At 73.7% G+C, this 226,882-nt stretch carries 209 protein-coding genes and 1 tRNA gene (2 of these 210 cut by a window edge); 121 read left to right on the forward strand and 89 right to left on the reverse strand.

What is annotated here, in order from left to right; genetic code table 11:
• From trpS to ACZ6PY_RS03695, 5 genes are all read left to right on the forward strand, one after another.
• Positions 1-449 carry the 3' portion of a tryptophan--tRNA ligase gene (gene trpS, locus ACZ6PY_RS03675; RefSeq protein WP_466068882.1) on the forward strand. 577 nt of this gene lie to the left of the window's left edge, so the window shows 449 of its 1,026 coding nt (coding positions 578-1,026); its start codon lies beyond the left edge, outside the window; it ends in the stop codon at positions 447-449.
• Positions 450-490: 41 nt separating this feature from the next.
• Positions 491-1,048 (forward strand): 2'-5' RNA ligase family protein, encoded by a 558-nt coding sequence (locus ACZ6PY_RS03680; protein WP_466068884.1) that lies wholly within the window; start codon positions 491-493, stop codon positions 1,046-1,048.
• A gap of 57 nt (positions 1,049-1,105) precedes the next feature.
• Positions 1,106-2,041, forward strand: coding sequence for a YihY/virulence factor BrkB family protein (locus ACZ6PY_RS03685; RefSeq protein ID WP_466068886.1), 936 nt, complete (start codon positions 1,106-1,108; stop codon positions 2,039-2,041).
• Complete coding sequence (locus ACZ6PY_RS03690; protein ID WP_262287154.1) at positions 2,038-2,412, forward strand: GntR family transcriptional regulator; 375 nt, start codon at positions 2,038-2,040, stop codon at positions 2,410-2,412. Before ACZ6PY_RS03685 ends, ACZ6PY_RS03690 begins: the two co-directional genes overlap by 4 nt.
• Positions 2,413-2,486: 74 nt before the next feature.
• Positions 2,487-2,924, forward strand: a complete 438-nt coding sequence (locus ACZ6PY_RS03695) for a hypothetical protein (protein ID WP_466069392.1) — start codon at positions 2,487-2,489, stop codon at positions 2,922-2,924.
• A gap of 4 nt (positions 2,925-2,928) precedes the next feature.
• On the opposite strand, the gene ACZ6PY_RS03700 is transcribed toward ACZ6PY_RS03695, so the two are convergent.
• The 3 genes from ACZ6PY_RS03700 to ACZ6PY_RS03710 all read right to left on the reverse strand — a co-directional run bounded on the left by ACZ6PY_RS03700 (position 2,929) and on the right by ACZ6PY_RS03710 (position 6,274).
• On the reverse strand, positions 2,929-3,291 hold the full coding sequence (locus ACZ6PY_RS03700) for a VOC family protein (protein ID WP_466068888.1): 363 nt from the start codon (positions 3,289-3,291) through the stop codon (positions 2,929-2,931).
• 163 nt (positions 3,292-3,454) lie between these two features.
• Positions 3,455-5,089, reverse strand: coding sequence for a glycoside hydrolase family 13 protein (locus ACZ6PY_RS03705; RefSeq protein ID WP_466068889.1), 1,635 nt, complete (start codon positions 5,087-5,089; stop codon positions 3,455-3,457).
• Positions 5,090-5,197: 108 nt separating this feature from the next.
• Positions 5,198-6,274 (reverse strand): LacI family DNA-binding transcriptional regulator, encoded by a 1,077-nt coding sequence (locus ACZ6PY_RS03710; protein WP_466068891.1) that lies wholly within the window; start codon positions 6,272-6,274, stop codon positions 5,198-5,200.
• A gap of 198 nt (positions 6,275-6,472) precedes the next feature.
• On the opposite strand from ACZ6PY_RS03710, the gene ACZ6PY_RS03715 reads away from it, so the two are divergent.
• The 4 genes from ACZ6PY_RS03715 (at position 6,473) to ACZ6PY_RS03730 (ending at position 12,212) form a co-directional block, all read left to right on the forward strand.
• On the forward strand, positions 6,473-7,723 hold the full coding sequence (locus tag ACZ6PY_RS03715) for a sugar ABC transporter substrate-binding protein (protein ID WP_466068893.1): 1,251 nt from the start codon (positions 6,473-6,475) through the stop codon (positions 7,721-7,723).
• Complete coding sequence (locus tag ACZ6PY_RS03720) at positions 7,723-9,363, forward strand: ABC transporter permease subunit (RefSeq protein WP_466068896.1); 1,641 nt, start codon at positions 7,723-7,725, stop codon at positions 9,361-9,363. Before ACZ6PY_RS03715 ends, ACZ6PY_RS03720 begins: the two co-directional genes overlap by 1 nt.
• Positions 9,360-10,259 carry a sugar ABC transporter permease gene (locus ACZ6PY_RS03725; protein WP_466068898.1) on the forward strand — a complete coding sequence of 300 codons (900 nt, stop codon included), beginning with the start codon at positions 9,360-9,362 and terminating at the stop codon, positions 10,257-10,259. Before ACZ6PY_RS03720 ends, ACZ6PY_RS03725 begins: the two co-directional genes overlap by 4 nt.
• 141 nt (positions 10,260-10,400) lie before the next feature.
• Complete coding sequence (locus ACZ6PY_RS03730; protein ID WP_466068899.1) at positions 10,401-12,212, forward strand: glycoside hydrolase family 13 protein; 1,812 nt, start codon at positions 10,401-10,403, stop codon at positions 12,210-12,212.
• 94 nt (positions 12,213-12,306) lie between these two features.
• Here ACZ6PY_RS03730 and ACZ6PY_RS03735 read toward each other — a convergent pair whose 3' ends face one another.
• Positions 12,307-12,903, reverse strand: a complete 597-nt coding sequence (locus ACZ6PY_RS03735; protein WP_466068901.1) for a TetR/AcrR family transcriptional regulator — start codon at positions 12,901-12,903, stop codon at positions 12,307-12,309.
• A 98-nt stretch (positions 12,904-13,001) separates the two neighbouring features.
• On the opposite strand from ACZ6PY_RS03735, the gene ACZ6PY_RS03740 reads away from it, so the two are divergent.
• The 9 genes from ACZ6PY_RS03740 (at position 13,002) to ACZ6PY_RS03780 (ending at position 23,074) form a co-directional block, all read left to right on the forward strand.
• Positions 13,002-14,009 carry a hypothetical protein gene (locus tag ACZ6PY_RS03740; RefSeq protein ID WP_466068903.1) on the forward strand — a complete coding sequence of 336 codons (1,008 nt, stop codon included), beginning with the start codon at positions 13,002-13,004 and terminating at the stop codon, positions 14,007-14,009.
• A 57-nt stretch (positions 14,010-14,066) separates the two neighbouring features.
• The gene (locus ACZ6PY_RS03745; RefSeq protein WP_466068904.1) at positions 14,067-14,408 is read left to right on the forward strand and encodes a hypothetical protein; all 342 of its coding nucleotides are present in this window, start codon (positions 14,067-14,069) and stop codon (positions 14,406-14,408) included.
• A 277-nt stretch (positions 14,409-14,685) separates the two neighbouring features.
• Positions 14,686-15,756 (forward strand): BMP family lipoprotein, encoded by a 1,071-nt coding sequence (locus ACZ6PY_RS03750; protein WP_466069394.1) that lies wholly within the window; start codon positions 14,686-14,688, stop codon positions 15,754-15,756.
• A 267-nt stretch (positions 15,757-16,023) separates the two neighbouring features.
• Complete coding sequence (locus tag ACZ6PY_RS03755) at positions 16,024-17,517, forward strand: ABC transporter ATP-binding protein (protein WP_466069396.1); 1,494 nt, start codon at positions 16,024-16,026, stop codon at positions 17,515-17,517.
• Positions 17,514-18,872 carry an ABC transporter permease gene (locus tag ACZ6PY_RS03760; RefSeq protein WP_466068905.1) on the forward strand — a complete coding sequence of 453 codons (1,359 nt, stop codon included), beginning with the start codon at positions 17,514-17,516 and terminating at the stop codon, positions 18,870-18,872. The genes ACZ6PY_RS03755 and ACZ6PY_RS03760 overlap by 4 nt, the downstream gene beginning before the upstream one ends.
• Before the next feature lie 2 nt (positions 18,873-18,874).
• On the forward strand, positions 18,875-20,155 hold the full coding sequence (locus tag ACZ6PY_RS03765) for an ABC transporter permease (RefSeq protein ID WP_466068906.1): 1,281 nt from the start codon (positions 18,875-18,877) through the stop codon (positions 20,153-20,155).
• Positions 20,156-20,248: 93 nt separating this feature from the next.
• Complete coding sequence (locus ACZ6PY_RS03770; protein WP_466068908.1) at positions 20,249-20,968, forward strand: cytidine deaminase; 720 nt, start codon at positions 20,249-20,251, stop codon at positions 20,966-20,968.
• Between the two features lie 42 nt (positions 20,969-21,010).
• Entirely contained in the window at positions 21,011-22,291 is a 1,281-nt protein-coding gene (locus ACZ6PY_RS03775) for a thymidine phosphorylase (protein WP_466068909.1), read from the forward strand.
• 102 nt (positions 22,292-22,393) lie between these two features.
• On the forward strand, positions 22,394-23,074 hold the full coding sequence (locus ACZ6PY_RS03780) for a DUF4272 domain-containing protein (RefSeq protein WP_262287139.1): 681 nt from the start codon (positions 22,394-22,396) through the stop codon (positions 23,072-23,074).
• Between the two features lie 7 nt (positions 23,075-23,081).
• On the opposite strand, the gene ACZ6PY_RS03785 is transcribed toward ACZ6PY_RS03780, so the two are convergent.
• Positions 23,082-23,969: a putative RNA methyltransferase gene (locus ACZ6PY_RS03785; protein WP_466068911.1), complete on the reverse strand. Its 888-nt coding sequence runs from the start codon at positions 23,967-23,969 to the stop codon at positions 23,082-23,084.
• A gap of 2 nt (positions 23,970-23,971) precedes the next feature.
• On the reverse strand, positions 23,972-24,445 hold the full coding sequence (locus ACZ6PY_RS03790; protein ID WP_466068913.1) for a MarR family winged helix-turn-helix transcriptional regulator: 474 nt from the start codon (positions 24,443-24,445) through the stop codon (positions 23,972-23,974).
• A 144-nt stretch (positions 24,446-24,589) separates the two neighbouring features.
• On the opposite strand from ACZ6PY_RS03790, the gene ACZ6PY_RS03795 reads away from it, so the two are divergent.
• Together ACZ6PY_RS03795 and ACZ6PY_RS03800 are read left to right on the forward strand one after the other, a co-directional pair.
• Positions 24,590-25,003, forward strand: a complete 414-nt coding sequence (locus ACZ6PY_RS03795) for a PPOX class F420-dependent oxidoreductase (RefSeq protein WP_466068915.1) — start codon at positions 24,590-24,592, stop codon at positions 25,001-25,003.
• Between the two features lie 51 nt (positions 25,004-25,054).
• The gene (locus ACZ6PY_RS03800; protein WP_262287134.1) at positions 25,055-26,128 is read left to right on the forward strand and encodes an adenosine deaminase; all 1,074 of its coding nucleotides are present in this window, start codon (positions 25,055-25,057) and stop codon (positions 26,126-26,128) included.
• Here ACZ6PY_RS03800 and ACZ6PY_RS03805 read toward each other — a convergent pair whose 3' ends face one another.
• On the reverse strand, positions 26,129-26,542 hold the full coding sequence (locus ACZ6PY_RS03805; protein WP_466068916.1) for a hypothetical protein: 414 nt from the start codon (positions 26,540-26,542) through the stop codon (positions 26,129-26,131).
• A gap of 384 nt (positions 26,543-26,926) precedes the next feature.
• Between ACZ6PY_RS03805 and ACZ6PY_RS03810 the strand changes: the two genes are divergently transcribed.
• From ACZ6PY_RS03810 to ACZ6PY_RS03825, 4 genes are all read left to right on the forward strand, one after another.
• Entirely contained in the window at positions 26,927-30,535 is a 3,609-nt protein-coding gene (locus ACZ6PY_RS03810) for a sensor histidine kinase (protein WP_466068917.1), read from the forward strand.
• Entirely contained in the window at positions 30,532-30,936 is a 405-nt protein-coding gene (locus ACZ6PY_RS03815; RefSeq protein WP_013283992.1) for a roadblock/LC7 domain-containing protein, read from the forward strand. Before ACZ6PY_RS03810 ends, ACZ6PY_RS03815 begins: the two co-directional genes overlap by 4 nt.
• A 100-nt stretch (positions 30,937-31,036) precedes the next feature.
• Complete coding sequence (locus tag ACZ6PY_RS03820) at positions 31,037-31,414, forward strand: DUF742 domain-containing protein (RefSeq protein WP_091261430.1); 378 nt, start codon at positions 31,037-31,039, stop codon at positions 31,412-31,414.
• A 1-nt stretch (position 31,415) separates the two neighbouring features.
• Positions 31,416-32,009: a GTP-binding protein gene (locus ACZ6PY_RS03825; protein WP_091260490.1), complete on the forward strand. Its 594-nt coding sequence runs from the start codon at positions 31,416-31,418 to the stop codon at positions 32,007-32,009.
• Between the two features lie 116 nt (positions 32,010-32,125).
• Here ACZ6PY_RS03825 and ACZ6PY_RS03830 read toward each other — a convergent pair whose 3' ends face one another.
• The 3 genes from ACZ6PY_RS03830 to ACZ6PY_RS03840 form a co-directional block, all read right to left on the reverse strand.
• Entirely contained in the window at positions 32,126-33,349 is a 1,224-nt protein-coding gene (locus tag ACZ6PY_RS03830) for an ABC transporter substrate-binding protein (RefSeq protein WP_466068919.1), read from the reverse strand.
• A 135-nt stretch (positions 33,350-33,484) separates the two neighbouring features.
• The gene (locus ACZ6PY_RS03835; protein ID WP_466069398.1) at positions 33,485-35,881 is read right to left on the reverse strand and encodes a transposase; all 2,397 of its coding nucleotides are present in this window, start codon (positions 35,879-35,881) and stop codon (positions 33,485-33,487) included.
• A 15-nt stretch (positions 35,882-35,896) separates the two neighbouring features.
• Complete coding sequence (locus tag ACZ6PY_RS03840) at positions 35,897-36,883, reverse strand: DNA primase (protein WP_466068920.1); 987 nt, start codon at positions 36,881-36,883, stop codon at positions 35,897-35,899.
• A gap of 147 nt (positions 36,884-37,030) precedes the next feature.
• On the opposite strand from ACZ6PY_RS03840, the gene ACZ6PY_RS03845 reads away from it, so the two are divergent.
• Positions 37,031-37,372 (forward strand): PadR family transcriptional regulator, encoded by a 342-nt coding sequence (locus ACZ6PY_RS03845; RefSeq protein WP_466068921.1) that lies wholly within the window; start codon positions 37,031-37,033, stop codon positions 37,370-37,372.
• Between the two features lie 56 nt (positions 37,373-37,428).
• On the opposite strand, the gene ACZ6PY_RS03850 is transcribed toward ACZ6PY_RS03845, so the two are convergent.
• The 10 genes from ACZ6PY_RS03850 to deoC form a co-directional block, all read right to left on the reverse strand.
• Positions 37,429-38,118, reverse strand: a complete 690-nt coding sequence (locus ACZ6PY_RS03850; protein WP_466068922.1) for a permease prefix domain 1-containing protein — start codon at positions 38,116-38,118, stop codon at positions 37,429-37,431.
• 58 nt (positions 38,119-38,176) lie between these two features.
• Entirely contained in the window at positions 38,177-39,919 is a 1,743-nt protein-coding gene (gene cydC / locus ACZ6PY_RS03855) for a thiol reductant ABC exporter subunit CydC (protein ID WP_466068924.1), read from the reverse strand.
• Entirely contained in the window at positions 39,916-41,592 is a 1,677-nt protein-coding gene (cydD, locus tag ACZ6PY_RS03860) for a thiol reductant ABC exporter subunit CydD (protein ID WP_466068926.1), read from the reverse strand. The genes cydC and cydD overlap by 4 nt, the downstream gene beginning before the upstream one ends.
• Positions 41,589-42,596, reverse strand: coding sequence for a cytochrome d ubiquinol oxidase subunit II (locus ACZ6PY_RS03865; RefSeq protein ID WP_466068928.1), 1,008 nt, complete (start codon positions 42,594-42,596; stop codon positions 41,589-41,591). Before ACZ6PY_RS03865 ends, cydD begins: the two co-directional genes overlap by 4 nt.
• 10 nt (positions 42,597-42,606) lie before the next feature.
• Positions 42,607-43,854: a cytochrome ubiquinol oxidase subunit I gene (locus ACZ6PY_RS03870; protein ID WP_466068930.1), complete on the reverse strand. Its 1,248-nt coding sequence runs from the start codon at positions 43,852-43,854 to the stop codon at positions 42,607-42,609.
• 101 nt (positions 43,855-43,955) lie between these two features.
• On the reverse strand, positions 43,956-44,861 hold the full coding sequence (locus ACZ6PY_RS03875) for a M56 family metallopeptidase (protein ID WP_466068932.1): 906 nt from the start codon (positions 44,859-44,861) through the stop codon (positions 43,956-43,958).
• Between the two features lie 10 nt (positions 44,862-44,871).
• The gene (locus ACZ6PY_RS03880) at positions 44,872-45,300 is read right to left on the reverse strand and encodes a BlaI/MecI/CopY family transcriptional regulator (protein ID WP_091260462.1); all 429 of its coding nucleotides are present in this window, start codon (positions 45,298-45,300) and stop codon (positions 44,872-44,874) included.
• Between the two features lie 33 nt (positions 45,301-45,333).
• A complete protein-coding gene (locus tag ACZ6PY_RS03885) occupies positions 45,334-46,158 on the reverse strand; it encodes an aldehyde dehydrogenase family protein (protein ID WP_466068934.1) in 825 nt (274 codons plus the stop codon).
• Entirely contained in the window at positions 46,151-47,581 is a 1,431-nt protein-coding gene (locus ACZ6PY_RS03890; protein WP_466068935.1) for an aldehyde dehydrogenase family protein, read from the reverse strand. Before ACZ6PY_RS03890 ends, ACZ6PY_RS03885 begins: the two co-directional genes overlap by 8 nt.
• A gap of 5 nt (positions 47,582-47,586) precedes the next feature.
• A complete protein-coding gene (gene deoC / locus ACZ6PY_RS03895) occupies positions 47,587-48,546 on the reverse strand; it encodes a deoxyribose-phosphate aldolase (RefSeq protein WP_466068936.1) in 960 nt (319 codons plus the stop codon).
• 136 nt (positions 48,547-48,682) lie between these two features.
• On the opposite strand from deoC, the gene upp reads away from it, so the two are divergent.
• Together upp and ACZ6PY_RS03905 are read left to right on the forward strand one after the other, a co-directional pair.
• Positions 48,683-49,315, forward strand: coding sequence for a uracil phosphoribosyltransferase (gene upp, locus ACZ6PY_RS03900; RefSeq protein WP_466068938.1), 633 nt, complete (start codon positions 48,683-48,685; stop codon positions 49,313-49,315).
• 98 nt (positions 49,316-49,413) lie between these two features.
• The gene (locus ACZ6PY_RS03905; RefSeq protein WP_466068940.1) at positions 49,414-50,091 is read left to right on the forward strand and encodes a GOLPH3/VPS74 family protein; all 678 of its coding nucleotides are present in this window, start codon (positions 49,414-49,416) and stop codon (positions 50,089-50,091) included.
• Between the two features lie 128 nt (positions 50,092-50,219).
• Here ACZ6PY_RS03905 and ACZ6PY_RS03910 read toward each other — a convergent pair whose 3' ends face one another.
• Positions 50,220-51,884, reverse strand: a complete 1,665-nt coding sequence (locus ACZ6PY_RS03910) for a phospho-sugar mutase (RefSeq protein ID WP_466068942.1) — start codon at positions 51,882-51,884, stop codon at positions 50,220-50,222.
• Positions 51,885-51,933: 49 nt separating this feature from the next.
• Positions 51,934-53,970 carry a serine/threonine-protein kinase gene (locus ACZ6PY_RS03915; protein WP_466068944.1) on the reverse strand — a complete coding sequence of 679 codons (2,037 nt, stop codon included), beginning with the start codon at positions 53,968-53,970 and terminating at the stop codon, positions 51,934-51,936.
• A 204-nt stretch (positions 53,971-54,174) separates the two neighbouring features.
• Here ACZ6PY_RS03915 and ACZ6PY_RS03920 point away from each other — a divergent pair, with 204 nt between their 5' ends.
• Positions 54,175-55,758, forward strand: a complete 1,584-nt coding sequence (locus tag ACZ6PY_RS03920; RefSeq protein ID WP_466068945.1) for an acyl-CoA mutase large subunit family protein — start codon at positions 54,175-54,177, stop codon at positions 55,756-55,758.
• 638 nt (positions 55,759-56,396) lie between these two features.
• Positions 56,397-57,656 carry an amidohydrolase gene (locus tag ACZ6PY_RS03925; RefSeq protein ID WP_262287361.1) on the forward strand — a complete coding sequence of 420 codons (1,260 nt, stop codon included), beginning with the start codon at positions 56,397-56,399 and terminating at the stop codon, positions 57,654-57,656.
• On the opposite strand, the gene ACZ6PY_RS03930 is transcribed toward ACZ6PY_RS03925, so the two are convergent.
• Positions 57,613-58,572 (reverse strand): DUF4349 domain-containing protein, encoded by a 960-nt coding sequence (locus ACZ6PY_RS03930; RefSeq protein WP_466068948.1) that lies wholly within the window; start codon positions 58,570-58,572, stop codon positions 57,613-57,615. The two genes, ACZ6PY_RS03925 and ACZ6PY_RS03930, sit on opposite strands and share 44 nt — an antisense overlap.
• A gap of 122 nt (positions 58,573-58,694) precedes the next feature.
• Between ACZ6PY_RS03930 and ACZ6PY_RS03935 the strand changes: the two genes are divergently transcribed.
• From ACZ6PY_RS03935 to ACZ6PY_RS03950, 4 genes are read left to right on the forward strand one after another with little or no spacing between them, the layout of a single operon-like run.
• The gene (locus ACZ6PY_RS03935) at positions 58,695-59,324 is read left to right on the forward strand and encodes an MBL fold metallo-hydrolase (protein WP_466068949.1); all 630 of its coding nucleotides are present in this window, start codon (positions 58,695-58,697) and stop codon (positions 59,322-59,324) included.
• A 6-nt stretch (positions 59,325-59,330) separates the two neighbouring features.
• Entirely contained in the window at positions 59,331-60,272 is a 942-nt protein-coding gene (locus ACZ6PY_RS03940; protein WP_466068951.1) for a hypothetical protein, read from the forward strand.
• 43 nt (positions 60,273-60,315) lie between these two features.
• Positions 60,316-61,056, forward strand: coding sequence for an SCO6745 family protein (locus ACZ6PY_RS03945; protein ID WP_466068952.1), 741 nt, complete (start codon positions 60,316-60,318; stop codon positions 61,054-61,056).
• A 42-nt stretch (positions 61,057-61,098) separates the two neighbouring features.
• Entirely contained in the window at positions 61,099-62,175 is a 1,077-nt protein-coding gene (locus ACZ6PY_RS03950; protein ID WP_466068955.1) for a GNAT family N-acetyltransferase, read from the forward strand.
• On the opposite strand, the gene ACZ6PY_RS03955 is transcribed toward ACZ6PY_RS03950, so the two are convergent.
• Complete coding sequence (locus ACZ6PY_RS03955) at positions 62,132-62,587, reverse strand: gamma-glutamylcyclotransferase (RefSeq protein ID WP_091260426.1); 456 nt, start codon at positions 62,585-62,587, stop codon at positions 62,132-62,134. The two genes, ACZ6PY_RS03950 and ACZ6PY_RS03955, sit on opposite strands and share 44 nt — an antisense overlap.
• A gap of 165 nt (positions 62,588-62,752) precedes the next feature.
• Between ACZ6PY_RS03955 and ACZ6PY_RS03960 the strand changes: the two genes are divergently transcribed.
• Positions 62,753-64,156, forward strand: coding sequence for an NAD(P)H-quinone dehydrogenase (locus tag ACZ6PY_RS03960; protein ID WP_466068956.1), 1,404 nt, complete (start codon positions 62,753-62,755; stop codon positions 64,154-64,156).
• Here the strand turns inward: ACZ6PY_RS03960 and ACZ6PY_RS03965 are convergent.
• The 3 genes from ACZ6PY_RS03965 to ACZ6PY_RS03975 all read right to left on the reverse strand — a co-directional run bounded on the left by ACZ6PY_RS03965 (position 64,134) and on the right by ACZ6PY_RS03975 (position 65,737).
• Positions 64,134-64,817, reverse strand: coding sequence for a DUF998 domain-containing protein (locus tag ACZ6PY_RS03965; RefSeq protein ID WP_466068958.1), 684 nt, complete (start codon positions 64,815-64,817; stop codon positions 64,134-64,136). The genes ACZ6PY_RS03960 and ACZ6PY_RS03965 overlap by 23 nt on opposite strands.
• Before the next feature lie 72 nt (positions 64,818-64,889).
• Complete coding sequence (locus ACZ6PY_RS03970) at positions 64,890-65,069, reverse strand: hypothetical protein (RefSeq protein ID WP_466068959.1); 180 nt, start codon at positions 65,067-65,069, stop codon at positions 64,890-64,892.
• Positions 65,066-65,737 carry a DedA family protein gene (locus ACZ6PY_RS03975; RefSeq protein ID WP_466068961.1) on the reverse strand — a complete coding sequence of 224 codons (672 nt, stop codon included), beginning with the start codon at positions 65,735-65,737 and terminating at the stop codon, positions 65,066-65,068. The genes ACZ6PY_RS03970 and ACZ6PY_RS03975 overlap by 4 nt, the downstream gene beginning before the upstream one ends.
• A gap of 508 nt (positions 65,738-66,245) precedes the next feature.
• Here ACZ6PY_RS03975 and thrS point away from each other — a divergent pair.
• A complete protein-coding gene (thrS, locus tag ACZ6PY_RS03980) occupies positions 66,246-67,478 on the forward strand; it encodes a threonine--tRNA ligase (RefSeq protein WP_466069400.1) in 1,233 nt (410 codons plus the stop codon).
• A gap of 46 nt (positions 67,479-67,524) precedes the next feature.
• On the opposite strand, the gene ACZ6PY_RS03985 is transcribed toward thrS, so the two are convergent.
• From ACZ6PY_RS03985 to ACZ6PY_RS04000, 4 genes are all read right to left on the reverse strand, one after another.
• Positions 67,525-69,639 carry an ABC transporter ATP-binding protein gene (locus tag ACZ6PY_RS03985; protein WP_466068962.1) on the reverse strand — a complete coding sequence of 705 codons (2,115 nt, stop codon included), beginning with the start codon at positions 69,637-69,639 and terminating at the stop codon, positions 67,525-67,527.
• The gene (locus tag ACZ6PY_RS03990) at positions 69,636-71,369 is read right to left on the reverse strand and encodes an ABC transporter ATP-binding protein (protein ID WP_466068964.1); all 1,734 of its coding nucleotides are present in this window, start codon (positions 71,367-71,369) and stop codon (positions 69,636-69,638) included. The genes ACZ6PY_RS03985 and ACZ6PY_RS03990 overlap by 4 nt, the downstream gene beginning before the upstream one ends.
• Positions 71,363-71,884: a MarR family winged helix-turn-helix transcriptional regulator gene (locus tag ACZ6PY_RS03995; protein WP_466069402.1), complete on the reverse strand. Its 522-nt coding sequence runs from the start codon at positions 71,882-71,884 to the stop codon at positions 71,363-71,365. The genes ACZ6PY_RS03990 and ACZ6PY_RS03995 overlap by 7 nt, the downstream gene beginning before the upstream one ends.
• Positions 71,885-72,015: 131 nt before the next feature.
• A complete protein-coding gene (locus ACZ6PY_RS04000) occupies positions 72,016-72,459 on the reverse strand; it encodes a DoxX family protein (RefSeq protein WP_466068966.1) in 444 nt (147 codons plus the stop codon).
• 90 nt (positions 72,460-72,549) lie between these two features.
• Between ACZ6PY_RS04000 and ACZ6PY_RS04005 the strand changes: the two genes are divergently transcribed.
• Positions 72,550-73,098: a TetR/AcrR family transcriptional regulator gene (locus tag ACZ6PY_RS04005; RefSeq protein WP_466068968.1), complete on the forward strand. Its 549-nt coding sequence runs from the start codon at positions 72,550-72,552 to the stop codon at positions 73,096-73,098.
• A 45-nt stretch (positions 73,099-73,143) separates the two neighbouring features.
• Here ACZ6PY_RS04005 and ACZ6PY_RS04010 read toward each other — a convergent pair whose 3' ends face one another.
• Together ACZ6PY_RS04010 and ACZ6PY_RS04015 are read right to left on the reverse strand one after the other, a co-directional pair.
• Positions 73,144-74,583 (reverse strand): GuaB1 family IMP dehydrogenase-related protein, encoded by a 1,440-nt coding sequence (locus ACZ6PY_RS04010; protein WP_466068970.1) that lies wholly within the window; start codon positions 74,581-74,583, stop codon positions 73,144-73,146.
• A gap of 82 nt (positions 74,584-74,665) precedes the next feature.
• The gene (locus ACZ6PY_RS04015) at positions 74,666-76,417 is read right to left on the reverse strand and encodes an acetyl/propionyl/methylcrotonyl-CoA carboxylase subunit alpha (protein WP_466068972.1); all 1,752 of its coding nucleotides are present in this window, start codon (positions 76,415-76,417) and stop codon (positions 74,666-74,668) included.
• Positions 76,418-76,548: 131 nt separating this feature from the next.
• Between ACZ6PY_RS04015 and ACZ6PY_RS04020 the strand changes: the two genes are divergently transcribed.
• The 4 genes from ACZ6PY_RS04020 (at position 76,549) to ACZ6PY_RS04035 (ending at position 80,370) form a co-directional block, all read left to right on the forward strand.
• The gene (locus ACZ6PY_RS04020; RefSeq protein ID WP_466069404.1) at positions 76,549-77,148 is read left to right on the forward strand and encodes a PadR family transcriptional regulator; all 600 of its coding nucleotides are present in this window, start codon (positions 76,549-76,551) and stop codon (positions 77,146-77,148) included.
• Positions 77,149-77,269: 121 nt separating this feature from the next.
• Entirely contained in the window at positions 77,270-78,229 is a 960-nt protein-coding gene (locus ACZ6PY_RS04025) for an ATP-binding cassette domain-containing protein (RefSeq protein WP_466068974.1), read from the forward strand.
• Positions 78,230-78,246: 17 nt separating this feature from the next.
• Entirely contained in the window at positions 78,247-79,002 is a 756-nt protein-coding gene (locus tag ACZ6PY_RS04030) for an ABC transporter permease (protein ID WP_262287345.1), read from the forward strand.
• A 63-nt stretch (positions 79,003-79,065) separates the two neighbouring features.
• Positions 79,066-80,370: an MFS transporter gene (locus tag ACZ6PY_RS04035; protein WP_466068977.1), complete on the forward strand. Its 1,305-nt coding sequence runs from the start codon at positions 79,066-79,068 to the stop codon at positions 80,368-80,370.
• Positions 80,371-80,392: 22 nt separating this feature from the next.
• Here the strand turns inward: ACZ6PY_RS04035 and ACZ6PY_RS04040 are convergent, their stop codons facing one another.
• Genes ACZ6PY_RS04040 through ACZ6PY_RS04050 form a run of 3 tightly spaced genes read right to left on the reverse strand, consistent with a single transcriptional unit; the run spans position 80,393 to position 82,844 of the window.
• A complete protein-coding gene (locus tag ACZ6PY_RS04040; protein ID WP_466068978.1) occupies positions 80,393-81,046 on the reverse strand; it encodes an O-methyltransferase in 654 nt (217 codons plus the stop codon).
• A 9-nt stretch (positions 81,047-81,055) separates the two neighbouring features.
• Positions 81,056-81,712, reverse strand: coding sequence for a Maf family protein (locus ACZ6PY_RS04045; protein ID WP_466068980.1), 657 nt, complete (start codon positions 81,710-81,712; stop codon positions 81,056-81,058).
• A 10-nt stretch (positions 81,713-81,722) separates the two neighbouring features.
• Positions 81,723-82,844: a S8 family serine peptidase gene (locus tag ACZ6PY_RS04050; RefSeq protein ID WP_466068982.1), complete on the reverse strand. Its 1,122-nt coding sequence runs from the start codon at positions 82,842-82,844 to the stop codon at positions 81,723-81,725.
• 840 nt (positions 82,845-83,684) lie between these two features.
• Here ACZ6PY_RS04050 and ACZ6PY_RS04055 point away from each other — a divergent pair.
• On the forward strand, positions 83,685-83,939 hold the full coding sequence (locus tag ACZ6PY_RS04055) for a hypothetical protein (RefSeq protein ID WP_466068983.1): 255 nt from the start codon (positions 83,685-83,687) through the stop codon (positions 83,937-83,939).
• Positions 83,940-84,231: 292 nt separating this feature from the next.
• Here the strand turns inward: ACZ6PY_RS04055 and ACZ6PY_RS04060 are convergent, their stop codons facing one another.
• Positions 84,232-84,684 (reverse strand): hypothetical protein, encoded by a 453-nt coding sequence (locus tag ACZ6PY_RS04060; RefSeq protein WP_466068985.1) that lies wholly within the window; start codon positions 84,682-84,684, stop codon positions 84,232-84,234.
• 100 nt (positions 84,685-84,784) lie between these two features.
• Positions 84,785-84,997 (reverse strand): acyl-CoA carboxylase epsilon subunit, encoded by a 213-nt coding sequence (locus ACZ6PY_RS04065; RefSeq protein WP_262287339.1) that lies wholly within the window; start codon positions 84,995-84,997, stop codon positions 84,785-84,787.
• 91 nt (positions 84,998-85,088) lie between these two features.
• Here ACZ6PY_RS04065 and ACZ6PY_RS04070 point away from each other — a divergent pair, with 91 nt between their 5' ends.
• Together ACZ6PY_RS04070 and ACZ6PY_RS04075 are read left to right on the forward strand one after the other, a co-directional pair.
• Complete coding sequence (locus tag ACZ6PY_RS04070; protein ID WP_466068988.1) at positions 85,089-87,083, forward strand: serine/threonine-protein kinase; 1,995 nt, start codon at positions 85,089-85,091, stop codon at positions 87,081-87,083.
• An 88-nt stretch (positions 87,084-87,171) separates the two neighbouring features.
• Positions 87,172-87,402, forward strand: a complete 231-nt coding sequence (locus tag ACZ6PY_RS04075; RefSeq protein WP_466068990.1) for a hypothetical protein — start codon at positions 87,172-87,174, stop codon at positions 87,400-87,402.
• 96 nt (positions 87,403-87,498) lie between these two features.
• Here the strand turns inward: ACZ6PY_RS04075 and ACZ6PY_RS04080 are convergent, their stop codons facing one another.
• Positions 87,499-88,251 carry a GH25 family lysozyme gene (locus tag ACZ6PY_RS04080; protein ID WP_262287336.1) on the reverse strand — a complete coding sequence of 251 codons (753 nt, stop codon included), beginning with the start codon at positions 88,249-88,251 and terminating at the stop codon, positions 87,499-87,501.
• A 165-nt stretch (positions 88,252-88,416) separates the two neighbouring features.
• Here ACZ6PY_RS04080 and ACZ6PY_RS04085 point away from each other — a divergent pair, with 165 nt between their 5' ends.
• From ACZ6PY_RS04085 to ACZ6PY_RS04100, 4 genes are all read left to right on the forward strand, one after another.
• Positions 88,417-89,160, forward strand: a complete 744-nt coding sequence (locus ACZ6PY_RS04085; protein ID WP_466068992.1) for a M50 family metallopeptidase — start codon at positions 88,417-88,419, stop codon at positions 89,158-89,160.
• Between the two features lie 133 nt (positions 89,161-89,293).
• Entirely contained in the window at positions 89,294-90,277 is a 984-nt protein-coding gene (locus ACZ6PY_RS04090) for a ketopantoate reductase family protein (protein ID WP_466068994.1), read from the forward strand.
• Between the two features lie 63 nt (positions 90,278-90,340).
• Entirely contained in the window at positions 90,341-90,841 is a 501-nt protein-coding gene (locus ACZ6PY_RS04095; RefSeq protein WP_262287334.1) for a SigE family RNA polymerase sigma factor, read from the forward strand.
• The gene (locus ACZ6PY_RS04100) at positions 90,834-91,718 is read left to right on the forward strand and encodes a hypothetical protein (protein ID WP_466068996.1); all 885 of its coding nucleotides are present in this window, start codon (positions 90,834-90,836) and stop codon (positions 91,716-91,718) included. Before ACZ6PY_RS04095 ends, ACZ6PY_RS04100 begins: the two co-directional genes overlap by 8 nt.
• A 49-nt stretch (positions 91,719-91,767) precedes the next feature.
• Here the strand turns inward: ACZ6PY_RS04100 and ACZ6PY_RS04105 are convergent, their stop codons facing one another.
• Entirely contained in the window at positions 91,768-93,351 is a 1,584-nt protein-coding gene (locus tag ACZ6PY_RS04105; RefSeq protein WP_466068998.1) for an acyl-CoA carboxylase subunit beta, read from the reverse strand.
• Positions 93,352-93,447: 96 nt separating this feature from the next.
• Between ACZ6PY_RS04105 and ACZ6PY_RS04110 the strand changes: the two genes are divergently transcribed.
• Complete coding sequence (locus ACZ6PY_RS04110; RefSeq protein WP_466068999.1) at positions 93,448-94,323, forward strand: biotin--[acetyl-CoA-carboxylase] ligase; 876 nt, start codon at positions 93,448-93,450, stop codon at positions 94,321-94,323.
• Between the two features lie 96 nt (positions 94,324-94,419).
• Complete coding sequence (locus ACZ6PY_RS04115; RefSeq protein WP_262287330.1) at positions 94,420-94,992, forward strand: PH domain-containing protein; 573 nt, start codon at positions 94,420-94,422, stop codon at positions 94,990-94,992.
• A 52-nt stretch (positions 94,993-95,044) separates the two neighbouring features.
• Here the strand turns inward: ACZ6PY_RS04115 and ACZ6PY_RS04120 are convergent, their stop codons facing one another.
• Together ACZ6PY_RS04120 and ACZ6PY_RS04125 are read right to left on the reverse strand one after the other, a co-directional pair.
• A complete protein-coding gene (locus ACZ6PY_RS04120) occupies positions 95,045-95,749 on the reverse strand; it encodes a GtrA family protein (protein WP_466069001.1) in 705 nt (234 codons plus the stop codon).
• 63 nt (positions 95,750-95,812) lie between these two features.
• On the reverse strand, positions 95,813-96,349 hold the full coding sequence (locus ACZ6PY_RS04125; protein ID WP_466069405.1) for a GtrA family protein: 537 nt from the start codon (positions 96,347-96,349) through the stop codon (positions 95,813-95,815).
• 504 nt (positions 96,350-96,853) lie between these two features.
• On the opposite strand from ACZ6PY_RS04125, the gene ACZ6PY_RS04130 reads away from it, so the two are divergent.
• The 4 genes from ACZ6PY_RS04130 to ACZ6PY_RS04145 all read left to right on the forward strand — a co-directional run bounded on the left by ACZ6PY_RS04130 (position 96,854) and on the right by ACZ6PY_RS04145 (position 101,757).
• Positions 96,854-98,695: a phosphoenolpyruvate carboxykinase (GTP) gene (locus ACZ6PY_RS04130; protein WP_466069003.1), complete on the forward strand. Its 1,842-nt coding sequence runs from the start codon at positions 96,854-96,856 to the stop codon at positions 98,693-98,695.
• Positions 98,696-98,734: 39 nt separating this feature from the next.
• On the forward strand, positions 98,735-99,586 hold the full coding sequence (locus ACZ6PY_RS04135) for a hypothetical protein (RefSeq protein WP_466069005.1): 852 nt from the start codon (positions 98,735-98,737) through the stop codon (positions 99,584-99,586).
• Positions 99,587-99,670: 84 nt separating this feature from the next.
• Positions 99,671-100,873 carry a geranylgeranyl reductase family protein gene (locus ACZ6PY_RS04140; RefSeq protein ID WP_466069007.1) on the forward strand — a complete coding sequence of 401 codons (1,203 nt, stop codon included), beginning with the start codon at positions 99,671-99,673 and terminating at the stop codon, positions 100,871-100,873.
• A 113-nt stretch (positions 100,874-100,986) separates the two neighbouring features.
• Positions 100,987-101,757 (forward strand): isoprenyl transferase, encoded by a 771-nt coding sequence (locus ACZ6PY_RS04145; protein ID WP_466069009.1) that lies wholly within the window; start codon positions 100,987-100,989, stop codon positions 101,755-101,757.
• A gap of 56 nt (positions 101,758-101,813) precedes the next feature.
• Here ACZ6PY_RS04145 and otsB read toward each other — a convergent pair whose 3' ends face one another.
• The 3 genes from otsB to ACZ6PY_RS04160 form a co-directional block, all read right to left on the reverse strand.
• Complete coding sequence (gene otsB, locus ACZ6PY_RS04150) at positions 101,814-102,638, reverse strand: trehalose-phosphatase (RefSeq protein WP_466069011.1); 825 nt, start codon at positions 102,636-102,638, stop codon at positions 101,814-101,816.
• A gap of 70 nt (positions 102,639-102,708) precedes the next feature.
• The gene (locus ACZ6PY_RS04155; RefSeq protein ID WP_091314007.1) at positions 102,709-103,062 is read right to left on the reverse strand and encodes a hypothetical protein; all 354 of its coding nucleotides are present in this window, start codon (positions 103,060-103,062) and stop codon (positions 102,709-102,711) included.
• Positions 103,063-103,225: 163 nt separating this feature from the next.
• Positions 103,226-103,666 (reverse strand): helix-turn-helix domain-containing protein, encoded by a 441-nt coding sequence (locus ACZ6PY_RS04160; protein WP_151464580.1) that lies wholly within the window; start codon positions 103,664-103,666, stop codon positions 103,226-103,228.
• 264 nt (positions 103,667-103,930) lie between these two features.
• Here ACZ6PY_RS04160 and ACZ6PY_RS04165 point away from each other — a divergent pair, with 264 nt between their 5' ends.
• The 6 genes from ACZ6PY_RS04165 to ACZ6PY_RS04190 all read left to right on the forward strand — a co-directional run bounded on the left by ACZ6PY_RS04165 (position 103,931) and on the right by ACZ6PY_RS04190 (position 109,304).
• Positions 103,931-104,272: a hypothetical protein gene (locus ACZ6PY_RS04165; RefSeq protein WP_091260344.1), complete on the forward strand. Its 342-nt coding sequence runs from the start codon at positions 103,931-103,933 to the stop codon at positions 104,270-104,272.
• Complete coding sequence (locus tag ACZ6PY_RS04170; RefSeq protein ID WP_466069014.1) at positions 104,269-104,703, forward strand: hypothetical protein; 435 nt, start codon at positions 104,269-104,271, stop codon at positions 104,701-104,703. Before ACZ6PY_RS04165 ends, ACZ6PY_RS04170 begins: the two co-directional genes overlap by 4 nt.
• Positions 104,704-105,045: 342 nt before the next feature.
• A complete protein-coding gene (locus ACZ6PY_RS04175; protein ID WP_466069016.1) occupies positions 105,046-106,458 on the forward strand; it encodes a PhoH family protein in 1,413 nt (470 codons plus the stop codon).
• Positions 106,459-106,792: 334 nt separating this feature from the next.
• Positions 106,793-107,473: an aggregation-promoting factor C-terminal-like domain-containing protein gene (locus ACZ6PY_RS04180; RefSeq protein WP_466069018.1), complete on the forward strand. Its 681-nt coding sequence runs from the start codon at positions 106,793-106,795 to the stop codon at positions 107,471-107,473.
• 99 nt (positions 107,474-107,572) lie between these two features.
• Entirely contained in the window at positions 107,573-108,232 is a 660-nt protein-coding gene (locus ACZ6PY_RS04185; protein WP_466069020.1) for a rhomboid family intramembrane serine protease, read from the forward strand.
• Positions 108,233-108,335: 103 nt separating this feature from the next.
• Positions 108,336-109,304, forward strand: coding sequence for an NAD(P)/FAD-dependent oxidoreductase (locus ACZ6PY_RS04190; protein ID WP_466069022.1), 969 nt, complete (start codon positions 108,336-108,338; stop codon positions 109,302-109,304).
• Positions 109,305-109,323: 19 nt separating this feature from the next.
• On the opposite strand, the gene ACZ6PY_RS04195 is transcribed toward ACZ6PY_RS04190, so the two are convergent.
• Positions 109,324-110,016 carry a TetR/AcrR family transcriptional regulator gene (locus ACZ6PY_RS04195; protein WP_466069024.1) on the reverse strand — a complete coding sequence of 231 codons (693 nt, stop codon included), beginning with the start codon at positions 110,014-110,016 and terminating at the stop codon, positions 109,324-109,326.
• Between the two features lie 136 nt (positions 110,017-110,152).
• Between ACZ6PY_RS04195 and ACZ6PY_RS04200 the strand changes: the two genes are divergently transcribed.
• On the forward strand, positions 110,153-111,070 hold the full coding sequence (locus ACZ6PY_RS04200) for an NAD-dependent epimerase/dehydratase family protein (protein ID WP_466069026.1): 918 nt from the start codon (positions 110,153-110,155) through the stop codon (positions 111,068-111,070).
• Here ACZ6PY_RS04200 and ACZ6PY_RS04205 read toward each other — a convergent pair.
• Positions 111,039-112,040 (reverse strand): DMT family transporter, encoded by a 1,002-nt coding sequence (locus ACZ6PY_RS04205; RefSeq protein ID WP_466069028.1) that lies wholly within the window; start codon positions 112,038-112,040, stop codon positions 111,039-111,041. The two genes, ACZ6PY_RS04200 and ACZ6PY_RS04205, sit on opposite strands and share 32 nt — an antisense overlap.
• On the reverse strand, positions 112,037-113,068 hold the full coding sequence (glpX, locus tag ACZ6PY_RS04210; protein ID WP_189192910.1) for a class II fructose-bisphosphatase: 1,032 nt from the start codon (positions 113,066-113,068) through the stop codon (positions 112,037-112,039). The genes ACZ6PY_RS04205 and glpX overlap by 4 nt, the downstream gene beginning before the upstream one ends.
• A 159-nt stretch (positions 113,069-113,227) precedes the next feature.
• Between glpX and ACZ6PY_RS04215 the strand changes: the two genes are divergently transcribed.
• Both ACZ6PY_RS04215 and ACZ6PY_RS04220 read left to right on the forward strand, forming a co-directional pair.
• Positions 113,228-113,923, forward strand: coding sequence for a DUF4245 domain-containing protein (locus ACZ6PY_RS04215; RefSeq protein ID WP_466069031.1), 696 nt, complete (start codon positions 113,228-113,230; stop codon positions 113,921-113,923).
• A 205-nt stretch (positions 113,924-114,128) separates the two neighbouring features.
• Positions 114,129-114,968, forward strand: coding sequence for a hypothetical protein (locus ACZ6PY_RS04220; protein ID WP_466069033.1), 840 nt, complete (start codon positions 114,129-114,131; stop codon positions 114,966-114,968).
• Positions 114,969-115,004: 36 nt separating this feature from the next.
• Here ACZ6PY_RS04220 and ACZ6PY_RS04225 read toward each other — a convergent pair whose 3' ends face one another.
• Both ACZ6PY_RS04225 and xseA read right to left on the reverse strand, forming a co-directional pair.
• Positions 115,005-115,217, reverse strand: a complete 213-nt coding sequence (locus ACZ6PY_RS04225; protein WP_262287098.1) for an exodeoxyribonuclease VII small subunit — start codon at positions 115,215-115,217, stop codon at positions 115,005-115,007.
• Between the two features lie 14 nt (positions 115,218-115,231).
• Positions 115,232-116,446, reverse strand: coding sequence for an exodeoxyribonuclease VII large subunit (gene xseA, locus ACZ6PY_RS04230; protein WP_466069035.1), 1,215 nt, complete (start codon positions 116,444-116,446; stop codon positions 115,232-115,234).
• Between the two features lie 131 nt (positions 116,447-116,577).
• On the opposite strand from xseA, the gene ACZ6PY_RS04235 reads away from it, so the two are divergent.
• Positions 116,578-117,564, forward strand: coding sequence for a 4-hydroxy-3-methylbut-2-enyl diphosphate reductase (locus tag ACZ6PY_RS04235; protein WP_466069037.1), 987 nt, complete (start codon positions 116,578-116,580; stop codon positions 117,562-117,564).
• Between the two features lie 230 nt (positions 117,565-117,794).
• Entirely contained in the window at positions 117,795-118,076 is a 282-nt protein-coding gene (locus ACZ6PY_RS04240; protein WP_466069039.1) for a hypothetical protein, read from the forward strand.
• A 67-nt stretch (positions 118,077-118,143) separates the two neighbouring features.
• Here ACZ6PY_RS04240 and ACZ6PY_RS04245 read toward each other — a convergent pair whose 3' ends face one another.
• Positions 118,144-121,452 carry a S8 family serine peptidase gene (locus ACZ6PY_RS04245; protein WP_466069041.1) on the reverse strand — a complete coding sequence of 1,103 codons (3,309 nt, stop codon included), beginning with the start codon at positions 121,450-121,452 and terminating at the stop codon, positions 118,144-118,146.
• A 144-nt stretch (positions 121,453-121,596) separates the two neighbouring features.
• Positions 121,597-122,775: a DNA recombination protein RmuC gene (gene rmuC / locus ACZ6PY_RS04250; protein WP_466069407.1), complete on the reverse strand. Its 1,179-nt coding sequence runs from the start codon at positions 122,773-122,775 to the stop codon at positions 121,597-121,599.
• A 55-nt stretch (positions 122,776-122,830) separates the two neighbouring features.
• Between rmuC and ACZ6PY_RS04255 the strand changes: the two genes are divergently transcribed.
• Positions 122,831-123,649, forward strand: coding sequence for a hypothetical protein (locus ACZ6PY_RS04255; RefSeq protein ID WP_466069043.1), 819 nt, complete (start codon positions 122,831-122,833; stop codon positions 123,647-123,649).
• A gap of 60 nt (positions 123,650-123,709) precedes the next feature.
• On the opposite strand, the gene ppc is transcribed toward ACZ6PY_RS04255, so the two are convergent.
• Positions 123,710-126,496 carry a phosphoenolpyruvate carboxylase gene (gene ppc / locus ACZ6PY_RS04260; RefSeq protein ID WP_466069045.1) on the reverse strand — a complete coding sequence of 929 codons (2,787 nt, stop codon included), beginning with the start codon at positions 126,494-126,496 and terminating at the stop codon, positions 123,710-123,712.
• A gap of 123 nt (positions 126,497-126,619) precedes the next feature.
• The gene (locus ACZ6PY_RS04265) at positions 126,620-127,669 is read right to left on the reverse strand and encodes a hypothetical protein (RefSeq protein ID WP_466069047.1); all 1,050 of its coding nucleotides are present in this window, start codon (positions 127,667-127,669) and stop codon (positions 126,620-126,622) included.
• A gap of 85 nt (positions 127,670-127,754) precedes the next feature.
• Between ACZ6PY_RS04265 and ACZ6PY_RS04270 the strand changes: the two genes are divergently transcribed.
• Positions 127,755-128,795, forward strand: a complete 1,041-nt coding sequence (locus ACZ6PY_RS04270; RefSeq protein WP_466069049.1) for a S66 family peptidase — start codon at positions 127,755-127,757, stop codon at positions 128,793-128,795.
• A complete protein-coding gene (locus tag ACZ6PY_RS04275) occupies positions 128,795-128,929 on the forward strand; it encodes a hypothetical protein (RefSeq protein WP_466069050.1) in 135 nt (44 codons plus the stop codon). Before ACZ6PY_RS04270 ends, ACZ6PY_RS04275 begins: the two co-directional genes overlap by 1 nt.
• A gap of 83 nt (positions 128,930-129,012) precedes the next feature.
• Here ACZ6PY_RS04275 and ACZ6PY_RS04280 read toward each other — a convergent pair whose 3' ends face one another.
• Positions 129,013-129,921, reverse strand: a complete 909-nt coding sequence (locus tag ACZ6PY_RS04280; protein WP_466069052.1) for a cyclase family protein — start codon at positions 129,919-129,921, stop codon at positions 129,013-129,015.
• Between the two features lie 164 nt (positions 129,922-130,085).
• Here ACZ6PY_RS04280 and mfd point away from each other — a divergent pair, with 164 nt between their 5' ends.
• The 4 genes from mfd to ACZ6PY_RS04300 all read left to right on the forward strand — a co-directional run bounded on the left by mfd (position 130,086) and on the right by ACZ6PY_RS04300 (position 137,334).
• Positions 130,086-133,742, forward strand: coding sequence for a transcription-repair coupling factor (mfd, locus tag ACZ6PY_RS04285; protein ID WP_466069055.1), 3,657 nt, complete (start codon positions 130,086-130,088; stop codon positions 133,740-133,742).
• 80 nt (positions 133,743-133,822) lie between these two features.
• Positions 133,823-134,623, forward strand: a complete 801-nt coding sequence (locus tag ACZ6PY_RS04290) for a hypothetical protein (RefSeq protein WP_466069057.1) — start codon at positions 133,823-133,825, stop codon at positions 134,621-134,623.
• 2 nt (positions 134,624-134,625) lie between these two features.
• Positions 134,626-135,621 carry a nucleoside triphosphate pyrophosphohydrolase gene (locus ACZ6PY_RS04295; protein WP_466069059.1) on the forward strand — a complete coding sequence of 332 codons (996 nt, stop codon included), beginning with the start codon at positions 134,626-134,628 and terminating at the stop codon, positions 135,619-135,621.
• Positions 135,622-135,714: 93 nt separating this feature from the next.
• Complete coding sequence (locus ACZ6PY_RS04300) at positions 135,715-137,334, forward strand: DUF885 domain-containing protein (protein ID WP_466069061.1); 1,620 nt, start codon at positions 135,715-135,717, stop codon at positions 137,332-137,334.
• 3 nt (positions 137,335-137,337) lie between these two features.
• Here ACZ6PY_RS04300 and ACZ6PY_RS04305 read toward each other — a convergent pair whose 3' ends face one another.
• Together ACZ6PY_RS04305 and ACZ6PY_RS04310 are read right to left on the reverse strand one after the other, a co-directional pair.
• A complete protein-coding gene (locus tag ACZ6PY_RS04305) occupies positions 137,338-138,216 on the reverse strand; it encodes an NAD(+) diphosphatase (protein WP_466069062.1) in 879 nt (292 codons plus the stop codon).
• A complete protein-coding gene (locus tag ACZ6PY_RS04310) occupies positions 138,213-138,905 on the reverse strand; it encodes a hypothetical protein (RefSeq protein WP_466069063.1) in 693 nt (230 codons plus the stop codon). The genes ACZ6PY_RS04305 and ACZ6PY_RS04310 overlap by 4 nt, the downstream gene beginning before the upstream one ends.
• A gap of 267 nt (positions 138,906-139,172) precedes the next feature.
• Here ACZ6PY_RS04310 and eno point away from each other — a divergent pair, with 267 nt between their 5' ends.
• The 4 genes from eno to ACZ6PY_RS04330 are packed head-to-tail and all read left to right on the forward strand — an operon-like array spanning position 139,173 to position 142,216.
• Complete coding sequence (gene eno, locus ACZ6PY_RS04315; protein ID WP_466069064.1) at positions 139,173-140,456, forward strand: phosphopyruvate hydratase; 1,284 nt, start codon at positions 139,173-139,175, stop codon at positions 140,454-140,456.
• Between the two features lie 29 nt (positions 140,457-140,485).
• Complete coding sequence (locus tag ACZ6PY_RS04320; protein ID WP_466069066.1) at positions 140,486-141,121, forward strand: FtsB family cell division protein; 636 nt, start codon at positions 140,486-140,488, stop codon at positions 141,119-141,121.
• A gap of 23 nt (positions 141,122-141,144) precedes the next feature.
• Entirely contained in the window at positions 141,145-141,702 is a 558-nt protein-coding gene (locus tag ACZ6PY_RS04325; protein WP_466069068.1) for a DUF501 domain-containing protein, read from the forward strand.
• 1 nt (position 141,703) lies between these two features.
• On the forward strand, positions 141,704-142,216 hold the full coding sequence (locus ACZ6PY_RS04330) for an amino-acid N-acetyltransferase (RefSeq protein WP_466069070.1): 513 nt from the start codon (positions 141,704-141,706) through the stop codon (positions 142,214-142,216).
• Positions 142,217-142,222: 6 nt separating this feature from the next.
• On the opposite strand, the gene ACZ6PY_RS04335 is transcribed toward ACZ6PY_RS04330, so the two are convergent.
• Positions 142,223-143,134, reverse strand: coding sequence for a CE1 family esterase (locus tag ACZ6PY_RS04335; RefSeq protein WP_466069072.1), 912 nt, complete (start codon positions 143,132-143,134; stop codon positions 142,223-142,225).
• A 99-nt stretch (positions 143,135-143,233) separates the two neighbouring features.
• On the opposite strand from ACZ6PY_RS04335, the gene ACZ6PY_RS04340 reads away from it, so the two are divergent.
• The 12 genes from ACZ6PY_RS04340 (at position 143,234) to ACZ6PY_RS04395 (ending at position 153,997) form a co-directional block, all read left to right on the forward strand.
• Positions 143,234-144,220, forward strand: coding sequence for an ArsR/SmtB family transcription factor (locus ACZ6PY_RS04340; RefSeq protein ID WP_466069074.1), 987 nt, complete (start codon positions 143,234-143,236; stop codon positions 144,218-144,220).
• Between the two features lie 52 nt (positions 144,221-144,272).
• Positions 144,273-145,202, forward strand: a complete 930-nt coding sequence (locus ACZ6PY_RS04345) for a Ppx/GppA phosphatase family protein (RefSeq protein ID WP_466069409.1) — start codon at positions 144,273-144,275, stop codon at positions 145,200-145,202.
• Between the two features lie 95 nt (positions 145,203-145,297).
• Complete coding sequence (locus ACZ6PY_RS04350; RefSeq protein WP_151461256.1) at positions 145,298-145,630, forward strand: PadR family transcriptional regulator; 333 nt, start codon at positions 145,298-145,300, stop codon at positions 145,628-145,630.
• Entirely contained in the window at positions 145,627-146,619 is a 993-nt protein-coding gene (locus ACZ6PY_RS04355; protein WP_466069077.1) for an HAAS signaling domain-containing protein, read from the forward strand. Before ACZ6PY_RS04350 ends, ACZ6PY_RS04355 begins: the two co-directional genes overlap by 4 nt.
• Positions 146,620-146,867: 248 nt before the next feature.
• The gene (locus ACZ6PY_RS04360) at positions 146,868-147,554 is read left to right on the forward strand and encodes a dienelactone hydrolase family protein (protein WP_466069079.1); all 687 of its coding nucleotides are present in this window, start codon (positions 146,868-146,870) and stop codon (positions 147,552-147,554) included.
• Positions 147,547-148,287: a uracil-DNA glycosylase gene (locus ACZ6PY_RS04365; protein WP_466069080.1), complete on the forward strand. Its 741-nt coding sequence runs from the start codon at positions 147,547-147,549 to the stop codon at positions 148,285-148,287. Before ACZ6PY_RS04360 ends, ACZ6PY_RS04365 begins: the two co-directional genes overlap by 8 nt.
• A 20-nt stretch (positions 148,288-148,307) precedes the next feature.
• Positions 148,308-149,045, forward strand: coding sequence for a DUF4129 domain-containing protein (locus ACZ6PY_RS04370; RefSeq protein ID WP_466069082.1), 738 nt, complete (start codon positions 148,308-148,310; stop codon positions 149,043-149,045).
• Complete coding sequence (locus ACZ6PY_RS04375; protein ID WP_466069083.1) at positions 149,042-149,623, forward strand: hypothetical protein; 582 nt, start codon at positions 149,042-149,044, stop codon at positions 149,621-149,623. Before ACZ6PY_RS04370 ends, ACZ6PY_RS04375 begins: the two co-directional genes overlap by 4 nt.
• The gene (locus ACZ6PY_RS04380) at positions 149,623-150,630 is read left to right on the forward strand and encodes an AAA family ATPase (protein WP_262287070.1); all 1,008 of its coding nucleotides are present in this window, start codon (positions 149,623-149,625) and stop codon (positions 150,628-150,630) included. Before ACZ6PY_RS04375 ends, ACZ6PY_RS04380 begins: the two co-directional genes overlap by 1 nt.
• Positions 150,630-151,994, forward strand: a complete 1,365-nt coding sequence (locus ACZ6PY_RS04385; protein ID WP_466069085.1) for a DUF58 domain-containing protein — start codon at positions 150,630-150,632, stop codon at positions 151,992-151,994. The genes ACZ6PY_RS04380 and ACZ6PY_RS04385 overlap by 1 nt, the downstream gene beginning before the upstream one ends.
• Positions 151,991-152,563 (forward strand): hypothetical protein, encoded by a 573-nt coding sequence (locus tag ACZ6PY_RS04390; protein ID WP_466069087.1) that lies wholly within the window; start codon positions 151,991-151,993, stop codon positions 152,561-152,563. The genes ACZ6PY_RS04385 and ACZ6PY_RS04390 overlap by 4 nt, the downstream gene beginning before the upstream one ends.
• Before the next feature lie 102 nt (positions 152,564-152,665).
• Positions 152,666-153,997 carry an NAD(P)/FAD-dependent oxidoreductase gene (locus ACZ6PY_RS04395; RefSeq protein ID WP_466069088.1) on the forward strand — a complete coding sequence of 444 codons (1,332 nt, stop codon included), beginning with the start codon at positions 152,666-152,668 and terminating at the stop codon, positions 153,995-153,997.
• Positions 153,998-154,051: 54 nt separating this feature from the next.
• Here ACZ6PY_RS04395 and ACZ6PY_RS04400 read toward each other — a convergent pair whose 3' ends face one another.
• Positions 154,052-155,893: a DUF6311 domain-containing protein gene (locus ACZ6PY_RS04400; protein ID WP_466069090.1), complete on the reverse strand. Its 1,842-nt coding sequence runs from the start codon at positions 155,891-155,893 to the stop codon at positions 154,052-154,054.
• Positions 155,894-155,983: 90 nt separating this feature from the next.
• Between ACZ6PY_RS04400 and ACZ6PY_RS04405 the strand changes: the two genes are divergently transcribed.
• The 4 genes from ACZ6PY_RS04405 to ACZ6PY_RS04420 all read left to right on the forward strand — a co-directional run bounded on the left by ACZ6PY_RS04405 (position 155,984) and on the right by ACZ6PY_RS04420 (position 158,275).
• Positions 155,984-156,067: transfer RNA gene (locus tag ACZ6PY_RS04405), tRNA-Leu, on the forward strand.
• Between the two features lie 105 nt (positions 156,068-156,172).
• Positions 156,173-157,015, forward strand: a complete 843-nt coding sequence (locus ACZ6PY_RS04410; protein ID WP_466069092.1) for a Bax inhibitor-1/YccA family protein — start codon at positions 156,173-156,175, stop codon at positions 157,013-157,015.
• 128 nt (positions 157,016-157,143) lie between these two features.
• Positions 157,144-157,902 (forward strand): Bax inhibitor-1/YccA family protein, encoded by a 759-nt coding sequence (locus ACZ6PY_RS04415; RefSeq protein WP_466069093.1) that lies wholly within the window; start codon positions 157,144-157,146, stop codon positions 157,900-157,902.
• A 52-nt stretch (positions 157,903-157,954) separates the two neighbouring features.
• The gene (locus ACZ6PY_RS04420) at positions 157,955-158,275 is read left to right on the forward strand and encodes a hypothetical protein (RefSeq protein ID WP_466069095.1); all 321 of its coding nucleotides are present in this window, start codon (positions 157,955-157,957) and stop codon (positions 158,273-158,275) included.
• Positions 158,276-158,282: 7 nt separating this feature from the next.
• Here the strand turns inward: ACZ6PY_RS04420 and ACZ6PY_RS04425 are convergent, their stop codons facing one another.
• From ACZ6PY_RS04425 to ACZ6PY_RS04440, 4 genes are all read right to left on the reverse strand, one after another.
• Positions 158,283-159,746: a CYTH and CHAD domain-containing protein gene (locus tag ACZ6PY_RS04425; RefSeq protein WP_466069097.1), complete on the reverse strand. Its 1,464-nt coding sequence runs from the start codon at positions 159,744-159,746 to the stop codon at positions 158,283-158,285.
• A 40-nt stretch (positions 159,747-159,786) separates the two neighbouring features.
• Positions 159,787-161,049, reverse strand: a complete 1,263-nt coding sequence (locus ACZ6PY_RS04430) for an acetyl-CoA C-acetyltransferase (RefSeq protein ID WP_313723032.1) — start codon at positions 161,047-161,049, stop codon at positions 159,787-159,789.
• 72 nt (positions 161,050-161,121) lie between these two features.
• Positions 161,122-161,922, reverse strand: coding sequence for an SGNH/GDSL hydrolase family protein (locus tag ACZ6PY_RS04435; protein WP_262287059.1), 801 nt, complete (start codon positions 161,920-161,922; stop codon positions 161,122-161,124).
• A 111-nt stretch (positions 161,923-162,033) separates the two neighbouring features.
• On the reverse strand, positions 162,034-163,080 hold the full coding sequence (locus ACZ6PY_RS04440) for an SGNH/GDSL hydrolase family protein (protein ID WP_466069100.1): 1,047 nt from the start codon (positions 163,078-163,080) through the stop codon (positions 162,034-162,036).
• Between the two features lie 140 nt (positions 163,081-163,220).
• Here ACZ6PY_RS04440 and ACZ6PY_RS04445 point away from each other — a divergent pair, with 140 nt between their 5' ends.
• Both ACZ6PY_RS04445 and ACZ6PY_RS04450 read left to right on the forward strand, forming a co-directional pair.
• Complete coding sequence (locus tag ACZ6PY_RS04445) at positions 163,221-163,577, forward strand: YkvA family protein (RefSeq protein ID WP_466069102.1); 357 nt, start codon at positions 163,221-163,223, stop codon at positions 163,575-163,577.
• 76 nt (positions 163,578-163,653) lie between these two features.
• Positions 163,654-165,024, forward strand: coding sequence for a cystathionine beta-synthase (locus ACZ6PY_RS04450; protein ID WP_466069104.1), 1,371 nt, complete (start codon positions 163,654-163,656; stop codon positions 165,022-165,024).
• A 48-nt stretch (positions 165,025-165,072) separates the two neighbouring features.
• On the opposite strand, the gene ACZ6PY_RS04455 is transcribed toward ACZ6PY_RS04450, so the two are convergent.
• From ACZ6PY_RS04455 to ACZ6PY_RS04495, 9 genes are all read right to left on the reverse strand, one after another.
• Positions 165,073-166,023, reverse strand: coding sequence for a S1C family serine protease (locus ACZ6PY_RS04455; protein WP_466069106.1), 951 nt, complete (start codon positions 166,021-166,023; stop codon positions 165,073-165,075).
• Between the two features lie 44 nt (positions 166,024-166,067).
• A complete protein-coding gene (locus ACZ6PY_RS04460) occupies positions 166,068-166,577 on the reverse strand; it encodes a GNAT family N-acetyltransferase (RefSeq protein ID WP_466069108.1) in 510 nt (169 codons plus the stop codon).
• Positions 166,574-167,500: a ribonuclease Z gene (locus tag ACZ6PY_RS04465; protein WP_466069110.1), complete on the reverse strand. Its 927-nt coding sequence runs from the start codon at positions 167,498-167,500 to the stop codon at positions 166,574-166,576. The genes ACZ6PY_RS04460 and ACZ6PY_RS04465 overlap by 4 nt, the downstream gene beginning before the upstream one ends.
• Positions 167,501-167,839: 339 nt before the next feature.
• A complete protein-coding gene (locus tag ACZ6PY_RS04470; RefSeq protein ID WP_466069111.1) occupies positions 167,840-169,015 on the reverse strand; it encodes an osmoprotectant NAGGN system M42 family peptidase in 1,176 nt (391 codons plus the stop codon).
• On the reverse strand, positions 169,012-170,838 hold the full coding sequence (gene ngg, locus ACZ6PY_RS04475) for an N-acetylglutaminylglutamine synthetase (RefSeq protein WP_466069113.1): 1,827 nt from the start codon (positions 170,836-170,838) through the stop codon (positions 169,012-169,014). Before ngg ends, ACZ6PY_RS04470 begins: the two co-directional genes overlap by 4 nt.
• A 2-nt stretch (positions 170,839-170,840) precedes the next feature.
• A complete protein-coding gene (locus tag ACZ6PY_RS04480) occupies positions 170,841-172,625 on the reverse strand; it encodes an N-acetylglutaminylglutamine amidotransferase (protein WP_466069115.1) in 1,785 nt (594 codons plus the stop codon).
• 204 nt (positions 172,626-172,829) lie between these two features.
• Positions 172,830-173,492, reverse strand: a complete 663-nt coding sequence (msrA, locus tag ACZ6PY_RS04485; protein ID WP_466069117.1) for a peptide-methionine (S)-S-oxide reductase MsrA — start codon at positions 173,490-173,492, stop codon at positions 172,830-172,832.
• 57 nt (positions 173,493-173,549) lie between these two features.
• Entirely contained in the window at positions 173,550-174,527 is a 978-nt protein-coding gene (locus tag ACZ6PY_RS04490; RefSeq protein ID WP_466069119.1) for a Fic family protein, read from the reverse strand.
• 143 nt (positions 174,528-174,670) lie between these two features.
• Positions 174,671-175,084: an HIT family protein gene (locus ACZ6PY_RS04495; protein ID WP_466069121.1), complete on the reverse strand. Its 414-nt coding sequence runs from the start codon at positions 175,082-175,084 to the stop codon at positions 174,671-174,673.
• Between the two features lie 166 nt (positions 175,085-175,250).
• Here ACZ6PY_RS04495 and ACZ6PY_RS04500 point away from each other — a divergent pair, with 166 nt between their 5' ends.
• Genes ACZ6PY_RS04500 through ilvA form a run of 4 tightly spaced genes read left to right on the forward strand, consistent with a single transcriptional unit; the run spans position 175,251 to position 180,006 of the window.
• Positions 175,251-176,393, forward strand: a complete 1,143-nt coding sequence (locus ACZ6PY_RS04500; RefSeq protein ID WP_466069123.1) for a cystathionine gamma-synthase — start codon at positions 175,251-175,253, stop codon at positions 176,391-176,393.
• A 16-nt stretch (positions 176,394-176,409) separates the two neighbouring features.
• Positions 176,410-177,822 carry an amidase gene (locus ACZ6PY_RS04505; RefSeq protein ID WP_466069125.1) on the forward strand — a complete coding sequence of 471 codons (1,413 nt, stop codon included), beginning with the start codon at positions 176,410-176,412 and terminating at the stop codon, positions 177,820-177,822.
• 43 nt (positions 177,823-177,865) lie between these two features.
• The gene (locus ACZ6PY_RS04510) at positions 177,866-178,789 is read left to right on the forward strand and encodes a DUF4328 domain-containing protein (protein ID WP_466069127.1); all 924 of its coding nucleotides are present in this window, start codon (positions 177,866-177,868) and stop codon (positions 178,787-178,789) included.
• Complete coding sequence (gene ilvA, locus ACZ6PY_RS04515) at positions 178,786-180,006, forward strand: threonine ammonia-lyase (RefSeq protein ID WP_466069129.1); 1,221 nt, start codon at positions 178,786-178,788, stop codon at positions 180,004-180,006. The genes ACZ6PY_RS04510 and ilvA overlap by 4 nt, the downstream gene beginning before the upstream one ends.
• Before the next feature lie 130 nt (positions 180,007-180,136).
• On the opposite strand, the gene greA is transcribed toward ilvA, so the two are convergent.
• Both greA and ACZ6PY_RS04525 read right to left on the reverse strand, forming a co-directional pair.
• Positions 180,137-180,637, reverse strand: a complete 501-nt coding sequence (gene greA, locus ACZ6PY_RS04520) for a transcription elongation factor GreA (RefSeq protein ID WP_466069131.1) — start codon at positions 180,635-180,637, stop codon at positions 180,137-180,139.
• 145 nt (positions 180,638-180,782) lie between these two features.
• Positions 180,783-181,217 (reverse strand): DUF4307 domain-containing protein, encoded by a 435-nt coding sequence (locus ACZ6PY_RS04525; RefSeq protein WP_466069132.1) that lies wholly within the window; start codon positions 181,215-181,217, stop codon positions 180,783-180,785.
• Positions 181,218-181,430: 213 nt separating this feature from the next.
• Here ACZ6PY_RS04525 and mca point away from each other — a divergent pair, with 213 nt between their 5' ends.
• The 3 genes from mca to ACZ6PY_RS04540 all read left to right on the forward strand — a co-directional run bounded on the left by mca (position 181,431) and on the right by ACZ6PY_RS04540 (position 185,366).
• Entirely contained in the window at positions 181,431-182,312 is an 882-nt protein-coding gene (gene mca / locus ACZ6PY_RS04530) for a mycothiol conjugate amidase Mca (protein WP_466069133.1), read from the forward strand.
• A 48-nt stretch (positions 182,313-182,360) separates the two neighbouring features.
• The gene (locus ACZ6PY_RS04535) at positions 182,361-182,654 is read left to right on the forward strand and encodes a hypothetical protein (protein ID WP_466069135.1); all 294 of its coding nucleotides are present in this window, start codon (positions 182,361-182,363) and stop codon (positions 182,652-182,654) included.
• Positions 182,655-182,870: 216 nt separating this feature from the next.
• Positions 182,871-185,366, forward strand: a complete 2,496-nt coding sequence (locus tag ACZ6PY_RS04540; protein WP_466069411.1) for a putative bifunctional diguanylate cyclase/phosphodiesterase — start codon at positions 182,871-182,873, stop codon at positions 185,364-185,366.
• Between the two features lie 58 nt (positions 185,367-185,424).
• Here ACZ6PY_RS04540 and ACZ6PY_RS04545 read toward each other — a convergent pair whose 3' ends face one another.
• Positions 185,425-186,459, reverse strand: a complete 1,035-nt coding sequence (locus ACZ6PY_RS04545; protein WP_466069137.1) for a phosphatidylinositol-specific phospholipase C domain-containing protein — start codon at positions 186,457-186,459, stop codon at positions 185,425-185,427.
• Between the two features lie 205 nt (positions 186,460-186,664).
• Here ACZ6PY_RS04545 and ACZ6PY_RS04550 point away from each other — a divergent pair, with 205 nt between their 5' ends.
• Both ACZ6PY_RS04550 and ACZ6PY_RS04555 read left to right on the forward strand, forming a co-directional pair.
• A complete protein-coding gene (locus tag ACZ6PY_RS04550) occupies positions 186,665-187,552 on the forward strand; it encodes a hypothetical protein (protein ID WP_466069139.1) in 888 nt (295 codons plus the stop codon).
• 99 nt (positions 187,553-187,651) lie between these two features.
• Positions 187,652-189,688, forward strand: a complete 2,037-nt coding sequence (locus ACZ6PY_RS04555; protein ID WP_466069141.1) for a thioredoxin domain-containing protein — start codon at positions 187,652-187,654, stop codon at positions 189,686-189,688.
• Here the strand turns inward: ACZ6PY_RS04555 and ACZ6PY_RS04560 are convergent.
• Positions 189,681-190,241, reverse strand: coding sequence for a PadR family transcriptional regulator (locus ACZ6PY_RS04560; protein ID WP_466069142.1), 561 nt, complete (start codon positions 190,239-190,241; stop codon positions 189,681-189,683). The two genes, ACZ6PY_RS04555 and ACZ6PY_RS04560, sit on opposite strands and share 8 nt — an antisense overlap.
• Positions 190,242-190,344: 103 nt before the next feature.
• Here ACZ6PY_RS04560 and ACZ6PY_RS04565 point away from each other — a divergent pair, with 103 nt between their 5' ends.
• The gene (locus tag ACZ6PY_RS04565) at positions 190,345-190,827 is read left to right on the forward strand and encodes a hypothetical protein (protein ID WP_466069144.1); all 483 of its coding nucleotides are present in this window, start codon (positions 190,345-190,347) and stop codon (positions 190,825-190,827) included.
• Between the two features lie 3 nt (positions 190,828-190,830).
• Here ACZ6PY_RS04565 and ACZ6PY_RS04570 read toward each other — a convergent pair whose 3' ends face one another.
• Positions 190,831-191,481, reverse strand: a complete 651-nt coding sequence (locus ACZ6PY_RS04570; protein ID WP_466069146.1) for a pyridoxine/pyridoxamine 5'-phosphate oxidase — start codon at positions 191,479-191,481, stop codon at positions 190,831-190,833.
• A 103-nt stretch (positions 191,482-191,584) separates the two neighbouring features.
• Here ACZ6PY_RS04570 and ACZ6PY_RS04575 point away from each other — a divergent pair, with 103 nt between their 5' ends.
• Positions 191,585-192,745: a 5-(carboxyamino)imidazole ribonucleotide synthase gene (locus ACZ6PY_RS04575; protein WP_466069148.1), complete on the forward strand. Its 1,161-nt coding sequence runs from the start codon at positions 191,585-191,587 to the stop codon at positions 192,743-192,745.
• 52 nt (positions 192,746-192,797) lie between these two features.
• The gene (gene purE, locus ACZ6PY_RS04580; protein ID WP_466069150.1) at positions 192,798-193,289 is read left to right on the forward strand and encodes a 5-(carboxyamino)imidazole ribonucleotide mutase; all 492 of its coding nucleotides are present in this window, start codon (positions 192,798-192,800) and stop codon (positions 193,287-193,289) included.
• 58 nt (positions 193,290-193,347) lie between these two features.
• Here purE and ACZ6PY_RS04585 read toward each other — a convergent pair whose 3' ends face one another.
• Together ACZ6PY_RS04585 and ACZ6PY_RS04590 are read right to left on the reverse strand one after the other, a co-directional pair.
• A complete protein-coding gene (locus tag ACZ6PY_RS04585) occupies positions 193,348-198,258 on the reverse strand; it encodes an SCO7613 C-terminal domain-containing membrane protein (protein WP_466069152.1) in 4,911 nt (1,636 codons plus the stop codon).
• A 162-nt stretch (positions 198,259-198,420) separates the two neighbouring features.
• On the reverse strand, positions 198,421-199,848 hold the full coding sequence (locus ACZ6PY_RS04590; protein ID WP_466069154.1) for a UDP-glucose dehydrogenase family protein: 1,428 nt from the start codon (positions 199,846-199,848) through the stop codon (positions 198,421-198,423).
• 249 nt (positions 199,849-200,097) lie between these two features.
• On the opposite strand from ACZ6PY_RS04590, the gene ACZ6PY_RS04595 reads away from it, so the two are divergent.
• Positions 200,098-201,261 carry an acyl-CoA dehydrogenase family protein gene (locus ACZ6PY_RS04595; protein WP_355638516.1) on the forward strand — a complete coding sequence of 388 codons (1,164 nt, stop codon included), beginning with the start codon at positions 200,098-200,100 and terminating at the stop codon, positions 201,259-201,261.
• Positions 201,262-201,316: 55 nt separating this feature from the next.
• On the opposite strand, the gene ACZ6PY_RS04600 is transcribed toward ACZ6PY_RS04595, so the two are convergent.
• Positions 201,317-201,985 (reverse strand): hypothetical protein, encoded by a 669-nt coding sequence (locus ACZ6PY_RS04600; protein ID WP_466069157.1) that lies wholly within the window; start codon positions 201,983-201,985, stop codon positions 201,317-201,319.
• Positions 201,986-202,008: 23 nt separating this feature from the next.
• Between ACZ6PY_RS04600 and ACZ6PY_RS04605 the strand changes: the two genes are divergently transcribed.
• Both ACZ6PY_RS04605 and ACZ6PY_RS04610 read left to right on the forward strand, forming a co-directional pair.
• Positions 202,009-202,524, forward strand: coding sequence for an acyl-CoA thioesterase (locus ACZ6PY_RS04605; RefSeq protein WP_466069159.1), 516 nt, complete (start codon positions 202,009-202,011; stop codon positions 202,522-202,524).
• A gap of 153 nt (positions 202,525-202,677) precedes the next feature.
• Positions 202,678-204,666, forward strand: a complete 1,989-nt coding sequence (locus tag ACZ6PY_RS04610; protein WP_466069161.1) for an acetoacetate--CoA ligase — start codon at positions 202,678-202,680, stop codon at positions 204,664-204,666.
• Between the two features lie 7 nt (positions 204,667-204,673).
• Here the strand turns inward: ACZ6PY_RS04610 and ACZ6PY_RS04615 are convergent, their stop codons facing one another.
• Positions 204,674-205,363 (reverse strand): TIGR03089 family protein, encoded by a 690-nt coding sequence (locus ACZ6PY_RS04615; RefSeq protein WP_466069163.1) that lies wholly within the window; start codon positions 205,361-205,363, stop codon positions 204,674-204,676.
• 151 nt (positions 205,364-205,514) lie between these two features.
• On the opposite strand from ACZ6PY_RS04615, the gene ACZ6PY_RS04620 reads away from it, so the two are divergent.
• Both ACZ6PY_RS04620 and ACZ6PY_RS04625 read left to right on the forward strand, forming a co-directional pair.
• Complete coding sequence (locus tag ACZ6PY_RS04620) at positions 205,515-206,660, forward strand: glycosyltransferase family 4 protein (protein WP_466069165.1); 1,146 nt, start codon at positions 205,515-205,517, stop codon at positions 206,658-206,660.
• Between the two features lie 63 nt (positions 206,661-206,723).
• Complete coding sequence (locus ACZ6PY_RS04625) at positions 206,724-207,815, forward strand: mannose-1-phosphate guanylyltransferase (RefSeq protein ID WP_466069167.1); 1,092 nt, start codon at positions 206,724-206,726, stop codon at positions 207,813-207,815.
• A gap of 12 nt (positions 207,816-207,827) precedes the next feature.
• Here ACZ6PY_RS04625 and ACZ6PY_RS04630 read toward each other — a convergent pair whose 3' ends face one another.
• Positions 207,828-208,400 (reverse strand): NUDIX hydrolase, encoded by a 573-nt coding sequence (locus ACZ6PY_RS04630; protein ID WP_466069169.1) that lies wholly within the window; start codon positions 208,398-208,400, stop codon positions 207,828-207,830.
• Between the two features lie 39 nt (positions 208,401-208,439).
• On the opposite strand from ACZ6PY_RS04630, the gene ACZ6PY_RS04635 reads away from it, so the two are divergent.
• On the forward strand, positions 208,440-209,513 hold the full coding sequence (locus ACZ6PY_RS04635; protein WP_466069171.1) for a hypothetical protein: 1,074 nt from the start codon (positions 208,440-208,442) through the stop codon (positions 209,511-209,513).
• Positions 209,514-209,765: 252 nt separating this feature from the next.
• The gene (locus ACZ6PY_RS04640; RefSeq protein WP_466069172.1) at positions 209,766-210,764 is read left to right on the forward strand and encodes an ArsR/SmtB family transcription factor; all 999 of its coding nucleotides are present in this window, start codon (positions 209,766-209,768) and stop codon (positions 210,762-210,764) included.
• Positions 210,765-210,781: 17 nt separating this feature from the next.
• On the opposite strand, the gene ACZ6PY_RS04645 is transcribed toward ACZ6PY_RS04640, so the two are convergent.
• Positions 210,782-211,867, reverse strand: coding sequence for a coenzyme F420-0:L-glutamate ligase (locus tag ACZ6PY_RS04645; protein WP_466069174.1), 1,086 nt, complete (start codon positions 211,865-211,867; stop codon positions 210,782-210,784).
• Positions 211,864-212,811 (reverse strand): 2-phospho-L-lactate transferase, encoded by a 948-nt coding sequence (gene cofD, locus ACZ6PY_RS04650; RefSeq protein ID WP_466069176.1) that lies wholly within the window; start codon positions 212,809-212,811, stop codon positions 211,864-211,866. Before cofD ends, ACZ6PY_RS04645 begins: the two co-directional genes overlap by 4 nt.
• A 99-nt stretch (positions 212,812-212,910) precedes the next feature.
• Here cofD and ACZ6PY_RS04655 point away from each other — a divergent pair, with 99 nt between their 5' ends.
• The 6 genes from ACZ6PY_RS04655 to ACZ6PY_RS04680 all read left to right on the forward strand — a co-directional run bounded on the left by ACZ6PY_RS04655 (position 212,911) and on the right by ACZ6PY_RS04680 (position 219,468).
• Positions 212,911-213,849, forward strand: a complete 939-nt coding sequence (locus tag ACZ6PY_RS04655; protein WP_466069178.1) for a hypothetical protein — start codon at positions 212,911-212,913, stop codon at positions 213,847-213,849.
• Between the two features lie 80 nt (positions 213,850-213,929).
• Complete coding sequence (locus tag ACZ6PY_RS04660; protein WP_466069180.1) at positions 213,930-216,437, forward strand: bifunctional FO biosynthesis protein CofGH; 2,508 nt, start codon at positions 213,930-213,932, stop codon at positions 216,435-216,437.
• 153 nt (positions 216,438-216,590) lie between these two features.
• Entirely contained in the window at positions 216,591-216,872 is a 282-nt protein-coding gene (locus ACZ6PY_RS04665) for a hypothetical protein (RefSeq protein ID WP_466069182.1), read from the forward strand.
• A gap of 90 nt (positions 216,873-216,962) precedes the next feature.
• Positions 216,963-218,360 (forward strand): DUF4331 domain-containing protein, encoded by a 1,398-nt coding sequence (locus ACZ6PY_RS04670; protein WP_466069183.1) that lies wholly within the window; start codon positions 216,963-216,965, stop codon positions 218,358-218,360.
• Positions 218,361-218,373: 13 nt separating this feature from the next.
• Positions 218,374-218,715, forward strand: coding sequence for a phospholipase (locus ACZ6PY_RS04675; RefSeq protein WP_466069185.1), 342 nt, complete (start codon positions 218,374-218,376; stop codon positions 218,713-218,715).
• Positions 218,716-219,207: 492 nt separating this feature from the next.
• Positions 219,208-219,468 (forward strand): WhiB family transcriptional regulator, encoded by a 261-nt coding sequence (locus tag ACZ6PY_RS04680; protein WP_013284161.1) that lies wholly within the window; start codon positions 219,208-219,210, stop codon positions 219,466-219,468.
• A gap of 102 nt (positions 219,469-219,570) precedes the next feature.
• On the opposite strand, the gene ACZ6PY_RS04685 is transcribed toward ACZ6PY_RS04680, so the two are convergent.
• On the reverse strand, positions 219,571-220,020 hold the full coding sequence (locus tag ACZ6PY_RS04685; RefSeq protein ID WP_466069187.1) for a metallopeptidase family protein: 450 nt from the start codon (positions 220,018-220,020) through the stop codon (positions 219,571-219,573).
• Positions 220,021-220,173: 153 nt separating this feature from the next.
• Between ACZ6PY_RS04685 and ACZ6PY_RS04690 the strand changes: the two genes are divergently transcribed.
• On the forward strand, positions 220,174-220,545 hold the full coding sequence (locus tag ACZ6PY_RS04690; RefSeq protein WP_466069189.1) for a DUF3499 domain-containing protein: 372 nt from the start codon (positions 220,174-220,176) through the stop codon (positions 220,543-220,545).
• Between the two features lie 424 nt (positions 220,546-220,969).
• Here ACZ6PY_RS04690 and ACZ6PY_RS04695 read toward each other — a convergent pair whose 3' ends face one another.
• The 4 genes from ACZ6PY_RS04695 to ACZ6PY_RS04710 all read right to left on the reverse strand — a co-directional run bounded on the left by ACZ6PY_RS04695 (position 220,970) and on the right by ACZ6PY_RS04710 (position 225,075).
• Complete coding sequence (locus tag ACZ6PY_RS04695) at positions 220,970-222,346, reverse strand: NAD(P)/FAD-dependent oxidoreductase (protein WP_466069191.1); 1,377 nt, start codon at positions 222,344-222,346, stop codon at positions 220,970-220,972.
• A complete protein-coding gene (locus ACZ6PY_RS04700) occupies positions 222,346-223,083 on the reverse strand; it encodes a pyridoxamine 5'-phosphate oxidase family protein (RefSeq protein WP_466069193.1) in 738 nt (245 codons plus the stop codon). Before ACZ6PY_RS04700 ends, ACZ6PY_RS04695 begins: the two co-directional genes overlap by 1 nt.
• Positions 223,068-224,414 carry an aspartate aminotransferase family protein gene (locus tag ACZ6PY_RS04705; protein ID WP_262286614.1) on the reverse strand — a complete coding sequence of 449 codons (1,347 nt, stop codon included), beginning with the start codon at positions 224,412-224,414 and terminating at the stop codon, positions 223,068-223,070. The genes ACZ6PY_RS04700 and ACZ6PY_RS04705 overlap by 16 nt, the downstream gene beginning before the upstream one ends.
• A gap of 148 nt (positions 224,415-224,562) precedes the next feature.
• Positions 224,563-225,075 (reverse strand): Lrp/AsnC family transcriptional regulator, encoded by a 513-nt coding sequence (locus ACZ6PY_RS04710; RefSeq protein ID WP_151464013.1) that lies wholly within the window; start codon positions 225,073-225,075, stop codon positions 224,563-224,565.
• Between the two features lie 207 nt (positions 225,076-225,282).
• Between ACZ6PY_RS04710 and ACZ6PY_RS04715 the strand changes: the two genes are divergently transcribed.
• Together ACZ6PY_RS04715 and ACZ6PY_RS04720 are read left to right on the forward strand one after the other, a co-directional pair.
• A complete protein-coding gene (locus ACZ6PY_RS04715) occupies positions 225,283-226,467 on the forward strand; it encodes an ABC transporter substrate-binding protein (RefSeq protein ID WP_466069195.1) in 1,185 nt (394 codons plus the stop codon).
• Positions 226,468-226,472: 5 nt separating this feature from the next.
• Positions 226,473-226,882, forward strand: partial view of an ABC transporter ATP-binding protein gene (locus ACZ6PY_RS04720; protein WP_466069196.1) — the 5' portion only. Its footprint extends 760 nt past the window's final position; only the first 410 of its 1,170 coding nucleotides appear in the window; the start codon lies at positions 226,473-226,475; its stop codon lies off the right edge, out of view.

Consider the following 226,882-nt stretch of genomic DNA (forward strand, 5'->3'; position numbering starts at 1 on the left):
CCGACCTGCAGGACCCGACGGCCAAGATGTCGAAGTCGTCCTCCTCCCCGGCCGGCATCATCGACCTGCTGGAGGACCCGGCCCGCTCGGCCAAGAAGATCCGCTCGGCGGTCACCGACACCGGCCGCGAGATCGTCTTCGACGCCGAGGGCAAGCCCGGCATCTCCAACCTGCTGACCATCTACTCGGCGCTCTCCGGGCGCGGCATCGACGACCTCGTCGCCGCGTACGACGGCAAGGGCTACGGCGACCTCAAGAAGGACCTCGCCGAGGTGGTGCGGGAGTTCGTCACCCCGATCCAGGAGCGCACCCGCGCCTACCTGGACGACCCGGCGCAGCTCGACAAGCTGCTCGCGCAGGGCGCGGAGAAGGCCCGCGCGGTCGCCGCCGCGACGCTGCGCACGGCGTACGAGCGGATCGGCTTCTTCCCGCCGGTCCGGTTCGAGTAGCGGCCCGGCGGGAACGGGTGTCGCAGTCGGTGGCCGGAGGGATGGCGCACAGCGTGGACGGCAGCGACGGGTCGCCGGACGCCGGTGACACCATCCAGATCGGGATCGCGGTCGACATCCCGGAGCCGTGGGGCGGGCTGCTCACCCGCCGGCGGGTCGAAGCCGGTGACCCGCAGGCCGTCCCGGCGCACGTCACCCTGCTCGGGCCCACCGAGATCCCGGTGCGCGCCCTGCCGGCCGTCGAGGAGCACCTGGCCCGGGTGGCGGCCACCCACCTGCCGTTCACCCTGCACCTGCGGGGCACCGGCACGTTCCGGCCGGTCACCCAGGTGGTCTTCGTGGCGGTGGCCGCGGGGATCAGCGAGTGCGAGCTGCTGGCCGCCGCCATCAACGCCGCTCCCGAGCTGCACCGCGAGGCGCGCTTCCCGTACCACCCGCACGTCACCGTGGCCCAGGACGTGCCGCCCGAGGTGCTCGACAAGGCGTACGAGGACCTGGCCGACTTCTCCGCCCTCTTCGAGGTCGAGGCGTTCACCCTGTTCTCGCACAGCGGGGCCACCCGGTGGCAGCCCCGCCGCGACTTCCGCCTCGGCGGCTGAGCTGAGCGCGCGGCCGGCCTGCCTCCGGGGGGCGGGCGGATCGGCGAGGATGTCGGGGTGAACGTCATCGGCCGGATCGAGGCGGCGCTCGGCCGCCGCGTCGACGCGGCCCGGGCCCGGTCGTCGGCCTTCGACCACGTGTGGCGCGCCGGCACGCTCTACGCCAACCTGCTCGCCGGCCGGCTGGCCGCCGCGATCGCCTACTACGGCTTCTTCGCCGTGTTCGCGCTGGCCCTGGTCGGCTACTGGATCTTCGGCACGATCCTTCAGGACAACCGCGAGGTGAGCCGGGCGGCGGCCGACTTCCTGGACGAGAACCTGCCCTTCCTCGACGCCAAGCAGATCGCCGAGAGCAGCAACACCGTCGGCGTGATCGGCCTGGTCATCCTGGTCTTCACCGGGATCGGCTGGGTCGAGGCGATCCGCTCCTCGCAGCGGCTCATGTACGGCTTCAACCAGCAGCCCGGCAACCTGGTGATCCGCCGCCTGGTCGACCTGGGCGTGCTGGTGGCGGTCTTCGTGCTGCTCGGCATCTCGGTGGCCGCCGTGGACGCGCTGGAGTCGCTGCTGCGCTTCCTGCTGCGCAGCACCGGGTCGGTCGGGTTGACCACGGTCAGCGCGGTGCTCAGCGTGGTGATCAACGCGGTGCTGGCCACCGCGCTGCTGGTGGCGGTGCCCCGGCTGCGGATGAGCCGCCGCCGGCTGCGCCCCGCCGTGCTGGCGGTCGCCGTCGGCATCACGCTGCTCAACACCGTGGGGCGCTACTACGTGGTGCGCACCGAGCGGAACCCGGCCTACACCGTGGTGGCCACGGCGGTGGGGCTGCTGCTCTACCTCTACCTGCTCAACCAGATGGTGCTCTTCGGCGCGGCGCTGGCCGCCACGAGCCGCTACGGCCGGGTGGTGGACCTGGCCGAGGGCGGCGGCGGGCGGGACGTGGACGTCGAGGTCGACGAGGACACCGACCCGGGCACGCCGGGAGGGGCGGGATGAGCACCCGGATCCGGATCGAGCAGGACTCGGCGGTGCCCCCGTACGAGCAGGTGCGCGGGCAGCTCGCCGCGATGATCGGCGACGGCCGGCTGCCGGTCGGCACCCGCCTCCCCGCGGTCCGGCAGCTCGCCGCCGACCTGGGCCTGGCCGTGAACACCGTGGCGCGGGCGTACCGGGAGCTGGAGTCGGCCGGGCTGGTGCAGACCCGCGGGCGGCACGGCACGGTGGTGGCCCCCGGGCGCGACGACGCCACCGACCGCCTGCACCGCGCCGCCACCGCGTACGCCGCCGAGGCGCTCCGCCTGGGCGTCCCGCCGGACCGCGCCGTCGCCCTGGTCCGTGCGGCTCTGGACGCCGGTACGCACGGGTGAGAGCGACCGCCGGAGAGGGGGGAGTTGGCGTGAATGAGGCGCACGTCCGCGCCGCCACCGACCATGATGGGCCGGTGGGCGCACTCGTGACACTGGACCTGCCGGACGACTCGCCGATGCTGGGCCTGCCGTGGATCATCACCTTCGGCCCGCTCGGCGACGACGACGAGTGGGAGCCGGTGGTCTGCGGCCCGTACGAGCGGCCGCACGCGCTCGCCCTGGCCGAGGCGGTGGTGGCCGAGGAGCAGCTCATGGCGGTGGTGGAGCCGCTGCTGCCGGCGCTCACGCCCGAGGAGATCCGCAGCGAGATCGCCGCGGCGCAGATCGCCGCCGAGGACGAGGCGGCCCGGATCGACCAGGCCGACCTCTACGGCGACTTCGAGGACGTGATCGACGAGGAGCTGGAGCTGGCCGCCGAGCGGGAGCCGGAGCCGACGGCCCCGCCCAGCCGGGACGAGGTCCGGGCCGGGCTCGCCCGGATCGCCGCGCTGCTGACCAGCCGGGGAGCCTGAGCGCTCAGCTCGGCGGCCCGTCGAGCACGCAGAACTCGTTGTCCTCCGGGTCGGCGAGCACCACGAAGCCCTCCGTGCCGGTCTGCCCGACGTCGACGCGCCGGGCGCCGAGCCCGATCAGCCGGTCGACCTCGGCCGCCGCGTCCCCGTCGGAGACCAGATCCAGGTGCAGCCGGTTCTTGCCGTGCTTCGGGGTGCCGCTGCCCTGCAACCAGATGGTCGGGCCGGGCCGGCCGGGCGGCGGATAGAGCTTCGCGTTGCCGTCGCCGCCCCGGCGGACGGTGTAGCCGAGTGCGGCCGACCAGAAGTCGATCATCCGGTCGAGGTCGCCGATGTCGAGGGTGTACTGCGCCACGTGTGCGGTCATACGCCCTGAGGTACCCCGACGGTCCCAGATGGACACCGGCCCCTCGGGAACGAGTCCCCGAGGGGCCGGCGCCACCTCACCCCCCACCACAAGGGGTCGGTAGCCCAGCCGCCCGTCGGCGCGGGGCACAACGGACGACCAGGTCAATGGCGGGTTACCCGGCTCAGCGCCGTTCGAACCACGCAGCCGCGTCCACCGGCAGAACGTGCCCGTCGCCCCGCTCGGTGAGCTCGGCGCTGGCGACGACCGGCCGGCCGTGGCCGGCGACCGTCACCTCCGCGCCGCTGAGGTTGACCACGCAGGTCAGCTCGGCGTTCCCGGCGGAGCGGCGGAACGCGAGCACGCCGGGCTCGGTCTCCAGCCAGGTGATGCCGCCGGTGCCGGCCAGGGCCGGGTGCCCGTGCCGGATCCGCAGCGCGGCCCGGTAGAGCTCCAGCGTCGAGCCGGTCACCCCGGCCTGGGCGGCCACCGAGAGGGCCCGCCAGGTCGCCGGGGCCGGCAGCCAGCTCAGCTCGCTGCCCTCCGGGCCGAAGCCGTACGGGGCCAGCTCGCCGCTCCACGGGATGGGCACCCGGCAGCCGTCCCGGCTCTCCCCGGTGCGCAGGAACGCGGGGTCCTGCCGCAGCTCGTCCGGGAGGTCCAGCACCTCGGGCAGGCCCAGCTCCTCGCCCTGGTAGACGTAGGCGCAGCCGGGCAGGGAGAACATCAGCAGGGCGGCGGCCCGGGCGCGGCGCAGGCCGACCTCGCCGTCGCCGTAGCGGGTGACGTGCCGCTGCCGGTCGTGGTTGGAGAGCACCCAGGTGGTCGGGGCGCCCACGATGGTCGACTCGGCGAGCGCGGTGTCGATCACCTTGCGGAACGAGTCGGCCGACCAGGTGGCGTCGAGGAAGTCGAAGCTGAACGCCTGGTGCAGCTCGTCCGGGCCGATGTAGCGGGCCAGCCGCTGCGGGGTCTCCGCCCACGCCTCGGCCACCGCCATCCGGCCGCCCGGGTAGCTGTCCAGGATCGGCCGCCAGGCGCGGTAGATCTCGTGCACCTCGTCCTGGTCGAAGTAGGGCAGCCGGCCCTTGCCCAGCAGCTCGGACTGGCGCTGGCCGGTGGTCATCGAGTTGAAGCCGACGTCCGGCAGCCCCTCGGCCTTGATCATCCCGTGCGCCACGTCGATCCGGAAGCCGTCGACGCCCCGGTCGAGCCAGAACCGCAGGATGTCCTCGAACTCGGTGCGCACCTCCGGGTGGCGCCAGTTGAGGTCGGGCTGGGCCGGGTCGAACAGGTGCAGGTACCACTGGCCGTCGGCCACCCGGGTCCAGGCGGGGCCGCCGAAGATGCTCTCCCAGTCGTTCGGCGGCAGCTCGCCGCGCTCGCCCCGGCCCTCGGCGAAGAGGTAGCGCTCGCGCTCGGGGGAACCGGGGCCGGCGGCGAGGGCCGCGGTGAACCAGGGGTGCGCGCTGGAGGTGTGGTTGGGGACCAGATCCACGATGATCCGCAGGCCCAGGGCGTGCGCGTCGGTGATCATCGCGTCGAAGTCGGTCAGGTTGCCGAAGAGCGGGTCCACGTCCCGGTAGTCGGCCACGTCGTAGCCGGCGTCGACCTGGGGCGAAGTGTAGAAGGGGGTCAGCCAGAGCGCGTCCACCCCGAGGTCGCGCAGGTACGGCAGGCGCTGCCGGATGCCCTGGAGGTCCCCGACGCCGTCCCCGTTCGCGTCCGCGAAGCTGCGGACGTACACCTGGTAGACGACCGCGGACCGCCACCAGTCGTCGTCGGCGGTCAGCGGCGTGGGGTGGGGGGCGGAGGTCATCGGTGTGGATCCCCGTTCTCTGGCGCGGGACGGCAGGGCGTCTGAGCAGGATGCCGCTCAGGCGCTGCAAGAGTCAAGCATTCCTTGCGCAAGAACTGGCGGCAAGGGTCAGGCGGGGATCGCAAGGGTGGGGTCGACGGAGGAGGGGCGCTGGCGCTTCGGGCCGCCGGCCGGTCGGGCCACCGCGGTCGAGCCGCGCACCACCAGTTCGGGGCGGAACAGGTACTCGGAGTTCGGGGCGGCGTGCCCGTTGATCTCGTCGACCAGGGCGCGGACGGCGGCCACCGCCATGGCCGCGACCGGCTGCCGCATGGTGGTCAGCGGCGGGTCGGTGAAGGCCATCAGCGGGGAGTCGTCGTAACCGACCACCGAGACATCGTCGGGAACGCCGAGGCCGCGCTGCCGGGCGGCCCGGATCGCGCCCAGCGCCATCAGGTCCGAGCCGCAGACCAGGCCGGTGACGCCGCGCTCGATGAGCCGGCCCGCGGCGGCCTCGCCGCCCTCGACGCCGAACAGGGACAGCTCGGCCAGCTCGCCGACCTCCGCCTCGGTCGTGCCGACCAGCCGGGTCATCGCGGCGCGGAAGCCGGCCACCCGGCGCTGCACCGGCACGAAGCGGTCCGGCCCGGTGATCAGGCCGATCCGCCGGTGGCCGAGCGCCACCAGGTGCGCGACGGCCAACTCGGTGGCCTCGCCGTCGTCGCACGAGACGAAGGGCGCCGAGATGCCGGGCGCGTACCCGTTGATCATGACGATCGGCAGCGGGCGGGCGATCAGCGCGCGGTACCGGTCGTGGTTGGCGGCGGTGTCGGCGTGCAGGCCGGACACGAAGACGATCCCGGAGACCTGCCGGTCGAGCAGCATCTCGACGTACTCGTCCTCGGTGACACCGCCGGGGGTCTGCGTGCAGAGCACCGGGGTGAAGCCGCTCTGCGCCAGCGTCGACTCGATGACCTGGGCGAAGGCCGGGAAGATCGGGTTGTCCAGCTCGGGCACGACGAGGCCGACCAGCCCGGCGCTGCGCTTGCGCAGCCGGGCGGGGCGCTCGTAGCCGAGCACGTCGAGGGCGGTGAGGACGGCCTGCCGGGTCTCGGGGGCCACTCCGGGGCGGTCGTTGAGCACCCGCGACACCGTGGCCTCGCTGACTTCGGCCTGTTGGGCGATGTCGGACAGTCGAGCGCGCATGGCGGCACTTTAGCTCACGGGCAAGTTCTTGCGTACGCTCCTGCAAGCCCTTCCATTCTCTGCAACCTCTTGCTAACGTCCCCGCAACATGCGAGAGCAGCGGCGCAGCATCCCCGCGCCGGTCAGCAAGAACTTTCCGAGGTTTCCACTGGCGAGCCGCCCTTCCCCCGGCGGGCCGCCATGACGACAGGAGTACCGATGCGCATCCGTACCGCGGGTGTGGTCGCTGTCCTCGGCCTGGCGCTCGCCGCGTCCGGCTGCGGCGGCAGTGACAGCGACAAGCCGGCCGCCAAGGAGTCCGCCAAGGCCGCCGGCGGCAAGCTGGTCATCTGGGCCGACGACAAGCGGACCGCGGCCCTGAAGCCGTTCGCCGAGGAGTTCGGCAAGGAGAACGGCGTGACCGTCGAGGTCCAGGCCGTCTCCAAGGACCTGCAGACCAACTTCGTCACCGCCTCGCAGCAGGGCAGCGGCCCGGACGTCGTGGTCGGCGCGCACGACTGGATCGGCAACATGGTCCAGAACGGCGCCATCGACCCGGTGCAGCTCGCCGCCGAGCAGAAGAACGCGTTCAACGAGACCGCGATCAAGGCGGTCACCTTCAACGGCCAGCTCTACGGCGTCCCCTACGCCACGGAGAACATCGCGCTGATCCGCAACACCGAGCTGGCACCCGAGGCGCCGAAGACGATCGAGGACCTGGTCGCCGCCGGCAAGAAGCTCAAGGCCGAGAAGAAGGCCAGCGAGATCCTCTGCCTCCAGTCCGGCCAGAACGGCGACGCCTACCACATCTACCCGCTGTACACCTCGGGCGGCGGTTACCTGTTCGGCACCACGGCCAACGGCGACTACGACCCGAAGGACCTGGGCGTGGGCAAGCCGGAGTCGATCGCGGCCTTCCAGAAGATCGCGAAGCTCGGTGAGAAGGGCGACGGCGCGCTGAAGCGCTCCATCACCGGCGAGAACTCCATCGCCACCTTCACCGGCAAGAAGTGCGCCTTCCTGGTCTCCGGCCCGTGGGCCATCGCGGACGCGAAGAAGGCCAACATCAAGTACGACATCTCCCCGGTCCCCGGCTTCGCCGGTGGCAAGGAGGCCCAGCCGTTCGTGGGCGTCCAGGCGTTCTACGTCGCCGCCAAGGGCAAGAACAAGGCCCTGGCGCAGGAGTTCGTCACCAACTACGTGACCAAGCCCGAGCTGGCCGTCGCGCTGTACAAGGCCGAGCCGCGCCCGCCGGCGCTGACCGCCGCCTTCGACCAGGTCAAGGGCGAGGACGCGGACCTGGCCAAGTTCTCCGAGGCCGGCAAGAACGGCCAGGTGCTCCCGGCGATCCCGGCCATGGCCGCGATCTGGGACCCGTTCGGCAAGGCGGAGGCCGCGATCATCGGCGGCGCCGACCCGGCCAGGACGATCACCGCCGCGGGCAAGACCATCGCGGGTCAGATCAAGTAATGAGCACGTCGCTGTCCGGCCCGGGGTCTGCTGAGCAGGCCCCGGGCCGGGAGCCCGTCCGCCGCGGGCTCCCGCGCACGCCCCGTACCGCGCGGAACCACGCGCCGATCACCGCGACCGGCCTCGTCGTCAAGGTGGTCCTGCTCGGCCTGGTGGCCGGGATCGCGATCTGGGCGGCGTTCCCGCTCGTCGAGGCCGAGCACTGGGTCGGACTGGCGATCCTCGCCGCGACCACGGCGGGCCTGTTCTACCTCTACCTGAGCCGGCGGCACATCCCGGCCAAGTACCTGGTCCCCGGCACGATCTTCCTGATCGCCTTCCAGGTCTTCCCGGTGCTCTACACCGCGAGCACCGCGTTCACGAACTTCGGCGACGGCCACCGCGGCAGCAAGGACGACGCGATCGTCGCCATCCAGACCTCCTCGGTGCAGCAGGTCCCCGGCTCCACCGAGTACTCCCTCTCCATCGCCACGACGGGCGACCCGGCCACCGGCGCGCTGGTGTTCCTGCTCAGCGACCCGAAGACCAGGGAGGTCTTCGCCGGTGACGCGGGCGGGCTGCGCAAGCTCGACGCCGGGGACGTCACGGTCAGCCCGACCGGCAAGATCACCGAGGCCGCCGGCTACACCGTGCTCAACTTCGGTCAGGCCAGCGGCCGCAGCAAGGACATCACCGACCTGGTGGTGCCGACCGCCGGCGGCGCGGTCCGCTCCAACGGCCTGTCCCGCGCCTACGAGGGCAAGGCCGTGCGGGCGTACGACGCGGGCTGCGACTGCGTCAAGGACAGCGAGACGGGCAAGACCTGGACCGCCGACCCGGAGAACGGGTCCTTCGTCGCCGCCGACGGCGAGCGGCTCGCCCAGGGCTGGAAGGTGAACGTCGGGCTGAGGAACTTCACCCGCGTGCTCACCGACCCGGACATCTCCGGCCCGTTCTTCGGCACCCTGCTGTGGAACTTCGCCTTCGCGATCGGCTCGACCGGCTTCACGTTCCTGCTCGGCATGGCCATCGCGCTCGCGCTGCACTCGCCCCGGATGAGGGGCACCAACCTCTACCGGGTGCTGCTGATCCTCCCGTACGCCATGCCGTCGTTCGCCATGCTGCTGGTCTGGCGGGACATGTTCAACACCGACTTCGGCCTGGTCAACGACCTGTTCGGGCTGGACATCGACTGGTTCGGCGGCACCTGGTCGGCCCGGATCGCGGTGCTGCTCGTGCAGCTCTGGCTGGGCTACCCGTACATGTTCCTGGTGGCCACCGGCGCGCTCCAGGCGATCCCGCGCGAGCTGACCGAGGCGACCTCCGTCGACGGGGCGTCGCCGTGGCAGTCGTTCCGGGCGGTGACCCTGCCGCTGCTGCTGGTCGCGCTCTCGCCGCTGCTGATCGCGTCGTTCGCCTACAACTTCAACAACGTCAACGCGATCCTGTTCACCACCGAGGGCGGCCCGTTCGCGCCGGACAACCCGACCAACGGCGCCACCGACCTGCTCATCACCTACACCTACCGGCTGGCCTTCGGGGCGCAGGGCGCCGAGTACGGACTGGCCACCACGGTCTCGATCTTCATCTTCGCCATCGTGGCGATCGTGGCGGCGATCAGCTTCTCGCGGACCCGCAAGCAGGAGGAGGTCTACTCGTGACCACCTTGTCGGACGCTGCCGTCGCCGACCGGGCCGGGGCGGGGCGGTCGAAGGGCCGCTGGTTCGCCCAGGTGGGCTGGCGGCACCTCGTCGGGGTGCTGGCCGTGGCGTTCAGCCTCTTCCCGATCCTGTTCGTGATCTCCGCGGCGCTCAACCCGCTCGGCACGCTCTCGTCGACGGAGCTGCTGCCGACCGGGGCGTCCCTGGAGAACTTCACCAACCTGTTCCAGAAGACGCCGTTCGCCCACTGGTTCCTCAACTCGCTGCTGCTCGCCGGCGTGGCCAGCTTCGCGTCGATCTTCCTGTCGGCGCTGGCGGCGTACGCGTTCTCCCGGATGCGGTTCGCCGGTCGCCGGGTCGGGCTGCTTGCGCTGCTGCTGATCCAGATGTTCCCGCAGTTCCTGGCCATCGTGGCGATCTTCCTGATCTTCACGACGGTCACCGGTCTGTGGCCGGTGATCGGCTTCAACACGCCGTGGGGGCTGTTCCTGCTCTACATGGGCACCGCGCTCGGCGCGAACACGTGGCTGATGAAGGGCTTCTTCGACACCCTGCCGAAGGAGCTGGACGAGTCGGCGACCATGGACGGCGCCTCGCACGCCCAGGTCTTCTTCCGGATCATGATGCCGCTGGTGGCGCCGATCCTGGCGGTGACCGGGCTGCTCGCCTTCATCGGCTCGATCAACGAGTTCATCATCGCCAACGTGTTCCTCACCGAGCCGAACTCGAAGACCCTGGCGGTCGGGATGTTCGGCATGGTGGCGGGCGAGCGCAACAACAACTTCGGGATGTTCGCGGCGGGCACCCTGCTCACCGCCATCCCGACGGTGCTGGTGTTCCAACTGCTCCAGCGCTACATCGTCTCCGGCCTCACCGCCGGAGCCGTCAAAGGCTGAGCCTCCTCGGCTCACGCTGCGGCAAGGGCGTCCTGTCGACGTACACCGGAGCGGTTTCCGGGCGGACCGCCGCGGTCGGGTGACCGGCCGCGGCGGGTGCCCGCCCCACTCCCCGTCCTCGACGACGCGAAAGGCACCCCCATGTCCCTGCAGCCGCACCACGACGGATCCGCCACCTACGTCCCCGAGCAGGAACCCGCCCTCGGGCAGACCGTCCCGGTCTTCGTCCGGGTGCCGGCCGGCGCCGACGTCCGCCAGGTGCACGTCCGGACCACCGGCGACGGCGAGCCGCGCTTCGCCGAGGCGGTGGTCGACCGCACCGAGGGCGGTGACGTGTGGTGGCGGGCCGACGTCGAGGTCCGCAACCCGGTCAGCAACTACCGCTTCCTGCTCGACGGCGCGGCGGGCGCCCGCTGGCTGAACGCGGCCGGCCTCGTCGGCCACGACGTGCCGGACCACGGCGACTTCAAGCTGGTCAGCTACGCGCCGCCGCCGGCCTGGGCCCGGGACGCGGTGATCTACCAGATCTTCCCGGACCGGTTCGCCCGCTCGGCCGCCGCGGCGGGCCGCACGGCGCCGGACTGGGCGATCCCGTGCGACTGGGACACGCCGGTGATCGGGCGCGGCCCGGAGACGCCGCGCCAGTTCTACGGCGGCGACCTCGACGGGATCACCGAGCGGCTGGACCACCTGGACCGGCTCGGCGTGAACACCGTCTACCTCACGCCGATCTTCCCGGCCCGCTCCAACCACCGGTACGACGCGGCGAGCTTCGACACCGTCGACCCGCTGCTCGGCGGCGACGCCGCGCTGGCCCGGCTGGCCGACGCGGTGCACGCCCGGGGCTGGCGGCTGCTCGGCGACATCACGAGCAACCACACCGGCGACGCCCACCACTGGTTCACGGCCGCCGTGTCCGACGTGCACGCGCCGGAGCGGGAGCTGTACTACTTCGACCTGCCCGGCGGGGACTATGAATCGTGGAACGGGGTCAAGTCGCTGCCGAAGCTCAACTGGGGCAGCGCCGAGCTGCGCCGCCGCTTCGCCACGGCCGGCGACTCGCTGCTGCGCCGCTGGCTGCGGCCCCCGTACGGGCTGGACGGCTGGCGGGTGGACGTGGCGAACATGACCGGCCGGCGGGGTGCGGACGCGTACACGCACGAGGTGGCGCGGCTGCTGCGGGAGGTGGTCGCCGAGACCCGGCCCGACGGGCTGCTGCTCGCCGAGCACGGCCACGACCACACCGGCGACCTGGACCGGGACGGCTGGCACGGCACCATGAACTACGTCGGCTTCACCGACCCGGTCTGGTCCTGGCTGCGCCGGGGCGACGGGGCCCTGCCGAACTTCCTCGGCACACCGGGCGGGGTGCGGCGGCGGGACGGGGGCGCGGTGCTGGCCACCATGAACACCTACCGGTCGCTGATCTCGTGGCGGTCGTACGCGCACTCGTGGCAGCTGCTCGGCTCGCACGACTCGGCCCGGATCCGGACCGTGGTCGGCGACGCGGCCCGGCAGGAGGTGGCCGCCGGCCTGCTCGCCACCATGCCGGGCACGCCGGTGGTCTTCGCGGGCGACGAGCTGGGCCTGACCGGCGCCAACGGGGAGGGCTCGCGTACCCCGATGCCCTGGCACCTGCCGGAGAGCTGGGACGGGCGCACCTTCGACGCGTACCGGTCGCTGCTGGCGCTGCGCCGGGCCGAACCGGCGCTGCGGCACGGCGGCCTGCGCTGGGTGCACGCCGACGCGGACACGCTGGTCTTCCTCCGCGAGGCGCCGGCCGGCGCGCTGCTGGTGCTGGCCCGCCGCGAGGCCGGCACCCCGGTACGCCTGTCCGGCCTCCCGGCCGCCGAAAACGTGTACGGCAACGCCCCCGCCCTGCACCCGAACACCGACGGCACGGTCACCCTGCCGGCCGACGGCCCCACCTTCCAGGTCTGGCGCCTGGCCTGACCCGCACCCCCGGCCCCGCGATCTCGCAGTTCTGGCCCGCGTCCTGCGGCTCCCGCCCGTCTTCGTCGGGGCGCCAACTGCGGGATCGCGGTGGTCAGGGGGTGGGCCGGAGCAGGGCGCGGACGCCCGTGAGGTAGGTGGCGCGGTCCGGGGAGCCGGTCAGGATGCGCTGGGTGAAGTAGCCGGGGATCAGGCCGAACAGCGCGGCGCCGACGGCCTCCGGGTCGGCGTCCGCGGGCAGTTCGCCGGCCCTGCGCGCGCGTCCGGCGGCGGCCACGAAGTGGCCACGCAGCCGGGTGTACGTCGCCCCCACGAACTCGGCCAGCACCGGGTCGCGCTGCGCCTCGCTCCACACCTGGAGCGCCAGCGGCAGCACGCCGTCCGGGCCCAGCTGGGAGTCGACGAAGGTCAGCGCCCGCTCCAGCACCTCGGTCAGGGGCAGCGGCGGGTCGGCCGTGGACAGGTCGGCGAAGGTCGCGTCGGCGGTGCCGATCACCGCCTGGGCGATGGCCGTGATCAGGTCGTTCTTGCTCGGGAAGTAGCGGTAGACCGCGCCGACCGAGAGCCCGGCTTCCTTGATCACGTCCTGCATCGAGGTGTTGTGGAAGCCGTCGCGCACGAAGCAGCGGCGGGCCGCGTCGAGGATCTGCTGGCGGCGGGCCGCGAGGTGTTCGTCCGATACGCGTGGCACGAGCCACAGTATAAAGCGAACGTTCGTTCTTGACTGCGGGGCGTGCGGCGGCGCACTCTCAGCTCAAGAGAACGAACGTTCGTTTTAAGGAGGCGGCGATGCCCGCTCACCCGTACCGGACCCGCTCGCCGTGGCTGCTGGCCGCCCTGCTCGCCAGCCTCGCCGTGGTGGCGCAGGCGCTGCTCGTACCCCTCTTCGCGGCCCCGGCCGCCCACCTGGCGCCGCGCGACCTTCCGATCGCCGTCGCCGGGCCGGCGCCCGCGGCCACCGAGCTGGCCGCCCGGCTCACGGCGGCCCGCCCCGACGGCTTCACCGTCACCACGCTGCCCGACGCGGCGGCCGCCGACCGGGCGCTGCGCGACCGGGAGGCTTACGCCGCCTTCGTGGTCGGCCCGGACGGCGTCGCCCTGCACACCGCCCCGGCCGCGAGCCCGACCGTCGCGGCCCTGCTCACCGAGGCGGCCACGCAGCTCTCCGCCGGCCGCCCGGTGCCGGTGGTGCAGGTCGTGCCGACCGATCCGGACGACCCGCGGGGGGCCGGCTTCGCCGCCGGGTTCCTGCCGCTGGCGCTGGCCGGCCTGCTGGCCGGGGCCCTGCTCACCGTGCTGGTCGCCCGGCGTGCGGCGCGGCTGGCCGGCCTGATCGGCTATGCGGTCCTGGCCGGCCTGGTGGGGGCCGCGGTGCTGCACGGCTGGCTCGGCGTCCTGGACGGCGACCTGTGGCGCGAGGCGAGCGCCATCGGGCTCTTCGCGCTCGCCGCGGCGGGCACCGTGGCGGGACTCGGCGCGCTCCTCGGCGCTCCCGGGATCGGCCTCGGCGCGCTGCTCGTCTTCCTGGTCGGCAACCCGCTCTCCGCGGTGAGCGCGGCGCCCGAGCTGCTGCCGCAGCCCTGGGGGACCGTGGGGCAGTTCCTGCCGGTCGGTGCGGGTGGCACCCTGCTGCGCTCGGCGGCCTTCTTCGACGGTGCGGGAGCCGGCCGGCCGGTGGCCGTGCTGGCCGGGTACGCGCTCGTCGGCCTGGCCCTCGTCCTCGTCGGCCGCCGGTCCGTCCGGACGGGCGCGGGCCGCCCGGAGCCGGCCGGACGGCCGGCCGAGGTCACGGTATGACGGCACCTCGGCGGGCCGGCTACTACAGGGCGTCGTTGATGGGGGAGGATGGCCGGCGTGGAAGCTCTTCGACTGATCCTTCTCTACGTCCATCTGATCGGGTTCGCGCTGCTGCTCGGGGGCGCGATCGCCCAGTACGTCAACGGCCGGCTCCGGATCAACGCGGCCATGCTCTGGGGCTCGGTGATCGGGCTGCTGACCGGAATCGGTCTGTCCGCCCCGCTGCGGGACGGCGACGAGCCGGCACCGGCGAAGCTTGTCACCAAGCTGGTGCTCGCGCTGCTGATCTTTGTCATGGTCTTCTTCTCCCGTAAGCGGGAGTCCGTGAACCGCGGGCACTTCCTGGCGATCATCGGGTTGACGCTTGCCAACGCGGCGGTGGCGGTCTTCTGGCGTTAGCTCTCCGGCGCAGCGGGAAGACCTCGGGAAACGGACGTTCGCGACACCTCTCCGGAGGGCCGTCGGCACGAAAGGTGATGTGCCCCACGCGCGGGTTACGTAGGGGTAACGACCGTTCAACAGTCGTGCACGATTGTCGGCCGGTGGGTGGGCGCGGGCGTACGCTCCCGTCCGTAACGTGGGACGCCGGCGGCACACCGCAGGCCGGCGCAAGGGCTGCCACCGCGCACGACGCGGTGTGCAATGGGAAGGAGACGTCTTGCGCGCTGTGCGTGGGATGCGGATCGCCTCCGCCATCGTGGCGGGTGGCCTCGTGCTGGGCGCCGCCGCTTGTGGTGAGGCTCCCGACGACGACAACAACGCCGGGGGCAACGGCGGCAAGAAGTTCAGCGCCTGCATGGTGACGGACGTCGGCGGCATCGATGACAAGTCCTTCAACACCTCGGCCTGGAAGGGCCTTCAGGAGGCGAAGAAGGAGAACGACAACATCGACATCAAGAACGTCCAGTCGAAGGCCGAGGCGGACTACGAGGTCAACCTGACCGGGTTCGTCAACCAGAAGTGCGACTTCATCCTGGCCGTCGGTGGCCTGATGCAGGACGCCACCAAGAAGATCGCCGCGGCGAACCCGAAGCAGCAGTTCGGCATCGTGGACGCGAACCCGGGCGTGGACAACGTCTACCCGATGCAGTTCGACACCGCCCAGGCCGCCTTCCAGGCCGGTTACCTGGCCGCCGGGCTGAGCAAGTCGGGCAAGGTCGGCACCTACGGTGGTCTGCCGATCCCGCCGGTCACCATCTTCATGGACGGCTTCGCCGACGGCGTGGCGTACTACAACAAGGCCAAGAACAAGAACGTCCAGGTCATCGGCTGGGACAAGGCCACCCAGAAGGGCTCCTTCACCAACGACTTCGTCAAGCAGGACGAGGGCAAGAAGGTCTCCGACGCGCTGGTCGCCCAGGGCGCGGACATCATCATGCCGGTCGCCGGCGGCGCCGGCCTCGGCACCACCGCCGCGGCGCAGGCCTCCAACGGCAAGTACTCGGTCGTCTGGGTGGACGTCGACGGCTGCGAGAGCACCCCGAACTGCCCGGCGCTGGTCACCACGGTCGTCAAGAACATCCCGGACGCCGTCAAGGACGCCGTGCTGAAGGCCGCCAACGGCGAGACGCTGCAGGCCAAGCCGGGCTTCGTCGGCACCCTGGCCAACAACGGCGTCTCGATCGCCCCGTACCACGACTTCGACAGCAAGGTCCCGGCGGACCTGAAGGCCGAGGTCGACAAGATCAAGGCGGACATCGCCGCCGGCACCATCACGGTCACCTCGAAGGCCCAGCCGACCAAGTGACCGCTCCGCCGACCCCCGCGGTGCGATCATCGGCAGCGGGGGCCGGCGGGCACCAGGTTTGACGATCCGGCCGCCTCGGCGTACGCGGGAAGCCCCGCGCGACGTCGGGGCGGCCGGTCACCTTGATCCCCCACGGACCCCCACCCGGCGCGGTGGCGGCGCGGCAGCCGCTACGCTGCACCATCGCTCGCACTCCAGGAGGTTGCGCTGAGACTCGAACTGCGCGGCATCACCAAGCGGTTCGGTGATCTGGTCGCCAACGACCACATCGACCTGACGGTGGAGCCTGGAGAGATCCACGCCCTGCTCGGCGAGAACGGCGCCGGCAAGTCGACCCTGATGAACGTGCTGTACGGGCTGTACCAGCCCGACGAGGGCGAGATCCTGGTCGACGGCAAGCCGCTGAAGCTGAAGGGCCCGTCCGACGCGATCGCCGCCGGGATCGGCATGGTGCACCAGCACTTCATGCTGGTGCCGGTGTTCACCGTGGCCGAGAACGTGATGCTCGGCGCGGAACAGACCAGGGGGAGCTTCACCGGCTTCCTCGACCGGCGGCGGGCCCGGCGCGAGGTCGCCGAGGTCTCCGAGCGGTACAACCTCCGGGTCGACCCGGACGCGGTGATCGAGGACCTGCCGGTCGGCATCCAGCAGCGGGTGGAGATCGTCAAGGCGCTCACCCGCGACGTCGACCTGCTCATCCTCGACGAGCCGACCGCCGTGCTGACCCCGCAGGAGACCGAGGAACTGCTCACGGTCATGCGGTCGCTCAAGGAGGCCGGCAAGTCGATCGTGTTCATCACCCACAAGCTGGGCGAGGTCAAGGCGATCGCCGACCGGATCACGGTGATCCGGCGCGGGAAGACGGTCGGCACCGCCGAGCCGAGCGCCAGCCGCGACGAGTTGGCCGCGCTCATGGTGGGCCGCAGCGTCCGGCTGACCGTGGACAAGAAGCCGGCCCAGCCGGGCAAGCCGATGCTCGAGGTGGCCGGCCTGGTCGTCGACGACGACCGGCAGGTGCGCGCGGTCGACGGCGTGGACCTGACCGTGCACGCCGGTGAGGTGCTCGGCGTCGCGGGCGTGCAGGGTAACGGGCAGACCGAGCTGATCGAGGCGATCATGGGGCTGCGCCCGGTGCTCGCCGGCTCGGTCACCCTCGACGGCCAGGCCATGCACGGCTGGTCGACCAAGAAGGTGCTCCGCGCCGGCGTCGGGTACGTCCCGGAGGACCGCAGCGTCGACGGCCTGGTCAAGGAGTTCTCCGTCGCGGAGAACCTGGTGCTGGACATCTACGACCAGCCGCCCTTCGGCAGGGGCCTCTCACTCAAGCCGGACGCCATCGCCAAGTCGGCGAAGGAGCGGATCGAGCAGTTCGACGTCCGCACCTCCTCGGCCGACGCGGCGGTCGGCACCCTCTCCGGCGGCAACCAGCAGAAGGTGATCGTGGCGCGGGAGCTGTCCCGGCCGCTGAAGCTCTTCATCGCCGCCCAGCCCACCCGGGGCGTGGACGTCGGATCGATCGAGTTCATCCACAGCCGGGTCATCCGCGAACGGGACATCGGCACCGCCGTCATGGTGGTCTCCAGCGAACTGGACGAGGTGATCGGCCTGGCCGACCGGATCGCGGTCATGTACCGCGGCCGGATCATCGGCATCGTCGGCCCGGACACCCCGCGCGAGGAGATCGGCCTGCTGATGGCCGGCATCACGCCGGACACCGCCACCACGACCGCTGACCGCCCTGGCAACGAGGACGAGGCATGACCAACCCAGACCCGGTGTCGGGCTCTCCCGACAAGGAGCCGGCGACCGAGGCGCAGGAGGCGCGGAGCGAGGCCCGCGCGAACCCGCCCGCGCCCGCCGGCGACACCGAGCGGGCGGTGCCCGCCACCGCGACGAAGCAGCCCCCGGCCGGGGAGTCCCGCCCCACGCTGGGCCGGCTCTTCCTGGACAACCTCTGGGCGGCCAACACGGTCACCGTGACGGTGCTCGCGGTGCTGCTCGCCATGCTGGTCGGCGCGGTGCTGATCATCGTCTCCGACCCGGAGGTGCTGGCCACCTACGGCTACATCACGGCACGCCCGGGGGACGCGCTCAACGCCAGCTGGACCGTGGTCAGCGAGGCGTACGCGAACCTGTTCAAGGGCGCGATCTTCGACCCGGACGCGGTCGGCTTCACCGCCGCGATGGGCCCGATCTCGGAGACGCTCACCTACACCGCGCCGCTGGTCTTCACCGGCCTGGCGGTCGCGCTCGCCTTCCGCGGCGGCCTGTTCAACATCGGCGCCCAGGGCCAGGCCACCATCGGCGTCGTCCTGGCCGCCGTGGCCGGCTTCGCGCTGCCGCTGCCGCCCGGTGTGCACCTGCTCGTCGCGCTGCTCGCCGGCGCGCTCGGCGGTGCCCTCTGGGGCTTCGTCCCGGGCATCCTCAAGGCGCGCACCGGCGCCCACGAGGTGATCAACACGATCATGCTGAACTACGTGGCCGTCTACTTCCTGTCCTGGATCATCGTCCAGAGCGGGGTGCAGAACCCGAACCGGTCGGACGCGATCAGCAAGCCGGTCGAGTCCTCCGCCCAGCTGCCCCGGCTGCTCGGCGACAACCTGCGGGTGCACGCCGGCATCCTGGTCGCGGTGCTGGCGACCTGGTTCATCGCCTGGCTGCTGAATCGCTCGACGCTCGGCTTCGAGCTGCGCGCGGTCGGCGAGAACCCGGACGCCGCCCGGACCGCCGGCATCAGCGTGACCAAGACGTACGTGCTGGTCATGGTGATCTCGGGTCTGCTGGCCGGCCTCGGCGGGTCGAACATGGTGCTCGGCTCGACCGCGAACGCGCTGACCCCGCTGGTGATCGCGCAGATCGGCTTCGACGGCATCCTGGTCGCCCTGCTCGGCCGGGTGAAACCGTGGGGCGTGCTGCTGGCGGCGCTGCTCTTCGGGGCGCTCCAGGCCGGCGGCAACCGGATGCAGTCGTACTCCGGGATCTCGCTGGAGCTGGTCACCGTGCTCCAGGCGCTCATCGTCATCTTCATCGCCGCGCCGGCCATGGTGAAGGCGATCTTCCAGCTCCGGGCGGCCCGTGCGGCCCGGCTGCAGACGAGCCTCGCGAAGGGCTGGTGAGCATGTCCACCACCGCTGTCCCCGAGGTCGCCGTGACCGCGGTCGACGAGGGCTTCTGGACGCGCGTCCGCAAGACCGGGGCGGTCCTGCTGGCGCTGGGCGTGCTGGCCACCGTCCTGTTCGGCGCGCTCGCCACCGACCAGCAGGCCCGCTTCACGCTCAGCGAGACCGAGGGCGGAGCCGCCCTGGAGATCAACGGCACGGTCGGCGCGATCCTCTTCGGCATCATCGCCGCCGCGGCCGGCGCCGCCCTGCTCGCCGGGGTGCCGAAGCGCTGGTTCACCCTGGTGCTCGGCGTCGGGCTGGTCGCCTTCGTGCTGAGTTTCCTGTGCTGGCAGGTCTCCGCCGCCCCCGAGGGCCGCAACTTCATGCCGCTGGTCAACATCATCCGGGGCACGTTCATCCTGGCCCTGCCGCTGATCTTCGGTGCGCTGGCCGGCGTGCTCTGCGAGCGCTCCGGGGTCGTGAACGTGGCGATCGAGGGCCAGTTGCTGATGGGTGCCTTCTCCGGCGCCCTGTTCGGCAGCATCTCCGGCAGCGTCTGGGTGGGCCTGGTCGCCGCCGCGATCGGCGGCGCGCTGATCTCGCTGCTGCTGGCTGTCTTCGCCATCCGCTACCTGGTCGACCAGGTCGTCATGGGCATCGTGCTCAACCTGCTGGCGCTCGGCGTCACCGGCTTCCTCTACGAGCGGCTCATGCAGACCGACGCGACGAAGTACAACAGCGCGCCGCGGTTCAGCAACTGGGAGATCCCGCTGCTCAAGGACATCCCGCTGATCGGGCCGGCGCTGTTCCGGGGCAACATCTTCCTCTACGTCGGTCTGCTGCTGGTCCTGGTCATCCACATCGCGCTGTTCCGTACCCGGTGGGGTCTGCGGACCCGGTCGGTGGGCGAGCACCCGACGGCGGCCGACACGCTGGGCGTGAAGGTGCTGCGGCTGCGCTACCGCAACGTGATCATGGCCGGGCTGGTGGCCGGCGTCGGCGGCGCCTCGTACACGCTGGCGCTCTACTCGTTCACCAAGAACATGATCGGCGGTAAGGGCTTCATCGCCCTGGCCGCGCTGATCTTCGGCCGGTGGAGCCCGACCGGCGCGCTGCTCGCGGCGCTCTTCTTCGGGTTCGCCGACCAGCTCGCCACCTACCTGGGCGCGATCGGCAGCAGCATCCCGAGCCAGTTCCTCGCCATGCTGCCCTACCTGGCGACGATCCTGGCGGTGGCCGGGCTGGTCGGCAGGGTCCGGGCGCCGGCCGCCGACGGCAAGCCGTACATCAAGGGCTGACCGCCCGCGACGCAGCGTGCCCGGCGGGGTTGTACCCGCCGGGCACGGCCGTCTCCGGCCGCCGCCGCGACCGATCAGCGTGAATTGGGCAGAATGGGAGTCGTGATGGAGATCGACTGGGAGCGGCTGCGGGCCGCCGCCACCGAGGTCATGCGGCACGCGTACGCGCCCTACTCGAAGTTCCCGGTCGGGGCGGCCGCCCTGGTCGACGACGGCCGGGTGGTGGTCGGCTGCAACGTGGAGAACGCCGCGTACGGCGTGGTCCTCTGCGCCGAGTGCGGGGTGGTCTCCTCCCTGCACGCCACCGGCGGCGGCCGGATCCTGGCGCTGTCCTGCGTGGACGCCACCGGCGAGCCGCTCATGCCCTGCGGCCGCTGCCGGCAGCTGCTGTGGGAGAACGGCGGCCCGGAGTGCCTGATCGAGACCAAGGGCCGGCCGCTGCGGATGGCCGAACTGCTGCCGCACGCGTTCGGCGTGGAGGACCTGGAGGCCGTGGTCGGCGAGACCCCGCTGCCGGTGGTGCCGGAGCGGCTGGCCGCCTGGCGGGGCCGGGGCACGGTCTTCGTGCACCCCGACCTCTCCGCCGGGCAGCAGGTCTGGACGGCGTACTGGGAGCGGTCGGCGGGGGACACCGAGGCCGCCGAGACCGGCGTGCTGGAGGAGGGCCCGACCTGGGCGGACCCGGCCGAGGCGATCACCTGGGGGCTGGCCCGGACGCCGCGCGTGGTCGTGGTGGACGCGTCGGGCACCATCTTCTGGGCCGGCGAGGGCGAACCGCCGCTGGAGATCCCGATCCGCTGGTCCCCCGCCTGAGCGGGGGCACCGGTTCCGGAACGACGAGGAAAGATCATTCTGATGAGTGCATTCACGGCGGTTGACGTCATCCGGGCCAAGCGCGACGGGGGCGTGCTGAGCGACGGCCAGATCGACTGGGTGGTCGACGCGTACACCAGGGGTCTGGTGGCCGACGAGCAGATGTCGGCGCTGGCCATGGCGATCCTGCTGCGCGGCATGACCGCGCCGGAGATCGCCCGGTGGACCGCCGCGATGATCGCCAGCGGCGAGCGGCTGGACCTGTCACCGGTGGCGCGCCCGACCGTGGACAAGCACTCCACCGGCGGCGTCGGCGACAAGATCACCCTGCCGCTGACCCCGCTGGTCGCCGCGTGCGGCGCGGCCGTGCCGCAGCTCAGCGGCCGGGGTCTCGGCCACACCGGCGGCACGCTGGACAAGCTGGAGTCGATCCCCGGCTGGCGGGCCGCGCTGAGCAACGACGAGTTCATCGCCCAGCTGCGCGACGTCGGCGCGGTGATCTGCGCGGCCGGCGAGGGGCTGGCCCCGGCCGACCGCAAGCTGTACGCGCTGCGCGACGTCACCGGCACCGTCGAGGCCATCCCGCTGATCGCCAGCTCCATCATGAGCAAGAAGATCGCCGAGGGGACCGGGGCCCTGGTGCTCGACGTGAAGGTGGGCTCCGGCGCCTTCATGAAGAACGTCGACGACGCCCGCGAGCTGGCCCGGACCATGGTGGAGCTGGGCGGTGCGCACGGGGTGCGCACGGTCGCCCTGCTCACCGACATGTCCACGCCGCTGGGTCGCACCATCGGCAACGCCGTCGAGGTGACCGAGTCGGTCGAGGTGCTGGCCGGCGGCGGCCCGGCCGACGTGGTGGAGCTGACCCTGGCGCTGGCCCGGGAGATGCTGGCCGCGGCGGGCCTGCCGGACGCCGACCCCGAGGCGGCACTGCGCGACGGCCGGGCCATGGACGCCTGGCGCGCGATGATCCGGGCGCAGGGCGGCGACCCGGACGCCCCCATGCCGAAGGCCCCCGAGGTCGAGGTGGTCACCGCGAGCGGCGACGGCTACGTGGCCGGCATCGACGCGTACGCGATGGGCGTGGCCGCCTGGCGGCTCGGCGCCGGCCGGGCCCGCAAGGAGGACCCGGTGAGCATCCCGGCCGGTGTGGTGCTGCACAAGCGGCCGGGCGACCCGGTGCGCGCCGGCGAACCCCTGTACGAGCTGCGCGCCGAGCACGCCGAGCGGATCCCGGCGGCGCTGGCGGAGGCGGAGCGGGCGGTCCGGATCGCGCCCGCGGCCCCCGCCGCGAACCCGCTGGTGATCGAGCGGATCGGCTGATCCTTCCCGGTCATGGTGCGGTGGCGACCGAGCCGCTATTGTCGCAGGCCAAGGGGGGACCGACCGGCGATGAGCCGTTGCGAGCAGACAGGGACCTGAGCCGTGCGCGTACCCGCCCCCGATCCCCGGGCCGTTCGTGAGGCGAGCCTCGACGAGCTGTCCCGGCTGGGCCTCCCGCTGCCGCCCCCGCAGTTCCCGCTGGTCTGGGAGCCGGGGGACGAGATCGAGTTGCGCCCCACCCCGGAGATCGAGGCGCGGATCGCGGTGCTGCACGTGATCCTGGCCCGCTGTTTCGGGATGCCGGCGCAGGCGGCCATGAGCTGGCTGCTGGAGTCGCACCTGGTCGAGATGGTGACCCCGCCGGAGTGGCAGTTCGTGATGGGGGGCAAGGGCGACCACCGGTCGTTCGTGCTGCACCACGACGCGCTCTTCTCGCTGGCCTGGGTGCTCGGGCTGGCCAAGGAGCTGGACCCGACGGTGCCGGTGGACGAGCGGCTGGTCGAACGGATGCCCAACCTGGTCACCGGGGAGAACTTCGGCCAGTGGCGCGCCCGGATCCTGGCCGCCCCGCAGCACCCGGCCGACGCGGCCGCCCTGCTCGACCTGCACTACTGCCTGGACTGGGCGTACCTGGAGGCGGAGGAGGCCGGCCTGGCGCTGCCGGGGCTGGTGGACGCCAACGCCATCGGGCAGCGCCGGTGGGCGCTGGAGTGGGCGGTGATGCTGCGCGGGCCGTACCACGACGAGCCGCCGGGCTGGGAAGAGGTGGACCTGTCCACCTGAGCGGTGGTCAGCGCGGGCGGTGCACGCCGAGCCGCACGGCCAGGGTGACCGGCACCGGCTCGGGCAGCGCCGCGATCCGCTCGGCGAGCCGGGCCGGGTCGGCGTGCCAGGCGCTCGGGCCCATCCCGACCAGGGTGGCCACCTCGGTGCGGCCGAGCCTCAGCTCGGCCCGGTGCTCGGTGGCCGACTCCTCGGTGAAGTGGGCGCTCAGGCTGCCGGCCACCCGGTCGGCCTTGGCCGGGTCCACCCGGAGCAGGTCGAGCGCGTCGACCAGCTCGGCGAGGTGGTCCGCGGCCGGGGTGACCACCAGCAGCGCGCCGGCCGGGTCGAGCACCCGGTGGAACTCGGCGCCGTTGCGCGGCGCGAAGACGTTCAGCAGCACCGTCGCGGCGCGGTCGGCGAGGGGCAGCCGCTGCCAGGTGTCGGCCAGCGCCGCGGCGGCGCGGGGGTGGGTGCGGGCCGCCCGGCGCAGCGCCGGCTTGGCGACGTCGAGGGCCAGGCCGACCGCGTCCGGCAGCGCCGCCAGCACCGCCGCGAGGTACCAGCCCGTGCCGGCTCCGGCGTCGACCACCAGGGGGTACGCCCTGTCGCCGCCGGCCGGGTTCGCGGCGGGCGGACCTCCGCCGTGGACGATCCGCCGGGCCGCGTCGGCGAGCGCGGCGGCGACGGCGGCGTAGTGGCCGGCGGCCAGGAAGTCGGCGCGGGCCGCGACCATCTCGGCGCTGTCCCCGGTGTGCGGTGTGCGGCCGGCGAGCAGGTTGACGTACCCCTGGCGGGCGATGTCGAAGCTGTGCCGGCGCGGGCAGCGCAGCGCCCGGGCGGTGCCGGCGGTGGCCTCGGCCAGCGGTTCGCCGCAGACCGGGCAGCGCAGCCGGGTCAGGATGCGGGCGTCCACCGTCACGCCTCCGGGGCCGCGCGGTCGGTGAGGTGGTCGACCACCCGGTGGGTCAGCGCGCCCAGCGCCGCGATCTCCTCGGCGGTGAGCAGGTCGATGAGGTGCCGGCGGACGGCGGCCACGTGCCCCGGGGCGGCCGCCTCGATGGCCCGCCGGCCGGCCGGGGTGAGGGCGACGACCGACCCCCGGCCGTCGGTGGCGCACTCCTCCCGGGTGACCAGGCCGCGCTGCTGCATCCGGGAGATGTGGTGGGAGAGCCGGCTGCGTGACCAGAGCATCCGGTCGGCCAGTTCGCTGAGCCGCAGCCGCTGGTCGGGCGTCTCGGAGAGGTCGGACAGGACGTCGTAGTCCGGCTCGGAGAGGCCGGCGTCCTGCGTCAGCTCCCGGGCCAGCTCCAGGTCGAGCAGGCGGCGCATCCGGCGGTAGCCCCGCCAGGCCCGGTCCTCCCGCTCGTCCAACCACCGTGGTTCGCCCATGCGCCGAGCCTAGCCCAATGGTTGACATGTCATCGACGAGGACCTAGGTTGGTGACATGTCAACAATCAGCTGGTGGTGACCACGTTGAACATGGTGCCGGTCAACGAGGCGGTGACCATCTTCCTGCGGCGGGCGGTGGCGGCGTGACCGCCCGGCTCTGGGAGCTGTTCGGCGAGCGGGGGCGCGGGGTGCTCGTCACCCTGCGCCGGGACGGCCGGCCGCAGCTCTCCAACCTCGACTACCTGGCCGAGCCGGGGCTCATCCGCTGCTCCACGACCGGCGACCGGGCCAAGGTACGCAACCTGCGGCGCGACCCCCGGGCCAGCTTCCACGTGAGCACCCCCGACGGCGGGGCGTACGCGGTGGCCGAGGGGCGGGTGACCCTCACCCCGCCGGCCGCGGCGACCGACGACGCCACGGTCGACGAACTGGTCGAGGTCTACCGGCGGATCCGGGGCGAGCACCCGGACTGGGCGGACTACCGGGCGGCCATGGTGGCCGACGGCCGGCTGGTGCTCCGCCTCACGGTCGAGCGGGTGTACGGCTGGCGGCCCTGAGCCGGCCCGGTCCGGTGCCGCTCCCCGACGCTCGGTGACTAGGGTCGGTGCATGGCAATCTCGTACGAGGACATCGTCAAGGTCCCGAAGGCGCTGCTGCACGACCACCTCGACGGCGGTCTGCGGCCCGCGACGATCGTCGAGCTGGCCGCCGACGCCGGCCACGAGCTGCCCACCACCGACCCCGAGGCGCTGGGCCGCTGGTTCGCCGAGGCGGCGAACTCGGGTTCGCTGGAGCGCTACCTGGAGACGTTCGCGCACACCGTGGCGGTCATGCAGACCGGGCCCGCGCTGCGCCGGGTGGCCCGCGAGTGCGCGCTCGACCTGGCCGCCGACGGGGTGGTCTACGCCGAGGTCCGGTTCGCCCCCGAACAGCACCTGGAGCAGAACCTCACCCTGGACGAGGTGGTCGACGCGGTGGTCACCGGCTTCCGGGAGGGCAGCGCCCTGGCCGCCGAGGCGGGCACCCCGATCCGGGTCGGCACGCTGCTCACCGCGATGCGGCACGCCGCCCGGTCCCAGGAGATCGCCGAACTGGCCGTACGGCACCGGGACACCGGGGTGGTCGGCTTCGACATCGCCGGCGCGGAGGCGGGTTTCCCGCCCACCCGGCACCTGGACGCCTTCGAGTACCTCCAGCGGGAGAACTTCCACTTCACCATCCACGCCGGTGAGGCGTTCGGGCTGCCGTCGATCTGGCAGGCGATCCAGTGGTGCGGCGCGGACCGGCTCGGGCACGGCGTCCGGATCGTCGACGACATCACGCCGGGGAACCCGCCGGTGCTGGGCCGGCTGGCCGCGTACGTCCGGGACAAGCGGATCCCGCTGGAGCTGTGCCCCTCCTCCAACGTGCAGACCGGGGCGGCCGCGTCGATCGCCGACCACCCGATCGGGCTGCTGCGGGACCTGCGCTTCCGGGTGACGGTCAACACCGACAACCGGCTGATGAGCGGCACCTCGATGTCCCGGGAGATGGCCCTGCTGGTGGACGCCTTCGGCTACGGCTGGAAGGAACTCCAGTGGTTCACCATCAACGCGATGAAGAGCGCCTTCATCCCGTTCGACGAGCGGTTGAAGATCATCGACGAGGTGATCAAGCCGGCGTACGCCAAGCTGATCGGCTGATCACGGCCGGCGCGGGTGGCCGGCGAGCAGGGCGGCCACCCGGCGCAGCACCTGACCCGCCCGGGCCGCCTCGGCGCCCAGCCCGGTCTGCCGGCGCAGCACCGCCGGCTCCGCCCGCAGCAGCGCCACCCCGCGCCGGATCAGCACGCGGGGCGCCTTGCGCTGCTCGGCCAGGTCGCGGGCGAGCCGGCGCACGAAGGTCGCGCCGCGGGGGCGGCGCAGCGCGTACGCCCCGGCGAGCAGCCCCCGGCGGCGGCACTCCGCCACGATCTCGGCGGCGAAGATCCCTTCGGCGACGAAAAGTGGCGATCCGTCGACATCGAATGGCCGGGTGGCCACCCGGCGGTCCGCGCCGATCGCATAAACCGGCACTTCGGCCTTGCCGTCCCGGGCCAGTCGGGCGATTGTTTCCACCGCCGTGTCCGCATCCCAGGACAGCGGGGACTCCCAGTCCACCTCTCCGTTCCGGCGCGGCAACGTAGGGTCATCGCCGTCCTTGTAGAAGTCGTCGAGGCAGAGGACAGGAAGTCCGGTTCGTTGGGCTATATACGACTTTCCGGAGCCGGAAGGGCCAGCGAGCAGGACGACGCGGTGCGGGTGTTCCATTACCTTCAGTGACTCCGGCCAGACGGATTGCTATCAAATTGCATCAACATCTCATCACACCTCCGGCGAGGAACAACCTGGGCTTTCTTCTTGCGGGGCGGCGTGATGGAATCTCGGAGGTCCGACCCGCCGGGTCGGTCGCTCGGCGTTGCCCACAGGCAACGCCGGACGCGGTAATGCGAGGGCGGTGACGTGAGCAAACGGCCAACGACGGCGGGCTCCTTCCTGTCGCGTCTGAGCCGGCCGGCCAGCCGGCTCCGCGACATGCCGATCTGGTCCAAGCTCGGCCTGATCATGATCGTGCCGACCATCGCGACAGTTGTGGTCGGCACCAGCGGTCTGGTCGACCACCTGGAGACGCTCAACAATGCCAATCGAGCCGGTGACCTGGCCAACCTGATCTCCTACTCGGGTGACCTGGCCGACACCCTGCAGGACGAGCGGGTCGCCTCGGTGCTCTTCCTCGGCTCGTCGGAAGTGCAGACGCGGGCGCAGTACCAGGAGTCCTACAACCGGGCCAATCAGCGGGTCGACCAGGCGAAGAGCCCCTACTCGCGGCAGCGCCTGGAGATCGACGACCTGCCGCGCACGTTCGAGAGCCGGCTGAAGGACGTCGACCAGGGGCTGGCCGATCTGCCGGGCACGCGCAGCCAGGTCTTCAACGGCAAGCTCACCAGTGCCGAGGCCCAGAGGTCGTACGAGGCGCTGATCAGCGACCTGCTCACGATCCGCGACTCGGCCATCCAGCTCGCCGGCGACAACGACCTGAGCGACCGGATGCGAGCCGCGGCCGCGGTCGCGCGGCAGAAGGAATACCTCGCCCAGCGCCGGGTGGTCGTCCACGAGGCGCTGAACGGCAAGCGCCTCACCCCGAACCTGCGCGAGCAGTTCACCGCCAGCGGCACCGGCCAGACGCAGGCCCTGGAGAGCTTCAAGGCGGTCGCCAACCAGGCCGACTCCGAGTTCTTCGACCAGACCGTCTCCGGCTCCGACCTGCGCAAGGCGGACCGCTACACCAGCCTCATCCGGGCCAACACCTCCGGTGACCTGTCGAAGGCGCCCTTCAGCACGGACGAGTGGGACGCCACCATGGTGGCCAACGCCAAGCTCATCCGCACGGTCGAGGACCGGCTGGACGACAACGTGGTGCGCCAGGCCGGCGAGCTGCGGTCGGACACCCAGCGCCAGGTGTTCCTGGAGACCGGCCTGCTGCTCAGCATGCTGCTGCTGGCCATCCTCTTCGCGTACCTGGTCGCCCGCTCCATGGCCCGCTCCCTGCGCGACCTGCGCCAGGGTGCCCTCTCGGTCGCCCAGTACGGCCTGCCGCAGGCGGTGGCCCGGCTGCGCGACCCGCAGGTCACCGGCCAGCTCTCCCCGGTGCAGCTGGCCAACCAGATCGCCGAGCCGCTGCCGGTGCGCAGCAAGGACGAGTTCGGCCAGGTGACCGAGGCGTTCAACGCCGTCCACCTGGAGGCCGTCCGCACCGCCGCCGAGCAGGCCGCCCTGCGGGCCTCCGTCGCGACCATGTTCGTCAACCTCGCCCGCCGGTCGCAGATCCTGGTCGACCGGCTGATCGGTCACCTCGACCGGCTGGAGCGCGGCGAGGAGGACCCGGACCGGCTGGCCGAGCTGTTCCAGCTCGACCACCTGGCCACCCGGATGCGCCGCAACGACGAGAACCTGCTGGTCCTCGCCGGTGCGGACTCCACCCGTGTGCAGCGCGAGCCGGCCGCCCTGATCGACGTGCTCCGTGCCGCGCAGTCCGAGGTCGAGCACTACACCCGGATCGAGTTCGGCGTCATCGACCGGGACATCGAGGTCGCCGCGCACGCGGTCAACGACCTGGTGCACCTGGTCGCCGAGCTGTTCGACAACGCCACCGCCTTCTCCCCGCCGGACTCGCAGGTCATGGTGGAGGCCCGCCGCGTGGGTGACCGTGCCTCCCTGTACGTCGAGGACCGGGGCATCGGCATCAGCCACGAGCAGCTCCGCGACCTGAACGAGCGGCTGGCCACGCCACCGCAGGTGGACGTGGCGGTCTCCCGGATGATGGGCCTGGTCGTGGTCGCCCGGCTGGCCTCCCGGCACGGCGTCAAGGTCGAGCTGCGGCCCGGCGCCGACCGGGGCACCGTCGCCGACGTCACGCTGCCCACCTCCGTCCTGGTGCCGCGGGCCCTCGCCGGTCGCGGCCAGTCCGCGCCGGCCCTCCCGGCCGCCGGCGGCCCGCAGCACGGCGGTCCCGTCCCGGCGTTCGGCCAGAGCGGACCCGCTCCGGCCTTCGGTGCCCTGGCCGCCCTCGGCAACGGCCCGCACACCCCGCCGCCGGTCCCGCACCCCGGTGCGTCCGGCAACCAGGTCACCCTGGGCGGGCGGTCCTTCGACCCGGCGTCGCGCAACGGCTCCGGCGCCCCGGCCAACGCGGGTGGGGCCCGGTCCATGCCGGCCTGGTCCGACCTGACCGGCGCCGGCCCGCTGGCCGGCGGTGACGGCTTCACGCCGCGCAACCCGAACGGCCAGCCGATCGACCCGCTGCCGCAGCGGCGCAACCCGGCCGAGGCCGACCCGGCCTCCACCGGTCAGCAGCCGGCCATCCCGCGGCAGCTGCCGAGCAGCCCGGAGGCCCGGCCGTACAACCCGCCGCCGGTCTCCGCCCCGCCGGTCCCGCCGGTGTCGGCGCCCCCGCTGCCGCCGGTCTCCGGTGCCCCGGTCTCGGGCTACCCGACCTCCGGCTACCCGACCTCCGGCTACCCCGTGTCCGCGTCGCCGGTCTCCGGTTACCCCGTGTCGGCGTCGCCGGTCTCCGGTTACCCCGTGTCGGGAGCGCCGGTCTCCGGTCAGCCCGTGTCGGCAGCGCCGGCCGCGGGTCACCCGGTCTCGGTGCCGCCGGCGAACCAGATGCCGCCGCGTTCCGCCCCGTCGGCCCCGGCGCCGCACGTCGGCGCGCCGCCGGTCTGGCCGCCGGTCGCCACGCCCGAGCAGGCCGCGGCACCGGCGGTGCCGGAGCGACTCGCCGCCGGCCTGGACATGACCACCGAGCTGCCCCGGGTCGCGCGCCCGGAGACGGCACCCGCCGCCAACCGGCCGGCACCGGCCCCGGCGCCGCGGCCGGCAACCCCGCAGCAGCCGGGCAACCGCCAGCGGTACGCGGACGAGACGATGGAGCTGCCGATCTTCCGGGAGCTCGAGTCGGCCTGGTTCCGCACCCGCCGGCCGGGGCCCAACGAGGAGGCGGCCGCAGCGCAGCCGGCGGCGACCAACGGCGCCGCGACCCAGCAGTTCGCCAAGGTCGATGCCGCCGGTCGGGCCGTGCGGCAGACACCACCCGGGACGACAGGTAACACACCGATGGCACAGACTCCGACGGCCGGCGGAGCGCCGCAGGACAACGGCTCGACCAACGGGGGTGCCCGTCCCGGTTACGCCGGTGCGCTGCCGACCCGGCAGCCCGCCGCCCCGCCGCAGCCCGGCTGGCAGACCGCCGCCGACGACGGATGGCGGGCCGCCTCGGCGGCCACCGAGGTCCCGGTCGAGGAGACCACCCAGAAGGGCCTGCCGAAGCGGACGCCGATGGCGCAGCTCGTGCCCGGTGGCATCGAGAAGCCGTCCACCTCGGTGCAGCGCCGGACGCCGGAAGGCGTACGGGGTCTGCTCTCGGCCTACCATCGGGGCGTGCAGCGGGGGCGTAACAACCCGACCGACAGCAACTCCACCGGCCCGGAGGGGACTCCGGGCGGGCAGCAGTCCTCGCAGTCTGGCTCAGGCCCAGTGGCCGGGAGCGGGCAGAAGGAGCAACAAGGATGACTACTACGCAGGATCTCGGATGGCTGTTGGCCAACTTCGCCGACCGGGTGCCCGGTGTGGCGCACGCGGTCGCCGTCTCCGCCGACGGCCTGCTCCTCGCTTCGTCCCGTGATCTCCCGCGGGACCGCGCGGACCAGTTGGCGGCGATCGCGTCCGGCCTGGTCAGCCTGACCCAGGGCGCGGCCCGCTGCTTCGAGGGCGGGGCGGTGCTGCAGACCGTCGTCGAGATGGACAACGGCTTCCTGTTCCTGATGTCCATCTCGGACGGCTCGTCCTTCGCCGTGCTCGCCGCGCGCAGCTGCGACGTCGGGCAGGTCGGTTACGAGATGGCCCTGCTCGTCGACCGGGTGGGCGACGCGCTGACCCCGCAGCCGCGCACGGCTGTCGGGATGATGGGCTGAACGACGCGCTGACCGGTGGGTCAGAGGCGGCAACAACTACGACAAGGACGGATGCCACCGGGGCGAGCCGGTGCCGGGTACGAAGGAGGTGAGCGGCGACATGGTTGATCGTGACGAACCGACCGGAGCGTTGGTCCGTCCATACGCCGTGACCCGCGGTCGTACCCGCCCCCGGCTCGAGATCGCCCTGGAGGCGCTCGTCGAGACGACGGTGCGCGGCCGGTCGGTTGCCACTGGCAACGGTGGCCAGGGCCGGGAGCACCAGTACATCGCCGCGCTGTGTGACGGACGTGTGCAGTCGCTCGCCGAAATCGCGGCGCGCATGCAGCTTCCGCTCGGCGTGGCCCGGGTGCTCATCGCCGACATGGCGACGGACGGCCTGGTCGCGGTCCACGAGCCGACCATTTTGGACGACTCCGACGACGCGGTGGGCACTGAACTGCTGGAGAGGGTGCTGAGTGGACTTCGCAGGCTCTGACATGTCGCACCGGCCGCCTGCCCCGAGCGGGCGCGTGACGTCGGCGAAGATCGTTATCGCCGGTGGATTCGGCGTCGGCAAGACGACGCTGGTCGGCTCGGTCTCGGAGATCACGCCGCTGACCACCGAGGCGATCATGACCTCCGCCGGCGTGGGCGTCGACGACACCCGGCAGGTGCCGGGCAAGACGACGACCACGGTGGCCATGGACTTCGGTCGTATCTCGATCGACCGGGATCTGATCCTGTACCTGTTCGGTACGCCGGGTCAGACGCGGTTCTGGTTCATGTGGGACGAACTGGTCCGGGGTGCGATCGGCGCCGTCGTACTGGTCGACACCCGTCGGCTGGCCGACTGCTTCGCCGCCATCGACTTCTTCGAGCATCGGCGGCTGCCGTACCTGGTGGCCATCAACTGCTTCGACGGGATGCAGTACCACGACCCGCAGGACGTCCGGGACGCGCTCGCGATCTCCTCGGACGTGCCGGTGGTGGCCTGCGACGCCCGTAACCGGGAGTCGACGAAGCACGTGCTGATCTCGCTGGTCGAGTACGTGCTCACCATGCGGCGCTCGCGGGCCGTCGCCCCCGCCTGACCCGGTGACGAAGCGCCCGGCGGCCATCGGCCACCGGGCGCTTCTCGCTGTCCGCCGTCCGGCACGCTGCGCCTCCGGCCGGTGACCGTCCGGGCGGGACGGTCCGGCTCGGACGGTCAGGCGTACAGGCGCCAGGCTCCCTGCGTCACCACATAGACGGACAGCGAGTCGGACTCCATGCCACCGTGCCGGGTGGGCGTGAAGGCGTACCCGCCGGCGATGCCCTCGGCCACCTGGCTCTGCAGGAACGCCCGGATCCGTCCACGGTCGAGGCTCGTGGCCATCCGCGCCGACGCGGCGAGGAGCTGGAGCGCGTCCGAGGCGTACGGGGCGAAGCTGGTGGAGGTGCCGTACCGCTGGGTGTAGCGGTAGTTGAAGTCCCGTCGATCCAGCTCGGCCCTCGTGGTGGCGGTCAGCGTGGAGGTGGACAGGCAGGCCGGGTGCACGGCGTACGCCCCCTCGACCGCGGCGGCGTTGGCGGCGCTGAGCGTGGCCTCGGCGACCGCGCCGGTGTCGAAGAAGAGCGGCCCGTGGTAGTCGGCCCGGCGCAGCTCCCGGGCGGCCACGCCGGAGTCCGGTGCGGCACCCCAGACGATCACCCCGTCCGGCTCGGCGGCGGCGATCCGCTCGGCCGCGCCGGCGAAGCTCCGTCCGGTGTCGGGCAGCCGGACCGTGCGGACCAGGTCGGCGTCGCCTCCCCGCAGCGCGGCGCGCACCGCCCGCACCCCGGAGTCGCCGTGCAGCCCGTCGGCCGCCAGCAGGGCCACCCGCCGGAGGCGCTGCGTCTCGACCAGGTCGGCCAGCCGGCGGGCCACGTCCACGGCGTCCGGGGTGAGCTGGAAGCTGAAGGTCCGTTCGGCGAGCGGCAGCACGACGCCGTCACCGAGGCCCAGCGAGAGGAAAGGGGTCTTGACCTTCTGGGCCGCCTCCGCGAGGGCCACCGAGGTCTCCGCCAGGGTGCCGCCGACCAGGGCCTGCGCGCCCGCGCGGGTCAGCTCGGCCGCGTGCCGGGCCGCCTCCCGGGGGTTGCTGCGGTTGTCCCGGATCTCCAGGCGGATGGACCGCCGCAGGTTGCCCACCGGGATGCCGGCCTTGTTCAGCGCGTCGGCGCCGATCTCGAGGGCCCGCTGCTGGGGAACGCCGAGCGCGGCGCCTCGGCCGGTCAGTTCCAGGCTGGCGCCGACGACCAGGTCCTGGCCGCTGGGGGCGGTGCTGGCCGAGGACTCCTCCTCCGGCCGCTCGCCCTGCTGCCCGCAGCCGGCGAGCAGCAGGCTGCCGGCTGCCGCGGCGAGGACGCCCCGACGGGTGAGCACGGAGGAGTCGAATGCCGGTGTCGCCATTGGAGTCGCCTTCCCACCCCCGGCGAACACCCGCCGCCGGCTGGTCCGCCGGGTATGCTCCCGGCCGGCCGCGTCCGGCGTCAAATTATCCGGGTGTGGGCAGGAACACGCAGGTGGGGTGGGACGGGACTCCGGTCAGGACCGGTAGCCCGCGGACCGGTACTCGTACTCCCGGTCGTCGTCGCGGTCGCCGGTGTCCCGGCTGAAGTCCCAGCCGCCGGCCGCCTCCCGGCCGGGGCGACCGCCCACGGCGAAGCCGCCGATCTCCTGACCGCGCCGCCACCCCCGGAAGTAGCCGGTGGTGTTCTCGGCGAGGCTGGCCGCGTTGCGGACGATCCGGAGTGGACGCTCCTCGCGCAGCGGCGAGCCCGGCACCAGGTTGGCCTGCGGGACCCGCTTGGGCAGGCCGGCCTTGGTCTCGGCGCCCACCGACGGGCGGGCCGCCTGCTCGGCCGCCTGCCAGCCGGTGTCCGCGGTGGTCGCCCAGTCCAGGTCGGCCTCGTCGCCGTGCCCGACGAACCAGGCCGACTTCGCCTGCGCGAAGATCAGCAGGTCACCGTCGCCCTCGTCGGAGACCGGTGGCGGCCGGTGCTCCTTCGGCGCGGGTCGCCGCTCGAGCGGGGCGGAGGCCTCGGCGCGGGGAGCCGGGCGGCCGGGCCGGTTGGCCTCCGGCCGGTCGACCAGCCGCAGCGGCGGAGTGTCCAGCCCGGGGTCGGTCGGCGGGTTCAGCTCGTTGCGCAGCGCGCGGTCGGCCAGCGGCGGCGGCTCCACGAGCCGCAGCATCGGGGGCTCCTGCGGGAGGTCGTCGGCGAGCCACGGCGGGGTGACCCGTCCCGGGTCGCTCGGCGCGTCCACACCCCGCCCGTAGGGATAGGCCGGTGCCTCCTTGGCCCGGTCGTCCTGGTCCTCGCCGGTGTTGACCAGCGGCCAGTTGGCCCGGGAGCCCGGGGGAGCGGCTTCCTGGCCCGGGCGGGGCGTCGGCACCGGGATGGTCAGGTCGGTGGCGCTGAAACCGCCGGTCGGCGGCTCCTGGTTGGTCTTGGGCCGCGGCGGGATGACCGTGCGCTGCCGCTCGGCCCGGGCCTTGTTGATCGCCGCGGTGGTCAGCGTCGGGCGGAACGGCTCCCCGGCCTCGGCCGGCGGCACGGTGCCGCGCTGCGCCGGGGCGATCGGGGTGATCCCGGGCGGCGGCGGGGGCGGGGCGGAGATCGGCCGGTTGGTCGGCCCGTCCACACGCGACGGCAGCGGGGCGGTCGGCTCGGGGCGGGCGGGCGCGGAGGCCGGCCGGCCCAGGGAGGCGGCCGGGGCGACCGGCGCCGGGGCGACGGGCGGGGGCGCGACCGGCGGCGGGGCCACCGGCGGCGGGCCGAGCGGGCGCGGCGAGGGCGGGGCGGCCGGACCGGCCGGCTCGGGACGGCTGCGCCGACCCCCCAGCCCGGGGACCGGCTCGGGACGGCCGCGTCGCGCGGCCGGCTCGGCGACGGGCTCGGGTTCGGCCGGGCGCACCGGACGCAGCCCGGCGGCGGCCGACGGGACCAGCTCCTCGACCTGCTCGCCGCGGCGGGCGGCGGCCCGGCGGCCCGGCGCCGGAGCGGGCGTGGTGACCCGGGCGCTGAGCGCGCCGACCAGCGCGTCGCAGCCTGCGTCGCAGGCCCGGACGGAGGCGACCGCCTGTCGCACGGTCTCGGCGACGGCGGCGGTGAGCGCCCGGTTGACGGTGGCCCGCCGGGGTGTCTCGGAGATGGCGACCCGCAGCGCGGTCACCGCGTCGTTGATGGTGTCCGCGTCCGCGACACCCTCGGCGGCCAGGTGGGCGGCGACGGCGTCCGCCGCCACCGCGACCTCACGGCCCCGGGCCACCGTGCCGGCGAGCATGCCCGGTTCGGGCAGCGCGTCGAGGATGGCCAGGGAGACCGGCTCGGCCGGGTCGGGGTACGCGCGCAGCGCGGCCGGGTAGAGCTCGCGGAGCACCTCGCGCAGCGCGACCGCGGCGGAGTGCCGGCCACTGGCCAGTGCCGCGTGCGCGGCGAGGACCTGCTTGTAGTTGGCGAGGTCGCGCGGCGCCGGGAGGGTCACCGCGGAGAGCGCGCCGGCCTGGAGCGCGCGGGCCAGCCCGACCGCACGACGCTCGGCCGGCGGGGACTGCATCTCCTCCAGCGAGTCGTCGTCGGCGAAGCGCTCGGCGAAGTCGTCGACCGAGTCGTCGTCCGCGATGGCCAGCGGCCGACCCGCCGCGCTGAGCAGCGAGGTGACGGTGTGGTCGTCGCTGTCGGCCGCGATGGCCGCACCGCTCGGCCCGCCCGACCGCTCCACGAGCAGCGCGACAAGCTGGGCGTAGCCAGCCGGGTCGTCACCGATCTCGCAGACGTGCAGCAGACGGCCTGCGTCGTCGACCACAGCGGACGTCAGCGTCGATTCGACCGAAGCCGACCGGTCGGCGGAATCCGCCGAGGCCAGACCGCAGTACACGCGCACGAGCGCCACGGCGTCGTCCTCCTCCCGGACACAGGTCTTGCTCTGCCAGAGACTGATGCTCCCCGCTCCGGGTCAGTCGCGCCAGTCCACAACAGCAGAGATCTTGCCGACAATGGTGCGCCAACCCAAACTTGCGGTTTGTGCCCCGATTTTCTTCAGCCGGCGCCGGCCGAGGAATCCACCGATTCCGCCGTTGACAGATGCGCGCAGCGCCTCGTCCAGGTCGTCCAGGCTGGAGCCCGCGGAGAGCATGTCGAGCACCGCCGGTAGCCGCAGGGCGTACGCCAGGTCACGGGCGACCTCGCCGGCCTCGATCAGCAGCGTCGGGTCCCACGCGTCGTGGCCGCCGCGGAGATTCTCCACTACCAGGTCGAGCTCGTAGGTGTCCTCGTCCAGCGGGGCGATGTCGGCGGGTTCCACCCGTTCGGACAGTTCATTCCAGCTGTCCAGTTGAGACAGGTCGTTGGGCGCACCGGAACGGATGAAACTGACCAGCGACTCCGGGGTCTTGAACAGCAGCAGCTTGCCGCGGTGGGTGAGGAAGACGGGGACCTCCTCGTCGCCCGCGGCGGCGTCCTCGGCGTCCTCGTCCTCATCCTCGTCGGCCTCGTCGTCGGCCTCGGCCTCGTCCTCGGCGGCGTCCGCGGCGTCCTCGTCCGCGGCCGTCTCGGCCTTGCCGCGCCGGCGACGCCCGGGCCGCTTCTCGTCGTCGGCGTCCTCGTCCTCCTCGGCGGCGAGGGCGGCGAACTCCTCGTCGAGGATCACCACCTCCTCGTCGTCCTCGGACACGACGACCTGGCGACGGGCCAGGAAGGGGTCGTCCTCGTCGCGCTCGGCGACGTCGGTCGGGGTCAGCTCCCGCGCCGGCCGGTACGCCCGCAGCGTGAAGCCGGTGCCGGCGGGCAGGGCGATCTCCACCGGGTCGATCCGCAGCTCGTCCCAGAGCGCGCGGTCCGCCGCCGGGCGGTCGACCTCGACCTCGTCTGCTGCGGCCGACGCGGTGGTGTCGTCGAGCTCGGGCTCGTCGGCGTCGGGCCGTTGGGGCGACTGGCGGGCCACGCTGACCTCCGTGTGCTTTCGGGTTGCCCACCCGGCGGCGGTCGGCCGCCGAGTGACTCTGCGCACATACCCTAGTGGGCGTCCCGCCGTCACCGGGAGCCGCACCCCGGTGGCGTCCCGACCCGCGGACAAGTAGGCTTCCTACGCATGAAGGCCCAGGCGCTGCACGGACACCTGGATGCGCTGCTGCTCGCGGTGCTGGAGCAGGGCGCCCTGCACGGCTACGCGATCATCGAGGCGCTCCGGGCCCGCAGCGGCGGCACTCTGGACCTGCCCACCGGCACCATCTACCCGGCGCTGCGCCGCCTGGAGCGGGCGGGCTACGTGGCCAGCGCCTGGAGCACCGTCAACGGCCGGGAGCGGCGCACCTACGAGCTCACCGACGCCGGCCGGGGGGCCCTCGCCGGGGAGCGCGCCGGATGGCGCGAGTTCAGCGCCACGGTCGGCCGCTTCCTCGGCACCGACGAACCTCCGGCCACCCCGGCCTGAGCCGGGGCGCCGAGGGCCAACCGACGCGCCGAGAGCCAGCCGGCTCCCCGGGAGGGTCAGCCGGCGACCCGCGGGCCGCGGGCGCTCAGCAGCCAGTAGCGGGCGGCCCGGGCCAGCGCGAACCAGGCGGCGCCGACGAGCACCGCTCCGATGATCATCGGGGGCCAGGTGAGCGCGGCGTCCCAGAGCTGGACCGACCAGCCGAACAGCGCCACCCCGGCCGCCGCGCCGACCGCCAGCCCGCCGGTCAGCCCGAAGCCCACCGCGCGGGCCAGCCGCGGTAGCAGCGAGGTGGCGTACCGGGCGGCGAGCAGGTCGAGCAGCAGCCCGATCAGCGCCAGCCCGGCGACCACCGCCCAGATGCCGTTGACCGAGGAGGAGAGGAGCAGGTAGCCCTCCGGCGGGCGCGGGCCGTCGCTCCAGCTCGCTCCCCGCCAGGTCAGGTCGCCGAAGGCCATGAGCACCGCGGCCACCACCAGCGCCCGCAGCGCCAGCCCGCGCAGCGCGCCGGCGGACAGCTCGGCCTGGAAGCCGGGAGCCAGCTGGGCCGGAGCGCCGAACTCGGCCACCGCCCGCCGCTCGGCCTCCGCGACCGGCAGGCCACCCGCCCGGTACGCCTCGACGGCGTCCTCCAGCGCGTGCCGCGCCTCGGTCAACAGGTCCGCCTTGAGCCGGGCCGGCCCGTGCAGCTGCCCGGCCAGCTCGCGCAGCCGCTCGTCGACGCGGATCTCCTCATACCCCCGCATGGGACCACCCTGCCACCGCGCCGGGCCGGCCGCGTCGGGGAAAACCCCGGAAAGCGGTTCAGGGGGCCAGGGCCAGGTAGCCGCGCTCGGCCGCCTCCTGGAGCAGCCACTGCTCCCGGTACCAGCCCGGCCGGGCCACCAGCTCCTCGTGCCGGCCGCGCTGCACCACCCGGCCGGCGTCGAGCACCACGATCTCGTCCAGGCCGGCGAGGCCGCTGAGCCGGTGGCTGATCAGCAGCACGGAGTGCCCGGCCGGCGTGGCGGCGAGCGCCGAGGCGAGCACGGCGTCCGCGGCCGCCGGGTCGAGCCCCTCGGTCGGCTCGTCGAGCACCAGCACCGGCGGGGCGGCCAGCAGCGCCCGGGCCAGCGCGAGCCGCTGCCGCTGCCCGCCGGAGAGCTGCCCGCCCTGCTCGCCGACCACGGTCTCCCAGCCCTCCGGCTGGTCGCGTACCCAGTCCAGCAGGCCGGCCGCCCGGGTGGCGGCGGTCAGCTCCGCCTCGTCGGCGCGGGGCCGCCCGAGCAGCAGGTTCTCCCGGACCGTGGCGTGGAAGACGTACGCCTCGGCGAGCAGGCCGCCGACCACGCGGGGGAGTTCCTCGTCCGCCAGGTCGGACACGTCCACGCCGTCCACGGTGACCCGGCCGGCGTCGGGGCGTACCGCGCCGGTGAGCGCGGCGGCCAGGGTGCTCTTGCCGGCGCCGCTCGGCCCCACCACGGCCACCCGGCGGCCGGCGGGCAGGTCCAGGTCGACCCCGGCCAGGGCGGGCGCGCCCCCCTCCCGGTAGCGGACGGTCACGCCGGCGAACCGGACGTCGTGCCCGCCCGCCGCCGGGCCGGCGGGTGGGGTCGGCGCCGGTTCCCCGGTCTCGGTGAGCAGGTCGGCCACCCGGGCCAGGCCGGTGCGGAGCTGGGTGCGCTGCCGGGCCGCCCCGACCAGCGCGAGGGACACCTCGACGGCGGCCAGCGTGCCCACCGCCAGGACACCGACCAGCACCCCGCCGACGCCCGCGCGCAGCGCCACGACCACCACGGCGGCGGCGGTGAGGCCGCCGACCAGCACCCCGGCCGCGTCCACCGCGAAGCCGGTCGCGGCGAGCCGGCGTTCCAGCCGGGCCAGGCGGCCGGCCCGGGTCTCGGCGGCGGCCAGCGCCGTGCCGGTCGCGCCGAAGGCGGCCAGGTCGGCGGCGCCGTGGGTCAGGTCGACGGCGTCCACCGCGAGCGCGCCGCGCAGCGGGGCCACCTGGTCGGCGGCCCGCCGGGTCAGCCCGGCGGCCAGCACGGGCAGCGCCACCCCGGCCACCAGCAGCCCGACGGCGAGCACGCCCGCGGCCGGCAGCGAGATCAGCGCGGCGCTCCCGACGGCCAGCACGCTCACCAGCGCGGCCGCCGCGCCCGGCACCAGCACCCGCAGCAGCAGGTCCTGCACCGCCTCCACGTCGGAGACCAGCCGGCTCAGCGCGTCGCCGGTGCGCTGGGCGGTGGCGTCGCGCCGGGCCACCAGGGTGGCGAAGACCCGGGCCCGGACGTCGGTGATCATGCGCAGCACCGCGTCGTGCCCGGCCAGCCGCTCGGTGTACCGGAGCACGCCCCGGCTGACCGCGAGGGCGCGCACGGCGACGATCGCCACGGTCAGCCGGTCCAGCGGCGGCCGGCCGGCGGCGCTCATGAGCAGCCACGTGGCGGTGGCCATCAGGGCCAGCCCGGCGAACTCGGTGGCCGCGGCGAGCAGCCCGGCGCCCAGCAGGCGGCCCAGGTACGGCCGGGCCAGCCGGAGCACCGCCCGCTCGGGTCCGTCGGTCACGGCGTCACCTTCCCGGCCGGTACGCGGCTCAGCTCGGTGACCCGGCCGTCCTCGACGCGGAGGATCCGGTCGGCGTCCTCCAGCAGCGCGGGCCGGTGCGCGACAAGCAGCGCGGTACGCCCGGCGACCAGCCGCCGGGTGGCCGCGAGCACGACGGCCTCGCTGGCGCTGTCCAGCCGGGCGGTCGGTTCGTCGAGGAGCACGAGCGGGGCGTCCCGGAGGAAGGCCCGGGCCAGCGCGACCCGCTGCCGCTGCCCGCTGGACAGGCCGTGCCCGCGCTCGCCCAGCGTGGTGCCGAGCCCGTCGGGCAGGGCGGCGACCACCTCGTCCAGCGCGGCGTCGGTGACCGCGCCGGCCAGCCTGGCGTCCGGGGTGTCGGGGGCGCCCAGGCGGATGTTGTCGGCCAGCGAGCCGGCGAAGAGGTGGGCCCGCTGCGGCACCCACGCCAGCTCGCGCCGCCAGGCGTCGAGGTCGACCCCGGCGAGGTCCACGCCGTCGACGGTGACCCGGCCGGCGGTCGGGGTGACGAAGCCGAGCAGCAGGTTGAGCAGTGTGGTCTTGCCCGCCCCGCTGGGCCCGATGACGGCGACCCGCTCGCCGGGGCGGATGGTCAGCGTGACGTCCCGCAGGGCCGGGGTGCGCTCGTACGCGACGGTCACGCCCTCGAAGCGGATCTCGCCCCGGCCGTCCGGCGAGGGCCGTGCGGCTTCCGGCGCGGCCCCCTCCGGCGTCGCGGAGAGGGTCAGCGCCTCGTCCAGCGCGGTCAGCCCTTCCATGCTGGCGTGGAACCGGCTGCCCGCGGCCCGCAGCGGCAGGTACGCCTCCGGGGTGAGCAGCAGCACCAGCAGCGCGGTGGAGAGGGTGATCCCGCCGCCGAGCAGCCGGATGCCGACCGGCACGGCGACCAGCGCCACCGAGAGGGTGGCGACCAGTTCGAGGACCAGCGCCGACAGGAAGGCGATCCGCAGGGTCCTCATGGTGGCCTGGCGGTGCCCGTCGGCCATCCGGCGCACGACGCCGACCTGGGCCCGGGCGCGGCCGAACGCGCGCAGCGTGGGCAGCCCGGCCACCATGTCGAGGAAATGGCCGCCGAGCAGCGACAGCCGCCGCCACTGCCGCTCGGTGGCGGCCTGCGCCTGCCAGCCGAGCAGTGCCCCGAAGACGGGAATGAGCGGGATGGTCAGCGCGATGATCAGCGCCGAGCTCCAGTCGGCGAGCACGATCCGGGCCAGTACGGCCAGCGGCACGGTCACGCTCAGGACGAGCTGCGGCAGGTAGCCGGTGAAGTACGGGTCGAGCGCGTCCAGGCCGCGCCCGGCGAGGGTGGCGAGCTGCCCGGCCCGCCGGCCGGCGACCCAGGTGGGGCCGTGCTGTCCGACCGCGCGCAGCAGGTCGGCCCGGAGCGCCGCCTTGACCGTCGCCGCCGCCCGGGCCGCCACGGTGCCCTGCGCCCAGCTCACCAGCGCCCGGGCCGCGACGGCCGCCACGAGACCGGCCAGCGCGGGCCGGTGCAGCCGCCCGTCGATCGCGGTGGCCAGCAGGGTGGCCAGCGCGGTGGCCTGCGCGACCACCAGCAGCGCGGTCAGCCCGCCGAGCACCGCGAGCACGGCGAGGTCGCGCCGGGCCGCGGGGACCCGGCGCAGCAGCCGCGGGTCGAACGGGCGGCGGTTCACCAGTACACCGGTGCCCTGCCGTCGGTCCGTCCCCGGAACACCCACCAGCTCATCGCCTGAAAGCCTAGTAGGGCCGGCACGAGCGGCAGCGCCAGCCAGCCGAGCAGCGCCAGCGTCGGCCCGCTCGCGGCCGCGTCGGCCACGGTCAGCGAGGCGGACGGGTCGGCGGTGGAGACCAGCACCCGGGGCCAGAGCGCCGCGCCGACCAGCGGTACCGGCAGGGCCAGCGCCGCGCTGGTCGCCGCGAAGGCCAGCCCGGCCCGGCCCCGAAGCAGCGCCGCGCGGGCCGCCAGCAGCGCCGCCACCAGCGCCAACGGCAGGAGTACAGCGACCGCCGGGTGGGCCACCGCGGCGCGTACCCGATCGGAGAGCAGGCCCAGGACGGTGGCGGCGGCGACCGCGGTGAGCGCGGCCGGCACCAGGCCCCGGGCCAGGCGGGCGACCGACGGCAGGTCGGCGGCCGGCAGCCGCAGCGTGAGGAAGGTCGCACCGTGCACGGCGACCAGCGCGAGCAGCGCCAGCGCGGCGGCGGCCACGAACGGGGTGGACAGGTGGCCGACCCCGGCGGGGTGCCCGTGGTCGGCCGGCGGCACGCCCTGGAGCAGCGCGCCGAGCAGCGCGCCCCAGCCCAGCGCGGCGAGCACGCTGCCGGCCACCACCACCCGGTCCCAGAAGGCGCGGGCCGCCCGGCCGCTCGGCCGGCTGCGGAGTTGCACCCCGGCCGTGACCAGCACCACCCCGGCGAGCGCGCCGAGCACCGCCGGGTAGAGGCCGGAGAGCAACTCGCCCTCCAGGGTGGGGAAGGCGCCGAACAGGATGCCGACCGCGGCCACCAGCCAGACCTCGTTGCCGAGGAAGAACGGCCCCACCGCGTTCAGCGCGGCCCGGCGGGCCTCGGGCGTGGCGCCCCGGGCCAGCAGCAGCCCGACGCCGTAGTCGTAGCCGCCGAGCACGAGGTAGGCGGCGAAGAAGAGGCCGAGCAGGGCGTACCAGACGAGTTCCACGGCGGGCTCCTCAGGCGAACACGGGGTGGGGGTGGTGGTCGGTGTCCGGCGCGGGCGGCCGGCCGAGCGCGGGGTCGTGTGCGCCCCGGGCGGCGTGCCGGACCAGCAACACCCAGTTGGTGACGGCGAGGGTGCCGAGCAGCAGGGTGAACCCGATGAGCGAGGCGAGCATCAGCCCGGCGCCCACCGGCGAGACGGCCTGCCCGGTCGGCAGCAGCCCGTACGCCACCCAGGGCTGGCGCCCCACCTCGCGGGCGATCCAGCCGAGGATCACCGCGACGAACGGCAGCGGCACGGCGAGCAGCACCAGCCAGAGCGGGAACTTCAGCCGGATGATCCAGTCGCGCCAGAGCAGCGGCAGCAGGAACCAGACGCAGCCCAGCGTGAAGCCGATGAGGATCATGAAGCCGAGCCCGACGTTGGACAGCACCGGCGGGGTGTAGTCGCCCGGGCCGAACCTCGCGGTCCACTCCGCGACCAGCGCGTCGCGGTCGGCCCCGCCGCCGAACTTGGTCGGCTGGAGTTCGCCGACCGGGCCGAACTGCGCGAAACCGAAGCCCTGCAGCGTGGTCACCGCGAGCGCCGCGGTGACCAGGCCGATCCGCAGCGACTTCCGGAAGAGCAGGTGGTCCGGGGTGCGCCGGAGCAGGTGCCCGGCGCTGACCGCGGCCATCAGCATCCCGCCGGTGACCAGGCCGGCCGAGACCACGTGGCCGAACGCGAAGCCGAGGGTGGGGTTGGTGAGCAGCGCGCCGAAGTCGGTGAGGTGGGCGACCCCGTCGCGCACCTCGTAGCCGACCGGGTGCTGGAGCCACGCGTTGGCCACCATGATCCAGAACGCCGAGGCGTACGCGGTGAGCGCGACGCCCCAGAGCAACGCCAGGTGGACGCCGCGCCGCAGCCGGTGCCAGCCGAAGATCCACATGCCGAGGAACGTGGACTCCAGGAAGAAGGCGACAAGCGTCTCGATGGCCAGCGGCGCGCCGAACACGTTGCCCACGTAGCGCGAGAGGCCGCTCCAGTTCAGCCCGAACTGGAACTCCATGACGATGCCGGTGGCGATGCCGAGCACGTAGTTGATCACGTAGAGCTGGCCCCAGAAGCGGGTGAGCCGCTCGTACACCGGCTTGCCGGTGACGAAGCCGGCGGTCTGCAGGCCGACCAGCAGCGTGACCAGGCCGAGGGTGACCACCACGAAGAGGAAGTGGATCGAGGTGGTCGTGGCGAACTGCAGGCGGGCGAGGAGCAGGGGATCCATCGGCCGTCCTCCCACTAGTTGACTCGCTTGTCATAGCGAGCCTACACGTAGCCTCACTACCTATGTGGTCCGGTGACGGCGCCGGGTCGGGTTCCCGTCGGTCAGCTCAGGAAGAGGGAGATCGGCAGGGCGACCAGCAGGGTCGCGACGGACAGCGCGGTGGCGCCGAGCACCCGTGGCGGCCGGTCGGCGACCATGAGCCGCTGCACGCGTACGTCGAGGTCGCGGTCGCCCAGGCCCAGCGTGCCGGCCGGGGTGATGCGGTGCCCGGCGGCGGCGAACCGGCGCAGCGCCCCCGCCAGGGGCGCTCCGGCGTGCAGCTCCCGGGCCTTGTCGTCGGCGCGCATCTCGACCAGCAGCGCCACCCGCTCGTGCGCGTCCCGCACCCAGCCGAACCAGGGCAGCGCCCGGCAGAGCGCGGTGAACGGCAGCAGCACCAGGTCGTGCCGCTCCTGGGCGTGTGCCCGCTCGTGGGTGAGCACCGCCGCCAGCTCGGCGCGGTCGAGCAGGTCGAGCGTGCCGGCGCTGACCACCACCCGCGGCTTCACCCCGGGCAGGCAGTACGCCGCGGCGCTCGGGTGGTCGAGCACCAGCGCACCGGGCACCGTCGGGTCCCGCCGGGCCACCAGGCTGAGCAGTTCCCGGTGCCGGCGCTGGGCGCGCACCGTGCCGTGGATGCTGCGCACGGTCGTGGTCAGCAGCACCGCGCCGATGCCGAAACCGACCCCGACCAGGCCGAGGTGCAGTGCCCCCAGCCCGGCCGGCAGCGTGCCGTGGGCCAGGTCGTCGACGAGCCGGAGCAGCGCGCTCCCGGTCGGCAGCTCGTACGCGCTCAGGCCGAGCGCCATGGGCAGCCCCATGGCGGAGAGGCCGAGCGCCAGCCCGACCGCCTGCCAGCAGACGATCGCCACCCGCGGGGCCTGCCAGGTCCACCGCGCGGCGGCCAGGACCTGCGCGGTCAGCCAGCAGGCCAGGATGGTCGCGGCGAAGTGCAGGGCGTACGCCACGGCGGCCGCCCTACCGGTCCGTCGCCTCGTCGAGCGCCGGGCCGCCGGCCCGCGGGTCCTCGACCCGGTCGGTCAGCCCGGCCTCGGCGCTCAGCGCCGCGCGGAGCACCTCGGCCTCGGTGCCGGTCACCGAGCGGGCGAAGCGCACCAGCGCGGCGTCCCGGCTGCCGCCGAGGTCGAGGGCGTCGAGCATGAGCTGGGCGATGTGCGCCTCGCGGGTGGCGGCGGGCCGGTAACGCCAGGCCCGCCCCTCCCGCTCGCGCTGCACCATGCCCTTGCCGGCGAGCCGGTCGAGCACGGTCATCACCGTCGTGTAGGCCAGCTCCCGCCCGTCGAGGGCGTCGGCGACCTCCCGCACGGTCACGCCGTCCGACGTGGCGGGGACCGAGTCCCACAGCACGTCCATCACCGCACGTTCCAGATCACCGAGCCGAGTCACCCCGTAATCCTACCTCGCGTAGTAGAAGGGGGCTCACACGCCCTTCGGGTGCCAGACGGTCTTCGTCTCCAGGAGCGTGGTCATCCGGGTGATGCCCGGGTCGGCGTACCAGTCGTTGTCGGCCGGGGCCGGCCGGAGCACCCGCTTGAGGTTCTCCGCGGCCTTGACCTCCAGCTCGGCGGCCAGGTCGGCGTCGGCGACCCCGGTCAGGTCGATGGCGTTGACGTCCATGTGCGCGGCCAGCGTCGGCACGGTCTCCGACAGCCGGCCGGTGAGGATGTTCACCACCCCGCCCGGCAGGTCCGAGGTGGCCAGCACCTCGGCCAGGGTCACCGCCGCCAGCGGCGCCGACGGGGAGGCGGCCACCACCACGGTGTTGCCGGTCACGATCGCCGGGGCGATCACGCTGACCAGGCCGAGCAGCGCCGGGGCCTCGGGGGCCACCACGGCCACCACGCCGGTCGGCTCGGGCGCGGAGAGGTTGAAGTACGGCCCGGCCACCGGGTTCGCGCCGCCGTAGACCTGGGGCAGCTTGTCGGACCAGCCGGCGTACCAGACCCAGCGGTCGATGGCCGCGTCGACCTCGTCGGCGGGGGCGCCGAGGGCGACGAACTGGTCGCGCCGGCCCTCCAGCATCTCGGCGACCCGGTAGAGGATCTGACCGCGGTTGTACGCGGTCGCCCCGGCCCAGCCCTTCACGGCGGCCCGGGCGGCCACCACGGCGTCCCGCGCGTCCTTGCGGGAGGCCAGCGACACGTTGGAGTCCTGCACGAGATACGACCGTCCCGACTCGCTGCGCGGGAACTTCCCGCCGATGAAGAGCTTGTACGTCTTGCGTACCGCGACCCGCTCAGACATTGAGGTACGCCTCCAGCCCGTGCCGGCCGCCCTCGCGACCGTAGCCCGACTCCTTGTAGCCGCCGAACGGCGAGGTGGGGTCGAACTTGTTGAACGTGTTGGCCCAGACCACGCCGGCGCGCAGCCGGTCGGCCGTCCACAGGATCCGGGACCCCTTGTCGGTCCAGATCCCGGCCGACAGCCCGTACGGCGTGTTGTTGGCCTTCTCCACGGCCTCGGCCGGGGTGCGGAAGGTCAGCACGGACAGCACCGGACCGAAGATCTCCTCGCGGGCGATCCGGTGCGCCTGGGTGACCCCGGTGAAGATGGTCGGCGCGAACCAGAAGCCGCGGTCCGGCAGCTCGCACGGCGGCGACCAGCGCTCGGCGCCCTCGGCGGCGCCGGCCTCGGACAGCTCCCGGATGCGGGCGAGCTGCGCGGCCGAGTTGATCGCGCCGATGTCGGTGTTCTTGTCCAGCGGGTCGCCGACCCGGAGCTGGGCCATCCGCCGCTTCAGCGACTCCAGCACCCGGTCGGCGACCGACTCCTGGACCAGCAGCCGGGAGCCGGCGCAGCAGACGTGCCCCTGGTTGAAGAAGATGCCGTTGACGATGCCCTCGACGGCCTGGTCGATCGGGGCGTCGTCGAAGACGATGTTGGCGGCCTTGCCGCCCAGCTCCAGGGTGAGCTTCTTGCGGGTGCCGGCGACCGCCCGGGCGATGGCCTTGCCGACCTCGGTGGAGCCGGTGAAGGCGACCTTGTCCACGCCCGGGTGCTCGACCAGGGCCCGGCCGGTCTCGCCGGCGCCGGTGACGATGTTGACCACGCCGGCCGGCAGGTCGGCCTGCTGGCAGATCTCGGCGAAGAGCAGCGCGGTCAGCGGCGTGGTCTCGGCCGGCTTGAGCACCACCGTGTTGCCGGCCGCGAGGGCCGGCGCGATCTTCCAGGCCAGCATCAGCAGCGGGAAGTTCCACGGGATGACCTGCGCGGCCACGCCGAGGGGGCGGGGGCTCGCGCCGAAGCCGGCGTGCTCCAGCTTGTCGGCCCAGCCCGCGTAGTAGAAGAAGTGCGCGGCGACCAGGGGCACGTCGACGTCGCGCGACTCCTTGATCGGCTTGCCGTTGTCCAGCGACTCCAGCACGGCCAGCTCGCGGGACCGCTCCTGGATGATCCGCGCGATCCGGAACAGGTACTTGGCCCGGTCCCGGCCCGGCATCGGACCCCAGACCCGCTCGTACGCCGCCCGCGCGGCGCGGACCGCGCGGTCCACGTCCTGGCTGCCGGCCTCGGCGATCTCGGCCAGCACCTCCTCGGAGGCCGGGTTGATCGACTTGAAGCTGCCGCCGTCGGTCGGGTCGACGAACGTGCCGTCGACGAAGAGCCCGTACGAGGGCTTGATGTCCACCACCGAGCGCGACTCGGGGGCGGGTGCGTATTCGAACATCGCGCTCAGTCCAGGGTGAAGTAGTCGGGGCCGGCGTAGACGCCGGTCGTCAGCTTGGTGCGCTGCATGAGCAGGTCGTTGAGGAGGCTGGACGCCCCGAACCGGAACCAGTCCGGGTCCAGCCAGTCCGGGCCGACGGTCTCGTTGACCATGACCAGGTACTTGATCGCGTCCTTGGTGGTCTTGATGCCGCCGGCCGGCTTCACGCCGACCTGCCGCCCGGTGGCGGCGCGGAAGTCGCGGACCGCCTCCAGCATGACCAGGGTCACCGGCGGGGTGGCCGCGACCGGGACCTTGCCGGTGGAGGTCTTGATGAAGTCGCCGCCGGCCAGCATGGCCAGCCAGGAGGCGCGGCGCACGTTGTCGTAGGTGGCCAGCTCGCCGGTCTCCAGGATCACCTTGAGGTGCGCGTCGCCGCAGGCCTCCTTGGTGGCCACGATCTCGTCGTAGACCTCCTTGTACCGGCCGGACAGGAAGGCACCCCGGTTGATCACCATGTCGATCTCGTCCGCGCCGGCCGCGACGGCCGCCCGGGTGTCGGCGAGCTTGACCTCCAGCGGGGCCTGGCCGGACGGGAAGGCGGTCGCCACGCTGGCCAGGTGCACGCCGCTGCCGGCCAGCACCTCGGCCACGTACGGGACCATGGCGGGGTAGACGCAGACCGCGCCGACGTGCGGGCAGGACGGGTCGGCCGGGTCGGGGTGCAGCGCCTTCGCGGCGAGCGCCCGCACCTTGCCGGGGGTGTCGGCCCCTTCGAGCGTGGTCAGGTCGACCATCCGGATCGCCAGGTCGATGGCCTGGGCCTTGGCGGTGGTCTTGATGGAGCGGGTGCCGAGCTGTGCCGCCCGCTGCTCCGCGCCGACCTGGTCCACGCCGGGCAGGCCGTGCAGGAAGGTCCGCAGAGCGGTCTCGGATCGTCCCAGCTCGGAGAGGTCCGACCGGGCCGACGTCGCTGTCGCCGTCATGCCCCGAATACTACGCACCCGCGCGTCGGGTGATCTTGGTCACGTTGCGCCGGCCGGCGGTGCCGCACGTGAGCGGCGTCGCTGGTCCACCCGCACCCGCGATACGCCCGCCCGGGGACCGGTAGGTTGAGCGATCGTGGACGTACACGTCATTGACCACCCGCTCGCCCAGGCCCGGCTGACCGCCATGCGGGACTCCCGGACCGACTCCGCGTCGTTCCGGGCCGCGCTGCACGAACTCACCACCATGCTGGTGTACGAGGCCGCGCGCTCGTTCCCCGTCGAGAGGTACCCGGTGCAGACCCCGGTCACGGGCACCGAGGGCACCCGGCTGGCGAACCCGCCGCTGCTCGTGCCGGTGCTGCGGGCCGGGCTCGGCATGGCCGACGCCGCGCTCGGCCTGCTGCCCGAGTCGTCGATGGGCTTCGTGGGCCTGGCCCGCGACGAGCAGACGTACGAGCCGCGCGCGTACATGGAGTCGCTGCCCCGGGACCTCGCCGGCCTGCCGGTGCTGGTGCTCGACCCGATGCTGGCCACCGGCGGCTCGCTGGAGCACTGCTGCCGGCTGCTCGCCGACCGCGGCTGCACCGACATCACCGTGCTCTGCGTGCTGGCCGCGCCGGTCGGCATCGAGCGGCTGGAGCGGTCCGGGCTGCCGTTGCGCCTGGTCACCGCGTCGATCGACGAGGGCCTCAACGACCGGATGTTCATCGTCCCGGGCCTCGGCGACGCCGGGGACCGCCAGTTCGGCGGCATGCCCCGCTTCTGACCCGCGGACCGGCCCGCCGGCAGCGCCGGCGGGCCGCCCCGACACCGCACCCGGCGAGTCCGTGCGCGGGGTGCGCCCAGCCGCTACCGTCTCGGGCCATGACTGGTGTTGCGCTCGCCGAAGAGCTGCTGCTCCTCGCCTATGACGACGAAACCGGCAAGGCCACGATGCCGCGGATCAGCCTGGACCTCGGCATGGCCGCCGCGGTGCTGGTCGAGCTGGCCCTGGCCGGCCGGATCGCGTACGCCGACGGGAACCTGGCGGTGCTCGACCCGGCGCCGACCGGGGAGCCCATCGCCGACGAGGTCCTGGCCCGGATCGCCGCCGACACCCCGCACACCCCGTCCTCGTGGGTGCAGCGGCTGCGGCACGGCCTGCGCGACCGGATCCTCGGCGACCTCTGCGGCCGGGGCGTGGTCCGGGACGTCGACGAGACCGAGCTGGGCTTCATCCACGTGCACCGCTACCCGGTCGCGGACGCCTCGGTGGAGGCCGACATCCGGCAGCGGCTGGCCGACGCGCTCGTCGCCGGGCAGCTCCCCGACGAGCGGACCGCCGCGCTCGCCACCCTGGTCGCGGTGCTGCGGATGGAGCCGGCGCTGGGCCTGACCGGCACGGCCGCCGAGGAGGCCGGCAAGCGCCTGGAGGAGATCGCCACGGGGGCCGGCTTCTCCGGCACGGTGAGCCTCGACGACAGCGTCGTCCGCCCCTCGGTGAGCCTGGTCATCGCCGCCCTGGCCGAGGCCGTGGACGCCGCCCTGGGCAAACGCCCCTGACGAGCCGCACCCCCTGCCCCTGCGCTGGCCCGGCTCCCCGCCCGCGCCGCCCGCGCCGGCGATCATGAAGTTAGCGGTGCCGGAAATCGCTCTCTCTGCCGCTAACTTCATGATCACCGCGGTGGGGGTCAGAGGCCCAGGGCTGCGGCGATCTCGTTGCGGAGGGCTGTCACCGCCGTCTGGGCGCGGTGGCGGGCCGACGCGACGTCGCCGTTTGTCACCGGCTCCACCACCTCCAGGTACGCCTTCAGCTTCGGCTCGGTGCCGGAGGGGCGGATCACCACCCGGGCGGCGTCGGTGCGCAGGATCACCACGTCCGCGTCGGGGAGCAGGTCGGTCGCCTCGGTGACGGGGTGCCCGAGCAGGGCGGTCGGCGTGGCCGCCCGGATCCGGGCCATCGCGTCGGCGATCAGCCGCAGGTCCTCCACCCGGGCCGAGAGCTGGTCGGTGTGGTGCACGCCGAACTCGGCGGCCAGCTCGTCCAGCCGGTCGGTGAGCGTCCGGCCCTCGGCCTTGAGGCCGGCGGCCAGCTCGGCGACGGTCAGCGCGGCCGTGATGCCGTCCTTGTCCCGGACGTGCTCCGGCGCCACGCAGTAGCCGAGCGCCTCCTCGTAACCGAAGACCAGCGGCTCCCGGCCGCCCCCGGCCCGGACGATCCACTTGAACCCGGTCAGCGTCTCGTCGTAGGGCAGGCCCCGCGCCGCGGCCATCGCCCGGAGCAGGGTCGAGGAGACGATCGTGGTGGCGTACAGGCCGGTCACGCCGCGCCGCATCAGGTGGTCGGCGAGCAGCGCGCCCACCTCGTCGCCGCGCAGCATCCGCCACGACCCGTCCGCCGGCACGGCCACCGCGCACCGGTCCGCGTCCGGGTCGTTGGCGATGGCGATGTCCGCGCCGGTGCTGCCGGCCAGCGCGACCAACTTGTCCACCGCGCCCGGCTCCTCCGGGTTCGGGAAGTTGACCGTCGGGAAGGCCGGATCCGGCTCGGCCTGCTCGGGCACCACGCCGGGCGTCGCGAAACCGGCGCGCGCGAAGGCGGCGGTCAGCACGGCGGCGCCCACCCCGTGCAGCGGCGTGTACGCCACCTTGAGGTCCCGTGGGCCGGCCGGATCGACCACGGCGGCGGCCCGCTCCACGTACGCGGCGACCAGGTCGTCGCCGAGCACCTGGCCGGCCGGGCCGAGCGGCACCCCGGCCAGCGGGCCGACCGCCCGGATGGCCGCCTCGATGCCGGCGTCGGCCGGCGGCACGATCTGCGCGCCGGCGCCCAGCTCCCCGCCGAGCTGCGCGCCCAGGTAGACCTTGTAGCCGTTGTCCTGGGGCGGGTTGTGGCTGGCCGTGACCATCACGCCGGCCACCGCGCCGAGGTGCCGCACCGCGAAGGCCAGCACCGGGGTGGGCAGCGGTCGGGGCAGCAGCAGCGCGGGGCGACCCGCGCCGGTGGCCACCTGGGCGGTGCGCTCGGCGAAGGCCCGCGAGCCGCGCCGGGCGTCGTACCCGATCACGAGGGGGCCCTCGCCGCCCTGGGCGGCGAGCCAGCCGACCAGCCCGGCGGCGGCCTGGGTGACCACCGCGAGGTTCATCCCGTTCGGGCCGGCCCGCAGCGGGCCGCGCAGCCCGGCGGTGCCGAAGGTCAGCGGGCCGGCGAACCGGTCGGCCAGCTCGGGCGCGCTGCCCGGCAGCCCGTCGAGGACGGCGCGCAGCTCGTCCCGGTCGGCCGGGTCGGGGTCGTCGTCGAGCCAGCGCTCGGCCCGGGCGCGAAGGTCGTCAAGGTCAGTGGTGTCCGCCGCCATTGCCTCATGAAAGCATGGCGGCGGATCACCACCGGTCGTCGGCCTCGACTCAGTTGGCGCCGGTGAGCTGGAACGACCGCGCCATCGCCTCGAAGATCGGCTTGCTCGCGGCGAAGTCGGCCTCGTTGGCGGTCAGGTAGAACGAGTAGACCTTGCCGTCCTGCACCACGCCGCGCCACATGCCGTGTCGCTTCGCGTCGCCGTCGCCGCAGGTGTACTCGAAACCGGCGGCCGGCTTGCCGGCGAGCGTCGACTCGCTCATCTCCAGCTGCTCGTAGGGCTTGGCGCACGACTTGCTCTTGTCGCGCAGGTTGCGGGAGGCGAACTCGGCCCAGCTGACCGAGGTGCCGCTCCAGTCCTCGGCGAGGATCCGCACCTTGCGGCCCGCGGTCCCCGGGTCGACGAAGTCGACGAAGACGCCGCCGGTCTTGCGGTCCCAGCCCTTCGGCACCTGCACGTTGACGCCCTTGACCGACTGCGCCTGCATCTCCACCGGCGGAGCCTCGGCCGTCGCGCTGGGCAGCGCCCCCACGATCGGTGGGGGCGCGTCGTCGCCGCCGCTGGTCAGCGCGATCACGCCGACCAGCAGCAGGACGGCCACGCCGCCGGCGGCGGCGAGCTGGACCTTGCGCGGCCAGCTCCGGACCCGGCCGAGGAGCTGGCCGCCGGCACCCTTGGCCCGGCCGAGCGCGCCTCCGTCGGCCGGCGCGCCGCCCGGGGACGTCGTCCACGGCTGGCCGGTGCCCGGCACCGACCACTGGTTGCCGCCGTACACCGGCTGGGTGGCGTCGGCACCCCGGCCGTAGACCGGCTGGGTGGCGTCCGGGTGGCCGGGCACCCGCTGGGTGGCGTCCGGGCCGGCGGTGTGGCCGAGCCGCTGGGTGGCGTCGGGTGAGATGCGCTGCGTGGCCTCCGGGGCCGCGCCGGACGCGGACATCGCCCCGGTCGGGGTGTGCAGCGGGCCGGCCAGCGCGTCGGCGCTGGTCTCGTCGAGCGCGGCGGAACCGGCCGGCGGGGAGTCCGGGCGCTCGCCCCGGCGCAGGGCGGCGAGCCGGTCGGTCAGCGACTCACCGGGCCCGATCATCGCCCGGCCGCCGATCTGGCCGCCCGGCTTCGGCTCGGGCGTGATGATCGCCGGCGGGGTCGACGGACGCTGCACCGGCACCACGGCGTACGGGTCGGTGACCGAGTTGACCGCCGTGGCGGTGCTGGTCAGTGGGCCGGCGAGCAGCTCGCGCAGCATGCCCCGCGCGGTGTGCACGTCGAGCCGCCGGGCCGGGTCCTTCTCCAGCAGGCCCATCAGCACGCGGGTTAGCGGGCCGCTGCGCTGCGGCGTGGCCGGCGGGTCCTCGACCACCGCGTGCATGGTCTCGATCGGGTCGCCCTTGTCGAACGGGGGACGCCCCTCCACGGCGGTGTAGAGCGTCACACCGAGCGAGAAGAGATCGCTGGGCGGGCCGAACTCCTGGCCCATGGCCCGCTCGGGCGAGATGAAGTGCGGTGAGCCGAGCACCATGCCGGGCGTGGTGAGCTGCACGTCGGTGGGCATCCGGGCCACGCCGAAGTCGGTCAGCACGCACCGGCCGTCGGTGCAGATCAGGACGTTGGCCGGCTTGACGTCGCGGTGCAGCACGCCGATCGCGTGCGCGACCTCCAGCGCGCCGAGCAGAGCGATGCCGATCTTGGCGACCGCGCGGGGCGCGACCGGCCCGTCCTCGATCACCATGTCGGCGAGGCTGCGGGCGTCCAGCAGCTCCATCACGATCCACGGGCGGCCACCCTCGGTGACCACGTCGTAGACCTGGACCACGGCGGGGTGCTGGATCGCGGCGGCCGCGCGGGCCTCGCGGAGGGTCCGCTCGTACAGGGCGTCGCGGTCGCTGGGGGCCAGCCCCGGCGGGAGGACGACCTCCTTCACCGCCACATCGCGGCGCAGCAGGGTGTCTGTCGCGCGCCAGACCGTGCCCATGCCGCCGTTGCCGACCGGCGAGCGCAGCGAGTAGCGGCCACCGATGGTGGTGCCGGGTGCTGCGCGTCCAGTGGGGGGACTGGCGGGTCCGCCGCTCCACGTCGGGATCTGAGTCACAGAAAAGCCACCGGGGGATATCGAGGGGGCTGGGACACAACCCCACTATCTTGCTGGTTCCGACGCCCGATGCGAAACCCGACGCGGCGGACGTTTACCTACTCGACGGTATGTGGCCAGCTACTCACCTCCGGTCGCCGGGCGTCGCCGCGGTGTGCGGTATCCCTCACCCAACGAACGACGACCGCGTCCTACCATCCGGTAATGAGCGAAGCGCGGTCAAGCGAGTCCGGTTTCCCGATCAAGGGCGTCTACACGGCGGCCGACCTTCCGGAGGACCTGGACTCCCGGCTGGGCGGCCCGGGCGAGTTCCCGTACACCCGTGGCGTCTACCCGACGATGTACACGTCGCGACCGTGGACCATGCGGCAGTACGCCGGCTTCGGCACGGCCACGGAGAGCAACGCCCGCTACCACCAGCTGCTGCGCGCCGGCACCATGGGCCTCTCCGTCGCCTTCGACCTGCCCACCCAGATGGGGTACGACTCCGACGACCCGATCGCGCACGGCGAGGTGGGCAAGGTCGGCGTCGCCATCGACTCCATCGAGGACATGCGGACGCTCTTCGACGGCATCCCGCTGGACAAGGTGTCCACCTCGATGACCATCAACGCGCCCGGCTCGGTGCTGCTCCTGCTCTACCAGCTCGTGGCGGAGGAGTCCGGGGTGCCGGGCTCGGCGCTCAACGGCACCATCCAGAACGACATCCTCAAGGAGTACATCGCCCGGGGCACGTACATCTTCCCGCCGAAGCCGTCGCTGCGGCTGGTCGCCGACACCTTCGCCTACTGCCGGGCCGAGGTGCCGAAGTGGAACACCATCTCCATCTCCGGCTACCACATGGCCGAGGCCGGCGCGTCCCCCGCGCAGGAGATCGCGTTCACCCTGGCCAACGGCGTGGAGTACGTCCGGGCGGCGCTCGCCGCCGGGCTGGCCGTGGACGACTTCGCGCCCCGGCTGTCGTTCTTCTTCGTGGCGCGCACCACCCTGCTGGAGGAGGTCGCCAAGTTCCGGGCGGCCCGGCGCATCTGGGCCCGGCTCATGCGCGACGAGTTCGGGGCGAAGAACCCGAAGTCCATGATGCTGCGGTTCCACACCCAGACCGCCGGCGTGCAGCTCACCGCCCAGCAGCCGGAGGTGAACCTGGTCCGGGTGGCGGTCCAGGGCCTCGGCGCGGTGCTCGGCGGCACCCAGTCGCTGCACACCAACAGCTTCGACGAGGCGATCGCGCTGCCCACCGAGAAGGCGGCCCGGCTGGCGCTGCGCACCCAGCAGGTGCTGGCGTACGAGACGGACCTGACCGCCACGGTCGACCCCTTCGCCGGGTCGTACGTGGTGGAGGCCATGACGGCCGAGTTGGAGACGGCCGCCGACGAGCTGATGCAGCGGGTCTTCGACCACGGTTCGGCGGTGGACGCCATCGAGGCGGGCTTCCAAAAGCGGGAGATCGAGCAGTCCGCGTACCGGATCGCCCAGGAGATCGACTCGGGCGAGCGGGTGGTGGTCGGGCTCAACCGGTTCCAGATCGACGAGGAGGAGCCGTACGAGCCGCTGCGGGTGGACCCGACGATCGAGGTCGGCCAGGCGGAGCGGCTGGCCAAGCTGCGCGCCCAGCGGGACTCCGGTGCGGTCGAGCGCGCGCTGGCCGAGCTGCGGGCCGCGGCCGAGGGCGACGCCAACGTGCTCTACCCGATGAAGGAGGCGCTGCGCGCCCGGGCCACCGTCGGTGAGGTGTGCGGGACGCTGCGCGACGTGTGGGGGATCCACCGGCCGAGCGACCGGTTCTGACGACGGCGGCGGCGGCCCGGCCGGCACCCACGCGGTGTCCGGCGCGGGCCGCCGTCGTGTTCCCGACCGCCCTGACCTGGGCGGACGCTGGTGCGGCGGCGTAGAGTCGGTGGTCTCCCCGCATGCGGCGGGGCGGTGACGGCTCGGTGCGGATCCTCCCCGGGCGGCGCCGCCCGGGCGCCGCTCCCGGAGCCGTCGGGCAGCGTGGCCGGAGCCGGCCCGCGTGTGCGGATCGGGATTGCGGGTAACCGGGTCGGGTGAACGGGACGGACAGCCTGTGCGGTCGCACCCGGGGGCGACATGTCACCGTGAGGAGTCGTCCGACAGCCGACCGTTGTCGCGCAATTGTCCGAGCGGCAGTTAATTGTCGCGACTAATGCGACAATTCGGAACGACGGCACGTCTTTTGGTGACCGTTGAATCGGTTACGCGTTGTAGGAGGTGTGGGGCAGATGACGGCGTTCGACCGCGATCTACCTGCTGTCCCGCAGATATTCGAGCCCTCCCACCAGGGCATTCGTGACGCTGCGCGGTCCGACCGCTACGCGAAAGATGTTGCGCAGCGTCACCGCCGGAGGTCTAGGCTGTCTGCTGTTCTCCCCGATGATCCTTCCATCTCTAGTGATCGAGAATTCGACGTGACGAGTGCGTTGACGCTGCCCTCGGGCAGCCCGCTGGCGTCGTCCTGGCCGGAGGCGCCGACCGGGTCCCAGCCCCTGCCCCTGGAGCTCGACCATCTGCTCGCGCTGCGCGTACCGGGCCTCATCGCCACCCGACGTCACATCCACTCCCACCCGGAGCTGTCGGGCGAGGAGTTCGAGACGGCCGCCCTCGTGCACCGGGAGCTCTCCCTCGCCGGGCTGAAGCCGCGCCTGCTGCCGAAGGGCAACGGCGTCATCTGCGACATCGACGGGCGCCCCGACGGCCCGGTGATCGCGCTCCGCGCCGACATCGACGCGCTGCCGCTGAGCGACCCGAAGGACGTGCCGTACCGGTCCACCGTGGACGGCGTCTGCCACGCCTGCGGCCACGACGTGCACACCACCGTGATGCTCGGCGTGGGCATGCTGCTCGCCCAGCTCGCCGACCTCGGCCAGCTCGACGGCCGGGTGCGGCTCATCTTCCAGCCGGCCGAGGAGATCCTGCCCTGCGGCTCGCTGGAGGTCATCGAGGCCGGCGGCCTGGACGACGTGGTGCAGATCTTCGCCGTGCACTGCGACCCGAACCTGCCGGTCGGCAAGGTCGGCCTGCGGGTCGGCCCGATCACCGCCGCCGCCGACAACGTCACCGTCCGGCTCACCGGCCCGGGCGGGCACACCGCCCGCCCGCACCTGACCGTCGACCTGGTCGACGCGCTCGGCCGGCTGGTCACCGAGGTGCCGACCCTGGTCAGCCGCCGGGTGCCGGCCAACAGCGGGCTGCTGCTGGTGTTCGGCCACGCCTCGGCCGGCACCCGCTACAACGTCATCCCCTCCGAGGCCTGCGCCGCCGGCACCCTGCGGGTCATGGACCGGGACACCTGGGACCAGGCCCCGAAGATCGTGGCTCAGGTGGTGCGGGACGTCCTCGCCCCCACCGGCGCCACGGTCGACCTGGAGTACCTGCGCGGCCGGCCGCCGGTCACCAACGACGCCCGGGCCATCGGCGTGTTCACCGCCGCGACCGCGGCCGCGCTCGGGCCGGAGGGCATCGCGGAGACCCCGCAGAGCATGGGCGGCGAGGACTTCTCCTGGTACCTGGAGCACGTGCCCGGCGCGCTCGCCCGCCTCGGCGTCGGCCGGAACGGGCCCAACGTGGACCTGCACCGGGCGTCGTTCGACGTCGACGAGCGCGCCATCCCGGTCGGCGTACGCCTCATGGTCCAGACCGCGCTGCGGGCACTGGCGGCGGCCCGCTAGGCAGCGGACCGTCCGGCAGCGCCGGGCCCCGCGGGGGCGTACGGCGAGCGCGCCGGCGGGCCAGGGCCACCACGAGCGCCACCGGCACGCCGATCGCCACCGCGAACGGCAACACCGCGCCCAGCACGGTGAGCGCCACCCGCAGCGAGCCCAGGAACGCCGACCAGCCGCCGCGCAGCCCGGTCAGGAAGCCGAGCTCCTCCTCGTCCTCGACGGCCGCGGCCTCCGGGCCGAGGAAGGTCACCGTGATGGTGGAGAGGGCGGTCAGGTCGGCGAGCCGCCGCTTCTTCGCCTCCAGCGAGGCGAGGTCCGCCTCCCGGCGACCCACCTCGTTCTCCAGCGTGACGAGGTCGTTGATCGAGGTGGCCCGGGCCAGCAGCCGCCGGGCGCTGTCCACCCGGGCGCGCTGGGTGGCGATCCGGGCGTCCAGGTCGACGGTCTCCTCGGTGACGTCCTCGGTCCGCACCTCGCGCCGTTCCGGCTCGCCGAGCTTGACCAGCGCCTCCAGCACGGCCGTGAACCGGTCCGCCGGCACCCGCAGGGTCAGCTCGGCCCGGGCGTCCGCCGCGTCGCTGTTGCGCTGGTCGCCGCCCACGAAGCCACCGGCGGCCGTCGCCGCCGTGCTCGCCTCGTGGGCCGCCCGCTCCACGTCGTCCACCCGCACCTGGAGCGTTCCGGTGTAGATGATCGCCCGCTGGTCGACCCGCAGGTCCGCGCCGCCCGCACCGGGCTGCGCCTTCTCCGGCGCGGCCTGGTCCCGCGCCGCCGCGTCCCCGCCCGTGGCCGCCTGCGGCTGCGCGGCCGAGCCCGTGTTGTCGGTCCCACCGTCCGCGCTGCACGCTCCGGCGGCCAGCACCACCAGCAGCCCGGCCGCCGCGAGCCCTCGGCCCCGACGGCGGCTGTCCCGTATCCTCATGTCCGCGCTCCGATCCTTCGACGGCCCCGCTGCGGGACCGATACGTCGGACGCGACGCGACACCGCGCCGGTTCCGGCAGACTGCGCTGAGGACGTCACGATTCGATAATCGAGGAGTCACGATGCAGCTCACCAAGTACGCGCACTCCTGCGTGCGACTGGAGCACGACGGGGGAGTGCTGGTCGTGGACCCGGGAATCTTCAGCGATCCGGCGGCGCTGGACGGGGCGGACGCGGTGCTGATCACCCACGAGCACCCGGACCACGTGAACGTCGAGGCGCTGACGCGGGCGCTGGACCGGCGGCCCGCCCGGATCTACGGTCCGGCCTCCCTCACCGGGGTCCTGGGTGACGCCGCCGAGGCGCTGACCGTGGTCACGCCTGGCGAGTCGTTCACCGCGGCCGGGGTGGCGGTCCGCGCCTACGGCGGGCAGCACGCGGTCATCCACCCGGACATCCCCGTCATCCCGAACCTGGGTTACCTCATCAACGATGTCGTCTACCACCCGGGCGACGCTCTCGTGGTTCCCGACGACGTCCAGGTCGACACCCTCTTCGCCCCGATCCACGCGCCCTGGTCGAAGTTCTCCGAGGTGCTCGACTTCATCCGGGCCGTCGCCCCGCGCCGGGCGTTCGCGCTGCACGACGCGCTGCTCAACGACAACGGCTTCGGCGTGCTCGACCGGCAGTACACCGCGATGTCGAAGACCGAGTACCGACGCCTGGAACCGGGCACCCGGATCGACGCCTGAGCGAGCATGGCCGGTCCACCCCCCGACCTGGTCCAGCGGCTCTACGCGACGCCGCCGGACCGGTTCGTCGCGGCCCGGGACGCCGCCGTCGCCGAGGCACGCCAAGCCGGTGACCCGAAGGGCGCCCGGGAGATCGGCAAACTGCGGCGGCCCACCGTCGCCGCCTGGCTGGTCAACCTGCTGGCCATCCGCCGACCGGAACTGGTCGCCGACCTGGCGCAGCTCGCCGAGTCGCTCCGCTCGGCGCAGCGGGACCTGCGCGGCGGCAAGCTCCGCGAACTCTCCGCGCAGCGCCGGGCCGTCGTGGGCGCGCTCGTCGCCGAGGTACGCAAGCTGGCCGCGGCCGAGCCGGGCGCCCCGCCGGCCGGGAAGCTGCCGCTCGGCGAGGTCGAGGCGACGCTGAACGCGGCGCTCTCCGACACCGAGGTGGCCGAGCAGGTACGTGCCGGCCGGCTGCTGCGGCCCAGCCACTACGCCGGGTTCGGCGAGGTGCCCCGGCCGCAACTGCGGCTGGTCACCGGGGGCGGCGAGGAGGAACCCGCCGTACCCGACCGGGCGGCCGAGCGGACCGACACCCGGCGGACGCGCGACCAGCGGGCCGCCGAGCGGGCGGCCCGGGCCGAGCGGGCGAAGCGCCGCCGGGCCGTGGAACGCGAGCTGGCCAAGGCTCGCGACGACCAGGACCGGGCCGAGGCGGAACTGACCGGGGCCGCCGACGCCGAACGGGACGGCGTGGCGACGCTGGACCGGATCGAGACCGAACTGGCCGAGCTGGAACGCCGCCGGGTGGTGGCCGAGCAGGAGCTGAGCCGGGCCAAGCTGGCCCGCCGCGGCGCGGAACGCTCCCTCACCGCCGCCCGCCGGCGCACCGGCGAGGTGGAGGCCGCGTTGGAGGCGCTGGACGCCGAAGAGGGGGATGCCGCGGAGGGTGGCCACGAGGCAGACTGATCGTGATGGATGACCACGGTGGACGGCCGGTGGGGTGCCGCCGATGACCCCGGAGCAGGTCGCCGCCGCCAGCAAGCCGCTGGTGCTGGAGCTCGGGGAGGCGTTCTCCCGCTGCCCGTCGACGCTGCGCCGGGCCCGGCTGCTGGGCATCTCCGGCTGGGCCTTCTACATCACCGGGCGGGCCGGCGCGCTCGGCGACGTGCGCGCCGAGACGGTCGCCGCCGCGCTCGGCTTCATCGCCCCGGACGCGGTCGCCGACGGCTGGGACGCCGCCGTGCGGACCGTCCCACCGATCGAGGTGGCGGGCGCGAACCTGGCCGAGTGCTGCCGCTGGGGCGCCACCCACCTGGGCGACGCCCCGGAGACCTCCCGCCTCGCCGCGCTGCTGTGCCGGGTGGTCGACGCGGCGGACGGCAGCGGCATGCCGCTGTTCGCCGCCTGGCGGGCCATGCCGGTCGACGACCCCACGCCCGGCGCCCGGGCGGCGGTCGCGCTGCTGCTGCTCCGCGAGCACTTCGCCGGGGCGTACCTGCTGGCGGTGCGGGCCGCCGGGATGACACCGCTGGAGGCGGTGCTGGCCGGGCCCGAGGGGGACGCGGGTGCCGCGGCGTGCGGCTGGTCGCCGCCGTACCCGCCAGTGGGGCCGCTGGTGCGGCGGCGGCTCTGGGCCGAGGCGGTGACCGACCGGCTGGTCTCCCCGGCGTTCCGGGCGCTCGGCCCCGGCGAGGGCGCGGAACTGCTCAACCTGCTCACCGCCGCGCGACTGCACGTCCGAGGCGGATAAATGGGAAGCGCGACCGCCGGGGCGGCTGCCAGGATCGGCCGCGTGACGCTCCCCGCCGGCTGGACCGCCCGCCGCCCCACCCTCGACGACGTGCCCGCGATCCTGGCGGTGGTGCACGCCGCCGACACCTTCGCCGTCGGCTATCCCGACTTCGACGCCGAGGACGTCCGGGACGCCCTGACCGCGCCCTTCGTCGACCCGGCCCGCGACTCCTGGCTGGTCACCGACCCGGACGGCACCGCGGTGGCCTGGGCGATCCTGAGCAATCCCACCGGCGTGGGCCGGGAGTGGGTGGACGTCTCGGTGGTCCCGGACCGCGCCGCCGACCTGCGCGCCCCGCTGCTGGCCCGGCTGCTCGACCGGGTCGCCGAGCGGGCCGCCGAGCGCGGCCTGCCGGCCCTCACCGCCCGGACCGGCGTCTTCGCGTCGGAGACCCGCTGGGCCGAGGAGCTGGTCGAGGCCGGCTTCACCCGGATCAAGCGGTACATCCGGATGACCCGCTCGCTGGCCGACCTCCCCGCCGAGCCGGCGCCCCCGGCCGGGGTGACCGTCCGGCCGCTGCGCGCCGACGACGAGGCCGACCTGCGGCTGTTCCACCGGATCTTCGACACCGCGTTCCGGGACACGCCCGACTACGAGCCGGTCGGCTTCGACCAGTGGCGCGAGCAGCTCCCGTCGTACGGCAAGGTGTGGGACGAGTGGTTCCTGGCCGAGGTCGACGGGGAGCCGGCCGGCGCCCTCCAGTCCTCCGACCAGGCACTCGACCAGGGCATGGGCTGGGTGCGGACGCTGTCCGTGCTGCCCGCGTACCGGCGGCGCGGGGTGGGGGCGGCGCTGCTGCGCCGGGCCTTCGCCGTCTACGCGGCCAAGGGCCGGCCGGGGGCCGGTCTCGGCGTCGACCTGGCCAACCCGACCGCCCGGTCACCCTCTACCGCTCGGTCGGGCTGGCCGAGGGGCGCTGGACCGACATGTACGAGCGGAGCGTCCCCGCCGCGGGTGTGTGATACGCGACCCGTCGCGGGGCCGCCGCCCGAGCGGGATCCGCCCGGAGCACACTGGAGAGGTGGGAGACGCGCTACGCGGACGCGGTGCCGGTGGGGCGGGACCGCAGCTCGGTGACGTAGTCGTCCGGCGCGCCCGCCTTCTCCGCCGCGTTTGCGATCTCCGACAGGTACCACGACGTCGGCAGGCCGCCCTCGTAGCCGTCGAAGACGTAGACCCAGGCGGTCACGTCCCCGTCGAGCGTCGAGACGCGCACGGTCAGCTTCCGGTACGTCCCGGAGGTCACACCCTCGATCTCGTCGAGCTGGGCCGCGTCGTACGGGTGGATGTCGTAGAGCGCCACGAAGACCCGGTCGCCCGGCGACTCGACCACGGTGCTGACCGAGCCCTCCCAGCCGATGACGTCCTCGCCGGCGAAGGTGAGCCGCCACCCCTCCAGCCAACCGGTGCCCACCATCGGCGAATGCGGACAGTAGGCACGCATGCGGGCGGGGTCCAGGTTTGAGCCGTAAGCGGCGTAAAGACGCACGGCGATGACGATAGCCCGGCCGACGGGTGGGGGAGAATACGACGGTGCGTGTCGAGCGCGACGGGGAGAAGAAAGTCACTGTGAGCATTGATCGGGGGCGAGCGCGGTGAGCGCGAGGAGCGCAGCGGAGCGGAGCCCGGCAGTCGCGAACGAAAGGATGGCTCCGTGAGCCAGATCGTGATCATCGGCGGGGGGCCGGCCGGCTACGAGGCGGCGCTGGTCGCCGCCCAGCTGGACGCTGATGTCACCGTGGTCGAGGCGGAGGGGGCCGGCGGCGCCTGCGTGCTCTCCGACTGCGTGCCGTCCAAGACCTTCATCGCCAGCTCGGAGGTGGTCACCGGCTACCGCGACACCGAGGAGTTCGGGGTGCACTCCGACGGGTTGGAGGCCGTCACGGTCGACGCCCGGACCGTGCACGAGCGGGTCAAGCGGCTCGCTTTGGCCCAGTCCGCCGACATCCACACCAAGCTGGTCAAGGCCGGTGTCGAGTTCGTCGCCGGCACCGCCCGGCTCGGCGAGGACACCCTCGGTCACACCCACCGGGTGATCGTCACGCCGGCCGGCGGTGGCGAGGAGTACTCGATCGCCGCCACCACCGTGCTGATCGCCACCGGCGCCACCCCGCGCCAGCTCCCCACCGCCCTGCCCGACGGCGAGCGCATCCTGACCTGGCGCCAGGTGTACGACCTGCCCGAGCTGCCCGAGCATCTGATCGTGGTCGGCTCCGGCGTGACGGGCGCCGAGTTCGCCAGCGCCTACCTGGCCATGGGGGTCGACGTCACGCTGGTCTCCAGCCGCGACCGGGTCATGCCGCACGAGGACGCCGACGCCGCCTCCGCGATCGAGCGGGTGTTCCGCAACCGGGGCATGACCATCCTCAACAACTCACGGGCCGAGGCGGTCCGCCGCATCGGCGACGGCGTCGAGGTGGTGCTCGCCGACGGCCGGGTGGTCGCCGGTTCGCACGCGCTGATCGCGGTCGGCTCGATCCCCAACACCGGCGACCTGGGCCTCGCCGAGTACGGCGTCGAGCTGGCCCGGGGCGGCTACGTCACGGTCGACCGGGTCTCCCGGACCAACGTTCCCGGCATCTACGCGGCCGGTGACTGCACGGGGGTGCTGCCGCTGGCCAGCGTCGCCGCCATGCAGGGCCGGATCGCCATGTGGCACGCGCTCGGCGAGGCGGTCCGGCCGCTGCGGCTGCGCACCGTCGCGGCGAACGTCTTCACCGACCCGGAGCTGGCCACCGTCGGCGTCTCGCAGGACGAGGTCGACGCCGGAAAGGTCCCGGCCCGCCAGGTGATGCTGCCGCTCTCCGGCAACGCCCGGGCGAAGATGGCCGACCTGGCCGACGGCTTCGTGAAGCTCTTCTGCCGGCCGGCCAGCGGCCAGGTGATCGGCGGTGTGGTGGTGGCGCCCAAGGCCAGCGAGCTGATCCTGCCGATCACCATGGCGGTGGAGAACAACCTCACGGTCAACGAGCTGGCCCAGACCATCACCATCTACCCGAGCCTGTCCGGCTCGATCACCGAGGCGGCGCGCCAGCTCATGCTCCACGAGCTGGAGTGAGCTCGCGCTCTCGCGCCGGCACCGCCAGCTCGGCGAGGTGGGGGTGTTCCCGGAGTCGGGACGCCCCCACCTCGCCGTTCCCGCGGCGGAGCAGGGTGCCGGCGACCACCGCGAGCAGGGCGACCTCGGCGAGGATGAGCAGGCGCTCGGCGAGGCCGATCAGCACCCGGTCGCCGGGGTAGGCGGACCAGATCATGGCCGCGGCCAGCACCAGGCTGGTCACGGTGAGCCCGCGCAGCCAGCCGCCGGCGCGCCCGCCGAGCCGCGGGGCGAGCAGCCAGCCGGCGACGGGCAGCGCCAGGAAGGCCACCACCGAGGCGTACCGGTGCACGTAGGCGGCGGCGTCCATGGGCAGGCCGGGCTCGTTGGTGGGCACCACGGCGGCGGCCAGCAGGCCGGCCGACCAGGCCACCAGCAGCGCCCCCGCGAACCGGCCCGCGCCGGCCCGGCGCAGCGCCGGCAGGAGGACGAGCGTGGCCGCCGCGAGCACCGCCATGGCCGTGTCGATGACGCCGCCCCGGTCCGAGACGGCGAAGTCGCTGACGGTCAGCGACCAGGGATTCAGGTTGTCGTTCACCTCGAGGTGACCGAGGACGGCGAGCACCGCCGCCAGGACGATCCCGCCGAGGGCCAGCAGACCACTGCTCCGGGTTCCAGGCATGCCTCAGCCTGTCGCCGGAACCGCCCGAAACGGATCCGGGACCACCACCCACTTCGATCCGGGGGTCGCCCCCTACCGGTTGTCCGGGGTGGCCGGCTGCTCGCGGACCTCGGCGGGCTGCTCACCGCCGGCCGAGGCGAGCATCTGCTCCCGCAGCTGGGCACGCCGAGCCACGCGATCGGGCTCGTCCCAGGTGGGGTCGACGTTCGTGGCCCTGGCTCCGGCGTCGGGCGGGTTCACTTCGTGGGTCATGGCTGGTCTTCCTTCAGGCCGATGAGGGGTTCCGGGAGTCGCGCGTCCGCCAGGGGGATGGCCGTCGCCTCGCCGGCCGCGCGGGAGTGGCGGGCGCTGATCACCGTCATGGCCCAGCCCGCCGCCGCGAACCCGGCCGCCGCGGCGCCGCCGATCAGCAGCAGCCGCCACGCCGACTCGGTCAGCGCGGCCCCGCCGAGGTGGCCGACAAGCGTCCCGTACGCGGCCCAGCAGATGGCCGCGGCGGCCTCGTAGAGGACGAAGAGGCGGTAGGGGTAGCGGCTGCGGCCGGCCGAGAAGCAGGCCGCCATCCGGCCCCCGGGCACGAACCGGCAGAGCAGGATCACCAGTGGTCCCGGTTCGCGCAGCCCACGGGTGACCCGGGCGGCGGCCCGCCGGGCCCGTCCCGGGGTGGCGTGTCGTGGCGCGCGGCGGGTCGGGGCGGTCCGCCCCAGCAGGTAGCAGGCGAGATCGCCGGCGAAGACGCCGAGCGCGCCGACCGCGATGGTCAGCGGCAGGCTGAGCCCGCCGTACACGGTCAGTGCCCCGCTGGTGATCATGACGACCTGGGTCGGCACCACCGGCACGAAGGCGTCGGCGACCAGCAGGGTGAGCAGTAGCGCGTACGCCCAGGTGGGCGACGCGACATCAGAGATGAGTTCGGCCACGACCGCCACCTCGCCGGAGTTCCCCGTCAGACCGCACCGAGCCTGACGGCGTGTCCCGCGTCACCGGGAGCGGCCCTGCCCGGCGGTGACGGCCGACACCCGCAGGCCACCGGTATTCGACGGTGTGGCGCCGCCGGATGTGACCGGCCGCCGCGGCCTCGCCGAGCGCCGGGGCGGGCGGCGGATCGCCGATCCCCGGCGTACCGTTGGCGGCGCGCGGCTCCGGAGGCGTCGGGTCCCCCGTTCCCGACGGCCGGGCCGCCGCGGGTCGCCGGCAGGTCCCGTGCCGGCGACCCGCCCCCGCCGCACCGGATCCGGGTGCGTCGCGAAATCGAGGTGCGTCCGCCGCGTCGCCGCGCGTACCGTCGCCGCATGCGTAGCGCGGTGCTGACCACGACGCCGGGTATCCCCGGCGCGCCGCACTGACGTTTCCGTCGACGAGGCCCCGGGGCGATCCGCTCCGGGGCCTCGCGGCGTTCCGGGTCAGCTCGCCTCCGGGTCGTACCCGATCAAGGAGAGCGACATGATCGACCACCGCAGGCTCGGCCGGGACCTGGAGCTGTTCGTCTCGGACCCGCTGGCCGGCGCCGGGCTGCCGATCTGGCTGCCGGCCGGCGCCGCCGCCCGGCACGCCGTCGAGGAGTACGTGCGGGAGTTGGAGCGCCGGGCCGGCTACCGGCACGTCTACTCGCCGCCGCTGGGCAAGCGGGAGCTGTTCGAGCTGTCGGGCCACCTCGGCTACTTCGCCGACGACATGTTCCCGCCCATGCGGCTGAGCGCCGACGACGAGTTCGTGCTGCGCCCCGCGCTCTGCCCGCACCATGCGCTGGTGTTCCGCGCCCGGGGTCGCTCCTACCGGGAGCTGCCGCTGCGGGTCGCGGAGATCGGCGGGATGTACCGGGCGGAGCGCTCGGGCGTGCTGGGCGGGCTGTCCCGGGTGCGCGCCATCTCGCTCAACGACGCGCACAACTTCTGCGCGCTGGAGCAGGTCGGCGACGAGGTGCGCGAGATCCTGCGGCTGATCCGCGAGGCGCACGCCGCGCTGGGCGTCCGGCCGGCCGGGTTCCGGCTGTCGCTGCGCGGGCCGGGGGAGAGGTACGTGGGGGACGACGCCGACTGGGCGCGGGCCGAGGAGCTCCTCCGCGCCGCGCTCGACGGGGTGGACTACCACGAGGGCCCCGGCGAGGCCGCCTTCTACGGCCCGAAGATCGACATCCAGATCGTCGACGCGGCCGGCCGGGAGTCGACCATCTCCACCATTCAGCTCGACTTCGACAAGCCGGAGCGGTTCGACCTGTCGTACACCGACGCGGACGGGCGCCGGAAGCGACCGGTCATGGTGCACCGGAGCCTGGTCGGCAGCATGGAGCGGCTGTTCGCGTACCTCATCGAGGTGCACGCGGGCGCCTTCCCGGCCTGGTACGCCCCGGTGCAGCTGGTGCTGCTCCCGGTCGACGGCGGGCAGGCCGACGCGGCCGTCGAGCTGGCCGGCCGGGCCGAGGCGGCCGGGCTGCGGGCCGAGGTCGACCTGGCCGGCTCGCTGGGGTCCCGGATCCGCGACGCGGCCCGCCGCCGGGTCCCGTACCTCGGGGTGATCGGCCCCCGGGAGGCGGCCGGGGGCGGGGTCTCGCTGCGTCTGCGCGACGGACGGGGGCTCGACCCGATGCCGGTGGCCGACGCGCTGGCGCTGGTCGCCGGCGTGGTGGCCGCCCGCTCGGCCGACCTGCTCCCGCCGGCCTGACGGCACCCGGCCCGCTCCGGCCGGGTCGCCCCTCGTGGCGTCCACGTCAGCGCCCGGCCGGCGCGGCGGCCGGCTTCCCGGGCGGTCCGCCAGGTCCGCCGGACCCGCCGGGCGGTCCGCCGGGCCGTCCGGGCGGCCCGCCGACCGGCAGCGGCGCGGCGGCCTCCTCCTCGACCACCGCCGCGGTGAACTGCGACCGGTAGAGCTCGGCGTAGGCGCCGTTCGCGGCGACCAGTTCGTCGTGCGTGCCCTGCTCGACGATCCGGCCCTGGTCCATCATGAGGATCAGGTCGGCGTCGCGGATGGTGGACAGCCGGTGCGCGATGACGAAGCTGGTCCGCTCGGTGCGCAGCGCCGCCATGGCCCGCTGGAGCAGCACCTCGGTGCGGGTGTCGACCGAGCTGGTCGCCTCGTCGAGGATGAGCAGCGACGGTTCGGCGAGGAACGCCCGGGCGATGGTGATGAGCTGCTTCTCACCGGCGCTGACGTTGCTGCCCTCCTCGTCGATCACCGTGTCGTAGCCGTCGGGCAGGCTGCGCACGAACCGGTCCACGAAGGTGGCCCGGGCCGCGGCCAGGATCTCCTCCTCGGTGGCGGTCGGCCGCCCGTACGCGATGTTGTCCCGGATGGTGCCGCCGAAGAGCCAGGTGTCCTGGAGCACCATGCCGATCCGGCCGCGCAGCTCGTCGCGGCGCAACGAGCTGATGTCCACCCCGTCCAGCGTGATCCGGCCGGCGTCCAGCTCGTAGAAGCGCATGATCAGGTTGACCAGGGTGGTCTTGCCGGCGCCGGTCGGGCCGACGATGGCCACCGTGTGCCCGGGCTCGGCCACCAGCGAGAGGTCGTCGATCAGCGGCTTGTCCGGGTCGTAGCGGAAGCTGACGTGCTCGAACTCGACCCGGCCGGTGACCCGGGGCGGCGCGGGCCGGTCCGGGGCCTGCTCCTCGGCGTCGAGTACCTCGAACACGCGCTCGGCCGAGGCCACCCCGGACTGGAGCAGGTTGGCCATCGAGGCGATCTGGGTGAGCGGCTGGGTGAACTGCCGCGAGTACTGGATGAACGCCTGCACGTCGCCCAGGCTCATCGACCCGGAGGCCACCCGGAGCCCGCCGACCACGGCGATCGCGACGTAGCTGAGGTTCCCCACGAACATCATCGCCGGCATGATGATCCCGGAGATGAACTGGGCCCCGAAGCTGGCGCGGAACAGCTCCTCGTTCTTGGCCGCGAAGGCGGCCTGCACCTCGCGCTGCCGGCCGAAGACCTTGACCAGCTCGTGGCCGGTGTACGTCTCCTCGATGAGGCCGTTCAGCTCACCGGTGTGCCGCCACTGCGCGATGAACCGGCGTTGCGACCGCTTGGCGATCTGCTGGGTGACGACCACCGACAGCGGCACCGCCACCAGGGCGACGAGGGCCAGCAGCGGCGAGATCCACACCATCATGGCCAGCACGCCGACCACGGTGAGCAGCGCGCTGAGCAGTTGGCTGAGCGTCTGCGACAGGGTCTGCGAGATGTTGTCGATGTCGTTGGTGACCCGGCTCAGCAGCTCGCCCCGGGGCTGCTTGTCGAAGTAGGGCAGCGGCAGTCGGTTGAGCTTCTCCTCCACGTCGGCGCGCAGCCGCAGGACGGTGCGCTGCACCACCCCGTTGAGCAGCCAGCCCTGCCACCACATCAGCAGGCTGGCGCCCAGGTAGAGGGCGAGCGCCAGGGTGATGGTGCGGCCCAGCGCCGTGAAGTCGATGCCCGCGCCGGGCACGATGTCCATCCGGGCCAGCATGTCGGCGAAGTTGTCGTTGCCGGCGGCCCGGGCCGCCGCCACCGCCTGCTCCTGGGTGGTGCCGGCGGGGATCTGCCGGCCCACCACTCCCGCGAAGATGAGGTCGGTGGCGTGCCCGAGGATCTTCGGCCCGATCACGCTCGCCCCGACGCTGGCCACCGCCAGGGTGATGATGGCGGCAAGCGAGAACCGGTGCGGCCGAAGGCGGCCCAGCAGCCGGCGGGCGGACGGCCCGAAGTTCATCGACTTCTCCGCCGGCATGGCGGCGCCCATCCACGGCGGCCCGCCGCCGCCGCGCCGCCCGGCCGCGGGCAGCCGCTGCGGCGGCGCCGCGTCGGCCTTCGCCCCCGGCGACGGCTTCTGCCCCGGTACGCCGCTCATGCGGTCACCTCCGCGGTCTGCTGGGACGCCACGATCTCGGCGTACGTCGGGCAGGTCACCAGCAGGTCGTCATGTCGTCCCATTCCGACGACGCCCCCGTCCTCGAGCACGATGATCTGATCGGCGTCGATGATCGTGGAGACCCGCTGCGCCACGATCACCACCACCGCGTCCGCGGTGACCGGCTTCAGCGCGGCCCGCAGCCGGGCGTCCGTGCCGAGGTCGAGCGCGGAGAAGGAATCGTCGAACAGGTAGATCTCCGGCTGGCGGACCAGCGCGCGGGCGATCGCGAGGCGTTGCCGCTGGCCGCCGGAGACGTTCGTGCCGCCCTGCGCGATCGGCGCCTCCAGGCCACCCGGCATCTCCGCCACGAAGTCCCGGGCCTGGGCGATCTCCAGCGCCGCCCACAGCTCGGCGTCTGTCGCGTCCGGGTTGCCGTAGCGGAGGTTGCTGGCGACGGTGCCGGTGAACAGGTACGGCCGCTGCGGCACCAGCCCGATGCGGCGCCACACCTCGTCGGGTTCCAGCAGCCGCACGTCCACGCCGTCGACCAGCACGGCGCCGGCGGTCGGGTCGACCAGCCGGGGGATCAGGGTGAGCAGGGTCGTCTTGCCGGCGCCCGTGGAGCCGATGATGGCGGTGGTCCGGCCGGGGCTGGCCCGGAACGAGATGTCGTGCAGCACCGGCGCGCTCGCCCCGGGGTACTGGAAGGAGACCCGGCGGAACTCCAGCTCCGCGCGGCGGGTCATCGCGATCATCGGCTCGACCGGCGGCACCACCGACGAGTCGGTGTCCAGCACCTCGACGATCCGCTCGGCGCAGACCGCCGCGCGGGGCACCATCATGAGCATGAAGGTCGCCATCATGACCGCCATGAGGATCTGCATCAGGTACTGCAGGAAGGCGGTGAGCGCGCCGACCTGGATCTGACCGGAGTCCACCCGTTCGGCGCCGAACCAGAGCACTGCGACGCTGGAGACGTTGAGGACCAGCATGACGACCGGGAAGATCAGCGCCTGGAGCCGGCCGATCCGCAGGGCGGTCGCGGTCAGGTCGGTGTTCGCCACCCGGAAGCGTTCGGTCTCGTACGGCTCGCGGACGAAGGCCCGGACCACCCGGATGCCGGTGATCTGTTCGCGCAGCACGCGGTTGACCGTGTCGATCCGGGTCTGCATGAGCCGGAAGCCCGGCACCATCCGCCGGGTGATCAGGCCGAGCGTGACCGCCAGGACCGGCACGCAGACCAGCATCAGCCAGGAGAGCCCCACATCCTCCTGGAGCGCCATCACCACGCCGCCGACGCTCATGATCGGCGCGGCGACCAGCATGGTGCAGCTCATCAACACCAGCATCTGCACCTGCTGGACGTCGTTGGTGTTCCGGGTGATCAGCGAGGGCGCCCCGAACCGGGCCACCTCGCGGGCCGAGAAGCTGTTGACGTGCGCGAAGATGCCGGCCCGGACGTCCCGGCCGAAGCCCATCGCGGTCTTCGCGCCCAGGTAGACGGCGATGATCGAGCAGGCGATCTGGAGCAGGCTGACGAGCAGCATCCAGCCGCCCGTACGCATGATCTGGTCGGTGTCGCCGACGGCCACGCCCCGGTCGATGATGTCGGCGTTGAGGCTCGGCAGGTAGAGCGACGCCATCGTGCCGACGAACTGGAAGGCCACCACCGCGGCCAGCAACCGCCGGTACGGGCGCAGGTGGGTACGGAGCAGGCGGATCAGCACGGACGGCTCCCCGTTGGGTCTTCGGTGTGGGACTCGCTGTTCCGGTTCAACCGGCGAAGGTCCCCGTCGGACATGCTCGTGATGATTTCCGTGAGGAACTCCCGGATCACGGCCTGCTTCGCGGGGTCCGCGTCGACCGAGGTCAGCGGCCGGTTGCTGTGGATCAGGTCGATGATGGCGAGGGCGTGCTCCCGACCCTTGTCGGTCAGGCTGAGCTGCACGCTGCGCCGGTCGTGGGGGTCCCGCCGCCGGGCCACGAAGCCGTCGCGCTCCAGGGTGTCGACGATGCCGGTGAGGGTGGCCGGCCGGACGAAGCACCGCTCGGCCATCTCCCGGTGGGTGCTGTCGCCGGCCCGCAGCAGGACGAGCAGCACCCGCATGCCGGCGGAGGTGAGCCCGTGGTGTTCGGCGAGGTAGCGACCCCAGTGCTGCTCCACGATGTGCCCGGCGATCGAGATGAGCCGGCCGAGCGGCGCGTGCTGGAGGGCGTCGGGGAAGCGGACGAGCGGTCCCATGTTCACGGGCATGAGGTTAGCCCCCGGACCGTCAGGCCCCAAACTATTTTCGGGAGACATCACTCTCCCGCGCGATCCGGGCGGCCGTCCGCCGACCGCAGGACGGACGGTCGCCCGGATCCCGGCTCCGGTCAGCCGCCGAACACCACCGCCAGGGCGGCGGCGACGAAGACGACCTGGAGCACCGCGCGGGCGCCGAGTGGGGTCACGGGGCGGCCGGCGAGCGTGAGCCCGCGACGAGCCGCCGAGACGTTGGCCGGGAACATGGCCAGCATCAGCAGCGCCAGGCCGGCGGCCGCCGCCCGCGCGCTGGCGGGCAGCAGCAGCCCGAGCGCCCCGGCCAGTTCGAGCACCCCGGTCAGGGTGACCAGCCGGTCCGGCCGGGGCAGCGACGGCGGCACCATGGCGACCAGGTCGGCGCGACGGGACAGGAAGTGCGCCGAGCCGGTCAGCACGAACATCAGCGCGAGGCCGACCCGCAGGGCGGGGTGCCAGCCGTCGAGGGCGGCCACGCCGAGCACGCCGGCAATCCGGGCCGCTGCGGTGCCGCCGAGCAGGGCGATCAGGGGTGCCATGGGTCATGCCTCCCGGAAGGGGCCAACTTGTCGATGACAAGACTGCGTCGCGAGAGGCTATCTTGTCAATGGCAAGTTAGAGTGGTGTGCATGACCCAGTCCCGCGCGTACCACCACGGCGACCTGCGCCGCGCCCTGCTCGACGCGGCGGTGGAGGTGATGGCCGAGTCCGGCCCGGCCGCGCTGAGCCTCCGCGACCTGGCCCGGCGGGCCGGCGTCTCGCACGCCGCACCCGCCCACCACTTCGGCGACAAGGCCGGGCTGCTCACCGCGCTCGCCGCCCAGGGCTTCGAGCTGCTGGCCGAGGCGCTGCGCGACGCCGGCGACGAACTCGTCGACACCGGGGTGGCGTACGTGGGGTTCGCGGTCCGGCACCGGGCGCACTTCGATGTGATGTTCCGCCCCGACCTCTACCGCGCCGACGACCCGGCGGTGGTGGCCGCCCGGACCCGGGCCGGCGAGCTGCTGCGCACCGGCGTGGCCCGGCGCACCGGGCGGGGGCCGGACGTCGACGCCCTCGCGGCCTGGTCGATCGTGCACGGCTTCGCCACGCTCTGGCTCTCCGGCGCCCTGCCGCCCCGCGTCGGCCCCGACCCGGAGGCCGCCGCCCGCACCGTGATCGGCCGGCTCTTCCCCTGACGGCCGGGTCCCCACGCCGCGCGGCGAGGAGGCCCGGCCGCCGCGTCACCAGCTCGTCGGCAGCGGCATGCCCTCGGTGTAGCCGGCGGTGCTCTGCACGCCGACCAGCGCCCGCTCGTGGAACTCCTCCAGGCTGCGCGCGCCCGCGTAGGTGAACGCGCTGCGCACCCCGGAGATGATCTCGTCGATCAGGTCCTCGACGCCCGGCCGCGTCGGGTCCAGGTACATCCGGGCCGAGGAGATGCCCTCCTCGAAGATCGCCTTCCGGGCCCGGTCGAACGCGCTGTCCTCGGCGGTCCGGGCGCTCACCGCGCGGGCCGAGGCCATGCCGAAGCTCTCCTTGTAGCGCCGGCCGTCGGCATCGGTGTAGAGGTCGCCGGGGGACTCGTAGGTGCCGGCGAACCAGGAGCCGATCATGACGTTCGAGGCGCCCGCCGCGAGCGCCAGCGCCACGTCCCGCGGGTGGCGTACGCCGCCGTCGGCCCACACGTGCCGGCCCAGCGAGCGGGCCGCCGCGGCACAGTCGAGCACCGCGGAGAACTGCGGGCGGCCCACGCCGGTCATCATCCGGGTGGTGCACATGGCGCCCGGCCCGACGCCGACCTTGATGATGTCGGCGCCCGCCTCGACGAGGTCGCGTACGCCGTCCGCGGTGACCACGTTGCCCGCCGCCACCGGAACCCCGGGGTCGAGCTTGCGGACCGCCCGCAGCGCCGAGATCATCCGCTCCTGGTGCCCGTGCGCGGTGTCCACCACGAGGGTGTCCACCCCGGCCTCCAGCAGGGCGGCCGCCTTGCCGGTCACGTCGCCGTTGATGCCGACCGCGGCGGCGACGCGCAGCCGGCCCCGGTCGTCCACGGCCGGCTTGTAGAGCGTGGCGCGCAGCGCGCCCGACCGGGTCAGCACCCCGATCAGGCGACCCTCCGCGTCCACCACCGGGGCGAGCCGCCGCCGGCCCGCCGAGAGCAGGTCGAAGCCGGTACGCGGGTCCGCGTCCGCCGGCACGGTGTGCAGCTCGGTCGACATCACGTGCCGGAGCTGGGCGAAGCGGTCCACCCCGACCGTGTCCGCCTCGGTGACCACGCCGAGCGGGCGGCCGGCCTCGTCCACCACGATCACCGCCCCGTGCGACCGCTTCGGCAGCAGGTGGATGGCGTCGCCCACGGTGTCCGTGGGGCCGAGCGTGATGGGGGTGTCGTGCACCAGGTGCCGCTGCTTGACCCAGGCGACGACGTTCGCCACCACCTCGATCGGGATGTCCTGCGGGATCACCGCGACGGCCCCGCGCCGGGCCACCGTCTCGGCCATCCGCCGGCCGGCCACCGCGGTCATGTTCGACACGACCAGCGGGATGGTGGTGCCGGTGCCGTCGGCCGAGGCGAGGTCGACGTCCAGCCGGGAGCCCACCTCGGAACGGTTGGGCGCCATGAAGACGTCGTTGTAGGTCAGGTCGTGCGCGGGGACCGCGCCATGAAGGAACCGCACCCGGCCATCATTCCTGCTCGCGGCCGGTCCCGCCGCCGCTGGTGGCCCAAACCACCCCCGACCGGCGGGACCGCCGCGGACGTCAGGAGATGGTGCAGATGGCGGCGCCGGCGGTGATCACCGCGCCGACCTCGGCGGACAGGCCGCTGACTGTGCCGGCCTTGTGGGCGTGCAGCGGCTGCTCCATCTTCATCGCCTCCAGGACCACCACGAGGTCGCCCTCGGCGACGGTGTCCCCGTCCGCCACGGCGATCTTGACGATGGTGCCCTGCATGGGCGAGGTGAGCGCGTCGCCGCCGACCGCCGCGCCGGCCTTGGCGCCGCCGCCCCGGCGGGCCGGCTTCTTCCCGGCGGGCGCGGCGACCGCCGTACCCGCGCCGAGACCGGCCGGGAGGGTGACCTCCAGCCGCTTGCCGCCCACCTCGACCACGACGGTCTCGCGCTCGGCCGGGCCCTCGACGGCGCCGGCGGGGGCGGTGAAGGCCGGGACGGTGTTGTTCCACCCGGTCTCGATCCACCGGGTGTGCACGGTGAACGGCTCGGCGGTGAACGCCTCGTCGCGGACCACCAGGCGGTGGAAGGGCAGCGCGGTGGCCATGCCCTCGACCACCATCTCGTCCAGCGCGCGGCGGGCCCGCTCCAGCGCCTCGGTGCGGGTCTCGCCGACGATGATCACCTTGGCCAGCAGCGAGTCGAAGTTGCCGCCGATCACGTCGCCGGCCGAGATGCCGGTGTCCACCCGGACGCCCGGGCCGGTGGGCAGCCGCAGCGCCGTGATGGTGCCCGGGGCGGGCAGGAAGTTGCGGCCCGGGTCCTCGCCGTTGATCCGGAACTCGATCGCGTGCCCGCGCGGCGTCGGGTCCTCGGTGAAGCGCAGCTTCTCGCCGTCGGCGATGCGGAACTGCTCGCGGACCAGGTCGATGCCGGCCGTCTCCTCGGTCACCGGGTGCTCCACCTGGAGCCGGGTGTTGACCTCCAGGAAGGAGATGGTGCCGTCCGCGCCGACCAGGTATTCCACCGTGCCGGCGCCGTGGTAGCCGGCCTCCCGGCAGATCGCCTTGGCGCTGTCGTGGATCTGCCGGCGCTGGGCCTCGGTGAGGAACGGCGCCGGGGCCTCCTCGACCAGCTTCTGGTGCCGGCGCTGGAGCGAGCAGTCGCGGGTGCCCACCACGATCACGTTGCCGTGCTGGTCGGCCAGGACCTGCGCCTCGACGTGGCGGGGCTGGTCCAGGTAGCGCTCGACGAAGCACTCGCCCCGGCCGAACGCGGCGACCGCCTCGCGGGTGGCCGACTCGAACAGGTGCGGGATCTCCTCCATGGTGCGGGCCACCTTGAGGCCGCGCCCGCCGCCGCCGAAGGCCGCCTTGATGGCGACCGGCAGGCCGTGGTCGACGGCGAAGGCCATCACCTCGTCGGCGTTGCCCACCGGGTCCGGGGTGCCGGGGACCAGGGGCGCGCCGGCCCGCTGGGCGATGTGCCGGGCGGTCACCTTGTCGCCGAGGTCGCGGATCGCCTGCGGGGTGGGGCCGATCCAGGTCAGCCCGGCGTCGATGACGGCCTGGGCGAAGTCGGCGTTCTCGGAGAGGAAGCCGTAGCCGGGGTGCACCGCGTCGGCGCCCGCCCTGGCGGCCACGTCGATGAGCTTGTCGATGCGCAGGTAGCTGTCGGCCGCCGTGTCGCCGCCCAGCGCGTACGCCTCGTCGGCGAGGGTGGCGTGCAGGGCGTCCCGATCGGAGTCCGCGTAGACGGCGACGCTCGCCAGGCCGGCGTCGCGGCAGGCGCGGATGACGCGGACGGCGATCTCGCCGCGGTTGGCGATGAGTACCTTGCGCACCTTGGTGGCTCCTCCCGAGGTCGTTGCCGGGAGTGTATCGGCCGGGGATTCGGCCCTAACGATCGCTCAGTGTGGGATGCCGCACTGTAGTCAAATTTGGCTATTACGCTTGTCGGGTGTCGGCAACGCGGATGATGATTCTGGGCCTGGTGCGGTGGATGCAGCCGGTGCACGGCTACGACGTACGCCGTGAGCTGCTGAGCTGGAGCGCGGACAAGTGGGCCAACGTGCAGCCCGGTTCGATCTACCACGCCCTGCGCAAGCTCACCGACGAGGGGCTGCTCCGGACCGTCTCCGTCGAGCAGGTCGGCGCCCGTCCCGCCCGCACCACCTACGAGGTGACGCCGAAGGGGGACGAGGAGTTCGAGACCCTGCTGCGGGCGCAGTGGTGGCAGCTCAACGAGCCGCCGGACCCGTTCGTGGCGGCGTTCTCGTTCCTGCCGGCCATGCCGCGCGACGAGGCCGCGGCGGCGCTGCGCAACCGGGCGAACCTGATCCGCGCCGGCGTCGAGTCGATGCGCGCCTCGCTGGACTCGGACTGGGTGCGCACCCGCAAGCCGGTGCACGTCGGCTGGATGTTCGAGCTCTGGCTGGCGCGGGCCGAGGCCGACATGGCCTGGTGCGAGCGGATCGCCGAGCGGATCGAGTCCGGAGTGTCGTACCTGCCTGCTGGGCTGGAGCAGGCCGAGGGATGGTCGGGCTGGACTGGCGGCGCTCCCAACGCGGAATAATCAACGTTGACCACAAGAGTTATATCGCGTTAGTCTCTGCGCGAGCCGTGGGGAAGCCGTGCGTCCTCCTCGCGGACCATCGGCGGCCGGCCGCGTCCGGCCCGGAGGACCAGGAGCAGACATGATCGAGACCAGGGGGCTGCGGAAGTCGTTCCGCTCCCGCGCGGGTCGCGAGACGAAGACCGTGGACGCGGTCCGTGGCGTCAACCTCGAGGTGGCCGAGGGGGAGATCTTCGGCTTCCTCGGCCCCAACGGCGCCGGCAAGACGACCACCCTGCGGATGCTCGCCACCCTCATCGAGCCGGACGGCGGCGAGGCGACCATCGCCGGCGCCGACCTGCGCAAGGACCCGGCCGAGGTGCGCCGGCGCATCGGCTACGTGGCCCAGGGCGGCAGCACGTGGGACGAGTCCACCGCCCGCGAGGAGCTGGTGCTGCACGCCCGGCTCTACGGCATCGGCAAGGCCGAGGCGAACCGCCGCGCCACCCGCGCGCTGGACGCCTTCCAGCTCAGCGAGTACGCCGACCGCAAGTGCAAGACCTACTCCGGCGGCCAGCGCCGGCGGGTCGAGATCGCGCTCGGCATCATCCACGAGCCGAAGATCGTGTTCCTGGACGAGCCGACCACCGGCCTCGACCCGCAGAGCCGGGCGCACATGTGGGACGAGATCCGCCGGCTGCGCACCGAGGGCATGACCGTCTTCATCACCACGCACTACCTCGACGAGGCGGACGCGCTCTGCGACCGGATCGCGATCATGGATCACGGCGAGGTGGTCGCGGAGGGCACCCCGGCCGAGCTGAAGCGCGAGATCTCCGGCGAGGTGGTGCTGGTCGGCCTCGACGCCGCCACCACGCCACAGGCCGCCGAACTGCTCGACACCGAGGCGTACGTCGGCAAGCTGGAGACCGCCGACGAGGGCGGCCTGCGCCTCTACGTCGACGACGGCGCCACCGCCATCCCGCAGGTGCTGCGCCGCCTCGACCACGCCGGGCTGGAGCTGCGCTCGATCGAGCTGCACCGCCCCAGCCTCGACGACGTCTTCCTCACCAAGACCGGCCGCTCGCTGCGCGAGTCCTGAGCATCGGGAGCACTGTCATGAAACTCGCCCGCGACACCTGGCTGATCTTCCAGCGCCAGATCCAGCTGCTGCTGCGCAACCCCGTGTGGGTCTTCGTCGGCGTCTTCCAGCCGGTGATGTACCTGCTTCTCTTCGCCCCGCTGCTCAAGCCCGCGCTGCGGGTGTCGACACAGGCCGAGGCGTACAAGATCTTCGTCCCCGGCCTGCTCGTGCTGCTGGCCATCTTCGGCGGCCTGTTCCAGGGCTTCGGCCTCATCGCCGAGCTGCGCGCCGGGGTCATCGAGCGGTCCCGGGTCACCCCGGTCAGCCGGCTCGCCCTGCTGCTCGGCCGCTCGCTGCGGGACGTGGTCTCGCTGATCGCGCAGGCGATCATCATCACCCTGCTGGCGCTCCTGTTCGACCTGCGCGTCTTCATCGGCTACCTGCTGCTCGCGTACCTGATGCTGGCCCTCATCGCCCTGATGACCTCGGCCGTCTCCTACGGCGTCGCGCTCAAGGTCAAGAGCGAGGACGCGCTCGCCCCGCTGATGAACACCGTCGCCCAGCCGGTGCTGCTGCTCTCCGGCATCCTGCTGCCGCTCATGTACGCCCCCGGCTGGCTCCAGGGCGTCGCCGACTGGAACCCGTTCTCCTGGGCGGTCGACGGCACCCGGGCGCTCTTCGCCGGTGACCTGGCCAACGACAAGGTCTGGCAGGGGTTGACGATCATCGCGGTGCTCGCCGTCGCCGGCGTGGTCTGGGCCGCGCGGCAGTTCGCCCGCAGCGTCCGCTGACCCGACGAGAGCTGCCTCTCAACCAGGGCGGGGCGCCGGCCGTGCGCAAGTACCGTAAGGCCGGTGCCCCGCCTCACCCGTGACCGGACGACCTGGCTGACCTACGCCCAGCTGGGCATGTGGGGCTTCTTCCTCTACGGGTTCGGCCCCGTCGTCCCGCTGCTCCGCGACGAGCAGGGCACCAGCGCCGCCGTGGCCGGCCTGCACAGCACCGGCATCGCGGTCGGCGCGCTGGCCGGCGGCGCGCTCTTCGCGCCCGCAGCCCGCCGCCTCGGCCGCGGCCCGGCCATCTGGCTCGGCCTCGCCGGCGTGGCCGCCGGCGTCACCGCGCTCGGCCTCCTCCACCCGCTGCCCGCCACCCTCGCCGCCGTCGCGGTGATCGCCACCTTCGGCATGATGGTGATCAGCGGAGTCAGCGTCGTGCTCACCGCCCACCACGGGCCCGCCGCACCGGCCGCGCTCACCGAGGCCAACGCCGCCGGCGCCGGCATGGGCATCCTCGCGCCGCTGGTCATCGGCGCGACCGTGGACGCCGGCCTCGGCTGGCGACCCGCGATGGCCGCCGAGGTCGGCCTGATCACCCTGGTCGCCCTCGCCGCCGTGACCTTCCGGGTACGCCTGCCGAAAACCCACCCCGCTACCGCGGCTGCCGCCGACCGGCCCGCGCCCTCCGCGTCCTCCGCTCGCCCGATCTTGGACACTTCCCGTTCGCCTCGAACGGAAACTGTCCAAGATCGCGCTCGTCCGGCGGCCGGACGCGCCGGTTCGGGGCGGCTGCCGCGGGCGTACTGGATCGCCTGGGTACTCATGTCGGTCACCGGGTCGATCGAGGTCTGCCTGTCGCTCTGGACCGCGGACGTGCTCCGTACCCACGCCGGCCTCAGCGCCGGCGGTGCGTCGGCGGCCGTCGCCGCGATCGTATGCGGCATGTTCGCCGGCCGGCTGGCCGGCGGCCGGCTCGCGCTGCGCTGGCCGCCGGTGCCGCTGCTGCTCGGCGCGCTGACCGTCTCCCTGGCCGGGTTCGCGCTGTTCTGGTCCGCCCCGGTGGGCTGGCTGGCCGTCGCCGGCCTGGTCGTGCTCGGGCTGGGCAACGCCCTGCACTACCCCCTGGCGATCTCCATCGCCCTCGCCGCCGCCGGGCCGGCCGCGGACAGGGCGGCCGGCTGGGCGTCGTACTCCATGGGGGTGGGCTTCGGCATCGCGCCGGTCGCGCTCGGCTGGGTGGCCGACGGCGTCGGCCCCCACCTGGCCTTCCTGCTCCTGCCCGGCTTCATCGCCGCGGCCATCCTGCTCACCGTGCGCCTCGGCCGCGCGTTGCGCCTGCCCGCACCCGGCGACGACCGCACCCCGGTCTCCGCCGCCGCGTGACCGCCGGACCGGCGGTGCCCGGTCAGAGCACCCGGGCCAGGGTCACGCCGTCGGCGATGGGCAGCATGACCACCTCGACGCGGATGTCGGCGAGGATCTCGTCGTTGAAGGCGGCGATCGCCCGGTCGTCCGCGTTCTGCGGGGCGAGCACCCGCCCGCCGCGCAGCGTGTTGTCCACCGCGATCACCGCGCCCGGGCGCATCCGGGGCACCAGCTCGTCCCAGTAGACCGGGTAGCCGACCTTGTCGGCGTCGATGAACGCGAAGTCCAGGTAACGCTCCCGCGGCAACTCGTGGAGGGTGTCCTTCGCCGGGCCGATGCGCAGCTCGATGCGGTCCTCGACGCCCGCGCGGGCCCAGTACCGCCGGGCGACGCCCGTGTACTCCTCGGAGATGTCGAAGCAGGTCAGGCGGCCACCCTCGGTGAGGCCCCGGGCGATGGCCAGCGAGGAGAGCCCGGTGAACGTGCCGACCTCCACCGCCTGCCGGACGCCGAGCAGCCGGGTCAGGAAGGTCAGGAACGCGGCCTGCTCCGGCGCGACCTGCATGTCCGCCTGGGCGGGAAGGGCGGCGCGGGTCTCCTCGGCCAGCTCCCGGACGATCTCGTCGGGAGCGGACCCGTGCGCCACGAGGTACGCGTGCAGTTCCGGGGTCAGCGGCAGCGGCTTCGTGCTCATGACCGGACGTTAGCCGAGATGTTCGATGTCCTGGCCCCCGGGCGCGACCTTCGTCCACAGGTCGGTGATGTTCAGCCCCAACTCGGCGAGGAGACCGCGCAGCAGAGGCAGGGACAGCCCCACCACGGTGCCCGGGTCGCCCTCGATGCCGGTCAGGAACGCCCCGCCCAGCCCGTCGATGGTGAACGCCCCGGCCACCGCAAGCGGCTCACCCGTCGCCACGTACGCGGCGATGTCCGCGTCGCTGATGTCGGCGAAGTGCACGGTGGTCGAGGCCACCGCCTCCGCGCGGGACTCGTGCGTCGCGTCCAGCAGGCAGTGGCCCGTGTGCAGCACCCCGCTGCGCCCGCGCATCCGCTGCCAGCGCCGGGTGGCGTCCGCCGCGTCCGCCGGCTTGCCCAGAATCTCCCCGTCGAACGCCAGCACCGAGTCGCAGCCGAGCACCAGCGTCCGCTCGTCCGGGTGGGGACGCAGCCGGCCCCGCACCGCCTCCGCCTTCAGCCGGGCCAGCTCCAGGCACAACTCCTCGGCGCGGTCGGTGACCACCTGCGACTCGTCGACGCCGCTCACCAGCACGTCGGGTTCGATCCCGGCGGCCTGGAGCAGCTTGCGGCGGGCGGGACTCTGCGAGGCGAGCACGAGGCGCAGCGGCACGGAGGTCGACATCCCACCGACGCTACCGGCTGATCCGCGGCGGCGGGTCGTCGGCGCGTCGGCGTCGCCGCCAGAACAGGTAACCGCCGCCCGCTGCCAGCAGCACGCCCAGCGTCGCGAGGCCACGCACCGTGTCGTTGTCCCCTTCCCCCTCGGCCGCGCTCACCGGAGGCGTCGTGACCGACGGCGTTTCGAAACCGAGAGGGGGGACGTCGGCGGTGAGGGCGGCGACCAGGTCGATGACGCCGTAGCCGTACTCGTCGTCGCGGCCGGGTGGGCCCTTGTCGATCGCCGTGGCGGTCAGGCGGTGGGCGACCTCCTCGGCGGGGAGGTTGGGGTACTTGGACCGAATCAGGGCTGCGGCACCAGCCACGATGGCCGTGGCATCGGAGGTGCCTGTGCCGACGCGATAACCGCCGTTGAGCCCAGTGCTGTAGATCTCCACCGCTGGCGCCACCACGTCAATCTGCGGCCCGGTGACAGAGATCGCTGCATGGTTTCCATGCCTGTCGACACCACCGACGGCAATAACGCCCGGCTCGCTTGCAGGATAACCAACGTAGCTATCCTCAGGTCGATTGCCGGCGGACGCAACGATGACAACATTCGCTGCAAGGGCCGTGTTGATCGCCCTGATCAATCGTTGGCTTGTCCCGCCGACGCTTGAAATGTTGATGATCTCCGCACCATGCGAAAGGGCATATTCGATGCCGTCCGCCAAGGCATCTGCCTCACCAGAGCCACTGGCTGGTGTTACTAGCACCGGAAGAATCTTCGACCGAGGCGCTACACCCATAACTGCACTGCCTTGACCCGATGCCGCGATCAAGCCGGCCATTGCCGTGCCATGTCCGTTCAAATCACGGCGACCGTCGCCTACCCCTCCCGGTATGACGTCGGTGCCGTATAGGAGATTTGGTGACAGATCGTGGTGAGTGTCAACACCCGTGTCCAGTACCGCGACAATCACTCCTTCTCCGAGGCTCGAGCGGTGAGCCTCGACCGCGTGAAGGAATTCCAAGTGCCATTGCTTGGCGTGGGCTGGCTCGTGCCTCGACCCATGAATGACCTCAACCTGTTTTACATGCGGAGACGATAGGGTGATAAGCGCAGTCGCCAGTAATAACGCAACCGGCTTGCTCACCTATCAAGACCAATTGCAGGTCCAGGATCGATGGGGCCTTCGTCTTCCGGCGGCCGCACTACCGGGTCAACGCCGTGATCTGTCTCCCACGGGTCATCCGGATCCCATGCCCGTTTGCCGCCGTGGTCTGTCTCTTGCCAAATGGCCGGCCTTTTAGAGGGATATCCTGCGCTGGATGAGTTACCGAAGGGCGGCATCGCGTGGGCGGCGGATGACCGTGCACCCCCCGGTCGAGACCCTGCTGCACCTGAAGGCGATGTGCCAGCAGCGCCCCCGCCGATTACCCCACCAACTGGATTAATCCTCCGAGGCGACGCCGGTGTCCCCGACTGGCCCATGCCAGCCCCCGGCACGCCGCCGATCAGGCCTCCGGGTTGCATCGGCCGCGACGGCTGCGCCAAGTTGTTTGGTAGTTCTCTCGGGCTGGTCGGCCTGAACTGGCCATCGCCGATTCCGCCCAAGGAAGATCTGGGGCTGCTGCCTCTTCCTGGTGCTGTAATCGGTGGCAACGCAGAAGGCTGCCCAAGGCTCGGAGGCGTAGGGGGGACAAGAGTGTTCGGCAACGTGCCACTAGGGCTAGGGCCAGTGGAACTGGACGCCAGCCCTGACGAGACCCCCCCTAGAACGGGTCCACCCCCAATAACAGGGCGAACACCCGTACCACCACCCGAGAGTGGTTTTGAGGGCTTGGCGCCTCCGGGAACGGAGCGTGCACTGGCTGGGCCCGCCGGAATTGGCACGACCGGCGGGATGATGGGCGCGGGACCGGCAGCGCTACTCGCGGCGTCCACTTCGGGTGAGTCTCGGACTGGTCGAACTGGTGGCGGAGGTTGGCGGAGCATGACTTGGGCTTGTTGGAGTTCGCCGCTCAGCCCCGTCATCAACCTTCGCGCCCGTACGTTCAGCTGCTCAAGGTCCGCGTCCGTCACCGGCGGCTTCTCCGGCAGCCGGCTCCCCGCCACCGCCTTCGGGTCGGCGAGCACCGCCTCGTACGCCTGCTTCTGCCGCACCTTCTCCGCGTACTCGTCGAAGAGCGGTTCGAGTTCGGCCCGGGTGCTGCCGATGGCGCGGGTGGCGGCGGCGAGCGCGTCGTAGTTCGCGGCGGCGGCGTCGTGGGTGCGCTGCACCTGGTCGATGAGCTGGTCGAGTTCACCGAGGTACGCGCGCGCGGCGGCGTTGGTCTCCGGCGGCCACGCCTCGGCGAGCCCGCGCCGGTATTCGCGCAACCGGCTCACGTGGGCCAGGGCGAGGTCGCAGACCTTGCGCCAGCCGGCGACCTGCTTCCACTGGCCGGTGGTGTCCTGGTCCTGGAGACATGCCCACATGCTGAGCACGTCCATGAGGCGCCAGTCGGTGAGCCCGGAGGTGCGTCCGCTGCCCCGTTCGATCACGGCAGGACCACCCGCCCCGGTTCGGATGCGGTGGGATCGGTCAGTGGCGGCACCGGGCGGGCGGCCGCGGCGGACGGCGTGGACAGTGCCCGTTCCACGTCGGCGACCCGGGCCGAGGAGAAGGCGTCGGAGTCGCCGTAGGTCGCCGCGATGTGGCCGGCGGCGCCGGCGAGCCGGCCGGTGGCCGGGGCCAGGTCCCAGACCATGGTGACGGTGGCCTTCTGGGTCTCGTGGTGGGCCTGGAGGAACTGGACCAGCTCGATGAACGCGTCGGCCGGGTTGGGGACCGGGGCCTTCATGTCGTCGGCGATGTACGACAGGTGGGGGGCGTAGTTGCGGCTGACCTCGTCCTGGAGCCGGTCGGCGAACTCGCGCATCCGTCGGATGTCGGCCTCGATGCCGCCGTAGTCACGCAGCCAGCCGGCCGGCTGGTTGTCCTCCGGGATCATCGACCCTCCCTGCCCGTCACCGCACGGTTTCCCTGAGTGAGGTTAATCGCTCGGCGCGGATCCCGGCAGTCCTGATGCGGGGGTGCGTACCCGGGACGGGTCAGCGGGGGAGGCCGGAGGCGCGCCACGCGCCGGGGCCGGCGGCCGGCGCCGCGCCGGCCGGGCGGGCGCTGCGCGCCCACTGCGACACGGCGGCGGGCGGGGTGGCCGCGGCCGGTCGGGTCCGCACCACGATCGCGCCGACCAGGGCGGCCAGCTCGTCGGCGGTGGGCACGCCGCGGACGATCCGGAACAGCGGCTCTTCGGCAGACATGCCGACAGGGTACGCGTCCAGAACTTGACCTTCACCGCACAGTGGCGTGCCGCCGGTGTAGCCGTCCGGGCTGCCGGGTACGGTTTCAGCGATGTCTAGCGCGCTTCCCCAACTCGTCGCCGACCGGTACCGGCTCATCTCGCCGCTCGGCCAGGGCGGCATGGGTCGGGTGTGGAAGGCACGCGACGAGGTGCTGCACCGCGACGTGGCGATCAAGGAACTCGTCCCGCCGCCCAGCCTCACCCCGGAGGAGCGCCGCGAGATGCGGGAACGCTCGTTGCGGGAGGCCCGGGCCATCGCCCGGCTCAACAACGTCAACGTGGTCCGCATCTTCGACGTGCTGCGCACCGACGGCGATCCGTGGATCGTCATGGAGTACGTGCCGTCGAAGTCGTTGCAGGACACCATCGCCGAGGACGGCCCGGTCACGCCGGCGAAGGCCGTGGAGATCGGTCTGGGCGTGCTGGGCGCGCTGAAGGCCGCGCACAAGGCCGGCATCATGCACCGCGACGTCAAGCCGGGCAACGTGCTGCTCGGCGACGACGGGCGCGTGGTGCTCACCGACTTCGGCCTGGCCACCATCCCGGGCGACCCGAACGTCACCCGCACCGGCATGGTGCTGGGCTCGCCCGCGTACATCGCGCCGGAGCGGGCCAAGGACGGCACGGCCGGGCCGGAGGCCGACCTCTGGTCGCTGGGTGCCACGCTCTACGCCGCCGTCGAGGGCAAGTCGCCCTACGCGCGGCCGTCGGCGATCGCCACCCTGGCCGCGCTCGCCACCGAGCCGCTGCCGCCGCCGAGGAACGCCGGGCCGCTGAAGCCGGTGCTTCAGGGCCTGCTCCGCAAGGACCCGGAGGAGCGGATCACCGCCGAGATCGCCGAGCGCCTGCTGCGCAAGGCCGCGGGGCGGCGGGCCAAGGGCATCTCGCTGCTGGACGGCGTACGCCGGCCGGGGCCGAACGGTCCGCGCGTGCCGCGGCCGCCGTTGGTGCCGGCGCCGCGTCCGGCCGACGACGAGGCCGAGCGGCCGGCAACCCCGGCGCCGCGCACGCCCGACGGGGGTACGTCCGCGGCCGCCGTCGCCGGTGGCGCGGCGGTCGCCGACGCCACGGCGAAGGCGCCGGTCGGCGCGGACGCCGCGCCGACCGCCAAGGTGACCCCGCCGGTCGCCGAGCCGACCACCAAGCTCGACGCCGCTCCGGTGGTCGACGAGACCCGGGTGGACGGTGCCGATCCGGCGCTCGACGAGACGCGGCTGGACGGCGAGCCGGTGGTGGAGCCGCCGGCGCCGCCGAAGAACCCGACCTCCGTGCTGGCCGAGCCGGTGAGCCCGGCGCCGTCGACGGGCCGGGCGGCGGTGATCCCGGGGGAGAAGCCGGAGCGCAACCGGCGCAACCTGCTGATCGGCGCGCTGGTGCTGGTGCTGCTGGTCGGTCTCGCGGTGGCCGTGCCGCTGCTGAACAACGGCGACGACGACAGGACGGGCGGGAACGGGGCCACCGCCACCTCGACGGCCCCGGCGCCGGCCCCGCCGGGTCCGGCGACGAGTGACGCGCCCTCCTCGACCGCGCCGACCAGTGCCGCACCCAGCGTGACCCCGTCGGCGTCGGCGACTCCGTCGGCCGCTGCCGGCGCCCTGCCCGCCGGCTGGCACTACTACAAGGGCTCGAACGGCTTCCAGGTGCCGGTCCCCGACGGCTGGCAGGCCCGGGTCCGCTCCGACAACGTCGTGCTCTACGAGGTCGGCGGGGCGCGGCGGGTGCTGTTCATCCAGTGGACCCCCACGCCCAAGAAGGACGCGTACGCCGACTGGCAGGCGCAGGAGCCGAGCCGCCGGAACTACGTCGACAATTACAAGCTGGTCGGGATCACCCGCTGCGACGGCTACTACCGCACGTGCGCCGACTGGGACTGGCTGGAGACGCGCGACGGCGGCGCCCGCTTCCACGTGCGCAACCGGGGCGTGGCCACGGCCAGCAACCGGGGCTTCGCCCTGCGCTGGGAGGTCCCTGCCGACGCCTGGCAGGCCAACCTGGCCAACTGGGAGATCATCACCAAGGGCTTCAAGCCCGACCGGGTGAACTGACCCGGGAAATCCCGCCGTTGCGAAACTGACTCGCATGGCCTTCCGTCCGTGGGGGTATTGAGACCGCGACGACGGAAGGAGGTACGACATGGGTTACCGACGCAAGGACACGGGTCCCCGGCTGGCACTGTGGATGCTCGTCGCGCTCGGGGACGTGGTCCTGCTGCTGATCAGCGCCGGTCTCTCCGCGCCGGTCGCGGTGCTCGGTGTCGTCGCCCTCACCGTCGCGGGGGTGGCGGTGTGGCGGCTGGCCCGCCGGCCCACCCTGGCCGGTCGGGGCGCGGTCCCCGTGCCGGCCGGCTCGCGACGCAGGGCGTGACCCGCGCGGTCAAGGACGGCAGTGGCGGCAGCCGGACCAGCTGTCGACCTCGGTCGTAGCCGATCCCGCTGCCGCCGACTGGCGACCGGGGGGTGGTCAGGTGTTGTTGGCCAGGGCGATCAGGCGGGTCCGGTCACCGTTCCAGTAGTTGCGGTCGACGTTGCCGCTGATCCCGGAGACGGCGCCGCTGCTGGTGTACTGCCAGAAGCTCCAGAACGGGGCGCCGGCCGGCAGCGTGCCCACGGTGCTGGACCAGCGGGCGACCCACAGCGGGTGGTTGGCCCACGGGGCGGTCCAGCTGCCGGTGCACTGGTTCCACCAGCTGGTGGTGGTGTAGATGACCGCGTACCGGCCGGTGCGGGACCGGTAGGTGTTGAGGAAGTCCTGGACCCAGTTGCGCATGCCGGTGGTGGTCAGGCCGTAGCAGTAGCCGCCCGCGTAGGGGTTGCCCTCCAGGTCGAGCGCGGCGGGCAGCGTGCGGCTGTCGGCCGACCAGGCGCCGCCGTTGGAGGCGAGGTAGTTGGCCTGGGTCGAGCCGGCGGAGATGTTCGGCCGGGCGAAGTGGTACGCCCCGCGGATGACCCCGGCGTTGTAGGCGTTGACGTAGTTCGCGTTGAAGTTCGGGTCCTTGTAGCTCGTGCCCTCGGTGGCCTTGATGAAGGCGAACTGGATCCCGGCGTTCCGCACGCTGGTCCAGTTGATGCTGCCCTGGTAGCGCGAGACGTCGATGCCGGGGGTGGTCGCCGCGGCGGCCGGTCCGGCGGTCGCGAACAGGGCCGCTGCCGCGGTGGCGGCGACGGTCAGGCCGGCGGCGAGCAACCGGCGCATGGAGAGTCTGGTACGAGCCATCGATGCCTCCAAGTACGTCAATGATTGACGCCAATCTTTGGAGGTAAGTGCCCTAGATCGCAAGAGGACTTAAAGAATTTTTCATAGACGGCTGTCGTCGCCTGTCCCGGCCCCCACCAGACGGGCCCTCCAACGGGGCGGCTCGGGCCGGTAGGCTCCCCGCCCATGCCTCTGATCGACGGCCTCACCACCCTCTGGGACAAGCTGCTCGGCGCCCAGCCCGACCCGCCGCCGCTGCTGGTGCTGCTCACCGCCGTCGTCGCGGTGGTGGTGGTCGCCACCCGGCTGCCCTGGCGGATCGCCCGCAACGCGGTGACCATCGCGCACGAGGGCGGCCACGCGCTGGTGGCCCTGTTGACCGGCCGGAAGCTGCGCGGCATCCGGCTGCACTCGGACACCTCGGGTCTCACCCTCTCCGCCGGCCGCCCCTCCGGCCCGGGGATGATCCTCACCCTGCTCGCCGGATACGTGGCCCCGTCGCTGATCGGTCTGGCCGGCGCGTGGCTGCTCGCCGGCAACCGGATCACCTTGCTGCTCTGGGTCGCGGTGGTGCTGCTGCTGGCCATGCTCGTGATGATCCGCAACGTCTTCGGCGTGCTGTCGCTGCTGGTCACCGGCGGCGTGGTGCTGGCCGTCTCCTGGTACGCCGCTCCGCAGGTGCAGGCGGCGTTCGCCTGGACGTCGGTCTGGTTCCTGCTCTTCGGCGGCGTCCGCCCGGTGATCGAGCTGCAACGGCTGCGCAGCCGGGGGCGGATGCCCGAGTCGGACGCGGACCAGCTCGCCCGGCTCACCCCGTTCCCGCCGCTGTTCTGGGTGACCGTGTTCCTGCTGGTCAGCCTGGCCGCGCTGGGCGCCGGCGCGCTGCTGCTCGCCGGCCCGATCCTCACCGACGCCGGTTTGACGATCTGAGCGGCGTCAGGCCCGCCCCGCTCCGCCGCAGACTTCGCCGCGCGACCGCCGAGCCCTCGCGCCGGACCGCCACCTCCCGGATGTGCAGTGGATCACCCGGCGGGCCGGCGCGGGGAGGGGCAGAATCGGACGCGTGCGATACGTGATCATCGGGGCGGGCGCGGTCGGCGGCACCATCGGCGTACGGCTGGGGGAGGCCGGGCGCGACGTGACGCTGGTGGCCCGCGGCGCGCACCTGGACGCGCTCCGGGAGCGGGGTCTGACCCTGCGGACGCCAGACGGCACGGTGAGCAGCCGGCTGCCCGCGGTGGCCGGGCCGGACGGCCGCCCGCTGCCGGCGGACACCGTGCTGGTGCTCACGGTCAAATCGCAGGACACCGCGGCGGCCCTGGCAACCTGGGTGGACACCCCGGTCGAGGGCGGCGGCACGGCGGGCGAGCGGCTGCCCATCGTGCTGGCCCAGAACGGCGTCGCCAACGAGCCGGCCGCGCTGCGGCTGTTCGCCCGGGTGCACCCGGTCTGCGTCTGGCTGCCGGCCACCCACCTGGAACCGGGCGTGGTGGTGGCGAACGGGTACCCGCACCCGGGAATGCTGCACTTGGGCCGCTACCCGTCCGGCGCGGACGACACCAGCCGGGCCGTCGCCGCCGACCTGACCGCCGCCGGGTTCGTGGCGCCGGTCCGTGACGACGTGATGCGCTGGAAGTACGGCAAGCTCCTGGCCAACCTGGGCAACGGCCTCCAGGCGCTGCTCGGCCCGGAGGTGCCCGAGCCGCTGACCGCCCGGGTACGCGCCGAGGGGGAGGAAGCGCTGGCCGCCGCCGGCATCGCGCACACCAGCCGCGCCGAGGAGGCCGCCGAGCGGGGCGACCGGGTGGGGCACCGGCCGGTCGACGGCGAGGAGCGGGCCGGCGGCTCCACCTGGCAGAGCCTGGCCCGCGGCGCCGGTTCCGCCGAGGCGGACCACCTCAACGGCGAGATCGTGCTGCTCGGCAGGCTGCACGGGGTGCCCACCCCGACCAACGCCGCCGTCCAGACCGCCGTGCGCCGGGCGGTCCGGGAGCGCATCCCGGCCGGCGGCTTCCCCCTCGCCGAGCTGGAGAAATTGGTCGGCTGACCGGGCAACCGCGGCCCGGGTGCCAGGCGTCTCCCCTGCGACCGCCACGGGGGAGGTAGCAGGGTGCCGGACGTCGACGGGTTCGACGAGTTCTACCGGGGCAGCCGACAACGGCTGCTCGGCTTCGTCTACGTGCTCACCGGCAACCTCGCCGAGGCCCAGGACGCCGTGCAGGAGGCGTACATCCGGGCCTGGCAGCGCTGGTCGACCGTGCGCGGGTACGACGACCCGGAGGCGTGGGTGCGGGTGGTGGCCAGCCGGATCGCGGTGAGCCGCTGGCGCAGCCTGCGCAGCCGGGCCCGGGCCTACCTGCGGCACGGCGCGGAGGAGAGCATCCCGGGGCCGAGCACCGACACGGTCGAGGTGGTGGCCGCGCTGCGCCGGCTCCCCGAGGAGCAGCGCACGGCCATCGCGCTCTACTACCTGTGCGGCATGCCGGTGGCCGAGGTGGCCCGGGAGACCGAGGCGCCGGTGGGCACGGTGAAGGCGCGGCTCTCCCGGGGGCGGGCCGCCCTCGCCGGGCTGCTCGCTGTCGTGGATCTGGAGGAGGCCGCCGATGCGTGACGATGACCCGACCTTCGTCGAGCACGTGCAGCGGGAGCTGCGCGCCGTCCGCTGGCCGGAGCCGGCGGAGCTGCGGGCGCGGGCCCGGCGCCGCAGCCGGCGCACGGCCGTGGCGGCGGCGCTCGCCGTGCTGGCGGTCGCCTCGGGCACCGCGCTGGTGGAGGCCGGGCGGGCCGCTCCGCACACCGCGCTGCCGGCCGACGCGCCGGCCGCGGCGCTGCCCACCGCGACCGCCTGGACCGCCACCGAGGTGCCCGCGGAGGTGCTGTTGGTGCCGGCGGACCTGCGGACGAGGAAGGGGGTCCCGCTCACCGAGGCCGGCGTCCGCGAGGACATCCGGCTCGACGACCTGCTGCTGTACTGCCGGAAGCACCAGAGTCTGTCGACGGACTGGGCGGAGTCCCGATACTCCCGCTCGGTGACGATCCTGCGCGAGCGTCCGGCGGCCGACGACCAGCGGCCGGACCAGGTGCTGGCCATGCAGGACGTCTACCGGGTCGCGCCGGACGTGGCCGACCGGGTCTTCGCCGGGATGGACGAACTGCTCGCGCCGTGTCGCCAGTGGCGGTTCAGCGGGCCGACGCAGTGGCGGGGCAGGACGGTCAACGCCCAGGTCGTCCAGTCCTGGCAGGAGGTCGACCACGACTTCGCCGGGGACGACTCCGTGCTGCTGCGGCACACGGTCGGACCGGCCCGCAACCTGGACACCGGGAAGCCGTTGGGCGATCTGAGCAAGCCGAACAGCCGGGTGGTGCTCCGGGTCGGCGACCTCGTCAGCGTGATCCAGGTCGGGCAGGACGGCACCGAGGCAGACCTGCGGAAACTTGCCGTGGTGGCCGCCGGCCGGATGTGTTCCGCCGCCCACCCGCGCTGCTGACGCGACGGCCCCCCGCCGGGTGAGGTGGGGGGCCGCCGGGGCGTCCGCGTCAGAGCGGGATGTTGCCGTGCTTCTTCGGCGGCAGGGTCTCGCGCTTGGTGCGCAGCACCCGCAGCGCCCGCACGATCTGGGTACGCGTCTCGTGCGGGGGGATCACCCCGTCGACGTACCCGCGTTCGGCGGCGATGTACGGGTTGGCCAGGGTGTCCTCGTACTCGGCGATCTTCTCGGCCCGGACGGCGGCCGGGTCCTCGGCGTTGGCCAGTTCCGAGCGGTAGAGGATGTTCACCGCGCCCTGCGCGCCCATCACCGCGATCTGCGCGGTCGGCCAGGCGAAGTTCAGGTCCGCGCCCAGGTGCTTGGAGCCCATGACGTCGTACGCGCCGCCGTACGCCTTGCGGGTGATGACGGTGACCTTCGGGACGGTGGCCTCGGCGTACGCGTAGATGAGCTTCGCGCCGCGCCGGATGATGCCGTCCCACTCCTGCCCGGTGCCGGGCAGGAAGCCGGGAACGTCCACGAAGGTCAGCACGGGAACGTTGAACGCGTCGCAGGTGCGCACGAACCGGGCCGCCTTCTCCGAGGCGGCGATGTCCAGCGTGCCGGCGAACTGCATCGGCTGGTTGGCCACCACGCCGACCGGGCGCCCCTCGACCCGGCCGAAGCCGACCACGATGTTCTGCGCGTAGAGCGGCTGGACCTCCAGGAACTCGCCGTCGTCGAGGACGTGCTCGATGACCCGGTGCATGTCGTACGGCTGGTTGGCCGAGTCCGGGATCAGCGTGTCCAGCTCCCGGTCCTCATCGGTCACGTCGAGGATCGCCGGTGCGTCGAAGACCGGCGGCTCGTCCAGGTTGTTCGACGGCAGGTACGACAGCAGCGCCTTGACGTACTCGATCGCGTCCTCCTCGTCGGTGCCGAGGTAGTGCGCGTTGCCGCTGCGGGCGTTGTGGGTCCGGGCGCCGCCCAGCTCCTCCATGCCCACGTCCTCGCCGGTGACGGTCTTGATGACGTCCGGGCCGGTGATGAACATGTGCGAGGTCTGGTCGACCATCACGGTGAAGTCGGTGACCGCCGGGGAGTAGACCGCGCCACCCGCGCACGGGCCCATGATCAGCGAGATCTGCGGGATGACGCCGCTGGCCCGCACGTTGCGGAAGAAGATCTCGCCGTAGAGGCCGAGCGAGGCGACGCCCTCCTGGATCCGCGCGCCGCCCGAGTCGTTGATGCCGACGACCGGGCAGCCGATCTTCATGGCGAGGTCCATGAGCTTGACGATCTTCTCGCCGAAGACCTCGCCCAGGGAGCCGCCGAAGACGGTGAAGTCCTGCGCGAAGACGCAGACCTGCCGGCCGTCCACCGTGCCGTAGCCGGTCACCACCCCGTCCCCGTACGGGCGGGTCTTCTCCAGCCCGAAGTTGGTCGAGCGGTGCCGGGCGAATTCGTCCAGCTCGACGAAGGAGCCCTCGTCGAGGAGCATCTCGATCCGCTCCCGAGCGGTCTTCTTGCCCCGCGCGTGCTGCTTCTCGACCGCGCGCGCCGACCCGGCGTGCACCGCCTCGTCGAGCCGTCGCTCCAGGTCCGCCAGCTTGCCGGCGGTCGTGTGGATGTTGATCCCGGTCTCGGTAGTCACCCAGGGAATATAACGATGGTTCAGGTGGGTGACGCTGTGCAGTGCGCCTCACCGCTTCCGGACGACCGGCCGGCGCGCTGGCCGTAGGCTGGCGGGATGCCCGGCTCGCCGTACACCGATCTGGACCGCCCGCCGCTGTCCGCGGCCCGGCTGCAACGCGCGCTGGTCGCCCCGAACGGGCCCTGGCGCCGGTTGGAGCTGCGCGCCGAGACCGGCTCGACCAACGCGGACGTGGCCGATGCCGCCCGGGCCGGCGAACCGGAGGGCCTCGTGGTGGTCGCCGAGCGGCAGAGCGCCGGCCGGGGCCGGCGCGGCCGGGTGTGGCAGTCGCCGCCCCGGGCCGGCCTCGCGACCAGCGTCCTGCTCCGGCCCGGCGAGGCCGACGCGGAGCGCGGCTGGTCGCCCGTGCCACCGCAGGGTTACGGCTGGCTGCCGCTGCTGGCCGGCGTCGCGCTGGTCGAGGCGGTGGCCCTGCTGGCCGAGCTGGACGCCCGGCTCAAGTGGCCGAACGACCTGCTGCTGGACGGCGCGAAGTGCGCCGGCGTGCTCGCCGAGGCGGTGCCCGGCGCGGGACCGGACCAGCCACCCGCCATCGTGGTGGGCATCGGCCTCAACGTGACCCTGCGCGCCGACGAGCTGCCGGAGAACCCGACCGGGCTGCCGGCCACCTCGCTCCAGCTCGCCGGTGCCGCCGCCACCGACCGGGACCCGCTGCTGCGCGCCCTGCTGCGCTCGCTCGCCGACTGGTACGAGCGCTGGCGCGACGCCGGGGGCGACGCGGTCGCCAGCGGCCTGCGGGACGCTTATTTGGCGGCCTGCGCCACGGTCGGCCGGGAGGTCCGGGTGCTGCTCCCCGACGGCCGGGAGGTGCGCGGCAGCGCCACCGGCGTGGACCCGGACGGGCAGCTGCTGGTGGATGGCCCCGACGGCCAACTCCGCCTGGCCGCGGGCGACGTGCTGCACCTGCGGTGAGCGGAGGGGCGCGCTCCAACACCCGCCGCGCGGCTGATCCGGCGACGTGCGCCGACCGGTTACGGTCAGCGCGTCCTGTTCTGCGAGGAGGTTCCCGTGGCGTTCCCCGAAGACGTGCTCACCGAGGACGAGCACGTCGTGCTGCATCTCCACCCGCACTGGAAGGCCCTGATCCGGCCGATCCTGGTGCTGGTGCTCGCCGTCGCGGCGGTGGTCGCGGGCTGGGTCCTTCTGCCCGACGGCGACGGCGGCACCATCGCGCTCTACGTGATCGCCGCGCTCGGCCTGGTGCTGGTGTTCTGGCTGGGGCTGTGGCCGTTCCTGGTCTGGCGCACCACCCACTACCTCTTCACGAACGAGCGGGTGCTGCTCCAGGAGGGGGTGTTCTCCCGCAACCGGCGGGACCTGCCGCTGACCCGGATCAACGACCACGCCATGCACCAGAAGTTCGTGGAGCGGATGCTCGGCTGCGGCACGCTGACCATCGAGTCCGCCGGTGAGCGCGGGCAGTCGGTGCTCACCGACGTGCCGCACGTCGACAAGGTCCAGACCAGGCTCTACGAGCTGGTCGAGGCCCACCACGACCGGCACAGCCTGGGCGACGGCGAGATGCGCGAGATCCTGGCCGACATGACCGAGGGCAAGCCGCTGCGCGACCCCTCCGCCTGACCCCCGCGCGTTCCGGCGCCCGCCCAGCGGGCGCCGGAACGCCGGGTCGGAGTCAGCGGCGCGGGGTCCGGCGCGGGGTGGGCTGGAGTTCGGCGGCCAGCTCCGCGTCCAGGTCGGCGCCGAGGGCGCGGCCCAGGCCGGCGTCGGCCGGTGCCGGGCGGACCTGCTGTGGTGGGTAGTCGCCCACGGGCCGCTCGCCGAGCGGTCGCTCGGTCTCCTCCAGCTCGCTGACCGACTCGGCCATCTCGGCCACCGGGTCCATCTCGGCCACGTTGTCCCACTCGTCACGCGGGATGGCGTGCCAGGTCTTGTCGGCGTGCTTGGGCACCGGCTGGAACACGAACGTCCGGTAGGACCAGAAGCGGAACAGGGTGGCCAGCAGGACGCCGGCGGTCTTCGCCACGTTCAACGCGAGCAGGCTGTGCACGCCGAGGCCGTACTTGGCCAGCGCCAGGACACCCAGTTCGATGACGAGGCCGGCGCCGTTGAAGAGGAAGAACAGGACGTATTCGCGGCGAAGCGCCGATTTCGGCCGATCCCGGTACGTCCAGTGCCGGTTCATCAGATATGACGTGATCGTCGCGACGATGGTCGCGATGACGGTCGCCTTGAGCTGGCCGTTGCGGAAAACCGTGAGTGCCAGCGCATTGAACACCGCGTAATTGATGACGGTGTTGACGCCGCCGACGATGCCGAATTTGAGCGCCTCGTGGATGAACTTCTGCCAGCGCTCGGGCAGCAGACGGACAAGAGGCATGCGGAACACCTTAGGGCAGTGGGCAGGGCCGGCTGGGCCCGGCAGGACGGGATGGGCGGTGGGTCACGCCCCGGACTCTCGGTCGCGGCTCGTCGCCGGAACGGGCGGATTTCCCGCCTCGACGAAAACGAACCGTCGGTACGACCAGAACCGGAACAGCGTCCCCAGGCCGGTGCCGACGATGAAGCTGGCGATGTTGTCGGCCAGCGGGGTCTGGAACACCTCGGGCCACACCGCGCCGAGGCCGTAGCGGCTGATCGCGAGGCAGCCCACCGCGATGCCGAGGCCCACCGCGTTGAAGAAGAAGAACAGCGCGTACTCCCGGGCCGGGTGGGAGCGCTGGCGGTGCCGCCAGGTCCAGAACCGGTTGCCGAGGAAGGCCAGGGTGGCCGCGATCACGGTGGAGACGGTCTTGGCCGCCACCGGCGGCATGTGCCGCACGCTCGCCAGGTAGTTGAAGAGCGCGAGGTCGACGAGGAAGGCGAAGCCACCCACCGTGGCGAACTTGCTCATCTCGCGGACCAGATGACCGAAGCGGTCGATCAGGGTCCCGATCAGACCTCGACGGGTCTGCGGAGCCCCCGGTTGGTCCCCGGTCATCGTCGCGGCCACCCGCCGAGAGTACCGGGTGCGCGCTGCGGGGACGGCCCGCAACGGCGAGTCGGCGCTCCGCCGCGCCGCCGCGCCGCTCCCGGTCGGCCCGACGCGTCCCGCGCCCCCTCCGGCGACCGCCATCCGTTTCCGGTATCTGTGAGCGCAGCGTAACCGCGAGTGGCGGAATTGTGGAGCGGATCACGGAATCGACGTTCGGGTCACGGTGGTCGACTTCCACCCGCCGGGCGTCTCGGCGGGGCCGGTGACGAACCGGCCCGTCGAAGGTTCTCCGCAAGATTTGCGTGAAACTGCGCGCGAAAGCGGGTAAGAGATCGCGATGCCGCAGCGTGGCCGTACCTTGTGCAGTTCTTCACAACCAGTCCCACTGACTGGGGAGGCAGCCCGGTTTACGCTGAGCCCAATCCCAGGTTTCCACGAAGGCGGCGCACCGGCTCGCCAGAACTCGTGCATCCCATACATCGGTCAGCGTCGACCACAAGGAGATGTGACATGGTTGCTCCGGCTACTGTTCGGGGTATCGATCAGGCCCCGACGTCCCACCCCAAACTGCTCGCCTGGGTACGTGAGGTCGCGGAACTGACCACCCCCGACCGGGTGGTCTGGGTGGACGGGTCCGACGAGGAGTGGCGCCGCCTCACCGACGAGCTCGTCGAAAAGGGCACCCTGATCCGGCTGAACCCCGAGAAGAAGCCCAACTCGTTCTACGCGCGGACGGACCCGACGGACGTCGCGCGGGTCGAGGAGCGCACCTTCATCTGCTCCGTCGACGAGGCGGACGCCGGCCCCACCAACAACTGGATGGCGCCGGCCGAGATGAAGCGGACGATGACGGAGCTGTACCGCGGGTGCATGCGCGGTCGCACCATGTACGTCATCCCGTTCTGCATGGGGCCGGTCGAGGCGAAGAGCCCGATGTTCGGCGTCGAGATCACCGACAGCCCGTACGTGGTCGCCTCGATGCGCATCATGACCCGGATGGGCCAGAAGGTCCTCGAGGCGATGGGCGACGACGCCGACTTCGTGCACGCGCTGCACTCGATCGGCGCCCCCCTCGAACCCGGCCAGCAGGACGTGGCCTGGCCGTGCAACGACACCAAGTACATCTCGCACTTCCCGGAGAGCCGGGAGATCTGGTCCTTCGGCTCCGGCTACGGCGGAAACTCGCTGCTCGGCAAGAAGTGCTACTCGCTGCGGATCGCCAGCGTCATGGGCCGCGACGAGGGTTGGCTCGCCGAGCACATGCTGATCCTCAAGATCACCTCGCCGGAGGGTCGCGTCTACCACATCGCGGGCGCCTTCCCGTCCGCCTGCGGCAAGACCAACCTGGCCATGCTGGAGCCGACCATCCCGGGCTGGAAGGTCGAGACCATCGGCGACGACATCGCCTGGATGCGGTTCGGCCCGGACGGCCGCCTCTACGCGATCAACCCGGAGTACGGCCTCTTCGGCGTCGCGCCGGGCACCGACTGGAAGACCAACGCCAACGCCATGCGGACGCTGGACCGCGGCAACTCCGTCTTCACCAACGTCGCCCTCACCGACGACGGCGACATCTGGTGGGAGGGCATGGGTGAGCCGCCGGCGCACCTGATCGACTGGAAGGGCAACGACTGGACGCCGGAGAGCGACAGCCTCTCCTCGCACGCCAACAGCCGGTTCTGCACCCCGATCACGCAGTGCCCGATCCTCGCCGACGACTACTACGACCCGAACGGCGTGCCGATCGACGCGATCCTGTTCGGCGGCCGGCGCCGGGACACCGTCCCGCTGGTCACCGAGGCCCGCGACTGGGTGCACGGCGTCTACATGGGCGCGACGCTGTCCTCGGAGACCACCGCCGCGGCCTCCGGCGCCGTCGGCGTGGTCCGCCGCGACCCGATGGCCATGCTGCCGTTCATCGGTTACCACGCCGGGGACTACTTCCGGCACTGGATCGAGATGGGCAAGGGCGCCGACGGCGACGAGGCCAAGCTGCCGAAGATCTACTACGTCAACTGGTTCCGCAAGGACGCCGAGGGCAACTTCCTCTGGCCCGGCTTCGGCGAGAACTCGCGGGTGCTCAAGTGGGTCATCGAGCGCCTGGAGGGTCGCGCCGAGGCGGTCGAGACCCCGATCGGCATGGTCCCGGCCCAGGACGCGCTCGACGTCGACGGCCTGGACATGACCCCGGAGGACGTGCGGATCGCCCTCAAGGTCGACCCGGAGGAGTGGCGCAACGAGCTGCCGCTGGTCACCGAGTGGTTCGAGAAGTTCGGCGACAAGCTCCCCGGCGTCCTCTGGGCCGAGCTGGACGCGCTGCGCGCCCGGCTCGACGCGGCGCCGCAGAAGTAGGGGTGTGACGCGAGCCCGCACGGGGCAACACGGGATGCCATGAGGACGGCCGCCGAACCTGTCGAGGTCCGGCGGCCGTCCGCCGTCCGGGCGCTGACCGTCCTGCTCGCCGTCACGGCGGCGGCCACCGTCGTGGTCGAGCTGCTCAACTACTGGTACGCCCCGGAGCAGGAGTTCGGGCTCGCCGTCCGCACCGGCTGGGCCATGCTGCGCTCGCTGGGCTTCCTGCTGCTGATCGGGCACGTCAGGCGGGGCCGGGTGGTGGCGAAGCCGTTCGGGCTCATCCTGTCGGTGACCACGGTCTTCGCGGTGGGGCGGTTGGTCGTACCCCGGGCGGGTGTGCCGCCGCTGCCCGGCCTGCTCGGCTTCGCGGTGCTCACCGCGCTCTGCGCCGCGGTGGTGGTGCTGCTCTACCGCTCCGAGGCGGTCGGTGGGCACCTGGTCCGGCACCGCAAAGGCCTGGTCGTCGAGGGCGGCGTCATCTCCTGGCGGGAGGTCGTCCCGAAGCGCCCGCCGGTCACCGGCTGGCTGCTCACCGCCCGGGTCGCCGCGTTCACCTACAGCCCGCTGATGCTGGTCCCGGCCCTGGTCGCGACCGGTTCCATCCTGGACGGGCGGATCAGCGCCGTGCCGGCCGTGCTGTTCTGGTTCGCCGCCGGCATCGCGGTCAGCTACGCGGTGCTCTTCTGCACCGCGTTCCTGCTGCGCGACCGCCGGTGGGCCCGCAGGCTCCTGGTCGTCATCACCCTCACCACCCTCGCCGTGGACCTCCCCCTCTGCTGGTGGCTCCTGGGGACCGACGGCCTCATCCGCGACGGCGCCCCCCTGGCGACCGCAGCCCTGCTGACCCTGTACTCCCTCCACAAGGCCACCCCCACCCCACCTCGGTGATCATGAAGTTGACGGCGATGTGGATCTCCATCACTGCCGCCAACCTCATGATCAACACAGGAAAGCGGGGCGCGGCGGGACCGGATGGGGGGTGGGGCGGGGGAGGATGGTGGGGTGGGGGACGAGTACGACGTGATCGTCGTCGGGGCCGGGCCCGCCGGGGCGGCCGCCGCGCTCGGGGCGCGGCGCGCGGGCGCGGAGCGGGTTCTCCTGCTCGACCGGTACGACTTTCCGCGGGACAAGGCGTGCGGGGACGGCATCGCCGCGCACGCGCTGGACGTCCTCGCCGAGCTGGGCGTGACCGGGGCCGTCGACGGGTACGCTCCACTGCCCGCGCTGCGCCTGGTCGGCCCCGGCGGCGGGACGGTGGCCCGGGCGCTGCCCCGGCCCGCGTACACGGTGCCCCGGCAGGTGTTCGACGCCCGGCTCGTAACGGCGGCGACCGCGGCCGGGGCGGAGCTGCGGCGGCACACCGTACGCACCGTGGAGGTGCGCGAGGACCGGGTGGTGCTCGACGGGGAACTGGCCGCCCGGGCCGTGGTCGGGGCGGACGGCGCCGGCTCGGTGCTGCGCCGGACGCTCGGCCACCCGGTGAACCCGGACCGGCACCTCGCCCTCGCCATCCGGGGCTACGCGCCGGCCCGTCCCGGCCCGCCCGAGCAGCTCATCGTCACCTCGGCGCCGCGCTGGCCGGCGTACGCCTGGTCGTTCCCGATCGGTGACGGCCGGGCGAACGTCGGGTACGGGGAGGTGCTGCGGGGCGAGCCGCTGACCCGCGCCCACCTGCTCGACCGGCTGGCCGCGCTGCTCCCCGGCACCGACCCGGCGGCGGTGACCGACCTGCGCGCCCACCACCTGCCGCTCTCCACGCACCGTCCGGCGCCCGGGCGGGGCCGGGTGGTGCTGGCCGGCGACGCGCTCTCGCTGATCAACCCGTTCACCGGTGAGGGCATCTTCTACGCGCTGCGCTCCGGTGCCCTGGCCGGCGCCGCGGCGGCCGGCGCCCCGGCCGCCGCGGCCCGCCGGTACGCCGACGCGCTGCGCCGCCGGCTCGGCACCCACCTGCGGCACAGTTCGGTGGCGGCCTGGCTGGCCCGGCGGCGGTGGGTGGTGGACGCGGCGGTGGGCGCCGCCCGCCGGGACGAGCGGGTCTACCGGACCGTGGTCGAGCTGGGGCTGGGTGACGGGCGTCTCGACGCCCGCACCCTCGCCATGATCGGTGCGGGCCTCACCGCTTCGGCGGCGTCAGCTCGGCCGGCGGCCACAGTCCGGCCTCCGCGCCGCTGAGCGGCGCTCCGGACCGGATGAGGGCCGGTCTGACGCCGCGCCGCGACCTGAAGCCGTCGACCATGCGCCACCGAGACACTGATCTTCCTCGCGGGTCGCTACCCTGCAAGGTGATGACTCTGCGGAAACTCCTCTACTCCGTGTACGAGCGCCGGCTCACCGCGAAGCTCGCGGGCAAACCGGTGCCCCGGCACGTCGGCGTGATGTGCGACGGCAACCGCAGATGGGCCCGGGAGATGGGCTTCGTCGACCCGAACGACGGCCACCGGATGGGCGCCGAACGGATCAAGGAGCTGCTGCGCTGGTGCGACGCCGCCGGTGTCGGGCACGTCACGCTCTGGCTGCTCTCCACGGACAACCTCTCCCGGCCGGCCGCCGAGCTGGACCCGCTGCTCCAGATCATCGAGGACCTCACCACCGAGCTGGCCGAGGAGGGCAACCCCTGGCGGCTGCGGATGGTCGGCGCCCTCGACGTGCTGCCCGCGCACCACGCCGCCGCGCTCAAGGCCGCCGAGGAGCGCACCCGGCAGCGCAGCGGCGGCGCCCAGGTCAACATCGCCGTCGGCTACGGCGGCCGGCGGGAGATCGCCGACGCGGTCCGCTCGCTGCTGCTGGAGCACGCCGCCACCGGCGGCACGGTGGAGGAACTGGCCAACTCGATCGACGTCGACCACATCTCCGAGCACCTCTACACCAAGGGCCTCCCCGACCCGGATCTGATCATCCGGACCAGCGGCGAGCAGCGGCTCTCCGGCTTCATGCTCTGGCAGAGCGCGCACTCGGAGTTCTACTTCTGCGAACTCAACTGGCCCGACTTCCGCCGGGTCGACTTCCTCCGCGCCCTGCGCTCCTACGCCACCCGGCAGCGCCGCTTCGGCGCCTGAGCCCCGCCCCCGGCGGGCGCACCCGCACAAGCCGGTGCGCCTCCGGCGGCGCGGGCTCAGCGCAGGTGGGGGAGCGCCTCGGTGAGGAAGTCGCCGAGCGCGGCGGGGGAGTCCAGGGTCAGGTCGGCGGCGTCGGCGACCTCGTGACCGGTCTCCGGGTTCGCCACCGCGACGCAGACGCCCATGAACTGCGGGTCGGCGGCGGCCCGGGCGCGCAGCGCCGAGAAGGCCTTGATGTCGGAGACGTCGTCGCCGAAGTACCAGGCGCCGCCGGCGTCCCGGACCGCCTCCCCGATGACCATGCCCTTGTCCCGGTCGACGGGCGGCTTCAGCTCCAGCACCATCCGCCCGGCCTGGCAGCGCAGCCCCAGCCGCTCGGCCTGGGCCCGGCCCCACTCCTGCACGAGGTCGCCGAGCTGCGGCGCGGTGCGCCAGTGCAGGGCGACGGAGAGCCGCTTGAACTCCACCAGGGCGCCGGGCGGCAGCTCGGCGCGGGCCCGCTCGGCCAGCTCGGCCATGGTGGGCACCCAGGGCAGGGCGGCCGGCTCGGTCACGGTCTCGCCGCCCGAGTGGCTGTGCTCCAGGCCGTAGAGGCCGTACAGGTCGATGCCGGCGAGGCCGCCGAGGTGGTCGCGGAGGAAGTCCACCGGGCGCGCGGAGACGATCGCGATCCGGCGTACCCGCGAGGCGAGGGCCTCCAGCGCGGCAAGCACCTTCGGTGCGGGCTGGACCGCGGTCGGGTCGTCGTCGACCGGGGCGAGGGTGCCGTCGAAGTCGAAGAAGAGCACCACGTCGCCCGCGCGGGCGGCGGTGGCGCGCCACGCGTGCGCGGCGTCCAACGGGGTTTTCGGCTGCTGGTTGCCCAGATTCAACGGCGGCACGCGCGACAGCGTACCCCGGTCACAGCGGCGTATTCGTGGCCGAGATGTGACGTCCGGACGACGCGGATGATCAGCGTTCGGCGGCTCCCCGTCCCCGGCGCCCGAACGGCACCACGGCCGCTTCCTGCCCGTGGCTCAGCAGGTAGCCCTCCACGAAGCCGGTGTTCCGGTCGCCGGTGTGCGCCTCGATCTCGTTGAGCCGCGCCACCAGGAACTCGGTGAGCGCGCTGACCCGGTCGTTGAGCCGGTCGTGCAGCTCGGCGACGACGGCCAGGACCACCGCGGTGCCGGCCGTGATGAGCGCGAAGAGGTTGACGACCAGGGGAAGCTGCCCGCCGTCCAGTACGCCGACCACCACGTTGCCGGTCACGCACGATGTCACCGACACCACCGCGACCACGACTGCCAACCATTTCAGGGTCATGGACAGACCCCTCCTTCTGTCCCGCAGGGCTGGGTTCGGCTGTGTCCCGTCCCCCCGCCGATGACGAGCCCTTAGCAGTACAAACGTGGACGCTAGCGTGTCCGATCCGGCCCCGAGGCGAAACGATCGGGTCTGACCTTCCGTTCTTTCGCCATCTGAGGAACTACCCGGCTTGTTTACCTCTATTTCGGACATCGACCGGGAGGGTTGGGCGATAAGCGAGATAACGAATGGTTTCTCGAATGTGGAACTTCTCCGCGTCGGACACGTCCGGGTCGACCAGCCGGCGCAGCAGCGCCTCGACGTCGGGGTCCATGGGCGGCGGGGTCGGGGTGGCGCGGGGGGCGGCCGCGCGGTCCCAGCCGAGGGCGACGAACGCGGCCGCCGGGTTGAGCCCCAACCCCTCGCAGAAGGCGACCACCCGCTCGGCCTCGGGGTCGCTGGCCCAGTCGCCCCGGACCCAGCGGTTGATGGTCTGGCGGGAGACGCCGGTGCGCCGGGAGACCTCCGTGCCGCTCCAGGCCCGCATGGCGCGCGCGTCCTCCAGCGCGCGGCGGACGAAGGTGGCGAAGGCGATCTTCCGTGCGTTCGCGGTCTCGGTCACCCCGTGACGGTACGGCCAGTCGGTCTCCGGGGCACCGCCCGGCACGCTGCTGTCACGCCGACGTGACGATGATCCACCGTTTCCGGTAAACGATCCAGAGCTCTTTCTGAGGGGTGTCACCCGGGCAGAATAGATCGACGCCAGTACGGCGGTAAACAGACGAAAAGCTGATACTGTCACGCTCATGAGACAACTTACGGTGTGTCACGTGCATGAGACGACGAGTGCTCACATGCGTCACTCCGCGGGTGTCGAGGGGGTCTCGTGACCGAGCTCGCGACCCGTGCGCAGGCCTTCGGCCTGATCGCGGAGGGGGTGACCGCAGGCCTCAGCGCCCCCTGGCGCCTCTACCTGGCCCGGGGCTGCCGCTACCTCTCCCTCAGCGTCGGTGACCGAGACGAGTGGGACGCCTGGCGGACCCACCTCGGCTGTCCGGAGCTGAGCGTCCGGGTCTACGAGGCGGGCGGCGAGATCCGCCGGGCCTCGGTGGCCGAGGTGATCGTCGACGGCTGCCGGATCAGCGTCGAGCTGGTTGAGGAGGTCAGCACCGCCGACCTGGAGCGGCTGCTGGTCGTCGACCCGCTGCCCGGGGCGGACGAGCGATGAGCCCCTTTCTCGCCGTCGTGCTGGTCCTCGTGCTCGGCTCGACCTGCTACGCGGCCGGCCGGCTGCACGGCCAGCTCAGCTACCGGATCGGCTACCGGTTCGGCTACCGCCAGGGCTACTTCGACGGCGACCGGGGCGCCTGGAACCGGCGCCGCCGGGACGCCCAGGCCGCGATCGCCTCGGCGCTCGCCGGCCCGGCCCCGGCCGTGGTGACCGCACCGGCCGCGCGTACCGCGCCGTTCGCCGGCACCGCCGTCCCCGCCGCGGTCACCGCCCGCACCGCCACCGGCCCGGCCCGGCGGACCACCGCCACCGCCACCGCCCAGCTCGGCGGCCTGGCCACCCGGCAGGGCACCACGTACACCGGCTCGTCGTTCGGCGCGGCCGGCGGTGGGCCGCGGACCGGGACCCTGGTCCGGCGGCAGGGCTGAGGCCCGCCCAGGGCACGGTGTGCCGTCCGCGGCGGACGCGCACCGTCGGAGCCGCAGTCAGACCGGTGACGGCGGCCCCGCCGGCCGGGATGCGCGCAGGGGGCATGCATCCCGGCCGGTTCCGCCGCGCCGGTCATCCCCCGTACGGGTGATCCACTCGCACCACTAGCCGACCGGGCCCGCGGCCATTAGCGTCTAGGCATGGCACGGGGTTTTCCCGGGCCGGCCGGACAGCCCGGACCTGCGACCTCGCGCACGGGGCCCGCATCCGACCCCGTGTCCCACCGGGCACCGGAAGAGGCGGAACTCGGGTGGCCGGGTGCCCATCCGCGGAGCAGGCCTGTGACCACTCGCCGTACCCCCGCCGGTGCCGACCAGACCCCGGCCGCGACCGCCACGACCCGCCGGACCACCCGCAGCCGCCGCGCGGCCGCACCGGCCGCCGGCACCGAGGAGCCCCGACCAGCGGGCCCGGCCTTCGTCCTCGACACCTCGGTCCTCCTCTCCGACCCGGCGGCGTTCCACCGCTTCGCCGAGCACGAGGTGGTGCTGCCGCTGGTGGTGATCTCCGAGCTGGAGGGCAAGCGCCACCACCCCGAGCTGGGCTGGTTCGCCCGGAAGTCGCTGCGCATGCTGGACGAGCTGCGGGTGCGGCACGGCCGGCTGGACCGGCCGGTGCCCGCCAACGACCAGGGCGGCACCCTCCGGGTGGAGCTGAACCACACCGACGACGGGGTGCTGCCGCCCGGGTTCCGGAACGAGTCGAACGACGCCCGGATCCTCTCGGTGGCGCTCAACCTGGCCGCCGAGGGGCGTGAGGTCACGCTCGTCAGCAAGGACATGCCGCTGCGGGTGAAGGCGGCCTCGGTCGGCCTGCGGGCCGACGAGTACCGGCACGGCCAGGCCAGCGACCCGACCTGGACCGGCATGGCGGAGCTGGAGCTGGCCGAGGAGGAGATCGGCCGGCTGTACGCGGGCGAGACCCTCGACCTCGACGCCGCCGCCGGCCTGCCCTGCCACACCGGCCTGGTGCTGCACTCGGCGCGGGGCTCGGCGCTCGGCCGGGTGCTGCCGGACAAGACCGTCCGGCTGGTGCGTGGCGACCGTGAGGCGTTCGGCGTGCACGGGCGCTCCGCGGAACAGCGGGTGGCGCTCGACCTGCTGCTGGACGAGTCGATCGGCATCGTCTCGCTCGGCGGCCGGGCCGGCACCGGCAAGTCCGCGCTGGCCCTCTGCGCCGGCCTCGAGGCGGTGATGGAGCGCCGGCGGCACAAGAAGGTGGTCGTGTTCCGCCCGCTGTACGCGGTCGGCGGTCAGGAACTGGGCTACCTGCCCGGCTCGGAGTCGGAGAAGATGTCGCCCTGGGCGCAGGCCGTCTTCGACACCCTCGGCGCGGTGGTGCACGAGAACGTGCTGGAGGAGGTCACCTCGCGCGGGCTGCTGGAGGTCCTGCCGCTCACCCACATCCGCGGCCGGAGCCTGCACGACGCCTTCGTCATCGTCGACGAGGCGCAGTCGCTGGAGCGCGGTGTCCTGCTCACCGTCCTGTCCCGCATCGGCCAGGGGTCGCGGGTGGTGCTGACCCACGACGTGGCCCAGCGGGACAATCTCCGGGTCGGCCGGCACGACGGGGTGACCGCGGTGATCGAGGCACTGAAGGGCCATCACCTCTTCGCGCACGTCACGCTCAGCCGTTCGGAGCGTTCGCCCATCGCCGCGATGGTCACCGATCTGCTGGAGGACATCCCGCTCTGAGGCAGGCTTTTGCCCGACTTTGACGGCATTCGTCTTGTGGCGCAGATCACAATCGGTGTCCTTGGTTTCCCAACCGCCTCACTGTGCGCAATGGTGTCCAACGAGCGCTTTCGACACCTCCAGGCTCGGCGCGTCTCGCGACGGGCCGCGACCTGGAGGCGTCGCGCGCACCAGGAAGATCGTCGAGCATCGTTCGCCGGGACACGGCGAAGAGGCGGCGAGCACCGGTGCGTCGGCTGCGACTGCGAGGGTCTCGGGGCGCTCACGGCGCCGGCGCGGCCGCTCCAGGGCCACGCGTCGCGCCGTGTCCTTGCCCCCGACGAAGGGACACTTCGTGAGTCGGCTGTGGAGCCGGTTCGGCGCCCGTACGGCCGCCGTCGCACTGCTCTCCGTGGGCGTTGCCGGCGGCTTCTATCTGGGCGAAGACCGACAGACCCAGCAACAGGGCCTGACCGCGCAGGTCGGCCTGGAGGTCGACCGGGCGGAGTACGCGTACCAGCGCGACCGTCAGGCCGACCACCGCCTGGTGTCGGCCAAGCAGCGGGCCGCCGAGTACCAGGCGAAGCTGCGGGCCGCCGCGGCGGCCAAGGAGGCCGCCGAGCGGGCCAAGGAGGCCGAAGCGGCGGCCGCGTCCCGCAAGAAGGAGCGGGAGGCCGCCGAGAACGCGGTGACCAAGCCCTACGACGGTCCGATCCCGGCGTCCTGCGAGGAGTTCAGCGGCAACCGCAAGATCGGTTGCGCGATCATGCTCGACGAGGGCTTCGGCATCGACCAGTTCCCCTGTCTGGACAAGCTCTGGACCAAGGAGAGCGGCTGGAACCCCAAGGCCAGCAACGAGGGTTCCGGCGCCTACGGCATCCCGCAGGCGGTGCCGGGCAGCAAGATGAGTTCGGTGGCCGACGACTGGAAGACCAACCCGGCCACCCAGATCAAGTGGGGCCTCGGCTACATCGAGGGCCGGTACGACAACCCGTGCGGCGCCTGGCGGCACTCCCAGAACTCCGGCTGGTACTGATCGGACATCGACGGCGGGGGTGCGGAGATTCGCACGCCCCGCCGTCGTCGTGTCGCCCCCGAGTGGCGGTGCGTCCCGATTACTGATAGCACTTGACGGGTGACCTGGCAGGACGGCCGCGCGGGCGGCGACCCCCACCGGTTCGGCACCGAGGCGTTCTACGCCTCCCTCGGCCGGGCCTTCGTCGCCATGTGCGCGGTCGTGCCGGTGCTGTTCCTCATCGAGGCCGTCGACGTCGGCCTGCGCGCCGACCTCGACGTCACCGCCGGCATCATCCCGCACCGCATGCAGGGGCTCGACGGCGTGTTCTTCTCGCCGTTCCTGCACGCCGGCTGGAACCACCTCTACAGCAACAGCATCCCGCTGATCCTGCTCGGCACCTTCGTGCTGGCGGCCGGCACCCGCCGGTTCCTCTGGTCCACGCTGGTGATCATCCTGGTCAGCGGCCTGGGGGTGTGGTTCACGGGCTCGCCCAACTCGGTGGTGGTCGGCGCGAGCGGCGTCATCTTCGGCTACCTCGGCATCCTGCTCACCCGCGGCATCGTCGAGCGGAGCTGGTGGAACTTCGCCGTGGTGCTCCTCGTGGGCCTGCTCTACGGCTGGCAGCTGCTCGGCATCCTGCCCACCGACGAGCGCATCTCCTGGCAGGGGCACCTGTTCGGGCTGCTCGGCGGGGTCGTCGCGGCCGTGCTGTTCCGCCGGCGGGTGGAGGGCGGGACGCGGGACTCCCTCGGGTCACCCCCGGTCACGCTGCCCTGACGGCACGTCCACGCGCCGGCGGGACGTGCTTGCCCGCGGCCACCGCCCCGCCTACCGTCGGGATCAGCACGCGTTGATCCCTTGGCGAAAGTGACGGTACGCCATGCGCGAGGTCGATGTCGCCGTGATCGGGGCGGGCCCCGCCGGGCTGTTCGCCGCCTACTACGCCGGGTTCCGCGGGCTCTCCGTGGCCGTGATCGACGCGCTGCCCGAGCCGGGCGGCCAGGTCACCGCCATGTACCCGGAGAAGCTCATCCTCGACGTCGCCGGGTTCCCCGCCATCAAGGGGCGGGAGCTGGTCGCCAACCTGGTCGCCCAGGCCGCGCCCTTCCGCCCGGAATACCTGCTGGGGGTCCGGGCGGAGAAGCTGTCGTACCTGGACGGGCGGCCGGTGCTCGGGCTGGCCGGCGGCGACCAGCTGCACTGCGGCGCGATACTGGTCACCGGCGGGCTGGGCAGCTTCACGCCCCGGCCGCTTCCGGTGGCGGACAGCTTCGTGGGCACCGGGATCGTCTACTTCGTCCCGCAGCCGACCGAGCTGACCGGGCGGGACGTGCTCATCGTGGGCGGCGGTGACTCGGCGTTCGACTGGGCGGTGACGCTGGCCCCGATCGCCCGGTCGGTGACCCTGGTGCACCGGCGGGACCGGTTCCGCGCGCACGCCTCGACCGTCGACCGGGTACGCGCGCTGCCGGTGCGGGTGGTGGTCAACGCCGAGGTGAGCCGGCTGCACGGGGAGGACCGGGTCACCGGCGCCGAGCTGACCGTGCGCGGCGGCGCCGTGGAGACCCTGCCGGTGGACACCGTGGTGGCCGCGCTCGGATTCACCGCCGACCTGGGTCCGCTCGCCGAGTGGGGCCTGAACCTCGACCGGAGGCACATCGTGGTCGACAGCGCCATGGCCACCAACCTGCCCCGGGTGTTCGCGGCCGGCGACATCACCGACTACCCCGGCAAGGTGCGGCTGATCGCCACCGGCTTCGGCGAGGCGGCCACCGCCGTCAACAACGCGGCGGTCGTCATCGACCCGAGCGCGCACCTCTTCCCCGGCCACTCCTCCGACGGCACCTGACCGGCGGCCGCCGCCGGGCTCAGGAGGCGGGCAGCCCGACGAGGTCGGCCATCAGCCCGATCTGGTGGTCGAAGTACTCGTCGCGGTGCGGCAGCGCCCGGTTGATCCGGCCGAACAGCTCGAAGCTGATCAACCCGAAGAGCTGGGTCCAGCCGGCCATGCCCCGGGCCAGCAGCGCGGGCGGCAGGTCCACGGGGATCAGCGCCGCCAGCGCGGCCACGTCCGACCGCAGCGGCTCGGGCAGCTCCTCGCCGGACGGGTGGAGCCGGCCGGTGGCCACCCCGTCGCGGAGGATGCCGACCAGGATCTCCGGCGGTCGCTGGGCCGGCGCCACCGTGTCGTCCGGGGCCGCGTAGCCGGGAACGGGGCTGCCGTAGAGCAGGGCGTACTCGGCGGGGTGGGCCAGCGCCCAGGCTCGGGCGGCCCGGCACACGGCGTGCCAGCGCCCGCGCAGGTCGGCTTGGTCGACGCCGGCGTCGGCCGCCTCCACGGCGTCGCCGAGCGCCTCGTACGCCTCCAGGATCAGCGCGGTGAGCAGGTCGTCGCGGCTGGGGAAGTAGCGGTAGATCGCCGAGGAGACCATGCCCATGTCCCGGGCGACCGCGCGGAGCGACAGGTTCGCGCCGTCGGTGGCCAGGTGGCGGCGGGCGACCGCCTTGATCTCGTCGATCATGCCGGCGCGGACCCGGGCGCGGAGCGAGTGAGCGACCATGCCTCCACGATGCCACGGATGAGAGCGCCAATCAAAACCGAGAGCACCGCTCTTGACGAGTGGAGGCGATGTCGTGCATGCTCTGCTGCGAGAGCGGTGCTCTCACATCGGATTACTGCTTTGAAGGGTGGCCCTCATGGCCCTGCACGTGATCGTCGGCGCCGGACCCGTCGGCACCGCCACGGCCCGCCTCCTCGCCGACCGCGGCGACCGGGTGCGGGTCGTGACCCGCCGCGGCACCGGGCCCACGCACCCCGCGATCGAGCGGATCGCCGCCGACGCCGCCGACGGGGAGCGGCTCACCGCCGTGACCGAGGGCGCGGCGGCGCTGTACAACTGCGCCAACCCGGCGTACCACCGGTGGCCGCTGGACTGGCCGCCGCTGGCCGCCGCGCTGCTCACCGCCGCCGGGCGGACCGGCGCGGTCCTCGCCACGGTCGGCAACCTCTACGGGTACGGCCCGGTCGACGGCCCGATGACCGAGGCGACCCCGCTCGCCTCGACCGGCACCAAGGGGCGGGTGCGCAACCGGATGTGGGCCGACGCGCTGGCCGCGCACCGGGCCGGCCGGGCCCGGATCACCGAGGTACGCGGCTCCGACTACCTCGGTGCCGGCGGCACCTCGCTGGCCATGATGGTGCTGCCCCGGGTGCTCGCCGGGCAGCGGGTGTTCCTGCCCGTCGACTGGGACGCCCCGCACACCTGGACGTACATCCCCGACGTCGCCCGCACCCTGGTCGCCGCCGCGACCGACGAGCGGGCCTGGGGGCGGCCCTGGCACGTGCCCAGCGCCCCCGCCGTCTCGATGCGGGACCTGGCCACCCGCGCGGCGGCCCTGGTCGGTGCCCCCGCGCCGCGACTGACCCGGATGCCGTACCCGGTGCTCTGGCTCGGCGGGCTGGCCAACCCGATGGCGCGGGAGCTGCGGGAGACCGCCTACCAGTTCGACCGGCCCTTCGTGATGGACTCCGCCCCCGCCACCACCACCCTCGGCGTCGAGGCGACCCCGCTGGACCGGGCGGTCAAGGAGACGGTGGCGGCCCTGCGCGGCTGACCAGCCGCGGGGGCGGCCCGACCGCGGCGACAAGCACCGCGACCAGGGTCAGCGCCGCCCCCAGCAGGGTGGTCGGCGTGGGGTGCGAGGCGGCGGTGGGCAGCAGCAGGTCCAGCACGACGGCGCCGACGACCTGCCCGGCGATGGTGGCCAGGCCGAGCAGCAGCACACCGGTGAACCGGACGATGGCGGCGGCCAGCGCGATGAACACGATGCCGATGGGGCCGCCCAGGTAGAGCCACGGCTCGCTCGGGAAACCGCCGGTCGGGCGCCCCCGGACGGCCACCTCCACCGCGAAGGTGGCGAGCAGCGCCACCGTGCCGACGGTGAAGTTGACAAGCGTGGCGGTCATGGCGCTGCCGGCGGCTCCGCGGACCCGGCCGTTCACCGCCTGCTGCCAGGCGATGCCCACCCCGGCGGCCAGCGGCAGCAGGGCCAGCGCCAGGGCACCCGGATCGCCGAGCCGGTCGCCCACCGCCAGCAGCACGGCCAGCACGGTGAGCGCCGCGCCGACCAGCCGGTTCGGGGTGACCGCCTGCCGCCCGGTGGGGCCGATCCCGGCCCGGTCGACGAGCAGGCTGCTGCCGGACTGGCCGGCCACCACGGCGACCGTGAACACCGCCACGCCGAGGGTGCCGATGGTCAGCCCCTGGGTGGCGACCAGGAAGGCGCCGCAGACCCCGCCGAGGCACTGCCACGGCCGCAGCGAGCCGTCCCCGAGCGCGGCCCGCAGCGCGGCCAGGCCGCGCCGGCCGCCGGGGGTGGCGGGGACCAGCACCAGCAGCACCAGCAGACCGAGGCCGAACGAGACCACCGCGGCGGCGATCCCGTCGGCCAGCCGTACCCCGAGTTCACCGTTGATCCGGGACTGAACGGCCACCGCGAGCCCCGAGGCGGTGGCCAGCCCGGTGCCGGCGATCCGCCGCGTGGCCGGCAGCGTCGGGGGCGCCGCCGTCCCGGTCTCGGTCACTCCTGCTCGGCCAGGGGGCGCCCGTCGAAGTCGACCGCCGAGTAGAGGGCCAGCTTCTCCAGGCGGTGGTAGGAGTCGATCACCCGGATCGTGCCGCTCTTCGAGCGCATCACGATCGACTGGGTGTACGCCCCGCCCGCGCGGTAGCGCACGCCGCGCAGCAGGTCGCCGGAGGTGACGCCGGTGGCCACGAAGAAGCAGTTGTCGCCGGTGACCAGGTCGTCGGTGAAGAGCACCCGGTCCAGGTCGTGCCCGGCGGCCAGCGCCTTCTCCCGCTCCTGCGCGTCCTTGGGCCAGAGCTTGGCCTGCATCATGCCGCCCATGCACTTCAGCGCGCAGGCCGCGGTGATGCCCTCCGGGGTGCCGCCGATGCCCATCAGCACGTCGACGTCGGACTCGCCCCGGGCCGCCGCGATGGCGCCGGCGATGTCGCCGTCGGAGATGAACCGGATGCCCGCCCCGGTCCGCCGGATCTGCTTCACCAGGTCGTCGTGGCGCGACCGGTCCAGCACGCAGACCGTCACCTCGGCGGGGTCGGTGCCCTTGACCTTGGCGATCCGGCGGATGTTCTCGGCCACCCCGGCGTTGATGTCGACCACGTCGGCGTACATCGGGCCGACGGCGAGCTTCTCCATGTAGAAGACGGCGCTCGGGTCGAACATCGCGCCCCGCTCGGCCACCGCGAGCACGGCCAGCGCGTTCGGCATGCCCTTGCTCATCAGCGTGGTGCCGTCGATCGGATCGACCGCCACGTCCACCTCGGGACCGGTACCGTCGCCGACCTCCTCGCCGTTGAAGAGCATCGGGGCGTTGTCCTTCTCGCCCTCGCCGATCACCACGACACCGCGCATCGGGATCGAGTTGATCAGCTTGCGCATGGCGTCGACGGCGGCTCCGTCGCCGCCCTCCTTGTCGCCCCGGCCGACCCAGCGGCCGGCGGCCATGGCCGCGGCCTCGGTCACCCGGACCAGGTCGAGGGCAAGGTTACGGTCGAGATCCTGGGGCGTCCGCGTCCTGGTGGTTGTCATGACGGCTTCCTCCTCGCGACGTTGCGGGGTGGACCGGCGGGATGCGGCCGTCGCCGCCGCCGGTTTTGTCGCTGATCCTCACACGATCTCAGGTTCGCCGCCGGAGCGGGGCGGAGGAGGCCAGGATCACGTCGTCCGGGCGGCTGCGAGAATGGGCGGGTGGAACCCGCACAGCCTGCCGACCGCGTACCGACCGACGCCACCCCGCCCGACGGCCAGCCGCCGGTGCCGCCGGCCGCCGGGGCGACCCCGCCGGCCGGGGAGCCGGCCCTGGTCGAGTCGACCGGGCCCACGCCACCGGCCGACGCCGGGGAGCGGCCCGCGCCGCCCGCGCGGAAGGAGAAGGCCCGGTCCGAGCGGTCACCGAAGGACATGGCCCTGTCGCTGCTGGTGCTGCTGGTCCCGATCGCCCTGCTGCTCGCCTTCTACCGGGGCTTCCTCGGCGGGGACGAGCCGGTCACCGCCGACCCGGCGCCGGCCTTCGAGCAGGCCCGCGCCGCCAACGCCTTCCCGGTCGCCGAGCCGCGCGGGCTGGGCGCCGACTGGCGTACGGTCAGCGCCCGCTACCAGACCGAGTCCGGTGGCGGCACCCTGCGCATCGGCTACGTGACCCCGGAGGGCCGGGGCGCGCAGCTGGTGGAGAGCAACGTGCCGGCGGAGAAGCTGCTGCCGGCCGAGCTGAGCGGTGGCCAGCCGCAGGGCCCCGCCGAACTGCCCGGCGGCGCGAGCTGGCAGCGGTACACCGCCCGGGGCAACGAGCAGGCCCTCGTCCTGCTGGAGCCCAACCGCACCGTGCTCGTGGTCGGCGACGCCGGCGAGGCGGAGCTGCGCGAACTCGTCACCGCGCTGCGCTGACCCGCCCCCACCGCCGGGTGAGGTCGTTTCTCCCGCACCGGACAGGGATTGCGGAACACCGCTTCAGGGAACAGAAGAGGGCACGAGCCCGCCGGAGCCGACCACACCGGCCGGACCGGGCTCGTGCGCCGGAGCCGGCGTCCGGGCTGCGGCGTCCCGACTCCGGCACCTCCGTGGGCCGGACGACCCACCTGGAGAGGTTCACGTGACGATTCGACGCTTCAGCGCCACCGCGTTCGCCGCGGCGCTGCTCATTCCCGGCCTGGCCGCGTGCAACGACACCGGGACCGCCGGCGCGGGCGCCTCCGCGACCCCGGCCGCCTCCGGCAGCATCGCCCCGAGCGGCACGCCCGCCAGCGAGGCCAAGCAGGCCCTGCTCGACTCCACCAACGCGATCCGCGACGGGAACTTCCGGTTCACCATGTCCGGCGCCGGCTCCACCGCCGAGGGGCAGGTGCACGAGCCCAGCCAGAGCGCCGAGATGCGGATGACCATCGGCGACCCGTCGTCGGACCTCATGATGAAGCTCGACCTGATCCACTACAAGCCGGACAGCTGGGTGAAGCTGGAGCTGGGCGGCAAGGCCGCCACCAGCGTTCCCGGGCTGAAGAACCTCAACCTCGGCAAGTACCAGCACCTCGACCAGACCCGGATCAAGGGCAACCGGGCGCTCGGCTTCGACTTCGACAAGGTCGACCCGGCCGGCAGCGCGGTGCTGACCCAGGGCGTCACCGAGGTCCGGAAGACCGGCGAGGGCACGTACGCGGGCACCGTGGACGTGTCGAAGGCGGCCGAGGCCGGCTCGCTCGACCCGGCCGTGATCACCGCGCTCGGCGCGCAGGCGCAGTCGGTGCCGTTCACCGCGAAGGTCGACCCGCAGGGCCGGCTCAGCGAGCTGGTGCTCCAGATCCCGGCCGCCGGGCAGAGCGCCGCGCAGGACGTGAAGATCACCTACACCGACTACGGCAACGCCGCCGCCGCGCAGAAGCCCCCGGCCGACCAGGTCGCCGAGGCGCCCGCCGAGCTCTACAACCTGTTCAACTGACCGTGCCGGCGGGACGGCTCCGGCCGTCCCGCCCGCTCAGTCCTCCGCGCGCTGCCGGGCGGCGTCGATGCGGGCCCGCGCGCCGTCCAGCCAGCGCTGGCAGATCCCCGCGAGCTGCTCGCCGCGCTCCCAGAGCGCCAGCGACTCCTCCAGCGAGGTGCCCCCCGCCTCCAGCCGCTCGACCACCGAGGCCAGCTCGGCGCGGGCCTGCTCGTAGCTGAGCCGCTCGTCCTTCGTCGTGTCAGTCATCGGGTCCCATTCCATCAGCCGTCCACGGTGGCGGTCAGCTCGCCCTCGGCGAGGCGTACCCGCAGCGGGTCGCCCTTGGCCACCTCGGACGCGGCGCGCACCACGTGCCCGTCGCCGCGCTGGACGATGGCGTAGCCCCGGTCGAGGGTGGCCGCGGGGGAGAGGGCGCGCAGCCGCGCCAGGGTGTGCCGCAGGTCGTCGCCGGCGGCGCCGAGCCGGTGGTCCAGGCAGCGGCCGGCCCGGTCGCGCAGCGCGGTGACCTCGGTGGCCCGCTGGTCGACCATCACCTGCGGGCGGGCCAGCACCGGCCGGGAGCGCAGCAGGTCGAGCCGGTGCTGCTCCCGGTCGACCAGGTTGCGCACCGCCCGCTCCAGCCGGGACCGGGCCTGGCCGATGAGGCGGACCTCCTCCGCCAGGTCGGGCACGATGCGCTTGGCCGCGTCGGTCGGCGTGGAGGCGCGCACGTCGGCGACGTAGTCGAGCAGCGGCGTGTCGGTCTCGTGGCCGATCGCGCTGACCACCGGCGTGCGGCACGCGAAGACCGCCCGGCAGAGCGCCTCGTCGGAGAAGGGCAGCAGGTCCTCGATGCCGCCGCCGCCCCGGGCGATGATGATCACATCGACGGTCGGGTCGGCGTCGAGCACCTTGAGCGCGCCGACGATGTCGGGCACCGCGCTCGGCCCCTGCACGGCCACGTTGACCGTGCGGAACTCCACGGCCGGCCAGCGGCGGCGGGCATTCGTCAGCACGTCCCGCTCGGCGGCCGAGGCGCGACCGGTGATCAGCCCGATCCGGCCGGGCAGGAACGGCGGCCGGCGCTTGCGGGCCCGGTCGAACAGCCCTTCGGCGGCCAGCAGCTTCTTGAGCTTCTCCAGCCGCGCCAGCAGCTCGCCCAGCCCGACCTGGCGGATCTCGTCGGCGCGCAGGCTCAGCGTGCCCCGGGCGGCGTAGAACTCCGGCTTGGCGTGCAGCACCACCCGGGCGCCCTCGCTCAGCTCCGGTGCGCCCGCGTCGAGCACGTCGCGGTTGGTGGTGACGGTCAGGCTGAGATCGGCCGACGGGTCGCGCAATGTCAGGAAGACGGTGCTCGCGCCGGGCCGCCGGCTGATCTGGGCGATCTGGCCGTCGACCCACACCCACCCCAGCCGGGCGATCCAGGCCCCGATCTTCTGGCTGACCACCCGGACCGGCCACGGCTCCTCGGACGTGCTCCGATCCGCTTCGCTCACCCGCCCACCCTAAGGCCCACCCCCGACGAGGCCCGCGTCGATCATGAGGTTGGCGGCGGTGTCGATCTCCGGAACCGCCGCCAACCTCATGATCGACAGGCCGGCCGGAAGCCGGCACGTACGATGGTCGGGTGACTGATGCTGAGACGACTCCCCGGACCGGCAAGCGCGTGCTCCTGGCCAAGCCCCGCGGCTACTGCGCGGGCGTGGACCGGGCGGTGCAGACCGTCGAGGAGGCGCTGAAGCTCTACGGCGCGCCGATCTACGTCCGCAAGCAGATCGTCCACAACAAGCACGTGGTGCGGACGCTGGAGGCCAAGGGCGCGATCTTCGTGGAGGAGAACGAGGAGGTGCCGGAGGGCGCCACCGTCATCTTCTCCGCGCACGGCGTGGCCCCCGAGGTCTACGAGCAGGCCAGGGCGCGCTCGCTCAAGGCGATCGACGCGACCTGCCCGCTGGTCACCAAGGTGCACCAGGAGGCCCGGCGGTTCGCCGCCGAGGACTACGACATCCTGCTCATCGGCCACGAGGGGCACGAGGAGGTCGTCGGCACCGCAGGTGAGGCGCCCGCGCACATCCAGCTGGTGGACGGCCCGGACGGGGCCGACAAGGTCACCGTGCGCGACCCGGAGAAGGTCGTCTGGCTCTCCCAGACCACCCTCTCGGTCGACGAGACCCTGGAGACCGTGGCCCGGCTCAAGCAGCGGCTGCCGCTGCTCCAGTCGCCCCCCAGCGACGACATCTGCTACGCCACCTCCAACCGGCAGCACGTGGTGAAGGAGATCGCCCCGGACTGCGACGTGGTGATCGTGGTCGGCTCGCGGAACTCCTCCAACTCGGTGCGCCTCGTCGAGGTGGCGGTGGACGCCGGGGCCCGGGCCGGGCACCTGGTCGACTTCGCGCACGAGATCGACGACGCCTGGCTGGAGGGCGCCCGCACCGTGGGCCTGACCTCGGGCGCCAGCGTGCCCGACGAGCTGGTTCAGCAGGTGCTCGCGCATCTGGCCGAGCGCGGCTTCGCCGACGTCGAGGAGATCACGACCGCCAACGAGCGGCTGACCTTCTCGCTGCCGCAGGAGCTCAAGCGCGACCTGAAGGCCGCGGCGGCCCGGGGCTGACCGGCCGGAACGAAAACGCCACCGACCACGTCCAACCGGTCATGAAGACTCCTCGGACGGCGCTCGTCGCCCTGCTCGCCGGCGCGGCGCTGACCGCCTGCGCCGGCCCCGGCAGCGAGCCCGGCGAACCCAGGGCGTCGGGGGGAACCCCGGTGACCAGCGGCACCGGGCCGTGCGAGACATGGCCCGCCTGCCAGTCCAATCCCGGCCCCAGCCCGACAGGAGCCCCGGTGACCAGCCAGCCCGATCCCGGCCCGAGCCGCCCGAATCCCACCTGGAAGGGCGGCCCGTCGAAGCCGCCCGGCCCCGGCGCCACCACGATCAGCGGGACGATCCGCGCCGGTGTCGAGCCGAACTGCGTGCTGATCGACGACAACCTGCTGATCGGCGGCCCGCGCGACCTGCTCAAGCCCGGCACCCGCGTGGAGGTCACGGGGCGCTCGGAGCCCGGCATGATGACCACCTGCCAGCAGGGCACTCCCTTCGTCGTCGAGTCCGCACGCCGCGCCTGACCCGAGCCCGCGAACGGCGGAGCCCCGCCCCCCGGAGTCGGGGGACGGGGCTCCTGGGTTCAGCGGGTCAGTTGACCGCACCGACCTCCACCGAGCCGCGGCCGACGACCGCGCCCTCGACGGTGGTGACGGCCAGGTCACCGTAGAGCTCCCGGCCGGCGGCCGGGGTGGTGTTGGCGGTCACCGTGCCGGTCAGGGTGGTGGTGGCGCCGTTGGCCAGGGCCAGCGGGGTGCTGGGCGCGGAGAGCGAACCCAGCGCCGGGGCGGCGAACGAGTCGCGGTAGTCGTACGCGGTGGTCGGGTCGCTCACCGCGTAGCCGTCCACGACCACCCGGTAGGTGCCGGCGGCCGGGTTGGACAGGGTGACCGCCTCCTCCGAGTCACCGTCGGCCGACTGGCCCACCCGGGTGGCGCCGAGGAAGACCGACAGGTCCAGGTCGGCGCTCAGGTCGGACGGGTTGCCGATCCGCGCGGTGAACGAGGTGGCGCCCGCCGGGACGTCCACCGTGTATTCCTGCCGACCGCCCGTGGCGATGCTCGGGCGCTCGGCGTGCACGCTGGCCAGCGGGCCACCGACGCCGGTCACCTGGACCGGGCCGAAGGCATTGGTCAGGCCCCAGCTCACCTCGGTCGGCTCGCCGGCGGTCACCGACGGCAGCTCGACCACGGCCGGCTCGACCGTGACGCCCTGCACCCGCGCCTGCAGCTGGAACGGGTTGTCCAGCGCCGGCGACGTGCGCCGGGCCTCGACCTCGATCTCCCAGACGCCCGGGATCGGGTTCTGGTAGTCCCGCTCCTGCGGCTTGCAGGCGGCGGCGTCGGAGAAGTTGGTGTAGCAGGCGGTGCTCGCCGTGCTCTCGACCGGCACGCCGTACGGGTTGATGGCGATGAACCGGGTCTGCGAGCCGGTGGCGATGCCGGAGAGGTTGACCTGGAGCGCGCCCGCGCCCTCCGGGACCGTCACGAAGTACGAGGTGAAGCCGTTCCGCTCGACCGAGCCGCCGGTGGAGAACGAGTAGGCCGGGGCGGAGACCGCGTTCGAGGCGACCACGACGGTGGCGACCTCGAAGTCGACCACCGAGGTGGACGCGTCGTCGACGGTCATGATCGCGCCGTGCGCGCCGGCGGTCAGCGGCTTGGCCTTCACCTTGACGGTGACGGTCTTGTTCAGCGGCAGCCACACGACCTGCGGGGCCGAGAAGGTGCCGTCGTTGCCGCGGAACGCGACGGTGTGCTTGAGGCCCTTGTTCGGGCCGCTCGTGCGGGTCAGCTTGACCTCGTAGTAGCGGCTCTCCTTGACCTTCTGCCCGCCCTTGCCGGCCGCGCAGCGGTTGTAGATGCCGGCGCCCACGTTCGGGTTCGGCTCGAACTGGCCGGAGTCCTTGTTGTACTTCGTCAGGTTGCCCGACAGCTCGGTGCAGACCGGCGCCTCGGAGGTGTACGTCCGGGTCTGCACGCCGGCGGCGAGCAGGCCCCACGCGCCCGGCACGTTGAACATGCCGTAGCCCTGTGCGTACGTCGGGACGCCGGCGATCGGCTTGGCGGAGGTGTAGATGGCCCGGCGCAGCGCGGCCGGGGTGACGCCCTTGTCGGTGGCCTTGGCCGCCGAGAGCAGCAGCGCGGCGGCGCCGGTGGCCTGCGGCGAGGCCATCGAGGTGCCGTTCAGCATCTGGTAGCCCGGGGGCAGCGGGTAGCCGGCCTCGGGGACCGGGTTGCCGGGCTGCCAGGTCGGCGCGGTGGAGATGGCCGAGCCGGGGGCGGTCACGTTCGGCTTGAAGCCGCCGTCCTCACGCGGGCCGCGGGAGGAGAAGTTGAACAGCGCGTTGCCCTTGCGGACCACCGAGCCGTAGTTGGCCAGCCAGGTGTCCTTGCTGATGTTCGCGGCCACGCTGACCACGTTGCTGGCGACGGAGGGGTCGCCGACGGTGTTCAGCCCCGGGCCGGAGTTGCCGGCCGAGATGAACATCTGCACGCCGTAGGTGTTGATCAGCTCGTCGTAGAGGTTGGCGCGCGCGTTGGAGCCGTCGTTGAGCGCCGGCAGGCCGCCGATCGACATGTTGACCACGTCGACCTTGCGGTTCACGACGAGGTCCACCATGCCGGTGGTGAGCGCCGCGGCGGTGCAGCCGCCGCCCCAGGAGCAGGCCCGGGCGGAGACCAGCTTGGCGCCCGGGGCGGCGCCGTCGAAGGCGCTGTTGCCCAGCATGTCGTTGGCGGCGGTGATGCCGGCGACGTGGGTGCCGTGGGTGGCCTCGATGATGCCGATGTTCACGTAGTCGACCAGGCCGGGGCCGCCGGCCGGGGTGGTGTCGACGTCCTCGCGGTATTCCACGACGAACGGCATCTGGTCCCGCACCGCGGTGGCCGGGTTGTCGGTGCCGAAGTGGCCGACCTGGAACTTCTCCTTGTACGGCCGCATCACCTCGTCGTCGGTGAAGTCGCGGTTCTGGTTGACGTCGACCCGGATGTCGTGGTTCACCGGGTTGTAGAGGATGCCCCAGGAGTCGGTGGTGTCGCCGTCCCGGTTGACGTCACCGGCCGGGTCGCTGCCGGCCGTGATCGACTCGCGGAAGGTGTTGAAGCGGTAGCTGCCGGCGGGAGCGGTCCAGGTGACGGCGGAGGCGCCCGTGCCGGTGGTGAAGGAGGGGCCCGCCACCTCGGTGATCATCGAACGCCAGGTGGCGTCCTCCAGCGGGTCCGTCGCGGTCACCCAGTCGACGATCTTGCGCTCGCCCGTGGTGGTCGTCTGCAGCGCCGGCTGGTCCAGGTCGATGCCGGAGTCCATGATGCCGATGGTGACGCCGCGGCCGTCCCACTCCGGGTGCGCGGCCTTGAAGGCCTCCGCGCCGGTCTCGTTGGTGGGCATGTACGGGTTGACCGCGCCGGTGTCGGCGCCCGGGCCGGCCAGCGTCTGGCCCTGCTTGGCGGTCTTCGCTCCGGCCGGAGCGGCCTCGGGGGCCGGGTCAGGGAGCTTGATGGTCTCGTCGAGGTCGACGGCGGAGACGCCGGGGAGCGTCGCGGCCTTGAGGACCTTCGCGGTGGGGACCTTGGCCAGCAGGTAGCCGACCTGGTCGTAGCGCTGGCTGACCGTGGCACCCAGGCCGGCCAGCCCGTCGGCGACCTTCTTGGCCGAACCCTTCTTGGCGGCGATGATCAGCGTGACGGTCGGGGCGTGCTTCGCCTCCGCCTCGTCCAGAAGCTTGGCGTCGTGGGCGCCCAGCGCCTCCGCGGCGGTCGCCTGCGGGGCGTCGGGGGCGGTGGCGGGGGCTGCGCTCGCGGTCGCGGCACCACCCCCGACGGTCATGGCGCCGGCCGCCAGGACCGAGGCGAAGAGCGCGGCGGAGGTACGCCGGCTCCGGTTACGGGGTTGACTCACGTTCTCTTCCTCCAGAGAACAGGGCCCTTCAGGAGACAGGGCACGCGTGACAGCGATCCTTCGGCCTGGCCCTGTCGGTGTCACTACTCCGAAGTAGGTTGTGACCACTCCGTGACTCCGTCGGCCGTCGCCGTCACGTGAGTGTCAGCCGTCGATGGCCGCCGGCCGTTCGACCGATGTGGACGACCCCTCCACCAGCTCCGGTGCCTGCGGCTGGCGCGGCGCCAGCTCGACCTGGGCCGGGGCGGCCAGCTCCTGGTCGGAGACGCCCAGCTCGGCCAGCTTGCGGGCGCTGACCAGCACTCGCGCCTCCAGCGAACCGACCGCCCGGTTGTAGGCGGTCACCGCGCCGCCCAGCGCGCCGCCGAGCTTGCCGACGTGGTCGCCCAGGGTGGACAGCCGCCCGTAGAGCTCGCGGGCCAGCGAGTGCACGGTGGCCGCGTTGCGGGCCAGCGCCTCCTGCCGCCACGAGTAGGCCACCGTGCGCAGCAGCGCCACGAGGGTGGCCGGCGTGGCCAGCACCACGTTGCGCGCGAAGGCGTGCTCCAGCAGCGTCGGGTCGCGCTGCAACGCCACGTCGAGGAACGGGTCGGCGGGCACGAACAGCACCACGAACTCCGGGGTCTGGTCGAACGCCGCCCAGTAGTTCTTGGCGGCCAGCCCGTCGACGTGCGCGCGGAGGTGCCGCGCGTGCGCGTCGAGGTGGGTGTCGCGCCCCCGCTCGTCGCGCGCCTCCATGGCGGTCAGGTAGGCGTCGAAGGGCGCCTTGGCGTCGACCACCACGGTGCGGCCGCCGTGCAGCCGGACCACCAGGTCGGGACGGACCCCCTGGTGGTCGGTCGCGGCGGTGACCTGCTCGCTGAAGTCGCAGTGCTCCAGCATGCCCGCGGCCTCCACGATGCGGCGGAGCTGGTGCTCACCCCAGCGGCCGCGCACCTGCGGGGCGCGCAGCGCCGCGACGAGCTGCTTGGTCTCGGTGCGCAGCTCGCCGGAGACCGCGCTCATCGACCGCACCTGTTCGCGCAGCTCGGCGTAGGCGTCGACCCGGTCGCGCTCCAGCTCGGCGACCCGCTGCTCGTAGCGGCGGAGGGTGTCGTGCAGCGGGGCCACCGCCCGGGCCACCGCCTCCTGCGACTGCGCGGTCGCCTCGTAGCTGAGTGCCCGCATGGACTGCTCCAGCCGCCCCTCGCCCTCGCGGGTGGCGGCCAGGGTCGCCTCCAGCCGGGCGATCTCCGTCGCCGAGCGGGACCGGGCGGCCAGCCAGCCCACCGCGCCGCCCGCGGCGAGGCAGAGCACCACCACGGCCAGCGTCGAGAAGCTCATGCCGAAGAGCTTGCCAAACGGGTACGACGTGCGCCCGCTGGGTACGTTCGAGGTCATGGAGGTTGCCCTGTGGGTGGTCTTGATCCTGATGCTCGGAGGTGCCCTGGTGTTCTGGCGGTGGGGGAGCAGGTCCCGGCGGGCCACCGAGCTGGCCGACGCCCGCGCTGAGGCGCAGCGCTGGTACGAGCGGCTCGGCGGACAGTTGATGAACCTGCACGGGGACGCCCCGGCGGTCCGCCAGGCGCTGGCCGACGCCGGTGAGCGCTACAACGCGGCCGGTTCCCAGCTGGAGCAGGCAAGCACCCCGCACCAGTTCGCGCTGGCCCGGGAGACCGCGCTGGAGGGGCTGGCCTACATCCGGGCGGCGCGCACCGCCCTGGGCATCGACCCGGGCCCGGAGCTGCCGCCGCTGGCCGCCGCCCGGGGCGCGGGCATGCTCACCAAGGAGCGCGAGGTCAACGTGCAGGGGCAGACCTACCGGGCCGGACCCCAGCCGGGAAACCAGACTCCCTACTACTATCCGGGCGGAAACTGGCAGGGGCGCCCGGTGCCGGCCGGCTGGTACTCGACGCCGTGGTGGAAGACCGCGCTGGGCACCGGCGCCGGTGTGCTCGGCGGCATCCTGATCGCCGACGCGCTCTTCTCGCCCGCCTTCGCCGACCCGGGCTACGGCTACGAGTCCGGGTACCAGGAGGGCTTCAACGACGGCTTCGACGACGGCCAGGACCAGGGCGGCGACCAGGGCCAGGACTTCGGCGACCAGGGGCAGGACTTCGCCGACCAGGGCCAGGGCGACTACGCCGGCGGGGACTTCGGCGGCGACTTCGGTGGGGGCGACTTCGGCGGCGGGGACTTCGGCGGCGGCGACTGGTAGCCCGCCGCGCGGATGACGAAGGCCCCGGTCGGCGACCGGGGCCTTCCTCGTGAGCCGGGGTCAGCCGGTGTTGCGCATGCCGGCGGCGATGCCGTTGACCGTGGTGAGCAGCGCCCGCTCCAGCGCCGTGCCGTCGTTGGGGGCCCGGCGCCCGCCCGGCGCGGTGGCCACGGCGCGGCCCGCGGCCCCGGAGTCCCGGTACTGCCGCAGCAGCGCCACCTGGAGGTGGTGCAGCGGCTCCAGGTAGGTGTCCCGCACGGCGAGGGTCCGCTGGAGCACGGGCGAGTTCTCCAGCAGCGCCGGCGAGGCGGTGACCGCCAGCACCTCCTGCTTGGTCAGCTCGTACTCCTGCTCGATCTTCTCGAAGATCGGGTGCAGCTTCTTCGGGACCAGGGTCTCCACGTAGCGACGGGCGATGCTCAGGTCGGTCTTGGTCAGCATCATCTCGACGTTCGACAGGAACGTGCGGAAGAAGTGCCAGTTCCGGTTCATCTCGGCGAGCACGTCCTCCAGCCCGGCTGCCCGCGCGGCGGCCAGCCCGGAGCCCACACCGAACCAGCCGGGCACGATCTGCCGGGTCTGCGTCCAGCCGAACACCCACGGGATTGCCCGCAGGCCGGAGAGCCCGGCGCCGGTGTTCGGCCGCTTCGCCGGCCGGGAGCCGATGTTGAGCGCGCCGAGCAGCTCGGTCGGGGTGGAGGCCCAGAAGTAGGCCGGCAGGTCCGGGTCCTCGACCAGCGACCGGTAGGACCGGAAGGCCGACTCGGAGACCACGTCCATGGTCGCGTCCCAGCGCTCCAGCATCTCGGCCGGCTGCCGGGGCGCCGTGTGCAGCAGCGTCGCCTGAAGCACCGCCGCCACGGTCAGCTCCAGGTTCTCCCGGGCCAGCGCGGGCAGCGTGTACTTGTCGGAGATGACCTCGCCCTGCTCGGTCACCTTGATCGCGCCGTCGAGCGTGCCGTAGGGCTGGGCCAGGATGGCCTCGTGGGTGGGGCCGCCGCCCCGGCCGACGGTGCCGCCCCGGCCGTGGAAGAGCCGCAGGTGCACGCCGTGCCGGGCGGCCACGTCCCGCAGCGCCCGCTGGGCCCGGTGGATGGACCACTGGCTGGTGGTGATGCCGGCCTCCTTGTTGGAGTCGGAGTAGCCCAGCATCACCTCCTGCACGTCGCCGCGGGCCGCCACGAGCGCCCGGTAGGCCGGCAGGGAGAGCAGCTCGTCCAGCAGTTCGCCCCCGGCGTTCAGCTCGGCCGGGGTCTCCAGCAGCGGCACGATCCCGATCCGGGCCCGGCCGCTGTGCACGTCGACCAGGCCGGCCTCGCGGGCCAGCACGACCGCGGCGAGCACGTCGTCCACGCCGAGGGTCATCGAGATGATGTACGACTCGATGACCTCGGCGCCGAACCGGTCCTGCGCCTCGCGGATCGCCCCGAACACGTCGAACGTCTTCTGCGCCGACTCGGTCAACGGGCTGTCCTGCGTGGAGAGCGGCCGGCGGCCGGCCAGCTCGTCGGCGAGCAGCTTGGTGCGCTCCAGCCGGGTCAGCGACGGGTAGTCGGACACCTCACCGACCGCAGCGTAAAGCTGGGTGAGCACCTCGTGGTGCTTCTCGGCGTGCTCCCGGACGTCCATGGTGGCCAGGTGGAGCCCGAACGCGGACACCGTGCGGATCGTCGAGGCCAGCCGGCCCACGGCGGTGAGCTGCCCGGAGTTGCGGGCCAGCGAGGCGCGCAGCAGCTCCAGGTCGGCGATCAGCTCGGCCGAGCCGCGGTAGTCCCGCCCCGGCACGTGCGGGGTGCCGGTGCGCAGCCGCTCCCGGGTGTTGGCCAGCTTGGCCTTCACACACCGGGCCTTGAGCCGGTAGGGCTCCTCGGCGTTGACCCGGCGGAACCGGGGCGCCACCTCGGGCAGCGCGTCCAGGTCGGTGGCGAGGCTGGCGGACAGGTCGAGGGAGACCGCGCGCAGCCGGCGGGAGACGCTGACCTCGTTGATCAGCTGGTCCATGGCCTTCTCGGTGGCCTCGATGCCGTGCTCGTGCTGAATGCGCAGCACGTCGCGGGTGACCGTCGGGGTGACGAACGGGTTGCCGTCCCGGTCGCCGCCGATCCAGGTGCCGAAGGTCAGCGGGCGCGCGGTCGGCGAGGTCTCCACGCCGAGGGTGCGCAGCGTGTCGGCGAGGTCGTCGAGCACCTGCGGGGCGGCCTCGGCGTGCAGGTCGCGCAGGTAGTAGATGGCGTTGCGGGCCTCGTCGGTCGGGTCCGGCCGGTCCAGCCGCAGCTCGTCGGTCTGCCACATGAGGTCGAGCAGCTCGGCCAGGCGCCGGTTGGCCGGCCCCTCGTCGCTGGCGCCGTAGAGGATCGCGTTGGCCGTCTCGGTGTCCAGCTCGTCGGCGACCGCGCGCAGCTTGGACAGGATGGACCGGCGGGCCGCCTCGGTGGGGTGGGCGGTGAAGACCGGGCGTACGGCGAGCCGGCGGGCCGCGGCGGCGATCTCCTCGGCGGGCACCCCGCGCTCGGCGATCATCTTGGCCGCCTGGTCCAGCCACCCGCCGTGCATGGCGCGGCGGCGGCGCAGGTCGCGGGCCCGGTGCACCTGCTCGGTGATGTTGGCCAGGTGGAAGTAGGTGGAGAAGGCCCGCGCCAGCTTCGTGCCGGTGGTGACGTCGAGCCCGGCGAGGCGCTGGGCGGCGGCCGGCGGGTCGGAGCGGACCTGGGCCCGGATCTCCTCGACCAGGTCGAGCAGGGGGCGGCCCTCCTGCCGGGCGAGGGTCTGCCCGAGCAGCGTGCCGAGGCGGCGGATGTCGGCCCGGAGAGCGGCGTCGGGGCCGTCGTGGTCGTGCTGGTCGGTCACGGTGCGCTCCTTACGCGAGTACGAAGGACAGCGCTGTCCGACTCCCTGGATCGTATCCGCGCGGGCCCCGGCGCAAGGAGGGGGATCGCGTGACGATCTGCACTCTGGGACCGGCCGGCCGGCTCAGCCATCGGCGGGCGGCCCGCCGGCGGTGTCGGGGCGGGCGGCCCGGACCGCGCGCCGGCGCGCCCGGAAGATCGTCGCGGTCACCAGCCCGAGGAGCCCGAGCAGCGCCCAGAGGGTGAGCCCGGACAGCGCCCAGCCCGTCGACCGGCGGTCGAAGTAGACCGCCGACTTGATCAGGTCGGTGGCCAGGCCGGGAATGTTCCACCGGTGCATCCCCCGCAGCCAGGCCGGCAGGAACTCGGGGGCGTAGATGCCGCCGGAGCCGGGGTTGCCGAGCACCACGAGCAGCAGGATGACCAGGCCGGTGCCGAGCAGCCCGAGCCAGGCCTGCACGGCGCTGGCCACCATGGCGGCGGCGAAGACGGCCAGCGCGCCGACCGCCGCGACCGCCGTGATGTCGTGGTGCCAGACGTCGAGCAACGGGCCGACGACGGCGGCGCCCACGATGCCCAGCACGGCCGAGTAGACCGCCAGGGCGGCGATCCGCAGCCCGGCCCGGGGCAGGCTCACCGGCGCGGTGCCGGTGCGCAGGCCCAACGCGGTGGAGGCCAGGTAGCCGCCGAGCACGAGGCCGACCGCCAGGTAGAAGGGGACCAGCCCGCGCGGGTCGGTCGGCTCCACCGGCACCTCGTCGGTGACCTGGAGCGGCAGGTTCGCCTGCTGGGCGGCCCGGCCGAGCACCTGGGTCACCAGTTCGGTGGCGGCGGGGGCGGAGGCGCTGGCGGTGGCCAGGCGCAACCCGTTGTCCGGGCCGGAGGTGAGCACGCCGTACACCTCGCGGCCCGTCAGGCCGTCGCCGGCGGCGGCCGGGTCGTCGTACTCGATGGGCTCGATCTTGTCGGTGCGCTGGCGGACGGCGGCCAGCACGGCCTGGGCGCGCTGGTCGCCGAGGACGACCCCGACGGGCACGTCGTGGGGTCGGGGTTGGTGCAGCGCGCCCACGTAGGCGGCGATGAACGCGGTGGCCAACGCCAGCGTGCCGAGCAGCAGCGCCGCCGTGCCGGGCAGCCAGTCGCGTACCGGAAGGTCCCGCTGCGCCTCGCTCACGCGCTCAGCCTATTGCCCGCATATGCCCGGCTCGAGTGCTTTTCTCCGGGCGGAATTCGCTGGCCCGTCCCGATAGTTTCGGATCATGGTGCTGCCCAGCTATCCCCCGAAGCCGAAGCCCGGCGACCGGGTCGCGGTCGTCTCGCCCTCCGCCGGCCTGCCCGGCCTCTTCCCGCACGTGCACGAGCTGGGCCTGCGCCGGCTCCGCGAGGAGTTCGGGCTGGAGCCGGTGGAGTATCCGACCACCCGGCAGGTGGGAGCCGACCCGCGGGACCGGGCGCGCGACCTGACCGCCGCCTTCGCCGACCCGGGCATCACGGCCGTGCTCGCCACGGTCGGCGGCGACGACCTGATCACGGTCACGCCGTTCCTGGACGACGCCGTGCTGCGGGCCAACCCGAAGCCCTACTTCGGCTACTCGGACAACACCAACGTCCTCAACCACCTCCACCGGCTGGGGATCGTCGCCTACCACGGCGGGTCGGTGCTGGTGCACCTCGGCCGGTCCGGTGCGCCGCACCCGCTGACCTTCGACTCGCTGCGGGCGGCGCTGTTCACCTCCGGGTGGTACGAGCTGACCCCGGCTCCGGAGTGGGGCGACGAGCCGCGCGACTGGCGCGACCCGGCGACGCTCGCCGAGGAGCCGGTGATGTTCCCCGGCGAGGGCTGGCGCTGGCACGGGCCGGCCCGGGTGGTCCAGGGGCGGACCTGGGGCGGCTGCCTGGAGATCGTCCACTGGCTGCTGGCCACCGACCGGGTCCCACCGGCGGCCGACCTGGCCGGGTCGGTGCTGGTGGTCGAGACGTCCAACGAGCTCCCCGGCGCGCGGGAGGTCTTCCGGATCGTGCGCAACCTCGGCGAGCGCGGGCTGCTCGCCGCCTTCCCGGCGATCGTGGTCGGCCGGCCCAAGGCGTGGGACTTCGACCGGCCGCACACCCTGGACGAGCGGCGCGCCTGGGGCGAGGCGCAGCGGGAGGCGATCCTGACGGCCCTCGCGCCGTACGCCGACGACCCGGTGGTGGTCTTCGACGTCGACCTCGGCCACACCGACCCGCAACTGATCATCCCGTACGGCGGGGAGATCCGCGTCGACGCCGTCGACCGCCGCATCGCCGTGCGCTACTGATGAGCAACTCGTGGGCTTACCCGGTCCTGCAGACGACCGACGTCGACCGGGCGCTGGGAGTGGCGGACCGCCTGCTGGAGATCGCCGACCTGCGGGACGTCTTCCTCGGGACGGGGGCGGTGCGAGCGGCGTGAGCGTTCGGCCGGCTGAAGATCTTGGTAGAAACCGGCCCCTATGGGGGCCATTTCGTTCCAAGATCTCCAGCGGTGACCGTGCGTCAGTCGATGACGGCGAAGGCGCGGACCGGGAAGGTGCCCATGCCGGCCACCCGCGGTGGGGCGGCGGTGAACCGGAACCCCTCCGGTGGCAGGGCGGCCAGGCCGGTCAGGTGCTCGACGATCGGGATGCCGGCCGCCAGCAGGTCGCTGTGCGCCGGGCGCTGCCCGGCCGCGGCCGGGGTCATGTCGTCGATGTTGACCGAGTCGATGCCGACCAGCGCCGCCCCCGCCTCGACCAGCCAGTCCGCGCCGTCGGCGGTCAGGTAGGGCGCGTCGGGGCCCGCGTACCGGTCGGTGCCGAAGTGCGCGTCCCAGCCGGTGTGCAGCAGCACCGCCCGGCCGGCCACCTCGTACGGGGCGAGCATCAGCCGGTCCACCGCCCGGGTGCCGGCCGGCACCCGCACCACCACCCCGGGCAGGTCGGCGAGGCGGTCCAGCGGAACGCCGGTCAGGTCCGCGCCGTCCGCCCAGCGGTGCGCCGGCGCGTCCACGTACGTGCCGGTGTTGGCGATCATGTCGATCCGGGCGACGTGGAACTCGACGCCCGGCGCGTAGCGCTCCCGGGACGCCTCGCGGGTCAGCCAGTCGGTGATCCGGGGCGGCTGCCAGCCGGGCAGGGTGACCATGCCGTCGGTGATGACGTGGCTGAGCTCGACCAGCCGCCGCCCGCCGGCCGCCGGGCCGGTCACCCCGCGACCCCCCTTGTGCGGCTCCTCCACCACGGTCCGGTTGGTGATCCGCACCTCGCCGACCATGAGCAGCCCGAGGTGCCGCACGAGGAGCGCGGCCAGCTCGTCGTCGGTGACCTCCGGGCTTGGGACGTCCAGCCGGAACCCGTCGGTCCGCAGCCCGCCGCCGTTCGCGAAGATCACCTCGGCGTCGAAGACCGCCCGGTACTCACCCGTCATGCGCCCCACCGCACCATGCCGGCCCGGACGCCGTCAAGATCGATGTCGGCGGCCCGGCTGGGGCCCGGAATGTCCGGGCAGCGGGATAGTCTCGAACGGTGCACCCCCCGTCCGGCTGGACGAGGGGTCGTCGCCGTGCGTCGACCTCCTGGAAGTGATTACAGATGCTCACCGGACTCTTCTCCGCCGCCCTGGCCGACCCGGGGCTGGCCCGGGCGCGTGACCTGGCGCGCTCCGGTGCCGCCCAGGTCGACGGCCTCGACCTGACCGCCCCCGCCGCGCTGCGGCCGTTCGCCGTCGCCGCCGTCGCGGCCGACGAGCCGGCCGGCGGCGCGGGCCGTCCCGTGCTGGCCGTGACGGCCACCACCCGCGAGGCCGACGACCTGGCCTCCGCGCTGGGCAGCCTGTTGCCCCCGGAGCAGGTGGCGGTCTTCCCGTCCTGGGAGACGCTGCCGCACGAGCGGCTCTCGCCCCGCTCCGACACCGTCGGGCGGCGGCTGGCCGTGCTGCGCCGGCTGGCCCACCCCGGCTCGGCCGACGCGCACGGGCGCACCGGCCCGCTGCGGGTGGTCGTGGCGCCCGTCCGCTCCCTGCTCCAGCCGCAGCTCAAGGGCCTCGGCGACCTGGAGCCGGTGCAGCTCGCCGCCGGCGACGAGGCGGACCTGGAGGAGGTCGCCCGCCGGCTCATCGACATGGCGTACGCCCGGGTCGACCTGGTCACCAAGCGCGGTGAGTTCGCCGTGCGCGGCGGCATCCTGGACGTCTTCCCGCCCACCGACGAGCACCCCTCCCGGGTCGAGTTCTGGGGCGACGAGGTCGAGGAGATCCGCACCTTCGCCGTCGCCGACCAGCGCACCATCGAGGGCGTCCCGCAGCTCTGGGCGCCGCCGTGCCGCGAGCTGCTCCTCACCCCGGACGTGCGGGAGCGGGCCGCCGCGCTCGCGCAGGAGCACCCGGAGCTGGCCGAGATCCTCGACAAGCTGGCCGAGGGCATCCCGGTCGAGGGCATGGAGTCCCTCGCCCCGGCGCTGATCGGCGCCGACTCGATGGAGTTGCTGGTCGACTGCATGCCGGCCGGCACCCACGTGCTGCTGTGCGACCCGGAGCGGATCCGCACCCGGGCCCACGACCTGGTGCGTACCTCCGAGGAGTTCCTCCAGGCGAGCTGGGCCGCGGCCGCGGTCGGCGGCCAGGCCCCGGTCGACCTCGGCGCCGCCGCCTTCCGGACCCTGGCCGACGTGCGCACGGCGGCCCGCGCCCTGCGCCAGCCCTGGTGGACCCTCGCCCCGTTCGGCCTCGTCGAGGCCGAGGCCGCGCCCGCCCGGCAGCCGTGGGAGGACGAGCCGACCGAGGTCGACGTGACCCCCGACGACGCCATCGCGGTGACCCTGGCCGCCCAGCCCGCCCCGCTCTACCACGGCGAGACCGCCCGGGTGGTCGACGACCTCAAGCGTTGGGCCGGCGAGGGCTGGTCGATCGCCCTCGTCTTCGAGGGCCACGGCCCCGCCCAGCGGGCCGTCGAGGTGCTCCGCGACGCCGGCCTCGGCGCCCGGCTCACCGAGGAGGTGCCGGCCGCGCCCACCCCCGGCGACGTGCTGGTCTCCTGCGGCTGCCTGACCGCCGGCTTCGTCGACGAGGCGTCCCGGTTCGTGCTGCTCACCGGCAACGACGTCACCGGCGGCCGGGGCACCTCCACCCGCGACATGCGCCGGATGCCGAGCCGGCGGCGCAACACCATCGACCCGCTGGAGCTCAAGGCCGGCGACCACGTGGTGCACGAACAGCACGGCATCGGCCGCTACGTCGAGCTGGTCCAGCGGACGGTCAACGGCGCGAGCCGGGAATACCTGGTCATCGAGTACGCGCCGAGCAAGCGTGGCCAGCCGGGCGACCGCCTCTTCGTCCCCACCGACCAGCTCGACCAGCTCTCCCGCTACGTCGGCGGCGAGCAGCCCACCCTGCACAAGATGGGCGGCTCGGACTGGCAGAAGTCCAAGGCCCGGGCCCGCAAGGCGGTCCGCGAGATCGCCGCGCAGCTGATCCAGCTCTACGCCGCCCGCAAGGCGTCCAAGGGGCACTCGTTCGGCCCGGACACCCCCTGGCAGCGGGAGCTGGAGGACGCCTTTCCCTGGCAGGAGACGCCCGACCAGCTGGCCGCCATCGAGGAGGTCAAGCGGGACATGGAGCAGACCGTCCCGATGGACCGGCTGATCTGCGGCGACGTCGGCTACGGCAAGACCGAGATCGCGGTCCGGGCGGCGTTCAAGGCCGTGCAGGACGGCAAGCAGGTGGCCGTGCTGGTGCCCACCACGCTGCTGGTGCAGCAGCACTACAACACCTTCGCCGAGCGGATGAGCCAGTTCCCGATCACCATCCGGCAGCTCTCCCGGTTCCAGACCCCGAAGGAGAGCGAGCGGACGCTGGAGATGGTCGCCGACGGCACCGTCGACATCGTCATCGGCACCCACCGGCTGCTCCAGGCGGCCACCCGGTTCAAGCAGCTCGGGCTGGTCATCATCGACGAGGAGCAGCGCTTCGGCGTCGAGCACAAGGAGCACCTGAAGACGCTGCGCGCCTCGGTCGACGTGCTGGCCATGTCGGCCACCCCGATTCCGCGCACCCTGGAGATGGCGATCACCGGCATCCGGGAGATGTCCACGATCGCCACCCCGCCGGAGGAGCGGCACCCGGTGCTCACGTTCGTCGGGGCGTACGACGACCGGCAGGTGGCCGCCTCGATCCACCGGGAGCTGCTCCGCGACGGGCAGGTCTTCTACCTGCACAACCGGGTCGAGTCGATCGACCGGGCGGCACGCCGGATCCGCGAGCTGGTGCCCGAGGCCCGGGTCGCGGTGGCGCACGGCCAGATGGGCGAGGAAGCGCTCGAGAAGGTGATGGTCGGCTTCTGGGAGAAGGAGTTCGACGTCCTGGTCTGCACCACGATCGTGGAGTCCGGCATCGACATCCCGAACGCCAACACCCTCATCGTCGAGCGGGCCGACCTGCTCGGCCTGGCCCAGCTGCACCAGATCCGCGGCCGGGTGGGCCGGGGCCGGGAGCGGGCGTACGCGTACTTCCTCTACCCGTCCGACAAGCCGCTCACCGAGAACGCGCACGAGCGGCTGGCCACCATCGCCCAGCACACCGAGCTGGGCGCCGGCATGTACGTGGCCATGAAGGACCTGGAGATCCGGGGCGCCGGCAACCTGCTCGGCGGCGAGCAGTCCGGCCACATCGAGGGGGTCGGCTTCGACCTCTACGTGCGGATGGTCGGCGAGGCGGTCTCCGCGTTCAAGGGTGAGCACGTGGAGGAGGAGACCGAGGTCAAGGTCGACCTGCCGATCGACGCGCACCTGCCGCACGACTACGTGAGCGTGGAGCGGCTGCGGCTGGAGATGTACCGCAAGCTGGCCGAGGCCCGCGACGAGGAGCGGCTGCGCGAGGTGGTCGCCGAGATGACCGACCGCTACGGCGAGCCGCCCACGCCGGTGCAGAACCTGGTCGCGGTGGCCCGGTTCCGGTTGCTGGCCCGGCGGTACGGCCTCACCGACGTGTCGATGCAGGGCAAGCACATCCGGTTCGGGCCGCTGCCGCTGCCCGACTCGAAGCAGCTGCGGCTCAAGCGCTACCACCCGGACTCGGTCTACAAGCAGGCGCTCGACCAGGTCAGCGTGCCCCGGCCGAGCACCCGCCGGGTCGGCGGCGAGCCGCTGCGCGACCAGGCGCTGCTGGAGTGGTGCGCCCAGCTCCTCTCCGACGTCCTCGGCGAGCCCGCGGAGCTGGCCGGTTCGGCGGGCGCCGCGGTGGCGAGCGGAAGGTGACGCGGCGCAGCCGGCGGGGCGGGGGCGCCGTGAGGTGGGCGGCGTCACAGCCGGCCCCGGGGCGTGAGAGAGTGGCCGTCATGCGTGCTCGCCGTCTCATCGCCGCCGCCAGCGTCGCGGCCCTCGCTGTGCTGTCCCTCGCCGCCTGCGGGCGGTCCGCCCCTGACGTTGCCGCGTACGTCGGGGACACGAGCTACTCGATCGCCCGGGTCGACGCCATCCGCGACGAGGCCGCGCAGGCGTACGCCGGGGTCGTCAAGGCCGCCGAGGAGCAGGGCCAGCCCGTGCCGGCCGAGCTGCGCGAGCTCGACCTCGAGGGGCAGGACGTGGTCAACCTGCTGGTCGGCCTCGACCTGGGCAAGCGGATCGTCGCCGACAAGAAGCTCCAGGTGCCCGACGAGATCAGCGTGGCCGACATCGGCCAGGCGCTGCGCGTCCCGGACACCGAGTACGCGAGGCTCGCCGCCGAGTGGTACGACGTCTTCAACGCGCTGGGCCAGGGGCTGCCGAAGGCGCAGCTCTCCGACGCCGACACCGCCGCCGTCTACGACGCGCTGGTGAAGGCGAACGTGGCGCGCCCCGGCTGGTCGACCGAGCAGCAGCGCGAGGCGTTCGCCGACCCGTCCATCGCGCCCCAGGTCTCGGCCGTGGTGGGCCTGAGCGAGGCGCTCAAGGAGCAGGTCGACCGGGCGGACGTCCGGGTCAACCCCCGCTACCCGACCCTGGCCGTGCCCGCCCTGTTCCAGATCCCTCAGCAGAACGTCAACCTCTACGACCTGCCGTACGTGGACGGCGCGGACCAGGTGACCGACATCTCCACCCCGGAGCCGGAGTCGACCGAGCCGGAGTCGGCCGAGCCGAGCGCTTCGGTGGCGCCCTGAGCATGACCGCGCGCATCGTCCTGCTCGTCACCTCGCCCCGGCTGCCCGCCGGCCTGCTGACGGCGCCCGCCTGGGACGTCGTCCGCTCCGCGCCGGTGCTGGCGGGCGCCGAGAGCGAACTCGCCACGGCGGTCCGGTCGACGGGCGCCGAGGTCACGGTGGTGACCGAGGGCGCCACCCAGGCGTTGCTCGACGCGGCGGCCGCGCACGGCAGCGCGGTGTGGTTGGCCGGGCCGGCCGGCGACGAGGCGCTCGCGCGTGAGCTGGGGCTGCGGCTGGCCCGCCAGCCCGGCCTCGCCGAGCTGGAGCTGATGTACGGCTCGTGGGACCCGCCGGGGGCCCGGCTGCTCGACGCCGTCGAGGTGATGGACCGGCTGGCCTCCCCGGGCGGCGACCCGTGGAAGCGGGCGCAGACCCACCGGAGCCTGGCCGGGTTCCTGCTGGAGGAGTGCTACGAGGCGTACGACGCGATCAGCGCCGACGACACCGACGCGCTCCGCGAGGAGCTGGGCGACGTGCTGCTCCAGGTGCTGCTGCACGCCCGGCTGGCCGAGGACCTGCCGGAGGGGAAGCGCTGGACTGTCGACGACGTGGCCGGCGGCCTGGTCGACAAGATGGTCCGCCGCAACCCGCACGTCTTCTCCGGTGAGCAGGCCGGCTCGATCGAGGAGATCGAGGCGAACTGGGAGCGGATCAAGCGGGCCGAGAAGACCCGCGAGTCGGTGCTGGACGGCATCGCGCTGAGCCAGCCCGCGCTGGCCCTGGCCGCGAAGGTCCTGGACCGCGCCGGCCGGGTCGGCCTGGCCGTCCCGCCGCCGCTGGCGGAATCCCAGGTCGACCCCGAGGCGCGCCTCGGCGCCGGCCTGCTCGCCACGGTCGCCGCCGCCCGGCAGGCCGGCATCGACCCCGAGGCGGCCCTGCGCCGCGCCACCCTGGCGTACGCCGACGCCGTCCGCGCGGCCGAACGTGCCGCCCCGCCCGACGCCCCCGAGCATTGATCATGAGGTCAGCGGCGCGGAATGCGCGTTCCGGCACGGCCAACCTCATGATCAACGGAAGGTCGGCGCGGGAAGATCGGTAAGGTCGTCGGCATGGAGTCGTTCGTGCCGCTCGCCGAGCGGATCGTGGAGGCGTTGCTGGAGAGCCGGCCCGGGCTGGCCACCTCGGCCGGGGACCACCGGTACGACGACCGGCTGCCCGACCTGTCCGCCGACGCCCTCGCCGCCGACCAGGCGATGCTCAGGGACGCGGCCGACGCGCTCTCCGAAATCGACAGCGACTCGCTCGACGTCGAGGAGCGGGTCGACCACGCGCTGCTCAGCAGCCTGGTCGACCGGAGCCTGTTCGAGGCCACCGAGATCCGCGGCCACGAGTGGGACCCGCTGCGGCACAACCCCGGCCCGCTGCTGCACGCCCTCATGGCCCGCCCGTACGCGCCGGTCGAGGAGCGCCTGACCCACCTGGCCGGGCGGCTGGCGGCCGTACCGGACGCCCTGGCGACCGCGCGCGCGACGCTGCGCGACATGCCGCGGATCCACGCCGAGACGGCGGTCGGGCAGTTCACCGGCACGGCGGCGCTGATCCGCGACGAGGTGCCCGGGCTGCTCGCCGAGGCGCCGGCGCTGCACGACCGGGTGGAGCCGGCCGCCACCGCGGCGATCGCCGCGCTGGAGGAGTTCGTGGCGTGGCTGCGGATCGGCCTGGCCGCCGACGCCGGCCCGGGGCGCGACCCTCGGCTCGGCCGGCGCCGCTGGGAGGCGCGGCTCTGGCACACCCTCGACACCGAGCTGAGCGCCGCCGAGGTGCAGCGCCGCGCCTGGGCCAACCTCGACCGGGTCACCGCCGAGATCCGCGCGGCGGCCGTCGAGCTGGTCGGTGGCACGGCCGACGACGAGACGGTCCGCCGGGCGCTGGCCCTGCTCGCCGCCGAGCACCCGGACGACGCCACCATCGTCGACCTCGCCTCGGTCACGCTCGACGAGGCGAGCGACTTCGTCCGGGCCCACGACCTGGTCAGCCTGGTCGACGACCCGTGCGTGATCCAGGAGATGCCGGAGTTCGCCCGGGGCGTGGCGGTGGCCTACTGCGATTCGCCCGGTCCGCTGGAGACGGCGGACGTGCCGACCTTCTACTGCATCGCGCCGACCCCGGCGGACTGGCCGGCGCAGCGGGTCGAGTCGTTCTACCGCGAATACAACGACCACATGATCCGCAACCTGACCGTGCACGAGGCGATGCCCGGCCACTTCCTCCAGCTCGCCCACGCGCGCCGCTACGCCGGGCCGACCCGGGTCCGCGCGCTCACCGAGTCCGGGGTGTTCATCGAGGGCTGGGCGGTCTACACCGAGGAGCTGATGGCCGGGCTGGGCTTCGGCGGCCTGCCGGTCCGGCTCCAGCAGCTCAAGATGCAGCTCCGGATGACCATCAACGCGCTGCTCGACCAGCTCGTGCACTGCGAGGACCTGCCCGAGGCCGAGGCCATGGCGCTGATGACCGGGCGCGGCTTCCAGGAGGAGGGCGAGGCGGCCGGCAAGTGGCGGCGGGCGCTGCTCACCTCGACCCAGCTCTCCACCTACTTCGTCGGCTACAGCGAGATGGCCGACATCGCCCGTGCGCGGCCCGACGGGGTGTCGACGCGCGACTGGCACGACGCCATGCTGGCGCACGACTGCCCGCCGCCGCGGCACCTGCGGACGTTGCTGGGAATCTGACCGTCAGCGGGGCCCGCCGCCGGCGACCGCGTCGACCAGCCAGCGCGACAGCGAGTACGCCGGGGGCAGCTCCGCCGGCAGCGCGTCCACCGGGAACCAGCGCGCCTCGGTCAGCTCCCTCGGGTCGACCACCGGCTCGGCGGCCGGGTCGCTCACGGTGGCGGTGAAGCCGGCCAGCAGGGTGCCCGGGCCGGACAGCGCCCAGGGCTGGCTGTCCACGTAGGTGGGTCGCCCGATGGTCAGGCCGACCTCCTCAGCGACCTCCCGGTGGGCGGCCGCTTCCAGCGACTCGCCCGCCTCGACGAACCCGGCGACCAGCGCCCACAGCTCCGTCGGCCCGTACGCGTGCCGGACCAGCAGCAGCTCGCCGGGGCCGCCGGCCGGGCCGGGGCGGGTGATCGCCACCAGCACCGCCACGGAGAGCGGCAGGAACGTGGTGAGCTCGCAGGCGGGGCAGCGCCGGGCCGTCTCGCCCGGCACGTCGGTCAGCTCGGCCCGGCACGCCCCGCACCACCGGTGCGTACGCCGCCAGGTGGCCACGGCGAGCGCCCGCCCGGCCAGGTCCGCCCAGGTCGCGGGCAGCTCGGCGGCGAGGCCCGGCCAGCCGCGCCAGCGCCCGGGCAGCGCCGTGCCGCCGGCCACCTCGGCCGCCCAGGCCGGGACGCCGTCCAGCGTGCCGACCGGCACCCAGTCGAGGGTGTCGGGCAGCTCGGCGATCCGGGGGAACCGCCCGTCAACGCCGGTGAGCAGCCTGCGCCCGGCCACCGCCAGGGCCAGGTCGTCCGGGTGCGGCGGGCGGCCGTGCTCGGCGGCGGGCCGGAAGCCGGCCCGGCCGGCGGCGGCGCCGTTCCGGCCGGCCGGCAGGTGGAGCCGGTCGGTCACGAGGTCGACTGGCGGCGGTCGACCACGCCGGCCCCGGCCGGCACGTCGAAGGCGGCCGACTCGACGGTGTCGGTGTAGCGGCTCAGGGTGACCTCCGCCGGCCTGCCGTCGAGGGTGCCGGTGAAGCTGCCCAGCACTCCCTCGGTCGTCACGCAGGCGTCGAAGCGGTTGCCGGCCCGGGTGACGTCGACGCAGGTGGCGTGGTGCCCGGCCAGCGTGGTGTCGCTCTGCTCGATGGTCGCCTCGGGGTCGAGCGCCGCGTCGGTGAGCAGCCGGATCACCGCCGGCGGGGTGACCAGGCCGAGCTTGCCCACCTCGCCGTAGACGACCACCGAGGGCTTGCCGGCGGTCAGCACCGGCGGCGACACCGTGCACGAGGTGCGCCCGGCCGCGTTCGCGCACCGGGTCACCGCCTCCTGGGTGACCGTGATCTTGCCGTCCGGCCAGGTGTACGAGGAGCGCAGCGGCTCCTTGGTCTGCGCGATCGACGCGGTGCGCCCGCCGCTGAGCTGGTAGTCGGCGGCCCAGGTCTGCTCGAGCGCCCGGTCCATGCGGGCGGTCAGGTCGTTGACCAGGTCGGCCCGTCCGAGGGCGACCCCGGTGTCGTCGAGGGCCTGGCAGCCGGTGACCGAGAGCGACGCGAGGGCCGAGGCGGCGAGCACGCGGAGAGTCGTCGAGGCGGCGGGCATGCCGCCCAGCCTTGTCGATCGACGCAACCTCTCGCAAACCCGTTGTCGGTTGAGGCCGGGAAATCCGGGAATGTCCGTGTCACCGGCCGTGGTGGGCGGGTTCGCGCCCGGGTCCGTCGCGGGGCGCGCTTCCTCGCGTTCAGTCACCGGGTGCGGCCCCGCAGGGCATGGGCGAGGGCGGGGACCGATACGCTGCGTTCAACACCTGCCTCAGCCGCACCGTCGCGGCCCATACCGGACCGGAACACACAAACGAGGAGCGACTCAGTGGCAACCATCGAGGGAATTGTCGCCCGGGAGATCCTGGACTCGCGGGGCAACCCGACGGTCGAGGTCGAGGTCGGGCTCGACGACGGCACGATCGCCCGCGCCGCGGTGCCGTCCGGCGCCTCCACCGGCGCCTTCGAGGCGATCGAGCTGCGCGACGGTGACAAGGACCGCTACCTGGGCAAGGGTGTCGAGAAGGCCGTCGCCAACATCGAGGACAGGATCGTCGACCAGCTCATCGGGTACGAGGCCAGCGAACAGCGGCTGATCGACCAGAAGATGCTCGACATCGACGGCACGGACAACAAGGCCGAGCTGGGCGCCAACGCCATCCTCGGCGTCTCGCTGGCCGTGGCGAAGGCCGCCGCCGGCAGCGCCGAGCTGAGCCTCTTCCGCTACCTGGGCGGCCCGAACGCGCACCTGCTCCCGGTGCCGATGATGAACATCCTCAACGGCGGCGCGCACGCCGACTCGAACGTCGACATCCAGGAGTTCATGATCGCGCCGATCGGCGCGCCCACGTTCCGGGACGCGCTCCGCTCCGGCGCCGAGGTCTACCACGCGCTGAAGTCGGTGCTGAAGAAGAAGGACCTGTCGACCGGCCTCGGTGACGAGGGCGGCTTCGCCCCGAACCTGCCGACCAACGCCGCCGCGCTCGACCTGATCGCCGAGGCCGTCGAGAAGGCCGGCTACCGGCTCGGCACCGACATCGTCTTCGCCCTCGACGTGGCCGCCACCGAGTTCTTCGACAACGGCAGCTACACCTTCGAGGGCACCGCGAAGACCGCCGAGGAGATGAGCAACTACTACACCAAGCTCGTCGGCGACTACCCGATCGTGTCCATCGAGGACCCGCTGTCCGAGGACGACTGGAGCGGCTGGGCCACCCTCACGGCGGCGCTCGGCGACCGGATCCAGATCGTCGGCGACGACCTGTTCGTCACCAACCCGCAGCGCATCGCCCGGGGCATCAGCGAGCGCGCCGCCAACGCGGTGCTCGTGAAGGTCAACCAGATCGGCTCGCTCACCGAGACCCTGGACGCGGTCGACCTGGCGCACCGGGCCGGCTTCATGTGCATGATGAGCCACCGCTCGGGCGAGACCGAGGACACCACCATCGCCGACCTGGCGGTCGCCACCGGCTGCGGCCAGATCAAGACCGGCGCCCCGGCGCGCTCCGACCGGGTCGCGAAGTACAACCAGCTCCTGCGGATCGAGGAGGAGCTGGCCGACGCGGCGCGGTACGCCGGCGCCGGCGCGTTCCCGCGTTACCGTTCGGCCTGAGCCGAGAGCTCCGGGGGAGGGGTGTGACGATGCAGCAGCGCCGCACACCGGGTGGCCAGCGGCCCGCCCGTCGGCCGGGTCAGGCCGGCCGGCCGGGCGCGGCCCGGGTCCGGTCGTCGGTCCGCGACGCCGGCGTCCGCGCCGAGCCGCGCGCCGCCGGCCGGTCACCCGGCACCGCCCGCGCCACCGAGGGGGTACGCTCCGCGAGCCGTCCCGCGGCGGCCCGGCGTACCGCGGCCGGTGGCACGGTCAAGCGGCTCACCGCACCCCAACCCCGGCGCTTCACCGGGCGCGCCACCGTGCTGTTCGCGGTGCTGATCGCGCTCGCCCTGGCCTACACCTACCCGGTCCGGGTCTACCTGGACCAGCAGGCCGACATCGAGCGGATGGAAGCGTCCCAGCAGCGGCAGCGGGAGCTGATCCAGGAACTCTCCGCCCAGGCGGAGAAGTGGCACGACCCGGCGTACATCGAGACGCAGGCCCGGGAGCGGTTCTTCATGGGCCGGCCCGGCGAGACCCTGCTGGTGGTGCTCTCCGACCCGGAGGGGGCCGCCAAGGACGCCGGCAAGGGCGCGAAGCCGGGGCCGCCGAAGCCGCCCGACCCCTGGTACGACACCCTGTGGTCGAGCGTGCAGGCGGCCAACGCCGAGCGCCCCGACAAGTGAGCACCGACGAGAGACAGGCACCCGTGAGCGTCGTACCACCGCAGGATGCGGCGGCGGAGTCCGTACCCCCGCCGGAGCGCCAGCCGGCCACCGAGGCCGACCTGGCCGCGGTGGCCGCGCAGCTCGGGCGCCCGCCCCGCGGCACCCGGGCGGTGGCCCACCGGTGCCCGTGCGGCCTGCCCGACGTGGTGGAGACGACGCCCCGGCTGGCCGACGGCACGCCCTTCCCGACGCTGTACTACCTGACCTGCCCGCGGGCCACCGCGGCGTGCAGCCGGCTGGAGTCGGCCGGGCTCATGAAGGAGATGGCCGAGCGGCTGGCCGGGGACCCGGAGCTGGCCGCCCGCTACCGGGCCGCGCACGAGGACTACCTGGCCCGCCGGGAGGCGATCGGGCAGGTGGCGGAGATCGCCGGGATCTCGGCCGGCGGCATGCCGGGCCGGGTCAAGTGCCTGCACGTGCACCTCGGGCACGCGCTCGCCGCCGGGCCGGGGGTCAACCCGTTCGGCGACGAGACCCTCGCCCTGGTGGAGAAGTGGTGGGCGGCCGGCCCCTGCGTGGACGTGCCCGCGGGGGAGTGAGATGACCGTCGCCGACGAGATCGTGGTCCGCCGCGCCCGCACCGGCGACGTACGCGGCATCCGGCGGCTCGTGGACACCTACACCGACGACCGGCGGCTGCTCAGCAAGGCCACCGTCACCCTCTACGAGGACGTGCAGGAGTTCCGGGTGGCCGTGACGCCCGACGGCACGGTGGTCGGCTGCGGCGCCCTGCACGTGATGTGGGAGGACCTCGCCGAGATCCGCACGGTGGCCGTCGACCCGTCCTGCCGGGGGCACAAGATCGGGCACCGGATCGTCGGCGAGCTGATCGACGCGGCCCGCGAGCTGGGCGTCGCCCGGATCTTCGTGCTCACCTTCGAGACCGGGTTCTTCGGCTCGTTCGGCTTCCGCGAGATCGACGGCGCCCCGGTGCCGCAGCCGGTCTACGAACAGCTCCTGCGCTCCTACGACGAGGGTGTCGCCGAGTTCCTCGACCTGGAGCGGGTCAAGCCGAACACCCTCGGCAACAGCCGCATGCTGCTGCGCCTCTGACCCGCCTCACCCGCGTCGCGGGTGGGCCGCGAAGAACTCCCAGATCAGGTCGGTGGCGGTGACGCCGGCGTCCGGGGCGGCGAGCTGGCCCGCGGTGGCGCCCGGCCAGGAGTGGCTCATCCCGGGCAGGCTCCACACGGTCACGTCGCTGCCGTCGGCGCATCGCGCGTCGCTCCGGCTCAGGCCCTTCGGCGCCGCCGGTTTCCGCCCCGCCACGGGCCGGCAGCCGAGCCGTCGCTGCCAGGTGCGCAGCCCGTCGTGGAAAGTGCCGGCGTACTGGTCCTGCCCGCCGACGAAGGTGATCACCGAGACCGGCCGCGTGGGCACGTAGCTGTCCGGCTCGGTCAGCGGGCCGCTGTAGCCGCCGCTGACCACACCGATCGCCGCGAACACGCCGGCCGCCTCCACGGCGAGGCGGAAGCTCAGGTCACCGCCGTTGGAGATGCCGGTCAGGTAGACCCGGTCCGGGTCGGCCCGCCAGGTGTCCACCAGGTGAGCGGTGAGCGCGGTGAGGAACCCCACGTCGTCCGCCGACCCGCAGCAGATCAGCGCGTTGAAGCCGCCGTGCTGCCCGTCCGGGTAGGCGACCAGGAAGTTCTCCCGGTCCGCGCGGGCGTCGAGCCCGGTCAGCTCCCGCATGTCGGCCCCGGTGCCGGGGAAGAAGTGCAGCGCGATGACGAGCGCCGCGGGACGCGCCGGGTCGTAGCCGGGCGGGGCGTGCAGCAGGTAGCTACGCTCCACCCCGCCGTGGCGCAGGGTCAGCTCGTGGTCCCCGGCGGCCGGCCGCTCGCCGGGCGTCGGCGCGGCAGCCGACGGCTCACCGGAGGTCGGTGCGGCGCCCGGCTCGGCCGTCCCGCCGCACGCTCCACCGGTGAACACCAGAATCAGCCCCGCCAGCACCGCGATCGTCCGCCGCACGTCCCGCCCTCCCCGTGGGTAACCGGGCTCCACCGTCGGTTCCGGGACCCGAGCCGGTCAACCCTTTCGGTCCTCGCCGAAGCCGGGCACGCTGCTTGCATGCTGCGGCTGCACCTCGGACCGGCGGACCTGTGCCGGGTACGGTTCGTCGACCGCCTGCACCCGGTCGGCACCGCCATGCTGGCCTGCCAGGCGCTGCACGACCCCGCCACCGCGGCCATGGCGCCGGATCTCGCGGTGGCGGCCGGCACGGCGACCTCCGCCGGCCGGGTCCGCGCCGCCGCCGGGTCGCTGCGGCACCTGCTGCCCGCCCGCGGCCGGCTGCCGGACTTCCTCACCCCGTTCGACGGGTTGGACTCGGTGGCCGCCGGCCTCGCGGCGATCCGGTCCACCCCCGCCCGCCGGGTCCGGGCGGAGGTCGCCGCCGCCTACACCGAGGTCGCCACGACGCCGCTGCGGCGCGCGTTCGCCGCCGCCGATCCGACCGTGCTCGACCTGTTCGGCCGGGCCCTCGACACCTGGTTCGCCGCGGTGCTGGCCCCGCATTGGTCCACCCTGACCACCGTGCACCAGCGACAGCTGGCCGATGCCGCGCACCGGCTGGCCCGGCGCGGGCTGGCCGGTCTCTTCGACGGGCTGCACCCGGCGATCCGGTGGCGGCCGCCCGTGCTGGAGGTACGCACCTGGTGGAGCGGCGAGGTGACCGGCACCGGGGAGGGGATGGTGCTGCTCCCGTCGCCGGTGGCCGGCCCGCTGCCCCGGGTCCTGGTCGAACCGGGCCGGCCCGTCCTCCTCGTCTATCCCGCCGCCATGCCGGCGCGGGCCCTCGATCCGGCGGTCGATCCGCTCGCCGGCGTGCTGGGCGCCACCCGGGCAGCGATGCTGCGTCGTCTCGCCGGGCCGGGCCCGCACACCACCACGGCGCTCGCCCGGGGCGTCGGCGTCGGCCTCTCCACGGCCTCCGAGCACGCCACCGCCCTGCGCGCCGCCGGCCTGGTCGCGACCGAGCGTGACGGCGCCGCGGTCCACCACCGCCTGACCCCGCTCGGCGCCCAGCTGCTCGGCCGCCCGGCGGCCGACGACTGAACCGCTCGACGGCCGGTCCGGCTGCCGTAGGGTGGCAGCCGTGACGACGCGTGTGGCCGCCATCGACTGCGGGACCAACTCCATCCGACTCCTGGTCGCCGACCTGCCCGACCCGTCCGCCGGGCCGCGGGCGCCGCTTGTCGACCGGAGCCGTCGGATGGAGATCGTCCGGCTCGGCCAGGGCGTCGACCGCACCGGCCGGCTCGCTCCCGAGGCGATCGAGCGGACCCGCGTTGCGCTCGCCGACTACGCGTCCGAGATCGAGAAGCTGGGCGCCGAGCGGGTCCGGATGTGCGCCACCTCCGCCTCGCGCGACGCCTCCAACGCGGCCGACTTCCGGGCCATGGTCGAGCAGACCCTCGGCGTCGCACCCGAGGTGGTCACCGGCGACGAGGAGGCCCGGCTCTCCTTCACCGGCGCGGTCCGCGGCCTGCCCGCCGACGCCGAGCCGCCCTACCTGGTGGTCGACATCGGCGGCGGCTCGACCGAGTTCGTGGTCGGCACCCGCGAGGGCGGCGTCCAGGCGGCCGTCTCGATGGACATCGGCTGCGTCCGGATGACCGAGCGCCACCTGCACGGCGACCCGCCCGGCCTGGACGAGGTCGCCGCCGCGCAGGCCGACATCGCGGTCGCCGTGGACCGGGCGCTGACCGCCGTCCCGGGCCGGGAGGCCGCCACCCTGGTCGGGCTCGCCGGGTCGGTCACCACCGTGGTGGCCATCGCTCAGGGGCTCCAGGAGTACGACCCGGAGCGCATCCACCACGCCCGGGTGTCGTACGACCAGGTCGCCGAGGTCACCGCCGACCTGCTGGGGAAGACCCGCGAGCAGCGGCTGGCCATCCCGGTGATGCACCCGGGCCGGGCCGACGTGATCGGCGCGGGCGCGCTGGTGCTCCGGGTCATCATGGAGCGCGCCGGGATGCCCTCGGTGGTCGCCTCCGAACACGACATCCTCGACGGCATCGCCTGGTCCCTGGCCTGAAAGGGCGCGACGCCGGGCTGGTCCACGACACACCACATGCCCCTCGACTACCGTGTTCTTGACGGTACTGCGTAATCCGCACTAGTGTGCGGAGCGTGGATACCACGCAGCTCCTCAAGGGCGTGCTCGACCTCGCCGTTCTCGCCGTGCTCAAGGAGGAGGACGGCTACGGTTACGACATCCTCCGCCGGCTGCGCGAGGCCGGCCTGGAGGAGGTCGGCGACGCCTCGGTCTACGGCACTCTGCGCCGGCTCTTCGCCGCCGGGCTGCTGACCACCTACGTGGTGCCGAGCGAGTCCGGGCCGCACCGCAAGTACTACTCGCTCAACGTCGCCGGCCGGGACCAACTCACCCGCTCCGGCAAGACCTGGCGCTCCTTCGCCACCACCATGGACGCACTGCTCGACGATCGGGGGATGGCGGCATGACCGTCACTGGGCAGGAGATCGCGGACTACGTCGACCGGGTGCGGGCAGCCCTGGCCGACCTGCCGCCCGCCGTTCGCGACGAGCTGACCGAGGACCTCCCGGAGCACCTCGCCGAGGTGGCCGCCGAGGCCGAGGGCACCCTCGTCGACCGGCTCGGCACGCCGGAGGCGTACGCGGCCGAGCTGCGGGCCGCCGCCGGCGCCGAGGCGGGAGCCGGTCCGGGACGCCGGCGCCGGCGACTGGCCGCCGCGCAGGCGCGCGCCGGGACCCAGCTGCGCGCCCTCGACACCCAGCTCGGCCCGCTGCTCGGGCAGTCCTCGGTGAGCGAGTTCCTCCGCCCGCTGCGTCCCGCCTGGTGGCTGGTGCGCGGCTGGCTGGCGGCACTGCTGATCTCCGTGGTGCTCGGCGAACCGTCCGCGCTGCTGCCTCGGCTCGACGGCAGCGTGCTGGCCGGGCTCTTCCTGCTCGGCGGCGCCGTTCTCGTCTCGGTGTGGCTGGGCCGCCGCTCCGCCGGCTTCCGGGGCTGGCCCCGGCGGCTGCTGCGGCTGGGCACCGGGGCCCTGCTGCTCTTCTCCTTCGCCCTGCTGGTCGACGTCGACCAGCACGCCAGCTCCGACCAGTTCGGCAGCTACCAGGAGGTCTCGGTCGGCGACCGGTACGACTCGATCGAGGACGTCTTCGTCTACGACCAGGAGGGGCGGCTGATCCGCAACGCCCAGCTCTTCGACCAGAACGGCGTGCCCATCCGGCTCGGCTGGCCGACCTGCCTGAGCGCGGACGGCACCATGCCCCCGCCGCGCAACGTCTACCCCTACTGCCCCGACCGGGCGCCCTTCGGGGCGCCGGCGCCGGCCCCGGCGGCGCCGACCGTGAGCGCGCCGCCCGCGAGCGCCGTTCCCGCCCCGGGCGGGAGCGCCGGCCCCGCGCCGACCGTGACTCCGTCGGCCGCGCCCAGCGAGAGCACGCCGACGCCGACGCCGACCCGCTGACGCCGACACCGAGGGGGTGCCCACCGGCCGGTGGGCACCCCCTCGGTGCGTCCACCGTGGAGGACCTCGCTGGCGGCGCACGACCGTCGCGGGTGGCTACCCGCGCCGTCCCGTCCACCGGGCGAACAGGAGGTGAATGCCACTGTTCTTCCGTCTTCCCCGGGCCGGTGAGCGCGTGGCACGCTACCGGCACGTGACACCCACTGTGCGACCAGCCAACGATGACTGACCGCTAGGAGGACGGGCCCATGGGCGAGATGGTGAGCTTCACCGGTAACGGGGGGACGAGCGAGGGGTATCTCGCGATACCCTCCGGCGGTGCGGCCAGCCCGGCGGTCATCGTCATCCAGGACTGGTGGGGCCTGGTGCCCCACGTCCGGGCGGTGGTGGACCGCTTCGCCGAGGCCGGTTTCGTCGCGCTCGCGCCGGACTTCCGGCACGGCGGTCCGGCGAGCAAGCCGAGTGAGCCGCGGCAGATGTTGAACAGCACCCAGATGGACGAGGCGGCGAGCGACATCGCGGCGGCGGCGGAATACCTCGCCAACCGGCCCGAGGTCGCCGGCAAGGTGGGCTGCGCGGGGTTCTGCGCCGGCGCCAGCCTGGCGCTCTGGTCCGGCACGTTCTCCGAGCGGATCGTCGCCACCGCCGGCTTCTACCCGCGACTGCCCTGGGAGGGCATGAGCGCCGAGTGGGCCGGCTACGCCGGCAAGGCCGCGCTCGTCCACTGCTCGGAGGCGGACGGCCTCTCCGCCGCCGACGGGGTGCAGAGCGTGCGCCGGGCCATCGAGTCCGCCGGCGGCACCTGCCAGACCTACGACTACCCGGGCACCGCGCACGCGTTCTTCAACGAGGACCGGCCCGAGCACTTCGACCAGCGGGCCGCCGCCACCGCCTGGGCCCGCACGCTGGAACTCTTCCGGGCCAAGCTTGGCTGAGTCGCGTACCCCCGACGAGGTCGTCGCCCGCGCCGCGCGGGCGACCGACCTGGCGGACCTCGACGGCGCGGTGAGCGACTGCTTCGCCTGCCCCCGCCTGGTGGTCTGGCGGGAGGAGGTGGCCCGGGTCAAGCGGGCGGCGTTCCGCGACCAGGACTACTGGGGGCGGCCGGTGCCCGGCCTCGGCCCGGGCGACGCGCGGATCGGCATCCTCGGCCTGGCGCCCGCCGCGCACGGCGGCAACCGCACCGGCCGGATCTTCACCGGGGACCGCTCCGGCGACGTGCTGTTCGCGGCGCTGCACCGGGCCGGGCTGGCCAACCAGGCGACGAGCGTGTCCGCCGACGACGGCCTCACCCTGCGGGACACCCGCATCTTCGCCGCCGTGCGGTGCGCGCCGCCGGACAACAAGCCCACCCCGGCCGAGCGGGACACCTGCGCGCCGTGGCTGCACCGGGAGGTCACCCTCATCCGGCCCACCCTGCGCGTCGTGGTCGCGCTGGGCGCGTTCGCGTGGGCCGCGTGGTGGCCGGTGCTGCGCCACGTGTACGGGCAGCGCCCGCCCACGCCGCGCCCCGCGTTCGGTCATGGGGCACACTGGTCCGGCACGTCCGCACCGGCGCTGCTCGGCTGCTACCACGTCAGCCAGCAGAACACCTTCACCGGGCGGCTGACACCAGCGATGTTGGACGACGTGTTCGCCCGGGCGAAGGACCTGGCCGGGGTGGACTGAGGAATGCGTGGGGCGGTGGGATGGACCTCGGCGTGCTGCGCAGGTGGTGGCCGGTCGCTGCGGTGACCCTGCTGCTCGCCGTCGGCGCGCTCGCCGCCGGGCACTCGACGATCGGGGCGAGCCGCATCCCGCCCGCCGCGGACACCATCCCGTACGTGCCCGACTACCCCACGGCCGAGCCCGCGCCCTCGATCACCGTCGAGCCCCGGGATCTCGGCACGCCCACCTCCGGCGGCATTCCCGACTGGCTCGTCACCGCCGCCATCGTGCTGCTCGGGGCGGCGGTCCTGGCCGCGGTCGGGTACGTGCTGTGGACCGTGGTCGGCGGGGCGCTGCGCCGGACGACACGCGCCGTGCCGCGGCAGCGGGCCCGGCGCACCGCCGAGGGCACCGCCCGCGAGGTGGTGGCCGCGCTGGACGCCGGCCTGGTGGAGCTGGACGACCGGTCCACCGATCCGCGCACGGCGGTGATCGCCTGCTGGGTCCGGCTCGAGGAGGCCGCCGAGGAGGCCGGGGTGCCCCGGCGCGCGGGGGACACCCCCACCGACCTGGTCAGCCGGTTGCTGCGCGGCGACCCGGCGGCCGGAGTCCCGGCGATCGCCAGCGCCGACGTGCTCGACGGCTTCGCGCACGTCTACCGCGAGGCCCGGTACGCCACCCACACCGTCGACGAGCGGATGCGGGACCAGGCCCGGGCCGCCCTGCGCCGGCTGCGTGGCGAGCTGACCACGGCGGCCACCGGCGAGGTGACGGCATGAGCACCAGCATCGACGACCTGCTCTCGTCCGCCGGGGAGCCCGCCGAGGAGGCGCGGCGGCCGGGCGGTGGCCGGGCGCGCTGGGTGCTGCGCAGCCTCGCGGTCACCGCCGCGATCGTGGTGGTGGTCGTCGTCGGGCTGCGCGCGGTCGGCCTCCAGGTCTCGCTCTGGATCGTCGTGGCGGGCGTGCTGGCCGTGCTGGCGGTCCGGCGGGTCACCGCCGAGCTGTCGCCCCCGCCGCCGTCGCGGGCCGGCGCCCGCGCCCCGGCCGGCGAGGAGCCCGGCACCTGGAACTGGTCCGCCCGCGACGCCCTGCGCGCCGCCGTCAACAAGTGGGAACGCCCGCTGGACTGGTGCTCCGGCAACCGCGAGCGGTTCACCGAGCGGGTGCTGCCCCGCCTCGGCGAGCTGGCCGACGAACGGTTGCGCCAGAAGCACGGCGTCACCCGCGAGTCCGACCCGGCCCGCGCCCGTGCCCTGCTGGGCGAGCCGCTGTGGACCTTCCTCGGCACCCCCGCCCGCCGCCCCCCGTCGCCGCGCGACCTCGCGGTGATCGTCGCCGAACTGGAGAAGCTGTGATGAACGACGTGGACCGGAGCATGCCCCCCGCCGAGGTCGGCCGGCTGGCCCGCGCGGTGCTCGACGCGGTCGGCACGGTCGTGGTCGGCAAGCGGGAGGCGCTGGAGCTGGTCCTGGCCGGCATCCTGGCCGGCGGCCACGTGCTGCTGGAGGACCTGCCCGGCCTGGGCAAGACGCTCACCGCGCGCTCGTTCGCGCAGGCCCTCGGCCTGGACTTCCGCCGTCTCCAGTTCACGCCGGACCTGCTGCCCGCCGACGTCACCGGCTCGTTCCTCTACGACCAGCGCAGCGGCGACTTCTCGTTCCGGGCCGGCCCGGTCTTCACCAACCTGCTGCTCGCCGACGAGATCAACCGGACCCCGCCGAAGACCCAGTCGGCGCTGCTGGAGGCCATGCAGGAGAAGCAGGTCTCGGTGGAGGGCGTCACCTACCGGCTGGACGAGCCGTTCCACGTGCTCGCCACCGCCAACCCGATCGAGTACGAGGGCACCTACCCGCTGCCCGAGGCGCAGCTCGACCGGTTCCTGCTCCGGGTCTCGTTCGGTTACCCGAACCACGACGAGGAGTGGGAGGTGCTGCAACGGCGGATCGCCCGCCGACGCGAGGAGGCCGAGATCAAGCCGGTGGTGGACGCCGGCACGCTGCGCGCCATGCAGGCCGCGCTGGAGGACGTGGTCGTCGAGGACTCCATCGGCCGGTACATCGTGGCGCTCACCGCGGCCACCCGGGAGCACCCGTCCGTGCTGGTCGGCGCCTCGCCGCGTGGTTCGCTGGCGCTGCTGCTGCTGTCCCGGGTGCGCGCGGTGCTCGGCAACCGGGACTACGTGGTGCCGGAGGACGTCAAGGCGGTGGCGGCGCCCGCGCTGGCCCACCGGATCACCCTGCGGCCGGAGATGTGGCTGCGCCGGGTCGATCCGTCCTTCGTGGTCGGTGAGGTGCTGGAGTCGACGCCCGCCCCGGCCAGCGGCGCGCTGCCCAGCTACGCGGCCGGGCCGTCCGGACGCTGATGGCCGACCGTCAGGAACCGGCGAGCGGCTGGGCGCCCACCCGGGCGCTCGGCCGGGCCGTGCTGCTCACCGGCCTGCTGCTGGTCGCGGCGGTGCTGCTCGGCCGGATCGACCTGGTCGTGCTGGCCACCCCGTTCGCGCTGGGCAGCGCGTACGCGCTGCGCCGCCGGCCCACGGCCCTTCCCGACCTGGAACTCGGTGCCGGGGACGCGCACCTGGTCGAGGGCACTCCGATGGCCGCCACGGTGGCGGTCGCCAACCCGGACACCGTCTCCTACGACGTGGCGGTGGTGCGGACGCGGATGTCGCCCTGGCTGCGGGTGGAGAAGGTCGGCTTCGGCGGGGCCGGGGTGGACGTGAGCCGCTCCGGCGGTGCCGACCGGCCCTTCGTCACCTCGGTGCCGTCCGGCTCGGCCGTCGACCTGGAGTTGACCGGGACGGCGCTGCGCTGGGGGCGGCACCCGGTCGGGCCGGCCGGCGCCCGGGTCGCCGCGGCGGACGGGCTGCTCGTGTCGCGGGCGGTGGTCACCGGGGCGGTGCGGATGCGGGTCTACCCGATGACCGAGCCGTTCGAGGCGGTCGAGGCGATGCCCCGGGCCGCCGGCCTGGTCGGCGCGCACCACTCACGCCGGCCGGGGGAGGGCGGCGAGCTGGCCGGGGTCCGCGTCTTCGCGCCCGGGGACCGGCTGCGCCGGATCGACTGGCGGGTCTCGCTGCGGGCCCGCCAGTTGCACGTGGCGGCCACCCTCTCGGACCGGGACGCCGAGGTGGTGGTGCTGCTCGACGTGCTGGCCGAGGCGGGCCGCTCCGGCGGCGTACGCGGGGCGGCGTCCGTGCTGGACACCACCGTCCGGGCGGCCGCCGCGATCGCCGAGCACTACCTGCACCGGGGCGACCGGGTGGCGTTGCTGGAGTACGGCCCGGCCGCCCGCCGGCTGCGCCCGGCCACCGGCCGCCGGCAGTACCTGACCGTTCTGGAGTGGCTGCTCGACGTCACGGCCGAGTCCTCCCCGCACGAGCCGTACGACCAGGTCTTCGGCCCGCAGCTGCTCTCCTCCGACGCGCTCGTGGTGGTGCTCACCCCGCTGCTCGACGAGCGGTCGGCGCAGATGCTGGCCCGGATGGCCCGGGGCGGGCGGTTCGTGGTCGCGGTGGACACCCTGCCGGCCGAGCTGCCGGTGCCGACGGACCGGGGCTGGGCCGAGGTGGCGTACCGGCTGTGGCGGCTGGACCGGGACACGATGATCGGCCAGCTCCGCGAGCACGGCGTGCCGGTGGTGCGCTGGGCCGGCGCCGGCAGCCTCGACCAGGTGCTGCGAGACGTCGCCCGGCTGGCGACCGCGCCGAAGGCGGGTATGCGATGAGTGGTCTCGTCGAGGGGCTGAACGAGCGCGTGAACGCGCTCCGCTACGCGGTGCGGCGGGTCAGCCCCACTCCGCTGCTGGTGCGGGCCGGCATCTTCCTCAGCGTGCTGGTCGGCCTCCTGGTCGCGTACCCGGCACAGGCGTTCACCCCGCGGTCGCTGCTGGCCTTCACGGTGGTGGCGGTGCTGCCGGCGGTCGCTCCGCGCCGGCTCTGGCCGACGTTCGCCGCGCTGGTCACGGTCGGCGGCTGGCTGCTCGCCACGCTCGGTTTCGACCGGCCGCCGGCGCTGTGGCGGCTGCTCGCCGTGGCCACGCTGCTCTACCTGGCGCACACGCTGGCCGCGCTTGCCGCGCTGCTGCCCTACGACGCGGTGGTCGACCCGGATCTGGTGTTGCGCTGGCTGGGCCGGGCCGGCGGGGTGGTGCTGGCCGCCGCCGTGCTCGGCATCGTGCTGGCCTGGCTCGGTGGGGTCGGTGGGGACCGCGGTTCGCAGGTGGCGACGGTGGTCGGACTGCTGGTGGCGGTGGGTCTCAGCGGCCTTCTGGCGTGGCTCCTGCGTCGCAGATGACGGGACATCCCGGGACGTTGCGCAGGTCACAGGGGTTGTGCTCCGTCACAGAAGGGGGTCTCGATCGGGATTACCCGAGCCGCCCGGGGAAAGATAGATGACGTGAATCCGAAGCGGATCCTTGTCGTGGGTGCCGGGCACGTGGGCCTGTACGCCGCTCTGCGCCTGTCCAAGAAGCTGAGCTCCCGTGAGGCCGAGGTCATCGTCGTCGACCCGCAGCCGCACATGACGTACCAGCCGTTCCTCCCGGAGGCTTCGGCGGGCAACATCTCCCCACGGCACGCTGTGGTGCCGCTGCGGCGGGAGTTGCGCAAGTGCAAGGTCGTGGCCGGCACGGTCACCCGGATCGACCACGACCGGAAGACCGCGGTCGTGCAGCCGATCAGCGGCCCGACCCGGGAGATCCGGTACGACCACGTGGTGGTCGCCCCCGGCTCGGTCTCCCGCACCCTGCCGATCCCCGGCCTGCACGAGCACGGCATCGGGTTCAAGACCATCGGTGAGGCCATCTTCCTGCGTAACCACGTGCTGGACCGGCTCGACGTGGCTGCCGCGACGACCGACCCGGACGTGCGCAGCCGTGCGCTGACCTTCGTTTTCGTCGGCGGTGGTTACGCCGGCATCGAGGCGCTCGCCGAGATGGAGGACATGGCCCGGGACGCGCTGCGCTACTACCCGGAGCTGAAGCCGGAGGACATGCGCTGGGTGCTGGTCGAAGCCACCCAGCGGGTGCTGCCCGAGGTCGACCGGGACATGGGCGCCTATACGGTGCAGGAGCTGCTCAAGCGGAACATGGACATCCGCCTGGACACCCGGCTGGAGTCCTGCGTCGACGGGGTCGCGAAGCTCTCCGACGGGTCGGTCTTCCCGTCCGACACGATCGTCTGGACGGCGGGCGTCAAGCCGTCGCCGATGCTGGACGCGACGGACTTCCCGCGGGACGAGCGGCGCCGCGTCACCTGCCTGCCCACCCTCCAGATCGTGGACGGCGACCGGGTGGTCGAGGGCGCGTGGAGCGCCGGTGACTGCGCCGCGGTGCCGGACCTGACCAAGGAGCCGGGCAACTTCTGCTCGCCCAGCGCGCAGCACGCGGTCCGGCAGGCCGCCCGGATGGCCGACAACATCGTGAACGTGATCCGCGGGCGCGAGCCGGTCGACTACAAGCACAAGCACGCGGGCAGCGTCGCGAGCCTCGGCCTGCACAAGGGCGTGGCCCAGGTCTACGGCGTGAAGATGACCGGCTGGCCGGCCTGGTTCATGCACCGCACGTACCACATGTCGCGGATCCCCTCGTTCAACCGCAAGGTCCGGGTCGTGGTCGACTGGTCGCTGGCCTTCTTCCTCAAGCGTGAGGTGGTCGCCCTGGGCCAGCTGCACGACCCGCGCGAGGAGTTCGCCGAGGCGTCCGCGCCGCCGGTCGGCGCGCGCGTCTGAGACGACCGGAAAGGGCCCTTCCCGCACGGGAGGGGCCCTTCGCCGTGTCCGGGGTCAGAACCGCCAGGTCCAGGCGTCGGCGATCCGGGTGCCGGGGCCGAAGAGCTGCTCCAGGGTCCGGCGCAGGGTCTCGGCGTGCGGCGCGTCGTCGGTGAGCGCCACGCAGGAGGCGCCCCAGAACTCGATGTCCCGGGCGGCCTGCCGGCGCTGCCGGTCGCCGACCGCCGGCGCCACTCCCCGCCGGGCCGCGTCGGCCAGCAGGGCGGAGGTGGGGCGCTGGTACGTGCCCATGGTGGCCGAGCCGTTGCGGCCGTACGGGCCGATGAAGAAGCCCTCCGGCATGCCGAAGGCGGCGTCGGCGGCGGTGCCCCAGCGCATCGGCCAGGGGTCCTTCGGGGTGGCCGTGGGCACCGGCACCAGCACCCCGCCGGGGCGTACGCACTGCCGCCAGTGCCCGCCGGTGACGAACTCCGGCAGCGGCGGCCGGTCGGTGGTGGGCAGCGGCGCGGGGAAGACGCTGAGCAGGGCCGCCCCGACCGCGACGGGAACCAGCCGGCGGGCCGGCCCCCGCTCGCCCAGCGCCCGGTGCACGGCCAGCGTGAGCACCGTCCCGACCAGCGGCAGCACGGCCAGGCCGAACCGCATGGGCAGCGCGCCGTCCACCACGGGCAGGCCGGCCAGCAGGGTGTACGGGCCGGGCACCCCGGTCCGCTCCCCGCCGACGACCACCTCGGGGCCGAGCGAGAGCGCCGCCATGACCAGCGCACCGGCGACGCAGGCGACGACCAGGGCGCGCCGGCCCAGCCAGACGACGCAGCCGGCGGCCACCAGCACCAGCGGCCAGCCCAGGAAGCCGTTGAACTCGGCCGGGCCGGTGGTCAGCCGGAACGCGTCGGCCCCGCCCAGCACGGACAGCGGGGAGAGCCGGGTCCAACTGGTCAGGTCGGCCGAGAAGTAGTGCGGGCTGAACATCCCGTCCGAGACGCCCTGCGGCCCGGCGAACTGCAGCCACAGCGGGTACCCCAGCACGAGCAGGGCCAGCCCGGCGGCGCACATCAGCCCACCCGCGAAGCCGGGCAGCGCCCGGCGCAGCAGCGCCCGGTCGGCCAGCCCGTACGCGACGGCCATGACGAGCAGGGTGAGCGCCGTGAGGAAGAGCACCTCCTCGCCGACGAAGACCTGGACGGTGACGGCCGTGGCCAGCCCGAGCGCCGAGGTGGCCAGCCGGCGGCGGTCCGGGCCGTCCGGGCGGCCGGCCGGGTCGGCGGCCCGGAGCAGCCGGACCACCAGCCAGACGATGACCGGGACCAGCCACTGGGCGGTCATGTGCAGGTGCGCGTTGCTCTGCGAGACCATGCCCGGGCCGAAGCCGCAGAGCGCCGCGCCGAGCCCGGCGGCGAGCCGGCGGGCCCGCAACGTCCGGTTCAGGAGCAGGTACCAGGCCAGCGCCGTGCCGGCCAGGTTGGCCGGGGCCAGCAGGGCGAAGGTGACCGGTGCCCCGAGGACGAGGGTGACCGGGGCGAACAGCACGCCGAGCGCGATGACCGTGGTGTTGGTCATGAGGTTCACCCCGTCCGGCGCGTTGAGCCGGTCGGTGACCAGGCCGAAGTCGCCGAGCAGGGCACGCGAGTCGACGGCCAGGAACCACTCGTAGAGGGTCTGGTCGGCCGGGTTGAGGGCGAGCACCCGCTGCCCGGGCGCCGGCCACAGCCCGTGGGTGAGCCAGCCGGCGAGCGCGGCGAAGAGCACGCCGACCAGCAGGTCCGCGCGGTGCCGGCGGCCGGCGGCCAGCAGCCGCGCCGCCCGGCCCGAGCGGGTCGCCGGGTCGAGGCGGACTGCCTGGTCGCGGTCCGGTCCGGGGGCCGTGCGGGCGGCGCTGGTCACGGCCTCGACCATATCGGCCGGGCCCTGCGGGGTACGCCGGGCCGCGACGCAGCCGCTACGGTGAGATCTGCACCGCCGCGTGTCGACGCGCCGGTGTCACCCGCCCGGGTGGTGGAAAGGCAGACACGGCCGCCTTAAAAGCGGCTGCCGAGAGGCATGCGGGTTCGACCCCCGCCCCGGGCACCACACTCTCAGCTTTCCCACAGCTTCGCGCGGCGCGCGGCATTGCCCCCGCGTCTACCCTGGAGAGGCACGTTCACGTGCATCGACCCCCTGAGGGAGGCCTGAGAAGTGAAGACCTCGAACCCGGTGCTCGCCCGGCTCGGCCAGGCGGCTGAGCGGGAGCGGGCGGCCGGGTACGCCCAGCCCGGGCCGTACGGTCAGCCCGGATACCCCCAGCAGTACCCGCAGTACCCGCAGCAGCAGCCGTACCCCACCGGGCACGGCTTCCCGGCGGCCCCGCCCACCGTGACCCCGATGACCCTCGACGACGTGGTCGTCAAGACGGTGCTGATGCTCGGCATCCTCGGCGCCTCGGCCGCCGCGGCGTGGGTGCTCGTGCCGGACGCCCTGACCGGCGTGGCCTGGATCGGCGCGGCGGTGGTCGGCCTGGTCCTCGGCCTGGTCATCTCGTTCTCCCGGATGGCCAACCCGGCGCTCGTGGTGGCGTACTCGGTCGTCGAGGGCGTCTTCGTCGGCATGGTCAGCAAGACGTTCGACACGCTCTACGACGGCATCGTGCTCCAGGCCGTGGTCGCCACCTTCGGCGTCTTCTTCCTGATGGCCGTGATCTACAAGGCGCGGATCATCAGGGCCACCCCGAAGTTCGCCCGCATCATGGTGGCGATCATCGCGGGTCTGTTCGGCGTCATGCTGATCAACCTGGTGCTCGCGCTTTTCGGCGTCAACACCCACCTCCGGGACGGCAGCCCGCTCGCCATCGGGTTCAGCCTGGTCTGCATCGTGGTCGCCGCGCTGAGCTTCGTGCTCAACTTCGCGGAGATCGAGGAGGGCGTCCGGATGGGGCTCCCGCAGCGCTACTCCTGGACCGCCGCGTTCGGCATCGTGGTCGGCCTGGTCTGGCTCTACCTGGAGATCCTCCGGCTGCTCAGCTACTTCCAGGGCGACGACTGACCAACCCCGCCCGACCTGCGACGCCCGCCTGCCGCGCCCGCGGCGGCGGGCGTCGTCGTTTGCCCGCCACCGCCCGGCCGCCCGGGGCAGAGTGGGAAGCCGGGGTACGTCGGCGCGAGGAGGTCGCGGTGCGCAGTGCCAACCCGGTGCTGGACCGGCTGGACGACGTCGGCCGTACCGAGCGGCAGGTGCTCGGCGTGGGCGCCGCCGACACGATGACGGTGGTCGACGTGGTCAGCCGGACGGTCGGGCTGCTGCTGCTCACCGGCGTCACCGCGGCGGTGGCCTGGGCGCTCGTGCCCCAGGCCGCGTGGATCTCCGCGGCGCTCGCCGGCAGCGCCCTGGCCAGCCTGGCGCTCGTGCTGGTCATCTCGTTGAAGCAGCTCACCAACCCGCCGCTGATCGCCGGGTACGCGGTGCTCCAGGGGCTGCTGCTCGGCGTGGCCAGCCGCGCCTTCGAACTCGTCTACCCCGGCATCGTGGCGCAGGCGGTGGTCGGCACCTTCGGGGTCTTCCTCGGCATGGCGCTGCTCTACCGGGCCCGGCTGATCCGGGCCACCCCGCGGCTGGCCCGCCTGGTCGTCGGCACGCTCATCGGCATCGTGGCCATCGGCCTGGTCAACCTGGTCGCCTACCTGTTCACGGGGCGGCAGGGCGTCGAGGTCTACAGCCTCAGCGCCCGGGTCGGCTGGCTGCCGTACCTCTTCTCGGTGGTCGCCATCATCGCCGGGGCGCTCAGCTTCGTGCTCGACTTCGACCTGGTCGAGCGGGCCGCCCGCAACGGCCTGCCCCGCCGGTACGCCTGGTTCTGCGCCTTCGGCCTGCTGGTCGGGCTGATCTTCCTGTACTGGCAGATCCTGCGCCTGCTCAGCTACGTCCGCCGCTGACCGTGCGACAACGCCGGCCCGGCGACCGGGCGCCGTCGTAGACTCGGCCGCGATGAGCGCAGCGGAACTGGACCGGGCGGTGGCGCTGCTGGTCCGACAGGTCGGGCACTGGGAGCAGCCGCGCTGGTCGGCGGCGGCCGAGGGCGGCAACGTGTCCCGCGCCGACCTGGTGCACAAGCTGGTCCAGGAGATCGCCAACCTGGCGGCCGACGCCGAGGGCGAGCCGCGCCGCGAGGTGCCCCGGCTGTCCAGCGACCTGGCCCTGCCCGACCAGCTCCGGGTGGTCGCCGCCGACCTGCTGGCGGCCGGCGCGCCGGAGCCCGTGCTGGCCGAGGCGGCGACCGCGGTCGCCCGGACCCGTTCCGCGCTCTAGCCGCCGGTCACCCCGTCAGCCAGCGCCGCACCTTCCGGCGGCGGGCCCGGTCGCGCGCCTTCGCGAGCGCCGGCCCGGCCCGGTCGGCCAGCGCGGCCTGCCGGGCGTGCAGCAGGCCGTAGGTGAAGGTGTTCTCGCCGTCGGCGTACGCCCGCAGCGCCTGCTCGCGCAGCACCTCCCGGGTCACCACCGAGTCCTGGTGCGCGCCGAGCGCGTCCTGGAGGTCCTTGAACCGGTCCACCAGCTTCGCGGCGGGTTTGCGCACCTCGACGGCGTACCGGGCGCGCTTGCCCGCCTTGCGGGCCTCGTGCAGGGCGGCGTCGTCCCCGCCCGCGAGTGCCTCGTCCAGGCGGGTGTCGAAGCGGGTCACCGCCCGGCGTACCCGCCGGGTCACCCAGCGGCGCCGCACGTCCCGCGCGGTCGGCGCCTCCACCAACGCGTCCAGGCGGCGCAGCAGGTCCGTGTAGCGGTCGGCGCCGAGCGCGGCGCGCAGCCCGTCGAGGGCGGTGGCCAGGTCGGCGGCGAACCGCTCGGCGAACCGCGCCGGCACCGGGCCGAGCACCAGCTCCGCGGGTTCCGCGTGCACCGCGCCGGCCAGCCGGGCGGCCATCACCTGGGCGTCCCGGACCGACCCGAGCCGCGCGCCCAGCCACCGCAGCTCCGCCCGTACCTGCTCGCTCTCCATCCGGTCCCACAGCCCCCGGAAGGTGCGCAGCGTGGAGCGGAGCCGGCGGACGGCCACCCGCATGTCGTGGACGGCGTCCTCGTCGCCGCCGAGCGCGCCGGCGTGGTGGCCGATCAGCGTGTCGCGCTGGGCGGTGAGGTAGTCGACGATCGGCGCGGCCGCCGGGTCGGTGGGCGCCGGCCGGAGGGCGGCGAGCCGGCCGCCCAGGGCGCGGTGCGACTTCGAGACCGGCACCGTCCGGGCGCCCGCGGCGCGCAGCCGCCCGTCCAGCGCGTCGAGCAGCGCCTCGTCGCCCTCGACCAGCTCGACCTCCAGCTCGTGCCAGGCCTGCCGCTCGCCGCTCACCAGGTCCTCGGCGTGGACGTCGTCCTCGGCCACCTCGGCCAGCGGGCGGCCCGCCGCGTCGAGCAGGCGGCGTTCCCGGCGGCGGGTGACGACCCGTGCGGCCGGGGCGACCGGGCGGCCCCGGGACGCGCCGCGGAAGAGCGCCACCAGCTCGGGCGGCGGCCCGGCGTCCTCCGGCCCGGCCGGGAACTGGTGCTCGGTGCGCGCCCCGCCGACCGCACCCACCTTGAGGTGCCAGCCCGCGTCGTGGCCGCCGGTCCGCCGCCGCAGGGCGTAGCCGCTGCGGGCCAGCCGGAGGTCGGCGGTGTCCCAGTAGACCGCGTCCAGGTCGAGCACGGTGGCGTCGGACGTCGTCGCGACGCCACCGCACCCGGTCAGGTCGGGCAGCCGGAATCCCTCGTCGCCGGAGTACTTGCGTTCGCGTTCCACGACGGTCGCCATGGCGCCTCCCGTACCCGGCCCCGGCGTCGGGGAACCGGCCTCAGTTCAGGCGTTCGAGCACCATGGCCATGCCCTGGCCGCCGCCGACGCACATGGTCTCCAGACCGATGGTCTTGTCGTGCCACTCCAGCGCGTTGAGCAGGGTGCCGGTGATCCGGGCGCCGCTCATGCCGAACGGGTGGCCGACGGCGATCGCGCCGCCCATCACGTTCAGCTTCTCCTCGGGGATGCCGAGCTGCCGGTAGGACGGGATCACCTGGGCGGCGAACGCCTCGTTGATCTCGACCAGGTCGACGTCGTCGATGGTCATGCCGGCCCGCTTGAGCGCCTGCCGGGACGCCTCGACCGGGCCGAGGCCCATGATCTCCGGCGACAGCGCGGTGACGCCGGTGGAGATGATCCGGGCCAGCGGGGTGAGCCCCAGCTCCTGCGCCCGCTGGGCGCTCATGATCACCACGGCGGCCGCGCCGTCGTTGAGCGGGCAGCAGTTGCCGGCGGTGATCCGGCCGTCCGGGCGGAAGACCGGCTTCAGGCCGGCCACGGCCTCCAGGGTCACGCCGGGGCGCGGGCCGTCGTCGGTGCTCACCACGGTGCCGTCCGGCGTGGTGACCGGAGTGATCTCGCGGGCCCAGAAGCCGTCCGCGATCGCCTTCTCGGCGAGGTTCTGGCTGCGGACGCCGAACGCGTCCATGTCCGCGCGGGTGACGTCGTGGACCTGGGCGAGGTTCTCCGCCGTCTGGCCCATGGTCAGGTAGATGTCGGGGAGCTGGCCGTCCTCGCGCGGGTCGGTCCACACCTCGGCGCCACCCTTGGCCCGGGCCGCGGAGCGCTCGCGTGCCGCCGCGAAGCGCGGGTTCTCCCACCCGCCGCCGACCAGCGCCTGCGCCTCCGGCGGGAGGGCGTCCGAGTTGCCCCGCGCGTACCGGGAGACGGTCTCGACGCCGGCGGAGATGAAGACGTCGCCCTCGCCCGCCCGGATCGCGTGCATGGCCATCCGGGTGGTCTGCAGCGACGAGGCGCAGTAGCGGGTCAGCGTGGCGCCGGGCAGGCCGTCCAGGCCCAGCAGGGTGGCGACCACCCGGGCCATGTTGAAGCCCTGCTCACCGCCGGGCAGGCCGCAGCCCAGGTAGAGGTCGTCGATGGTGGTGGGATCGAGCGCCGGGACCTTGTCGAGGGCGGCCTGGACGATCGTGGCGGCGAGGTCGTCGGGGCGGACCTCCCGCAGGGAACCCTTGAACGCGCGGCCGATGGGGGACCGGGCGGTGGCGACGATGACGGCGTCGCGGGGCGACTCAATCGGCATGGACCAACGTTAACCCGCCGGTAACTTGTGGCGGAAGCCGCGCGGCGGGCGGGAAATGTCACCCCGCCGGGCTCAGTGGTGGTGCCGGTACGCGACCGCGGCGGCCGCCTCGACCGCCGGGAGCAGGGCGTGCGCCCACACCCGGTAGCCGTCGGCGGAGGGGTGGAAGCCGTCGTGGCAGAGGGTGCCGGCGTCCGCCCGGAACACCGGGCCGGTCTCGGTGCCCAGGTCGACGACGCTGCCCCCGGCGTCGAGCACGGCGGTCGTCTGGGCGCGGGCCACCCGCCGCCCCGCCCAGCCGAGCACCTGCCGCAGCGGGGACGCGACCGCGCGGACCGCGCCGAGGTCGGGGCAGGTGCCCACGACCACCTCGACGTGCGCCTCGCGGAGCCGCCGCACGGCCGAACCGAGGTAGGCCGCCGCGTCGGCCGGGCGGGCCAGCCCGGTGGCGTCGTTCGCGCCGATCAGGATCACCGCCACGTCGGGCCGCTCGCCGAGCAGCGCCCGGGCCACCTGGGTGGCCAGGTCGGTGGAGCGGGAGCCGGACACCCCGACGCTGGACAGGTGCACCCGCCGGCCGGTGGGTGCCTCGCTCAGCAACTGGGCGAGCTGCCCGCCGATGGTCTCCTCGAAGTGTTCGACGCCGACGCCGAGCGCCGACGAGTCGCCGAGCAGCACCAGCCGCAGCGGCGGGGCGTCCGCCCGGCCGACCGTGGCGCGCAGCGCGAGACCCAGCTCGGGCTGGGCGTACTCCCGGCTCCGGGCGGCGATGGCCTGGCCGGCGAGGACCACCGCCCCGCCCACCGTGCCGGCGAGCAGGGAGAGCGCGGCGGCCCGACCAAGCCGGACCACAAGCTCGTTACGCTCGGTCACGACGACACCTCCCCAGCTCCGATGACCCGCGGGCGGGTCCGCTCGTGGCGAACGGCGTCGACATGAGCATGGCACACGTTGTGCCTGCTGATGATGCCTCCGCAGCCCCGCTCATGCCAGCCCCTCCACCGGGGCCGAGTCGGCGGCGGCACCGGGCTGCGGCACCGCGCCGACGCCGAAGAAGGCCCGGCGCCGAAGCTGCGCCCAGCGCCCGCCGGGCCCGCGCTCGCGGCCTCGGACCCGGGCGCCGCTGACCTCGGTGCCGGCGTGCCGGGCCGCCTCCTGGGCCGCCTCCGGAAGCGACCGTACGCCCTCCGCGCCGGCGAGCGGGGGCCGGCGTTCCTGGCCGGCGCCCAACGCCGAGAGCAGGGTGGGCAGCAGCGCCGCCGCGGCGACCGCGTACCCCTCCGCGGACGGGTGGAACCGGTCCCAGGCGAACATCCGGGTCGGCTCGGCGGCGAAACGCGGGCCGAGCAGGTCGCCCAGGGAGACCGTCCAGCCGCCCGCCTCGACCACCGCCATCGTCTGGGCGGCGGCGAGCTGGCGGCTCCAGCGCCGGGCCAGCCAGCGCAGCGGCGGCTGGATCGGCCGGATCGCGCCCAGGTCGGGGCAGGTGCCGACGACCACCTCGCAGCCGGCGGCCCGCAGCGCGCGGACCGCGTCGACCAGGTAGCGCACGGCCACCGAGAGCGGGGTGCGGTTGGTGACGTCGTTGCCGCCGACCAGGACGACCGCGATGTCCGGTTCGACCTCCAGGGCCGACTCGACCTGCGGCCGCAGCCCCGCCGACAGGGCGCCCACCACGGCGAACCGGTGCAGCCGGACCGGGCGGTGCAGCCGGCGGGACAGCCCGGTGGCGAGCAGCGCGCCGGGCGTCTCGCGGCGGCGGTGCACGCCGTAGCCGGCGGCCGACGAGTCACCGAGGATCACCATGGTGACCGGCGGGCCGGGGAGCTTCGCGCCGTAGACGCCGTCGCAGCGCGGCGGGGGCGCCTCAGCCATCGGGATGGTGCGCCGCGCCTGGCGGGCCTGACCGAGCAGCACCCCGCCCGTGACGACCGTGGCCGCCACCGTGGCGCCCGTGCCGATCGCCGTCACGCGGGCGATCCGCCGGGCGCGCTGCCAGCCGCCATGCGCGACGGAACCAGCGTCCCCCATGAACCGACATTATCGCGCCGCCACGACACCCGCTCTCTTCGTGATCGTCACGGCTGGGACGCGACCGTTCCGGGTACCGGTAGGGGTGGGGCGGGCTTGCGCCCGGACCGCACCCTGGTCGAGCGGAGAGGGGCGAGGAGATGGGGAAGACGTTGAAACGGAGCGCGGCCTTCACCGCGCTGGCGCGGGCGCTGGCGGCCGGCGCGCGGGGTGGCCCGTCGCTGGGCGTCCGGCTGGCGGCGCTGCCCCGGATGATCCGGGCCACCGCGCGGGGCGAGTACGACGGCGGTCTCCGGCTGGCCCTGATGGCCGGTGCCACGGCGTACATCGTCTCGCCGATCGACCTGCTGCCGGAGATCCCGCTGGCGATCTTCGGGCTGGCCGACGACGCCATGATGGTCGCCTGGCTGGCCGGCAGCGTGCTCGCCGAGACCGACCGCTTCCTGGAGTGGGAGGCACGTCGCAGGTCCGTCATCCCGGGGCATGTGGTGCCCTGACGGCACGTACCCTGGGCGACGAACTGACGACTTTCCGGCCGCCCCACGACGGCGGCGCAACGAAGGGCACAACGAGGTGCAGTACTACGACAACGTGGTCGAGCTGATCGGCAACACCCCGCTGGTACGCCTGCGCAACGTCACCGAGGGCATCCAGGCGACCGTGCTGGCGAAGGTGGAATACGTCAACCCGGGCGGTTCGGTCAAGGACCGGATCGCGCTGCGGATGGTCGAGGACGCCGAGAAGGCCGGCCTGCTCCAGCCGGGCGGCACGATCGTCGAGCCGACCAGCGGCAACACCGGGGTCGGGCTGGCCCTCGTCGCCCAGCTCAAGGGCTACAAGTGCGTCTTCGTGTGCCCCGACAAGGTCAGCCAGGACAAGCAGGACGTGCTGCGGGCGTACGGCGCCGAGGTGGTGGTCTGCCCGACCGCCGTGGCGCCGGAGGACCCGCGCTCCTACTACAACGTCTCCGACCGGCTGACCCGGGAGATCCCCGGCGCCTGGAAGCCCAACCAGTACAGCAACCCGGCCAACCCGCGCTCGCACTACGAGACCACCGGGCCGGAGATCTGGCAGCAGACCGAGGGGCGGCTCACCCACTTCGTGGCGGGCGTCGGCACCGGCGGCACCATCTCCGGCATCGGCCGCTACCTCAAGGAGGCGTCCGAGGGGCGGGTCCGGGTGGTCGGCGCGGACCCGGAGGGTTCGGTCTACTCGGGCGGCACCGGCCGGCCCTACCTGGTCGAGGGCGTCGGCGAGGACTTCTGGCCGGAGACCTACGACCGCACCGTGGCCGACGAGATCGTCGAGGTGTCGGACAAGCAGTCCTTCGAGATGACCCGGCGGCTGGCCCGCGAGGAGGGGCTGCTGGTCGGCGGTTCCTGCGGCATGGCGGTGGTGGCCGCCCTGGAGGTGGCCCGCAAGGCCGGCCCGGACGACGTGGTCGTGGTGCTGCTGCCGGACAGCGGCAAGGGCTACCTGTCGAAGATCTTCAACGACACCTGGATGGCCCGCTACGGGTTCCTCGACAACTCGGGCACCGAGCCGACCGTGGCCGAGGCGCTCGCCGGCAAGCCGGGCGGCCTGCCCGAGCTGGTGCACGTCCACCCGACCGAGACGGTCCGGGACGCCATCGACTACATGCGGGAATACGGCGTCTCCCAGCTCCCGGTGCTCAAGGCCGAGCCGCCCGTGGTGACCGGCGAGGTGGCCGGCTCGATCGCCGAGAAGGACCTGCTCGACGCGCTCTTCACCGGTCAGGCCCACCTGCACGACACGATCGAGCGGCACATGGCCGACCCGCTGCCCATGATCGGTGGCGGCCAGCCGGTGAGCGAGGCGGTCGGGCTGCTGGAGAAGGCCGACGCCGCCCTGGTGCTGGTCGACGGCAAGCCCAAGGGCGTGCTGACCCGGCAGGACCTGCTCGCCCACCTCGGCGCGCGCTGACCCGTCCGGCACGAGGGCCGCACCCCGGCGGGTGCGGCCCTCGCCGCGTCAGCGGCTCAGCTCGGTCGGGACCGCCACCACGTCGACGTACGCGCCCTTGCGGAGCACGGTGACCGGCAGGCGGGCGCCGATGGCCGGGCCGAGCATCAGCCGCTGCAGGCCCTGCCCGTCCTGCACGGGCCGGCCCCCGGCCGCCACGATCACGTCGCCGAGGTAGAGCCCGGCCGTCCCGGCCGGGCTGCCCGGCACCACCTCGACCACCCGGAGCCCGCGCCGCTGCCCGGTCCGGGCGGTGACCTCCGGTGGCAGCGGCACCGGCACCCCGGCCACGCCCAGCCAGGCCCGGCGGACCCGGCCGCCGGTGGTGAGGTCCGCGATGATCTGCCGGGTGGTGGCGTTGACCGGCACGGCCAGCCCGAGGCCGTACCCGGCGACCGCCGTGTTGACCCCGACCACCCGGCCGGCCGAGTCGGCCAGCGCGCCCCCGGAGTTGCCCGGGTTCAGCGCCGCGTCGGTCTGGATGACGTCCTCGATGAGCCGGGTGACCCGCCCGTCGCGGGCCGGGAGCGACCGGCCCAGCCCGGAGACCACCCCGGCGGTGACCGACCCGGCCAGCCCCAGCGGGTTGCCGACGGCGACCACCAGCTGCCCGATCCGCAGCCGGTCGGCGTCGCCCAGCTCAACCGGCGGCACGGGGGCCCGTTCCGCCCGCAGCACGGCCAGGTCGGAGAGCGGGTCGGCGCCGACCACCCGGAACCCGGTCTCGGTGCCGTCGCCGAAGGCGGCCGACCCGCCCCCGGCGCCCTGCACGACGTGGGCGCTGGTGAGCAGCAGCCCGTCCGGGCCGATCACGACGGCCGACCCGGCGCCGGCGCCGCGCGGGGTCCGCACCGACAGGGCGGCCACGCTGGGCAGCACCCGGGCGGCCACGCCGGTCACCACCCGGGAGTACGCGTCGAGCGCGGCGTCCTCCGCCCGCTCGGTGTGCTCGGTGTCCATGCCGGTGCCAACGCGCCGGCATCGACGCCCATGCCCCGATCCGCTCAGAGCGAACGGGCGTAGCGGAGCTGGGGGACGAGGGCGGTGCCGATGACGTCGTCGCGCCGCTGGCCGGTGGCGGTCCAGCCGCCGCGCTCGTAGAAGCGGCGGGCGGTCGCGTTCTCCTCGAGCACCCAGAGCACCGCACGGGACCAGCCGCGGGCCCGCATGGCGTCGAGGGCGTCCACCATGAGCGCCCGCCCGGTGCCCCGGCCCCGCTCGGCCGGCTCCAGGTGGATGGCGTTGAGCAGGCCGGTGGCCGGGTCGCCCTCGTCGTCCGGCCCCAGGTAGCTGAAGCCGACGAGCCGGCCGTCGCGCTCGGCCACGGTCATCCGGTGGTCCGCGCCCTCCCAGGTCAGCCGCTCGGTCCAGTACCGGCCCATCGCCTCGGCGGTCGGGTCGGCCAGTGCCTCCGCGGGCAGGAACGACGAGTACGCCGCGACCCGGGACCGCTGGTGCAGGGCGCCGACCGCCATGAAGTCGGCCCCGGTGGCGGGGCGCAGGGAGATCGTCATCCGGCCGAGGCTACCCGGCGGGGTGGCACCTGAACCGTCATCAGGTCCTCGGCGATCACCAGCTCACCGGTGAACGCGGAGGCCTCGTCGGCGAAGCGGCGCGGGTCCGCGTACCGCTGGGAGAAGTGGGTGAGCACGAGCGTGCGTACCCCCGACTCGGCCGCCACCCGGGCGGCCTGGCCGGCCGTGAGGTGACCGACCTCGGCGGCGAGGGCGGCCTCCGACTCCAGGAAGGTCGACTCGATGACCAGCAGGTCGGCGTGCTCGGCGAGTGCCCACACCCCGTCGCAGAGCCCGGTGTCCATGACGAAGGCGAACCGCTGCCCGGGTCGGGTCACGCTCACCTCGTCCCGGGTGACGCGGCGGCCGTCCAGGTCCAGGTGGCCGTCGCGGAGGAGCTGCCCGACCGCCGGGCCGGCGATGCCGTACGCGGACAGCTTCTCCGGCAGGATCCGGCAGCCGTCCGGCTCGACGAGCCGGTAACCGTACGTCTCGATGGGGTGCCGCAGCCGGCGGGCCTCCAGCGTGCCGACGCCCAGCGTGATCCGCTGCCCGTCCGCCTCGATCGGCTCGACGGCCAGCTCGGCGGTCTCGTAGAAGCTCGTCGCGTGGCGCAGCCGGGCGAAGTATTCCGCGCCCCCGGCGGGGAAGTGCACGGCCACCGGGTGCGGGACCCGGTCCAGGGAGAGCCGCTGGATCATGCCGGGCAGGCCCAGGCAGTGGTCGCCGTGGAAGTGGGTGACGCAGATCCGGGTGAGGTCGGTGGCGGAGATCCCGGTGTGCAGCATCTGCCGCTGGCTGCCCTCGCCCGGGTCGAAGAGGATCACCTCGTCGTCCCAGCGCAGGAGGTAGCCGTTGTGGTTGCGCTGGCGGGTGGGGGCCTGGCTGGCCGTACCGAGGATCGCCAGCTCGCGCATCGACACGGGCTGCCTCCTGCCGCAGACATGAAGCGACCCCCGGGGCTTCCGCGCTCGCGCGCGGGCCGGCTGGACTGGGCCGGCACCCCGGGGGTCGGGTGGCTGTCGTGGTTTCGCCGCACCGCTGCCACACGGTCTCGACGATGGTGCATGGTGCCCGCCTCGCGGCGGACGGTGTTTCACTGTCGAGGACAGCGGCTAGCGGACAGCCACCTCACGAGTCCGATTGCTATACAAGTCTGGACCACCTCCTTTCCCGTGTACCGCCACGCTATCGACTTCCCGTCGGGCTCGGCAACGGATTTGGATCACAGGCCCGACCAGGAATCCGGAGAGCCGGCCCGGTCACTCCACGCCGATCGGGCCCTCGCGGGGGCCCTCCTCGGAGGCCGGCTGGACGGCCAGCGACGGGAAGTCGGCCAGGTCGCCCTCGGGTTCGGCGTCCCACTCGGGGAAGACCAGCGGGTTCTGGAGGTAGAGGCACAGCAGTTGGGCGAGGTGCCGCAGCCCGTCGAGGTGGGTCCGCTCGTGCCCGTGGGTGGCGTCCACGCCGAAGCCGAGCAGCGCCACCCGGGCGTGCGCACCGGCCTCGACCGCCGCCGCCACGTCCGAGCGGTAGTAGTCGAAGACGTCCCGGACCAGGTGGACGCCGTGCTCCCGGGCGATCGCGGCGAGGTGCCGGGTGAGGTGGTAGTCGAACGGGCCCACGCCGTCGCCCATGGCCAGGGTGGCGGCGTCCTCCCGGGACTGCTGGCCGGGCGCGACCACCGCGGCGTCCACCGAGACGATCTCCGCGACGTCGGGGTCGAGGCCGTGGCTGGCACCGTGCCCGATCTCCTCGGTGACGGTGACCAGCAGGTGCGCGGTGACCGCCGGGGTGACGCCCGCGTCGACCATCGCCTTGAACGCGGTCAGCACGGCGGCCACCCCGGCCTTGTCGTCCAGGTGCCGGGACTTGACGTACCCGCTCGGGGTGATCGTCGGGTTGGCGAGCAGCGCGACGAAGTCGCCGGCGTCGACGCCGAGCGCCCGGAGCCCGGCCTCGTCGGTGACCGGCTCGTCGACCCGGACCTCGACCAGATCCCAGCCGACGCCCTGGAGGTCGACGCCCTCGTTGTAGCGGTGCCCGCTGGCCTTGAGCGGCAGCACCTGGCCGGTGACCACCCGGTCCAGGTCGTCGGTGAAGATCCGCACGTGGGCGCCCTCGGCGAAGCGGGCGCTGTGCGTGCCGATCGGCTTCACCTCCAGCCGGCCGTTCTCCTTCAGCCGCTTCACCATGCCGCCGATGGTGTCGGTGTGCACCACGATCGCCCGGTCGGCGCCGGTCGACCGCGGCCCGGGCAGGGACGCGCTCAGCGCACCGCGCCGGGTCAGCGTCGAGCCGATGCCGAGTGCGGAGAGCCGCTCGCCCACGTACTGCTGCACGTGGTCGGTGCGCCCCGACGGGCTGGGGATCTCCAGCAGCTCCACCAGCACCTGGCGCAGGTAGTCGAGGTCGAGTTCGAGGGGCTCCGGGCTCACGCGGCCCCTCCCGCCCCGGCCGGCGACCAGAGCCGCCGTGGCGCCCGGGTGCCGGGGAAGAGCAGGTCGACGAAGCGTTCGGCGGTCGGCTGCGGCTCGTGGTTGGCCAGGCCGGGCCGCTCGTTCGCCTCGATGAACACGTGCTCCGGCCGGTCGGCGGCGGGGACCAGCAGGTCCAGGCCGGTGACCGGGATGTCCAGCGCCCGGCTGGCCGTCACGCACGCCTCGGCGATGGCCGGGTGCAGCTCCGCGGTCACGTCGTGGATGGTGCCCCCGGTGTGCAGGTTCGCGGTCCGGCGGACCGCCAGCACCTGCCCCTCGGGGAGCACGTCGTGCATCCGGTGACCGGCCTCGGCCACCACCTCGCGGGTCATGTCGTCGATCGGGATCCGGGACTCGCCGCCGGTGGCGGCCGCGCGGCGGCGGCTCTGCCGCTCGATCAGCTCGGTGACGTCGTGGACACCGTCCCCGGTGATCTGCGCGGGCCGGCGGACCGCCGCGGCCACCACCTCGTGGTCGATGACGACCACCCGCAGGTCCTCGCCCTCCCGCAGCTCCTCGATCAGCACGTCCGGGCAGAACCGGCGGGCCAGCTCGACGGCGGCGGTCAGCGCCTCCGGCGTGCGTACCCCGACCGTGATGCCGTTGCCCTGCTCGCCCCGGGCCGGCTTCACCACCACCGTGCCGACGTCGGCCAGGAACGCCAGGTCGTCGGCGTCGCCGGTGGCCGTCCGGCCACGTGGCACCGACAGGCCCGCCTCGGTGAGGATGCGCCGGGTGACCCGCTTGTCGTCGCAGCGGCTCATCGCGACCGCCGAGGTCAGCTCGGAGAGCGACTCGCGGGTGTGGACCGTCCGGCCGCCGATGCTCAACCGCAGCTCGCCCCAGCGCGGATCGGTCACCTCCACCCGGATGCCGCGCCGCATCGCCTCGTCCGCGACGATCTTCGCGTACGGGTTCAGGTCGTCGTAGCCCGCCGGCATGGCCGGCAGGAACAGCCGCTCGTTGATCGGGTTCTTCCGCTTCACGCAGAGCGTCCCGGTGCGGTGGAAGCCGAGCCGCTCGTAGAGCCGGATCGCCCCCGAGTTCTCGGCCAGCACCGACAGGTCCACGTACGCCCGGCCGCGCGCGTCGAGCCGGTCGGCCAGCGCGGTGAGCAGCGCCTGGCCGGTGCCGGGCGGCGCGGTGTTGAAGTCCACGGTCAGGCACCAGAGGCTGGCGCCGTTCTCCGGGTCGCCGAAGACCGCCACGTGGTCCACGCCGGTGATCGTGCCGACCACCTCACCGGTGGCGTCCTCGGCGACCAGGTGCAGGAACCGGTCGGTGCCGGCGTTGTCGACGAGCACGTCCACCGGCGCGGTGACCATGCCGTTGCGGGCGTAGATCCGGTTCACCGCGTCCGCGTCGCCGGCGTCGCGCAGCGGCCGGACGGCCAGCCCGGGGATCTCGCCGCTCCCGGTGGCCGCCGGCCGTTGCTCGCCCAGCGGCAGCCGGTAGGTCAGCGACGGGTCGATGAACAGCTCGTCGGGGAGGCGGGAGACCAGCACGTGCGGGTCGCGCAGGTAGATGCAGATGTCCCGGGCGCCGACCGCCTCGGAGCGCAGCACGTCGGCGACCTCGACCTGCTCGGCGAAGGTCTGCCCGAAGACCAGCCGGCCCCAGCCGCAGTCCAGCACCACGCCGGAGCCGTCCTCGGGCTGCCGCCGGGGCTCGGAAGCCCCGGGGGCGACCGGGTCGCCGCCCGGGCCGACCCGTTCCCGGCGCCCGCCCAGCACCCGTTCCCGGTCGGTACGCGCGGTTCCGGTCGCGAGGGTGTCGGTCACGGTCAGTCGATTCCGTGGCTCTGGAGCCACATTTCCAGGAGTCCCAGCTGCCACAGCTTGTTTCCGTTCAACGGGGTCAGTTCGGCGTTCGGGTCGGCCAGCAGCGCGTCGACGTAGTCGGCGCGGAACAGGTCGCGGCGGCGGGCCTCGGGTGCGGTGAGCGCGTCGCGTACCCGGTCGAGGAGCTTGTCCTCCAGGTGGGTGAGGCCCGGAACGGGGAAGTAGCCCTTCGGCCGGTCGATGACCTCGTGCGGCAGGACCCGCCGGCCGATCTCCTTGAGCACGCCCTTGCCGCCCTGGGCCAGCTTCAGCTCCGGCGGGCAGCTCGCGGCCAGCTCCACGAACTCGTGGTCGAGGAACGGCACGCGGGCCTCCAGGCCGTGCGCCATGGTCATGTTGTCGACCCGCTTGACCGGGTCGTCGGTGAGCATGACCTGCGTGTCGATGCGCAGGCCGGCATCCACCGCGGTCTGCGCCCCGGGCCGGCCGAGGTGCGCGGCCACGAACTCCCGCGCCGGGTCGCCGTCGGCCCGCCACGCCGGGTTGAGCACCCGGGCCAGGCCTGCCGCGTCGCGGTCGAAGAACGCCGACGCGTACGTCTCCAGCGCCCGCTCCCGGTCGACGCCGGCCAGCGGCGGGTACCAGTGGTAGCCGCCCAGGATCTCGTCCGCGCCCTGGCCGGACTGGACCACCTTCACGTGCCGGGCGACCTCCTGGCTGAGCAGCCAGAACGCCACGCAGTCGTGGCTGACCATCGGTTCGCTCATCGCGGCGACGGCGGCCTCCAGCGGCGGCAGCAGGTCGCCGGTGGGCACCCGGATCTGGTGGTGGTCGGTGCCGAAGGTCTTCGCCACCAGGTCGGAGTAGACGAACTCGTCGCCCTCCCGGCCGCCCACCGCGTCGAAGCCGATCGAGAAGGTGGCCAGCCCGGACTGCCCCTCGCCGGCCAGCAGCGCGACCACAAGGCTGGAGTCGAGCCCGCCGGAGAGCAGCACGCCCACCGGCACGTCGGCCACCATGCGGCGGCGGACGGCGGTGGTCAGCGACTCCAGCAGGGCGTCCTGCCAGTCCCGCTCGGACCACCCGGCCCGCTCGGCGGCGCGGGTGAAGGCCGGGTCCCAGTAGACCCGGTCGTGGGTGGAGCCGCCCGGCTCGTACACCCGGACCGTGGCCGGGGGGAGCTTGGCGACGCCGCGCAGGATGGTCCGCGGCGGCGGCACGATGCTGTGGAAGCTCAGGTAGTGGGCGAGCGCCACCGGGTCGATGCCGGTGTCGACGCCGCCGCCGGCGAGCAGCGCCGGCAGGGTCGACGCGAAGCGCACCACGCCGGGGCCCTCGGCCAGGTAGAGCGGCTTGATGCCGAGCCGGTCCCGGGCCAGCACGAGGCGGCCGGTGTCGCGTTCGCTGATCGCCACCGCGAACATGCCGACCAGGTGATCGACGAAGTCGAGCCCCCACTCGGCGTACGCCTTGACGACGACCTCGCTGTCGCCGGCCGAGAAGAACCGGTGCCCCCGGGCCTGCAACTCCTCGCGCAGCTCCCGGTAGTTGTAGATGCAGCCGTTGAAGACGCCGGTGAGCCCGGCGGCCGGGTCGACCAGGGGCTGACCGCTGGCGGCCGAGAGGTCGATGATCTTCAGGCGGCGGTGGCCGAGGGCGACCGGCCCCTGGGACCAGACCCCGCTGTCGTCGGGGCCCCGGTCGCTCATGGTGGCCGCCATGCGCTCCACCGCCGCGACGTCGGCCCGCGATCCGTCCCGCCGGAACTCTCCTGCCAGTCCGCACATGCCCGGCAATGCTGCCAGAGGTTGTTGCAGTTCGCCTGTTGAGCTGATGTCGGGGACGTTACGTCTTTGCTAGGATGCGCGACCTCGCCGGACCGGCGGCTGGCCTGGGCGAAGATCCGGTGGCCCGGCGGTCCGGGTGCCCGAATCGGGCCGGGCCCGCGGTGTGACAAACACCGCAGGCCCGGGAAACGCTCGTCGAGTCGGTCAGCCGGCCGTGCGCGCCACGCCCACCGGGCAGCTCAGCCCGTTGGGGCCGTGGTTGCAGTACCCGTTCGGGTTCTTGGTCGGCGCCAGGTACTGCTGGTGGTAGTCCTCGGCGAAGTAGTAGTCGCCGAGCCGGGCGATCTCCGTGGTGATCTCACCCTTGCCGGCCCGGGCCACGATCGGCGCGAACGCGTCCCGCGAGGCCTGCGCGGTGGCCAACTGCTCGTCGGTGGTCGCGTAGATGGCCGACCGGTACTGCGTGCCGACGTCGTTGCCCTGGCGCATGCCCTGGGTCGGGTCGTGGTTCTCCCAGAAGACCTTGAGCAGGTCCTCGTAGCTGATCCGCGACGGGTCGTAGACCACCTGGACCACCTCGGCGTGCCCGGTCATCCCCGAGCAGACCTCCTCGTACGTCGGGTTCGTGGTGTAGCCACCCGCGTAGCCGGCCGACGTGGTGATGACGCCCGGGAGGGTCCAGAACAGCCGCTCGGCACCCCAGAAACAGCCCATCCCGAAAACGGCGACCTGCGCGCCCTCGGGGAAGGGACCCTTCAACGAGGACGGCAGCACCTCGTGCCGGTCGGCGATCGGCATCGCGATCGGACGGCCCGGCAGGGCCTGGTCGGGAGAGATCATCTCGGCCTTGATGCGGCGAAGGAACACGGTGGGACTCCTCTCTTGGCTTTCCCAGCGGGTTCAACAGCGCCGGACCCCGGTTCCTTACCCGCCCGGTCGCGGATCAGCCAGCCGTCTCCGGTAGCGGCTCTTGGCGTACTCGTTGACCCACTTCCTACTGCTCCGCCAGGTGCCGTCGTCACCCTTCACGGCTCGGAGGCGCCCTCGCGTTGCGGCCACCCTGAGCGCGTTCTCCGAGAGATCGGGGGTGGCCAGCGCCGGCAGAGGAACCAGCTTGACCGGCCCGGCGACGGCGGGCATGACGAACCGGTAGAGGTTGGCGGTGACGCTGCGGGCGATCAGTTCGCCGAGCAGCCCCGGCTCGCCGGCATCGGCTCTGCGCATGGCTTTGAGGTACGCGTCCCGGTCCCGCTTGTAGATGATCGCCGGGGGATACCCGAGCCTTCCGAGGAGGAGGCTGAGCACGAGCCGCCCGGTCCGTCCGTTACCGTCGAGGAAGGGATGGATGGCCTCGAATTCGTTGTGGATGATCGCAAGCTGTTCCGCCAGCGGTGTGGAGTCCTCGCCGGGGAGTTGGTTGACCTTGGTGAGCCAGGCGTCCACGCACACGCCGATTTGCGGCCACGACGGGGGCTTCATGCCGCCGGGGAAGCGAGCTATCTCGTGGCGACGGAAGTTGCCGGGCCCTTCCAGGTCGCTGGCGTGGGGATGCGGGGCGACCGTCCAGACCGGTGACATCGCCAGGTGATGTACGTGCCGGACCTCCTGTAGTGAGAGCAGCGCCGAGGACTGCCATTCGCCCGGCTCGAGCGCCTGTCCGTACACCCAGCGGGCGGCGTCGGCGTACCCCCTGACCTCCATGTAGTCCCGCAGCGGCTTCGCCCCGACCGCACGTCCCTCCTCCAGGAGCTTCTCCACCTCCTGAAGAACAAGGGTGTTGCCCTCGATGGCGGTGCTGTTGTGAGCCTCCTGGTGCCAGATGTCCGACCAGATGTCCTCCGCCTCGCTCGGTGTCGGCAGGCCGCCCAGGCGGTCCTGGAGTTCCCGGACCGCTTCCTCCATGCGCTGGTAGACCGCTGCTCGCGAGGGACGACCGGGGCCCGACACATCAACTCCAATTTGTTCGGCTCGGCAGGATTAAATCGTACCGAACAAAAAGTGCGTCTTCTGTTCGGGACGCGCCGGAAGAGCCAAACCAAACAAAGTCAGGCGAGGGAGGAGGTCACCCGGGAGGCGTACCCCTCGGCCTCGGCGTCGTCCGCGTACCGGGTCCGCGGCCAGAAGAAGCCGCGCAGCCCGTCGCCCTTGGTCCGCGGCACCACGTGGGTGTGCAGGTGCGGGACCGACTGGGACACCTTGTTGTTCATGGCCACGAACGTCCCACCCGACCCCAGGCCGGCCTCCACGGCCACGGCGAGCCGCTGCACCAGCCGGAAGTAGCCCGGCAGCGCGTCGGCCGGCAGGTCGGCCAGCGTGACGAGGTGGGCGCGTGGCACCACGAGCACATGCCCCTTGAACACCGGCCGGGTGTCCAGGAAGGCCACCCCGTCCGCCTCGTCGGCGACCCGGAACGCCGGTACCTCACCCGCCACGATCCCGCAGAACACGCACCCAGCCACCCGCCCAGGCTAGGCGCTCACCCGCGAGGCCGTCGGTTCCCCGCGCCGATCTTGGTGACTTCCCGTTCACCCGGAACGGCAACCACCAACTCCCGAAGGTGAGCCGGCGCGAGTGCCGGGCGGGTTCCACGCGGTGGGAGGCGGCGGGCGGACTAACGTCTCGGGAATGAGTCACGGCTTCGAGACGCTCGCCATCCACGCCGGTCAGGACCCGGAGGCCCGCACCGGCGCGGTGATCCCGCCGATCTATCAGACCAGCACCTACGCCCAGGACGCCGTCGGCGCGCCCCGGCAGGGCTACGAGTACAGCCGCTCCGGCAACCCGACCCGGGACGCGCTCCAGGAGTGCCTCGCGGCGCTGGAGGGCGGGCCGGTGGGGCTGGCCTTCGCCAGCGGCCTGGCCGCCGAGGACGCCCTGCTGCGGACCGTCTGCAAGCCGGGCGACCACGTGGTGATCCCGGACGACGCGTACGGCGGCACCTACCGGCTGTTCGCCAAGGTGGCCGAGCGCTGGGGGCTGGAGTACACCCCGGCGAAGGTCTCCGACCCGGACGCGGTGCGGGCCGCGATCCGTCCCGGCGCCACCCGGATCATCTGGGTGGAGACGCCGACCAACCCGCTGCTCGGCATCGCCGACATCGCCGCGCTGGCCGCCGTCGCGCACGACGCCGGCGCGCTCCTGGTGGTCGACAACACCTTCGCCTCGCCGTACCTCCAGCAGCCGATCGCGTTCGGCGCGGACGTGGTGGTGCACTCCACCACCAAGTACATCGGCGGACACTCCGACGTGGTCGGTGGCGCCCTCGTCGCGGCCGACCGGGCGCTCGGCGAGGAACTGCGCTACCACCAGAACGCGATGGGCGCCGTGAACGGCCCGTTCGACGCCTGGCTCACCCTGCGCGGCATCAAGACCCTCGGGGTACGCATGGACCGGCACTGCGACAACGCCGAGCGGATCGCCGCCTACCTGGACGGTCACGCCAAGGTCTCCCAGGTCCTCTACCCCGGCCTGCCGGCGCACCCGGGTCACGAGGTGGCCGCCAAGCAGATGCGCCGCTTCGGCGGGATGATCTCCTTCCGTGCGGCGGGCGGTGAGGAGCACGCCGTGGACATCTGCAACCGGGCGAAGCTCTTCGTGCTCGCCGAGTCGCTCGGCGGGGTCGAATCCCTGATCGAGCACCCGGGACGGATGACACACGCGAGCGCTGCCGGCTCGCCGCTTGAAGTTCCCGGCGATCTCGTGCGACTGTCTGTCGGCATCGAGACGGTCGACGACCTGCTCGCCGATCTGGAGCAGGCGCTGGGCTGACCGCTGGCTGGGGAGGATGGCCGTGCAGGACATCATGCCGACGACCTGGGTGGGGGCGACCGCCAAGCAGATCGCCCGGGGCGTGCGCCGGGGTGACGTCTCCGCCACCCAGGTCGTGGCCGACCACCTCGACCACATCGCCCGGGCCGACGCCGAGCTGGCCGCGTTCCGCTCGGTACGCGGCGGCGAGGCGATCACCGAGGCCGAGAAGGTCGACGAGCAGGAGGACCTGGCCAACCTCCCCCTGGCGGGCGTGCCGGTCGCGGTCAAGGAGAACACCGCGGTGGCCGGCCTGCCGACGTGGAACGGGTCCGCCGCGATGCGTACCCCGGTGGCGGAGGCCGACCACGAGGTGGTCCGCCGACTGCGCGGCGCGGGTGCGGTGATCCTCGGGGTGACCCGGATGCCCGAGCTGGGCCTCTGGGCCCTCACCGACGACGCGACCGGTGTGACCCGCAATCCCTGGGACCCGGCCCGGACCCCCGGCGGCTCCTCCGGTGGGGCGGCCGCCGCGGTGGCCGCCGGGCTGGTGCCGATGGCGCACGGCAACGACGGCCTCGGCTCGATCCGCATCCCGGCCGCCTGCTGCGGCCTCGTGGGGCTGAAGCCCGGCCGGGGCGTGGTGCCGTGCCAGCTCGGCGCGGACGACTGGTTCGGCCTCACCGAGCACGGCGTGCTGACCGGCACGGTGGCCGACGCGGTGGTCGGGTTCTCGGTGCTGGCCGGGCGCCGCCCCGACAAGCTGGTCCCGCCGCCGCGGCTGCGGGTCGGCGTCTCGCTGCGTTCCCCGGTGCGGGGCGTCTCGCCGGACGCGCCGAACCGCGACGCGGTCGCCGCCGCCGGCCGGCTGCTCGCCGCCGCCGGGCACGACACCGTCCCGGCCGACCCGGTCTACCCGACCCGGCTCGGCCTGCAGGGCATCGCCACCTGGTTCGCCGCGGCCGCCACCGAGGTGCAGGCCGCGGGCGTGGAGCGGCGGGGCCTGCAGCGACGCAGCCGCCGGCACGTCGCGCTCGGCGAGTGGGCGCAGCGCCGGGGGTACGTGCGCGAGGCCGACCGGGCCGCCTGGCGCGAGCGGTCGGTGAACTTCTTCGCCGACAACTCGGTCGACCTGCTGCTCACCCCGGCGCTGGCCGGCCCGCCGCCGGAGGCCGCCGGCTGGTCCGGCCGGTCCTGGCTGGCCAACATGCGGGCCAACATCCGGTACGCCCCGTACGCCGCGCCCTGGAACATCGCCGGGCTGCCGGCGATCGTGGTGCCGGTCGGCCGCCGCCCGGACGGCCTGCCGGTCGCCGTGCAGTTCGTCGGCCCGCCCGGCTCGGAGCTGCTGCTGCTCGGCGTCGCCGGCCAGTTCGAGATGCAGGCGCCGTGGCAGCGGCACGCCCCCGGCTACCCCCGGGTCGGGACGGGGTCACCGGCCCACACATGATCGTCTAGCGTGTGCGCACCCACGCACACCAGGACGGTCATCCATGCGCTGCCACACCTGCGGGGACGAGACGTCCCCCGCCGACAACGAGTGCCAGAACTGCCACACGCCGCACGGCCAGCCCGCCCTCGCCCCGGGCGTGCCCACCTACCCGGTGCGCGGGATCGGCCTCGCCGCCTCCGTCGCGGTCGGCGCGACCGCGCTGCTCTACGGGTTGGTGGCGCTCTTTCCGCTGGCCGGCGCCGTGCTGGCCGGGCGGGCGAGGGAGAGCCAGGACCCCGACGTACTGCTCGGCGCCGTGCTGCTCGAGGTGGTGCTCACGCTGCCGTTCCTGGTGGCCTACGTGACCGCCGCCGTACTGGTCATCATCTGGACCTGGCGGGCCCGGAAGAACCTGGACGCCTTCCCCGGTGCGCTTCCGTACCTCGGGGCCGGCTGGGCGATCGCCGGCTGGCTGGTGCCGTTCGCCAACTTCGTGGTGCCGGCCCGGGTGGTCGCCAACCTCGCCCGGGACAGCCTCTGGAAGCGGTTCACCCCGGGGCTGGTCTGGATCTGGTGGGCGGCGTGGCTGGCCTTCACCGTCGGGGAGCGCCTGGTCAGCCGGCGCGACGACCGGGCGTACGACCGGCTGCCCGAACAGCCCCGGTTCGACACCGAGTTCCGGTGGTACGCCGACTTCTACCGCGACGAGCTCGGCTGGCACCTCATCCCGCTGGTCGCCTGCCTGGCCGCCGCGGTGTCGGTGATCGTGCTGATCCGGCGGATCTCCGCGGCCCAGGAGCAGCGGATCGCTCTCGGCGCGCCGTCCTGGCCCGTCCACGCCGGCTGGCCGGTACCGGGCGTGCCGTTCGGGTACGCCGCCCACCCGGCGCAGCCGGGAGTCGCGCCGTCACCGCAGGTGGTGGCAGAGCCGACAGTGGCGTCGCCGCAGGTTCCCCCGGGCGCGGGTGGCACGATCGGGGCATGACGGAACTGGTCGGTCTCGCCGACGTACAGGCCGCGCGGGAACTGCTCGTCGGCGTCACCCGCACCACCCCGCTGGAGCCGTCCCGGCCGCTCAGCGCCGCGCTCGGCGGGCCGACCTGGTTGAAGTGCGAGAACGTGCAGCGCGCCGGGTCGTACAAGGTGCGCGGCGCGTACGTGCGGATCTCCCGGCTCTCGGCCGAGGAGCGGCAACGCGGGGTGGTCGCGGCGAGCGCCGGCAACCACGCCCAGGGGGTCGCGCTCGCCGCCGGCCTGGTCGGCACGCACGCCACCGTCTTCATGCCGGTCAACGCGCCGCTGCCGAAGGTGGCCGCCACCAAGGGGTACGGGGCCCAGGTCGAGCTGGTCGGCAACACGGTGGACGAGTCGCTGGTGGCGGCGCAGACCTTCGCCGAGCGGACCGGGGCGGTGTTCATCCACCCGTTCGACCACCGGGACGTGATCGCCGGTCAGGGCACGGTGGCGCTGGAGATCCTCGAACAGTGCCCGGACGTGAAGACCATCGTGACCGGGGTGGGCGGCGGCGGGCTGATCTCCGGCATGGCGGTGGTCGCCAAGGCGCTGCGCCCCGACGTACGCGTGATCGGGGTGCAGGCGGCGAGCGCCGCCGCCTTCCCGCCCTCGCTGAAGGCCGGCGAGCCGGTCCGGCTGCCCTTCTTCTCGACGATCGCCGACGGGATCGCGGTCGGCCGCCCCGGCGAGCTGACCTTCACCCACGTCCGCAAGCTGGTCGACGAGATCGTCACGGTGTCCGAGGAGGACATCTCCCGGGCGCTGCTGATGCTGCTGGAGCGCGGCAAGCAGGTGGTGGAGCCGGCCGGGGCGGTCGGCGTGGCGGCGCTGCTGGCCGGGGTGGTGGAGGTCCAGGCGCCGGTGGTGGCCGTGCTGTCCGGCGGCAACATCGACCCGCTGCTGATGCTGCGGGTGATCGAGCACGGCCTGGCGGCGGCCGGTCGCTACCTGCGGGTCACCGTCCGCTGCACGGACCGGCCGGGCCAGCTCGCCTCCCTGCTCGGTGAGATCGCCGAGCACCGGGCCAACGTGGTCGACGTGGTGCACCAGCGCGCCAACCCGCACCTGCGGCTCGGCGAGGTGGAGGTGGCGCTGTCGGTGGAGACCCGCGGCGTGGAGCACTCGGACACCCTGATCAGCGCCCTGCGGGCCAGCGGCTACCAGGTGGTCTTCGCCGGCGAGGGGTGAGGGCGCCGGGAACGCGACCGCCCCGGCCGGACGGTGCCGGTCGGGGCGATTGGGTGTGGCTCGGGTCCGAGGAGCCTGTCAGCCTCGGTCGGGTCGGACCCGAGCCGTCCGGCGCGGGTCCGGTTGGCGGCTAGCCGGAGAACGGCTCGAACTTGACGACCGTCACCTTGATGTCGGCGCCGCTGGGCGCCGTGTAGGTGCAGGTCTGGCCCGCCTTGCCGCCCAGGATCGCCTTGCCGAGCGCCGACTCGGGGCTGTAGACGGTGAGGTCGGTCGTGGAGGCGATCTCGCGGGAGCCGAGCAGGAAGGTCTCGGTGTCGTCGGCGTCGTCGTCGAAGTAGATCGTCACGACCATGCCGGGCGACACCACGTCGGCGGTCGGCGCCTCGCCGACCTTGGCGGTGCGGAGCAGCTCCTTCAGGTAGAGGATGCGGCCCTCCGCCTTGCCCTGCTCCTCGCGCGCGGCGTGGTAGCCGCCGTTCTCCCGCAGGTCGCCCTCCTCGCGCCGGGCGTTGATCTCGGCGGCGATGACCGGCCGGTTGGCGATGTGCTCGTCGAGCTCGGCCTTCAGACGGTCGTATGCGTCCTGGGACAGCCAGGTGGCGGGCGCCTCGTTGTCATTGGTGGACACAGGCGATCTCCTCGTTGGTGCGGACTGGCTGACAGGTGAACTACCAATTTACCAGTGCGGACCGGGCCGGGGTGTCGCCGATCACCCCGGGTGCCGGCGGTGGGACCCGGGGTGCGTGCGTCCCGGCGGCTCGCCGGGCTCCCGGTCAGCCGGCCGGCCGGCAGCGCAGCACCTCGCCGATGAAGGGCCGGGCCGTGGTGGGCACCTCCTGCCGGGCCCGGACGTGGCGCTCGCCGGGCGGGGCGGTCACCGTGGCCTCGACGTGGCCCACCTCGGCGCCGTCGTGGGAGCGGGCCCGCAGCACGCAGGTCGCCGAGCCGCCCTCCGGCACCGTCACCCGGAAGTCGACCAGCACCCCGGAGTCGGTGATGTCGGTGTAGGTGATCAGCTCGGCGCGGTAGTCGGGGTCGCCGTACTGGCTGTAGAGCCGGGCGGCGACCAGCCCGAGGAGCGCCAGCAGGACGGCCGCCACCAGCACGGGCAGGAGGGGACGGCGGCGCCCCGGCTCCCGGCGGCGGCCGTAGCGGCCGGGCGGGAAGACCGGTGTGCCCGATGGGACTGTGGCGTGCGTCTCGCTCACCGGCGGGTATCTCCTGGCGTTGTTGTCGGCGGCATCGGCAAGAATGGCAAAGTCCATCTTCCCAGCCCGGCGCTGAGTCAAGAATGGCAGGTCGGCCCCGCCGCCGATCGGCCAGCACGGGGGCTTTCGCGGGCGCGGGGGGAGATTCCGGCAGGTCAGCCGGGCGGGCCCGGGCGGGCCGGGCCCGGTGGGCACAGACGAGGAGCGCCGAAGGTGGCAGAACAGCTGCGGCTCATGGCGGTGCACGCCCATCCCGACGACGAGTCGAGCAAGGGCGCCGCCACCATGGCGAAATACGTCGCCGAGGGGGTGGATGTCCTGGTCGTCACCTGCACGGGCGGCGAGCGGGGCAGCGTGCTCAACCCCAAGATGGACCGGCCCGACGTGTGGGCCAACATCGGCGACATCCGCCGCGCCGAGATGGATGCGGCCCGGGCCATCCTGGGCATCGAGCAGGCCTGGCTCGGCTTCGTGGACTCGGGGCTGCCCGAGGGCGACCCGCTGCCGCCGCTGCCGGAGGGCTGCTTCGCCCTGGAGGACGTCGAGGTCGCGGCCGCCCCGCTGGTGCGGCTCATGCGCCAGTTCCGCCCGCACGTCGTCACCACGTACGACGAGGAGGGCGGCTACCCGCACCCCGACCACATCATGACCCACAAGGTGACGGTGGCCGCCTTCGAGGCCGCCGGCGACCCGGACCGCCACCCCGAGCTGGGCGAGCCGTGGCAGCCGCTCAAGCTCTACTACGACGTGGGCTTCTCGCGGGCCAAGATCATGGCCCTGCACGAGGCGATGCTCGCCGCCGGCCTGGAGTCGCCCTACGGGGAGTGGATGAAGCGCTGGGAGGACCGTCCCGACAAGGGCGAGCGGATCACCACCCGGGTCGACTGCGCCGAATACTTCCCGGTCCGCGACGACGCGCTGCGCGCCCACGCCACCCAGATCGACCCGGACGGCTTCTGGTTCCAGGTGCCCATGGACCTGCAGCAGCGCGCCTGGCCGACCGAGGACTTCCAGCTGGCCCGCTCGCTGGTGGACAGCCCGCTGCCCGAGTCCGACCTCTTCGCCGGGGTGCGCGAGACGTGCCATGCCCGCTGATTCCCCGGCGGGCTACGCTGGTGGCCAGCCGCACATCGGAGGAACACCATGCTGACCACCGCCCAGGTGCTCGCGGAGAACAACTTCGGTGACACCCGCACGGGTGGTCTGGCCGGCCCGATGGGCCTCTTCCTCATCGTGCTGCTGGCCATCGTCACCGTCCTGTTGATCCGCAACATGAACGCCCGGCTGCGCCGGCTGCCCGACCGGTTTCCCCAGCAGGGCGGCCCGGCCGAGCCGGGCCGGACCGACGCGACAGTCGCTGATCCGACAGACGGGACCGCCGCGCAGGATTCACCGACAGACGGCCCCAACGGCTCCCAGCAGCGCCGGAACGGCTGAACAGCGCGTGAATCACGCCGAAGCCGGTCGTCAACCCCTGTTGCGACCACCGGGTTTGGCTTAGCCTTCCGCCGGGGGGACCGAAAGGCCCTGAGCCGTGCGCGGAAGGGGGGCGCCGATGTCGATGGCAGCTACGGCCCCCGACCGTGCCCCGGGGCCGCCGCCTGACGGGGTGGGTCGGTGACCTCCGGCCGGGCCGGCGATCCCCCCGATCGGCTGGGCCTGCGCGGCACACCGGTCGGCGTGCTGCTGCTCACCGCCGCCGTCGCGGTCACCGCCGTGGTGGCCGCCGTGGTCGGCCTCACCGTCCCGGCGCACCTGCCGCCGGACGACCCGCTGCCCGGCTTCGCCCGGTTCGGCGTGGCCGCCGTGGCGTTCGGCGCCGCCCAGCTCGCCCGGCTGCGCTTCCGCACCGCCTCGGGCATGGTCAGCATCACCTGGGGCGAGGCGGCCCTCGTCGTCTGCCTCTACCTGGTGCCGGCCGGTTGGCTGCCGGCCGCCGCCCTGCTCGGCGCCGGTGCCGCCTGGACGACGATGTCGCTGGTCGCCGACCGCCGGCCCGCGCTGGAGCTGATCCGGATCGCCGGCTCGCTCACCGCCGCCACCGCGCTCGCCGCCGTGGTCGCCAGTGCGCTCGGCCGGCCGCTGCTCGCCGCGTCCACCCCCGAGCTGGCGCTGGCGCTGACCGCCGCCGCGGTGGTCTACCTGTTCACCACCGCCTGGCTGGGCGGCGCCGGCCTCGCCCTGCTGCACGGCATCCCGATCGGGCCGCCGCTGCTCGCCGCGCTCCGCGGCAAGCTGCTCATGTTCGTCGGCAACGTGGCGGTCGGCCTCGTGGTCGTCACCCTGCTGGAGGTCGACCCCCGCTGGCTGCTGCTCCTGCCGCCGCCGCTCTGGCTGCTCCAGCAGACCTACCGGCACCGGCTCCGCGCCGACCAGGAGCGGCGCACCTGGCGGGCCTTCGCCGAGGCCACGGCCGCGCTCAACCAGCTCGACGAGCGGGGCGTGGCGACCGCTGCGGTGACCGGGGCGCTCACCCTGTTCGGCGCCGAGCTGGTCGAGGTGGACGTGGCGCGGGGCGACGCCCGCTGGCACCGCTACCGGGCCGACACCGGCGCGCAGGTGCGCGACCGCGAGGTCGAGCCGCCGTCGGCCACCGGGGCGGGCGAGCACGAGCTGGTCCGGCGGCTCACGGTGGGCAGCGCCGAGGTCGGCCAGCTCCGGGTGCGGTTCCCCCGGTCCGCCCCGCCCACCGCCCGGGAACACGACGGCGTCGCGGCGTTCGGCGACGCGCTGGCCGCCGCCCTGCACGACGCCGCGACCCACCGCGAGCTGCGGCTGGTCACCGCCCGCTCGTCGTACGAGGCGGTGCACGACCAGCTCACCGGGCTGCTCAACCGGGCCGCCCTGCTGGCCAAGGGCGACCAGGCGTTGCGGCAGCGCGCCCACGACCACCCGGTGGCGCTGCTGCTGCTCGACATCAACCAGTTCAAAGAGGTCAACGACACGCTCGGGCACGCGGCCGGCGATCAGCTGCTGCGGCTCGCCGCGAGCCGGCTGACCACCCTGGCCCGTCCGGGTGACCTGCTCGGCCGGCTCGGCGGCGACGAGTTCGCCCTGCTGCTCACCACCGTCCCGGTGGTCGACGACCGGGCCGCCCCGCTGGCGTACGCGCTGCGCCAGGCCCGGGAGATCGCCGAGCGGCTCGCCGCGCCGACCGAGGTGGCCGGGGTGCGCATGTCGGTCGAGGTGGCGGTCGGCGTGGTGGTCGCCGACGCGGGCACCGCCGACCTGACCGAGCTGCTGCGCCGGGCCGACATCGCCATGTACCAGGCGAAGGAGGGCGGCGGCAGCGTCGCCGCGTACGACAGCTCCCGCGACGCGGCGAGCACCGACCACCTGGCGCTGCTCGCGGAGCTGCGAGAGGCCCTGGCGGCCGACGACCAGCTGGTGCTGGCGTTGCAGCCGGCGGTGGACCTGGCCACCGGCGCGCCGACCGGGGTGGAGGCGCTGATCCGGTGGCGGCACCCGCGCCGCGGCTGGCTCGGGCCGGCGGACTTCATCCGGCCGGTGGAGAACAGCGAGCAGCTCGGCAGCTTCACCCGTTACGTGCTCGACAAGGCCCTCGCGGTGGCCGCCGACTGGGCGCGCGAGGGGCTGGACATCCCGATCTCGGTGAACCTGTCGGCGCGCAGCCTGCTCGACCCGCGGCTGCCGGCCGAGATCGGCGAGGCGCTGCGCCGGCACCAGGTGCCGCCGCGCCGGCTGGTCCTGGAGATCACCGAGACGGTGGTGATGAGCGAGCTGGAGGTCATCGACGAGGTGCTGGCCACCCTCCGCTCGATGGGCGTGCAGCTCGCCGTCGACGACTTCGGCACCGGGTTCTCCTCGCTGACCTTCCTGACCCGGATCGCCGTCGACGAGTTGAAGGTGGACCGCTCCTTCGTGCTCCGGATGGCCGACTCGCCGGAGGCGGCGGCCATCGTGCGGACCACGGTCGGGCTCGCCCACGAGCTGGGGCTGCGGGTGGTGGCGGAGGGCGTCGAGACCGCCGAGCAGCGGGCCGCCCTGGCCGAGCTGGGCTGCACCGCCGCCCAGGGCTACCACTTCTTCAAGCCGATGCCCGCGGACAAGATCGGGGCGGTGCTCGGGTCGCTGGCGGACACGGCGCGCGGCAACGTCTTCCCACTCCGCGCCGACGGCGCCTCCTGACCGTCCCGCCCCGCCGGGGCCCGCTCGCCCCGGCGGCGCGGACCGGTCGATCGGGTGCTCAGCCGCGGGGCAGCACGTCGTCGAGCACGGTGGGCAGGGCCGCCCAGTCCGCGGAGGCGATGCTGGCGTGTGCGCGGGCCAGCTCGGCCACCCGGGCCGCCGCCGCGTCGGCGTCGTCGGCGCCCACGGCCGGCGGGACGTTCTGCGCGTCGGTCATCACCAGCAGGTAGTGGTTGGTGTCGTACCAGGCGGTGTCGACGCCCCCGGTGACGTACGCCGTGGCGTCGCCGTCGAAGAGCACGAACCAGGGCCGCAGGCCGGCGTCGGCGTACCGGGTGCGCGGGTCGCCGGCCTGCGCCCGGTGCACGGCCGGGAACGCGCGGGCGCTGCCCAGCGTGCCGGCCGCCGCGAGGCCGGCCAGGTGGCGGGCGTACTCGACGTCGGTCCAGAGGGTGTCGGTCGGGTTGCCCTCCTCGACGGTGCCGGGGATCAGCTCGACGATCACCCGGCCGGCGAGCTGCGCCCGGCTGGGCCAGGCGTCGGCGCGTGCGGCGGCGTCCAGGCCGGCGTGGCCGCCGAGCAGGTCGGCCGGGCGGAACACCCGGTCGCCGAGCCGCGCGGCGAGCACGGCGTCGAGCTGGGCCGGCCCCTGCCCGGTACGCCCGCTGAAGCCGGTCTTCAGCTCCAGTTTGAGGACGAGCGGGCCGGCGTCGGGGTGGGCGCCCAGCCAGAGCCGGATGTCGTCCAGGCAGTGCTCCAGGTTCCGGTTCCGGGTGCCGGTGTAGAGCTGGGCGGCGCTCGTGGCGGCCACGCAGTTGTTGTCGTTGCCCAGCGGGTTGGAGTGGCTGACCCGCCACTGCCGGGTCAGCACGTCCGGCCAGACGTCCAGCTCGATCAGCCCGGGCCGGGCGTCGAGCGCCTGCGCCAGGTAGGGGTAGGTGCCGCGCTCGTAGGCGTTGTGGACCCCGACGCCGGTGGTGGCGGAGAACCGGGTCTCCGGCGCGACCGCGGCGGTCGCGGCGCCGGGAGCCAGCACCGGTCCGGTGAGGGCGGCGAGGGTGGCGAGGGCGAGCAGGGCGGGGAGTCTGCGCATGAACCGTCTCCTTCGGACGGCCCGGCGGCCGCCGGGCATGCGCTGATTCAAATCAACAAAGATGAATATCGGAAGGACGGATCGTGTCCCGTGGGGGCGGCGCCGACGGCCTCGAACGGGGCAGCGCGAGAGGGGCGTCGCCCCATACGCTCGGTGCGGGCGCTGGCACGGCGCGTCCACAACGTCCACCTCGGGGGAGGACCACATGACACGTTCCTGGCGACGACCTCTGCTCGCCGCGGCCCTGTCGCTGGCCGCCGGCATCGCCGCTCTGACCGTCCCGGCGCCCGCCTCGGCCGAGCCGCCGACCGGTCCCGCCTCGGGCACCTTCACGGTGACCGGTGACCCGGACGACCCGGTGACCCGGGGTGCGACCTTCTCCTTCGCCACCGCGACGGGCATGACGGCCCAGCTCTACGGCAGCCCGTTCGACGCCCAGGTCGGCGTGACCGACCCGGCCACGGGAGTCGACTTCCACCTGGTGCTGGCGCCCGACGGCGGTCCGCTGGAAGCCGGCACCTACACCGGCGCCACCGCCTGGCCCTACTACGAGAACGGCCCCGGCATGCTCCTCCTCGGCGACGGCGGCAGTTGTGACGGCGACCTGGTCGGATCCTTCACCATCCAGGACATCCGGTTCGGTCCCTACAACTACCTCGAGAAGCTCGACGCCACCTTCGAGCAGCACTGCGCCGGTGGGGAGCCGGCGGCGCGGGGCGAGGTCCACCTGACCAACCCGCCGGCACCGCCGCTGCTGGATCCGCGGGCGACGGTGGCGGAGACCGGCACGATCGCCCTGCCGAGCGGCCCGGTGACCGTGCACGGCACGCTGACCTGCGGCCAGGCGGCACTGGTGTTCGTGGACGCCAACGCCCAGCAGAAGGGCCGGGTCGTCTGGTTCGAGCGCGTCGAGGTGCAGTGCGTGCCGGGTCGGGCGGTGCCGTGGACGGCCACCACCACCCCGTACAGCGGGGTGCGGTTCCGGCCGGGTGACGTCCAGGTCCGGCTGCAGGTCGAGGGCCGCGACCCCTTCTTCGACGAGTACGTCCAGGTCGTCCCGCCGCTGTTCCCGGTGCGGCTGGACGCCGCCTGACGCGGCGGCGGCGTCATCCGGCGGGCCGGGGAGTCACCTCCCCGGCCCGACCGGTTCACTCCGGCGGCGGGGCCGGGGTGTGGCCGATATGGTCGTCGGGTGAACCGACTCGCCGACGCCACCTCGCCCTACCTGCTCCAGCACGCCGACAACCCGGTCGACTGGTGGCCCTGGTGCGACGAGGCGTTCGCCGAGGCGAAACGGCGCGACGTGCCGGTGCTCATCTCGGTCGGCTACGCGGCCTGCCACTGGTGCCACGTGATGGCGCACGAGTCGTTCGAGAACGAGGGCGTCGCCCAGCTCATGAACGACGACTTCGTCTGCGTCAAGGTCGACCGTGAGGAGCGGCCCGACGTGGACGCCGTCTACATGACGGCCACCCAGGCCATGACGGGCCAGGGCGGCTGGCCCATGACGGTCTTCGCCACGCCGGACGGCACCCCGTTCTTCTGCGGCACCTACTTCCCGCGGGCGAACTTCGTCCGGCTGCTCGGCTCGGTCGCCACCGCCTGGCGCGACCAGCGGGACGCGGTGCTCCGGCAGGGCGCCGCCGTGGTCGAGGCGATCGGCGGCGCGCAGGCCGTGGGCGGCCTGACCGCGCCGCTGACCGCCGAGGTGCTGGACGCCGCCGCCGACCAGCTCGCCTCCGAGTACGACGAGACGAACGGCGGCTTCGGCGGCGCGCCGAAGTTCCCGCCGCACATGAACCTGCTCTTCCTGCTCCGGCACCACCAGCGCACCGGCTCGCCCCGGAGCCTGGAGATCGTCCGGCACACCTGCGAGGCCATGGCCCGCGGCGGCCTGCACGACCAGCTCGCCGGCGGCTTCGCCCGCTACTCGGTGGACGGGCACTGGACGGTGCCGCACTTCGAGAAGATGCTCTACGACAACGCCCTGCTGCTGCGGGTCTACACCCAGCTCTGGCGGCTCACCGGGGACCGGCTGGCCCGCCGGGTGGCCCGCGACACGGCGCGCTTCCTCGCCGACGAGCTGCACCGGGCCGGCGAGGGCTTCGTCTCGGCGCTGGACGCCGACACGGAGGGGGTCGAGGGCCTCACCTACGTGTGGACCCCGCAGCAGTTGGTCGAGGTGCTGGGGGAGGAGGACGGCCGCTTCGCCGCCGACCTGTTCGAGGTGACCGAGCAGGGCACCTTCGAGCACGGCACCAGCGTGCTCAGGCTGGCCCGGGACGTCGACGACGCCGACCCCGCGGTGCGCCGGCGCTGGCAGGAGGTGGTGGGCCGGCTGCTGGCCGCGCGGGACACCCGCCCGCAGCCGGCCCGCGACGACAAGGTGGTGGCCGCCTGGAACGGGCTGGCGATCACCGCGATCGCCGAGTTCCAGCAGGTCGCGGCGCTCCTGGCGACCCCCGAGGACGAGGACGCCAACCTCATGGAGGGCGTCACCATCGTGGCCGACGGCGCGATGCGGGACGCCGCCGAGCACCTGGCGGCCGTGCACGTGGTGGACGGCCGGCTGCGCCGCGTCTCCCGGGACAAGGTCGTGGGGGAGCCGGCCGGTGTGCTGGAGGACTACGGCTGCGTGGCCGAGGCGTTCTGCGCGATGCACCAGCTGACCGGCGAGGGGCGCTGGCTCGTCCTGGCCGGGCAGCTGCTCGACGTGGCGCTGGCCCGGTTCGCCGCACCCGACGGCGGCTTCTACGACACCGCCGACGACGCCGAGCGCCTGGTCACCCGGCCGGCCGACCCGACGGACAACGCCACCCCGGCCGGCCGCTCGGCGATCGTCGCGGCGCTTGTCGCGTACGCGGCGTTGACGGGGGAGACCCGGTACCGGGAGGCGGCGGACGCCGCCCTGTCCACGGTCGCGCCGATCGTCGCCCGGCATGCCCGGTTCACCGGCTATGCGGCCACGGTCGGTGAGGCGCTGCTCTCCGGGCCGTACGAGATCGCGGTGGTCACCGACGACCCGGTGGGCGACCCGCTGGTGGCCGCCGCGCTCCGGCACGCCCCACCCGGGGCCGTGGTGGTGGCGGGCCGCGCCGACCAGCCCGGCGTGCCGCTGCTGGCCGACCGGCCCGCGCTGGGCGGGCGGCCGACCGCGTACGTGTGCCGGGGGTTCGTCTGTGACCGGCCGGTGACCACGGCCGAGGAGCTGGTCGCCCAGCTCAGGTGACCGGCTCCTCGGCCCCGTCGGCCGGCCTCAGCGGCGGGGGCAGCGTGTCGAACCACTCCAGCACCGCCCGCTCGTACGCCAGCCCGAAGCGCAGTGTGGCCACCGCGTAAGGTTCGATCTCGTCCGCCTCCGGGGGCAGCGCCGCCGCGGCGGCCTGGTAGTCGGCGAGCCGTGCGGCGTGGGCGGCCCGGTGCGCGCCGAGGTAGCCGGCGAGCCGTTCCGGCGGGAGGTGCCGACCGAAGAGCACCGTGAGCAGCAGCGGGAACCGGATCGTCTCGTCGGCCGGGGGGCGGGCCGTCCACTCGGTGAAGGCCCGGCGCCCCGCCTCGGTGATCTCGTACGGCTGCCGGTCGCGTCGGCCCCGCTCACCGGCCCGGACCAGCCCGGCGGCCGCCATCGCGGTCAGCTCCCGGTAGACCTGGCTCTGGGTCAGCGACCAGAACGCCCCGATCCGCTGCTGGGCGACGGTGACCAGGTCCCAGCCGGTCATGGGGCCGTCGTGCAGGAAGCCCAGCAGCGAGGCGGCGGTGGCGTTCAACGGCCGGTCCGGCATCGGTCGGTTCTCCTTCGCGAATCTCCTTGACATCCCATTGTGTCAGGTCCGATGCTGGATCCTATCGACCTCCCACATTGGGATGTCGCGGGAAGGGGGACCCGTGCGCACCGTTCTCGTCGTGCTCCACGCCGCCAGCGGCATCACCGGGCTGCTGCTGGCGCTGCCCGTGCTGCTCGCGCCGAAGCGTCGCGGCCGGCACACCCTGCTCGGCCGCGTCTACGCGGGGGCCGCCCTCGGCCTCAGCCTCAGCGCCTTCGGACTCTTCGCCTACGACCCGGGCCGCCTGTGGGGGCTGGCCGTGCTCGGCGCGCTCACCCTCGGCTGGCTGGTCGGCGGCCTCGGGATCGCCCGGCGCCGGCCGCGCGGCCTCGGTCCCCGGGGCTGGCGGATCTGGCACCTCAACCTCATGGGCAGCACGGTGATCGCCTTCGTCACCGGGTTCGCCGTGCAGATGACCGGCGGGCACCTGGTCGCCTGGCTCGCCCCGACCGTGATCGGTTCGCTGCTGATCGCCCGGACCACCGCCCGCGAGATCGCCCGCGCCCCGCGCCGGATAGCCGTCTCCACCGCCCGGCTCGGCTGACAGTCACGGCCAGAGCAGTTCGCGGCTCCACCCGTCGGCGGCCCGCCGGTACCGCAGGCGGACGTGCCGGCGCTCCCGGTCGGCCTGCCAGAACTCGACGCTCGCCGGGGTCACCGCGTAGACCGTGTGTCCCTCGGCGACCAGCCCGGGATCGGCGGCCAGCCGGGCGCGTACCTCGGCCAGCTCCCGGTCCAGCTCGGCGCGGTCGGCGAGGACGGCGCTCTGCCGGCCGGCCAGGGTCGCGATCCGGGAGCCCTCCGGCCGGGCCAGGAAGTCGCGGCGGGAGACGGCGGGGTCGGCGGGCCGGGCGGTGCCGCGTACCCGGACCTGCCTGCCCTGCTCCCGCCAGTGGAAGCCGAGTGCGACGTGCGGGTTGCCGGCGATCTGCCGGCCCTTGGCGCTGGTGGAGGTGGTGGCGAAGTGCCAGCCGGCGGCGTCCAGGTCCTTCAGGATCAGCACCCGCGCGTCGGGCGCGCCGTCGGCGTCGACCGTCGCGACCGTCATGGCGTGCGGCTCGTCCACGCCGGCGGCGACCGCTTCCGCGAGCCAGTCGGCGAAGAGGGCGATGGGCTCCGCCGGCACGTCGGTCGGGTCGAAGGACGGCATGTCGTGGGCCAGCACCGGCAGGGAGCGGAGCAGATCGCGGGTCGGCATGCCTTGATCTTGCCAACCGGCCCGCGTCGGTCCGCCCCACCTCGCCCCGGGTCCCGGCCCTCGGGACCGACGCCCGTCGCCGCCCCGATAGGCTGGCGGCGCTATGGATTCCCGTACCGGACTGCCTGTCGTCGGCATGGTGGGCGGTGGCCAACTGGCCCGGATGACCCACCAGGCCGCCATCGCCCTCGGCCAGTCGCTGCGCGTGCTCGCGCTCGCACCGGACGACGGCGCCGCCCTGGTCGCCGCCGACGTCCAGTACGGCGACCACACCGACCTCGCCGCCCTGCGCACCTTCGCCAAGGCGTGCGACGTGGTCACCTTCGACCACGAGCATGTGCCCAACGCGCACATCCGCACCCTGACCGAGGAGGGCGTAAAGCTCTTCCCGCCGGCCGAGGCGCTGCTGCACGCCCAGGACAAGCGGGTGATGCGCGAGCGGCTCGGTGAACTGGGCGCGCCGAACCCGGTCTGGCGCCCCGTCGAGACACCGGCCGACCTGCTCGCGTTCGGCGCGGAGATCGGCTGGCCGGTGGTGCTGAAGGCGGCCCGCGGCGGCTACGACGGCCGGGGCGTCTGGATGGTGGACGACGCCACCCAGGCCGCCGAGCTGGCCACCACGCTGCTGGCCGGGGGCACCCCGCTGATCGTCGAGGAGCGGGTGGCGTTGCGCCGGGAGCTGGCCGTGCAGGTGGCCCGCTCGCCGTTCGGGCAGGTCGCCGCCTACCCGGTGGTGGAGACGGTGCAGCGGGACGGCATCTGCGTCGAGGTGCTCGCCCCGGCGCCCGACCTGCCCGAGGAGCGGGCCGTCGCCGCGCAGCAGCTCGCCATCGACCTGGCCACCGCGCTCGGCGTGGTCGGCCTGCTCGCCGTGGAGCTGTTCGAGACGCCCACCGGGCTGGTGGTCAACGAGCTGGCCATGCGGCCGCACAACTCCGGGCACTGGACCATCGAGGGGGCCCGGACCTCCCAGTTCGAGCAGCACCTGCGGGCCGTGCTCGACTACCCGATGGGGGACACCTCGCTCACCGCGCCGGTCGTGGTGATGGCGAACGTGCTCGGCGGCGAGCCGGGCGGCATGTCCATCGACGAGCGGCTGCACCACCTCTTCGCCGCCGAACCCGGGGCCAAGGTCCACCTCTACGGCAAGCAGGTGCGCCCGGGCCGCAAGATCGGGCACGTCACCGTGCTCGGCGCCGACCTGGACGACGTACGGGCCCGGGCCGCGCGTGCTGCCCGCTGGCTGCGGGAGGGGCGCGAGTGAGCGCGAGGAGTGAGCTTGCGAGCCCCGCAGTCGCGAACGAAGGGCAGGCACAGTGAGCACCGTCGGGCTGATCATGGGCAGTGACTCGGACTGGCCGACCATGAGGGCCGCCGCCGAGGCGCTGGACGAGTTCGGCGTGCCCTACGAGGTCGGCGTGGTGTCGGCGCACCGCACCCCGGTCAAGATGATCGAGTACGGCCGGTCCGCCGCGGACCGGGGCGTCAAGGTGATCATCGCCGGGGCGGGCGGCGCCGCGCACCTGCCCGGCATGGTCGCCTCGGTCACCCCGCTGCCGGTGATCGGCGTGCCGGTGCCGCTGAAGTACCTCGACGGCATGGACTCGCTGCTCTCCATCGTGCAGATGCCGGCCGGGGTGCCGGTGGCCACGGTGTCGATCGGCAACGCCCGCAACGCCGGGCTGCTGGCCGTGCGCATCCTGGGCGCGTCCGACCCCGCGCTGCGGGACCGGATGGCCGCCTACCAGGCGAGCCTGGAGGACCTGGTCGCCGAGAAGGAGAAGGCGCTCCGCGCCTCCCTCGCCTGAACCCGCGGACCCGGCACCCTCTGCCCGCCCCCTACGGCGAGTGCCCACCCCTCCGGTTTCACCGCATCCCGCGGAGGGCCGTCTGGAGGCGCTCCTGGGCGCGGCGGCGCCGCTCGTTGCTCGCGCCCAGCACCAGCAGGACGAAGCCGACCGGGATCAGCACGAGCCACGGGCCGAGACTCACCAGCGCGTGCACCGCGGCGATCGCGGTGACCGTGGCGCCCACGATCACCGGCGCCTGCTGCTGGCTCGTCGAACCGAAGATCAGCACCGCGACGGCACCGAGCAGCAGCAGCACCTGGCGCAGCATGCTGGACTCGGTGGCCAGCACGATGGCCAGCGTCGGCACGAACGCGGCGACCAGTGCCGGCCCGTACGCCACCCAGCTCGACAGGTCCGGCCGGTGCCGCAGTTGCAGCACCCCGACCAGCAGGGCGAGCAGCGCGAACGGCAGCGTGTAGGCCTCGGGCAGCGCCACGTCGGCCGTCCGCATGAGGATCCACCAGGCGCTGATCTCGCAGATCACCACACCCCAGATGAGCAGGTTCCGTTCCGCCGGCCGCCGGCCCGGGCGGCTGGCCGCCATCCCGAGTACGGCGCCCCAGGCGGCCAGCAGCGCGGCGATGTGCCGGGGCGAGTCGTAGGCCAGGGCCAGCGCGATGAGCGCGGCGGCGTGGCCGCTCCACTCCACGGTGGCCGCCTCCCGGTACGCCTCGGGCCGGCGCAGCCGGGGCAGGGCGGCGGCGAAGACCTGGAGAGCCGCCCCGACGGCCAGCACCCCGAACGCGGACCAGACCGCGGCGAGACCGGCCACCAGGCCGAGCGTGAGCACGAAGAGCTGGGCCATCAGCGAGGCGAACAGCCAGCCGAGGATGCGGGCCCGCTGCGTGGTGCCGAAGAGGGCCGCGACCGTGCCCACGCCGACCGCGCCGCCCAGCGTGAACAGGGTCAGCTCCCGGGTGGCGAGGCTCCCGGAGAGCCCGGCGTTCCCGGCGGCCAGCCCGATGGCGAACACCAGCACCCGGGCGACCCGGATCGAGCGGGCCGGCTCGGCCAGCGCGGGCGGCGGGGTGAGTGCCAGCCCCAGCATCGAGACGGTGAAGACGGCCAGCCCGGCCATCGCGGTCACCGGCCAGCCGCGACCGAGCGCCACCGGGGTGATCAGCAACGTGAGCGCCGCCCCGGGCAGGACCACCGGCACGGCCCGGGACCGCCGGCCGCCGCTGAACCCGACGGCGGCCAGCGCCGCCGTCACGGTGAGCAGCAGCGCGGTGAGCACGTGCGTCGGGTCCACCGCCTCGGGTGGCGGGGTGAGCAGCCCCGGCGGGGGGCCCTGCCAGACCCGGGACACCACCTGGAGCGGCTCGACCAGCGCCACCACCAGCGCCGGCGCCAGCGTGGCCAGCGCCAGGGCGGTGGGCAGCGCCGCCGCGGCGAGCGCACCGGCCGCCGGGCTCACCCGCCAGCGGCGCTCGGCCGGGTCGTCGGGCGCGCGGCGCAACGCCCCGTTCAGCAGCACCGACCAGCGGCGGATCGGCTGGGCCGAACCGGCCGGTGGGACGGTGGCGGCCCGGATCAGCTCGGCGAGCACGCCGAGCAGCGCCGCCGCGGCGGCGTACACCCCGGCGGGTAGGTGGGTGACCACGGCGGCGGCCGCGCTGACCGTCGCGCCGCCCACCACGGCCACGCTGGCGTACGGCAGGTACTGCGGGACCTGCCGGCGGACCGCCGCCACCGCGGCCAGGCCGATGCTGGACGCGGCCAGCGCGGCGGTGAGCACCACCTGCGGGGGCCGGTCGTACTCGGCGGCCAGGGCGGCCACCGCCCCGGGCAGCGCGAGCAGGGCGGCGCCGGCCGCCGCGCCACCGACCTGCACGAGGTGCGCCGGCATCCCCTCGGTGCGGACGTCCTCCACGAGCGCCGGCGCGAGGGCCCGGGCCAGGGCGGCCACCGTCACCCCGATCAGCGCGATGCTGCCGAGCGCCAGCGCGGTGGTCCACGGGCGCACCAGCCCGGCGCCGGCGGCGTGCAGGGCGACGACCCCCGCCACCGTGGCGCGGGACAGCGCCGCGCGCGGGTCGGCCGCGGCCACCGCCGCCATCCCGAACACCGTGGCGACCATGGCGCCCACCAGCACCGGCGACCACCAGGGCAGGTCGAACGCGGCCGGCGCGCCGATGGTGGCCAGCACGGCGGCCGCGCCGGAGACGTCGTACCGCCAGGGCGCCGGCAGCAGGATGCCGGCGGCCACGGCCAGCAGCGCCAGCGCGACCGGCGCCTGCCAGGTGGACCCGCCGGTCGGCGCGGCCGGCCAGCCGCTCAGGTCGCCGGCCCAGATCGGGCCCGGCGTGGCGAGCACGCCGACCCCGCCGCGCAGCGCGCTCCACGCCGCGATGAGGCCGATCAGCGCGCCGCCGGCCCCGATGCCGAGGACGGGGCCGCGCCGCCACTCCTCCGGCATCGCCCGTGCGGCGACGGCGATCACCGTGACCAGCGCGGCGGCCACCACGAGCTGGCCGCCGGGGGCCAGCACGGCCGCGATCCGGACCAGGGTGGCGATGAGCGCCACCGTGGTGGCGGCGAGGGCCAGGTCCGAACCGTCGAGGGACAGGTCGGAGCGGCGGCCGGCGTCGATCCGGGGGGCCAGCGCCAGCAACGCGGCGGCGACCAGCAGCAGCCCGCCCAACCAGGCGTCGGCGGTGGTGGCGCCGGGCGCGCCGAACGCGGCCGCCGCGACGGCCACCGCGCCCAGCACGGTGCCGAGCGCGTGGGGCATGGTGAGGTGCCGCTGGGCGACCTGGACGAGGGCGGCGTAGCCGAGCGTGACGCACACGGCGAGGAAGCTCGCCGCGAGGATCGGGACGGTGACCTCGCGCAGGTTCGCCGGGGTGGGCGCCGGCACGGCCGGCACCGTGGCGGCGACGAACGCGGCCACCGCGCCGGGCAGCGCGAACGCGGCCCCGCCGGCCGCCCAGGCGCAGACCGTGTCCGCCGCGGCGGCGGCGATGCGGACCCGGGGCGCCAGCGAGACCAGCGCGCCGGCCAGGAACAGCAGGGTCAGCGCGGCGGCGGTCAGCGCGGGCCGGGCGAGCGCGGCCCCGGCCCCGATCAGCCCCAGCCCGGCGGCGGTCACCGAGTGGGCCACCGCGGCGCGCTCGGTGCCCGCGGTGAGACCGAGCACGCCGACGGCCACCGCGGTCAGCAGCATCGGCCAGCAGGCGGTCGCCCAGCCCAGCCCCAGCGAGGCCGGCACGGCGAGCGCGGTCAGCCCGGCGCCGACCACCGCGAACTCGCGCCGGATCTCCGCCGGCAGGGCGACCACGGCGGCGACGGTGAGCAGCAGGGCGCTGGCGGCCAGCTGCCAGCCGGTGGGGCCGACCGCCGCGGCCAGCTCGGCGTGCCAGTCGCTCAGCTCCGCCGACCAGGCGGGCAGCGCGGCGCGGACCGGGGCCAGCCCGGCGCGCAGCGCGCCGCCAGCCACGACCAGGCCGCTGACCGTGAGCGCCACCGCCGAGGCGAGCTGCGGACCCCGCCGGGCCGCCTCCGGTACGCCCCGGACGGCGAACCCGGTGAGCGCGATGACCGCGGCGATGAGCAGCAGCGACCGGCCGGGGAAGGCGACCGAGGCGACCCGGCCCAGCGCGCCGATCACCGCGAGGGTGACGATGCCGGCGCCCACGTCCGGCAGCGGCGGCCGGCGCAGCACCAGCGTGCCGGCGAGCCCGACCAGCGCGGCGAGCAGCAGGACGGCCCCCGCCCCGGCGGCGGTCGGCACGGTGACGGCGCGCAGCAGGGCGGTGACCGCGTACGCCAGGGCGACGGCGACCGCCGCCCCGTGCAGCAGCCAGGTCAGCTCGCGCAGCCAGGGCACCGGGCGGGCCGGCGGGACCCGCTCCGCGCCGGCGGGCGGCTCCGCGCCGAGCACCTCGCCGGATTCCTCCGGGTCCGACTCGGGCCGGCCGTCGGCGGCCCGCTGCCGGGGCGGGGCGGGTTCCGGCGGCGGGCTCGGCAGGTCACGCCGGACGGGGCGTTCGACAGTCACCGCCGAGCGGGCCAGCGCGAGGTCGGCCACCGCCACCACGGTGAGCACCAGCGCCCAGCCGGCCGGCCCGGTGATCCGCTCGTACGCCAGCAGCGGCAGCACGGGCTGGGCGGCCAGCACGGTGGCGAAGCGGGGAGCCCGCAGCCCGGTCCAGTACGCGTAGCCGAACGCGACAACGGTGGTGACCAGGAAGATCGACCCGGAGAAGGCGGGGCCGGAGGTGCCGCCGCCGACCCGGTCGACGGCCCAGAGCGCGTACCCGGCCAGCGGCAGCAGCAGCAGGCCCACCGCGGCGATCGTCTCGGCGGTCGAGGTGAGCCCGCGCCGGGCCACCACCGGCGGGGCGAGCAGCATCAGCACAGTGGCGACCAGCAGCACGCCGAGCCGGGCCAGCGCGTCCATCGAGCTGGTGGCCACGGCGGCGAAGACCACCGCCGCGATGCCGAGCAGCAACGCGCCGAGCCCGAGGGGGATGTTCTGCACCTCCCGGGAGGACGCCTCGGGCGGGTGTTCCGGATTGTCCGCGTCGAGCCACTGTGGGCGGCCGCGCGGCGGTGACGGGGGGAGGTCGTCCGGGCCGGTCGGCGGGGTGCCCTGGCGGGGCACCCGCGGCGGCGCGCCGGTGGTGGCGGTCGGCGGGCGGCGACCGGGCCGGCGGCGCAGCACGCGGCGCGGCCGGGTGGCCTGCTTGATCCGCTCCTCGCCGGCGTGCGCCAGGATGTCCCGCTGGAAGAGGGCGGCCTGCATCTTGGCGGCGATCTGCCGTTGCTCGCGGGCGATCTCGGCGTCGCGGGCCTTCATCTCGGCGATCGAGCGCTCGATCTCGGCCAGGTGCTCGGCCCACTGTGGCTGGTCGGCGCCGCAGTGCGGGCAGGCGACGGCGGGCTTGATCTCCCGCCCGCACGAGGCGCACCTGAAGGTCTGCACGACACTCTCCCGTCCGGTCGGCCCCCGCGCGGTGAACCTCCCAGTCGCAGCATGCCTTGAGCGGGCCCGGATTTCGACAGTTGCCGGCGCGTTCCGGACAACAAAAAGAGCCGGCCGGTCGGGGAACGGGTCCCCGGCCGGCCGGCCGACGCGTGCACCGTGTCAGGGGCGGCCCATGCCGCGGTACTCCCATCCGGCCTGCGTCCACAGTGTGGAGTCCAGGCAGTTGCGGCCGTCGACCACCTTGCGGCCGTTGGCCAGTTCGCCCAGGGCGACCGGGTCGGCGTTGCGGAACTCGGCCCACTCGGTGAGGACGCAGACCAGGTCGGCGCCCTGGACGGCGTCGTTCATGGTCGCCTCGTAGGTCAGCTCGGGCACGGCCCGGCGGGCGTTCTCCACGCCCTGCGGGTCGAACACGTGCACGTCGGCGCCGGCCTTGCCGAGCAGCGCGGCGACGGCGAGGGCCGGGGCGTCCCGGACGTCGTCGGTGTTCGGCTTGAACGTGGCGCCGAGCACGGCGATCCGGGTGCCGGACAGATCCGGGCCGGCCGGGCCGGAGCGGCGGCCGAGCAGCTCGGCGGCGAGCTGGATCACCCGGGTCCGCCGGCGCAGGTTGATCAGGTCCACCTCGTGCAGGAAGCGGAGGGCCTCGCCGGCGCCGAGCTCCTGGGCGCGGGCCTGGAAGGCCCGGATGTCCTTGGGCAGGCAGGCGCCGCCGAAGCCGAGGCCGGCCTGGAGGAAACGGTTGCCGATCCGGGGGTCGTAGCCGATCGATCGGGCGAGCTGGGTGACGTCGCCGCCGGCGGCCTCGCAGACCTCGGCCATCGCGTTGATAAAGGAGATCTTGGTGGCCAGGAAGGCGTTCGCGGCGACCTTGACCAGCTCCGCCGTGGCGAAGTCGGTGACCACCAGCGGCACCTCGCGGTCCTCGGTGGCAGCCAGGTCGAAGACGCCCTTGTGGGCGGCGTAGAGCATGCCGTTGGCCCACTCGCTCTTGACCCCGACGACGATCCGGTTGGGCCGCAGCACGTCGTCGACGGCGAAGCCCTCCTGGAGGAACTCGGGGCTCCAGGCCACCTCGACGCCCAGGTCGGCCGGGGTGTGCTTGCCGACGAGCTGCTCCACCCACTCGGCGGTGCCCACCGGCACGGTGGACTTGCCGACGATCAGCGCCTTGCGGGTCAGGTGCTGGGCGAGGCTGGTGACCGACGCCTCGACGTACGACAGGTCGGCGCCCATCCCGTCGGCCCGCTGGGGGGTGCCGACGCAGATGAAGTGCACGTCGCCGAAGTCGGCGGTCTCCTGGATGTCGGTGCTGAAGCGGAGCCGGCCGGCGGCCAGGTTGCGGCGGAGCAGCTCGTCCAGGCCCGGCTCGTGGATCGGCACCTCGCCGGCGTTCAGCTTCGCGATCTTGTCCGCGTCGACGTCGAAGCCCAGGACCTCGTAGCCCAGCTCGGCGTAGCAGATGGCGTATGTCGCGCCGAGGTAGCCGGTGCCCAGGAAGGTCACGCGGGGTCGGGCCGCGCCGGAGGGCGGCGTCACCGCGGCGATGGCGGGCATCGGCTGAGTGTTCGGGTACGGGATCGTCACGCCTGTTTTCTCCGCTCGCACTGGCGGCGCTTCCTTGCGTCGCGTTCGGCTGGGGCGCCAGGGCCGGCACCGAGGGAACTCTCTCGTCTTGTGTGAGGGTAGTTGTGGCCTGTCGCCGTCGCTCGTGCGCGAGCCTACCCGCCGGTAAGGTCCGGCTGAACCCTGGTGGCTATCCTTCAGTCTGCGGCAGTCGGCAGCCTTCCGGGCGCCACAGACTGCGCATGATAGCGGTGAAAGGGGAGGGCCGACATGCCCGCAGAGCAGTCGTTCGACGTCTACCGGTTGCCGGAGGAGCACGAGGCGATCCGGGAGGCGGTCCGGGAGGTCTGTGCGGCGAAGGTCGCTCCGCACGCCGCCGAGGCGGATGAGACGGGTGAGTTCCCGAAGGCGTCCTACGATGCGCTGCGGGCCGCCGACTTCCACGCCCCGCACATCCCGGTCGAGTACGGCGGCGCGGGCGCGGACGCCCTGGCCACGGCCATCGTGATCGAGGAGGTGGCCCGCGCCTGCGCCTCGTCCTCGCTGATCCCGGCGGTGAACAAGCTGGGCACCATGCCGCTGATCCTGGCCGGCTCCGAGGAGCTGAAGCGGAAGTACCTGACCCCGGTGGCGGCCGGTGACGCGATGTTCTCCTACTGCCTCTCCGAGCCGGAGGCGGGCAGCGACGCCGCCTCGATGACCACCAAGGCGGTCCGGGACGGCGACCACTGGGTGCTCAACGGCGTGAAGCGGTGGATCACCAACGCGGGCGTCTCGGAGTACTACACCGTCTTCGCTGTGACGGATCCCACAGCCCGCTCGAAGGGCATTTCGGCCTTCGTGGTGGAGAAGGCCGACGCCGGGGTGAGCTTCGGCGCGCCGGAGAAGAAGCTCGGCATCAAGGGCTCGCCGACCCGCGAGGTCTACTTCGACAACGTCCGGATCCCGGCCGACCGCATGATCGGCGCCGAGGGCACCGGTTTCGCCACCGCGATGCGGACCCTGGACCACACCCGGGTCACCATCGCCGCCCAGGCGGTCGGCATCGCGCAGGGCGCGCTGGACTACGCCAAGGGCTACATCCAGGAACGCAAGCAGTTCGGCAAGCCGGTCGCCGACTTCCAGGGCATCCAGTTCATGGTCGCCGACATGGGCATGAAGCTGGAGGCGGCCCGGCAGCTCACCTACACGGCCGCCGGCAAGTCGGAGCGCGGCGACGCCGACCTGACCTACTTCGGCGCGGCGGCCAAGTGCTTCGCCTCGGACGCCGCCATGGAGATCACCACCGACGCGGTGCAGTTGCTCGGCGGCTACGGCTACACCCGGGACTACCCGGTCGAGCGGATGATGCGGGACGCCAAGATCACTCAGATCTACGAGGGCACCAACCAGGTGCAGCGCATCGTCATGGCGCGCCAGCTGCTCAAGGGCTGACCCGCAGCGGCGACGATCGGGCGGGCGGGCCGGGTGACCGGCCCGCCCGCGGTCGTCAACGGATCTCGGTGGTGCCCTCCGGTCGGGTGGTCGCGCGCGGGGGCGCGGACCACGGCGACTCGCCGCCGGTGCGGCGGGGCAGGGGTTCGGTGGGGGTGTCGGGATAGGCCAGCGTGAGCGGTGCCGTGTCGCCGTCCTTCGTCGCGTCCTTCTTCGGGTCCGCCGGAGGCCAGTCGCCGAGCGAGGGGTTGTGCTCGACCGGCTTGTCGGCCGGGGTCAGCTCCGCCTCGGCCGGCCCGGCCGGCCGCTGTCGCCACCGCTGGCCGCTGAACACGGCCATCAGCAGCAGCACGCCGATGAGGAACAGCGTGCCGTTCTCCAGCGGCTGGCGCAGCGGCAGCGGGTCCCCGAGCATCTTCCAGTCCTCGGGGATCCGGTCCCGGACGTTGAACGGCGCGACGAACAGCCCGAGGTACGGGACCACGAGCAGCAGCCCGGCCACGGCCGGGCCGAGCGGCGAGAAGCGCAGCGTGCCGAGCAGGCCGAGCAGGATGCCGGCGACGCCCAGGTACACGGCCGGCTCGATCAGGTTGGGCGTGCTGTACGTACCGATCTCCACCCAGCGGTGCACGGTGCGCCCAGATCCGTCCTGACCGAGCGTGACGAGCACCCAGGTGACGGGCGCCACCACCAACCCGGCGAGGAAGCTCCAGAGATGTCGCATCCGCGCACCGTACCGTTTCCGGCATGACAGATCACCCCGCCGCCCCTCCGGGCAAGCCGACTTCGTACTCGCGCGTCACGCTGAGTCGCATCATGACCGCTGTCGATGTCAATCTGTACGGGACCGTTCACGGTGGGGTACTGATGAAGTTCGTCGACGACGTGGCCGGCGCGGCGGCCGCCCGGCACAGCGGCGGCACCGCGGTGACCGCCTCGATCGACGAGATCGTCTTCTCCGAGCCGGTCCGGGTGGGCGACCTGGTGCACGCGCACGCCCAGGTGAACTGGACCGGCAACACCTCGATGGAGGTCGGGGTGAAGGTGGTCGCCGAGCGCTGGGACTCGGCCGAGGACGAGCCGGTCCGGGTCGCCACGGCGTACCTGGTGTTCGTGGGGGTGGACGTGGGCGGCGCGCCGCGGGCGGTCCGGCCGGTGCTGCCGGAGACGCCGGAGGACGAGCGGCGCTACCGGGAGGCGGAGATCCGCCGGGCCCACCGGCTGGCCCGCCGCCGGGCGATCCAGGCCCACCGCGCCGGCTGAGGGACGCCGGCCCACACCCCGCGGTGCCCGGGCGTGTGGGCCGGCCACGCCCCGTCACCGGCACCCGGTACGGAGAATGGCCTGGCGAGGTAGGGCAAGATGGCGCCACGGCCCATGCACAGTGTCGTGACGGGCCTCAGGGAGGGTGGAACAGTGGGTGACGTGCTGTGGACGCCGCCGGCCGACGTGCGTGAGCGGTCCCGGATCGGCGACTACCTGCGCTGGCTGGCCGAGCACCGGGGGCTGGAGTTCGCCGACTACGACGCGCTGTGGCAGTGGTCGGTGACCGACCTGGACGCCTTCTGGCGGTCGATCTGGGACTACTTCGAGGTAGTGGCGCACACCCCGCCGACCGCCACGCTCAGCGACCGGACCATGCCGGGCGCCCGGTGGTTCCCCGGCGCCACCCTCAACTACGCCGAGAACGTGCTGCGGATGCCCGGCCGGGCCGACGACGACCCGGTGGTGATCGCGCACGGGCAGACCCGCGCCCCGGAGACGCTGACCGCCGCGCGGCTGCGCGACCAGGTCCGCCGGGTGGCGGCCGGCCTGCGCCGGCTCGGCGTGGGGCAGGGCGACCGGGTGGCGGCGTACGCGCCGAACATCCCGGAGACCTACGTCCTGCTGCTCGCCACCGCCAGCCTCGGCGCGATCTTCTCCTCCTGCGCGCCCGAGTTCGGCACCCGCAGCGTCACCGACCGCTGGCAGCAGATCGAGCCCACGGTGCTCGTGGCGGTCGACGGCTACCGCTACGGCGACAAGCCGGTCGACCGGCGCGCCGAGGTGGCCGCGATCCGGGCCGCCCTGCCGTCCCTGCGGCACACCGTCGGCATCGCCTACCTCGACCCGGCCGGGGCGCCCCCGGAGGGCGCGCTCTCCTGGGGGGAGCTGGCGGCGGAGACCGACGAGCCGCTGACCTTCACGCCGGTGCCCGTCGACCACCCGCTCTACGTGCTCTACTCCTCCGGCACCACAGGCCTGCCCAAGCCGATCGTGCACGGTCACGGCGGCATCCTGCTGGAGCACCTGAAGATGCTGGCCCTGCACCACGACCTGGGCCCGGCCGACCGGTTCTTCTGGTTCACCACCACCGGCTGGATGATGTGGAACTTCCTGGTCTCCGGGCCGGCGGTGGGCGCGACGATCGTGCTGTTCGACGGCAACCCGGGCCACCCGGACCTCGGCGCGCTCTGGCGGCTGGCGGCGGAGACCGGCACCACCTACTTCGGGACCTCGGCGCCGTTCCTGCTGGCCTGCCGCAAGGCCGGGCTGGTCCCGAAGGAGATCGCCGACCTGTCCGCGCTGCGCGGGGTCGGCTCCACCGGCGCCCCGCTGCCCGCCGAGGGCTTCACCTGGGTCTACGAGACCGTCGGCGACAGCCTCCAGCTCCAGTCGCTCTCCGGCGGCACCGACGTCTGCACCGGTTTCGTCGGCGGTGTGCCGCTGCTGCCCGTGCACGCCGGGGAGATCACCTGCCGGGCGCTCGGCGCCAAGGTGGAGGCCCGCTCGGCCGACGGCACGCCGGTGATCGGCCAGCTCGGCGAGCTGGTGATCACCGAGCCGATGCCGAGCATGCCGGTCGGTTTCTGGAACGACACCGACGGCTCCCGCTACCGGGAGGCCTACTTCGAGGTCTACCCGGGCGTCTGGCGGCACGGCGACTGGATCACCGTCAACGAGCGCGGCGGCTGCGTGATCACCGGCCGCTCCGACGCCACCCTCAACCGGGGCGGCGTCCGGCTCGGCACGGCCGAGTTCTACTCGGTGGTCGAGGGGCTCGACGAGGTGGTCGACTCGGTCGTGGTGCACCTGGAGGACGACGAGGGCGGCGCCGGCGAGCTGCTGCTGTTCGTGGTGCTCGCGGAGGGCCTGGAGCTGGACGACGCGCTGCGGCGCAGGATCTGCCGGGAGCTGCGGACCGCGCTGTCGCCGCGGCACGTCCCCGACGAGATCCACCAGGTCCGGGCGGTGCCGCGCACCCTGTCGGCGAAGAAGCTGGAGGTGCCGGTCAAGAAGATCCTCACCGGCACCCCGGTGGACCGCGCCGCCGCCAAGGGCGCCCTGGCCAACCCGGAGTCGCTGACCGCCTTCGCCGCGTTCGCCCAGCGCCGCGCCGAGTCGGACCACCCGGCCCCGGCCTGACCCCCGGTCAGGCGAGGGCCCGGGTGACCTTCTCCGTCGCGGTGCGCTGGTCCAGGCGGGCCGGGTCCAGGTTGGCGCACGCCACCAGGGTGGCGCCGGCGGTGAGCGGGGCCAGCAGCCAGTCGACCGGGTCGGCGTGCCGGGTCACGTCGACCAGGAGCCGGTCGCCGGGCGTGAGGCACAGCTCCGTGGCCCGGGCCTCCGCGCGGGCCAGCAGCGCCGCGTCCCCGCCACCACCGCCCGGGTACGGGGTGAAGTGGTCGCCGTGCCCGCGTACCGCCGAGACGAAGTCGGCGAAGCCGGCCGGCACCTCCCGCATCGGCAGCGCGAACGGGTCCAGGGCCAGCGCGTAGCGCTCCCCGGCCGACCAGCCGCCCGCCTCGTCGACCCGGCCGGCGGCGGCGAAGAGCACGTCCACGTCGCCCGGCGTGTCGGCCACGGTCAGCTTCGCCGACCAGCAGCCGAGCAGCACGGCGGCGGTCTGCCAGTGCGGCGGCAGCAGCACGGCGGCCGTGTCGCCGGGGGCGAGGGCGATCTCGTCGACGAGCAGGTTGGCCGTCTTGGCCACCCAGTTCGCCAGCGTCGCGCCGGAGAGTTCGGTGCGCTCGCCGGTGGCGTCGTCGTACCAGGTCAGCAGCGGTCGGGCGGGGTCGGTCGCGATCGCGTCGGCGAACACCCGGGCAATGTTGTCGGCCATCGGCGCGAACGATACGCGCCCGGTACGCGTACTCGATGACAACGACAAGTCGGCGTACCGTCGGGTCGCAGTCAGCGTCGGGCACCCGGCCCGGCGTAGGCTTGCCGACAGTGTTGTTCCCCACAGACGCGCCAGCCTGAGGAGTCGCCCCGTGACCGCCGGTCGCCCGCCCCGCGTGCTCATCGACGCCACGAGTGTCCCCGCCGATCGCGGCGGCGTCGGTAGATACGTCGACGGCCTGCTCGGTGCCCTCGGCCGGGTCTGCGGCTCCGGCGTCGACCTGGCCGTGGTGAGCCTCCGCACCGACCTGGAGCGCTACACCCGGATGCTGCCCGGCGCCGAGGTGATCCCCGCCCCGGCGGCCGTCGCCCACCGCCCGGCCCGGCTCGCCTGGGAGCAGACCGGCCTGCCGCTGCTGGCCCAGCAGGTCGGCGCGGAGGTGCTGCACTCGCCCTTCTACACGTGCCCGCTGCGGGCCGGCTGCCCGGTCACGGTCACCGTGCACGACGCGACCTTCTTCACCGAGCCGGAGCACTACGACAAGTCGCGCCGCACCTTCTTCCGCAGCGCGATCAAGACCTCGCTGCGCCGGGCCGACCGGGTGATCGTGCCGAGCAAGGCCACCCGGGACGAGCTGATCCGCCTGCTGGACGCCGACCCGACCCGGATCGACGTGGCCTACCACGGTGTCGACCAGGCCGCCTTCCACGCGCCGAGCGAGGAGGAGAAGGCCCGGGTGCGGGCCCGCCTCGGGCTGGGCAGCAGCAGCTACGTGGCGTTCCTCGGGGCCAAGGAGCCGCGCAAGAACGTGCCCAACCTGATCCGCGGCTGGGCCCGCGCGGTGGGCGACCGGGCGGACGCGCCCGCGCTGGTCATCGCGGGCGGCCAGGGGCACGACGACGACATCGACCGGGCGGTGGCCGAGGTGCCGTCGCACCTGCGGCTGCTGCGCCCGGGCTACCTGCGCTACGCGGACCTGCCCGGTTTCCTCGGTGGCGCGCTGGTCGCCGCCTACCCGTCCTACGGGGAGGGCTTCGGCCTGCCCATCCTGGAGGCGATGGCGTGCGCCGCGCCGGTGCTCACCACGCCGCGGCTCTCCCTGCCCGAGGTGGGCGGCGACGCCGTGGCCTACACCAGCGAGGACCCGGATCAGATCGCCACCGACCTGACCGCCCTGCTCGACGACGAGCAGCGCCGGCTCTCCCTGGCCAAGGCCGGTTTCGACCGGGCCAAGGAGTTCACCTGGGAGTCCAGCGCCGAGGTGCACATCGCCGCGTGGAGCCGGGCGCGTTCCTGAGTGTCACCTGCGGGTACGCCCGACCGGGGGCCCGTAGCACGGCGGTTCGGGCATGATGTGCTGATGTTCTACGCCGTCATCCCGGCGGGTGGCAGTGGCACGAGGTTGTGGCCGCTGTCCCGTGCCGGCCACCCCAAGTTCCTCCACCCGCTGACCGGCACCCCGGCCTCGCTGCTCCAGGCGACGGTCGACCGGCTGTCGCCGCTGACCACGCCGGACCGGACGCTGGTGGTCACGGGGGCCGCGCACGTCGCGGCGGTGGCGCGGCAACTGGCCGGCGTGCCGGAGGAGAACATCCTGGTCGAGCCCTCGCCGCGGGATTCCTGCGCCGCGATCGCGCTGGCCGCCGCGGTGATCGCCGAGCGTGACCCGGAGGCGGTGATGGGCTCCTTCGCCGCCGACCACCTCATCGGTGACCCGGCGCGCTGGGCCGAGGTGGTCCGGCAGGCGATCCGCGGCGCCGAGCAGGGTTCGCTCATGACGGTGGGCATCACCCCGACCCGGCCGGAGACGGGCTACGGCTACCTGGAGACCGGCGAGCCGGTGGGCGACGGCACCCTGCGCCCGGTCGTCGAGTTCAAGGAGAAGCCGGCCGCGGACGTGGCCGAGGGCTACGTGCGTTCCGGCCGGCACCTCTGGAACGCCAGCATGTTCGTCTGGCGGGTGGACGTCTTCCTGGCCGAGCTGGCCCGGCAGCAGCCGGCCCTGCACGCGGGGATCACCGCGATCGCGGCGGCGTGGGGCACCCCGGAGCAGGACGACGTCCTCGGCACGGTCTGGCCGACCCTGCCGAAGATCTCCGTCGACTACGCGGTGATGGAGGGCGCGGCGACCGCCGGCCGGGTCGCGACCGTCCCGGGCGACTTCGGCTGGAACGACGTCGGCGACTTCCACACCCTCGGTGAGGTGCTGCCCGCGGACGCCGCCGGCAACGTGGTGCTGGGCGGCGACGCCAAGCCCGGCGTGCTGCTGCGGGACACCAGCGGCCTCGTGGTGGTGCCGCAGTCCGGCCGGCTGGTGGCCGCGATCGGCGTCCACGACCTGATCGTGGTGGACACCCCGGACGCCCTGCTGGTCTGCCCGCGCGACCGGGCGCAGGACGTGAAGAAGGTGGTCGACGAGCTCAAGGAGCGCGGCGAGGAGGGGCTGGTCTGACCGGGCGCCGGGTCAGCCGGCGGCCCGCCGGGCCAGCGCGGCCAACCCCGGCGCCACCAGCTGGACGGTCCCGTCGGCCAGCGGCTCGGGCAGCCGGTCCGGCGGGAACCAGCCCAGCGCCTCGGACTCCGCGCTGACCCGCTCGGTCGCCCCGGCGGGAGCCAGCACGGCGAACCGGACGTCGTAGTGCAGCGAGCCGCCCTGGCAGGCCACCGGGTGGACGTCCACGTCGATCGGCTCCGGGTCGACCACCAGGCCGGCGATCCCGGACTCCTCGGTGGCCTCGCGCAGCGCGGCCGCCGCCAGGGTCCGGTCGCCGGGCTCGCAGTGCCCGCCGAGCTGCACCCACTTGCGGAACCTGCCGTGCAGGCAGAGCAGCACCCGGGCGCCCGCCGCGTCGAGCACCAGCGCGCTCGCGGTGAGGTGACCGGGCCGGTGCGCCCGGCTCATCGCCACCGGTCCGGCCGCCAGCAGGGCCAGCGTCCGGTCCCGGTTCGCGGCGGCCGCCGCGCTGGTCGCCGTCCAGCGGCTCAGCACCGCCGTGGCGTCGGCGTGCAGGTCGGCGTACGTCTCGGTGTCCGGCACCCCGCCACTGTACGGGCGCGCCCTCCGTACCCTGGCCCGGTGACCCTCCGACTCGTCGAGTTCGTCGTGGCCGGCAACGAGGCCAGCGACCTGCTGCCCGTCCGCTCCCCGGCGGTGCTGCGCGCCCACGGCGCCCGCCGGGGATTCTGGACCGTCCTCGACGAGGGCCCGGTGGAACAGTGCCTGGCGCTGCTGCTGGAGCGCGCCGACGGCGAGTGGGTGGCGCACCACGTGGCCGCCGACGCCGGCCGGGAGAACGGCCGTACCGAGGACGGTGAGGCGCTCGCCCACCACGACGGCTGGGTGTACGTCTTCGGCTCGCACTTCGGCTCGAAGGCCGGCCCGCTGCGCCCCCGGCGGGCGTTCGTGGCCCGGTTCCGGGAGGACGACGCGGCCGGCGGGACGCTGCCGCTGCACGTGGTGCGCAACCGGTTCCGGCTGCACCGGGCGATCAACGACGCCCTCGCCGCCGCGCCGCTGACGCCGCTTCCGGCGGGGGAGCGCGTCCGGCAGCGGTTCATCGTGGAGACGCGGGACCGGGGCACCGCCCGGGCCAAGAGCTGGGTGAGCCGGCTGGCCGAGGACGACCTGCCCGTCAACGTCGAGGCGGCGGCCTTCACCCCGGCCGGGACGGTGCTGCTCGGGCTGCGCTTCCCGGTGACCGCCGAGGGCGAGCCCATCCTGGTCGAGCTGGCCGGTGTGGCCGACATGTTCGGCGCCGGCACCGGGTCGCGGCGGGACGCCGGGCCGGAGGCGTCGCCGGGCTGGCCACGCGCCGTCGGGGCGTACGCCCTGACCGGGGTGACCCCGGCGGGCGCGCTGACCGGCTTCCGGGCCGTCGCGCCGACGCCGGACGGCGGCTACGCGGCGGTGATCGGCTCGATCGACGCGGTCGGCAAGGGCTCGGTGCTGCTGGACGACCACCCGCTCGGCGGCCCGGTGACCTCGCGGCACGTCCGGTTCCGGCACGACGTCGGCCCGGACGCCCGGGTGGCGGGAAAGCTGGTGGCCGAGCTGGCGCCGTTCCACCACGTGGAGGGGCTGGCCGAGCTGGACGGGCGGTGCTACTACGTCACCGACGAGGATCACCGGGTGGCGCTGTGGCTCGGCTGAGCGGTCGCCGGACGACACCCCTACGGAGAAAAAGCCGCAGACCCTCGTGGTGCCGTCCGGCCGACCGGCGCGCCCGCTGGTCGACAGCCGGTTCGGCGTCGCCGAACCCGGCGTGGCGGGCAAGAGGAAGTCTGCCCAACCCGGCCGGGCACCGTCGAGGTTTTTCATCCCACGCTTAAAGATGGAGATAAGTACCGGCGGGTACAGTGCTCAACGTGGCGGGCACTCCCTCTGTCCGCCCGGGAGAGCTCCATGCTGAAGGTCATTTTCTCCCGCGAGGACATCCTGCGGACCAGGGTGGCGCCCGTCGCGGACCCGGTCTGGGAACTGGTCCTCAGCCTGCACCTGCTCCAGGGGCGCGGGCGTGACCCGCTGCTGACCGCGTGGCGACGCACCGTGGCCCGCGGGCTGCGGACGGACACCGCCGCCGACAGCTACCGCCTGCTGCTCGCGCTCAACCCGCCCCGCGGCTACTTCCCGGACTTCCTCACCCCCTACGCCAGCAAGGACGGTCTGGACGCCGGGCTGGAGGCGGTTCGCGGCACCCCGGCCGACCTGCTCCGCCGCGACCTCACCCGGCTCGCCGAGGAGAACGCGCTCCCGGCGTCGGCGAGCGCCCTGGCCCGCGGCGAGCCCGAGGTGCTGAGCCACCTGACCGACTCGATGGTCCGGTACCAGTCGCTCGCCGTCACCCCGTACTGGTCCCGGATCCAGGCCGCCGTGGAGGCGGACCGCGCGCGGCGCGCCCGGGCCATGCTCGACGGCGGCGCCGAGGGGCTGCTGGCCAGCCTGCGGCCGAGCATGCGCTGGGCCGACGGAGTGTTGGAGGTCCTCGACTACCCGGACAGCCGGGAACTGCACCTCGACGGCCGGGGACTGCTGCTCGTCCCGTCGTTCTTCTGCGCCCGCACCCCGGTCGCGCTCCTCGACCCGAGCCTGCCGCCGGTGCTGGTCTATCCCGTCGACCGGCTCGGCGGCCTCATGCCGGAGCCGGGTGGCGGCCGGGACGCCGACTCCGCCCAGCGGGAGGCGCTGGCCGCCCTGCTCGGCCGGACCCGCGCGGCCGTGCTGGAGGCCGCCGACGAGGGCTGCACCACCGGCGAGGTCGCCCGCCGGCTGCGCATCTCCGCCGCCGCGGCCAGCCAGCACACCAGCGTGCTGCGCAACGCCGGCCTGCTGGTCAGCCACCGCGACCGCAACACCGTGCTGCACACCCTGACCCCGCTGGGCCGGGCCGTCCTCGACGCCTGAGGCCGCCGGGGGCGAGATCAGACGGCCAGGGCCGCGCTGGCGGTGCTTCCCGGCGGCGGGGGGAGCAGCGCCGACGGGACGGCCTCGGCGGCCAGCGCGGTGCGCAGGCGTTGCAGGTCGGCGCCGAAACGGACCAGGTCCGCCGCGTCGACCGGGGCCGGTGGCGTGCCGAGGACCAGGCCGGTGGCCCGCGCCGGCCAGCCGGGCACGGTGGCGACCAGTCCGGCACGTACCTCGTCGTCGGTGACGTGGGTGAAGACGGTGCCGGGCGCGACCACGCCGGCGACCGCGGCGATCGCCCGGTCCACGGCGGCCGGGTCGGCCGGGCCCGGGCCGGGGCCGTCGGCCAGGGTGGCCGCCTCCCGCAGGCCGGCGGCGCGCGCCTCCGCGGTGCCGAGGGAGAACAGATCCAGCGACGCGTCCCGGACCAGGGCGGCGGCGCCCTCGTCGTCGTCCCGGGTCTCCCCCAGGTAGCCGCGGATCACCGCGACCGGCACCTGGTCGCACTTGCCCTTGATCAGCTCACCGGCCGCGGCCAGCTCGTCGACCACGGCCATCTGGGTGAGCTGCAGTTCGTTGCCGTAGGGGTCGATCTCGCCCCGGTGGTCGCGGATCGCCGGCATGCCGGCCACCCCGAGCGCCACGTCGGTGAGCCCGTTGCGCCACGGCCGGCCCATCGTGTCGCTCACGATGACCGCGACGTCGAGGTCGTACCGCTCGCGCAGGGTGGCGCGCAGCGCGCGGGCGGAGGCGTCCGGGTCCTTGGGCAGCAGCACCAGCCGGGTCTTGTCCACGTTGGACGCGTCGATGCCGGCGGAGGCCATCACGAACCCGTGATGGGTCTGCACGATCCGGGTGGCGCCGCGGGTGGCCACCACGCGGGCGGTCTCCCCGGCCAGCACCTCGTCCCGGGCGGCCAGCCGCTCCGGCCCGTCGGCCGGCACGTCGACCAGCCGACCCTCCGCCTTCGACACGACCTTGCTGGTCACCACCAGCACGTCGCCGTCGCGCAGCCAGGGCGCCGCGGTGGCGATCAGCGCCGCCAGGTCGTCGCCCTCGGTCACGTCCCCGATGCCGGGCACCGGCAGGATCTCCAGCCTCACATCAGCTCCAACGCGGCTCGGACCATCGCCACCGTCGCCGCCTCGTCGGTCATCCGCAGGGGCGCGGCGCGCACGGTCACCTCCGGCACCGCGGTGCCCTCGTCCTCCGTCGCGACCAGCCAGCCGTCGAGCAGGCCGCCGGCCGAACGGCCACCGTAGAGGCCGCCCACCCCGGCCGCGCTGCACTCGACGCCGTGCACGGACAGGCAGCGGTCGGCCATGCCGCGGACCGGTGCGCCGCCGATGATCGGGGACACTCCGACGACCGGGGCCGGCCCCTCGGCGATCGCGTCCCGCAGCCCCGGCACGGCCAGGATCGGCGCGATGCTCACCACGGGATTGCTGGGTGCGACGAGCACCACGTCGGCCGCCCGGACCGCGTCCAGCACGCCGGGCGCCGGCTTCGCCGACTCCGCGCCGACGAAGACGAACCGGTGCGTCGGCACGTCCGCCCGGTGGCGGACCCACCACTCCTGGAAGTGGATCGCCCGCTGGCCGCCGTCCAGGTCGACCACGACATGGGTCTCCAGCCGGTCGTCGGTGGCCGGCAGCAGGCGTACGCCGGGCTGCCAGCGGGTGGACAGCGCCTCGGTGACCTGGGACAGCGGGTAGCCGGCGTTGAGCATGGTGGTGCGGACCAGATGGGTGGCCAGATCCTTGTCGCCCAGCCCGAACCAGGCCGGCTCGGCGCCGTACGCGGCCAGCTCGGACTTGACCGTCCAGGTCTCGCCCACGCGGCCCCAGCCCCGTTCCGGGTCGGCGCCCCCGCCCAGCGTGTACATGACGCTGTCCAGGTCGGGGCAGACCTTCAGCCCGTGCAGCAGCAGATCGTCGCCGACGTTGACCACGGCGGTCACCTCGGCCCCCACCTCCCGGGCGTACGCCCGGACGCCGAGCAGGAACCGGGCGCCCCCGATGCCGCCGGTCAGAACCACGATGCGCATGACGTCCATCCTTGCGCACGCGCCGCCGTCGATCGCCCGGTGGCCGGAGAGACTAGGCTCACTTCGGCAACTGTCCGTTTTCGTCCCCAGGGGGAGTCCGTGACCAGCCCCGCCGAGCCCGCGTCGGGCGACACCACGCAGGCCAGCCAGTTGACCAAGCCGCTGCGCGAACTGGCCGCGCTCGTCCTGCTCGGCGCGAACGCCGTGCTGCTCTTCGTCGGCCTGCTGCGCCTGCTGGTGCCGGTCGACGACTACAGCACGTTCAGCGGCCGGGCCGGGAGCACCTACTTCGCCTTCATCGGCCTGGAGTCGACAGTCCTGCCGGTGCTGGCCGTGCTGCTGGCCACCCACGTCCGCCCGGTGCTGCCGAAGGCGAAGCTGATCACCCAGGTCGCGCTTGTCGAGTACGCCGTCGCCGCGGTGTTCGGCGCGCTGACCCTCCTGATCTGGCTGGTCGGCCGGCTCGCCGACGGGGAGGTGCTGGACGCCTTCCTCGGCCTGCTCACCCGGCTGGCCTGGCTGGCCGTGTTCGCGATCGCCGCGTTCGTGGTCTTCAAGGTCTGGCGGACCCTCTACTACGTCCCGAAGCCGAAGCCGCAGCCCGGTGTCTACGGCCAGGCGCAGCCCGGCTGGCCGCAGCAGCCCGGCCACCCCGGCGGCTACCCGGCCCCGGGCGGTTACCCCGGCGCGCCGCAGCAGCCGGGCGGCTACCCCCAGCCCGGCCCGTACGGCCCGGCGCAGCCCGCGCCGCCGTTCAACACCGCCCCGCCGCACGCGCCACAGTCGAGCCCGCCGTTCGGCGCCCCGCAGTCGAGCCCGCCGTTCGGCGCCCCGCAGTCGGGTCCGCCGTTCGCCGGGCCGCAGTCCGCGCCCCCGTACGGCGGTGCCCCGCACACGGCGCCGCCCTTCGGTCAGCCGCCGTCGGCGGACCCGACCCAGGCGATCCCGCGCCAGCCGGCCGACCCCGGCCAGCCGGCCCCGCCGGACGGTGACCGCACGCAGCGCTTCGACCGGGAGGACCCGAACTTCCCGCGCTGAGATCCCGCTTTCCCGGCCAGCCGCCCGCCTCCTCGTCGGGGGCGGGCGGGTCGGGACCGGCCAGCGCATAGGCTGGGCGGATGGTTGATCGCACCGAGCCCGTGCCGACCGAGGCGAGCGTCCGGCGGGCCCTGGGCCGGGCCGCCACCGGCCGGGCGCTGGACGTGGCCGAGGCGAGCGCGCTGCTCACCGCGCGTGGCGCGGCCCTGGACGAGCTGCTTCGGATCGCCGGGGAGATCCGCGACGCCGGGCTGCGGGAGGCCGGCCGCCCGGGCGTCGTCACCTTCTCCAAGAAGGTGTTCATCCCGCTGACCCGGCTGTGCCGGGATCGCTGCCACTACTGCACGTTCGCCACGGTGCCGCACCGGCTGCCGGCCGCGTACCTGGAGAAGGACGAGGTCCTGGCCATCGCCCGGGAAGGCGCCGCGCAGGGCTGCAAGGAGGCGCTGTTCACCCTGGGCGACCGCCCGGAGGAGCGCTGGCCGGCGGCCCGGCGGTGGCTGGACGAGCGGGGCTACGACTCCACCCTCGACTACCTGCGCGCCTGCGCCGTGGCCGTGCTGGAGGAGACCGGCCTGCTGCCGCACCTCAACCCGGGCGTGCTGTCCTGGTCGGAGCTGCAGCGGCTCAAGCCGGTCGCGCCGAGCATGGGCATGATGCTGGAGACCACCGCCACCCGGCTCTGGTCGGAGCCGGGCGGCCCGCACTACGGCTCTCCCGACAAGGAGCCGGCGGTGCGGCTGCGGGTGCTCGACGACGCCGGCCGGGTCGGCGTGCCGTTCACCACCGGGCTGCTGATCGGCATCGGGGAGACCCTGGCCGAGCGGGTCGACGCGCTCTTCGCCATCCGCCGGGCGCACCGGGAGTACGGCCACCTGCAGGAGGTTATCGTGCAGAACTTCCGCGCCAAGCCGGACACCGCCATGCGTGGGATGCCCGACGCGGAGCTGCACGACCTCGCGGCCACGGTGGCGGTGGCCCGGGTGCTGCTCGGCCCGAAGGCCCGGATCCAGGCACCGCCCAACCTCATCGAGGGCGAGTACGACCTGCTGCTGCGCGCCGGCATCGACGACTGGGGCGGCGTCTCGCCGGTCACCCCGGACCACGTCAACCCCGAGCGCCCCTGGCCGCACCTGGACGAGCTGGCCCGGCGCACCGGGCAGGCCGGCTTCACCCTGCGCGAGCGGCTGACCGTCTACCCGGAGTACGTCCGGGCCGGCGACCCCTGGCTCGACCCGCGCCTGCTGCCGCACGTCACCGCCCTGGCCGACCCGGAGACCGGGCTGGCCGTCGAGGCGGCGCTGCCGGTGGGCCGGCCGTGGCAGGAGCCGGAGGAGGTGTTCGGCGGCCGGACCGACCTGCACGTCACCATCGACACCACCGGCCGGACCGGGGACCGGCGGGGCGACTTCGACGACGTCTACGGCGACTGGTCGGAGGTGGCCGCGAAGGTCGCCGTGCCGGCCGCCGTGACCAGCGACCCCGACCTGCGGGCCGGTCTGCGGCTGGCCGCCGACGACCCGGCCGCGCTGCTCGAACCGGCGCACGAGGCGCTGGCGCTGGCGCTGTTCGGCGCGGACGGCCCGGCGCTGGACGAGCTGTGCCGGATCGCCGACGACGTGCGGCGGGACGCGGTCGGCGACGACGTCACCTACGTGGTCAACCGCAACATCAACTTCACGAACGTCTGCTACGTGGGCTGCCGGTTCTGCGCCTTCGCCCAGCGCGAGAGCGACGCCGACGCGTTCCGGCTCTCCGTGGCGCAGGTCGCCGACCGGGCCGAGGAGGCGTGGGCGGCCGGCGCCACCGAGGTCTGCCTCCAGGGCGGCATCGACCCGAAGCTGCCGGTCACCGGCTACGCCGACATCATCCGGGCGATCAAGACGCGGGTGCCGGGGATGCACGTCCACGCGTTCTCCCCCATGGAGATCGTCACCGCCGCCGCCAAGGCGGGCGTGCCCGTGAAGGAGTGGCTGCTCCAGCTGCGCGAGGCCGGCCTGGACACGATCCCGGGCACCGCCGCCGAGATCCTCGACGACGAGGTGCGCTGGGTGCTCACGAAGGGCAAACTGCCGGCCGCCGCCTGGGTCGAGGTGGTCGGCACGGCCCACGAGCTGGGCATCCGCTCCAGCTCCACCATGATGTACGGCCACGTCGACCACCCCGGCCAGTGGCTGGCCCACTTCCGGGTGCTGGCCGGCCTGCAGGACCGCACGGGCGGCTTCACCGAGTTCGTGGCGCTGCCGTTCGTGCACACCAACGCGCCGATCTACCTGGCCGGCATCGCCCGTCCCGGCCCGACCTGGCGCGAGAACCGGGTCGTGCACGCGATGGCGCGGCTGCTGCTGCACGGCCGCATCGCCAACATCCAGTGCTCCTGGGTGAAGCTCGGCGACGCCGGCACGGTCGCCATGCTCCAGGGTGGCTGCAACGACCTGGGCGGCACCCTCATGGAGGAGACCATCTCCCGCATGGCCGGCTCGGGCAACGGCTCGGCCCGCACCGAGGAGCAGCTCCGGGGGATCGCGGCGGCGGCGGGCCGACCGGTCCGCAAGCGGACGACCGCGTACGGTCACGTCGGCGCGTAGCGTCGAACCTTTCCCCGCCGCCGGCCGTACCAGTGGATGCCGGCGGCGGTTGCGGCGAGGACCGCCGCCGGCATCCCCGAGCCCGGGGCACCCGGCGGCGTCCGGGCCCCGGTCCAGCGTGGGCGCTACGGCGCCGGCCCGGAAAGGTTGCCCATGACCACTGATGAGCCGAAGCGGCGGCCCTGGCCGCGACTGACCCGTCGGCAGACGTTGACCGCCGCCGCGAGCGCCACCCTGGGCGCCGCCGCACTCACCGTGCCGGGCCTGTCCGCCGCGCAGAACGCCCCCTCCGCGGGCCGGCGTGACGAGCCGATCGTGGTCCACGTCCGCGACGCGGCCTCCGGCGCGCTGGACGTCTTCGTCGGCACGACCCGGATCCAGGTACGCGACCGCGGCCTGGCCGACCGCCTGGTCCGCGCCGCCGCACGGCGCTGATCGCCCCCGCGCCCCCGGCGCGGCCCTCCCGGCGCGGGCTCCCGGCGCCGGTACCGACTTCCGTTACTCCCGACGAAGGTGTGGTCCGCCATGTCCTCTCACCGTGAGGCCCCGGAGATAGCCAAGGATCCGGTCGCCGACAGCTCCGACCTGTACGCGTTCGTCAGCCCGAGCCAGCCCGACACGGTCACGTTGATCGCCAACTACGTGCCGGTGCAGCTTCCCTCCGGCGGCCCCAACTTCTTCGAGTTCGGCGACGACGTCCGGTACGAGATTCACGTCGACAACGACGGCGACGGAAATCCGGACGTCACCTATCGTTTCGAATTCACCACGGAGATCTCGAATCCGAACAGCTTTCTTTACAACACCGGGCCGATCGAGTCGCTGGACAGCAAGAACTGGAACCGGCGCCAGTTCTACCGGCTGACCCGGATCGCCGACGGCCGGGAGCACGTGCTGGCGCACAAGCTGCCCTGCCCGCCGTGCAACGTGGGGCCGCTGTCCACGCCCGGGTACCAGAACCTGGTGCGGCAGGCGACGTTCCGGCTGTCGACCGGGGAGAAGGTCTTCGCCGGCCAGCGGGCCGACGGCTTCTTCGTCGACCTGGGCGCCATCTTCGACCTCGGCACGCTGCGCCCCTTCCAGCAGCTGCACGTGGCCGGCAAGAAACTGTTCAAGACCGAGGGCGAGCCGGTCAACGCGCTGGACCGGTTGAACGTGCACAGCATCGCCGTGCAGGTCCCGCTCGCCAAGGTCCGGCGCAAGGCCAGCCGGTACGGCTACGCCGACCGCGCCTCGACCATCGGCGTCTGGACGACGGCCTCCCGCCAGCAGGTCCGCGTCCTCGGCGACCGGGCCGCCGCGGACACGGCCGCCGGCCCCTTCACCCAGGTCTCCCGGCTGGGCAACCCTCTATTCAACGAGGTCGTCGTGCCGATGTCCAAGAAGGACCTGTGGAACACGCTGCCGCCCACCGAGGACAAGCGGTTCGCGCAGTTCGTCGAGCATCCCGAGCTGGCCGCGCTCCTGCCCGCGCTGTACCCGGGCGTGTTCCCCAACCTGGACGCGCTGAACAAGTCGAAGAAGCCGCGGGCCGACCTGGTGGCGATCCTGCTCACCGGCGTGCCGGCCGGGCTGATCGACGGCTTCGCCAACACCACCGGGGACCTGCAGGCCGACATGCTGCGGCTGAACACGGCGATCCGGCCCAGCCCCAAGCCGGACCGCTTCGGCGTGCTCGGCGGTGACCTGGCGGGCTTCCCGAACGGCCGGCGGGTAGGTGACGACGTGGTCACCATCGCGTTGCGGGCCATCGCCGGGCTCACCGTGCCGCTTGTCGACAAGACGTTCAAGCCGGACGCGGCGGCGACCGCCGTGACCCCGGGCCTGAGCGCCGCCGACGTGACCGCGCCCTTCCTGGGCGATTTCCCGTTCCTCGGCACGCCGTACGACGGGTTCAACAACCCGCCGGTGAAGAAGTCCTGAGCGGGGAGGGCACGTGCACGGCCAGCACCACACCCTCGGCCCCTCGGAGAGCGGCAGCGTCGTGCTCGACCTGGGCGGCGACTCCGGCGCACTGATCATCCACACCGGACGCGAGCTGCACGGCCGCGAGATCGAGATCAGCCGCGCCGACCGGGACGAGCCGCGCACCCACTCGGCCGTACGCGAACGGCACGTCCGCGACGGGGTGGTCCACAGCGCCGTCTACCCGGACCTGCCGGCCGGTCTCTATACCGTCTGGTGGGACGACAACACCCCCGCCGGCGCGATCCCGGTGACCGGCGGCGCGATCGCCGAATTCGTCTGGCCGGCCAGCTCACCGCCGGGAATGGACTGACCGGCCACGCAGCCGCCCGGCCGCGCCTCGTCCACATCGTGGGCGGGGCGCGGCCGGCGTCTGCGGCCTCGACGGGCGGTACCGTCCGGGTCGGGTTAACCTTGTGCCCCACAAATGCTGATCTTGGACGGTGTCACGACGACCGCCCGGGCGCGGCCCGCCGGAAGCCTCCACCGGGGGCCACCGGGGGTGTCCACACCGGTGCGCCACGGCAGAAAACTTGGGGAACTCGCCGGGGAGGGCGTTACTCGTCCGGGGTCTGAATCGATAGGGCAGGTTGCGAGGGTCGGGCGGCCACCACGGCCGTCCGGAACGTGTCGGGAGGGCGACTCCATTATCAAGTTTGGCTTGACGGCGCACGCATTACACGCGTGTAATTTGAATGGGGTTGTTCGCGCGGAACGCAACAAATTGTGACCGGACGAACAAGCACGCCTTTCGCGTGGGGGGTTGCAGCGGCGATGACGCCGGTGCGCGACAAGGAGGCAACGGATGGACGGCCAGCTCGAGGTGGCCGACCTGCTCGGAAACGCGCCGGAGTGGCAGGAGCGGGCGCTGTGCTCGCAGACCGACCCGGAGGCGTTTTTTCCCGAGAAGGGCGGCTCGACCCGCGAGGCGAAGCGCATCTGCTCGCGGTGTGAAGTGAAGACGGAGTGTCTCGAATACGCGCTCGGCCACGACGAGCGGTTCGGGATCTGGGGTGGGCTCTCCGAGCGGGAGCGGCGCAAGCTCAAGCGGCGGGTCGCCGCCTGACGCGCGTACCGGACCGGGTGGTGGGGGCCGCCCGGGGCCCGGGGCCGACGACCCGGCCGGCGGGGGCCGGCCGGGACGCGGCGACGGTCGGCGGGGGCCGGCTCAGGCCAGTTCGTCGGGGTCGACGCCGAGCAGGTTCGCCGCCTGCTCGATGATCACGTCGTGCACGAGGTCCGCGAGGTCCTCGCGGTCCATGGCGCGGAACTCGAGCGGCCGCCGGTAGAGCACGATCCGCGGCGGCACCTCCTGCCGGCCCGGGCGACCGGGCAGCAGGCGGGCGAGCGGCACCTCGCCGTCCTCCAGCACGTCCGAGTCGTAGACGTTCAAGTCCGGCGGGACGTCCTCGACGGCGAACTCGACCCCGGCCAACTCCTTGGCGAAGCGGCGTTCGAGCGTCTCCACCGTGTCCAGCACCAGGTCGTCGAAGACCTCGGCCTTGGTCCGCGCCAGCGGCACGGTGGCCGGTACCAGCCGCCCCCGCAGGCCCCGCCCGTGGCGGTCGCGGTGGGTGCGCCGGCCGGAGCCGGGGCGGCGGTTTTCCGGGCTCGTCATGACGCACAGGGTAGCCCGCGCACCCGGGCCGCCCGCCGTCGCGCCGCCGGCCCGGCGCGCCGAGCGGCCGATCGGACGAATGTGATCACCATGACGGGCGTGTCGCAACGCGAAGCGGTGCGCCGCACCCGGTAATGGAGATACCCTGCCGCCGTGAGGTCACCACGGCGCTGCTCCCGTAACGGCTGCCCCCGGCAAGCGGTCGCCACATTGACCTATGTCTACAACGAGTCCACGGCCGTGGTGGGACCCCTCGCCGCGTTCGCCGAGCCGCACACGTACGACCTGTGCGAGCCGCACGCCCGCAACCTGACCGCCCCGCGCGGCTGGGACGTGGTGCGCCACGAGGGCGAGTTCGAGCCCCCGCCGCCCACCACCGACGACCTGGTCGCCCTGGCCGAGGCCGTCCGCGAGGCCGCCCGCCCGGCGCCTCCACGCCCGCCGTCGGACAACGACCACCCGACCCCCCAGGCCCCACAACAGGGCCGCCGCGGCCACCTACGCGTAATCCCCCCAAACCACTAAACCCGGCCCCCACGCCCGCCGGCGCCCCGCCCCGCGCCCACCGGCGTCCCGCCCTCGCCCGGCCGGCGTCCCGCCCTCGCCCGGCCGGCGTCCGGCCCTGTCCTGGCCGGCGTCGGCCCCCCGCCCGCCGGCATCCGACCCGCGCCCGCCGGCGTCCCGCCTCGCGCCCGCCGGCGTCCCGCCCTGGCCCGGCCGGCCCCGGTGATCATGAAGTTATTGCCCTCCGCCTCGGCGTGTCGTGGCAATAACTTCATGATCAACGCTCGAGCGGGGGCGCGGGGGCGGGGACGCGTCCCGGCCGGGGGTCGCCGAAGGCGGTGATCATGAGGTTGGCGGCGGGTTTGATCTCCTTTGGTGCCGCTAACTTCATGATCGACGGGGTTCCGGTGGCCGGCGAGGGTGGGCGGGTGGGTGGGTGGTGGGGTTAGTGGCCTAGGAGGTGGGAGAAGGCGGCGGCTCGGCGGGACGGGCGGTTGGTGCGTCGTTCCGCTTCGTCGGCGGAGAACATGACCTTCAGGCCGGCGTTGACCGCGAGCCAGCGCAGGGGTTCCGGCTCCCATCGGGGGGAGCGGTGGTTGACCCAGGGGAGGGCCGTCAGGTCGGTCTGCTCGCCGCGGATCAGGTCGGCAAGGGTACGGCCGGCAAGGTTGCTCGTGCCGACGCCGTCGCCGACGTAGCCGCCCGCCCAGCCGAGTCCGGTCGACCGGTCCAGCCCCACCGAGGCGGCCCAGTCGCGGGCCACGCCGAGCGGCCCGCCCCAGGTGTGCGTGACCGGGACGTCCGGGCCCAGCACCGGGAAGAGGTCGCCGAGCACGTGCCGCAGTGCCGTGAAGACCCGGGGCTCCCGGTCGAAGTCGGGGCAGACCCGGGAGCCGTAGTGGTAGGGGGCGCCCCGCCCGCCGAAGGCGAGCCGGCCGTCGGCGGTGCGCTGGCCGTAGACGATGACGTGCCGGTAGTCGGAGAACGTCTCCCGCTCGGCCAGCCCGATCTCCGCCCAGGTCGCCTCGGGCAGCGGTGCGGTGGCCACCATGAGCGAGTAGACCGGCGCGACGGCCCGCCGCTGGCCGGGCAGGGCCGGCGTGAAGCCCTCGGTGGCCCGGACCACCACCGGCGCGCGGACCACGCCGGCCGGCGTCACCGCCGCCCCGGGCCGCAGCGCGGTCACCGGGGTCCGCTCGAAGACCCGTACGCCCCGGCGTTCCACCGCCGCGGCCAGGCCCCGGACGAGCTTCGCCGGGTGCACGGCCGCGCAGTGCGGCGTGTACGTGCCGCCGCGTACCCCCTGGGCCTGGCAGCGGGCGGCGGCCTCGGCAGCGCCGAGCAGCACCAGGTCGGCGTCGTCGAGACCGTGCTCGCGGGCTTCCGCGACGGCGGCCCGGGCCCGGCCGAGCTGTACGTCGGTGCGGGCCAGCACCACGGTGCCGCCGGCCGTCCAGTCGCAGTCGATGCCCTCGGCGGCGACCACCCGGCCGACCTCGCGGACCGTCTCGTGCATGGCCCGCTGCATGGCGAGCGCCCGGTCGCGGCCGTGCCGGCGGGCCAGTGCCGGCAGGGAGGTGGGGAACAGGGCGGAGCACCAGCCGCCGTTGCGGCCGGAGGCGCCGTACCCGGCGATCTCCTTCTCCAGCACGACGATCCGCAGGGTCGGCTCGGCCGCGGCGAGGTAGTACGCGGTCCACAGCCCGGTGTAGCCGGCGCCCACGATCACCACGTCGGCGTCGGTGTCGCCGGGCAGGCCGGGGCGCGGCGTCAGCGGCTCGGCCACGGTGGACAGCCAGTACGACAGCTCCTGGTAGCGCATCACCACTCCGGTGGGGGCAGGTCGTGGCGCAGCCGCGGGTCGGGCTGCGGGGTCCCGTACGTCTCGACGACCGGCACCACCCCGGCCCAGACCGGCCGGTCGAGGTCGTCCTCGGGGTCGTCGGGCGGGCCGGCGCTGACCTTCACCGAGCACTCGTCCAGCGGCAGGGCGAGCACCAGCGTGGCGGCCAGCTCCTTCGGCGAGGGCGGCCGGATCTCGGCCCAGCGGCCGGGGAGCAGGTGCTCGGAGAGGCGGTGCAGCGCGGCCGCCTTCGCCTCGCCGCTGAGCGGGGTGAGGGTGCCGAGCACCATGGCGCAGCGGTAGTTCATCGAGGACTCGAAGGCGCTGCGGGCGAGCACCAGCCCGTCGAGCAGGGTGACGGTGAGGCAGGCCGGCGCGCCGGCGGCGAGGTGCCGGAACAGCCGGCTGCCGGTGGAGCCGTGCACGAGCACCCGCTCACCGTCCCGGGCGTACGCCACCGGCAGGGCGTACGGCTGGCCGCCGTCGGCGACGGCCAGGTGCGCGACCCGGCCGGCGTCGAGGACGGCGTGCAGCGTCGCCCGGTCGTGGACGGCCAGGTCGGGCAGCCGGCGTACCCGGGTCCGGTCGGTGCCCCCGACGGCGGCTGTCGCGGCCCGGTCCCCGGTGTCGCCGGCGGGGGGCCCGACGGGACGGGGCCGGCTCCCGGTGTCCCGGGAACCGGCCCCGTCCGGTCCGCCGGTCAGAGGCGCGACCATGCCTCGGTCAGCACGGCGCGCAGGATCTGCTCGATCTCGTCGAACTGCTGCTGCTGGGCGATCAGCGGCGGGGCGAGCTGCACCACGGGGTCGCCCCGGTCGTCGGCGCGGCAGTAGAGCCCGGCCTGGAAGAGCGCGGTGGAGAGGAAGCCGCGCAGCAGCCGCTCGGACTCGGCCTCGTCGAACGTCTCCCGGGTGGTCTTGTCCTTGACCAGCTCGATGCCGTAGAAGTAGCCGTCGCCCCGGACGTCGCCGACGATCGGCAGGTCGTTGAGCTTCTCCAGGGTGGACCGGAAGGCGCCCTCGTTGGCCCGGACGTGGCCGATGAGGTCCTCACGGGCGAAGACCTCCAGGTTGGCCAGGGCCACCGCGCAGGAGACCGGGTGGCCGCCGAAGGTCACCCCGTGCGCGAACATGCCGGTCTCGGTGAGGAACGGCTCCATCAGCCGCTCGCTGGCGATCATCGCGCCGAGCGGGGCGTAGCCCGAGGTGATGCCCTTGGCGGTGGTGATGATGTCCGGCTGGTAGCCGTACCGGACGGCGCCGAAGTACTCGCCGAGCCGGCCCCAGGAGCAGATCACCTCGTCGCTGACCAGCAGCACGTCGTACGCGTCGCAGATCTCCCGGACCCGCTCGAAGTAGCCGGGCGGCGGCGGGAAGCAGCCGCCGGAGTTCTGCACCGGCTCCAGGAAGACGGCGGCGACGGTGTCCGGTCCCTCCCGCTCGATGGCCCGGCCGATCTCCTCGGCGGCCCAGCGGCCGAACGCCTCGGGGTCGTCGCCGTGTTCGGGGGCCCGGTAGAAGTTGGTGTTCGGCACCTTGATGCCGCCGGGCACCAGCGGCTCGAAGTCGCTCTTGATGCCGGGCAGGCCGGTGATCGACAGCGCGCCCATCGAGGTGCCGTGGTAGGCGATGTAGCGGCTGACCACCTTGTACTTGTTCGGCTGGCCGGTGCGCTTGAAGTAGGCCCGGGCCAGCTTCCACGCCGCCTCGACGGCCTCGGAGCCGCCGGTGGTGAAGAAGACCCGGTTCAGGTCGCCGGGGGCCAGCGCGGCGACCTTCTCGGCCAGCTCGACGGCCTTGGGGTGGGCGTACGACCACAGTGGGAAGTAGGCCAGTTCGCCGGCCTGCTTGGCGGCCGCCTCGGCGAGTTCGGTCCGGCCGTGGCCGGCGTTGACGACGAAGAGCCCGGCGAGTCCGTCCAGGTACCGGCGGCCCTGCGAGTCCCAGACGTACGCGCCCTCGCCGCGCACGATGGTCGGGACCTCACCGGCGGAGTAGCTGGCCATCCGGGTGAAGTGCATCCAGAGGTGGTCGGTGGCGTTGGCCATGTCAGCCCCATCGGGTCTCGGGCCGGTCAGGGGTGACACCGGCCGCTCTGCCCACGGTTATCCCACAGCCAATGCCGATCACGCAAGCGTCGAGGGCGAACGGCAACGGATTCAGCGTGCGGTGTTTGTCACGGCAACGGAATCCGTATCAGGCGGTTCCCCAGCTGTAGGTCTGCTTGCGCAGCTTGAGGTAGACGAACGCCTCGGTGGAGACCACGCCCGGCACGCCGCGCAGCTTCTGGAGGATCTCCAGCAGGTGCTCGTCGTTGCGGCAGACCACCTCGGCCAGCAGGTCGAACGACCCCGCGGTGATCACCACGTAGTCGATCTCCTCGAACTCGGCCAGCCGGTCGGCGACGCTCTCCAGGTCGCCGTCGGTCCGCAGGCCGATCATGGCCTGGCGGGGGAAGCCGAGCTGGAGCGGATCGGTCACCGCCACGATCTGCATGACACCGGCGTCGAGCAGGCGCTGCACCCGCTGCCGCACGGCCGCCTCGGAGAGGCCGACCGCCTTGCCGATGGTCGCGTACGGGCGCCGCCCGTCCTCCTGGAGCTGCTCGATGATCTGCTTGGCCACGTCGTCGAGCAGAGCGTGACTCGCGCCTTCACGCACGGTCACGCGACGGCTGCCGTTGCCGTTCTCCAGTTGCCGGTTGGCCATCGTCCGCTCCCCATGTCCGAATCCTCGTGCTGAGCGTAGTGCCCCGGCGCAGTCTGGCGTATTTCGTGGTCGTTCGCTATTCCCGCAACGGAATCCCTTGTAAGGCAGGTCACGTCATGTCAGGATCAGTCGTCCATCGCCACTGACCCTCCCGCCGGCGCGCCACCCCCGTCCCGCCGCCGACGATGACCCCCGAGGAGTCGTCACATGCGTAGTCCCCTCCGGCACCTCACCCGGCGCGGTCTGCTCACCGGGACCCTGGGCTCGGCCGCGCTGCTCGCCACGGCGGGCACCCTGGCCGGCTGCGGCACCAAGGGCGCACAGCAGACCGAGGCCGGTTGCAAGAGCGACGACCTGTCCGCCACGGAGAAGAAGCTGGCCTTCTCGAACTGGCCGCAGTACATGGACGTGGACGAGAAGGACGAGTCCAAGCGTCCCACCCTGGACGCGTTCATCGCGAAGTCCGGGATCCAGGTGACGTACACCGAGGACGTCAACGACAACAACGAGTTCTTCGGCAAGGTGCAGAACCAGCTCGCCGGTTGTCAGACGACCGGCCGCGACATCATGGTCCTCACCGACTGGATGGCGGCCCGGATGATCCGGCTCGGCTGGATCCAGAAGCTCGACAAGGCGAAGCTGCCCAACGTCGAGGCGAACCTGCTGCCCTCACTGCGCGGCCGCTCCTTCGACAAGGACAACCAGCTCGCCATCCCGTGGCAGTCCGGCCTGGCCGGGCTCGCGTACAACGCCAAGGTGGCCAAGGAGATCCGCACGGTCGACGAGCTGCTCACCCGGCCCGACCTGAAGGGCAAGGTGACCGCGCTGTCGGAGATGCGGGACACCATGGGCCTGCTGCTCCAGTCGAACGGGCACGACCCGGCCAACTTCACCCCGGCGCAGTTCGACGACGCGCTGAACAAGCTGAAGAAGGCCGTGGACTCCAAGCAGATCCGCAAGTTCACCGGCAACGACTACGCCCCCGACCTGGCCAAGGGCGACATCGCCGCCTGCATCGGCTGGTCCGGCGACGTGATCCAGCTCGGCTTCGAGGACGAAAAGATCAAGTTCGTGGTGCCCGAGTCCGGCGTGATGCTCTGGTCGGACAACATGCTGGTGCCGAACAAGGCCAGCCACCGGGCCAACGCCGAAGAACTGATCAACTACTACTACGACCCGGCGGTCGCGGCGAAGCTGGCCGCCTACGTCAACTACATCTGCCCGGTCCAGGGGGCGCAGGCCGAGATGGAGAAGATCGACCCGGATCTGGCCGCCAACCCGCTCATCTTCCCGGACGACGCGATGCTGTCGAAGTCCAAGGTCTTCATGGCCCTGGACGAGAAGCAGGAGAAGGAGTACGAGACCAAGTTCCAGCAGGTCATCGGGGCGTGAGAGACATGGGCACGAAGGCGCGGGAGCGCGAGACACCGGCCGGCGACCTGCGGCTGGCCAACCTGACCAAGCGGTTCGGCATCTTCACCGCGGTGGACGACCTCAGCCTCACCATCCCGCAGGGCTCGTTCTTCGCCCTGCTCGGGGCGTCCGGCTGCGGCAAGACCACCACCCTGCGGATGATCGCCGGGCTGGAGGAACCGACGAGCGGGCAGGTGCTGCTCGGTGACCGGGACATCGCCGGGCTGCGGCCGTACAAGCGGCCGGTGAACACGGTGTTCCAGAGCTACGCGCTCTTCCCGCACCTCGACATCCACGAGAACGTGGCCTTCGGGCTGCGGCGGCGCGGCATCCGCGCGGTCACCGACCAGGTCGAGCGGATGCTCGCCCTGGTGCAGCTCGACGGGTACGGGCG

This window comes from Micromonospora sp. NPDC048907 (assembly GCF_055586885.1).

Coding starts and splice junctions, on each gene's coding strand:
- ACZ6PY_RS03930 (WP_466068948.1), bottom strand. CDS start 58,572: ATGAGGATACGGGACAGCCGCCGTCGGGGCCGAGGGCTCGCGGCGGCC.
- ACZ6PY_RS04700 (WP_466069193.1), bottom strand. CDS start 223,083: ATGGTCGCGCCTCTGACCGGCGGACCGGACGGGGCCGGTTCCCGGGAC.
- ACZ6PY_RS04140 (WP_466069007.1), top strand. CDS start 99,671: ATGGGGGGTGGGGCGGGGGAGGATGGTGGGGTGGGGGACGAGTACGAC.
- ACZ6PY_RS04225 (WP_262287098.1), bottom strand. CDS start 115,217: ATGACTGACACGACGAAGGACGAGCGGCTCAGCTACGAGCAGGCCCGC.
- ACZ6PY_RS04625 (WP_466069167.1), top strand. CDS start 206,724: ATGTTCTACGCCGTCATCCCGGCGGGTGGCAGTGGCACGAGGTTGTGG.
- ACZ6PY_RS04370 (WP_466069082.1), top strand. CDS start 148,308: ATGGACCTCGGCGTGCTGCGCAGGTGGTGGCCGGTCGCTGCGGTGACC.
- ACZ6PY_RS03985 (WP_466068962.1), bottom strand. CDS start 69,639: ATGAGCGGCGTACCGGGGCAGAAGCCGTCGCCGGGGGCGAAGGCCGAC.
- ACZ6PY_RS04100 (WP_466068996.1), top strand. CDS start 90,834: ATGCGTGACGATGACCCGACCTTCGTCGAGCACGTGCAGCGGGAGCTG.
- ACZ6PY_RS04190 (WP_466069022.1), top strand. CDS start 108,336: ATGCGCGAGGTCGATGTCGCCGTGATCGGGGCGGGCCCCGCCGGGCTG.
- ACZ6PY_RS03825 (WP_091260490.1), top strand. CDS start 31,416: ATGTCGCACCGGCCGCCTGCCCCGAGCGGGCGCGTGACGTCGGCGAAG.
- ACZ6PY_RS04680 (WP_013284161.1), top strand. CDS start 219,208: ATGGACGGCCAGCTCGAGGTGGCCGACCTGCTCGGAAACGCGCCGGAG.
- ACZ6PY_RS04145 (WP_466069009.1), top strand. CDS start 100,987: ATGACTCTGCGGAAACTCCTCTACTCCGTGTACGAGCGCCGGCTCACC.
- ACZ6PY_RS04490 (WP_466069119.1), bottom strand. CDS start 174,527: ATGGAGGAAGCGGTCCGGGAACTCCAGGACCGCCTGGGCGGCCTGCCG.
- ACZ6PY_RS04595 (WP_355638516.1), top strand. CDS start 200,098: ATGCCCGCAGAGCAGTCGTTCGACGTCTACCGGTTGCCGGAGGAGCAC.
- ACZ6PY_RS03815 (WP_013283992.1), top strand. CDS start 30,532: ATGACTACTACGCAGGATCTCGGATGGCTGTTGGCCAACTTCGCCGAC.
- ACZ6PY_RS04605 (WP_466069159.1), top strand. CDS start 202,009: ATGACAGATCACCCCGCCGCCCCTCCGGGCAAGCCGACTTCGTACTCG.
- ACZ6PY_RS04715 (WP_466069195.1), top strand. CDS start 225,283: ATGCGTAGTCCCCTCCGGCACCTCACCCGGCGCGGTCTGCTCACCGGG.
- ACZ6PY_RS03885 (WP_466068934.1), bottom strand. CDS start 46,158: ATGTCTGAGCGGGTCGCGGTACGCAAGACGTACAAGCTCTTCATCGGC.
- ACZ6PY_RS04120 (WP_466069001.1), bottom strand. CDS start 95,749: ATGCCTCTTGTCCGTCTGCTGCCCGAGCGCTGGCAGAAGTTCATCCAC.
- ACZ6PY_RS03720 (WP_466068896.1), top strand. CDS start 7,723: ATGAGCACGTCGCTGTCCGGCCCGGGGTCTGCTGAGCAGGCCCCGGGC.
- ACZ6PY_RS04670 (WP_466069183.1), top strand. CDS start 216,963: ATGTCCTCTCACCGTGAGGCCCCGGAGATAGCCAAGGATCCGGTCGCC.
- ACZ6PY_RS04080 (WP_262287336.1), bottom strand. CDS start 88,251: ATGGCTCGTACCAGACTCTCCATGCGCCGGTTGCTCGCCGCCGGCCTG.
- ACZ6PY_RS04005 (WP_466068968.1), top strand. CDS start 72,550: ATGACCCAGTCCCGCGCGTACCACCACGGCGACCTGCGCCGCGCCCTG.
- cofD (WP_466069176.1), bottom strand. CDS start 212,811: ATGCGCATCGTGGTTCTGACCGGCGGCATCGGGGGCGCCCGGTTCCTG.
- ACZ6PY_RS03800 (WP_262287134.1), top strand. CDS start 25,055: ATGGCAATCTCGTACGAGGACATCGTCAAGGTCCCGAAGGCGCTGCTG.
- ACZ6PY_RS04400 (WP_466069090.1), bottom strand. CDS start 155,893: ATGGTCGAGGCCGTGACCAGCGCCGCCCGCACGGCCCCCGGACCGGAC.
- ACZ6PY_RS04125 (WP_466069405.1), bottom strand. CDS start 96,349: ATGACCGGGGACCAACCGGGGGCTCCGCAGACCCGTCGAGGTCTGATC.
- ACZ6PY_RS04380 (WP_262287070.1), top strand. CDS start 149,623: ATGAACGACGTGGACCGGAGCATGCCCCCCGCCGAGGTCGGCCGGCTG.
- ACZ6PY_RS04055 (WP_466068983.1), top strand. CDS start 83,685: ATGACTTGGGCTTGTTGGAGTTCGCCGCTCAGCCCCGTCATCAACCTT.
- ACZ6PY_RS04570 (WP_466069146.1), bottom strand. CDS start 191,481: ATGCCGACCCGCGATCTGCTCCGCTCCCTGCCGGTGCTGGCCCACGAC.
- ACZ6PY_RS04430 (WP_313723032.1), bottom strand. CDS start 161,049: ATGCCGATTGAGTCGCCCCGCGACGCCGTCATCGTCGCCACCGCCCGG.
- ACZ6PY_RS04385 (WP_466069085.1), top strand. CDS start 150,630: ATGGCCGACCGTCAGGAACCGGCGAGCGGCTGGGCGCCCACCCGGGCG.
- ACZ6PY_RS04505 (WP_466069125.1), top strand. CDS start 176,410: ATGGCCGTGCAGGACATCATGCCGACGACCTGGGTGGGGGCGACCGCC.
- ACZ6PY_RS04705 (WP_262286614.1), bottom strand. CDS start 224,414: ATGGCCAACGCCACCGACCACCTCTGGATGCACTTCACCCGGATGGCC.
- ACZ6PY_RS04170 (WP_466069014.1), top strand. CDS start 104,269: ATGAGCCCCTTTCTCGCCGTCGTGCTGGTCCTCGTGCTCGGCTCGACC.
- mfd (WP_466069055.1), top strand. CDS start 130,086: ATGCTCACCGGACTCTTCTCCGCCGCCCTGGCCGACCCGGGGCTGGCC.
- ACZ6PY_RS04575 (WP_466069148.1), top strand. CDS start 191,585: ATGGATTCCCGTACCGGACTGCCTGTCGTCGGCATGGTGGGCGGTGGC.
- ACZ6PY_RS03765 (WP_466068906.1), top strand. CDS start 18,875: ATGTCCACCACCGCTGTCCCCGAGGTCGCCGTGACCGCGGTCGACGAG.
- ACZ6PY_RS04000 (WP_466068966.1), bottom strand. CDS start 72,459: ATGGCACCCCTGATCGCCCTGCTCGGCGGCACCGCAGCGGCCCGGATT.
- ACZ6PY_RS03790 (WP_466068913.1), bottom strand. CDS start 24,445: ATGGGCGAACCACGGTGGTTGGACGAGCGGGAGGACCGGGCCTGGCGG.
- ACZ6PY_RS04550 (WP_466069139.1), top strand. CDS start 186,665: ATGACACGTTCCTGGCGACGACCTCTGCTCGCCGCGGCCCTGTCGCTG.
- ACZ6PY_RS04085 (WP_466068992.1), top strand. CDS start 88,417: ATGCCTCTGATCGACGGCCTCACCACCCTCTGGGACAAGCTGCTCGGC.
- ACZ6PY_RS03965 (WP_466068958.1), bottom strand. CDS start 64,817: ATGCCTGGAACCCGGAGCAGTGGTCTGCTGGCCCTCGGCGGGATCGTC.
- ACZ6PY_RS04440 (WP_466069100.1), bottom strand. CDS start 163,080: ATGGGGGACGCTGGTTCCGTCGCGCATGGCGGCTGGCAGCGCGCCCGG.
- ACZ6PY_RS04135 (WP_466069005.1), top strand. CDS start 98,735: ATGAGGACGGCCGCCGAACCTGTCGAGGTCCGGCGGCCGTCCGCCGTC.
- ACZ6PY_RS04340 (WP_466069074.1), top strand. CDS start 143,234: ATGCTGCGGCTGCACCTCGGACCGGCGGACCTGTGCCGGGTACGGTTC.
- ACZ6PY_RS04020 (WP_466069404.1), top strand. CDS start 76,549: ATGATGATTCTGGGCCTGGTGCGGTGGATGCAGCCGGTGCACGGCTAC.
- ACZ6PY_RS04295 (WP_466069059.1), top strand. CDS start 134,626: ATGACCGCGCGCATCGTCCTGCTCGTCACCTCGCCCCGGCTGCCCGCC.
- ACZ6PY_RS04025 (WP_466068974.1), top strand. CDS start 77,270: ATGATCGAGACCAGGGGGCTGCGGAAGTCGTTCCGCTCCCGCGCGGGT.
- ACZ6PY_RS03770 (WP_466068908.1), top strand. CDS start 20,249: ATGGGAGTCGTGATGGAGATCGACTGGGAGCGGCTGCGGGCCGCCGCC.
- ACZ6PY_RS04275 (WP_466069050.1), top strand. CDS start 128,795: ATGAGCAACTCGTGGGCTTACCCGGTCCTGCAGACGACCGACGTCGAC.
- ACZ6PY_RS04360 (WP_466069079.1), top strand. CDS start 146,868: ATGGGCGAGATGGTGAGCTTCACCGGTAACGGGGGGACGAGCGAGGGG.
- ACZ6PY_RS04660 (WP_466069180.1), top strand. CDS start 213,930: ATGGTTGATCGCACCGAGCCCGTGCCGACCGAGGCGAGCGTCCGGCGG.
- ACZ6PY_RS03935 (WP_466068949.1), top strand. CDS start 58,695: ATGCAGCTCACCAAGTACGCGCACTCCTGCGTGCGACTGGAGCACGAC.
- ACZ6PY_RS04455 (WP_466069106.1), bottom strand. CDS start 166,023: ATGGACACCGAGCACACCGAGCGGGCGGAGGACGCCGCGCTCGACGCG.
- ACZ6PY_RS04460 (WP_466069108.1), bottom strand. CDS start 166,577: ATGACGATCTCCCTGCGCCCCGCCACCGGGGCCGACTTCATGGCGGTC.
- ACZ6PY_RS04320 (WP_466069066.1), top strand. CDS start 140,486: ATGCAGCAGCGCCGCACACCGGGTGGCCAGCGGCCCGCCCGTCGGCCG.
- ACZ6PY_RS04270 (WP_466069049.1), top strand. CDS start 127,755: ATGGTGCTGCCCAGCTATCCCCCGAAGCCGAAGCCCGGCGACCGGGTC.
- ACZ6PY_RS04110 (WP_466068999.1), top strand. CDS start 93,448: ATGCCCGGCTCGCCGTACACCGATCTGGACCGCCCGCCGCTGTCCGCG.
- ACZ6PY_RS03890 (WP_466068935.1), bottom strand. CDS start 47,581: ATGTTCGAATACGCACCCGCCCCCGAGTCGCGCTCGGTGGTGGACATC.
- ACZ6PY_RS04155 (WP_091314007.1), bottom strand. CDS start 103,062: ATGACCCTGAAATGGTTGGCAGTCGTGGTCGCGGTGGTGTCGGTGACA.
- ACZ6PY_RS04040 (WP_466068978.1), bottom strand. CDS start 81,046: ATGAGCACGAAGCCGCTGCCGCTGACCCCGGAACTGCACGCGTACCTC.
- ACZ6PY_RS03760 (WP_466068905.1), top strand. CDS start 17,514: ATGACCAACCCAGACCCGGTGTCGGGCTCTCCCGACAAGGAGCCGGCG.
- ACZ6PY_RS03820 (WP_091261430.1), top strand. CDS start 31,037: ATGGTTGATCGTGACGAACCGACCGGAGCGTTGGTCCGTCCATACGCC.
- ACZ6PY_RS04075 (WP_466068990.1), top strand. CDS start 87,172: ATGGGTTACCGACGCAAGGACACGGGTCCCCGGCTGGCACTGTGGATG.
- ACZ6PY_RS03970 (WP_466068959.1), bottom strand. CDS start 65,069: ATGACCCACGAAGTGAACCCGCCCGACGCCGGAGCCAGGGCCACGAAC.
- ACZ6PY_RS04255 (WP_466069043.1), top strand. CDS start 122,831: ATGGAGGTTGCCCTGTGGGTGGTCTTGATCCTGATGCTCGGAGGTGCC.
- ACZ6PY_RS04195 (WP_466069024.1), bottom strand. CDS start 110,016: ATGGTCGCTCACTCGCTCCGCGCCCGGGTCCGCGCCGGCATGATCGAC.
- ACZ6PY_RS04600 (WP_466069157.1), bottom strand. CDS start 201,985: ATGCGACATCTCTGGAGCTTCCTCGCCGGGTTGGTGGTGGCGCCCGTC.
- ACZ6PY_RS04280 (WP_466069052.1), bottom strand. CDS start 129,921: ATGACGGGTGAGTACCGGGCGGTCTTCGACGCCGAGGTGATCTTCGCG.
- ACZ6PY_RS03750 (WP_466069394.1), top strand. CDS start 14,686: ATGCGGATCGCCTCCGCCATCGTGGCGGGTGGCCTCGTGCTGGGCGCC.
- ACZ6PY_RS03905 (WP_466068940.1), top strand. CDS start 49,414: ATGACTGGTGTTGCGCTCGCCGAAGAGCTGCTGCTCCTCGCCTATGAC.
- glpX (WP_189192910.1), bottom strand. CDS start 113,068: ATGACAACCACCAGGACGCGGACGCCCCAGGATCTCGACCGTAACCTT.
- ACZ6PY_RS04695 (WP_466069191.1), bottom strand. CDS start 222,346: ATGCGCTACCAGGAGCTGTCGTACTGGCTGTCCACCGTGGCCGAGCCG.
- ACZ6PY_RS03740 (WP_466068903.1), top strand. CDS start 13,002: ATGCCCGCTCACCCGTACCGGACCCGCTCGCCGTGGCTGCTGGCCGCC.
- ilvA (WP_466069129.1), top strand. CDS start 178,786: ATGACGGAACTGGTCGGTCTCGCCGACGTACAGGCCGCGCGGGAACTG.
- ACZ6PY_RS04710 (WP_151464013.1), bottom strand. CDS start 225,075: ATGGCCAACCGGCAACTGGAGAACGGCAACGGCAGCCGTCGCGTGACC.
- ACZ6PY_RS04070 (WP_466068988.1), top strand. CDS start 85,089: ATGTCTAGCGCGCTTCCCCAACTCGTCGCCGACCGGTACCGGCTCATC.
- ACZ6PY_RS03700 (WP_466068888.1), bottom strand. CDS start 3,291: ATGACCGCACACGTGGCGCAGTACACCCTCGACATCGGCGACCTCGAC.
- ACZ6PY_RS04480 (WP_466069115.1), bottom strand. CDS start 172,625: ATGTGCGGACTGGCAGGAGAGTTCCGGCGGGACGGATCGCGGGCCGAC.
- ACZ6PY_RS04615 (WP_466069163.1), bottom strand. CDS start 205,363: ATGGCCGACAACATTGCCCGGGTGTTCGCCGACGCGATCGCGACCGAC.
- ACZ6PY_RS04390 (WP_466069087.1), top strand. CDS start 151,991: ATGAGTGGTCTCGTCGAGGGGCTGAACGAGCGCGTGAACGCGCTCCGC.
- ACZ6PY_RS03710 (WP_466068891.1), bottom strand. CDS start 6,274: ATGCGCGCTCGACTGTCCGACATCGCCCAACAGGCCGAAGTCAGCGAG.
- ACZ6PY_RS04665 (WP_466069182.1), top strand. CDS start 216,591: ATGACCACTGATGAGCCGAAGCGGCGGCCCTGGCCGCGACTGACCCGT.
- ACZ6PY_RS04200 (WP_466069026.1), top strand. CDS start 110,153: ATGGCCCTGCACGTGATCGTCGGCGCCGGACCCGTCGGCACCGCCACG.
- ACZ6PY_RS04420 (WP_466069095.1), top strand. CDS start 157,955: ATGAGCGCAGCGGAACTGGACCGGGCGGTGGCGCTGCTGGTCCGACAG.
- rmuC (WP_466069407.1), bottom strand. CDS start 122,775: ATGAGCTTCTCGACGCTGGCCGTGGTGGTGCTCTGCCTCGCCGCGGGC.
- ACZ6PY_RS03845 (WP_466068921.1), top strand. CDS start 37,031: ATGAAGGCCCAGGCGCTGCACGGACACCTGGATGCGCTGCTGCTCGCG.
- ACZ6PY_RS04060 (WP_466068985.1), bottom strand. CDS start 84,684: ATGATCCCGGAGGACAACCAGCCGGCCGGCTGGCTGCGTGACTACGGC.
- ACZ6PY_RS03940 (WP_466068951.1), top strand. CDS start 59,331: ATGGCCGGTCCACCCCCCGACCTGGTCCAGCGGCTCTACGCGACGCCG.
- ACZ6PY_RS03830 (WP_466068919.1), bottom strand. CDS start 33,349: ATGGCGACACCGGCATTCGACTCCTCCGTGCTCACCCGTCGGGGCGTC.
- ACZ6PY_RS04545 (WP_466069137.1), bottom strand. CDS start 186,459: ATGCGCAGACTCCCCGCCCTGCTCGCCCTCGCCACCCTCGCCGCCCTC.
- ACZ6PY_RS04330 (WP_466069070.1), top strand. CDS start 141,704: ATGACCGTCGCCGACGAGATCGTGGTCCGCCGCGCCCGCACCGGCGAC.
- ACZ6PY_RS03995 (WP_466069402.1), bottom strand. CDS start 71,884: ATGGGACCGCTCGTCCGCTTCCCCGACGCCCTCCAGCACGCGCCGCTC.
- ACZ6PY_RS04500 (WP_466069123.1), top strand. CDS start 175,251: ATGAGTCACGGCTTCGAGACGCTCGCCATCCACGCCGGTCAGGACCCG.
- ACZ6PY_RS04560 (WP_466069142.1), bottom strand. CDS start 190,241: ATGCCGGACCGGCCGTTGAACGCCACCGCCGCCTCGCTGCTGGGCTTC.
- deoC (WP_466068936.1), bottom strand. CDS start 48,546: ATGACGGCGACAGCGACGTCGGCCCGGTCGGACCTCTCCGAGCTGGGA.
- ACZ6PY_RS04065 (WP_262287339.1), bottom strand. CDS start 84,997: ATGTCTGCCGAAGAGCCGCTGTTCCGGATCGTCCGCGGCGTGCCCACC.
- ACZ6PY_RS04130 (WP_466069003.1), top strand. CDS start 96,854: ATGGTTGCTCCGGCTACTGTTCGGGGTATCGATCAGGCCCCGACGTCC.
- ACZ6PY_RS04510 (WP_466069127.1), top strand. CDS start 177,866: ATGCGCTGCCACACCTGCGGGGACGAGACGTCCCCCGCCGACAACGAG.
- ACZ6PY_RS04290 (WP_466069057.1), top strand. CDS start 133,823: ATGCGTGCTCGCCGTCTCATCGCCGCCGCCAGCGTCGCGGCCCTCGCT.
- ACZ6PY_RS03920 (WP_466068945.1), top strand. CDS start 54,175: ATGAGCGAAGCGCGGTCAAGCGAGTCCGGTTTCCCGATCAAGGGCGTC.
- ACZ6PY_RS03775 (WP_466068909.1), top strand. CDS start 21,011: ATGAGTGCATTCACGGCGGTTGACGTCATCCGGGCCAAGCGCGACGGG.
- ACZ6PY_RS03690 (WP_262287154.1), top strand. CDS start 2,038: ATGAGCACCCGGATCCGGATCGAGCAGGACTCGGCGGTGCCCCCGTAC.
- ACZ6PY_RS04310 (WP_466069063.1), bottom strand. CDS start 138,905: ATGCCCGCCGCCTCGACGACTCTCCGCGTGCTCGCCGCCTCGGCCCTC.
- ACZ6PY_RS03730 (WP_466068899.1), top strand. CDS start 10,401: ATGTCCCTGCAGCCGCACCACGACGGATCCGCCACCTACGTCCCCGAG.
- ACZ6PY_RS03850 (WP_466068922.1), bottom strand. CDS start 38,118: ATGCGGGGGTATGAGGAGATCCGCGTCGACGAGCGGCTGCGCGAGCTG.
- ACZ6PY_RS03680 (WP_466068884.1), top strand. CDS start 491: ATGGCGCACAGCGTGGACGGCAGCGACGGGTCGCCGGACGCCGGTGAC.
- ACZ6PY_RS03705 (WP_466068889.1), bottom strand. CDS start 5,089: ATGACCTCCGCCCCCCACCCCACGCCGCTGACCGCCGACGACGACTGG.
- ACZ6PY_RS04425 (WP_466069097.1), bottom strand. CDS start 159,746: ATGGCGACCGTCGTGGAACGCGAACGCAAGTACTCCGGCGACGAGGGA.
- ACZ6PY_RS04685 (WP_466069187.1), bottom strand. CDS start 220,020: ATGACGAGCCCGGAAAACCGCCGCCCCGGCTCCGGCCGGCGCACCCAC.
- ACZ6PY_RS04355 (WP_466069077.1), top strand. CDS start 145,627: ATGACCGTCACTGGGCAGGAGATCGCGGACTACGTCGACCGGGTGCGG.
- ACZ6PY_RS04640 (WP_466069172.1), top strand. CDS start 209,766: ATGCTGAAGGTCATTTTCTCCCGCGAGGACATCCTGCGGACCAGGGTG.
- ACZ6PY_RS04445 (WP_466069102.1), top strand. CDS start 163,221: ATGGGGAAGACGTTGAAACGGAGCGCGGCCTTCACCGCGCTGGCGCGG.
- ACZ6PY_RS04300 (WP_466069061.1), top strand. CDS start 135,715: ATGGAGTCGTTCGTGCCGCTCGCCGAGCGGATCGTGGAGGCGTTGCTG.
- ACZ6PY_RS03870 (WP_466068930.1), bottom strand. CDS start 43,854: ATGGATCCCCTGCTCCTCGCCCGCCTGCAGTTCGCCACGACCACCTCG.
- ACZ6PY_RS04535 (WP_466069135.1), top strand. CDS start 182,361: ATGCTGACCACCGCCCAGGTGCTCGCGGAGAACAACTTCGGTGACACC.
- ACZ6PY_RS03910 (WP_466068942.1), bottom strand. CDS start 51,884: ATGGCGGCGGACACCACTGACCTTGACGACCTTCGCGCCCGGGCCGAG.
- ACZ6PY_RS04375 (WP_466069083.1), top strand. CDS start 149,042: ATGAGCACCAGCATCGACGACCTGCTCTCGTCCGCCGGGGAGCCCGCC.
- ACZ6PY_RS04045 (WP_466068980.1), bottom strand. CDS start 81,712: ATGTCGACCTCCGTGCCGCTGCGCCTCGTGCTCGCCTCGCAGAGTCCC.
- ACZ6PY_RS03715 (WP_466068893.1), top strand. CDS start 6,473: ATGCGCATCCGTACCGCGGGTGTGGTCGCTGTCCTCGGCCTGGCGCTC.
- ACZ6PY_RS04030 (WP_262287345.1), top strand. CDS start 78,247: ATGAAACTCGCCCGCGACACCTGGCTGATCTTCCAGCGCCAGATCCAG.
- ACZ6PY_RS03945 (WP_466068952.1), top strand. CDS start 60,316: ATGACCCCGGAGCAGGTCGCCGCCGCCAGCAAGCCGCTGGTGCTGGAG.